Below are 230686 nucleotides of genomic sequence, written 5' to 3'. Positions count from 1 at the left end.
GGAAGTTAACCGATCCATAGGGCGCGGTGATGTCGTAATCGACATCGGCATAGCGGTTTCCCGCGGCCGTCAGCGGCCACACGCTGTATGCCGCAATGCCGCCGTCGGTCAGTTTCGTGCCGCCGGCCGTGCGCAAGTCGAGAAGCGCCGAATTGGGTCCGGCGAAATCCTGATAGCCGGTATCCATCGCGAGCAGGGTCGTGAAGTTCTGGAGCGACTTGTACACGCCACCCGTCACCGTCAGATCGCCGCCGCCGATCTTCCACACCCGCGATCCACGGAAGTCGTTGACGAAATAGTTGGCTTTCGGGCTGCCCAGCGTGTTGAAGGCGGTAAAGGCCGCCAACCCGTTCCCGTTCAGGCTCGCCGGATTGGTGATCGCCTGGCCCGCATTGGGCCCGCTGGCATAGGAGAATGTCGCACCGGGCCCACCGAACATGGCGGCCAACGCACCGGCCGACGTGACGATGAGGGGCTGGGAGCCACCGATGGCGTTGGAGATGTCGCTGTATCGCGTCCGGTTTACGAAAGTCCAAGACGCGATGTCGAACTTCGCTTCCATACCCAAAGACTTAGACTTGGCACGCCAGGCTTGCGAAAGCGGGCTGCGGATGACCTTGGGGTCGATTCCCACACCCGAAACTATCGGCAGGTTCTTCGAGATGGTGTTGTTCACTCGCGGATCGAAATTGGCGATCGGCGTATAGGTAGGATCGGCATCGCTACCGGTGACGCGCATCGGCCCCGGCGTATAATAGGCCTGCCGATCGTCCAGCAGCTTCGCATAGACGCGGACATAGCCGTTGGCGAATTCACGCGTGACGTTCAGCTTGACCTGACCGCCGTGGAACGATCCGGCTCCTGGATCCCGCGTTCCCGCGCCGCTGCGATAATAGCCGCCAATGTGAAAGCGCAGGTTGCTCGAAAGGCGACCGCCATATTCGAAATCGCCGCGGGTGATGTCATAATCGACCAGCCCGGTGCTGAGCTGGATCGAGCCCCCTTCCTCCTCCCCGGTCTTCGAGATGAAGTTGATCACACCGCCCGGCGAGTTGGACGCGAACGTGGACGCCGACCCGCCGCGGATCGATTCGATTCGGGCGAGGTTGAGGTCCGGCCGGACGAGCATGTCGTTCGTCAAGTTCGACAGATCGCCGAATTCGAGGACGGGCAAGCCGTCTTCCTGGAATTGCAGCCATTTGGAGCCGGTGCCCGCGAGCGGCAAGCCGCGGATCGTGTAATTGGCATAGCCGCCATTTCCCACGTCCTCGACGCGGATGCCGGGAACCGTGCGCAATATTTCGCCGAGCGAGCGGGCACCGATTTGCTCGATGCGGTCTTCGCCGATCGCGCTGGTCGAGATGGCGCTGTCCAGCAGATCGCGGCCCTTGGCGACCCCCGTGGAGAACACTGCCTTGTTCGGCTTGGTGGCAGGCGTCGTCTGCTGGTCGCCGGCATCTGCATGTGTAGCGCCGCCGACGGGCGTTGAACCGTCCGGCCCGGCGAAGGCGGGTCCGGCGAAAACGAGGCACGCAATCGAAGTCATGAGCGCGATTTTCATCGGCATCCTCCCTACAAAAATATGCATTTGCGCTATTGTAGAGATGCTTTGCGTAGCTCGACTTTCCAAATTCTGCTTTTGACCTTCCGGAAAAATACTGATTAGTGCATCTCCGGTGGTGCCGCGTTAAGAACGATCATTCAGGCCAAAATTGCGGAAACCGTTCCTTCAGAAGATTTTGTGACGACTGGCTTAGACTTTTCCGGACACCCGGCGGCGGCTGCACGGACGCCCATTGCAATTGCCCGGTTGCCGGTTAGCATCTGCAGCATGACCAAGCGCCTCCTGCTCGCGGCAGCTGCCGCCTTCGCCCTGCCCTTTCCCGCTCTCGCGCAGACTGCCGCCCAGGTGGCGAGCGTGCGCGATGCCGCGATGCGGGATGAGGTGGCCTGGAATGTCGTGGAAGGCCTCACCACCGAAGTCGGCCAGCGCCTCGCCGCCACCGAGGCGGAGGCGCGTGCGCGTGCATGGGCCGTCAAGACGCTGACCGCGCTGGGTTTCAAGAACGTGCATATCGAGACCTATCGCATGCCGGTGTGGGTGCGCGGCGCCGAGACCGCCGAAGTACTGGGCAGCGCGGCCCAGAAGCTTGCCATCGCGGCACTGGGCTATTCCGGTTCCACCGGCGTGCAGCCGCTGGAAGCCGAGATCGCCTATTTCCCCTCCCTCGCCGATCTCCAGGCGGCGCCCACCGGCAGCCTCAAGGGCAAGATCGCCTTCATCGATCACGCGATGGTGCCGACCCAGGATGGCTCGCAATATGGCTATTACGGCGCCGTTCGCCGCGCCGGGCCGAGCATCGCTGCCACCAAAGGCGCAGCGGCAGTGCTGATCCGTTCGATCGGCACCGATCATCACCGTAATCCACACACCGGCGTCACCACCTGGGCCCAAGGCGTCTCGCCGATCCCAGCGGCGGCGCTTTCCGTTCCCGATGCCGAACAGCTGGTAAGACTGGTGAAGCGCGGTCCGGTGAAGCTGCGTCTCGCCATCACCCCCCAGTTCAAGGGCGAAGCGGAGTCAGGCAATGTGATTGCCGACATTCCCGGCAGCGATCCCAACGCGGGCATTATCGTCGTGGGCGGCCATCTCGACAGCTGGGACCTCGGCACCGGCGCGATCGATGACGGTGCCGGCGTCGCGATCACCACTGCCGCGGCACTCCATGCCGCCAAGCTCGGCCAGCCGCGGCGCACGATACGCGTCGTCTGGTTCGGTGCGGAGGAAGTCGGCGGCTTCGGCGGCGAGGCCTATGCCAAGGCCCATGCCGGCGAGCGGCATGTGCTGGCGATGGAATCGGATTTCGGCGCCGATCGCGTATGGAAGTTCGAAACCAACCTTCCGTCCGGCGCCAAGGGCATCGCGGACCGGCTGGAAACCGCGCTCTACCCGATCGGTATCGAACGCGGCCGCGAAGCCGCACATGGCGGCACCGATGTCGAACCGATCCTCCGCGGCGGCGTCGGCACGATCGGCATGGCGCAGTCCGGGATCCGCTATTTCGATCTGCACCACACGCCCGACGATACGCTCGACAAGATCGACCCCGAGCAATTGCGGCAGAATGTCGCCGCCTGGGCGGCGATGCTCGCCATCACCGCGAACGCGCCGGAAGATATCGGGCCGGTCAGCGCCGAGCACTGATCGTCGGGAGGCGCGGGTCCCCCATGCCCGCGCCCTTCGAGACGAGATCTGCGTTCCTGCACCGGGCGCCCGCCCCCGCCGAAATGGGGCGAAATCATGGCAATAACGCCCGGCGCGAACACATTTCCAATTGACGGGTTGGCTGGCACAGCCCATGCATCTCGCTGGATGGCCGATTGGGCCGCAAGCGAAACGATTGAAGAGATGGGAGCACCCCGATGACGAAGCTTCGCCTGATGGCCGCGGCAGTCGCGCTGATGCCGCTCGCAGCGTGCGGCGCCGGCGAGAGCAATGTGGCGGATAGCTCGAACTATTCGCCTGAGGCCAACGCCATGATCTATCAGGACGAAGCGGACAACGCCGCCAACGCGCAGGCCGATGCGCTGATCGGGAACGCAACCGACAGCGCGGGCGACGACGTGGCGGCGGGCAACGGCAACTGATCCCGCAGCAGTCGGTACCACCGGCAGACGAAAGGGCGCGTCCTGCGGGAGGCGCCCTTTTTCGTTTGCGTGCCCCCATCGGCACGCGGCGCGCGGTTCAATAGCCGGCTTCGATCGCCATCCGCACGGCATCAGCCGCAGTGCGCACGCCAAGTGCCCGGAACATCGCCGCCCGGTGCATCTTGATGGTCCGTTCCGTCAGGCCGAGGTCATAGGCGATCTGCTTGTTGAGCTTCCCGGCCGCCATGGCGATCAGCACGGCGCGCTGGCGCGGCGAAAGCCCGTCGATCTTGTCGCGCGCGATGGTCGCGCGATGGGCTGTACCCTCGGCCGGCCCCTCCACTTCCATCTGCGAACCGAGGAAGTATTCGAGTTCGCCGTCCTCGCCGAAAATCGGTGCGACCAGCACGGCGTTGCGGAACGGGGTCCCGTTCTTCTTGTAGTTCAGGATCTCGACCATGACCGGGCGCTTCTCCCGCACGCCCGCGCTCAAGGCATCGCTCAGCCAGGGTTCGGTCTTGTCGCCGGAAAGGAACCGGCAGTTCCGGCCGATGATTTCCTCCCGACGATAGCCGGTTAGCGCAATGAAGGCCTCATTGCAGTCGATAATGGGATTGTCCGGTAGCCTCGGGTCACTGAGCACCGCGGCAACGGCGCTGCCTGCGATCATATCCGTAAGGGGCATTGCTCCGCCTTCTGCATCTATAGGGTAGCGCAAACGCGCATACCCTTTTGTCCATGTTCCGGGTTTCCGCCCGGTTCCTCATCAGGAGGACGCTCGATGCCGGCTTCCCAGACAACCGCCGGTGTAACAAAAGGTAGGCCCAATGAACTTCTTCTGCAACGATTTAGAAGGGGCCGAACTTGATCAAGGCGCCGAATTGGTGCCGGACGAGGTGCAGGAAGCCGTGCGAACGTTGCTACGCTGGGTCGGCGAAAATCCGGAGCGCGAGGGGCTACGCGATACGCCGCGGCGCTATGCCAAAGCCTGGCTGGAATATTGCCAGGGATATGAAGAGGATCCGGGTGCGCACCTGGCCCGTACCTTTGAAGAAGTGGCGGGCTATGACGAGATCGTCTTGCTGAAGGACATTCCGTTCCACTCGCATTGCGAGCACCATTTGGCCCCGATCACCGGCAAGGCATCGATCGCCTATCTGCCGAAGAACCGGGTGGTCGGCATATCGAAGCTGGCGCGGGTGCTGCACGGCTATGCACGGCGCCTGCAGATCCAGGAACGACTGACGGCGGAAGTGGCTCAGGCAATCTGGGATCATCTCCAGCCGGCCGGCGTGGCCGTGGTGATCGAGGCGCAACATGGTTGCATGACCGGACGTGGCGTGAAGACGCCGGGCGTCGGCATGGTCACCAGCCGCCTGCGCGGCTGCTTCCTGGACGACAAGAGCAGTCGCGCGGAGATACTCTCCCTCATGGGTTACTGAGCGAGCGCGCGGCGATGGACATCGTGATCCTTGGTGCCGGCGTCGCCGGTCTGGCCTGCGCGGATGCACTGCACTCCGCGGGCCATCAGGTGACCTTGTTCGACAAGGCGCGCGGTCCGGGTGGGCGCATGTCCACCCGCCGCGTCGAGCTCGACGGCGATAAATTGCAGTTCGATCACGGCGCGCAGTATTTCACGGTGCGGGATGAACGGTTTCGACGGCAGGTCAGCGCCTGGCACGCGCTCGGCGTCGCCAGCCCCTGGCATGCCGCAGGCGAAGATGCCTGGGTGGGAACGCCGGCGATGAATGCCCCGGTCCGGCATATGGCCTCGGCCCATCATGTGCATTTCGGGCATCATGCCATGGCGCTTTCCAGGAGCGCGCAGGGGTGGCGCGTGCGCCTGCAGGAAAGCGAGCACGGACCATATGATGCGGCGATCGTGGCGCTGCCGGCGGAACAGGCTGCTGCCTTTCTCGGCGCACATGATCTTCGCATGGCCGCCCATGCCATGGCAGCGCGATCCCAGCCATGCTGGACGGCGATGATCGCTTTTGACGATCGCCTGCCGGTGGCGGCGGATTGCATCCGTCAACAGGGCATTATCGGCTGGGCGGCGCGGGATGGTGCCAAGCCCGGTCGTGATGGGAGCGAAGCCTGGGTGGTGCAGGCGCATGGTTCGTGGTCGGCCCTGCATCTGGAAGATGCCGGCGATGCGGTGGGCGAGGCACTGCTCCAGGCGTTGCTCTCGCACGCGGAAGGCCCCTTGCCGTCGATCCGCTACATTGCCACCCACCGCTGGCGCTTTGCGATGACTCCGGGCACGGATACCGGTGCCTTGTGGAACGAACAGTTGCGGCTCGGCGCGTGCGGCGATTGGCTGCAAGGGCCACGCGTGGAGCTTGCCTGGCTGTCCGGCCATCGGCTCGGCGCGATGATCGGTACCGCCGCAGCCGCTGCCTGAGCCGGGCTTTGCGGGCCCGTTGTTGAGGATTGCGTGCCGATGGCAGATCAGAATGTGCTCACGGTCTGGTATGATGGTGGGTGTCCGCTCTGCACGCGCGAGATTGCGTTGATGCGCCGTCTCGACACGCGGCACCGATTGCGCTTCGTCGATGTCGGGGACGAGCGGAGCCGTTGCCCGATCGATCGCCGCGACCTCCTCGCCCGCTTCCATGTCAGCGATGCGCAGGGGCGGTTCCACAGTGGTGCTGCGGCGTTCGCGGCCATGTGGCGCGCGATCCCCCTTTTGCGGCCACTCGGGCTCGCGGCCCGACTGCCGGGGATGCTCTGGCTGCTCGAACGGCTCTATCGTGGCTTCCTACGCGTTCGGCCAAGATTGCAGCGATGGCTGCGGGAAGGAAATCGACATGGCCGATGATCGAACGGGCGAACCGCGCGCGCGCGCGGTACCCAAGAGCCGGCTTTCGCGCCTTGGCGTGATGGGGCGGTTGGCAGGCAGCGTCGCCGGCAATGTGCTCGCGGAAGGTGCGAAGCGGATCGTCGCAGGCGAGCGACCGCAATTGCGCGATCTGGTGCTGACGCCCGGCAATGCCGCACGCGCGGCGGAGCAGCTTTCGCAGCTTCGCGGTGCCGCGATGAAGCTCGGCCAGATGATCTCGCTCGATGCGGGGGACGTGCTGCCGGAGGAGCTGACGCAGATCCTGGCCCGGCTGCGCGACCGTGCGCATCACATGCCCCCGGCCCAGCTCCAGCAGGTGCTCGCGCGCGAATGGGGCGGCGACTGGCGGCGGCGCTTCGCGCTGTTCGAAGCCCAGCCGATCGCGGCGGCATCGATCGGCCAGGTCCACCGGGCCCGCCTGCCGGACGGCCGGACGGTGGCGATCAAGGTGCAATATCCCGGCGTCCGCCAGAGCATCGATGCGGATGTGGACAATGTCGCGGCCCTGCTTCGTCTTTCGGGTCTGTTGCCGAAGGGGCTCGATATCGCGCCGCTGCTCGCGGAGGCGAAGCGCCAGTTGCACGACGAGGCCGATTATAGGCGCGAAGCGGCGATGATGACGCGCTACGCTGATCACTTGGCCGGGGACGACCGCTATCTGGTCCCGCGTCCGATCGCGGAATTCTCGACCGAGAATGTCCTGGCGATGGACTATATCGCGGCCCGGCCGATCGAAGTGCTGGAGCCCGAGCCCCAGGAAATCCGCGATCGCGTGACGACGGCACTAATCGATCTGGTGCTGCGCGAACTGTTCGAATTCGCCTTCATCCAGACCGATCCCAACTTCGCCAATTATCGCTATCAGCCCGAAACGGGCCGGCTGGTACTGCTCGATTTCGGCGCCGCGATGCCGGTTCCACCATCCTTGTCCGTGGGATACCGCCTTCTCTTGCGTTCTGGTCTTAATGCGGACAGGGCCGGCGTCCGCGCGGCGGCGCTGGATCTGGGGTTCTTCAGTCCGGCAGCCCTCGCCCGTCACCCCCAAGCGATCGCTCGGATGATCGGGCTGATCCTCGCGCAGACGGACCGGGCCGCGGACTTCGACTTCGCCGATCGCGGTTTCCTCCAGGCGGTTCGCGGCGAGGGCATGACGATGGTGGAGGACCGCGCGATTTGGCATATCCCGCCCGCGGACACCTTGTTCGTGCAGCGCAAGGTCAGCGGCATGGCGCTGCTCGCGGCGCGGCTGCGGGCACGGGTAAAGCTGCGTGCGCTCGTCGCCGAAAGGCTTGGCCTTTAGTAGGGGATCCGGGTGCCGTCCCAGGCGAAGAACCCACCCGAATCCTCCGGAGTCAGCCGCTCCAATACGCGGCGCAGCTGACGGGCGCTGGTTTCGCTAGAGAACAGCCGTTCGGCGGGGACCCCGCGCTGGAAGGGGGCGGACAGGTCGGTTTTGACGGTGCCGGGGTGCAGCCCCGCGACGATCGCGTGCGGATGCGTTCGGCGCAGTTCGACCGCCAGGGTGGCCAGCAGCATGTTCAATGCCGCCTTGGACGCGCGATAGCTGTGCCAGCCGCCCAACCGGTTATCGGCGATGGAGCCGACGCGGGCGGAAAGCGCTGCGAAGACCGCACGCCGATCGCGCGCCAGCAGCGGCAAGAAATGGCGAGCGATCAGCGCCGGGCCGATCGTGTTCACCTGAAACATCTCCGCCATCGCGGCCGCATCAAGCGCGCGGTAGCTCTTTTCCGGCATCGGCCCGCCCGGCCGGTGCAACATCCCCGTCGCGACGAGCACCAGGTCGAGGGCGCCATCCTCCCCCACGCGCTGCGCCGCTGCGGCGATACTGGCCGCATCGGCAAGGTCGAACGCGAACGGCACGATCCCCGGCAGGTCCTGGACCGCCCCGCGCCGACTGCCGGCATAGATTTGCTCGACCGACGGATCGGCAGCCAGCTGCGCCACCAGCGCTGCACCGATTCCCCCGGAGGCGCCAAGCACCACCACACGCTGCCCCATCCACCCAGCCTCCTTCGCCGCGCCGACTTCTCTCGGCGCACGGGGGCTGCCCGGCAAGCTGTCCCGGCGGACGGTTGCGCCGTCCGGACGCAACAACTCGGCTCATCCGGTGCGCAGTTGCGGCGCGCTGCCCTTTTTGCGCCGGAAATCTTTGTCTAGGGCAAGGATATGCGCGCCCTGCTTCTCGCCCTCCCCCTGCTGCTCGCCAATACCGACGATCCCACGATCCCGGCATCGATCAAGGCGATGCTCGATGCTGCGATGAGCACCGGCAACGAAGCGGACGTGTCGGTGATCGTCAAATATGCGCGCGTTGCCGATCCGGCGAGCGCTCCACTGGTCGCCCGCATCGCCAGCGACTGGCGCAGCAAACGCCGCGAAGTCGCGCAACAGGCCTTGCGCGAAGCCACCTTCCTCGATCTTGTGAAGGGCCATATCGAGCTTGGCGGCTACGTGACTACCGGCAACTCGCAGAATATCGGCGTGACCGCCGTTGCCGAGGTGAAGCGCGAAGGCATCGAATGGCGCCACAAGGTGCGCGCACAGGCCGATTATCAGGAAAGCCTGGGGCTCACCACGCGCGAGCGCTATCTCTTCGCCTATGAGCCGAACTGGAAGTTCGACAGCCGCGCCTATCTCTACGGTGCCGCGCAATATGAAAGCGATCGCTTCTCCGGCTTCAGCGATCGTATCTCACTGTCCAGCGGTGCCGGCTATTCGGCGATCAAATCCTCGGCGATCCGGCTCGATCTCGAACTCGGCCCGGCCTATCGGTACACACGCTTCATCGGCGCGCCGACCGAAAACAACATCGCCGCCCGCGGATCGCTCGATCTCGGCTGGAAGCTCTCGCGCGGGATGACGATCACCCAGACGGCATCGGCCTATCTGGAAAAGGACAACAGCACCGTTTCCACCAAATCGGCGCTGCTCGCCCGCCTGATCGGCCCGCTTTCGGCGCAGTTCAGCTACACCGTCCAGTATGAAAGCGCGCCGCCGCTCGGCCGATTGAGCACCGATACCACCAGCCGGGCTGCGCTCGTCGTCGATTTCTGAGAGTTTATGGTCGGGGGTGTTCAGGTTCCCGCTTCCGGGCTACCACCGCCCGCATGAACGAGCTTTCCGCGATCGAACGGGCAGCCATCGAGAGGGCGCAGGCAGCGCCGATGCTTGCCAGAACCGAGGCCTGGGCCGCGATCAACAGCGGCACCCGCAATCTTGCCGGCCTGCAGCGCATGGCGGAAGCGCTGGCCGAGGCCTTCTCCGCACTGCCGGGCGCGTTGGCGCTGGTGCCGCCCGAGCCGGTTGAAACCGTAACTCCCGATGGGGGTGTGCAGCCGCTGGCCCATGGTGAGCATCTCCATCTCGTCGTACGGCCGGAAGCGCCAATCCAGATGCTGTTCACCGGCCATATGGATACGGTGTTCGGTGCCGATCACGTGTTCCAGCATGGCCAATGGCGGACGGACGGCACGCTCAATGCACCCGGTGCCGCTGATATGAAGGGCGGGTTGGCGCTGCTGCTCGCCGCGCTGGAAGCTGTCGAGCAAAGCCCGCTCGCTGCCCGGTTCGGCTATGTCGTGCTGATCAATTCGGACGAGGAGACCGGCTCGCTCTCGTCCCGGCGCCTGATCGCCGAGGCTGCTCGGGGCAAGATGGCGGCGCTCACCTATGAACCCGCCTTGCCTGACGGCACGCTGGCCGGCGCGCGCGGCGGGACCGGCAATTTCTCGCTGGTGGTGTGCGGCCGCAGCGCCCATGCTGGCCGCAACCCCGAAGACGGTCGCAACGCCCTGGTTGCGGCGGCAGCCCTGGCCGTGCGCCTGGCCGACGCCCGCGCGCCCGGCCTCAGCGTCAACCCCGCGCGGATCGATGGCGGCGGCCCCAATAATGTCGTCCCCGATCTGGCCGTCCTGCGCGTCAACTTTCGCCCAAGCGATGCAGCCGCGATCGCCCGGGCCCAAGCGGCAATCGAAGCCGCAATCACCGATATTTCCTCGCGGTACGAGGTTCGGATCACATTGCATGGCAGCTTCAATCGGCCACCCAAGCCGATCGATGCGGGGGCCGACCGCCTGTTCGGCCTGGTCCGGCAGGCCGGCGCCGATCTCGGCATTCCAATCGCCTGGAAAGCCACGGGCGGCGTTTGCGATGGCAACAATATCGCGGCGTGCGGCGTGCCCGTGGTCGACACGATGGGCGTACGCGGCGGCGCGATCCATTCCGCCGACGAATTCCTGATCCCCGAAAGCCTGCCCGAACGCGCCGCGCTCTCCGCCCTCACCATCCTGCGTCTTATCCAACGGGGCCATCCATGACCTTCCGCATTCGCGTCGCGCGCGATGAAGATCTTCAGCATCTATATGAGATGGCAAAGCTAACTGGCGGAGGTTTCACTAATCTTCCGCCGGACAAGCCCGCCCTTCGCGCCAAGCTAGAGCGCAGCCACGCGGCCCTGGCTCGCGATGACCACGCCCAAGCGGACGACCTGTTCGTATTGATCCTCGAGAATATCGAAACCGGCGATGTCCGCGGCACCTGCCAGATCTTCACCCGCGTCGGGCAGCAATGGCCGTTCTACAGCTATCGGATCGGCACGGTCACCAAGCACAGCCAGGAACTGAAGCGCACCTTTCGCGCCGAAATCCTCAGCCTGGTGAACGATCTGGAAGGCTGCACCGAAGTCGGCGGGCTATTCCTGCATCCCGGCGAGCGCGCCGGCGGGCTTGGCCTGCTGCTTGCCCGCAGCCGATATCTATTCATCGCCCAGCACCGGGCGCGCTTTGCCGATCGCATTCTGGCCGAGTTGCGCGGCGTGATCGACGAAGCCGGCGGATCCCCCTTCTGGGACGGTGTGGCCGGGCGCTTCTTCGGAATGAACTTCCAGCAGGCGGACGAATTCAACGCCACCCATGGCAACCAGTTCATCGCCGATCTCATGCCCAAGCATCCAGTCTATACCGCGATGCTGTCGGAAAGCGCCCGTTCGGTGATCGGCCTGCCGCATCCCTCCGGCCGCGCAGCCATGCGAATGCTGGAAAACGAAGGGTTTGCATTTGAGAATTACATCGACATCTTCGATGGTGGCCCCACCATGACGGCCCGCACCGATCAGGTGAAGACCATTCGGGACGCGCGCCGGGCCACGATCGTCGCGATCGATCCCGCGGGCGAGCCGGCGCTGGCCGCAACCGGCCGCCTCGCCGGATTCCACGCCGCGCTGGCGCAGGTCCGCGAGGTGCAGGACGGCGTAACGATCGATCCCGCCGCCGCCGAAGCGCTTGGGGTCGCCCCCGGCGACGCAATTGTCTGGATCGAACGCTGATGCGTACAGAAATCAATTTCGACGGGATTGTCGGCCCCAGCCACAACTATGCCGGGCTCAGCCCCGGCAATCTCGCGGCGACGCGCAATCGCGGGCAGCGGTCGCATCCCCGCGCCGCGGCGTTGCAGGGCATTGCGAAGATGCGGGCGAACCTCGCCCTCGGCCTGCCGCAGGGCATCCTTCTGCCGCACGCGCGCCCGGATCATGCCTGGCTCGCCCAGCTCGGGCTCAGCTATGCGCACGCCCCGCCGCACAGCCAGGCACAGGCGCTTTCCGCCTCGCCGATGTGGGCAGCCAATGCCGCCACCGTTTCGCCTGCGCCGGATACGGCGGACAGGCGCTGCCACCTGACGGTCGCCAATCTCGCCACGCTGCCGCATCGCAGCCATGAATGGCCCGAAACGCTCGCCCAGCTCCGCCTCGCCTTCGCCGACCCCGCCTTTGTGGTCCATCCGCCGGTGCCGGCGCCGTTCGGAGACGAGGGCGCGGCGAACCATATGCGGCTGGCGCCGGCGCACGATGCGCAGGGCGTGGAGGTTTTCGTCTATGGGATCGCCGGCGGCCCCTTCCCCGCGCGCCAACACCCCGATGCCAGCGCCGCCATCGCCCGGCGTCATCTGCTCGATCCCGATCGCACGCTGTTCGTCCAGCAATCCGAAGAAGCGATCGCCGCTGGCGCGTTTCACAACGATGTCGTTGCCGTCGCCAATGGTCGCGTGCTGTTCGCGCATGAAAAGGCCTTCGCCGACAAGCATCACTTTTACGAGCAACTGCATCGCGCGCTGCCGGAGGTCGAAATCGTCGAAGTGCCCGATGCCGAGGTCAGCCTCGCCGATGCCATTTCCTCCTATCTGTTCAACGCTCAGCTCGTCGCCCTGCCGAGCGGTGCCACCGCATTGATCGTGCCGAGCGAGGCGCGTGATACGCCCAGCGTCTGGAACTGGCTGCAGGCGCATCTCGCCGGCAACGGCCCGATCCGGCAGGTGGAAGTGGTGGATGTGCGCGAATCCATGGCGAATGGCGGCGGGCCGGCGTGCCTGCGACTGCGCGTCGTCGCGGATCCTGCGACCGTCGATCCGCGGTTCCTGGTCGATGCCGCGCGCCTCGATCGGATCGCCGCGGTGATCGAAACCCACTGGCCCGAAGCAATCGATCCGACGCAGCTCGCGGAGCCCGCCCTGCTCGACCGGATCGAATCGGCGCGCCGGGCACTGCTCGATGTGCTGGGGATTGTCGAATTACGAGACAGGTGAGCCAGCCTATCAGATTGTTTGCGGGCCGGCATATTTGGTACCGCAGCGGCCATGGTCCACCGCATTGGACGGCTGTTCGTCATCAAATCGAAGTTCGAAGCATTCCTCGTGATCTTCGGCCTGGCGAACGGCGCGGCCGAACGGGGCGCCCAGTATCTTGCCCAATATCCGGGCATTCTGGGCAAGATCCTCTTCGCGGCCTGCGCGGTCACGGTGCTGATGGCGGGCGGCTGCATCCTCGACCGCCTCGATCCGGCGGATTGAACGCCGCCCACGGGACCAGAAACACAAACCCCCGCCGAGCGAGGCTCTGGCGGGGGTAATGGCGCGCCCGGAACGATTCGAACGTCCGACCCTCAGATTCGTAGTCTGATGCTCTATCCAGCTGAGCTACGGGCGCCTGGTGGAGGCGAGCCTTTATCGGCGCTCGACGCAGAGTGCAACCCCGTTGCGCCAAGTTTTCCACGGGCATATGGCGGAGGAATGCGATCGCTTCTCCCCCTTGCGGTATCCGCAGCGCTGCTGGCCGGCTGTGCGCACACCAGCACCCGCTATCCTTCGCTGCTGCCGCGCGCGACGGAGAATGCCGATTTCAGCGAGCCGAAGCGGCCGGTGCCCCCGCCGGGCACGGATGCCGAACTCGATTCGCGCATCGCTGCGTTGGTCGAAGCGATCGACGCGGCAGATCGCGATTTCACCGCAGCGGCCCGGGATGCGGACGCGAAGATCGCCCGCGCGCGGGGTGCGGCGCCGGGCACTTCCGCCTGGCTCGATGCGCAGTCGGCGCTCAGCGCCCTCGATGGCCTCCATGCGCGGGCCAGCGTCGCGCTGGCGGATCTGGACAAGCTTGCCATCGATCGCGGGGCGGCCGGGCTGGCCCCCTATTCCGCACTCGACACCGCGATAACCCGCGCAGGCGCACGCGTCGCCGCACAGGAAGATCGGGCCCGCACGCTCGAAGCGGCGCTGAAAGCCGGCTAGTCGGCCCACGCCTCCGCAGGGTGGAACAGCCGCAACGCGCGTACCACCGAGGCATAGTCGTCGCTCCAGCCAGCACGATCCGCAGGCATCGTCAGGCGGCGCCAATGCGGGTTCCGCGCATCCAGCGCGGCGAGGGTCTCGGGACTGCGGCTCAGCGCGATCCAGTCGGAGGTAGCGCCCTCCTCTTCCCGTTCCTTCCGGCTGGGTGCGTGGACCATCCGAATGCCCTGCCATCCGCTTGCGGCAGCCGCGCCGGCAACGACGGGTCCGAGTGCCAGGAAGCGATTGGAAATGTGGACGAGCAGCAGTCCCTTCGGCGCAACGACGCGGCCATAGCCGGCAAAGGCCTCACGCGTCAGCAGGTGGATCGGCACCGCGTCCGAGGAAAAAGCGTCCAGGACCAGCAGATCGAAGCTCGCCGGCGCGCTTTCCGCCAGCCGCAGGCGCGCATCCCCCAGCGTAATCGGGACGTTGGGCGTACAGTGCCGCAGGAAGGTGAATGCGCCGCTGTCGCGGGCGATGCGGACGACCGTCGGATCGATTTCGAAGAAGCGCCAGTGCTGACCGGGACGCGCGTAGCAGGCAAGCGTGCCGGTTCCCAGGCCGACCACGCCGATCCGCGCTGCTGCGCCGAACAGCATCGGGCTCGCCTGCAATGCGGCCCCCACCCCGGAACCCGCCTGATAATAGGTGGTTGGACGCAGCGCCCGCGCCCCCTTCAGCTGGATGCCGTGCAGGGTCGTACCATGGGCAAGCCGCCGCGCGTCAGGACCGTCGCTAACCGTATAGATGCCGAAATAGCTGCGGGTGCGGTCGCCTTGCAGCGATGTCTTGATCGCATCCTGCCCGCCGAACAGGTACAGGCCCGCCGCGAGCGCGATCAGATACGGTGGCCGCCAGCCGATTGCGAGCAGGCCCAGTAGAGCGACCAGCACAAAGGCAAATTGGGTGTGCATCGCTCCCAACCAGTCCGGATCGCTGCCCGCGCGGACCAGCACTGCCACCGCCATGCAGAAGGCGAGCAGCAGCACCCGGCGGCCGCGGCTGCGCCAGATCGCGCCGAAGGGAGCGAATAGCGGCAACTGCGGCACCAGCGCGCCGGCCGCGAGGATCAGCAGCGGATACTCATAGGTCCAGTCGAAGAGCAGCGGCGCGAGTAACCCGGCGAAAACGCCCCCCAGCATCCCGCCCAACGCCAAGACCAGGTAGAAGCCGGTCAACCGGTCCGGTGCAGGCCGCAGGGCATAGAGCCGGGCATGGCACGCGACGCACACCGCGAACAGCAGGAACAGGCCGATCAGCGCGTTGACATAGGCGAGTTGGTGATTGCCCGCGATCATCGTGGCGCCGAACATCAGCAGCAGCACCGGCATCAGTTTCGCGGATAATTCCGCGATCAGCGCGGATTCGCGAAACGCCACCGTGAAGCTCAGCAAATAAATGCCTAAGGGCAATACCCACACCAAGGGCCCCGCGACGATATCGGTCGTGAGAAACGTCGTCGTAGCGAGCATGAGGCCCGACGGCACCAGCGCGAGCAGCATCCAGCGAATGCAGACCGTCCCCGAAGGTGCGGGGCTGATATGTTCAAGCGCCACCGCCGCGCCCGTGCGCGGCAACCGCGTCCCGCAAACCGCGACGAGCAGGAGCAGCAGACAATATCCGGCGCTCCACAGCAGCCGTTGATCGCCCAGCGTCAGCAGGGGTTCGACAAGCAGCGGATAGGCGATGAGGCCGGCAAAGCTGCCGATATTCGATGCGGCGTATAGCGCATATGGATCGCGCCCGTGCGTCGAAAGGCTGAACCAGCGCTGGAGCAGCGGCGCCTGGGCGGAGACCGCCAGGAACAACGGCCCGATGGAGGCGACCAGCAGCCAGGGAACCCATAGCGCCGGCTCGGCACCGGCAGGCAGGGAAAACCGCGCCAGGCCGATCGGCAGCCAGCCGGCGGCAATGGCCAGCAGTGCCAAATGGACGGCTGCCTGCCAACGCGCGGAAAGACGCCGAAGCAGGTGCGCATAGGCGTAGCCGGCCAGCAGCAAGCCCTGGTAGACGAGCATTGCCGAGTTCCACACGGCAGGCGCCCCGCCCAGCCGCGGTAATGCCATCCGCGCGATCAGCGGCTGGACCAGAAACAGCAGGAACGAGCCAAGAAGAATCGCGGTGACGAACAGCGCCGGCGTAAGTCGCGCGACGACCGCCATGCGCGGTTCGCGCTCGCCTTCCCTCACGGGCGAACGATGCGGTAGGCGGTGCTTTCGCGCCATCGGCTGTCGAATGGAAAACCCGGATGGTCGAAATCGGTGAACCACGTCATGCCGAGCCGCCCCATCAATTTGCGACTGGACTGGTTCGTTGCGGCGGTGATCGCCACAATATGCGCGGCATCCCGGTTCGCCCATCCCCAATCGAGGCTGGCTCGGGCAGCCTCCTGCGCATAACCCTGCCCCCAATGGGCAGATGCGAACATCCACCCGATTTCGAGCTCTCCCTCGATCGGCGTACCGGGTGCCCCGGGTTTCAGCCCGCAAAACCCGATGACCACCGGTTCGTCTCGCAGCTCGACCACCCAAAACCCGAGACCATCGCTGTCGCGATAGCGCTGGTGCCGCGCGAGCGTCGCCTCGCTATGGGCAGGCGTCTTCACCGGGCCGAGATCGCGCATCACCACAGGATCGCTCCACAGCGCGTGAAGGGCGTCGAAATCCCCCGCTTCCGGCACCCGCAGCCGCAGCCGTGCCGTTTCGATCATGCCCCCAGCAGCCGCGCCGCCAACGGTGCATGATAGCTGAGGACGCCGGAGCAGCCTGCCCGTTTGAACGCCAGCAGCGTCTCCAGCACCAGCACCTCACGATCCCCCGCGCCTACCGCGGCAGCGGCCTCGATCATCGCGTATTCGCCCGAAACTTGATAGGCAAATACAGGAACTTCGAAAGCATTTTTTACGCGAAGAATGATATCGAGATAGGGCAGCCCAGGCTTGACCATCACGCTATCGGCGCCCTCCGACAGGTCCAGCGAAACCTCGCGCAACGCTTCCTCGGCATTGGCGGGATCCATCTGATAGGTCTTTTTGTCGCCCTTCAACAGCCCACGGCTCCCCACCGCATCACGGAACGGGCCGTAGAAGCCGCTCGCATATTTGGCGGCATAGGCCATGATCTGCACGTTGCGATGGCCGGCCTCCTCCAACGCCTCGCGGATCTGGCCCACCCGGCCATCCATCATATCGCTCGGCGCAACGATATCCGCACCCGCCGCCGCCTGCACCAATGCCTGTTCGGTCAGCACGGCCGACGTCTCGTCGTTCAGCACATAACCGGCGGCATCGACGATCCCGTCATGGCCGTGACTGGTATAGGGATCGAGCGCAACGTCGGTCAGCACCCCGATCTCCGGCACGGCATCCTTGATCGCCCGGATTGCCCGGCACATCAGATTATCCGGGTTGGTCGCCTCCCGCCCATCTTCGGTGCGAAGTCCGGCCGGCGTGTTGGGGAACAATGCAAGGCAAGGAATGCCAAGGTCCCGAGCCTCGCGCGCGCGCGCGACGATCCCGTTCAGGCCCCAGCGCGAAACGCCTGGAAGTGCCGCGATCGGCTCCTCGTCCGTGCCTTCGGTGACGAACAAGGGCCAGATCAGATCGGCGGGCGTGATCACGGTTTCGGCGTGGAGACGCCGGCTCCAGGCGGAAGCCCGGGTGCGGCGCAGGCGAAGCGCGGGATATTGGCTCATGCGCGGTCAGATGCGCCTTGCGCCGACCGGTTGCAAGCGCCGAGCGCGGCTGCGCCCAATGTCAGGATCGAGGCGACGTGGCGCTCCGCCACTTCCAGTGCATCGGCGCCATAACCGCCGCCCAACGCGCTGGCGAACGGGACAGAGCGCCGTCGAAGCGTCTCTGCCATCCAATGATCGCGGGCCACCAGCCCGGCCTCGCTCAACGCAAGCCGGCCAAGCCGATCGCCGGCATAGGGGTCCACGCCCGCCTGATATAGAACGATCTCCGGGTCGAAGCTCGCCAGCAGCGGCAGCAGCGTGCCCGCCAGGATGTCGAGATACTCCGCATCGCCGGTGCCGTCGGGAAGCCCGACGTCGACGGTGGAACGCGCCTTGCGTACCGGGAAGTTCTTCTCCGCATGGATCGAATAGGTGGCGATGTCCGGCCGACCGGCGGTCAGGGCGGCGGTGCCGTCACCCTGATGGACATCGCAATCCACGATCAACACGCGGCGCGCATGGCCTTCTTCGACAAGGCGCACGGCAGCGACCGCCAGATCGTTGAATATGCAGAATCCGGCACCGGTTTCGGCAAGCGCGTGGTGGCTGCCCCCGGCACTGTTGCCGGCATAGCCATGGCGCTGGGCAAGCCGCGCTGCGAGAAAGGTTCCGCCGGGTACACGTTCGGCGCGGCGGGCGACGGCTTCGGTGACAGGGAAACCGATCCGTCGCGTCTTGTGCTGCGGCACCCGCACCTCGCGCACTTCCGCGACATAGTCGGGGTCGTGCACCGCCTCCAGCCAGGATTGCGGCATCGGATCCGGTTCGTGCCAGGTGATACGGCTCCCCGCCGCCAACAGCAGATCGCGGACAAGGCCATTCTTGTTCCACAAATAGGCGGAGCCCGCGGGCGCAGGCGCGACATAATCGGGGTGGTGGACGACAGGGATCACTGCAGCGATGTAGGATGCGCGACAAGGACGCGAAAGACACCCCTTCCGCGCGTGAGCACCAGCCGATAGGGAACGCCCATGACCGATATTGCTTCGCTCCCCTACCGCCCCTGTGCCGGCGTGATGCTGCTCAATCGAGAGGGCAAGGTGTTCGTTGGCCAGCGCCTCGATTCTGTCGTGGAAGCCTGGCAGATGCCGCAGGGCGGGATCGATCCCGGCGAGGAGCCGCTGGACGCCGCTTTCCGCGAACTGGGCGAAGAAACCGGCATCGCTCGGCACCACGCGGACCTGCTCGCGGAATCGCCCGGCGAACTATTCTACGACTTGCCAGAGGATCTGGTCGGCAAGATCTGGAAGGGAAAATGGCGCGGTCAGCGGCAGCGCTGGTTCCTCTTCCGTTTCCTTGGCGAAGATAACGACATCGACATCCAGACGGCCGAACCGGAGTTTCGCGCCTGGCGCTGGGTAGAGCCGAGCGCGCTTCCCGACCTGATCGTTCCGTTCAAGCGAGCCCTCTACACGGAAATTCTGGAGCTGTTCGCGGCGCACCTACGCTAGGGCGAGGCTAGCAGCTCATGGTGGGGCAACATCGTGTCATCGCGCTCTAAGTCCGATCACGCTCGCACCCGAAGCCGCATCACTGCAAACGACATTCCGGTAATCCCGGCCAGAACGATGCCGGAAGCGACGCCGCCAACCACGCCACGCGCTGCAATCTCCAGGGATCCCGGCGCGCTGCTCCCGACGGATGCGGCGAGGTAGATGCAAGGCAACGCGGCTCCCCATCCCAGGGCGCTCGCGAGGATCCACCAGAACGCGCGTCGGGCCGCGCCGTGTAGTACGACCGCTTGCGCGATCCCGAGCAGAATGCCGAGCGCAACACCGAAACCGGCCGAGGTGATGGCGGTTTCGAATGGGGTATGCGCCACCGGCACCAAGCTTTGCTGATCGAACGGCAAAAACACCGAATACCAGGCGGCGACCGCGAACAGCGCAACGGAGACGATCGTGGTCGCGATCACCCATAGCCGCGTATTCAGCGCCGGAAATTGCCGCTTCAACGCCCAGCTTTGCAGACTGCCCAGCACCAAACCCAGTGCCAATCCGCTAGCCGCCTTGCCAATGAACAGCAGCCAGTCCGCGGGACCACCCGCCGCACCGAGATCGACCCGATCGATGGTTACCCACCACAAAGCCGCCGAGGCAATGCCGAGCATTTCACCCGCGGCACATGCTTCGATCCAGCGCGTGAAACCGTCTTCTTCCTGCACCGGACCCACCCCCTCCGATATCCCGCGATTGCCCCAAGCGCCGCAAGGATTCGCTCCACGTTGCGCAGATCGCGGGTGGACGACAAGCCTAGATGCAACAGAAACGCAAGGCGTAAGCCCAATTCCGCCGCACCCAAACGGGACAGCGCGCAAAAAGCATCGTTAAACCAATTCCTTATTCGAATTCGAGGATGGCTGAATCCACGGTCAGGCTGTCGCCGGGCGCGAAGTTCGCGGCCTTGACCACCCCTGCCCGCTCTGCCCGCAGGATATTCTCCATCTTCATCGCCTCGATTACCGCGAGCGCCTGTCCCGCTTCCACCTTGTCCCCCGGCTGCACGTGCAGCCGCGTCAACAGGCCGGGCATCGGGGCGAGCAGGAAACGGGTCATGTCGGGCGGTACCTTCGCGATCATATGATCGCGATATTGCGCGACGTGCGGAGGCAGCACCTCCACCAGATGGGCGGCGCCGTGTGCCGTCAATTTCCAGCCACTGCGCATACGATCCACCGAGGTTGCGAACTCCACCCCGTCGATACGGGCGAAAAACTGTGGCTCGCCCAGGCGCCAATGACCGGAAACCTCCAGCGGCGGCGAGTCGCTCGACAGGTTGACCAGCAACCCGCTCTCGCAGCCATCGACGGTCACCTCGAAACGGTGCTCGCCGATCCGCACCGAACGCTCGGTGGAAAGCGCGACCGCACCGAGCTGGCCGGAGATTTCCGCGGCCCGTGCGGTGCGGGCGAGGTCGAGCACGACGGCGACCGCGGCGAGGCGGCGCACCAGTTGATCGTCGGCCGGCGCACCGTGGAAGCCTTCGGGATATTCCTCGGCGATGAAGCCGGTGGTCAGTTCGCCCGATCGGAAGCGCGGATGCTGCATGATCGCCGAGAGGAAATCGATATTGTGGCCGATGCCGTCGATCCGGAAACGATCGAGCGCGTGCACCTGCAGGTCCGCCGCTTCGTCGCGGGTCGGCCCCCAGGTGACCAGCTTGGCGATCATCGGATCGTAGAACATGCTGATCTCGGAGCCTTCGGTCACCCCGTCGTCGACGCGGATATAGCCCTGCCCCGCCTTCTCGGCAGCCGGCGGCCGGTACCGCACCAGCCGCCCGGTGCTCGGCAGGAAGCCGCGATAGGGATCCTCGGCATAGACGCGGTTCTCGATCGCCCAGCCGTTAAGCTTCACCTCGTCCTGGCCGAAGGCAAGCTTCTCGCCGGCGGCGACGCGGATCATCTGCTCGACCAGATCGAGCCCGGTGATCGCTTCTGTCACCGGATGCTCTACCTGGAGGCGGGTGTTCATCTCGAGGAAGTAGAAGCCTTGGCCCGTCTTGTCGGCGCCCGAGACGATCAGCTCGACCGTACCCGCGCTGTAATAGCCGACCGCCCGCGCCAAGGCGACCGCCTGCTCGCCCATGGCCTTGCGCATCTCCGGCGTGACGAAGGGTGACGGTGCCTCCTCGACGACCTTCTGGTGGCGGCGCTGGATCGAGCATTCGCGCTCGTTGAGGTAGACGATGTTGCCATGCTGGTCGCCCAGCACCTGGATCTCGATATGGCGCGGGCTCTCGATGAACTTCTCGATGAACACGCGGTCGTCCCCGAAGCTCGCCAGCCCCTCGCGCTTGGTCGCCTCGAAGCCTTCGCGAACGTCCTGCTCGCTATACGCCAGCCGCATGCCCTTGCCGCCGCCGCCGGCCGAGGCCTTCATCATCACCGGATAGCCGATCTCGCCGGCGATCCGCACCGCATGCTCGGTATCCTCGATCTCGCCGACGAAACCGGGGACGACGTTCACGCCGGCCTGCTTGGCGAGCTTCTTCGATTCGATCTTGTCGCCCATCGCCGCGATCGCGCCCGGCGGCGGGCCGACGAACGCGATCCCCGCCTCGGCACAGGCCTTGGCGAAGCTCTCGCGCTCGGAGAGGAAGCCATAGCCGGGGTGGATCGCATCGGCGCCGGTTTCCTTGGCGGCGAGCAGGATCAGGTCCGCGCGGAGATAGCTCTCCGCCGCCGGCGCGGGCCCGAGCCGCACCGCCTCGTCCGCCATCCGCACATGCGGCGCGCGGGCATCCGCATCCGAATAGACCGCGACCGTGGCGATGCCCATCTTCTTGGCCGTGCGCATCACCCGGCACGCGATTTCGCCACGGTTGGCGACGAGGATTTTCTTGAACATTAGTGCCTTTTCCACTCGCGAAGCATGAGAAAGCACCCGACGATCCAGGCGATCAGACCGCAAAGAGCTTTGATTTCTATTGAAGACTGAATTGCCCGGGCGCAGGCTTGGACGTCGCCAGATCGGTCAGCGCAATCAAACTCCGCCATGCCGTATACGTACCACTCGCCGAACAGCCACAACGCCAGCATGGCTGAGGCAACCAAGAAAATCGCCGTCAGTAGCTGGCGGCGCATGGTTACTCCGCCGCCTCCAGTTCCACCTTGCACTCCGCCGCCATCGGCGTGATGCCGAGGCGCGCGAACAGCGCCGCGTCCTTGTCGTCGCCGGCATTGCCTGCGGTCAGCAGCTTGTCGCCGGTGAAGATCGAATTGGCGCCTGCGAGGAAGCACAAGGCCTGGGTCGCGTCGCTCATGCTCTCGCGGCCGGCCGAGAGGCGGACCATCGAGCGCGGCATGGTGATGCGCGCCACCGCCACCGTGCGGACGAACTCGATATCGTCGATCTTCGCCAGCGGCGTGTCCGCCAGCATGTCGCCCAGCACCGTGCCCTTCACCGGCACCAGCGCGTTGACCGGCACGCTGCCCGGATGCACCGGCAGGGTCGCCAGTGCGTGGATGAAGCCCACCCGGTCGCCGCGCGTCTCGCCCATGCCGACGATGCCGCCGCAGCACACGTTGATGCCCGCCTCGCGGACATGCTCCAGCGTCTCCAGCCGCTCCTCGAAGCTGCGGGTGGTGATCACCTCGCCGTACCGCTCCGGCGATGTATCGATATTGTGATTGTAATAATCGAGCCCGGCATCGGCGAGCGTCTTGGCCTGCTCGTCGGTGAGCATGCCCAGCGTCATGCAGGTTTCCATGCCCATCGCGCGGACGCCCTTCACCATCTCGACGATGGCGGGCATGTCGCGGTCCTTGGGGTTGCGCCAGGCGGCGCCCATGCAGAAGCGGGTCGAGCCATGGTCCTTGGCCTGCGCCGCCGCCTGCAGCACCGCGCGGGGGTCCATCAGCTTGGTCGCCTTGAGGCCGGTCTCGGCATGCGCCGACTGGCTGCAATAGCCGCAATCCTCGGGGCAGCCGCCGGTCTTGATCGACAGCAGGGTCGAGCGCTGGACCTGGTTTGCCGGATGGTTGGCGCGGTGCACTTCGGCCGCGCGGAACACGAGCTCGGTGAACGGCAGGTCGAACAGCGCGGCGATCTCGTCGCGGGTCCAGTCGGTGCGGACGGGGGAGGATTCGAGGGTCAAGCAAGCAACTCCGGTGAACGGTTACGCCGCTCGGCATAGCGGGTGAGGGCCTCCGCGTAAAAGGGCGCAGCGCGGCGTTCGTGCTCGCCGCTGCTGATCCCCGCGACGGACTGGGCGACGCGGGCGACGGCCTCGCTGCTCAGGCGATCGAGCGGCTCGACATGGATGCCGATGGTGAACAGCACTGCCCCGCTTTGGGGCAGGCGGCGCAGCGTCTGGCGCTCGCAGCGGACGAACAGCGTCGCGCTGGCATTCTCTGCGGTAACATGCGCGAAGCGGACTTCGGGTTCGTCCTGCGGCAGGTATCGCCAGGCATCGCTCGCCACGACGAACCAGTTGGTACGACCGAAGATCGCGCCCGGCTGGAGCGTGGCGAAGAAATGATCGACGCCCGCGGCCAGCTGCTCGGCATAGCCATGGATCGGCGCATGGATGGGGGTAAGCGCGTGACCGAGCTTTTCGTGCAGGTGCCAGTCGGTCGGGAAGGCCAGCGCGGCGGCGGTGAGGCGGTACTGGCCGGAAGCGTCGGGCGTGAGGATGCACAGATCCTCCCACACGCCTGCAGCGGCGCTGCGGAGAGCGGCGGCGGCGCGAGCGGTCTTTCCCTCCAGACCGTCATCCCGGCGGAAGCCGGGATGACGGCTTTGAAGGTCGCGGTGTGAGAGCATCCCTGCGATCTCGTTCACAGCGGTCTCCGCCTCGGGCAACACCTGCACGCAATCCGGCACGTCCGCGAACACCGCTGCCCGCGCCGCCAGATCCGCCGCAGGCGTCAGCCATTCGGCCTCCGGTACCCGCACCAGCCCCATGCGCAGCGCTCCGCCGCCGCGAGCGCGCGGAATGAGCGCCTCGACGGAGAAGCCCAGACTCATTCGGCGGCCGCCTCGAGCGGCGGCATGTTGTGGCCGAGCAGGCGCAGCACATCCGCGGCGCATTCGACGACGTTCGAACCCGGCCCGTAGATGCCCTGCACGCCCGCCGCGCGCAGCATCTCGTAGTCCTGCGGCGGGATCACCCCGCCGGCGATGACCTTGATGTCGCCCCGCCCCGCTTCGCGCAGACCCCGAATCAGTTCCGGGATCAGCGTCTTGTGCCCGGCCGCAAGGCTGGACGCGCCGACGACATCGACGTCGCTGTCGAGCGCCAGCACCACGGTTTCCTCGGGCGTCTGGAACAACGGGCCGCTGACCACCTCGAACCCCATGTCCGAAAAGGCCGAGGCAATGACGTTGGCGCCGCGATCATGCCCGTCCTGCCCCATCTTGGCGACGAGCAGCCGCGGCTTGCGGCCGAGACGGCGCTCCACGGCCTCGACGCCCCGCAGGACTTCCGCCCAACGGCTGTCTTCCGCATAGGGTGCCGCATAGACGCCCTTCACCGGCGTCGGCTGCGTGGCGTAGCGGCCGAACACGTCTTCCATCGCCGCGCTGATTTCGCCCAGCGTCGCCCGCGCCCGCGCCGCGACCACGGCCAACGCCAGCAGATTGCCGCCCCCCTTCGCGCCCGCACGCAGCGCATCGAGCGCCGCCTGGCAGGCCACCTCGTCTCGCGATGCCTTCACCCGCTGGATGCGGGCGATCTGGCCCTCGCGCACGGCGGCATTGTCCACCTCGAGCGTTTCAAGCAGGTCCTCGCTCGCCAGCCGGTACTTGTTGACACCGACGATCACGTCCTCGCCGCGATCCACCCGCGCCTGACGGGCGGCCGCGGCTTCCTCGATCATCGCTTTGGGCCAGCCGGCGGCGACCGCCTTGGCCATGCCGCCCTCGGCTTCGACCCGCTCGATGATCTCCCAGGCCTTGTCGACCAGTTGCTGGGTCAGGCTCTCGACATAATAGCTGCCGCCCAGCGGATCGACGACCTTGGTCATCCCCGTCTCTTCCTGCAGCACGATCTGCGTGTTGCGGGCGATGCGGGCGGAGAAGTCGGTGGGCAGCGCGATCGCCTCGTCGAGCGCGTTGGTGTGGAGGCTCTGGGTGCCGCCGAGCATCGCCGCCATCGCCTCGATCGTCGTGCGGATGACGTTGTTGTACGGGTCCTGCTCGGTGAGCGACACGCCCGAGGTCTGGCAATGGGTGCGCAGCATCTTCGAGCGCTCGTCCTGCGCACCGAGCTGCGTCATCACCCGGTGCCACAGCACCCGCGCGGCCCGTAGCTTCGCCACTTCCATGAAGAAGTTCATACCGATTGCGAAGAAGAAGCTCAGCCGGCCTGCGAACTTGTCGATATCCAGTCCGCTGGCGACGCCGTACTTCACATATTCCATGCCGTCGGCGATGGTGAAAGCAAGCTCCTGCACCTGAGTGGCGCCGGCTTCCTGCATATGGTAGCCGGAGATGGAAATACTGTTGAATTTCGGCATCTTCGCACTGGTATAGGCGAAAATGTCTGAAATAATCCGCATGCTCGGTTCGGGCGGGTAGATATAGGTGTTCCGAACCATGAACTCCTTGAGGATGTCGTTCTGGATCGTGCCTTCGAGCTTCTCCTGTGGAACCCCCTGCTCCTCGCCCGCGACGATGAAAAAGGCGAGCACCGGGATGACTGCGCCGTTCATCGTCATGCTGACCGACATCTGGTCGAGCGGGATGCCGTCAAACAGGATCTTCATGTCGTCGATCGTGTCGATCGCCACGCCCGCCTTGCCGACATCGCCCACCACGCGCGGATGATCGCTGTCATAGCCGCGGTGCGTGGCGAGATCGAAGGCGACCGACAAGCCCTTCTGCCCGGCAGCCAGGTTGCGTCGGTAAAAGGCGTTGGATTCCTCGGCAGTCGAGAAGCCGGCGTACTGGCGGATGGTCCAGGGACGCCCGGCATACATCGAGGCGCGGACGCCGCGGGTGAAGGGCGCGAAGCCGGGCAGACCGGGGTCGACGCCCGCCACATCCTCTTGGGTATAGAGCGGCTTGACCGCGATACCTTCGGGCGTTTGCCAGCTAAGGTCCTTGCCCTTCACCTCCTTGGCGGCGGCGGCGGACCATTGATCGAGCGTGGGTTTGTCAGCCATTTTCCTTCTCCCCTTGTGGGAGAAGGAAGGGGCCCGCTGATGCAATCAGCGGGAAGGATGAGGGGGACGTATCGGGACACAACCCCCTCACCCTTCCGCGACTGCGTCGCTCCCTCCCTCTCCCACAAGGGGAGAGGGAATTATCCTCAATGCCCTTCACGCGGCGTCTCCATGATTTCGGTCAGCACCCCGCCCATATCCTTGGGGTGGACAAAAAAGATCGGCGTACCGTGCGCGCCGATGCGCGGTTCGCCGAGCACCTTGCAGCCCTTGGCCTCGAACCAGGCCTTGGCCTCGTGAATGTCCGGCACTTCGTAGCAGAGGTGGTGCTGCCCGCCCGCCGGGTTCTTGGCCAGGAAGCCATGGATCGGCGACGCCTCGCCCAGCGGCTCGATCAGCTCGATCTGGCTATTGGGCGTGTCGACGAAGCACACCTTGACGCCTTGCGCCGGCAGGTCGAACGGCGCGCGGATCACCGTCGCCCCCATCACGTCGCGGTAGAAGGCGATCGACGCTTCGATCGACGGCGTCGCCACGCCGACATGGTTGAGACGGCCGAGTTTCATCGCAGTCCTCGATCAGACCCGCATCACAGCGGGATGTTGTCGTGCTTCTTCCACGGGTTCTCGAGCTGCTTGTTCCGCAGCTTGCGCAAGCCGAGCGCAATCCTCCGCCGGGTCGAGTGCGGCATGATCACCTCGTCGACGAACCCCTTGCTCGCCGCCACGAACGGGTTGGCGAAGCGCCGTTCATATTCGGCGGTGCGCTCGGCAATCTCCTCGGGCGTACGCCCCCGAAAGATGATCTCCACGGCGCCCTTGGCGCCCATCACCGCGATTTCGGCGGTCGGCCAGGCATAGTTGAGGTCGCCGCGCAAATGCTTGGAGGCCATCACGTCATAGGCACCGCCATAGGCCTTGCGCGTGATCACCGTGATCTTCGGCACCGTCGCCTCGGCATAGGCAAAGAGCAGCTTGGCGCCGTGCTTGATGATCCCCGAATGCTCCTGACCCACGCCCGGCAGGAAGCCCGGCACGTCGACGAAGGTCAGGATCGGGATCTCGAACGCGTCGCAGAAGCGCACGAAGCGCGCCGCCTTCTTGGAGGCGTTGATGTCGAGGCAGCCCGCCAGCACCATCGGCTGGTTCGCCACCACGCCCACCGTGCGCCCCTCGATCCGGCCGAAGCCGATCAGGATGTTGCCGGCATGGGCCGGCTGCAGCTCGAAGAACTCGCCCTCGTCGAGCGTCTTCCGGATCAGCTCGTGCATGTCGTAGGGCTGGTTGGCGTTGGGCGGGATGATCGTGTCGAGGCTCTCGTCGATCCGGTCCCAGGGGTCATCGCTCGGCCGCTCGGGCGGCGCCTCGCGGTTCGAGGCCGGCAGGAAGTCCACGAAGTCGCGGGCCGCGAGCAGCGCCTCGATATCGTTCTCGAAGGCCACATCCGCGACCCCCGACTTCGTGGTATGCGTCACCGCGCCGCCCAGCTCCTCCTGCGTGACGATCTCGTTGGTAACGGTCTTCACTACATCCGGGCCGGTGACGAACATGTAGGACGAATCCTTCACCATGAAGATGAAGTCCGTCATTGCGGGGCTGTAGACTGCGCCGCCGGCGCACGGCCCCATGATGAGCGAAAGCTGCGGCACCACACCCGACGCCAGCACGTTGCGCTGGAACACCTCGGCATAGCCGCCGAGCGAGGCGACGCCCTCCTGGATGCGCGCGCCGCCACTGTCGTTAAGGCCGATTACGGGCGCGCCGACCTTCAGCGCCATGTCCATGATCTTGCAGATCTTCTGCGCGTGCCGCTCGGAAAGCGAGCCGCCGAACACGGTGAAATCCTGGCTGAACACGAAGACGAGGCGGCCGTTGATCGTGCCCGATCCGGTGACCACCCCGTCGCCGGGGATCACCTGAGCTTCCATCCCGAAATCGGTGCAGTTGTGCTCGACATACATGTCGAGCTCCTCGAAGCTGCCCTGATCGAGCAATATCTCGAGCCGCTCGCGGGCAGTCAGCTTGCCCTTGGCGTGTTGCGCGTCGATCCGCTTCTGACCACCACCCAGACGGGCGGCGGCGCGGCGGCGTTCCAGTTCCTCGATCGTCGACGACATCGGCATCTCTCTCCGTGGACGGGGCTTCTGCACCGGGCCATGGCCCTGTCGCAAATGCAATGTTGCAAAGTTGCGGCGATGAGGTTTGCAGATTATGCATTCCCATGGCCAGTCAGCCCCTGCCCCGCCGCCGCCTGTTCGAAGGCTTCCGCCTGCGCGACTTACGCCGCCGCCTGAACATTCCCCAGGCGGGGATGGCCCAGCGGCTGGGCATCTCCGTCTCCTATCTTTCGCAGATCGAGAACAACGACCGGCCGATCACCGATGGCGTGTTGCTGGCGCTGGCCCGCGAATTTCCGGTCGAGGCGGCGGAGATCAATGGCGAGGACGGTACGGCCGCACTGCTCCGCGCGATCGACGCCGCGACCGACAGCAGTGTTCCCACCGACCGGATCGATGAGGCCGATATCCGCCGCGGTATCGAGCAGCAGCCCCTGCTCGCCCGGCGGATGGTCGCGCTGCACGATGCCTATCGCCGCAGCCAGGAGCAGCTGCGTGTGCTCGACGACCGGTTCGACACCGGCTCCGGCGACGCCGCGCCCCTCCCCTGGGAGGAGGTGCGCGACTGGTTTCAGGCGGAGGGCAACTATATCGACGCCATCGATCGCTCCGCCGAGCTGCTGGCGGATGCGCTGGCCCTGGAGGACGACAATATCGTCCGTGCCTTCGAGGATCGGCTGCGGCTATGGCACGGCGTGCGGGTGATCGGCGCCCAAGGCGACGGCAGCGAGCTCAGTCGCTTCGACGAGGCCGCACGTACGCTCGCGCTCAACCATGCGCTTCCGCCGGAAAGCCGCGCCTTTCTGCTCGCGCATCGACTGGTGCGCTACGAATTCGCCAACGAAATGCGCGTGGTGATCGAGCGGGCCGGGCTCACCGCGCCGGCCGCGCGCGAACTGCTGAGCGTGGGGCTCGCCAACTATGCCGCGGGCGCGCTGCTGATGCCCTATGGCCGCTTCCGCGCCGCCGCCTATGAACTGCGCCACGACATCGATCGCCTGCGTCAGCGCTTCGCGGTGAGCTTCGAGCAGGCCTGCCACCGGCTCTCGACGCTCCAGCGGCCCGGCGCGCAGGGGCTGCCGGTATTCTTCTGCCGGGTCGACATGGCCGGCAACATCACCAAGCGCCACTCGGCCACACGCCTGCAATTCGCCGCGCTGGGCGGCGCGTGCCCGCTATGGATCGTCCATGAGGCGGTGGCGATCCCCGATCGCATCCTCGTCCAGCTCGCCGAGATGCCCGACGGCACCCGCTATGTGTCGATGGCCAAGGGGCTCGTGAAACCCTCGGGCAGTTTCGCCCGTCCGCCGCGGCGCTATGCGGTGGCACTGGGTTGCGAAGAAGCCCATGCCGCCGACTTCGTCTATGCCGATGCGCTGCGCACCGGCGGCGCCGCCACCCCGATCGGCGCGTCGTGCCGCATCTGCCCACGCCTGGACTGTGACCAGCGCGCCTTCCCGCCCGCCGGATCGATGATCGAGATCGACCCCGATCGCCGCCGGGCAGTGCCATACGGCTTCCGCTGAAGCTTGTGGAAATCACTCGCTTCATGGCATACCCAAACCTCTAAAACATATATCGGAGAGGTTCCATGGCAACCGCGCTCGCCCAAGCTCCCAAGCCCAGCGATGCCGAATGGGAAGCGCGGCAGCAACTCGCCGCCTGCTACCGCGTGTTCGATATGCTCGGCTGGTCGGAGATGATCTACAACCACATCACCGTCAAAGTGCCGGATCAGGAGGGGGCCTTCCTGATCAATCCCTTCGGGCTGCACTTCAGCGAGGTAAAGGCCTCCAACCTCGTCAAGATCGATATCGACGGCAACAAGCTCGACGACTCGCCCTATCCGGTGAACCGGGCGGGCTTTGTCCAGCATGCGCTGTTCCACCGCCACCTGCCCGATGCCCATTGCATCATGCACAGCCACACTACCGCCGGCATGGCGGTCGCGTCGCTGGAAGGCGGGCTGCGGCCGACCAATTTCTACGCCTGCAACTTCATCGGCCAGATCGCCTACCATGATTTCGAAGGCGTCACCGTGCGCGACGAGGAAGGCGAACGGCTGCTTGCCAACCTGGGTGACAAAAGGGTCATGCTGCTGCGCAATCACGGCATCCTCGCCATGGGGCGCACGCTGCCGGAGGCGTTCGTCAAGCACTGGGCGTTGCAGCGCGCCTGCGAGATCCAGGTCGCGACGATGGGCATGGGCCAGCCGATCGAGATTGCCCCCGAGGTCGTCGCCGTCCACCAGCGCGACGTGCACATGGCGCAGGTCCCCGGCGGCCCCGGCGCCGCGGACTTCGCAGCGATGGTGCGGCTGGTAGACCGAATCGATCGCAGCTGGCGCGACTGACGGCCCTTTAGCAGATCGTTCTTCGGCCGATCCGCGCTAGCCGCCCGGCGGGTCTTAACCTGTTTTAGGGACTTGCGGCGGAACGGCTGGGGGAAGGCGGTCGTTGAAATTGACGCGTGCCGGCGCAGCCCGCTTCCTGCTCTACGTTCCAGGTTGCGGGCGGGCCTGCTCGCAGATCCAGCCAGCCCTGATCGCACCGGCAAGCTGCCGGATCGGTGTGTCGGCGAGGGTCCGCCCCACGCGCTACGCTTCGCGGCGCCAAAGCCGTAGCGCGGCACGCAAATTCAGATCGCTTGCGATCAGCAGCGCCCTCGCTTCTTCAAGGCTCGCGCCCATGGCAATCAAGACGCCCGTCTTCACGTCGCGATCGGCGACTTCGAGAGCGGCATCAGCAGCGTCGCGATCGACATGTGCAAGATCCGCTACCATGCGCTGTCCCCGCGCGAGCAACTTCGCGTTCGATACGCGCATGTTCACCATCCGGCCGCGATAGACCAGCCCCTTGCGCAGCATGATCGCGGTGGACAACAGGTTCAGGACGGCCTTCTGCGCCGTCCCGGCCTGCATTCTGGTAGAGCCGGCGACAACTTCCGGCCCGGTGTCGACGAGCAAAGGATGGTCTACCGCGTCCAGCAGCGGCGTTGCGGGATTGTTGGCGATGCCGATCGTCAGCGCGCCAGCGGCACGCGCTGCGCGCATCGCCGCAACGGTGTATGGCGTACGACCGCTCGCTGCGAGGCCCACCACCACATCTGCCGCCCCAAACCCTGCTTCCCGAACCGCATGCGCACCCGCTTCCGCATCATCCTCGGCGCCTTCGACCGCTTCGGTGAGCGCCTTTAGCCCCCCGGCCATCAGGAAATGCACCCGCGCACGAGGCCAGTTGAAGGTAGGATAAAGCTCCACCCCATCCTGTACGGCAATCCGCCCGGAGGTACCGGCGCCGACATAAGCGAGCCGGCCCGTACTCCCGAGCCGCAGCCCCGCTGCTTCCGCCGCCGCGGCAATCGGCCCGGTCAGCCCCCGAACACTGGCGATCGCCGCCGCCTGACCGTCCACCATTGCCTCGACCGCGCGGGCGATCGGCCATTGATCGATATCTTCGTAGCGGGGATCGATCTTTTCAGTTGCCATGGCACTGCGTCCTTTCAGCCGCGCGCGACGCTGGGCGAGGCGCGCGCGATACAAATGAGGAAGGCGACGAGCGTGCCGATGCAAAGCTGGAAAGGAAACGCCAGGGCCGTCAACGGAGCTGGCAATCCGATCGCGCGTGCAATCGCCGGCTGGAGCAGCGAAACCGTGGCGAAGCCGGCAAGCAACGCGGCGATAACCGAACCCGTGGTTCCCCGCGCCGTGAACACCGCGGCGAAATAGACGCCGAGCAGCCCCGCATAGGCGAACACCATCACCTGCAGCGCGAATTCCAGCAGCCCCATGTTCGAATGGTGCTGCCAGAAATAGGATGCCACCGCCATGGCGAGCATCGCCAGCCCGATCAGCGCCATGCCCACCCGCCCGGCCACGACATAATGCCGGTCTGCGGCGGCGCTGCGCTTCTCGCGCCAAGGGCGATAAAAGTCCTGGATCAGCACGGAAGACATGGCGTTGAGCGCCGAATTGGTCGTCGCCACCGCCGCCGCGGTGATGCCTACGGTGACCAGCCCGCGCAGCCCGGGCGGCACCTCGGTGAGGATATAGTGCATGAAGATGCTGATCTTCTCGCCGCCGAACTGCTGGCCGGCCTGCGCCGTCGCGCCGCGCATCAGATCGGGTCGATCATAGAATATGTAGAGCAGCAGGCCGATGGTGACGAACAGCGCCACCACCGGCACGGTCGCCAGCACCGAAAGATACAGGCCCCGCGCGCCGGTCCGCGCGTCGCGGCAGGCGAGCAGCCGCTGCGTCATATCCTGGTCCATCCCCGCCGACGCGGTGTGCAGCAACGTCACTCCGGTGACGATGGCGAGCAGCGAGAAGGGCTTGTCCAGGCTTGTCGAGAGGTCGAACAGGCGCAGCTTGTTGATGCCCTCCGGGGTATACGCCAGCCCCTGCAGGATCTCGGCATTGGTCGCGGGGATCGATAGCCGCAGGAACACCAGCACCGCGATCGCCGATCCCAGATAGATGACGAACTGCACCAGGTCGTTCCACAGTACCGAACGCAGCCCGCCGACAAAGGTGAACAGGAAGCTGGCCGCCACCAATGCGGCGGCCGCGAACAGGATGCTCGTCGCACTCACCGTCATCGTCGCGACCATGGCGATCGCGATCGCGGCGAGGTAGATGCGCGCGCCCCCCGCAAAGACGCGGCCGACCAGGAACATGCCCCCTGCCCAGCGGGTCGCGCGTGTACTGAACCGCTGGGTCAGCAGTTCATAGGCTGTAGTGACCCGTGCGGCATAGAAGCGCGGGATCAGCACGTGCGCTACGAAGATCGCTCCCAGCAGCACGCCCAGGTTGGAGCCGACATAGCTGAAGTCCCCCCTGTAGCCATAGTCGGGCGCGCCGAGAAAGGTCGCCGCCGACTGGGTCGCAGACAGCACCGAGACCGCCGCCAGCCACGCAGGCACCGTTCCGCCGGCAAGGAAGTAATCCCGCGCGGTTTCGGTATGGCGCGGCATGAACACCCAACCGCCGATCAGCAATATCGCGAAATAAGCCGCGATCACGATCCAGTCTGCCAGCGTGAAGGAGAGTGCCATCGTTGTCGCCACCCATTCTGGAAGGAAGTGCTCGCCGGACCTGCCGCCTTCACCCGCGGAACGGGTCGCATATCCTTCCGACCCCTGTAAAGCTTGGGCCATGGCCGGCCGTTATAGCTGCCGGTCCTGGTGGAATGGGGTGCCCGACGGCAGCGTGCTATGGCTGGGAGGATGGAGCGCATGACGATCCGTAACCCGCGTGAAGGCCGTTCCCGCACCCGCATGACCCTGGGGCGGCTGGTGGCGTGCGCGGCATTGCTGGCGCCAGCCGCTGCGCTGGCTGCAACCGTCGATACCTGTCCCGAGCTCCAGACCACGCCCGTCGCGCCCAATGGCACCCGCTACGCCAGGCTCGAAACGGCGGTGCGTACCGGCGTCGGTACGCTCTACCCCGGCGCCGTCCTGCTGCTGGCGGAACGGGGGCGCATCGTGCATCGCGCCGCCTTTGGCGATGCCCAGACGCTGGCCTCCACGCCGGAGGGGACGCTGCGGCCGCTAGCCAAGCCACGTGCGATGGCCATCGACACGCTTTTCGACATGGCCTCGGTCACCAAGGTCGAGGCGACCACCGCCGCGATCCTCCATCTCGTCGGCACGGGCAGACTGTCGCTCGACGACCGGCTGGGGATGCTGCTGCCGGGGTTCCGGGACACCGACAAGGCGGAAATCACCCTGCGCCAGTTGCTCACCCACCGCGCGGGCCTATGGGAATGGCAACCGACCTGGCTGCACCGCGACACATCGGGCCAAGTGCTGCCCTATCTGGCGGCACTGCCACTGCGCTACCCGGTGGGTGCGCGCTTCGCCTATTCCGATCTCGGCTTCATGCTGCTCGGCACGATCGTCGTCCAGGCCGCCGGGATGCCGCTCGACCGCTATCTCCGCGAAACGGTTTATCGCCCGCTCGGCATGGTCGACACCGGCTTCCTCCCCGCACCGGCGCTGGGCCGGCGCGCCGCGGCGACTTCAGAAGGGGATGCGTACCAGCGGCGCATGGCGGAAACCGGCAAGCCCTATCCCGCCGCGCCTTTTCCGCCCGTCCAGCCCTTTTCCGGCTATCGCAGCGCCATGCTGATCGGCGAGGCGAACGACGCCAATGCCTGGCTCGGCTGGGGTGGCGTCGCGGGTCACGCCGGGCTGTTCTCGACCGCGACGGATCTGGCCCGCTACGCCCAGACGCTGCTGAACGGCGGCTGCTACGGGCGCTGGCGGCTCGCACCGGCAGAGACGATCGCCGCGTTCGAGCAGACGCCCTTTGATCCCGATCAGGCCCTGGGCTTCCACAAGACCGAACTTAGCGGGATCGCTGCGCCCTTTTACGGCCATTCCGGCTTTACGGGCACCTGGTTCGCGTTCTCCCCGCGGCTTGGGCTCACCGTCGTGCTGCTGACCAATCGGCTCCACCGGCGCGATGGCGAACCCTATCCCGCGCTGAATGCGCTGCAGGAGACCGTGCTGCGGGAGGCGGTCGCCGCGATGGCACGGCGCGGGGAAAACCACCGGAAGGGACATGCATGGCGCTGAATCTGGGCGTGATCGAGGGCTTTTTCGGCAAGCCCTGGAGTTGGGCGGACCGCACCACCGTCCTGCGGACGCTGGCGGCCGCCGGCTATCGCTTCTACCATTACGGCCCCAAGGCGGACCCGTTCCTGCGCCGTCGCTGGCGCGAGCCGCATCCGCCCGAGCAGTTCGCCGCGCTCGCTGCCTTCGCCGCCGAATGCAGGGCGCGCAAGGTTCGCTTCGGCGTGGCGCTGACGCCGGTCGGCAGCACCCACCCGTTCGGCGAGGAATCGCGCGCCGCCCTGAAGCAGAAGCTGCGACAGCTCGATGCGCTGGGCCTGGACGACCTCGCCATCCTGTTCGACGACCTGCCCGCCGAACTGCCCGATCTCGCACGCGGACAGGCCGAACTGGTCGATTTCTGCGCGAACAACAGCCGCGCCACCCAGGTGTTCTTCTGCCCGAGCTTCTATTCGGACGATCCCATCCTCGAACGCGCCTGGGGCAAGCGGCCGCCGGCCTATCTGCCTGAACTGGGGCGCTACCTGGATCGCGCGGTGCGGGTCTATTGGACCGGCGAGGAAGTCGTGTCGCGCGAGATCGGCGTCGCCCATCTCCAACGGGTCCAGCAGGAACTCGGCCGCAAGGTCTGCCTGTGGGACAATTATCCGGTCAATGATGGCGTCCGCATGTCGCAGTTCCTGCATCTGCGCGCCTTTACCGGCCGCCCCGCCGCGATCCGCCACCATGTCAGCGGCCATGCGATCAATCCGGCCTCACAACCGATCCTGTCCTGCATTCCGGCCCTGACGCTGGCCGCCAGCTACCGCGAGGGCGAGCGCTATGCCTATGGCGCGGCGTTCCTCGATGCGGCCACCACAGTGCTCGGCCGCGAACTGGCGACGATACTCCGCCGCGACATCCTGCCCTTGCAGGACACCGGGCTCGACAATCTCGGCCCCCGCTTTGCCGAGTTGCGCGAGCGCTATGGCGCGATCGACCATCCGGCGGCACGCGAGATCACCGCCTGGCTGGACGGCCGGTTCCGCACGACGCTGGAAGAAGTGCAGACGCAGTAGCGGAGGATCGGAATGACGCAGTTCTTCCTCGGCGTGGATGCAGGCGGCAGCACCTGCCGCTGCCGCCTGGTCGATGCTACCGGCCGGCTGCTCGCCACTGCCCAGGCCGGCCCCGCCAACGCCGGGCTGGGATTGCAGACACTGTACGCCACGCTGCTTGACGTAGCCGAACAGGCAATCCGCGCGGCCGGGTTGGATGCGACGCAGGTTGCTGGCACCCGCGCGGCGATGGGCATCGCCGGCATTTCACGCCCTGGCGTTCGCGCGGCGCTCGACGATTTCGTCTTTCCCTTCGCATCGACCATGTTCGATACCGATGCCGCCATCGCCAATCTCGGCGCCCATGGTGGCGGCGACGGCGCTGTCCTGATCATCGGCACCGGCAGCGTCGCGCAGGTGCGCGTGGGTGGGCAGAATTTCCGGATCGGCGGCTATGGCTTTCCCATTTCGGACGAAGGCAGCGGTGCCGCGCTGGGCCTGAGCGCGATGCGCCACGCGCTGCGTGCGCTGGACGGGCGGACCCGTGCGACACCGCTCAGCACCGCCGTCACCGAACGCTTCGGCCACGATACCGCCCGCGCCATCGCCTGGATGGATCAGGCTACCCCGCGCGACTATGGCAGCTTCGCGCCGCTGGTGATGGACTATGCCGAAGCCGACGACATCATCGCCCGCTCGATCGTCGAGGACGCAGTCGGCCATATCGAACGCTTCATCGAGACGATCTTCGAACGCGGTGCCACGCGCTGCGCGCTGCTCGGCGGCCTTTCGGCGAAGATGCGGCCGTGGCTGCGGGCCCGCACCGTCGCGCGGCTCAGCGAACCGCTGGGCGATGCGCTGAGCGGCGCGCTTTATCTCGCGGGCCTGCCTGCCCGCACGACGGAGGCACAGCCATGATCGAACGCCGCCAGTTCCTTGCCGCCGCCAGCATCGCCGCGCTGTCCCCGATCGCTCGACCGGCCACGAAGGCACTGCCGGTATCGGCCCCGTCCCCGCGCCTGCTCGCCTCCAACGCCCTCGCACTATTGCGGGGCTGAGCTTCCCAGCGTGCGCACGAGGAAGCCCTCTGCCGCGGCATAGGCTTCTACCCAGCTCTGGTAGCGGAAGAATTCGTGGCGCTCGTCGGGCAGCATCAGCGTCTCCAGCGGCACGCCCCGCGCGGTCAGCGCCTGCGCCAGGCGCACGGACTGGGCGAAGTCGACATTATGGTCGTCATCGCCATGGACGAGCAGCACCGGCGAGCGCCAGCGATCGAGCGCCGCGACCGGCGAGGATTGCCACGCAGTCTCACGCCAGCGCTCCTGCGCAGCGGGTGGCAGCATCGGCGGCGGCGCACGGACCAGATCGTGGACGCCATGGAGATCGACCCCCGCGGCGAAGGTGCCACTGTCGCGGGCCAGCCCCAGCGCAGTCAGATACCCGCCCCAACTGCCACCCCACAGACCGATACGGTGCGGATCGACATCTCCCCGCGCGGCCAGCCAACGCGCCGCGGCCAGCACGTCGCGATACTCGCTGGCGCCCTCCCGCCCGGTCTCGGCTGCCTCGCGGAAGGCGCGGCCATAGCCGGTGCCGCTGCGATAATTGATCGCCAGTACGTCGAAGCCGTCCATGGCGAGGTGCTGGTTAAGCAGATAGGCGTTGGCGTAATAGGGCATCAGGTGGAACGCTGGCAGCATCTGCCGCCGAGGGCCGCCGTGGAGGAAGATCAGTGCCGGGTGCGGCCGGTTGCCCCCGCCCTGCGCGCGGAACAACGTGGCGTGCACGGTCACGCCATCCGCCGTCGTGAAGCGCACCGGTTCGGGTACGACGAAATTGCGGGTTTCGGCAGGGTCACCATCCGTCTCGAGAGGAACCAGCCTGCCCGCGCGGGGCAGTAGCGCGACATGCGGCGGCCGGCGCACATCGCTCGCGACCACGGCAAGCATGCCTCCCGCCACGGTCGGGAAACCCTCGATTCCGTTCCCGGCCGTCCATTGCCGCACGCTGCCGCCCGCAAGCGGGCGCTGCCAGACGTGGCGGCGTTCGAGATCGCCGTGATTGCCGGCAAAGATCAGCGTGCGGCGATCGGCAGACAGCGTGAAATTCTCGACTTCGGCCTCGCCAGGCGTCAGGTCGATCGCGGCGCCGCCCTTGGCCGGCACCGCCAGCACATGCACCCAGCCGCTCGCCTCGGAGGGGAAGAGCAGCCGATCGTCGGCACTCCAGAACAGATTGGCAGTCCGGGTACCATAATAGTCCCCGCCCGCCCCGACCGCCGCCTGCCAGGCGGTGCGGGCCTGGCCCGTCGCCAGATCGACGACGCGTATGCTCCAATAGGAAGCCTCTGTGCCGGTGGCGCCGAAAGGCGGCGGGGTGGACCGGACAAAGGCGATCGAGCGGCCGTCGGGCGAGAAGATCGGCGATACGTCCTGCGTCATCGCCGGATCGGGGTAGCGAAGTGCACCGCTGGCCAGATCGAACAGTGCGACCAGGCCGTGATCACCCCGCCGGCTGACGAAAAGCAGCCGCTTGCCGTCCGGCGACCAGGACAGATACTCGATCGTGCCGGGCAGTTGGGCGAGCGTGGCAGGCCCGCCCTCCGCCACCGACGCAAGCAGCAGCGTCCCGCCTGCCACAAAGGCGATGCTGCGGCCATCGGGCGAGAACACCGGCAGGTGCCCCTCCCCCAGCGACCGAGCCACCGCGCCCTCAGCCGTCGCGCGGACCCAGATGGTTTGGCTGCCGCCCTTTGCCGCATGGCCGCTGTTGGGCGGCGGCAGATCGGGAAATTCGGCATCGCCACCTTGAACCCAGGCGATGGACGTGCCGTCGCGACTTAACGCGAGGCTATGGAGATCGACGCCGTCATCGATGGTCCGGTCCGTGAGGCGGCGCGGCGCCTGTTCCCGGCTGGACGAAAGCCAGATGTTGCGAACACCCGCGCGGAGTTCCACCCAGGCGAATACCGGCTGGTCGCTCGCCCCTACCAGCCCCACCGCCATCGGAAGCGCGAGCAACCGGGCGATCGCCGGGCGGTGATCGGGTTCCGCCGGGGCGGCTGCGGCGGCGAACAGCGCGGTTCCCATCAGCAATGCAGGGAGCAGGAAGCGGCGAGCAGGAACGAAGTGTCTCGACATGCCCGAATTATGCGCGGGGAGCAGCAGCGCGGCCAGATACCTGAAGGCTATGGCCTGCCTACCGCCCGGTTATGCGATCGCCGGCTCAGTTGGCCACCGCGATCGCAACGAGTGCCGCGTCGATCGCCCCCGTTGCGCTTGCACCACCCGGCATGTCGTTGGCATAGGCGGCGAACGTCAGCGTCCGCCCGCTCGCGGCGGTCATGGTGCCGGCCAGCGCATTGGCGGCGTTGAGCGTGCCGGTCTTCGCCCATAGCCGACCCGCCAGCGGCGTACCGATGAACCGCCGGGCAAGCGTCCCATCCGTCGCAGCGACGGGAAAGGTGGCGCGCCATGCCGTTCCCCAGGGCTGGCTGTCCGCCCAGCGCAACAGGGCCACCGTCGCCCTTGGCGTCACCCGGTTGTAGCTGGACATGCCGGCGCCATCGGCAAATTCATAGGTTTCCTTTGCCACGCCCGCGCGGGCGAGCACCCCATCCACCACGGCCTGGCCGGCCCCGACCGATCCGCCCGGCGCCAGCCGGCGCAGCAACAGCTCGGCATGGAGATTCTGGCTCATCTTGTTGGTCTGGCGCAGATCCTCGGCGAGCGGCGCGGGCGTCAGCCGCGCGAGCACCGGCAGCGATGTCGGGGCGGCATCGGTGCCGGGCGGGCGATGCCGGACCGTGATCCGCCCGTTCACTTTCACGCCCGCCGCGCGCAGCATCTGCGCGAACCGCCACGCCGCCCGATGCGCCGGATCGTCTATCCCCACCGCCAGCGGATAGGGGGCGCTGGCGGCCGCGATGCTGCCCGTCAGGCGCACCAGGTCGCTGCCCGGCAGGCGCGCGGCCGCCAGCGTCCGGCGGCTTTCCGCGGCGCCGGTCGTCGCACCATTGTCGATCCGGTAATAGCCGTCGCCCGTCACTTTCGGGGGCATTCCCGGCGCGCCGGGCGCCACGGTCAGCGTGACGATATTGTCGTCCAGCGTAAGCGCGGAGATTCCGGTACCATAGGGCCCGGCCATGTTGTTCCAGCTCATGCCCTGCGGCCAGCGTTCGTCGGCAAAGGCCCTGTCGTCACCGACGACATCGCCTACTGCCCGCGTCTGCCGTGCGACCGCCGCCGCCAGTTCCGCCAGGCAATCGACGTGACAATCGGGCGCGGACGAAAGGCGGGCATCGCCATGCCCCGCCAGTACCACGTCCGGCGTGCCACGCCCCTCCAGCGCCACGGTCGCGCCGCCCGCCGCATCGGGGGCTGCCACGTCGAGCGTAGCGAAGGCGGCGGCAGTGGTGAACAGCTTCGTGTTCGAGGCAGGAATGAAACGTTCGTCCGGCCGCAACGCGACGATCTCCCGTCCTTGGGAATCGACCACGACCAGACCGATCCGGGTACCCGGCGGCGCCTTCGCCAGCGCCTCCGCAACCTCCGGGGGCAGCGGCGCATCGGCGGGCGCGCCCAGCAACAGCAGGGGCAGCAACAGGCTCCACGTCATCGACGCTCGATCTCCTCGCTCAGCAGGCTCAGAAACTCGGCGGCCAACATCGAGGGCGGCCGATCGAGCAGATGGATGGCGTGCACGTCGAAGGTGATCGACGGGCGCAGCGGCCGCATCGCGAGGCCCGGCACCATCGAGGCCGCCGCGGTGAAATTGTCGACGATCGCCAGCCCCACGCCCGCCCGCACCAGCGCCGCGGCAATGTAGAAGGTCCGCGCCACCACCACTTCGTCGAGCACCAGGCCGAGCCGGTCGATCTCCTCCGACAGCAGCTTGCCGATCGGTCCACTGCCCTTGAGCGAGATCAGCGGCCGCCCGGTGAGTTGCGACAGTTCCAGCCGCGGCGGCGCGTCCGGCATGTCGCGCTCGCGGTAGAGGACGACCAGTTCGCCTTCGCCGAGCCAGCTATGGGTAAGCGCCACGCCGCGCGGCGGCTCGCTGGCGATGGCGATGTCGCTTTCGCGCTCATAGAGTTTGCGGAGCAGATCGTCGTGGTGGACGGTCTGCAGATCGAAGCGCACGTTCGGCCGCCGCGCCAGGAAGCGCGACACCGCATCGGGCAGCACCCCCAGCCCCAGGCTGGGCAGCGCCGAGATGCGCAGCGTCGTCCCCGCCCCGATCCGCAGATTGCGCCCCGCCTCGCGCAGCGCACGGACCCGTTCCTGGATATCGGCGACATCGGCGAACAGCGCATGGGCATCCTCGGTCGGCAGCAGCCGGCCATTGGAGCGCTGGAACAGCTCGAACCCGAGCAGGCTCTCGGCATGGCGGAGCGTCTTCGACACCGAAGGCTGCGAAACGTTGAGCGCGCGGGCAGCGGCGGAGACCGAACCGTTGACGTATACGGCGTGGAAAATCTCGATATGGCGCAGGTTCATGGATGCAGCCTAGCGCTCCCGATCCCAATCGGCCACCGGCCCGCGAAAGCGCGCCACATCCAGCTCGCCCTCCCCGCGCGCGACCAGCGTGGCGACCGCGAGGTTGGCCGAAGCGGACGGCACGGTGCGCGTCATGTCGAGCAGCCGGTCGAACGGCAACACCAGCCCGACGATCAGCGCAGTCTGCTCCGCCCCCACGCCGACTGCCGAGAGCATCGCCGCCAGCATGAACAGGGAGGCGGACGGGATCGGCGCCGTGCCGAACGCGGCGAGTGCGCCGGTCAGCAACATCGTGACGAGCATCGTCGCGTCGGGCACGATCCCCAGCGCCTGCAAGGCAAACTGGCCGAGCAGCCCGACATACATGGCGGTGCCGTCCTTGCCGATCGCCGCGCCGAGCGGGAGCACGGTGGAGGCGACGCCGCGCGACACACCGAGATTGTCCTGCGCCACCCGCAGCGCTACCGGCAAGGTGGCCGAGGATGAAGCGGTCGAGAAGGCGACGACCAGCGCATCGACGATCCCGCGGAAGAAGCGGAAGACCGGCAGCCGCGCGACCAGCCCGATCATCGCGGCATGGACCACCAGCATCTGGATCAGCGAGGCGAGCACCACCCCCAGCGCGAGCCAGCCGACATGGACGAACACCGCCGCGCCGTTCGCCGCCACCGCCTGGGCGATCAGCGCCAGCACGCCGAACGGCGTCACTTCCATCACTGCGCGAACGATATGCAGCAGCACCGCCGACAGCCCTTGCAGCAGGGCGACGACGGGCTTCCCTGCCTCTCCGGCCAGCACGCTGCCGCTGCCGAGCAACACCGCAATGAAAGTGATCGCGAGCATGTCACCGCGCACCAGCGCGTCGAAGATGTTGAGCGGCACGATCGCCAGCAACTGCTCGGACGGCGGCACCGGCGGCCCCAGCGGATGCGGTACCACGCCGCCCAGCGGCATCGCCACACCGGGACGCAGCAGCAGCCCTGTCGCCATGCCGATCGATACCGCGATCAGCGTGGTGACGGCGAACAGCCCGACGGTGCGCCCGCCGATCGGCCCCAGCCGTCGCGGATCGCCCAGCGTCGCGATGCCTGCAGCAATGGTGATCAGCACCACAGGCACCACCAGCATCTTGATCAACCGGACGAACAACGCGCCGACCAGCCCGATCGCGCCCGCCGCCTCGGGCCAGAACAGGCCGATCGCGACGCCCAGCAGCAACCCGCCGACCACGCGCTTCCACAGCGGAATGGCGAACCAGCCGCGGATCAGGCGCAAGCCGGCGTCCCCCAAAAGCCCGGTGCGGGCGCGGCGAGGATGCCTCCATCATCGCGCGCGCCGCCCACCCGGTCCTCGGCCAGCCAGAGCGGTCCGTCGAGATCGACGAACGCCGCTCCGCCCGCGACCAGCATCGCCGGGGCGATCCCCAGCGACGAACACACCATGCAGCCCACCATCAGTCCGAACCCCCGCGCCTTCGCTTCTGCCGCAAGCGCCAGAGCTTCGGTCAAGCCGCCGGTCTTGTCGAGCTTGACGTTGACATGGCTGTACAGGCCGGCAAGCCGATCGAGGTCGGCACGGATATGCAGCGCCTCGTCGGCGCAGATCGGGATCGCGCCGGCCAGCGCCGCCAGCCCCGCATCCTCGCCCGCCGGCACCGGCTGTTCGAGCAGATCGACCCGGTGGGCTCGCAGCATCGGCAGCCGGTCGGCCAGATCCTCCACCCGCCAGCTTTCATTGGGATCGACGATCAGCCGGGGCGCGGGGGCGACGGCGCGGACGGCGGCAATCTGTTCGTCGGCCGCGTCGCGATCGACCTTGATCTTGAGCAGCGGCACATTCGCCGCCCCCCGCGCGGCGCGCGCCATCGCCTCGGGGCTATCGATGCCGATGGTGATCGCCGAGGCCAGCGCATCGACCGGCGCAATACCGGCCAGCACAGCGACGCTGGCGCCGGCCAGCCGCGCTTCCAGATCCCATAGCGCGCAATCGACCGCGTTGCGCGCGGCCCCGGCCCGCATCGCCACGGCGATATCGGCGCGGGTGGCGCCCTGCTCGATCAGCGGCCGTACCGCCGCGATCTCGGCAAGCGCGGCTTCGATCGTCTCGCCATAGCGCGGATAGGGCACGCCTTCGCCCCGCCCCGCCACGCTGCCCTGGCCGATCGTCACCGTCACCACATCGGCGGCGGTCTTCACCCCGCGCGCGATGCGGAAGGGCTTGCTTAGCGGGAAGCGGTCGTGGCGAGCGTCGAGGGTGCGGCGCATGGCGTCTCCAGCAAGCAGTCGAGGATCGGTTCCGAACCGAAGCGATAGGGATCGGTGCAGGGCAGGCCCAGCGCATCCTCGGTATCGCGGCACAGCCGACGGGCCTCTGCCTCGTCCAGCTTGGCGGTGTTGAGCGCCACGCCGACCGCGCGCACCGCCGGGCTGGTCAGCCGGGCGACGCGGAGATTGGCCTCCAGGCATTCGGCCAGCCCCGGCATCGGAAAGTGCGGCAGGCCGCGCATATGGGGGCGCAACGGATCGTGGCACAGCACCAGCGCCGCCGGCTGCGCGCCGTGGAGCAGGCCGGTGGACACCCCGGCAAAGGCCGGATGGAACAGCGATCCCTGCCCCTCGATCAGATCCCAGCCACCATCGTCGCGCGCCGGCGCCAGCGTCTCGATCGCGCCGGCGATGAAATCGGCGATCACCGCGTCGAGCGGCACGCCGTCCCCGGCGATCAGGATCCCGGTCTGGCCGGTGGCACGGAAATCGGCGGCAACGCCCCGCGCCCGCAGCGCATCGCGCAGGCACAAGGTGGCGTACATCTTGCCGACCGAGCAATCGGTGCCGACGGTGAGCAGCCGATTGCCCGCCCGCCGCCGGCCATTGCCCACCGGCAAATCTTCGGGCGCATCGCGCACATCGAACAGGGTGACGCCCACCTCCGCCGCTGCCGCGACCAGTTCGGGCACGTCGCGCAGCCGCTGGTGCAGTCCGCAGGCGATATTCAGCCCGGCGCGGATCGCGGTGAGCGCATCGCCGATCATCCAGTCGGGAAAGCGCCCGCCCGGATTGGCGATCCCCAGCACCAGCGTGCGCGCACCGGCGGCGCGGCCGGCGGCGGCGTCCATGCGCGGCAGGCCGAGGGTGAAGGGGCAATCGTCGTGCCGCCATTCCCCCACGCAATCGTCGCCGCGAAAGGCAGCCAGGCCGCGCGAGGTCTTGAGGCCGATCTCGTCATCGGAATGGCCGAGATAGAGGAGGTAGGGAGCGGGAATGGTCATGATGCGAGCATGATAGGGGCGGCGGGGCCAGCGCTGCCAATCGCGCTCGCACCGCCGCCTATAACGCTGGGCTATTGGCCGCAGCCATTGGGCCGGGGCCGCAGCAGCGCCCGCCCCGCCGCGACGCCCGTCGCCGCGCTGTCGGACAGCGCCAGCCGGCCGTTGACGAACAACGCCGCCACGCCGACGCTGGGGATACGCGGATGGAGGTAATCGGCACGCGGCGCGTAGGTCTTGGGATCGAGCACCACGACATCGGCATAATAGCCCTTCCGCAGATAGCCGCGCTGCGGGATGCGATACATGTCCGCCGTCGCGCCGGTGGAGCGGCGGATGAACTGCTGGAGGGTGATCACCTTCCGCTCGACGACATAGGTGCGATAGAGCCGTGGGAAGGTGGCATATTGGCGCGGGTGCCCGTTCGATCCGTCCGACGAGGTGACCACCCAGGGCTGCCGCATGATCAGATCGACATCGCGATCGATCATGTTGAAGCTGGCCACGTCCGTGCCCGCCGGGCCGGTGCCCGCCGCATCGGGGGTGCGCAGGATCCGGATCGCCGCGTCGATCGGCGATAGCTGCCACTGGCGCGCCATCTGCGCCAGCGTCTTGCCGGTCCAGGGCTGGTCCTGCGCGGTCAGCAGCAGCGATTCCGCCCCGCCCCGCCGCCGCAGATTCTCCACCATCTCGGTCTTCAGCCGCGCCATCGTCGGCGGATCGTCGAAGCGGGCGAGCAGCTTCCGGTAGCCGCCATCCATCGCCCAGCTCGGCACCAGCGCGGCATCGACGCTGGAGCCCGAGGCGAGCCAGGGATACTGATCGGCGGTGACGGTCTGGCCCGCGCGCCGCGCCGCCTCGATCGTGGCGATCAGCGCGGGCGCCTGCCCCTGCACCGGCACGCCGAGCGCCTTCAGATGGGCGAAATGCACCGGCGTGCCGGCGATGCGGCCGATTTCGATCGCCTCCCGGGTCGAAGCGAGCAGGCCGATCGAATAGTTGGATTCGTCGCGCTGATGGGTGTCGTACATGCCGCCGCGCTTGCCGGATTCGCTGGCGACGGCGGCCACTTCGTCGGTCTTGGCGAAGCTCTGCGGCGGGTAGAACAGGCCGGTGGAAAGGCCATAGGCGCCTTCGCACATCGCGCTGGCGGCAAGGCGCTTTTCCTCCGCCAGTTCCGCCGGGGTCGGCGCGCGGGCGTCCTGCCCCAGCACATGCTCGCGGATCGCGCCGAAGCCGACGAACGGCACGACATTGGTGCCGATGCCGCTCGCCTCCAGCGCGCGGGCATCCTTGGCGACCTCGAACGTGCCATAGCCGTCGACGCCGATCACCACGGTGGAAACGCCCTGGGCCAGCCAGGGCAGGTTGAGCCGTGCCTTGGCATCGGGCGAACGGATATAGCTGTCCGGATGGGTGTGCGCGTCGATCAGGCCGGGCGCGACGATCATGCCGCGCGCGTCGATCACCGTGCCCGCCGTCGTCCCGCGCGCACGGCCGACATAGACGATGCGATCGCCTTCCAGCTCGACATCGCCGACAAAGGGCGGCGCCTCCGCCCCCGTATAGATGGTGCCGCCCCGGATCACGACATCGACGCGCGGTGCACTCGCCGCCGTGGCGGCACACCAGACCAGGGCAGTCAGGACAAGGCGCTTCATCGCGGGCTCCTTTCGGGGTGGAGATGCGTGGTACGGGCGGCCGCCGCATCCACGGCGGCGCGGCTGAACGGCATGGGCTGCATCGTGCCGGCGATCCAGGGAATTGTCTGGTCGCGGGCATGGAGGGAGCGCGGATCGTTGGACTGGCCCGGCAGGTTGAGCATCACCGAACGATCCCAGTCGCCGACATCGATCACTTCGAGATAGCTCGCGCCGCCGCCGACACGCCAGTCCGGCCCGTTGCCCAGCCAGCGCGCCATCACCGTGAAGCTGTCGCCGCCGGAGCCGCCCGCCTCGATCGGCGGAAAGGCCGCCGCGATCGCCGGGATGCGGGCCAGCGGATGGGCGATGCGGACGCGGTGGAGCGCGTCCCACCGCCATGCCGCGGGATCGCTGCCCAGCAGCTTCGTCGCTTCCGTCCAGCTGGCGGCGAGCGACGCGTCGACCAGGTCCGGCCGCTCGGCGGCGACACGGAGCAGCTCGGGCGGCTCGATCGCCGGGATCAGGCTGCGCGCCCCTTCCGGCACCAACGCGGCGAGCATCTGTGCGTTGAGCTGGCGCAGCACGATCTCGTAGAGCGCCGCCGCGCCGCTCGCCCCGTCGATCCGGGCGTCCCAGCGGGCCAGCATCGCCGTGGCGGCGGCGGCTCCGGGCGATGGCTGGCGCGGCAGCATCGCCTGGAAGCGCTGGGCCAGCAGCGACAGCGTGTCGTGCTGAAGCGCGATGCTGTCGGCGATGCTGTGGCGGGTCTGCTTCGACAAGACCTGTGCGATCCGATCGTAGCGGGCGGAGTCGCGGAACGAATAGGCCGGGCTCCGCGCGGCGGGCCAGCCGGGCGGCAGGTTGTTCTGGTTGGCCGAGGCGAACCAGCCCGCGGGCGGATCATAGTCGCTGGGCAAGGCGCGGAAGTCGCGCATCCCCACCCAGTCATAGCGGCCATCGCCTGGAACCGGCAGCAGGCCGTTGCCGCGCTTGCGCTGCGGCCAGAAGCCGATCACCTGCCGACCGTGATGTCCGCGCACATCGGCATAATGGAAATTGGTCGGTGCCGGGTGCAGCTTGAATGCCTCACGCAGGCTGGCCCAATCCTGTGCGAGGTTGATCGCCACCATCGAAAAGGCGCCCGACCCGCCCGGCTGCATCCCTACCGAGGCGAGCGCCGTCGCGCGCAACCGGCCGGGGTCGTGCGACACCACCGGCCCCTGCACGGCATAGCGCAGCACCGCCCGGTGCGGCGGGGCATCCTTTACCGGAATATCGATCTCTACGCGCGTGAAGCGCTTCCAGCCGCCGTCATGGCGGTAGCGTTCGGGGTCCTGGGGATCGAGCTCCAGCACGAACAGGTCTTCCTGGTCGATGTGGAAATTGGTGCGGCCGAAGGCGAAGCGATCGGTATGCCCCTGCATGATCCCTGCCAGCCCCGGCGCGCCGCCGCCGATCACGTCCAGGCCGGGGGCGGTGAGATGGGCAACATGGCGCGGCCCGAACCCGCCGATGCCCAGATGCGGATCGTTGGCCAGGATCGGGCGGCCGGTGGCGGTGCGGCTGCCGGCCACCGTCCAGGCGTTCGATCCGGCATTGGTGGCGCTGAGCAGCTCGTCCGGGTCCTGGGTCGGGGTCTCGCGGCCGAACGGGAGCGGCCCCAGCCGCAGCACGCCCATATCCGCCTCGCGCACCTGCGCGGCATCCAGCCCCTCCGGCACCGTCATCGCGATGGCGGGGCGCAGCGGCGCGACCAGCCGGTCCAGCGCGAGCAGGTCCATCGCCGCCAGCCGGGCGCGGCGGATCTCGTCGTCGACATTGCCGACCGAACCGCCACGCGCCAGCACCAGGTCGCGCACCTCCCAGCGCAGCGGCAGCACGCCCAGGATGCGGTATTCCAGCGGCAACAGCGTCGGATCGCCCTCCACCTCCGCGATGCGCGCATTGATCCCCGCGACATAGCCCCGCACGCATTCCAGCACCGGTCGCGGAATGCGGGCCAGTTCCGCATCCAGATCGCCGCGATAATGGAACAGCTGCGCAGCGGCATCATGTTCGGCGAAATCGGCACCGAACACTTCCGCCATCCGCCCCATGGCACGGCGATGCCCGAAATCGATCTGAAACAGCCGGTCGCGCGCGACGACATAGCCCTGGCCGAAAAAGGCATCCGCCTTGGTCGCGGCGCGGATGTGCGGCACGCCCCAGCGGTCGTCGACGATCTCGATCGGCTGCGACAGCCCTGCAACGGTCGCGTGGGAAGGCACCTCGACCGGCCACGCCTGCGCGCGCGCAGTGCCGACCGCGCCGAACGCGGTGGCGCCGAACAGGAAGCTGCGGCGATCGACCATGATGTCCCCTCGTGCCAGCCACGCGGCGCGATGCTCCTCGAAGGGGCGGCGTGGCGCGTGGAGGGGAGCATAAGGCGGCGCAACGCCAGCGCAATCGCACCATAATCCAAGGCTATGGCATACCCAACGATCGATTGTCGCGGGAGCCTTGACCTGGCGCGCATTCGCCCGGCACCATCGCCTACAGCACGGATCAGCGACAAGAACATGACCGTCCGCAGGGAAATCACGCTCCAGGCGCATATATGAAGGGGGATTGCAGATGACCGACGGATCATGGCGCCGGCTACTTTCAGCCGGGACGGGGCTGACCGCCTTGTCGATGGCGCTGGCAGCGCCGGCTTTCGCCCAGACCGAGACATCCGTCGGCACCGAGGCAGCCCAGGCGCGCAGCGAAGCGGAGAGCGTCTCCCCCGACGACCTGATCGTCACCGGGACACGCATCGTGCGCAACGGCTTCCAATCGCCGACGCCGCTGACGGTGGCGACGCAGGAGGATATCCGCAACACGTCCCCGACCAACAACATCGCCGATTTCGTCAACCAGTTGCCCGCACTGGCAGGCTCCACCCGACCCTCCAATTCGCGGCTGGCGATCAGCTCCGGCCTCGCCGGCATCAACGCACTCAACCTGCGCGGGCTGGGCGAGATTCGCACGCTGGTGCTGCTCGACGGTCGACGGACGGTAGGATCGTCCGTAACCGGGCTGGTCGACGTCAACACCTTCCCGCAGGCGTTGGTGAAGAGCGTCGAGATCGTCACCGGCGGCGCTTCGGCCGCCTATGGTTCGGACGCCGTGGCAGGCGTCGTCAACTTCGTGCTCGACAAGAAATATACCGGCATCAAGGCCAGCGCCGACAGCGGCATCACCGGGCGCGGTGACGGCGCCAACTATTCGTTCAGCCTCGCCGCCGGCACCGCCTTCGGCAGCGACGATCGCGGCCATGTCCTGCTGAGCGGCGAGTGGGCGCACCGCGACGGCATCTTCCAGGTCGACCGCGATTGGAATGCGCGCGGGCGGGTGCGCATCACCAACCCGAATTACACCAACACCAACGGCCAGCCGCAATATCTGATCCGGCAGCCGGTGGGCGTCGCCAACGCGACCCCGGGCGGGATCATCCTCAATTCCAGCGGTGGCGTGGCCAACCGGCTGCGTGGCATCTATTTCGGCAATGGCGGTGCCGCGCGCCAGTTCCAATATGGCGCCCTCACCTTCCCTGCCCTTGGCGGTGCCACCGCTCCGTCGCTCACCCAGGGCGGCGACTGGCAGCTGAACGATCAGGGCCGCAACATCGGCCTCGACGCCGACGACGATCGCCGCGGCGTGTTCGGCCGCGTGAGCTACGACGTCGCGAGCGGCGTGTCGATCTTCGCCGAGGCATCGTACAACTGGCAGAAGACGCTGTTCAACGCCGGCCCGCAATTGACCACCAGCACCACGCTCAGCGCCGCCAATCCCTATTTGCAGACCGCCCTGGCCAACGCCGTTTCGGCCGGGCTCATCACCCCGGCGGAGCGCACCGCCGTCACCTCGGTGACGATCGGCACCACCGCCGTCGACCTGCCCTATCGCAAGAACAACAGCACCCGCGATGTGCAGCGTTACGCGATCGGCGCGGAGGGCGAGTTCCAGGCGTTCGGCAAGAAGGCGGTGTGGAACGCCTATGCCCAATATGGCGAGACCAATGCGCACGAGCAGTTGCGCGACATCATGAACACCACCCGCATGGCCAACGCGACCGATGCCGTCGCAGCGCCTGCAGGCAACGCGCTCGGCGTGCCGGCGGGGACGACGGTGTGCCGCTCGTCGCTCACCGCACCGACCAATGGGTGTGTGCCGCTCAACCGGCTGGGCCTCGGCGTGACCAACCCCGCCGCGATCGACTATGTGCTCGGCGATCCCTATCGCGACCAGAAGCTGAAGCAGACGGTCGTGGGCGCCAACCTCTCGCTGACGCCGTTCGCGACCTGGGCGGGCGACGTCAGCATCGCGGTGGGTGGCGAATATCGCAAGGAATCGGTTTCCGGCTTCGTGCCTACCGACTTCCAGACCGGCTGGTCGGTCGGCAACTTCCTGCCCACCTTCGGCAGCTACAACGTCAAGGAAGCCTATCTCGAAACCGTCGTCCCGCTCGGGCTGGGCATCGAGTTCAACGGCGCGGTCCGTGCGACCGATTATTCCACCTCGGGCTATGTCACGACGTGGAAGGTCGGCGCCACCTGGCAGCCGATCGAGGATATCCGCTTCCGCGCCACCCGCTCGCGCGACATCCGCGCGCCCAACCTCAGCGAGCTGTTCCAGTCGGGCACCTCGCGCACCAATACGCTGACCGACCCGGCGACCGGGCGTACCACCGTCACCTTCCGCGAACTGACCACCGGCAACCCCAATCTCCGTCCGGAAAAGGCGGACTCGGTCAATATCGGCGTCGTGCTCCAGCCCCGCTTCCTGCGCGGCTTCTCGGCCTCAGTCGACGGGTTCGACATCAAGCTGAAGGATGCGATCGGCCAGTTCTTCGCGCAGGACATCATCAACCGCTGCTATGAAGGGCGGAAAGAGTTCTGCAACGCCTATGGTCCCGATCCGACGGGCGATCGCGAGTTGTTCTTCAAGGCCAGCCCGTTCAACTTCGCCCGCCAATGGGTACGTGGCATCGATTTCGATGCGGGCTACCGCGTCGCGCTCGACCAGATCTTCGGCAAAGCGCCCGGCGCCATCACCTTGCACGGCCTGGCGACCCGCTACATCCACAACATCACCGACAGCGGCGTGCCGAACGTGGTGCCCGTCGATGCCGTCGGCCAGCTGAGCGGGATCAGCCCGCCCAAGTGGATCTATCGCGTCAACGCCAGCTACGAGACCGATCACTTCTCGGTCACCGGCACCGTACGCGGCGTGAGCAGCGGCACCTATGGTAACAACTATATCGTCTGCAACGGAAATTGCCCGGTCGGGCGCCCCGCCGCGACGGTCTCGCAGTTCCCGACGATCGACAACAACCACATTTCGGGTGCGGCCTATGTCGATCTGAACCTGACCGCCAAGATCACGCAGGGCGATCGCATGCGCGGCGAGGTGTTCCTGAACGTCACCAACCTGCTCGATCGCGATCCGATCCTGCTGCCCGAAACCGGGCTGGCAGCGAACAGCACCTATTCGGACCTGCTGGGGCGCGCCTTCCGCGTCGGCGTCCGGTTCGAGATGCGGTGAGCAGCCAGGGCGGGGATGGCGCCTCTGTGGGGCTGCGCGTGATCCATCCCCGCCGCGCCCTCCTCCAATCCTGTGCGGCGATCGCCTGTGCCGGATGGGGCAGCACGGCGATGGCGCGGATTGGGCGTACCAAGCCTGCGAGGAGGGTGAACGCCATGGGCATACGGGGCCCCGTGACCATCGCCGACGACGCATGGGGGGTGCCGCATATCCGGGCGTCCTCCATTCCCGATGCCTATTTCGGGCAGGGCTATGTCGTCGCCCGCGATCGGCTGTTCCAGATCGACCTTCAGCTGCGACGTGATCTCGGCCGGCTGGCGGAAGCGTTCGGCGCCCGCTTTGTCCCCCATGATCATGCCGCCCGCCTGCGCCTCTATCGCGGCGATGTCGACGCGGAGCTGGCCAGCCTGCCTGCCGACGTCGCAGCCTGTGCCCGTGCCTATGTCGACGGGATCAACGCCCGCATCGCCGAGCTGGAAGCAGACCCGTCGTTGCTGCCACCCGAATATGGCGTGCTGCAGCTGCGGCCGCTGCACTGGCACATTGCCGATCTGGTTCGCATCCGCAGCGGCGATATGGGCAGCACCGCCGACGAGGTCCGCCGCGCCCAGCTGGCCGCGCGCGGATTGCTGGATCTCGACGCGCTGATCGCGCCGCTGGCCTGGGATTGGAAGCCCCGGCTGCCCGAGGGTCTCGATCTCGCGGCCGTGTCGAAGGCCGATCTGGGCATCCTCGGCGAAACCGAAGGTCCCCTGCCCTGGAGCGATGCGGTGCTTGCCTATTACGATCCGGTCTATGATCGGCTCGATCGCGAAGCCCATGGCAGCAACGCCTGGACGATCTCGGCAGCGCGTTCCGCCACCGGTCGCCCGATCCTCGCCAATGATCCGCATCTCGGCATCGGCGGCTTTTCGCCCCGCCACCTCGCCCATCTGACCGCGCCCGGCTTCGACGTGATCGGTGCCGGCAGCCCGGGGATGCCCGGCATCATGCAGGGCCATACCGACTATTACGCTTTCGGACGGACCAATTCGCATATCGATCAGGAAGATCTGTACGTCCTGGAACTGAAGCCCGACGATCCCGAATGCTACCGCCACCAGGGCCAATGGAAGCGGTTCGCAACGGTGACCGAAGTGATCCGTGTGAAGGACGCCGCAGATGTGGTGGTGACGGTCCGCACCGCCGAACACGGCCCGGTCCTGCTGCACGATCCCGCCCGTCACCGCGCCACCGCGATGGCCTCGGTCTCGCTGCGTCCCGGCGCCAACATGACCTTCGCCATCATCGCGCTCAACCTCGCCAGGAACTGGGACGAGCTCGCCCAGGCGGCGCGGCTGCATGTGGCGCCGACCAACCTCCATTATGCCGATATCGACGGCAATATCGGCTGGCGGCTGCTCGGCCATGTGCCGGTCCGCACCCGGCATGACGGGCTGTTGCCGGTGCCGGGCGACGGGCAATACGATTGGCAGGGCATCCTCCCGGCCGCGGAGATGCCGTCGCTCCGGAACCCCGAAAGCGGCTGGTTCGCCTCGGCCAACCAGTTCAACCTTCCGCCGGACTGGTCGCCGGGCAAGCGCGTGACGAGCTTCACCTGGAACGCGCCCTATCGCTATGATCGCATCGCGCAGGTGCTGGGCAGGCCGGGCAGACACGGCCTGAACGACAGCGTGGCGTTGCAGCATGACGATCTGTCGCTGCCCGCGCAGGCGCTGGTGCCGCTGTTGCCGCGGGGGCTCGAAGGCACGGCGGCGCAGGCGGCCGCCATGCTGCGCGGCTGGGACGCCCGGCTGGGGGTGGACAGCGCCCCCGCCGCGCTGTTCGAGATGCTGTGGATCGAACTCGGCAAGGCCTGCCTGGAAGCGATCGTGCCGGAAGCCGCGCGTGACCTCGTCAAGTCGATCGATCCGCGGCCGATGCTCGCGCTGCTGACCCGCCCCGACGCACGGCTTGGGGCCCAGCCGGAAGCGGCGCGCGATGCGCTGCTGGCGGCGTCGCTCGGGCGGGCCTGGGAGGCGGCGCTGCGCACATTCGGTGCCGATCCGGCGGATTGGCGCTGGGGCGATGCCCACCGCGTCGTCCTCCGCCACCCACTGTCGAGCCGCCCCGCAATCGCCGCGGCGCTGCCCGCGATCGAGGGCGGCCGTTCGGGCGGCGACGGCTTCACCGTGATGGCGCGCGGCTATGTCGCCGCCCGCGACTGCACCGTCAGCCACGGCGCGAGTTTCCTGGTCGTCTGCGATGTCGGCAATTGGGATGCCAGCCGCGTCCTCGCTCTGCCCGGCCAGTCGATCGATCCCCGTTCCCCGCATTATCGCGACAGCTATGCGCCATGGCTGGCCGGCCAGGCGCGGCCGTTTCCGTTCAGCCGTCAGGCGGTGGACGCGCATGTTCGCCACGTCACGGAGCTTCACCCATGAGGATCGGACGGCGGCGCTTTGTGCAGGCGATGGCCGTCGCGCCGCTGTTCGCCGGCCGCGCCGGGCGTGCGGCCGCCGCCACGGCGCGCGACCTGCGGTTCGCCGCCGCCTTTGACGAGATCGACTCCTGGGTGGGTAAGGCCTTTCCAGGGGCTGTCGTCGCGATCGGTATGCACGGGCGGCGGGTGGCGCTGCGGAGCTTCGGGAAGCTGTCGTCCGCACCGGATGCGCCCCCCATGCCCCGCGACGCGATCTTCGATCTCGCCTCGCTCACCAAGGTGGTCGGCACCACCACCGCCGCCGAGCTTCTCTACAACCGCGGGCTGCTGGACCTGGACCGGCCGGTGATCGCCTATCTCCCGGCCTTTGCCGGCACGCCCGGACATGCGCGGATCACCGTCCGCCACCTGCTCAGCCACAGCTCCGGCCTGTTCACCACCGATCTCCTCTGGCAGCACAGCCGCAACCGGCAGGAGCTGCTCGCCCTGATCGATCACATGCCGGTCGCGTGGAAACCCGGTTCGCGCTATCAGTATCGCGACGAGAACATGATCCTGATGGGCGAGATCGTCGAGCGCCTCTCAGGCCAGCCGCTGGACCGCTTCCTGCACGACAACGCCTTCGCGCCGCTCAACATGAAGGATACCGGGTTCAACCCGCCGGCAAGCCAGTTCGCCAGGATTCCGCCGACCGAGCAGGACGACATGTTCCGCCACCGGCTGGTGCGGGGGGTGGTGCATGACGAAAATGCCTATGTGCTGGGCGGGGTCGCCGGACATGCCGGCCTCTTCTCGACCGCACGGGATCTCGCAAAGCTCGCCGAACTCTATCTGCACCATGGCAGGGGACTGCTGAAACCCGCCAGCATCGCCGCCTTCACCACCCGCCAGTCCGAACCGCCGGGAACGTCGCGCGCGCTTGGATGGGACATGACGGAGGCGTCGGGCAGCTTCGCCGGTCCGCGCGCATCCCCGGACGCGTTGATCCATACCGGCTTCACCGGCACCTCGCTCTACATCGACCGGCGTCGCCACGCCTTCATCGTGCTGCTGACGAACCGGGTGAACCCCACCCGCGACAACAAGCGCATCGCCGAAGCCCGGATCGGCATCCACTCGGCGATCCTATCGGCGATCGATACCCCTGTCGGGTGACACCCCTCAACGCCCTGATCCGTAAACGACAGCCTATCGCCCGCGCCAGATCATCACAGTTGTCCGCAGGACGCTCCTCGACAAGGTTTCTACCAGGCGAGCTGCGCAGGCAGGAACTCGGCAAACAGATCATCATAATAGGGCTTCAGCTGGGCCAGGTCCGGCTTGGCATGACCTTTCGAGTACAGGTCGTACTTGTTGAACTCCAGCACCCACTTCAGCATGGCGCGATCCTTGTCATTGCACAAATGATCATAGGCGCCATGCTTGTGCCACGGATAGAAGGAATGGAAGCGGAGCATGTACAGCGCTTCATCCGGCAGATAGGGCTTCATCACCTCGGCGATATAGCCATCGTGGCCGAACGACATATGCACCTTCTCAAGGCCGCAATTGGGTTCGTAGATACCATATTTCGTCTGGTATTCCGGTACGTTGCGATCCGGGTTGCCGGCGAAATATTCGTGGAAGACAATATGCTCCGACCAGGCGCAGCCCACGGGATAGGTATCGCCGACCACGCCCCATTGCGGCTCGCCCCACAGGCACAGGCATTTGCCCAGATCGTGCAGGAAGCCCGTCAGGATCATCCAGCGCGGCTGTCCGTCGCGGCGCATCGCCTCCGACGTCTGCAACAGGTGATCGGTCTGCGACAGATCGGTGTCCGGATCGCTCTCGTCGACCAGCGCATTCAGAAATTCGGCGGCCTCCCAGATCGACTTCTGTCCCCGCGTCAGGCCGAAATATTCGGCTTCCTTGCGCAGCACATAGTCGACGGTCATCTGCTCATGATTGTTGCGATAAAACTGCGCGACGCCCGGAACGGCGGCGGCGTCATACTGGCGAAACGCGTCCTCGGCCTTGCCTTCCTTGTAGCGGCCTTCATCGACAGCCTGTGTCGCGGTTGCACCCATCGATCTACATCCTCTCGTCTTGCTGTTCTGCCAGCGTTATCGCTTACGTAACGGCGTATCGCAAGTCGCGCCAAAGCTCAACAAGTGCTTTGCTCCGCTGGCAAGGGCGCCTTGACACCTCCAACGTTATGGGTAACGCTCCAGCCCTGCTCCAAACCTTCCCGCAGAGAGAAGGGCGAGCCCATAGGAAACGAGGATGCGGATGAACGAACGGCACGCGATACGTGCGTCCATGGTGCGCGCAGTTCTAACGGATATTCAGTTCTGGATTCCCGCGCTGGTTCTTGCCGGCGGCATCCTTCTTCTTGCGATCCTCAACTAAAACACGCCTCCCCGAAGGCGCATACACTCCCAGGAAAGAAAGGAGCGCCATCATGGCGTCTTCACAGAACACGGCTGCGGCATCGGCCAATCCGCAACATATGCTGGGCGTATTGTGCGGCCTGGCCGCCGGCGCCTGGCTTGGCGCCGCGGAAGCGCCGACCAAATTGGTGACGGCGGGGTTTTCGCCCTTCGCCATATCGCTGTGCATGGTGGCGGGCGTTTTTGCGGCGCGCTGGACCTTCCCGACGCTGATGAAGGGCACGGGTTTCGTGTTTTCGGACATCGCGTCCAAGCCGCATTTGATCCTCTGGGGGCTGCTGGCGGGCGCACTCTGGGCGGTTGCGAACACGCTGACCGTCTTCGCCATTCGGGATGTGGGCCTCGCCACCGCCTTTCCGCTGTGGAACACCAATTCGCTGGTCGGGCTGTTATGGGGCTGGCTGCTGTTCCGGGAGATGCGCGGTGCCGGCGCGCGCACCATCGGCAAGGTGGTGCTCGGTACGCTGGCGATCATCGCCGCTGCCATCATGCTGGGCTTCAGCACGCTGCACGATGCCGGGGCATCGCCGCACGCCGCGCGGGGCCTGGCTGCGGCCGCCGGTGCCAGCCTGATGTGGGGCACCATGTATGTCCCCTATCGCAAAGCCTATCTGAGCGGCATGAGCCCGCTGTCGTTCGTCACCATCTTCACGATCGGCGAGCTGGGCACGATGCTGGCGCTGACCTGGTGCTTCGACGGCGGCCCGAATTCCTCCGCCCTGCAGCTGCTGCACCATCGCGAGGTGCTGTTCTGGCTGTTTCTCGGCGGCTTTGTGTGGGTGATCGGCGACCTGTTCCAGCAATATGCCACCAAATATCTCGGCATCAGCCGGGGCATTCCGCTGTCCAATACCAATCAGCTCTGGGGACTGGCCTGGGGCGCGCTGGTATTCGGCGAGCTGGCGACGGCCGACAGCGCCCATATCGGGCTGGTCGTCGGCGGGTCGCTGCTCATGATCCTGGGCGCGCTGGCGATCAGCACGGCGGCCGCGGGCGCGGCGGAGATGGGCAGCCGGGATGCCGCCTTGCGCCGCGAATGCGACCGCTATGGCCTTGACTATGGCGATGCGCTGAGCGCCCAGCATGGCGGGACCGCCAAGCAGTCTGGCGAACGGCGCTGGTGGGACTGGGCGATCGTCGCCGCCGCCGTCTCGCTGTTCGTCTGGCTGGGCGCGGCGGCAGCCGTACCGCCGCTGGCGATGCAATGGGAATGGGTTGCCGTGCTTTGTGCCCTGTTGCTGGCGACGCTGGCGGCGGGCTGCTGGGCATTGTGGACACGCACACGCTTCAACTAGGCGCCTGACTGGACGCCGTTGGGGGCGTGTGTGCATAGAGCCCCCAACGGTTCCAACGCGTTTGAAAAGCTCCCCCATGGCGGTCACGCTCAAAGACATAGCCCGCGATCTCGGCGTTTCGACGGTCACCGTTTCGAAGGTCTTGCGCGGCCAGACCGATATCAGCGACAAGACCCGCGAGCGCGTGCTGAAGCGGATGCGCGAGCTGAACTATCAGCCCAATATGCTGGCGCGGGCGCTGGCGGGTGGACGGTCCCAGGCGGTCGGGCTGGTCGTGCCGGATCTGATCCATCCCTTTTTCGGCGAGTTCGCCCGGTCGCTGGCCGGGGCGCTGCGGTCGGAAGGGTTGGTGCTGGTGCTGGCCTCTTCCGAAGAAGATCCGGAGATCGAAGAACAGGAAATCAAGACGCTGCTGGCACGCGGTGTCGATGTCCTGCTGGTGGCATCGTGCCGCCCGGCAACGCATCCCTCTCCGGCGCTGGCGGAAGCGAGCACGCCGGTGCTGCTCGTCGATCGTCATTTCCTCGATTTGCCGATGGATTTCGTCGGCACCAACGACCTGATGGTCGGTGAACTGGCGGGGCGCCATCTGGTCGGCATCGGCCGCCGACGGATCGCCCATATCGGCGGGCGCGGCATCAGCCCGACGGCGGACCGGCTCCAGGGCTTCCAGCGCGCGCTGGCCGCGGCGGGTGTCGACCTTGCCGAAGCCTATGTGGTGATGCGCGACGGCTTTGAAGAAAGCGGCGATGCCACCGGCTACCATGCCATGCAGGAATTGCTGTCGCTGCGCGAACCGCCGGACGCCGTGTTCTGCTACAATGATCTGTCCGCCATCGGCGCCATGGAGGCTGCGATGCAGGCGGGTCTGCGCATTCCCCAGGACATCGCCTTCATCGGCTGCGGCAATCTGCGATATGCCGAATATCTGCGGGTGCCGCTGACCTCCGTCGACCAGAGCAGTCATCGGCTGGGGGAGTTGGCGGCGAAACGCGTTCTTGATCTGAGCGCAGGGGCCGGCGCCGCACCGCAAACCCTGCGCCTGGAACCGCGATTGATCGTCCGCAAGTCCACCGTTGCCTGAGGTTTCGCGCAACGTTCAGACAACGCGTCTTCCAGCAGCGTACTCCCCTGTCCGCCTCGGCCCCGCCCCCGCCTATCAGGAGTTGAGCCGGTACCGGATCCTGTGCGCGAGAATCGCCAACGAATACCCGGAAGGCAACCGCCGCCGCGCGCTTCGCGGCGGCGGCGGTTTCTTCTTCAAGGCTGGACGAAGCCCTTGCTTCGCGCAAGCCTCAGCTGGGGTTCCGCTTCCATGATGTAATCGGCGGCATCACCCTTGGTGCGGATGGCCTGCACGCGCGCCAGCAGGTCATTCTGCTGACTTTCCGGAAGCATCGCCGCATGCTGCACCATGGCCGAATGCAGGAACCCCGGCAGATTCCCCGCGTCCACCGTCGAACTGGCCGGCGGCGGCGCGACATAGCCAAGCTCGGATGTCGGCGTCGGTGCGGGGTTGGGCAGAACCGTCGGCGTGTCGGTCCGGGGCGCGGACAGCGAGAGCAGCGAGAGCAGGTTGTTTGCAGCCTTGTCGCGTGCGGTAAGCGGCGCGATACCGAACACCGCTTCTACCGTGGCGAGCACGGAACTGTGGTCGTACACTTGGCTGTTGACGGAGCCCTTGGGGATAAGCGGCGACACGATCACGGCCGGTACCCGCACGCCATATTGTTTGAAATCAAAGCCGTACTGATTGTATTTGCTGGACGACCCATCACTCGGCGCCGGCGCCGGCCCCGGCCGCACGTGATCGAAGAACCCGCCATGCTCGTCATAGGTGATGATCAGCAGGCTTGTCTCCCAATGCGGCGAATTGCGGATGGCCTCATAGGTCTGTTTTATCAGCAGTTCCCCACCCGAAACGGTATCCAGCGGGTGCTGGGATGTACCGCCCTTGAAGGTGACGACATTGCCATAGTTCGGCTCGATGAAGGTGAAGCCGCCGGGATAGCTGCTGCTCGCAACGTCGCCGGCGAAATCGGCGAACCCGTGGATATTCCACGGGAAAATGCCCTTCAATCCGCCGAAGATCGTCAGGACGCCATCGGCATACAAGCGCCAGCGGCGGCTGCCGAGCTTGTCGAAGATCGTTCCGTTCGGGAAGGAGAAGCCCTTCACCGTTTCCCAGGTGATCATCTCTGCAGTGGTGGGGCTGTGGTCCAGTCCCCCAGACGATGCCGCGGCGACGAAGAAGCGGTTGGGCCAGGTCGGCCCCGGCATCGATGCGAACCAATGGTCGCACACCGCAAATTCGGACGCGAGTGTATTGAGGACAGGCAACGCGCTGGCCGGAAATCCCTGCATGATCTGCCCCAGATCTGCCGAAGGCGCGTTCCCTTCTCCCGAGCTTGGCGACGAAGCATAGTCGGCGACGAATCCGCTCATTTCTATCGGCGGGTACGGACCGCCCGACGGATAGGAGGCGCCTTTGCCTGCGAGCTGGACAACGACATCCGGAAATTCATGGCCCGGATCAACCGCCATCACGGCGGGGGGTTGATTACCGAAGGGATAGCTGGCGCCGTTATAGCTGTTGGAGGTGCCCGCTGGCGGAACGGCAATTCCCGGAAGGCCCGATGCCCCGAGCATATGGTCGAAGGATCGGTTTTCCAGCATCAAGACAAACACATGCGTGATGTTAGGCAACGTCATTGATGGTCTCCCCTGTTGTAGAACGCGTTGAAGTTGCGACAGACAGGCGCGGCGGCGGTGCGGCTGTGCGCGCTATGGCGAGCCGCTGCCGCCAGTCCGAGCGAATGGAACAGCCGAAGGCCCAGCGATCATCCGTGTCCCGGCGGAATTCGGGGTCGGCTACCGTCAGAAACAGCGCCGTGTCGGTAAAGGGGCAGTCGAACAGGCGGCTTTCCATGCGGAGCATGATCGTGCTGTGCGCCTCAGCGGCAGAAGCAGTGTCCAGGAGCTCGCACAACGTGCCCTTTGGCGGCAGTGCAGAGAGGAGAACCGCCAGCAGCTGGATCTGCCGGATTTCGTCGGTGCCGATCTGGCTTTCGATCGGTGCCGATACAGCAATCATTGCATCGCCCTTCGAATAATCCCGAACGTTGCATCGGGCCGCGAAAGTATGACGCTTCAAAGAAAACACTATCAAAGCACGAAAAGTCCGACTCGGACGTAAAGGTACGACGGCGATTTGCTCGATATCGTGGTAGCAAACGTTCGGCACCCTATCCATGCAGGAACTATTCTTGGATCAGGCGTCTTTTATATCTGCTAAGGCCCCGTCTCATACCAAGGTGCATCGAGGAAGACCCAACCCGCCGCACGCCGTCATCCCGGCGAAGCCGGGATCCATTCGCCGCTCGGTTGCAGCAAAGGCCGATAGCGAAACCCCAATGGACCCCGGCTTTCGCCGGGGTGACGATAGGGTGGCAGCGATGGGTTCTTATCCGTGCAACTTGGTATGAACGTCCATTTCGGGCCATACTCTGGCAAACCTATGGATCATCAGGCGCAATCGGGGCTGGTGTTGTCGAATCAGAACCTGTTCAAAGTCCGGCCTGCCCCAGCCGCGATCGGGCGAGTTTCGAATCGGCCCCCTTCGACGACTCGACGATATCGAAACGGCTCCATGCCATGGCTGCATGATGGCCATGGGGCGGAACGGCAGCGCAAGCTCTTGATGGCGCGGGTGGACATGCCGCACCTGCAAGGCTTCAGTTCGCCGGCTTCAGCCCCAATTGCCAAGGCTTTACCCGGCCGGTCGGCCTCGCCACCCCGTCCAGCCGCTCGGCACGGACGATCGTAACCGGCTTCAGGATCATCTGCCCCTTCATCGCGTCGCGTCCGCCGCCGCTGGGCAGCGCCAGGATACGCTGGACCACGTCCATGCCGCCCACCACCTGCCCGAACGCCGCGAAGCCGGGATTGGCGCCGCGCGCATCGAGGCCGGGATTGTCGCCGACCATGATCGAGAAATTGCCGTTGGCCGAATTGGGGTTCGGCCCGTGCGCCATCGAAATGGTGCCGTGCAAGTGGCGGAGCCCGGTCTTGCTGGTCGGCTCCAGCGGCAGCGGATCGAGCATCCGCCGGGCATCCGTGCCGACGCCGCCCTGGATGAAACCCTTGGTCGGCTCGGTCTTTCGCCGAGCGGTGCGGTAAAAGGTTGTGCCCTCGAACCGACCGTCATCGACATAGGCCAGGAAGTTGGCGACGGTCTTCGGCGCACGCCCGGCATCAAGCGCGACGGTGATCGCCCCCATGCTCGTCACCAGCCGTACCCGGACCTTGCCCGGCGATGCCCGCCCCTGCGGCACCGGCGCTGCCGATACCGCCAGCAACGCCAGCCCGGCGACGAAAGCCCGTCGCAGCACGCGCTTAGACGAGCCGCGAGTGCTTGACGGCGGCTTCGATGAAGCCCGCGAACAGCGGGTGCGGATCGAAGGGCTTGGACTTGAGCTCGGGGTGGAACTGTACGCCGACGAACCAGGGATGGTCGGGCCGCTCGACGATCTCGGGCAGCGTGCCGTCGGGCGACATGCCCGAGAAGACGAGGCCGCCCTCTTCCAGCACCGGCTTGTAGGCGGTGTTCACCTCATAGCGGTGGCGGTGGCGCTCGCTGATCGAATCGGTGCCGTAGATCGAGGCGACCACGCTGTTGCCGCCGAGCTTGGCGGGATAGGCGCCGAGCCGCATCGTGCCGCCCAGATCGCCGCCTTCTTCGCGCTTCTGCAGGCCGTCGGCGGTCATCCATTCGGTGATCATGCCGACCACCGGCTCCTGCGTGGGGCCGAATTCGGTGGTCGAAGCATTGGCGATGCCCTGCGCGCGGACGCCCTCGATGCACGCCATCTGCATGCCGAGGCAGATGCCGAAGAACGGCACATTGCGCTCGCGGGCGAACCGCACGCCGGCGATCTTGCCCTCGCTGCCGCGCTCACCGAACCCGCCGGGCACGAGGATGCCGTGCATCGGCTCGAGCATCGCCGCGACCTCGGCCTGTTCCTGCTCGAAGAGTTCGGCGTCGAGCCAGCGGATGTTGACCTTGACGCGATTGGCGATGCCGCCATGGACCAGCGCCTCGGTGAGCGACTTATAGGCGTCCGGCACGCCCATATATTTGCCGACCACGCCGATGGTGACTTCGCCTTCGGGGTTCTGCAGCCGCTCGACGATGCCGCTCCAGCGGCTGAGGTCGGGCGACGGGCCCGGCTCGATGCCGAACGCCTTGAGCACTTCGCCGTCCAGCCCTTCGCCGTGATATTGCAGCGGCACCGCATAGATGCTCTTGGCATCGAGCGCGGGGATCACCGCCGAGGTCGGCACGTTGCAGAACTGGGCGATCTTGGCGCGCTCGCCGGCCGGCAGCGGCCGTTCGGCGCGGCACACCAGCACATCGGGCTGTACGCCCAGCGCCGCGAGTTCACGCACGCTGTGCTGGGTCGGCTTGGTCTTCAGCTCGCCGGCGGCGGCGATGTACGGCACCAGGGTGACGTGGATGCTGACGGTCTGGCCGCGGCCGAGATCGTTGCGCAGCTGGCGAATCGCCTCGATGAACGGCAGCGATTCGATATCGCCCACCGTGCCGCCGATCTCGCACAGCACGAAGTCGAGATCCTCGGTCTCCGCCTGTGCGAACGCCTTGATCGCGTCGGTGACGTGCGGGACCACCTGCACGGTGGCACCCAGATAATCGCCGCGCCGCTCGCGCTCGATGATCGTCTTGTAGATCCGGCCAGAGGTGACGTTGTCGGCCTGGCGTGCCGTCACGCCGGTGAAGCGCTCATAATGGCCGAGGTCGAGATCGGTCTCCGCGCCGTCGTCGGTGACGTACACCTCACCATGCTGGTGCGGCGACATCGTGCCGGGATCGACGTTGAGATAGGGATCGAACTTGCGGATGCGGACTCGATAGCCACGGGCCTGGAGCAGCGCCGCGAGGCTCGCTGCCATGAGACCCTTGCCGAGCGAGGAGACCACGCCGCCGGTGATGAAGATGTACCGCGCCATGGGAGAAAACGCCTAACGTCAAAGGGCGCAGACCGGCAAGCGTTCGAATCCGCCGGCTGCGCAAATTTTACGGTCAATCCGCCGCCGAAGCGGCGAAATACGGAGATTACTGGCTGAACGGAACCTGGCTGTTGCCCGCAGTCTCATTCGCCGGTGCGGGGTTCGGTGCCGGGGCAACGGCCGGTGCCGCCGCCGCCGGCGCTGCCTGGCGCTGCAACGTCGCATCGATCGTCGTCGAATGCCGGGTTGCCGCAAGGAACGCGAGCACGATGCTCATGGTGATGAACAGCGTGGCGAGAATCGCGGTCGACCGCGTCAGGAAATCGGCAGCACCGCGTGCCGACATCAGCCCCGCCGGGCTACCGCCCGTGGTGAGGCCGCCCCCCTCGGACTTCTGCAAAAGGATCACCGTCACCAGCAGGGCGGCGATGATGAACTGAACGACGAGGAGGAACGTGAACATGGATGTTTCGGAGCCCGTATCAGGAAGCGGGCGACATAGGCGAGCATCCCCCGGCAATCAACCGCCCGTTCGGCGCCCCGCGAACGTGCCGATCCGCAACCCCATGCGCCGGCTGAATTTTCGTCGAAGATTTAGCACAACATTTCGCACACGCACTGAAACCTAGTCGCAAAATGCGCGTTTGTTCGGATGGTTCGATGCCGTGCCGGGCCTGAAACGAACGAGTGATGCTTGTGAACACTATGTCCGAACAGACCCTGGGGTCGTGGAAGAATACGCTGATCGATTATGTGCGTTCGGGAGAGCCCGACCTGACCAATCGGCAAATGGCGCTTCTGATGCTTGTGTATCTCGATCCCGGCCCCCATACGGTGCGCGGGCTGGCGCGGGCGCTGAACGTGTCGAAGCCGGTCGTCACCCGCGCCTTGAATCGGCTGGGCACGCTCGGCTATCTGCGCCGCCAACGTGACGACACCGATAAGCGCAACATCTTCGTAGCGCGCACCGCGGAAGGGGCAGAGTTTCTTGCAGAGTTCGGGCATTTCCTCGCTGGCAACCACCTCAGCGAGCCGGTCCCACAGCGCGCCGACGCGTAAACGACTCGCTCTGGGGGGCAGGTCGGTCACCATGGATCCGCGGGTTGATGCGGTGCGTCCCGACCTGGCGGACATTCGGCTGGCCGGAAGGGTATTCGCACCGCATTATGCGGCGCCGCTCCCGCGCGTCGTTCGGCAGGAAACGACCTTGCACGCCGCCTCCACGCGCGCGGATCCGCCGCTGCTGACCCTGCAGAAGGGCGACGTGTTCGAAGTGCTTGAATTCGCCGGCGGCAAGGCCTGGGGCGTTGCGCCCGGGCCGGCGCTGGTCGGCTATATCGATGCTTCGGCTTTGGGGGAATCCGAATGATCGCGCAGGTTTTCATCGACGGCGCCGCCGGCACCACCGGCCTGGAGATTCGCGAACGGCTCGGCGGGCGGCCCGAGATCCAGCTGGTCGTGCTGGATGACCAGGACCGCAAGGATCCGGGCAAGCGCGATGAGGCCCTGAACAGCGCCGATTTCGTGATCCTCTGCCTGCCCGACGATGCGGCGCGGGAAGCGGTCGCGATGATCCGCAACGAGCGGACCCGCGTGATCGATGCCTCGACGGCGTTCCGCACCGCGCCGGATTGGACCTATGGCTTTGCCGAGCTGGAACCGGGCCAGGTGACCGCGATCGCCGAGGCAGGCCGGGTCAGCAATCCCGGCTGCTACCCGACCGGTTTCCTGGCGCTGGTCCGCCCGCTGATCCGCGCCGGGCTGATCCCGCATGATTTCCCGCTGAGCGTCAACGCCGTGTCCGGTTATTCGGGCGGTGGCCGGTCGATGATCGCCGAGTTCGAAGGCGCCGACGCGGAACGGAGCACCACGGCGTACCGCCCCTATGGCCTCGCGCTGGCGCACAAGCACGTACCGGAAATGCAGAAGCACGCCCGGATCGTCCATCCGCCGATCTTCATGCCGTCGGTCGCGCGCACCTATCGCGGGATGGTGGTCGAAGTGCCGCTGCCGCTCTTCGCCTTCACGCGCAAGCCGTCGGTCGAAGCGCTGGAGAATGTGCTGCGCGACGCCTATCGCGACTCGCCGGTCGTGCAGGTTCTGCCGGCAGATGTTCCCACGATCGCTATCGAGGAAAATGCCGGTTCCGACCGGCTGGCGATTCGCGTCTTCGGGAACGACGAAACCCGCCAGGCACGGCTGGTCGCCACGCTCGACAATCTCGGCAAGGGCGCGGCCGGGGCCGCGGTCCAGAACCTCAACATCATGGCCGGGCTCGATCCCACGGCCGGGTTGGTATTGTAAGGCCGCTTTTCCCCCTCCGCCTCCGGCGCGAGGGGGTTTCGTTGACCTCCGGCTTGATCTTTCGCGCGCATTGGTGTCTCGCGGGGCGAACCAATCATGAGGGAAATGATGCAGCAGCCCGTCGGCAAATTGCTTCTGTTCGGTGCCACCGGCGATCTCGCCCAGCGGATGCTGCTTCCTTCGCTTTATGCGCTGCACGCCGATGGCCTGCTGCCGCCGGATCTCACCATCACCGGCACCGCCCGATCGGACCATGACGACGATGGCTATCGCGCCTTCGCCGCCAAGGCGCTCGACCAGTTCCTGCCCGCCGATCGCAAGGACGACAGCGCTGTCCAGAGCTTCCTGCAGCGGCTGTTTTATCAGACGCTCGATGCATCGACGATCGAAGGCTATGCCGAGCTGAAGGAAAAGATCGGCGATATCTCCGGCGGCCTCGCGATCTTCCTGTCGACGGCACCCTGGCTGTTCGGCCCCACCATCAAGGGCCTGGAATCGGCCGGGCTGGCGGGCGACAATGTCCGCATCAGCCTGGAAAAGCCGCTCGGCCGCGACCTCGCGTCCAGCCGCGAGATCAACGACATCGTGGCGGAAGCCTTCCCCGAGGAGCGCACCTTCCGCATCGACCATTATCTCGGCAAGGAAACCGTCCAGAACATCCTGGCGCTGCGCTTCGGCAATTCGCTGTTCGAACCTGTGTGGAACGCCCGCGGCATCGACAGCGTGCAGATCACCGTCTCGGAAACGGTGGGCCTCGAAGGCCGTGCCGGCTTCTATGACGATACCGGCGCGCTGCGCGACATGGTGCAGAACCACATGCTCCAGCTCGTCGCGCTGATCGCGATGGAGCCCCCTGCCCGGCTCGACGGCACCTCGGTGCGCGACGAGAAGGTCAAGGTGCTGCGCTCGCTCCGCAAGATCGCGATCGCCGATGCGCCGAACCTTACCGTAATCGGCCAATATGGTGGCGGCGCGGTGAAGGGCGAGATCGTCCGCGACTATACCACCGATCTTGGCAAATCCTCGCGCACCGAGACCTTCGTCGCGATCAAGGCGCATGTCGACAACTGGCGCTGGCAGGGCGTGCCCTTCTACCTGCGCACCGGCAAGCGCCTTGCCGAGCGTCGTTCGGAAATCGTCATCCGCTTCAAGCCGGTGCCGCATTCGATCTTCGCGGAACGCGGCGGGATGCTCCAGCCGAACGCGCTGGTGATCCGCCTGCAGCCGGAGGAATATGTCCAGCTGCTGGTGATGGCCAAGCAGCCCGGCCTCGATCGCGAAGGCTATCGCCTGCGCGAAGTGCCGCTGAACCTCAGCCTCGACGCCGAATTCGCCGGCACCCGCCGCCGCATCGCCTATGAACGCCTGCTGCTCGACCTGATCGAGGGCGATCCCACCTTGTTCGTCCGCCGCGACGAAGTCGAGGCGCAGTGGGAGTGGATCGATGCGATCCGCGCCGGCTGGGACGCCAACGATCTCAAGCCCAAGCCCTATGCCTCGGGCAGCTGGGGCCCGTCGCTCGCGATCGCGCTCACCGAGCGCGACGGGGTGCACTGGCACGAATGAGGGAATAGAGGCGGCGTGATGGAAAAGTCCGAACCGCCTCCCGGGCAGTCGTCATCCCCGCGAAGGCGGGGATCCATTGCCCTGGCGGCGTCGGTTCTTTCCTCAAAGCGCACAGGCGAATGGATTCCCGCCTTCGCGGAGATGACAGCTAGAGGGACCTCCGCGCGTTCATGCCAAATCGCCCAATCCACCCCATATCGGACCCGCACGGCCGCCCGGCCGTTGACGCGGTCCCACCGAAATTCAAGGAGCTGACATGACGACCGAAATCGAATGGTGGGACTATGACGACACCGCCGAAATGGGCGAAGCGCTCGCCGGCGACGTCCAGTTCATCATCGAAAGCGCGATCGACGCGCGCGGCGCCGCGGTCATCGCGCTTGCCGGCGGTCGTACCCCCGGCCCGATCTACGCCAAGCTGAGCAAGGCCAAGCTCGACTGGAAGCGCGTGACGATCATCCCCACCGACGATCGCATCGTGCCGATGGGCGATCCGATGTCGAACGTCACCGGCCTCGCCAAGGTCTTCCTGCCGCTCGGCGCACGCGTGATCCCGGTCGTCAGCGAGAAGGCCGACGACTACAAGGCCGCCGGCCGCGCGGCGGATGCCCGCCTCCAGGACTTCCACTGGCCGCTCGATCTCTGCCTGCTCGGCATGGGTGCCGATGGCCACACCGCCTCGATCTTCCCCGGCCCCGATCTCCAGGAAGCGCTGACCGGCCCCAAGGAGCGCCGCGCGCTCGGCGTGATGCCCGATCCGCTGCCGCCCGAGGCGCCGGTCGCCCGCGTGTCGCTCTCGCTCGCCGCAATCGTCTCGGCGCGCGCGCTGATGATCGCGATCACCGGCCAGGAGAAGCGCGACGTACTGGAGCGTGCTATTGCCGAAGGCGCGGGCTCGACGCTGCCGATCGGCCGCGTGCTCGCCGAAACCGAACTGCCCGTCGACATCCACTGGAGCGTCTGATGACCACCCTCCACGCCGAAATCGCCGCCGTCACCGATCGCGTGATCGAACGCTCCAAGGTCGGCCGCGCCGCCTATCTCGATCTCATCCGCCGCGAGCGCGAATCGGGCAATGACCGGCCGAAGCTCGGCTGTGCCAACCTGGCGCACGCCTATGCCGGCACCGATGAACAGCGCGAGGAGCTGAAGTCCGGCACGCGGATGAACATCGGCATCGTCACCGCCTATAACGACATGCTTTCCGCCCACGCCCCCTATTATCGCTACCCCGAGCAGATGAAGATCTGGGCGCTCGAAGCCGGCGCCACCGCGCAGGTGGCGGGCGGCGTCCCGGCGATGTGCGACGGCGTGACCCAGGGCTATCAGGGCATGGAGCTGTCGCTGTTCAGCCGCGACACGATCGCGATGGCGACGGCGGTATCGCTCAGCCACCGCGTGTTCGAAGGCGCGGCGCTGCTCGGCATCTGCGACAAGATCGTGCCGGGCCTGCTGATGGGGGCGCTGCGCTTCGGCCATCTGCCGATGGTGCTGATCCCCGGCGGCCCGATGCGCTCGGGCCTGCCGAACAAGGAAAAGGCCGCGGTCCGCGAGCGCTTCGCCGAGGGCAAGGCGACGCGCGAGGAACTGCTCGAAGCGGAAATCGCCGCCTATCACGGCAAGGGCACCTGCACTTTCTACGGCACGGCCAATTCCAACCAGATGATGATGGAGGCGATGGGCCTCCATGTCCCCGGCGCCGCCTTCGCCAACCCGCAGACCAAGCTGCGCCAGGAGCTGACCCGCGCCGCCGTGCATCGGCTCGCCGAAATCGGCTGGAACGGCGACGACTATCGCCCGATCGGTCATGTCGTCGATGAACGCGCGATCGTGAACGCCGCGATCGTGCTGCTGGCCACCGGCGGCTCGACCAACCACCTGATCCACGTCCCCGCCTTTGCGCGCGCGGCCGGCATCGTCATCGACTGGGAGGATTTTGATCGCCTCTCGCGCGTGGTGCCGTTGATGACGCGCGTCTATCCGAACGGCTCGGCCGACGTGAACCAGTTCGAGGATGCCGGCGGCCCGTCCTTCGTCATCAAGGAACTGCTGCGCGCGGGCCTGATGCATGGCGACGCGCTGACCATCGCCAAGGACGGCATGGCCGCCTATGGCCGCAAGCCCGACATCGTCGAGGACGCGCTGGTCTGGACCGAGCATGGCGCGACCAGCAACGACGAGAATATCGTCCGCACGGTCGAAACCGCCTTCTCGCCCGAGGGCGGCTTCCGCATCCTAAAGGGCAATATCGGCCGCGCCTGCATCAAGGTGTCGGCGGTCGAGCGCGAGCGCTGGATCATCGAGGCCCCGGCCCGTGTCTTCTCCGACCAGTCCGAAGTGCTCGCCGCGTTCAAGGCCGGTGAACTGGAGCGCGACGTGGTCGTGGTGGTCCGCTTCCAGGGCCCACGCGCCAACGGGATGCCGGAACTGCACAAGCTTACCCCGCAGCTGGGCGTGCTCCAGAACCGCGGCTTCAAGGTGGCGCTCGTCACCGATGGCCGCATGTCGGGCGCCAGCGGCAAGGTGCCGGCGGCGATCCATCTTTCGCCGGAAGCGCTGGGTGGCGGCCCGATCGGCAAGGTCCGCGACGGCGACATCATTCGCCTCGATGCCGAAGCCGGCGTGCTCGAAGCGCTGGTCCCTGCCGAGGAATGGAATGCTCGGGAACACGCCGCAGCTCCGCCGCCTGCCATCGGCACCGGCCGCGAGCTGTTCGCGATGATGCGGCACTATTGCGACGAGGCCGAAAAGGGCGCCTCCGCGATGCTGCACGAAGCCGGGCTGTAACACATGTAAATCGCATCTACGCCGTTCGCGGGCTTTACAAGCGCCCGCGACGGCGGAAGAACGGCGCCGCGCTCTGGCAACGTTGACAGAAGCGAAAGAGAGAGGATCGGAATCGGATGGAAGTCGTCGCCGTCGACATTGGGGGCACCCACGCGCGCTTCGCGGTGGCGGAGGTGGCGGAAGGCCGCGTCGTCTCGATGAGCGAGCCAGTCACCCAGAAGGTCGCCGAACATCCCAGCCTCCAGCTCGCTTGGCGCGCATTCGGCGAACAGCTCGGCCGGCCGGTGCCCAAGGCCGCGGCGATCGCTGTCGCCTCGCCGATCAACGGCGATCTGATCAAACTCACCAATAATCCCTGGATCATCCGCCCGCCGCTGATTCCCGATCGGCTGGGTGCCGAAACCTGGACGATCGTCAATGATTTCGAAGCGATCGGCCATGCCGTCGCCCAGCTCGAGGACGATGCGTTCCTGCATCTGTGCGGGCCCGAAACGGGGCTGCCGGACAAGGGATCGATCACGGTCTGCGGGCCCGGCACCGGGCTGGGCGTCGCGCAGGTGTTCCGCCATCGCGGCGGCTATCACATCATCGCCACCGAAGGCGGGCATAGCGATTTCGCGCCGCTGGACGCGATCGAGGATGCCTTCGTCAAGCGCCTGCGCCGCACCTATCAGCGCGTCTCCAAGGAACGGATCGTCGCCGGCCCGGCGATCGTGTCGATCTACGAAACGCTGGCCGATCTGGAAGGCGTGCCCGTCAGCCGGCTCGACGACAAGGCGATCTGGACCCTGGCACTGGAAGGCAAGGACAGCCTCGCGGTGGCGGCGCTCGACCGGTTCTGCCTCAGTCTCGGCGCGGTGGCGGGCGATCTTGCGCTCGCCCACGGCCCCTCGGCGGTGGTGATTGCCGGTGGTCTGGGCTTGCGCCTGAAGGACCATCTGCTGCAATCGGGCTTCGGCGAGCGATTCGTCGCCAAGGGGCGCTTCCGTTCCCTGATGGCGACGATCCCCGTCAAGCTGATTACCCATCCCCAGCCGGGCTTGTACGGCGCAGCCGCCGCCTTCGCCCAGGAGCATGCACAGTGAGCGATACCCGCCCTTCGATCGAAGCCATCATGCGCACCGCGCCCGTCATCCCGGTGCTGGTGATTGACGACGCCGCCAAGGCGCGTCCGCTTGCCGAAGCGCTGGTGAAAGGCGGCCTGCGCGTGCTCGAAGTGACGATGCGCACGCCCGCCGCGCTGGACGCCATTCGCGAGATGAAGAAGGTGCCGGGCGCGATCGTCGGCGCCGGCACCGTGGTCAACACCCGGCAGTTCGAACAGGTGATGAAGGAAGACGCGGAGTTCATCGTCTCCCCCGGCCTCACCGATCGGCTGGGCGACGCGATCGCCCGCAGCGGCGTGCCCTATCTGCCGGGCGTCGCCAACGCCGGTGATATCATGCGCGGGATGGATCTCGGCCTCAGCCACTTCAAATTCTTCCCGGCGGAGACGTCGGGCGGCCTGAAGGCCCTCAAGGCGCTCGCCGGCCCCTTCTACGAAGCCAAGTTCTGCCCGACCGGCGGCATCACCCCCGCGACCGCACCCGATTGGCTGGCGTTCGAGCCGATCCTCTGCGTCGGCGGCAGCTGGATCACCAGCGGCTCGCTGGAGGAAGTGGAAGCCAAGGCCCGCGAAGCCGCCGCGCTGCCGCGCTAACTTGCCCTTCATAAGCCCCTCCCCTTCAGGGGAGGGGCTGAACTCCGTGCACCCTTGCCCTCGCCAATATACGAACCATATACGCTCCGTATACACATCACCCGGAGTACCCATGGGCATCGTGAAAATCGCCGACGACCTCCACGAGGAGGCGCGCCGCGCCAGTGCGGTCCTGTGCCGCTCGATCAACGCCCAGGCCGAATATTGGATGAAGATCGGCATGCTCGCCGAGGCGCACCCTACCCTCCCCTTCAACGAAATCGTCCGCCGTCAGCTCGCCGAGGCGCAGGTCGGCGCCGCGGCGCACGCGGCAGCCTGAAATGATCAAGACGCCGCAGGAAATCGGCCTGATGCGCACCGCCGGGCGGCTGCTCGCCCAGGTGTTCGAGATGCTCGACCGCACGCCGCTCGCCGGCATGTCGACGCTGGAGATCGACGCGCTGGTCGAACGCTTCATCATCGAGGACCTCGCCGCCCGCCCCGCCAGCAAGGGGCAGTACGGCTATGGCTTCGTGCTCAACTGCTCGCCGAACGAAGTGGTCTGCCACGGCGTGCCCGATGCCCGCACGATCGTCCGCGACGGCGACATCCTCAATCTCGACATCACGCTGGAAAAGAACGGCTTCATCGCCGATTCGAGCAAGACCTACATGGTCGGTGCGGTCTCACCCCAGGCGCGGCGGCTGGTAAAGGTGACGCAGGAGGCGCTATGGAAGGGCATCGCCCAGGTTCGCCCGGGCGCGACGCTGGGTGACATCGGCGCCGCGATCGAGCGACACGCCATGCGGCACGGCTATGCGGTGGTGCGCGATTATTGCGGCCACGGCATCGGCCGCGAGATGCATGAGGAGCCCTCCATCCTCCATTTCGGCCGCCCCGGCACCGGCATGACGCTGCGCGAAGGCATGACCTTCACCATCGAGCCGATGCTCAACCAGGGGACGCGCCGCGTGACGACGCTCGACGATGGCTGGACGGTGGTCACCAACGACCGCAAGCTCTCCGCCCAGTTCGAACATACCGTGGCAGTCACCGCCAAGGGGGTCGAGGTGCTGACCCTGCGCAGCGACGAGAAAATGCCGGCCCACCTGCAGTAAGCGCGCGCGCCCCCCTGCGACGTCCGCCGGATCGCCGCATGCCGCGCGGGCAGAACGGCCGGACCGTTGCACGCGAACGGCTTGCAGGCTGCCCCAAAGCTCCGCTAGGGGCGGTCACGCTGGGGGCCTGTAGCTCAGCGGTTAGAGCTGGCCGCTCATAACGGCTAGGTCGCGGGTTCGAATCCTGCCGGGCCCACCAGCACCTTTTCGCTTCCGGGGTTGTGCAGAGCGCAACAAAGCCCTAGGCGGCGAGAACGTCGGGGAGTAGCGCAGCCTGGTAGCGCATCTGGTTTGGGACCAGAGGGTCGCAGGTTCGAATCCTGTCTCCCCGACCACTTTCCCGCCCCCTGGATATAGCGGCCTGCCGACGACCGTCGCCGGTGACGCCGGCTGGCAGCGGATCGATGTCTTCCATCGCGCCGACCGTGCGGTTCATCCTCTCGCTTTCGGACAGGATCGGCGCACCGCCCGAACGGGGTCGGCGGCGGACCGCGCCCCCCTCGCCTCTCCGGCTGCCCCCCGCCACCACGCTCTGCAACGCGTGCTCAGCTCTGCTGGACACACGCTCTCGCGGGGCCATCTGCGATTGGCAGTTGGATTGCGAGGCAGTCGCTGGCGATGGTGAGGCTTCCTCCCAGCTCGCGCGCGAGATTGCGCGCCAGGCGCAGCGCAAAGCCTGCGCCGAGCAACGCCAGATCCTCGGCATGTTCGTCGTCGATCGCCAGGATGGCGTCGCCCGGATAGTCCCGCAATGCCCTTGGCCGATCGATGGCAATCGACAGCATCCCCGCCTCGCCCGGCACGAAGCGGATATGCAGCCCCTCCCCTTGCGTGCTTGCCGACGCCAACGTGGCCAGCAGACGCGAAAACAGGCGTTCGACGGCGCGGGGGTCGCCCGAAACCAAGGCCTCTTCCTCCGGCAGGTGCAGCGCCGAACCCCGCAGCGTGAGGAGTTCGGAAAGGTCGGCAACGATGCCCGACAACAGCCCTCGGAGCGCAACCGTGCCGGGCACCAGCGCCAGCGCCGCGCTCTCGATCCGCGCTGCCAGATCGAGATCGTCGATCGCGCCAAGCAGCTCCCGAACCTGCCCGCGAATGAAGGCGGCGCGCGTGCGATATTCGGGGGGAACCGGGCCGAGCATCTCCGCCTCGATCATTTCCGCGAACCCGGCGATGGCATTGGTGGGCGTGCGCAGCTCGTGCACCAACTGGCGCAGGAGATCGGGTTCGACCGGAGAGGGCCGCAGCGGCTCCGCGCGCTCGTCCATCCGCGGCCGCCGGGCGGTTCCCCGATAGCCGCAAAAACGGCCGCCGAGCGGCTCGAAGTTGGGCATCGCCGAAATCAGCCAGTCGCCGGCCGCATCGGATTCGCCCTCGATCGTCATGCGCGCGTTGCTGAAGGCTGCCCGGCGCCGGAACGCACCCGTCGCCACCCCGTCCACGCGGCTGCCGCTCGCCATTCCCTGCAAATCGAGCGAAAGGCCGATCAACGGCGCCCGATCGATGCCATCCACCCAACGGACGATGCCGGCGGCATCCGTTTCGAAACGGAAGTCGCTCGCCCGCATCGGGAGGGGCCTGGTGCCCGGCTGCGCATGTTGGCGCGCCTGCCAATGGGCATCTATCCTCGCGACCAGATCGGCAACCGCGAAAAGCCCTGCCTGGTTCTCCCCCTCCTCGGCCGGGGCGACACGCTGGTCCTTCAGCACGAAATCGGCGGCGCCGAAGGCTTCCAGCCCATGCTGTACCACCGGCGCAAGGTCGCGCCGGTTGCGCAGCACATGTCGCCCTTCCGGCGTAAGCCGCGGCAGCAGCGCCAGCCAATCTGCGTCCGCCATCCGCGCTCCACGCAATATCGGCAGGGCGATCGGCAAGGCATCCAGCACCAGCAGGCGGACCAGCGCCGCCGGGGCCGCGGCCCATTCGACCGTACGCACGCTGGCCTCCCGAACCGCGATGGGAACGCGGTGCCGAAGCGTTTCCAGCAGATGCAGCGCGCGATGATCGGGCGCAACCCGGCCGCGCCCGATCAGATCGACGATCTGCCGCCATGCCGATTGCGCGCCGAACGGCGACTGCACGTCACCGGCCAACACCGTTTCCAGCGAATCATCAAAGCGCAACGCCAACGCCCTTCCCCGCAGCGATCTTGCGCTGCAACACATACATAGCGGGTGCGAAGACGCCGTGGAAACAGTCCATTTCGGCACGTCGCAATGTGGGACAATTGCGTTGCCGTGTAATTATATTGTGCTAACAACGCGCGATAAGAAACGAAGCCCCACAGGAGCCATAGAACACAATGCGATTCGACGAGATCGACGTCCGTATCCTTGGACTACTCCAGGAAAATGGCCGCATGACGAATGTCGAGCTTGCCGATCGGGTCGGCCTGACGGCACCACCCTGCCTGCGGCGGGTGCGCGCACTTGAACAGGAAGGCGCGATCAAGGGCTATCATGCCGCGCTCGATCCCGGCGCGCTGGGCTATAACCTCACCGTCTTTGCCATGGTCAGCCTGAAAAGTCAGGCCGAAAGTGATCTGCGTGCATTCGAGCAGCTTGTCGCCGAAATCCCCGAAGTGCGCGAATGCCATATGCTCAATGGCGAAATCGACTTCATCCTGAAGATCGTGGCGTCCGACCTGCAGAGCTTCCAGACGATCCTCACCACGCGGCTCACCACGGCACCGAATGTCGAGCATGTGAAGACCTCGCTCACGATCCGAACCGCGAAGGCGCTTCCCGGCGTACCCGTGCCCGAGCTTTGAATGGCCCCTGCGTTGCGCAGGGCCTCGATATACGAAAAGGGGCGGCCCGTGGGGCCGCCCCTTTCCTTTTGTGGGTCTCGACCGGGAAAACCGATCAGGAAAGCGCGGGAAGATCCAGCGCAACCGTCCACAGCGTGGCGAGGTCGACGGCCGGTGCGCCCTTGACCTGGCCGAACGCGGTGCGGGCATCGTCCTTTCGGCCAAGGCTGTAGAGCGCCATGCCGCGATGCAGGTTCACCTCGTCCGCGGTCACGCCGCCCTTCTGAAGCGCGATGTCATAGAGTTCGACCGCCTTGGCGAAATCGCCGGACGCCAGATAGGCATCCCCGGTCTGCGCTGCCATCTTGCCGTTCGGTGCCGCCTGCGACTGCTTCAAGAGCGGTGCAAGCGAACCTTCCGCCTTCACCTTGCCCTGCGCCGACGTGTAGATGCGGGTCGCGTCCGGATTTCCGGCCGGCACCTTGCCGTTGCTCTTGCCCTCGTCGAGCACCGCAACGGCTTCCCAGGGCAGACCCGCCGAGTTCACCGATTCGGCATATTCGACATAATCATTCTGGTCGGCCAGCACCTTCGTCGCCCGGAGCAGGCGATACAGATCGATGCGCTGCACGTTGGTCAGGCGGGTGCCGGCCTGGTCGGCGCTGCCGCGCAGCATCATCACGCCCCAGCGCCAGTTCTTGGCGGTGGGATATTCCTGGATCATCTGCTGCAGCCACTTGGCCGTTTCAGCGCGATTACCCGTGGCGTAAACGCGCGGAATGGCGAACTGGTACCAGGCGACCGGCGGCTTCTGGCCGGTGGCCTTCACCGATTTGATCGCGCGATCCACTTCGGCAACCGATTCGTTCGGCCGATTGGTCGCCGCATAGGCATTGGCCAGCGCGAGCGAGAGATCGAACTCGTTGTTACCCGCCTCACGCGACTTGAGCAGCGCGTCGATGGCTTCCGGGTACTTCTTGTCCTTCATCGCCTGATCGCCGAGCATGTAGAAATATTGGCGCTTATAGGCGACCAGCTCGTTCGGCGGGGTGCGCGGATTGGCGATCAGGATCGCGAGATCCTTGTTCAGCGCGACCATGTCGTTCTTGCCGATGTTCATCCGCGAACGGAGATAGGCAGCGTAATATTTCTCATCGTCGTTCTGGGCTACCTGGTCCAGCGCATCGAGCGCCGGTGCGGCTGCGGCCCAGTTCTTGGCCTGCACCGCGTCCACGGCCGGCTGTGCGGCCTTGCGGAAGGCGTCGCTTACCTTCAGCGCGTTGGGATCTTCCTTGGATGCGCCCTTCTTGTCCTTCTGGGCCAGCGCCGGCGTCGTCACCATCGCGGTCGAACCCAGCGCAAGCATCGCGGTCAGCGCAAGCTTCGAAACAAACTTCATCTGCAACTCTCCTCGTCGGCCAGGCGGCGTCGCGGTTCCTCTAAAGGCGCAGTGTACACCATTCAAGCACGCTTGCCGTGTGGCCGGCGGGCTGAATGCGGCTTGAACAACCGCCATTGCGAACGAGAAACGTTTATTCGGGTACTTGGCTCCCAATGCTCCCCACGCGCGTGCGTACGCGCGGGCGCGGGGTTGGCAGGAGGCGTGCACCCCGCTAGAGCCATCACAGCGTAACAAAAACCCGAAAGTATACCGCTTTGACCGACGAGACCATGCTCGCCGACCCTTCTGACATTACCCCGATCTCGATCGTCGACGAGATGAAGACCTCGTACCTCGATTACGCGATGAGCGTGATCGTGGCGCGCGCCCTGCCCGACGTTCGCGACGGCCTGAAGCCCGTCCACCGCCGCATCCTCTATGCCGCGCAGGAAGGCGGCTATGTCGCCGGACGCCCCTACCGCAAGTCCGCCCGCCTGGTCGGTGACGTGATGGGTAAATACCATCCGCACGGCGACAGCTCGATCTACGATGCGATGGCCCGCATGGCGCAGGACTGGGCGATGCGCGTGCCGCTGATCGACGGCCAGGGCAATTTCGGCTCGATGGACCCCGATCCGCCCGCCGCGATGCGCTACACCGAAGCGCGCCTCGCCCGCGTGGCGACGGCGCTGCTCGACGATATCGAGAAGGACACTGTCGACTTCGTGCCGAACTATGACGGCTCGGAAAGCGAGCCGTCGGTCCTCCCTGCCCGCTTCCCCAACCTGCTGGTCAACGGCGCGGGCGGCATCGCGGTCGGCATGGCGACCAACATTCCGCCGCACAATCTCGGCGAAGTGATCAACGCCTGCCTGGCGTACATCGACAATGGCGCGGTCACGCTCGAAGAGCTGATGGAACTGGTGCCGGGTCCGGACTTCCCGACCGGCGCGGTGATCCTCGGCCGCTCGGGCTGCCGCTCGGCCTATCAGACCGGCCGCGGCTCGATCCTGGTCCGCTCGCGCCACGAATTCGAGCAGCGCGGCGAGCGCCGCTCGATCGTGCTCACCGAAATTCCCTACCAGCAGGGCAAGAACGCGCTGGTCGAGAAGATCGCCGAGGCCGCCAAGGAAAAGCGGATCGAAGGCGTCTCCGACATTCGCGACGAAAGCTCGCGCGAGGGCGTGCGCATCGTCATCGACCTGCGCCGCGACGCGACGCCCGAGGTGGTGCTCAACCAAATCTGGCGGAACACGCCGGCACAGTCGAGCTTCCCGGCGAACATGCTAGCGATCCGCGGCGGCCGCCCGGAACTGCTCAACCTGCGCGACATCATCGAGGCCTTCGTCAAGTTCCGCGAGGAGGTCATCACCCGCCGCTCCAAGTTCGAGCTGGCCAAGGCGCGCGACCGTGCGCACATCTTGCTCGGCCTGGTGATCGCGGTCACCAATCTCGACGAGATGGTGAAGATCATCCGCGGCTCGTCGAGCCCGGCCGCCGCGCGCGAGGCGCTGCTCGCCCGCGAATGGCCGATCGCCGAAATCGCGCCGTACATCCGCCTGGTCGAGGCGGTGGACACCGAGGTCACCGGCGACAGCTATCGCCTGTCCGACACCCAGGTCCGCGCGATCCTCGACCTGCGTCTGCACCGCCTCACCGCGCTCGGCCGCGACGAGATCGGTGACGAACTTAAGGAACTCGCCGATTCGATCGCCGAGCTGCTCGAGATTCTCGGCAATCGTGCGAAGCTGTATGAAGTGCTGCGCGGCGAGCTGGTGCTGATCCGCGACACCTATGCCACCCCGCGCAAGACCGAGATCGCCGCTGCCGCAGACGGCATCGACGACGAGGACCTGATCGAGCGCGAGGACATGGTCGTCACCGTCACGGTCCAGAGCTATATCAAGCGCACCCCGCTCGATGCCTTCCGCGCCCAGGCGCGCGGCGGCAAGGGCCGCGCCGGCATGGCGACCAAGGACGAGGATGCGATCACCGAGCTGTTCGTCACCTCGACGCACACCCCGGTCTTGTTCTTCTCCACGCTCGGCCGCGTCTATCGCATGAAGGTGTGGAAGCTGCCCGAGGGCGGCCCTGCCACCCGCGGCCGGCCGATGATCAACCTGCTGCCGCTCGCGGGGGGCGAGACCATCTCCACCGTGCTCCCGCTGCCGGAGGACGAGGAAGAATGGGCGAACCTCCACGTGATGTTCGCCACCGCCAAGGGCAATGTGCGTCGTAACAGCATGGATCTGTTCACGAACGTGCCCTCGAACGGCAAGATCGCGATGAAGTTCGAAGGCGAGGACGAGGACGATCGCCTGATCGGCGTCGCCCTGCTCAACGAAGGTGACGATGTGCTTCTCGCCACCCGCGCCGGCAAAGCAATCCGCTTCCCCGGCGAGGACGTCCGCGCCTTCCAGAGCCGCGCCTCCACCGGCGTGCGCGGCATGCGCCTCGCCGATGGCGACCAGGTGATGTCGCTCTCGATCCTCCACCGCTCGGGCGCGAGCCAGGAAGAGCGCGATTCGTATCTCCGCTTCGCGCCCTGGAAGGGCGAGCGCGAGGGCGAATGCGATCTGCCGGCCGACCGCTACGAGGAGATGAAGGAGCGCGAGCAGTTCATCCTCACCGTCTGTGCCAACGGTTATGGCAAGCTCAGCTCGGCCTATGAATATCGCCGCACGGGTCGCGGCGGCCAGGGCATCACCAACATCGACAACATCGCCCGCAACGGGCCGGTGGTGGCGAGCTTCCCGGCAACCAAGGGGCACCAGCTGATGCTGGTGACCGACCAGGCCAAGATGATCCGCATGTCGCTGGGCGACCTGCGCGTCATCGGGCGCAACTCGGCGGGCGTGCGGCTGTTCAACGTCGCGGCGAACGAGCATGTCGTCTCGGCGGCGCGCATCGAAGAGAGCGAGGACGAGGCCGAGATGAACCTGGGCGACGGCGCGGTGACAGGCGAAGCGACGCCGGACGCGGTGCCGGGCGAAGACCTAGCCGATGGCGGCGAGGCCTGAGCCATGGCCGAGATGCCCCTCATCGCCTACAAGATCCTGACCCAGGACCAGATGGACACGCTCGAGCACGCGCGTGTCTTCCTGGGCGCGCCGATCGACCTGACCGACGGCTATATCCACCTCTCCACCGCCGAGCAGGCGCAGGAGACGCTGGAGAAGCATTTCGCCGGCCAGACGGGCCTGTGGCTCGCCGCGGTGGATCTCGCCGCTCTGGGCGACACGGTGCGCTGGGAACCCTCGCGCGGCGGCCAGCTCTTCCCGCACATCTACGGCCCGCTGCCGCTCGACGCGGTGACGGCGTACAGCGAGGTCGCCTACGAGCCGGACGGCAGCCTGCGCCTGCCGGTGGCGGGCTGAAACAAGTGTAAAAACATTGCTTGACGGCGCGGGCCCCGGAACGTAATTGGCCGCCTCCGCCAAGCAATGGCCCCTTCGTCTAGCGGTCTAGGACGTCGCCCTCTCACGGCGAAAACACGGGTTCGAGTCCCGTAGGGGTCACCATCGTCAAGCAGAAAAATGGCGAATTTCTGCCATTTCTGACGATACGGTAGGCGCGAATCCCACTTTCTGTCCCACACTTTTTCTTAGCTGTAGTGGCAACCGTTGGAATGCCCTCGGAGCTCTTTGCGATTTTCTCGCGGGAATGGGCCTCAGAATCGAAGGTTGTTTTCACCGCCTGCATAGGCCGCCTCGATCTAGGCCTGATGATCGCGCCAGCTACCTTTACGCACAATCGCGTCGAGTAGCTGCGGCTTTCCGAAGATCAAACGCCGGCGCGGAGCATCGCCGCTGGCGCCGCGTAACTATCCCACCTTGCTCTTAAAAAGAACATATACGAAACAAATCTGTTGGCGGCTCGGTGTGCGGGCGATAGATTTGCGGCGAACCGGGTCATCGAGGATGCGCGCATCGCCGTGGCGATTAAGGGGTATGATGGGGTTAGACGCGAAGCCGATACGCTCGGTTCTGATCACCGATGTCGACAATACCCTGTTCGACTGGGTCCATGTCTGGCACTCGGCCTTCTCAGCGATGCTCGCCGAGCTACTGCGGCTGAGCGCGCTCGACGAGGCGGTCCTGCTTGCGGAGATTCGAAAGGTCCATCAGCGGGCCGGCACGTCGGAATATTCGTTCCTGATCGGCGAGCTCGAGGTTCTGCGCGGCCCGGCTGGCGACACGCCCGTGCTCGACTTCTATGCGCCGGCGATAGACGCCTTCCGTGCCGCGCGCCAGCAGACGCTCGAATTCTATCCAGGTGTCCTGGCGACGCTCGAGGAACTTAGCCGGCGCGGCACCCTGCTCATCTGCTATACCGAGTCGCTCGCTTATTATTCGCAATACCGCTTCCGCAAGCTTGGGCTCGATCGGCTGGTCGACTATCTCTACTCGCCCCCCGACCATGATCTTCCCGATGGGCTGTCGCGCGAGAACATCCGCTTCCACGAGGCGGCGCATTATACACTGGCCCGGACTGACCACCGCTTCACCCCGCCTGGCGAGCTCAAGCCCAAGCCTCGCAATCTCAGGTCGATAGCAGAGGTGGTCGTCGTAAACCGCTATCATCAATGGTTCCGTTATCGAAGCAGCTTCTACATCACGCGTTTCCTCAAACAGTGGAAGCTAGACTATGTCCACGATGGCACATCAACGGTACCTTGGGTCGAGACCGTCTTGCCGAATTACTGAACGATCCCCAGCGCTTCGCCGGTGCGGCCAGTAGCAAGCTGACGGTCCATGATGCAAACCTGCGTCTACGGCGGCCTGATCGGGTCTCGTCTCCCCGCGCCTTCTGCCTTCCACAACCTCGTCGGCGTTGATGGTCGGCGTCAACGTACGGTCGGCATCAGCGAACATCGTCCACATGGTAGAAGATGGGATTGTGCATCCACTCGTTGACCGCGGACTCCCGCCAGCCGGCGCAGCGGGTCGCTATACGCACCTGCTTGGGGAAGGTCCCCTTCTGGATCTTCCGGTACAGCGTCGCGCGTGACAGGCTGGTGCGGCGGTTCGCAGACTGGCGACTGGCGAAGAGACCTGCTGATGCTGCTCAAGCAGGACGACTACCTTATGGATTTCTCGGAATGCCTCGCACGACATGAATCTATCCTGCGCGGGCTTCTCGAATACAAATCACGGCGCGACGTGGTGCTGACGCTGATGCCTCCCCCGCAAATGGTGAACGGCCAGATCGTCTCATTCTTGCCGACCCGACAGCAAATGCTCGAACTGCCCCCCCACCTCATCCCGCTTGGCACCATGGTCGTATCGTCTCGGCAACTGTCTTCGGCGAACGTCGAAATACTGACCCGGCTCTGCAAAGAGTTCAAACCGATGATGATCAAGCACTTCCCCGGCTTAAACATCCATTCGATCAGTATGGAGCCGACCGCGTGACAAGCCTTTGCAGCACATCAGCCCATGCTATCGCTTTCTGCGATGCCCCTGTGGACTGGACAGCCACCGGCACAATGCTGTCCGGCTACGGAACGCTGATCGGCGCTGTAGCGGTCGTCTACGGGGCAACGCAGGGGTTTAAGCAATGGCGTGAACAGAAGCTTGCCGAACGGCGGATGCAATTGGCCGAGCAGATTCTCGCGCTCGCATACAAAATGCGCGAGATCATGAAGTCGATCCGTTCGGGTGGTTCGTTCAGGAGCGAACACGACGCTGCAGAGAAAATCCTCCGCGATAGCGATACCGTCTATGACGGCATGGACGAGGGCGAGAAATCCCGGCTCATACAAGCGCAAGTCACCCTCACCCGTGTTCAGAATCAAGCCGAACGGTGGGATCAGCTGCTAGACATACTACCGGTGACCAAGGCCGTGTTTGATGACGAAATCGAGAAAGCCCTTAGCTGCTTCTGGCTGCAACGCGCCGCCGTCGTCGCTGCCGTACGATCCTACGGCGCGATCAAAGACACAGGTCCGGCACGGTCGGAGGAAGAAGCTAAGCGACGCGACGAGACGTTGAGAAACCTCGAGCGCACCTTTTGGGACTGCTCCGTTCCACCGGAGGTCGATGAGGTCGAAGAAGCTATCAACGCTGGAATTGCGACCTTGGACGAGGAACTCCTGCCGATCATTCGCAAAGGCCACGGTCGCTCACGGTCGCGCAAGAAGGAAGGCATCAAATGACAGGATTAGTTGATTTTTCTGTGGGGATTGGCTCTCTCCCAAACCAAATACAAGCGGGACATCCCTTTCTACGACAACATCCTCGTAATGCACTCGGATTCATTCATTAAATATTGATGTAACGGCCAATATAAAAATGGTAGGAATTATTAATTCGCTTACAAGATGGACGTCACCACGCCCCCCCCATGGTCACTATCTGGAAGTCAGCTTACTGGAGCTCCGGTGGATAGTGAGAGCATTTACGTCATAAAGAATGCGATTTATTAGCCAGAATGTGAAGTTTGGAGATCAAGCCGTGGTAAACTTGTCGCGCATGTATTCGGATCGAGTGAACCTGGTAAAAGCTGATGGTCGCGTCGTCCGCGAGGACCTGCTCGCTGTTGTGATGAAGGGGAAAATCCAACTGCATGATGGCACAAGTACCGATTGATGCCGGCGACCATCTGCTGCGCAAGCTTCCGAACAGTATGGTCGAAGATTATAGCGTGATGGAAGTCACTCCGCATTCGGGCCTTGGCATCACCTATTACGAGGTAGATGTTTGCAAAGGGGCGGCGGCTCAGCCGACGCAGACGGCGATCCAGCACATCACCAATATATTTCACGGGAGCAATTCTCGTGCAAACATCAATTCGACCGATAATTCTATTAATATTCAATCGGGCTTCAATTTGGAGCTGGTGCGGGATTTCGCCGCGCAGGTCCGGTCTGCGAAAGCCTCGCTTCCTGACGCTCAGCGTCAGAAAATCGCAGAGCCGCTGGCCATGCTTGAGGCGGCGATCCACAGTTCGAGCCCGGAACCGTCAAAGATCTTAGGCGCGTTGCGCTCGATTAAATCGGTCGCCGAAGGGGCCGCTGGCAATTTGGTCGCGAGCGGGATCGTAACGATGGCTGGTTCGATTTTGGGCGGGTAGGACCGCCAACACAAATGTTGAAGAATATTGATGGCGGCCTGCTGGATCTCCGATCGCGACGTTGAATGGTGATGGAAGCAAAGCCTCTCCGCGGTTGCGCGCTGGGAAAGTGGTAGGTTTGGGCAATTTCAGCCATTTGGGCCATTCCGCGGAACGACACATTGTGGCCGGCTGTCGCCGGAATCGAGTGCCGAGTCGTGGCACGAACCCGTCGTTCCGATGCCGCAGGTTGAGCGTCTGCTCTTATCAGCAGCCGACGTTCAGCACTCGTCAGCCCGGTGCGGCGTGACGACTGAAGCTGGGCCGTTTGCTGACTGGCGGATAACGGATGCTTGCCTGAGGAAGCAGCCAGTCAGCTCCCGACCCACTCGGTGTAAGCGGGCCGTTCTATTGATGTCGCGAATCTGCCGACTCTGCGCCCTAGGAACGATCAGGCTGGGAACTGCTCGAACACGTTCAGAATGAGCGTTTCGATATGGCTCGCCACCATATTGGGTTCGATCTTGAGGCTGTTGGGATGACCACACCCGTTCCGCAGCTTCAACGCCTTCGCCAGCTCCTCCTTCACGTTCTTACCGATGATGCCAATCGGCACGAGACGGTCGAGAAAATCGGCCTCCTGCATCTTCGCAAGGCCGTCCTCATTGACCGCCTCCTTCCATTTGGCGTTGGCCTTATGGGCCTCCGTATTGAACGCTGCGAGGTGATTGGCGACGACCTCACGATAGAGCACGTCCACCGCAGCTACCCACGACATGACGATGGCTGAACGGTACAGCTTCGCCTCGTGGCACTTGATGGCTTCCTCAACGAACGCGCGTGTGGTCACATTCTGCACGTTGTCGAGATGCTTGCGGAGGTCTGCCGCAACCTGCATCGCTGCTGGGCTAACTGACTCGACCCCCAGGTTACGGAGATGGTTCTTGCCTGTGTCGGTAAGCTCCCATCCTGACGGAACACGGATGCCCAATCCGCCGCTGCGACCCAGCACGTCGGACATGTTCCACTTCTTTGGAACTCTAAAGCCTGCCTCTTCGGCTCGGGTTCGCATGTCGGAAAGCTGTACTGGCTGATCAAACGTGGCCAAGATTAGCAGGAGCTTATCGCGAACCGGAAGATCGCGATGCAGCCAGTCCTTCAGCCCGGACGGTTCAAGCAAGCTGTGCTTCCAATGACTGATATGCATCCGCAGACAACGAATATACCCCGTCGCTAACCTGATTGAATTTCGAACCGACCAGCGTGATCAAAATCTTGCTCAGGTTCCCAGCCATACTATCTTTGTAATGCATGGTGGCCTTTTTCATCATCTCAAGCAATTCAGCGCGATTGAACGTCTGCTTCTGCTCGTAAATTTGAAGTGCAGCGGCAGCAGCTTCAGCCACCTCTGGGCCAGTCTTGGCTTTCAGCTTGGTTGCGATGCTATTAATGTGGAGCTTCTGGGGCGGCGCAGCACCAGCGGATAGATTCGACGCAGGCGGTGTCGCCGGAAAATGACTATCTGGAACCTCCGCAAGAACCGGTACCTTGAAGAGCGTTTCGATGTGCGTGAACAGGTCCTTGATGTCGGAAACACCAAGTTCGGTCTCGCCCTCGTACTCGAACTCGACCGGGCCAGCTTTAATACGAACCTTCGCTGTCATGATGCATCCCCTGTATGCCGCTGCCTCCAGCGGTCGGAGGAAGATGGGTTCGTAAGCTGCAAAGTCAAGAATGGAGCGTAAATCTTCGTTCTCCGCGTACATTGGGCGTATCGAGACAAGCGCAGCCAATCAATCCTGATTTTATAGGCACTTATCTAGGTCTTTGGTCAAGCTAACGGCTTGGCGTTCAGCCCTTGGACTTTGGCAAAAGCTGCGCTAGCTCCGTTCAATTTCACGAATATCATAGATGGTGGCCGCTTTCGGGACGGCTGGCGGGCAGTTTCACGACCGAGGTTAGGGCGCATCTCAGCTGCCTGATGCGTCAGTTGAATGGGCGCCAGGATACGGTGAGATATGGGCAGGAATCTCAATGCTATCTTCCATGACCGACCTACGAAATTGCAGCCAGGTGATCACATCCGAGGTTTGCGAGCTATAAGATTTCATATCAACGCGGCGATTAGCGGCCCAGCGACATCAGAAACTCGTCGACCTTCTCAAACATGAAGTTCTGGGGCGGATCGCCGGCGTCCGCGCCCTCGAGCATTCCGCAGAGATCGGTGAGGCTGAGGATCAGGACCAACGTTCCGCGGTCCCGCAGCGTCTGCTCCGCGGCGATGCGCGCACTGTCGGAGCTGCCGGCACGGGCAAACAGGATCGCGACCGTGCGGAGCCCCTTGGCGAACAGATATTTGGCGGTGAGCTCCACTTCGTTCTGGCCGACCGCCTCGGCCGAATTCTTCGCCTCGAACACGACATAGCGCGTCGAGAAATCGGACTCGATCATTGACCAGAAGGAGCTTGGCTCCGAGCGGATACGACAGATCAGGTCCTTGCGGTGATGCCCGTCTGCGCTACGTTTCTGCCGGGTGGGCTGGTGCAGCTCCTTACCGAAGAGAAACCGCACGGCATCAATACAGCCCGCCTCATAGGCCTGCCAGCCTGCGTGCCCAGGCGCGGTCCCGCGCAACCGGGCCGCGATCGCGGCTCCCGGCGGTAGTGGTGGTGCAATCGCTGCGGCGGTTACTGGCATTTGCTGCGGCACGCGGATGGGAGAAAACGAATCCTGACGCGGTGTTGGCTGTGGCTGGATTAACGGCGATACCGGGGACCATTCCATGGCGGTATCGAGGGCAAGCAGCTCCAGCCGCTCTGCGAGAATGGCATCGCCGCTGGTGAGTTCGTCAAGCCGCGCCAGCGACCAGATCTGGATCGTGCTCCCCGCCTCCGCCTGGAGTTCGTCCAGATCCTGCCGGTCGAGATCGAGGGACAGCAGGATGATGCCGCGCGCATAGCGCCCTTGCCGCAGGATCTCGCGCATACCAAAGCGAAGATCGTCGAAGGGCTTGAGAAGATAATCGAGCGCCTGCTCCTCGAAGGCGCGGAGGGCGTAGGCGTCGAACGCCGTCACGAACACGATCAGCGGCATCGCATCCACGCCGACGGCTTCGATCACGTCGAACCCGGTCATCTCGGGCATCTGCACGTCGAGAAAGACCAGGTCGGGGCGCAGCGCCTCGATCGCAGCGATCGCAGCGGCGCCATGCCCCGCCTCACCGATCACAGTGAAATCGGGTTGCGAGCCCAACGGCGCGCGAATGGCACGGCGCGCGAGCGGTTCGTCGTCGACGATGAGCGTCCGGATCATCGGGGTAGCATCAGCGTCACGCGGAAACCCTTTCCCGGTGCGCTATCTATCTCCAGCGACTGCCGATCGCCGTACAACTGGCGGAGGCGCCGACGCGCATTGCCCAGGCCGACCCGCTCAACCACCGCGCCCGCACCCGCGCCATCATCGGCCACCACGATCCGGACGGTGTCGCCCAGCAGCGCCGCATGGATGTCGATCGTGCCGCCCGCGACGATCGGCGCGATACCGTGGCGCACCGCATTCTCGACCAGCGGCTGGAGCAACAGTGCCGGCACGTCGGTCGCCAGCGCTTCGGGATCGACACGGCGTATCACGCGGAGCCGGTCGCCCAGCCGCGCTTCCTCCATGGCGAGATAGGCGTCTGCGAATTCGAGTTCGTCGGCGAGCGGGCATCGCTCGGCGCGTCGGTCCTCGATCGACAGCCGCAACAGGTCGCCGAGCCGCGCGATCAGCCGCTGCGCGGTCACCGGATCGTCAGGCACCAGCGCCGAGATGGCGTTGAGCGTGTTGAACAGGAAGTGCGGCTGCAGCTGCGCCCGCAGCGCCGCCGTCTCCACCTCGGCGAGCTGCGCCTGTAGGCGGGCCGCGGCGACTTCGCGGTCGCGCAGCGCCCGATAGGCACGGGCGCCGAGCACGATGCCGACGAGGATCGCATAGATCATCAGGTTCACATGAACAGCGCTCGTCAGCTTGCGCAGCAGCAGCTCCGTGCTCCAGGCGGCCCATGCCGTCCTGCCGTAGATCACCGCGTTCAACATTGTGTAGAGCGCTGTGTGCAGGATGGCGATGCAGATGCCTGCCGCCAGATGGACCGCCGCGAGCAGCGGCATGCGCCGCTCGCCGGCGAAGCGGCGCGCCACCGCCACCACCGCCGGCGTCAGTATCGCCCAGGGCGCATACCAAAGGACACCGTTGGCGAACGCCACATGCCAGGGCTGGGCCGCTCCGGCGGCAAGGCCGGCGACATAGGTCTGCGCCGAGGTGATCAGGGCCACCAGAAGCCACAAGACCCAGATCGCGGCGAGGCGGAGAAGACGGCGCTCGGGCATGACGATCGCGCGCAATCATGCCATCACGGCCAACGCTGCGGAAGGGACGATCAGCGCTGATCGCGCAGTGCGGCGACCCTGGCCTTGAACGCGGCGAGTTCGGCCTGGGTCACCCTGCCATCCTGATCGGCGTCGGCGCGATCGAACATCGGCATCGGCGCCCGCGCGAGTTCGTCTCGGGTCAGGCGGCCATCGTGATCGGCATCGGCCTCGGCAATCAGCGCGTCGAGCCGCTCGACGGCATCGGGCCGGAACCGCGCAAGACGCTTGAAATCGTCATGGCTCACCACACCGTCATGGTTGCGATCGGCCTTGTCGAACCGGGCCGCGCGCGACTGGCGGAACTCCTCGCGGGTGGTCACGCCGTCGCCGTCGGCATCGGCATTGGCCAGCGCGGCAGCGGGATCGCGCTGCATCTGCGCCAGTGCGGGGCTCGCCATCAGCAGGGCGATCGGAAGGAACAGATATGTCTTCATGCAATGAGAGCCTCGAAGCGTGGGTGCAGCCGCGCCCAGGGGGCTGAAGACGCGGCCGCGGGGGAAAGAGTCAGCGCCGGGTGGGCACGGTGCCGCTAACCGTCCGGGTCGCGCCCTGCGGGCCGGTGAAGCTGCTGGAATAGTTCGCGGTGCCGTCGCCATTGGCGGTGGCGGTGGTCGTGCGGCGATAGCTGTCGCCGTTGTTCAGCGTGGTCGTGCGGCTGCCGCTGAAGCTGCCGTCGCCCCAGCTCGCGTCGCGTGCGATGGTGGCGCCGCGCCCATTGTTGAACTGGGTGCTGCGATCGACCGAAGCGTGGCCCGGACCATAGTCGCGGCTCCGCTCGTGCCGATAGCCGCGTCCGTCGGACAGCTGCAGGCCACGCCGGACCGTCGCCGCGCCTGGCTCCCGCGTGGCCGATCGCCACCGGGCAATGCCCTGCCCCGAAGCAGTCCGCCCCACGACGGCATGGCCGCGACGCACCTGCGCCTCGGCTGGTATGGCCAGGGCCGTCAGCCCCGCGGCGAGTGCGGCGAAGCCCAGAACATGCTTGTACATCGTGTCACTCCTTGCACAGGCGACGGAAGCCGCCGCTGGCGTTGGATCTAGCGGGTGGCTGTAATCCCGCTGCGACCTCTGGGTGACGAAGGGTAACAGAGTGTAACGGCGCGGCCTCGCCGCGTTCACCTGCGGCGCTGGCAGCGCTATTGATAGGCCATGGAAACCAGCTGCATCGCCGTCGTCGAGGACGACCGGGAAATCCGCGCGCTCGTGGTGGACCTGCTCCACCGCGAGGGCTTCGAAGCGGTGGGATGCCGGACCGCAGCCGAGTTCGATCAGCTCAACGAGCGTCGCCGCGTCGATCTGGCGGTGCTCGACGTGATGCTGCCCGGCGAGGACGGGTTCTCGCTCTGCCGCCGCCTGCATGCGGCCGGCGACCTCCCCGTTCTGATGGTCACCGCGAAAAGCGATGATGTCGACCGGATCGTCGGCCTGGAGCTCGGCGCAGACGATTATCTCGCCAAGCCATTCAACCCGCGCGAGCTGGTCGCCCGCGTGCGCGCGATCCTGCGCCGGACCCGCCCGCGCCACCGGGTGCACGCCCCGATCCCCACCGAACGCTATCGCTTCGGGGGATGGACGCTCGACGTCGGCGCACGGGCCGTGTCCGCGCCGGACGGCCGCGAGATCGAACTGACCGCCGGCGAGTTCGACCTGCTGCATTGTTTCGCCACCCATCCGCAGCGGGTGCTGAACCGCGACCAGCTGCTCGACTGGACGCGCGGCCGCAGCGCGGGACCGTTCGACCGGGCCATCGACGTCCAGCTCAGCCGGTTGCGCCGCAAGCTCGCCTGCGCGCCGGGCGGCGACACGATTATCAAGACGGTGCGCGGCGGCGGCTATCAGTTCACCCTCGCGGTGGAACGGCTGTGAGCATCGGTTCGAACCTTTCGCTGCGGCTGGCGGCGATCCTGCTGATCGGCTTCCTGCTGGTCCAGCTGGTGATCGCGGTGGTGGTGCTGCCCGGATCACCCGACTCGGGTCGCTCCTATGGCCTGCCGAAGCCGGCGGAAGCAGCAGCGATCGCGGACGCGCTCGATCGCGCGCCGGCAGCGCAACGGAGCGCGCTGGTCTGCGCGTTCGATGGCGGCCTCTATTCGCTGTCGCTAGCGTCCGCGCTTCCGCCACGCTGGCGGTCTTCGGACGAGTTGGAGGGCCTCGCCACACGCTATCGCGCTGCCGCGAACGGGCGCGCCGTCAGTGTCGATGGGCGTAGACCGCGGATCGGCCGATGGATCGGCGATGCGGCGCGGCCGGCGCGCTTTCTGGCGCCGATCCGCGTGGCGATCGGGTTGCGCGACGGCGAGATCCTGCTGCTCACCAGCCAACCCTCCGACGATCTGCGCGCCTATATCCAGGGCCGGGCGATGGTAGGTGCAGCCGGGGCGCTGGTGCTGCTCGGCGCGCTGATGCTGGCGGTACGGCAGACGACGCGGCCGCTCGGGCGGTTGTCGCGGGGCGTCCGCCGGTTCGCGGACGATCTCGATGCGCCGGACCTGCCGGTGCGGGGGCCGCGGGAGATCCGCGCGCTCGCCGCCGCGTTCAACGAGATGAAGGCACAGATCCGCGCGCTGGTTGGCGAGCGCACCCGGGTGCTCGGCGCGATCGCGCATGACCTGCGCACCTATCTCACGCGGCTGCGGCTGCGCGCCGAGTTCATCGACGATGGCGAGCAGCGGAATCGGACCGTGCGCGACCTCGACGAGATGGCCGCATTGATCGACGACACGCTGTTCCTCGCCGATCGCGACAGCGCACCACCGGCGCGGCCCGAGCCCGTGCCACTGGCGACCGCGCTCGGCGAAATCGTCGCCGCGCATGCCGAGCTCGGCGATGCCGTGACTCTGGCACCGGTGCCCGCCGACCTGGCCATCGCCGCGACCCCCCTGGCGCTGCGACGGGTGCTCGACAATCTGATCGTCAACGGGCTGCGCCACGGCACCCGCGTGGTCGTGACGGCAGCGGCGGCGGGAGATGCTTCGGTCGCGATCACCGTCGAGGACGACGGCCCCGGCGTGCCGGCAGCGGCGCTGTCGCGGCTGGGCCTGCCGTTCCAGCGATTCGACCCTTCGCGCAGCCGCGAGACGGGCGGCGCCGGGCTGGGGCTCGCGATCGTGCGCGCGCTTGCCGGCCGCGACCGGGCATCGGTTCGGTTCGAGCAGGCGACGCCGCACGGGCTCCGCGTCGTGCTGCACTATCCTCGGGCGGCATGCTGAACGCGCCGCTACCAGCCGCCGGGCACTGACTCCAGGATGATGCCCGTGGCCATCGCGGCCAGCACGATGCGATCGCCCGCATAATACCAGCGATAGCCGGCCGGCGGTCTGCGCAGCCCATAGACGCGCGGCTCGACGACGACATAGCGTCGCATCGGCGGCGGCAAGGTCACTCCAACCACCCACACGCGTCCATGGACCCCGCGCGGCGGCAGATAATAGCCATAGCCGGGTGCGAAGTAATAGCCTCGCCGTGGGCCGGCATAGACGGTGAATTCCGGCCGACCACGCCACCAGCCGGGACGGGTCCGATCGACGACCACCACGCGCGGTCCGGGCCGAGAGACCTGCACCGGCGCAACCGACACCGGCTGCGAACTGGCAACGGACGACGCTAGCAGCACCGCTGCCATGCCCGCCTGGCGCGCGCAGGCGATGACGATTTCGAGGATCATGTGCTCTGACTCCGCAAGAAGAACGCGCTTCTTCTTGCCCCCGAATGCAACGCAGGAATGTGCCTCTGTAAGCTTTTGTAAGCGCCGAGCCGGCTGGTACACTCCGTTACGGCGAAGCAATGTTGTACTTACTGCCAGATCTTAGAGCGGCGCGCCGCTTTTGTGAATCGAAGGATTCCCGAGCGATGCTGATTGTGATTCAACCTCTTTTGGAGGTGGATCATGGGCGAATGTCGGTCGGATGATTTGCGTGCTCGTGTGGTCGAGGCGGTGGCGGCTGGGAGTTCGCGCCGAGCTGCGGCGGAACGGTAGGCACCTGTCCAAGTGGCCGCGTAGCTGCTCGACAGCGCCGAAATAGGCCTGCCCTCCTTGGCCATCGCGATAGAGTTCGTCGTGCAAGTGCCTGGCGGCTCCGCTTCGAGGACGCTGCTGCTCGAAGATCACAAAATGCCGGATGGCAGTCAGCATGAATGCGACAAGGTGGCCGTACATCCCGCCTGCCGAGGCCGAGGTCGCGGCACTGGTGTGTCTGTGCGACGATGGCGATCCTGTAGCAAAGGCCGGTGCGCGGCCCCATGCCCCCACCAAAGCATTGATAGTCAAGCGTTGCTCTCGCGATCGGCCGATCGACCGATCGGCTATTTTTGGGACCCACCCGACCGAAGCGCTGCACGATGCAAATTATTCTCTCGCCGGCAACAGCGCCTTGTCGATCCGAGCCGCGACGCCGACGTTGCGCCCAGCAAGATTGGGGACGCTGTAGTGCATCGCCGTACCCAGCACCTGCGCGACCTGCGGCAGCGTCATGCCATAGTCCTGCCGCAGCCACTGAATCATGCCGGTGCTGGCGAACTTCAGCGCCTCGTCGAGCGAGCCGGCCTGGCCCAGTACCATGATCTGCGTGGGCGATTCGACGCGCGGCATCGATACGCTGCGGCCCTTAATGAGCTGGACGGTGACGGTCACGTCCATCGAAGTTTCGAGGGCATATTGCGTCGTCTCGCCATCGCCTTGCAGAGCGTGGGCGTCGCCGAAGTAGAGCAGCGCTCCTGGCTGTTGGACGGGAAGGTACACGGTGTTGCCTTCGGCTACCTCGGGGAAATCCATGTTGCCGCCGAAGCGGCCGGTGTCGCCGGTTGAGATCGCCGGCATCCCGAACCCGGGCGCGACTGCAAGTCCGCCCAGCATCGGCTTCACCGGCACTGAATAACCTGCAAGCGCGCCCTCGGCCTTCTCGGGACGGGCACGACCGGCCTCACGATCGAGCAGCCACTTGACGGGTTTGTTGAGCTGGCCCGCCTCCGGCACCAGCGACGTGCCGAGCGCACGCCCGACGATGGCATCGAGGCTGTCGGCCCAGTCGCGGTTGAGCTTGAGACGGCGGATATGGACCGCCAGCGTATCGCCGGGCTGTGCGCCGGCGATGAAGAACGGACCAGTCTGCGGATTGCCGTACAGGGCGCGGGTCTTGCCGTCCTTGTCCACCCCGCCGGAATCGATCGTGGTGGTATGGATCGTGTCGCCCGGCCAGACGACCAGCACCGGACGGCGATCGGCGTTCCAGCTATTGGAATAGTCAGTCGGCGTGTACTCGACAGTGCGGGGACCTCCGCCCTGGCGTTCGGGGACACGCCATCCCGTCACCGCATGCGTGACGCGAGCGGCAGGATCGTTGGTGTCAGGCATATCGGCGGTGCCGGCCAGTTCGGTCCCGCGTACCCTCACCGTGTAGGTCGATGTGCGGCCCTTGCCGTCGGTTGCGGTCAGGGTGAGCCGGTCGCCCGTCACGCGCCCCTCGATGCGGTCGCCGTCCAGATCGCCGGTCACGTCCTTGCCGCGACGCTCGACAGTGAGCGTCGAGAAGGCAGGATTACCCCAGAGATCGGTGCGCACGATCCAGCTCTCCGCTGCTGCTGCGGAGGTGGCGACGATCGAAGTGGTGACGCATAGAAGCAGGGTGGCGAAGCGAATCGGGGACATGCGGGCTACTCGTGCGCAGGAATGATTGGGCGACCGTGCCGGTGTTCGCCTGTGGATGGACATCACCGATCGGTAGACGACCGTCCGGATCGGTGAACGACCGCCAGTGCCATGCTACCATCAGCAGAATGATGGCGTACCGTGTCTTTGCCGTAATACTGGCCCTGTGCTTCGGGTCTCCTGCCTGGGCCATCGCGCCGGCTCGCTGGCAGGCGTGCGATGATGCACAAACGGTCCATTGCCGTATCGTCACGCCGGAATATGAAAGACTGACAGCACCCCTCACGACACTCTCCACGACCGTTCGCGTGCCACCCGGTGCCATCGGCGACCCGATCGCGGTGGAGATCGATGCGATGGCAAGCGCGCTCGTCCGCTGGAACGGCGTCGTTATCGGCGCGAACGGTTTCCCTGGCGCGGACAGGGCAAGCGAAACGCCGGGTCGTTATAGCGCCAGACTGGTCGTGCCCCGCGCCTTGGTCCGTGACGGGGACAACAGGGTGACAATCGTCCTGTCCGCGCATCATCTGTGGCTGCCAATCGGGCAGCCGATCCACCGCATCGCGACCGGACCGCCACGCGACGCGCAAGGCTATACGCTGCGCCACTATCTGCCGACGCTGGCGACGCTGGCGCTTCCGGCCGTCGCGCTGCTGGTGCTCGGCGCACTATTGCTCGCGGGCCGGATCGGGCGACAGGCGGCCCCGGCGATGGCCGTGCTGGCTGCGATCGTCGCGCAGGGTTTTGTCGAGATCAGCAAGATCGCGATATCCTACACCTATCCGTGGCACCTCGCCCGCATGGAGGTGCTGACCGGACTGACAGTGATCGTCGGTCTGCTGCTGGTTGGCATGACGAGCCGCCTGTTGGTGCCGCTCAAGCCCCGTATCGTCGTCGGTATCACCGGCATGGCGATGGGGGTGGCGTGCCTGATCATCGGCGGGCCCGACCGCCAGTCGCTGGCCGTCTTCGAGATCGCAATGCTGGCGATCGCCGCGCTTACGATGCAGGCAGCCCTCCGCCATGATCGACGTGCGATCGCTCTTGCGCTGATAGCGGCGGCGCTGGCGGTCTGGGCGTACGTCGCCGGCCCCGATTTCCTCGATACCGGCTATTACGTTTCTGCCGCCATCGCCGCGATCGTGCTAGTGATTGGGGCCATATTGCGACCGGCAACTGTCGCGGAAGTGCCGGTCGCGATTCCTGCCGTCGAACCGGTCGTGACATTGCGGGACGGCGCCCGCCACCATCTGGTAGCCCCTTCCCAGATCGTGTTCCTAAAGGCTGACGATGATTATTGTAGCCTCCACATGCGTGATGGTCGTGAAATCGTGGTCACGATGACGCTGAAAGCCGTCCTCGCGCTTCTGCCATCCGATTTCGTCCGCATCCATCGCAGTCATGCCATCAATGTCCGGCACCTTCACGGCACGAAAGCCGGGCCTAACGGTCGCGTGGCCGAGCTGTCGGGTGCGATCGTCCTGCCGATTGGCCGGGCCTATGCTTCCGCGCTGCGCGCGTTCACGAGCCTTGGTCCAGCTTCAGCAGCTTGACGGCGTTGTCGTGCAGCACCAGCTTCTCCTCAGCGGCCGTCAGGCCCAGGGCGCGGACCGCCTTCAACGCTTCGGCGGGGGTGTCCACGGGCCAGTCCGAACCGAACAACACATGGTCCATGCCATGCCGGCGCAATGTCCAGACCAGTTCCGGCGCCACCGGTGATCCCGCATAAGCCGAGGCGATGGCCGAGACGTCCAGCCAGACGTTGCCGCCGCGGCCCAGCTTGCGCAGCGTTGCCAGGCTCTGGAACTCGCGAAATTCCGTGAAGCCCATATGGGCGAAGATGAAATTCGTGCCCGGTTGCCGGAACGACAGCATCATCAGCTTGCCCGGCTGGTTGGTATCCATCGGGTTGTAGCTGTCGAACAGCACGGCCATGCCCAGCTCGCCTGCCTTCTCGGTCACGCGGGCCACTGCCGGGTCGGCGACATCCAGCTGCTGGCTGTTCGGATGCAGCTTGATCTCCCGAACGCCCAGCCGCGCCAAGCGCTCCAGCTCCGCCAGCGCCGCGTCGCCGTCCGCCGGATGGACCGAGGCGATGGGATAGAAATGGTCAGGATCGGCCGCCACCGCCGCGAGCAGGGCGTCGTTGAGGGCGCGTGTGGCTGGCATGTCGCCCTTGTCGGCCATGTCGATCAGGGCGCTGCGCTGGACGCCGGCGGCAGCGTCCAGGGCGCGGAGAGCCGCCGTGCCCATAGGATGGGTGTCGGTCAAACCGTTGGTCTGGCTGGTCCGCACATGGGCATGGGTGTCGATCACCGGCCCCGTGTAGCCGTCCGTCGCCAGGGTGGCCCCGCCTGAAAGGACCGCCGCAATGGCCACCGCAGCCAGGCCAAGAGCTTTGCGCATGCTTCCCCCCAATGGTGGGGAGTTGGATCATGCCAAACGCACTGTCAAGGCAAGTCAAAAACGCGGCAGCCGTGTCGGCGCAATGTAGTTCAGCGGGACAGCGCGCATGGATCGCCTGGAGGGCATAGCTGAAAGGCGATCCCATGCGCGCGCGTTCTGATCTTGAGAGAATCAGGCAGCAGGCGCGGGCGGCCGGGCGCGGTTTTGATCGCCGGATCCGGCGTCCGCAATGCTGACACAAGGTTCCGTGTCCATCCGGGCGTTCGGCTGCATTTGGGGCAGCCGGTAGAAGGATCGAAGGGATCTGTGATGAAGCGTATCTGTTTGCTGCTCTGCGCCCTGGCGCTGGCACCCACTGTTGCCCGCGCGCAATCGTACGATGACGTGACCTTTACGGGGGTCAAGATCGGCGCATCGGTCGACTATCGCTGGCAGGAAGGCGACTATGCGTTGCCCCGCATCGCCTCGATGCTCGACGAGAAGAAGGGCGGGATCGGCTATCGCGGTCATATCGGCTACGATGTCCAGCTCGGCAACGTTCTGGTGATCGGCGGCGAAGGCGGGATCGGCCGCGGCGGCGGCACGCTCAAGGCCGCGAGCACCATCGGCGATTATGCGCTGAAGCCAAGATGGGCTTGGGACGTCTCTGGTCGTGTCGGTGTGCTGCCAGCGCCGCGCGTGCTGCTATATGGTCGGACGGGGTATAGCTGGCTGCGGACCCGCGAAACCACGGATTTCCGGGCAACGAACCTTGCCGATGTCCATGCAAGCAGCACCAAGAGCGGCTTCCTGTGGGGCGGCGGTGCCGAGGTCGCGCTCATACCGGGGGTCTTCACGCGCGCGGAATATAATCGCGTCAACTATGGTGGCGGATTGACTTCGTCGAAGGTCCAGATCGGAATGTCGATCGGCTTTTGAGCCGTGAACGGTTGGGCAGGCGATTGGTCGGACCGACCGTCTGCCCGGCCCTGGGAGGGCGCGAGGTTGAGAATATTGCTGGTCGAGGACGAGGCGGAGATGGCGATCGCGGTCCGTGCGGTGCTGGAGCGCGAGGGCTATGTCGTCGACCATGTCGCCTCGCTCGCCGAACTGCATGAAGCGACAACGATTGCCATCAGTGATTTGGTGCTGCTCGACCGCACGCTCTCTGACGGTGACGGACTCAACGCGATCGCCGAGCTGCGGCGCACAAATCCGGGCGTGCCGGTGATCGTCCTCACCGCGCGTGGCGACGTTCCCGATCGCGTTGCCGGGCTCGACGCCGGTGCCGACGACTATCTCGCAAAGCCCTTCGCGATGGAGGAGATGCTGGCGCGCATGCGTGCGGTCCGCCGACGCCCGACTGCACTGCCGCTCCAGCAGGTGCAATTGGGTGAACTGGTCTACGACATGGCAAACGACGAGGCGCTTGTCGGTGGCGTAAGGCTCGACCTGCCGCGCCGCGAATTGCGCGTGCTCGCGGCGTTGATGCGGCGGCGCGGACGGACAGTGCAGCGTGGCGCGCTGGAGGACGCGGTCTATGGCTTCGACGATGCGATCCAGTCGAATACGCTGGATTCGCATGTTTCCCGGCTGCGGAAGCGGCTCGCGGAAGCAGGCGCTGAAGTAGAGATCCACGCCATTCGTGGCGTAGGCTACCTGCTGCGACGGCAAGATTGACCAAGAAACGGCCCGGCTCGCTCAAGCGCCGCCTGATCGGGCGGCTGCTGGGATTCCAGATGAGCATCCTGCTTCTGTTCGGCTTTGCCTTCGTCGGCTATCTGGTCCTCACCGACGAGGGGGGCGTGCTGGTCAGCCCCAAGTTCGCCGAAGTAGCGGCACGTTCCGTGACACGTGGCGTGGATGGCAGGCTCCATATCGTGGAGACGAGGGAGTTCGCGGCGTTGCGTGCCGCCAACGCCGACCTCTGGTTCGTCGCGCGAAGCGATCGCGGTGACACGATCACCTTCGGCGAGATACCGGCGCTATATCGTCCGCTGGCTCATCATCTCGGCTCCATCACCTTCGCGGATATCCGCGATACGAAGCCGCCGTTTCAGTATCTGGCCATCGTACGCCGCGCCTCTGGACCTGCCGGAGAACTGACCGTGCTCGGCAAAGGCAGCCTGTTCAGTGCGACCTTCGTCGTGCTGTTCCTTTCAAACCTGATGATGATCCCGGTGCTCGGTCTATTGGCATTGATCACTATCGTTGCAACGCCAGTGATTGTGCGGCGCGCGCTCCATGGCTTGGCGATGATCGCGGAGAAGGCGGGCGCAATCGACATCGATCGCCGCGGCGCTCGACTGCCGACAGACCACCTCCCGGTAGAACTTGTGCCGCTGGTCGAGGCGATGAACGGCGCCCTCCGGCGCCTCGACGACGGCTATGACAGACACCAGCGCTTTCTCGTCGATGCCGCGCACGAGCTTCGCACGCCGATCGCCATTCTCCAGGCAAAGATCGATGCAGCGCCCGACACGGAGTTGGGACGACGGCTACAGCGTGACGTTGCGCGTCTCGCCACCCTCGCCGAGCAGATGCTCGATCTTCAACGCATCGACCGCCATGCGCCGTTGCGCCAGACGGTCGATCTCGCCGCGATCGCGCGGGAGGTTGCGGCGGATCTGGCGCCGCTGGTGCTCGTGGCCGGCGTCGAGATCGAGGTCGATGATCTCGGCGGGGAGACAGTCTGCGGCGACACCGCAGCGATTGCGCGTGTGCTCGCGAACCTGATCCAAAATGCGATGGAGCATGGCGGGCACCGCATCATCGTGCGGATCACGGGAAGAATGATCGAGGTGGAGGATGACGGTCCAGGCATTCCGGCCGACGAACGCGACCGGATATTCGAGCCCTTCCATCGTTTGCGTCCACGGGCAACGGGGGCTGGTCTCGGTCTCCATCTCGTTCGCCAGGTCATGACACGGCACTGCGGATCGGTAGCTGCGATCGAGGCACCTTCGGGCGGCACGATTATCCGGCTGGAGTTCGCCGTGTGGACGCAAGGCTGACGCAATCTTCGCAGCGCAAACAAGTGCGGCTATCCACTGGAGTTTGCGTATGAAGCGCTATTCGTTTCTTCCGGTCCTGCGTTGCCGCAGCCCCCTGCCCGGTTGTTTCGTCCTCGCCTTGGCCCTCTCCGGCTGCGCCGCTGATATCATGCGTGGCTATGTTGGCCGGCCTCCCGAGGCCGTGATGGCACGCTACGGCCCGCCGGTCGATGTCCGCGACCTGCCGGACGGCCGCCGTGCCTATCAGTGGATGCAGAGCGAATTTGAGACGAGCGGGGGCGATGCCACCACAAGAGTCGAGCGCGGGGGCAATGGTCACCCGCGGAGTCGCACCGAATACGCGCCGACGACAACCAGGGAACGCAAGTGCTTCTATACCTTCTACGCACGTCGCGCGGCATATGGCTGGCAGATCGAGGATTTCGAGCGTCCCGAATTCGGCTGTTGAGCTGCGTTTCCTTTCAAACGGGCGGCAGGCTGCCGAACCGGAACTCTCGGGCGAATGGCGTAGGTTCGATCAGCGTCCATGCGGCCCCGAGATCGCCGATCCGCTGGCCGCCTATCGCGGCGAGCAGGAAGCCATGCCCGCCCGATCTCGATCCGTTCGACGGGCTCATCCGCTACAACAAGGCTTATCCATGCTGAACCTGCCTGCCCGAATCGCGCGAGCGCGCAGCCGCTTCCTGAGGGCCGGCGGCATCCTCGTGGCGCTTTCCTGCCTGGCGCCTGCCATCGCACGGGCCGAGGACTATAAGCCGGTCGTCTGCACGGCGCGCGCGCCCTATGCCGGGCGGCCCCTGCACGCAGCGGTGGCCGTGCCCCCGCCCGCAGCGGTTCCGGATAGCGCGCTGGATCCGGCAACGACCGCCCGCCTCGACGCCGCTCTCGCCGCGATCAAGGCGGCCACCCATGCACCATCGATAACGGCGGCAGTGGGAATCGAAGGCAAGGGCATGTGGAGCGGCGACGCGGCTGGCCAGCGCCCCCTGTTCTGGGCAAGCGCCGGCAAGACCTTCACCGCCATCGTCGTCCTGCAACTCGTGCAGGAGCGCAAATTGTCGCTCGACGATACGGTGTCCACATGGATCCCCGGCGTACCCAATGGCAAAGTCGTGACGGTGCGCGATCTGCTGGCGCACACGGGCGGTCTTTTCAGCGCGAACGAGGACAAAAAGGCCCATGCCGCGCCGCGCTATCGCGATCCGGCTGAAACCCTTGCCATCGCGCGCAAGCATGGTGCGCTCTTCTGTCCGGGCGCGAACTGGCGCTACTCCAATACCGGCTATGACCTGCTCGGCGAAATCGTTCGGCGAGTCGATGGCCGGTCGATCGACGCGGCCATTACCGCGCGGATCCTCACGCCGCTTGGCCTCACGTCGCTACGCGCACTGCCGCCGGGCGGCGGGGCCGAGGGCGTGGCGCCGCTCGTCTCCGCGCAGGCGAAGCCGATCGATCCGAGCTGGGCCGGTGCCGCCGGTCCGATCGTCGGGTCGGCCAGCGACATGGTGCGCTTCTGGTCCGCGCTGCTCGGCGGCCGGCTGATTGCGCCGTCGCTGGTGCAGGAAATGACCGGGACGCTGTATCCGATGTTCGACTCCGGCACTTTCTATGGCCTAGGCGCGATGGTATTCGACGCGCCTGACGGCGACCGGCGCCTACTGTGGATCGGCCATGCGGGGGGGACGCCGGGCGCCAGCGCCCTCGTCGTCTATGCGCCTGCCGACCATGCCTTTGCCGCCGTCGCGCTGACCGGCGATGGTTCGGCCGTCGCGTCGGTGAATGCCTTGCTGAAGGCAACGCGACAGCCACCGGCACGCGAGGCGGCTGCCGCTGCGACGACAGTTGCCGCGACCGCAGCGCCCCCCGGCCCGCAGGGTTCGACGGCGAATTGGCGGGACGCGATCGACGCGGCACGCGACGACGGGTTCAACGGCGTTGCTTTGACGGCGCGGGGAAAGACGATCGACCATGTCGCCGCGATCGGTGTGGCAGACGCTGCCCATGGCGTCCCGCTGTCCGACCGGTCGCGGTTCGAGATCGGTTCCATGTCCAAATGGATCGCCTCCGTCATCGTGCTGAAGCTGGTCGATCAGGGCAAGCTCGATCTGGACACGCCGATCGCCCGGTATCTGCCCGACTATCGGGCCGACAATGGCGCGCGGCTGACGCTGCGGCGATTGATGAGCCATTCGAGCGGGCTTCCCAATGACATTCTCAAGGCGCGACAGGCCGATCCGGCGAGCCGGGGCGTGGAGCTGGACATGCAGGAGGCGGTTCGGCGCTATGCCAGTGGCGACCTGGCCTTCGCGCCTGGGACGCAATGGGAGTATTCCCAGTCGAACTGGATCCTCGTGCAGGCCGTGGTCGAGCGCGTCGGGGGCACCAGCTACAAGGCGCTGGTCGATCGCCTGTTGGTACGACCACTGGGTTTGGCGGACAGCGGCATCTATGCGGGCGATTCGGCAAAACAGGCCGGCATGGCAGTGGGCTATTCCACGCTGTCGCCCACGCCGCAGCCGAAACCCAATCCGATCCCCGGGTTCATGGGGATGACCGGGGGCTTCTACACCACGGCGCCGGACCTGCTCGTCGTCATGGACGCGGTGCTGAGCGGCCAATTGCTCCGCCCGGAGAGCCGCAAGGCGCTGACGACCATCCAGATGCCAGAACAGCATTACGCGCTCGGCGGGCGCATTCGCTCAGCCAGAGTGGGCGGCACGCTGCGTGATCTGGCCTGGGAGGATGGCAGCAACGGCGGTTTTCGCATGGTGGCCCGGCGCGTGCTGGCGGACGGCCATAGCGTGATCGTCCTGAACAATGCGAGTTGGGACTATCAGAAGCTTGGCGACTTCGCCGACGCGCTTCTTGAGACAAGCTATCGAAGGCAAAGTCATTCTTCCACCGGAGCGATCCAATGACGATCGATCGGCGGACACTCTTGCAAGGCGGCCTGGCCGCAGGAATCACGTCCCTGCTGCCCACGCCCCTATCTGCTGCGGCCCATCGGGACGACGCGAAAATCGATGCCTTTGTGAAGGCGAACGGTTTCGCCGGTACGATCGTCCGGGCTCGGAATGGCAGGTTGGTCTACGCCCGGAATTTCGGGCTGGCGAACATCGCGGCGAAGACGCCGGCGACCACGGACACTGTGTACGGGATCGCCTCAATCTCCAAATTCCTCACCACGGTGACGGTGCTCAAGCTGGTCGAGGCCGGCAAGCTGTCGCTCGATGCGCCGATCGCCACCTTGCTGCCGGGCTACCGGGCCGACACTGGGGCGAAAGTAACCCTCGCCCATCTACTGTCGAACACCAGCGGCATCCCCAACGCTTTCACGGGCGCGGTGAAGGCCGATCCGGCCCTTGTCACACACGATTTTGGCACCACGGAATCGGTTCGCCGCTTCGCCTCGGGCGATCTGATCTTCGAACCAGGCAGCAAGTTCGATTATGCCCTGACCAACTGGTTCATCGTCGTCGCGATCGTCGAAGCGGTGACCGGCAGGCCTTTCCAGAACGCGATGCGCGCGATCACGCTCGATCCGCTCGGCCTTGACCGTACGACTGCTATGATCGGCATCGAGAACGAACCCGGTTCGGCCCGTTCCTATCGCACGGTCGACCCGCCGGTCGAATGGCCGAACGTGCGCACCCCGGTCATGGTCGCTTCGGGTGGCTATTACAGCACGGCGCCCGACCTGCTGCGCCTGGCACATGCGGTGTTCGACCTGGGGCTCCTCACGCCGGCATCGCTGAAGGCGCTGCGAACCGTGCGCGTGGCCGAGCAGGACTATTCGCTCGGCGGTCGGGTGCGCACGATGACGATCGCGGGCAAGCCGGTCCAGGCGGCATGGGAAACGGGACGGTTGAACGGTTATCGTACGCTCCTCGCACATCGCTACGACACGCGGGAAAGCATCGTGCTGCTCAACAATACCGGCATTTCGCAAAAGGCTATCGACCTCTTCGCCGATGACCTGTTCGGAGCAGCACCGCGCGAGTAAGCCTTGGTTGAGGCTCGAGAGTCCGCACGGCAAGTCAGACCATCTGGAGATGGGCCGCAGCCGGCAATGGCGACCGGCATTGCCTCACCATTCGCAGCTGACTACAAATGTAGTCATGGCAAAGGAGTCGGTGTGCATGATCCCTTGGATGAGGCTCCTGCTGATAGCGCTGATGGCGTTTCCGGTGGTCACGGCGCCAGTGGCCGCGCAGTCCTCTGCGGCGACCAGATTGGAGGCGCTAGTCGACGACTACGCCGCCCGGCGGGCATTCAGCGGCACCGTCCCGATCCAGCGAGACGGGGAGATGGTGGAGCGGGCGTCCTACGGCATCGGCAATGTCGCAACTGGCCGCCAGCCCGATCCGGCCCTGCCGAGCGCACGCGCCGCGCTCGCCGACCTGCGAGGGCCGAAGCCATGATCATGCGTGCCGCGATTGCGCGTTCCGCAGGTCGGAAGTTGCCCTGGACCACCCTGATCGGCATCGCTGCCGCCCTGTTCGCAACACCCGCACTTGCCGGGGATCGCCCTGCCGCGGCCGCCGCGATCGACACGCTGTTCGACCGCTGGAAAAGTCCCGCCGGTCCGGGGTGCGCGGTATCGGTCACGCAGGGCCAGCGGGTGGTGTTCACCGGCGCCTATGGCAGTGCCATTGTCGAGGGGCCGGTCGCCAACACTGCCACGACCAGCTTCCACATCGCGTCGGTATCGAAGCAGTTCACCGCCTTCGCCATCCACCTGCTTCGGGCAGAGGGCAGGCTGTCACTGGGGGACGATGTCCGCAACTATGTGCCCGAGCTTCACGATTTCGGGATGCCGATCACGATTAACGATCTGCTGCACCATCGCAGCGGCCTGCGCGATCAATGGAGTCTGCTGGCGCTTTCGGGTCGTCGTCTGGAAGATACGATCACGCAGGAGGACGTGACCCGCATTCTCTACGGCCAGCGCGACCTCAACTTCCCCCCCGGCAGCCGCTTCGCCTATTCCAACAGCAATTACACGCTGCTCGCGCTTGTCGTCGAACGCGTGTCGGGACAGCCTTTCGGGCAATTCCTGAAGCAACGCGTGTTTCAGCCACTTGGGATGGTGGACAGCTGGGTGCAGGATGATTTCCGCGTCATCCGTACCGGCCATGCACAACCCTATGCACCGGCCGGTGCCAGGTATCAGCGGCGGTCGCTGCCCTACTCCACCTATGGCGCGACGGGCGTGCAGACGAGCGTCGCGGACATGGCACGCTGGGCGATGAACTTCGACGCACCCAGGGTCGGAACACGTGCGATCTTCGACGCCATGATCGCGACACAGCCCGATGCGTCGGGCAAGACCCAGCCCTATGCCGCCGGGTTCGAAATCGGCCGATATCGCGGCACGATGACCGTCGAGCATAGCGGTACCGATCCCGGCTATGTCGCCGATTTCCTGATGCTGCCCGAACGGCATCTGGCGATCAGCCTGTTGTGCAACAGCGAAGGCATCAACCCCGTCGAACTGGCACGCAAAATCGCGGATCTGTATCTCGGCGATGCTCCCGAAACCGCGGTGGGCGTCAAGCATCAGGCAGTCCTGCTGGACGACAAGCAACTGGCGCCCTTCGTGGGCACTTACAAGGAAGAACCTGGCGTCCTTTTCGCTGTCTCCCTGCGCAACGGCAAGCTCGTCCTGCAGGACCGGGACGAACTGACCGCATTCGGTCCACGCGACTTTTTCCTCAAGAACGCACCTGTCACCTTCAGCTTCCCCGACGCCGATACGCTCGTCATCCACGAACCAGACCATGATCGTATCGCGAGGCGGATCGCGCCAACCGACGTCCCCGACGTGACGGCGGCACAGATGCTCGACTATGTCGGTAACTATTACACCCCCGAACTCAAGCTGCTCTATACCGTCGAGATACGGGATGGGGCGCTGTGGCTGAGCGGCGCGTTTGGCGAGGCGATGATCCGCCAGCAACCGAGCTTCCTGCGCGAGCCGGATGCCTTCGTCACGCAATCCATCGCCGGGGCTCTGCAGTTCCGCCGGGATGGTCGGGGCAGGATCATCGGCTTTGCATTGTCGAACGGCCGTGTCCTGAACCTGACGTTCTTCAAGATCCACAAGTCACTACCGTCCTGACCGGTGGAGCCGACAGGGCACGACATTGAAATGGCGCGGCGATCCCAGGGCAGCGACACGGTCAGGGCTGGCAACGCCCGCCTCCGGCGTCGAAGATTGAATGATCTTCGACGATCAGCCCATCCCGGACCCGGATCATCGTTTGCACCGGCATCGCCAGCGCGCGGGACCGACTCGTCGCCAGGAAGCGCACGGCGACGCGATCCCCTTCCACAACCATGGTCTCGATCTGGTCGCGGATATCCGGATAGGTCGCAAACAGAGCGTCATAGGTCCGCACCACGTCGTCTCGACCACGGGCGGCGCAGAAATCGGACGATGTGAGGCGGGCATCCGGCGCATAGAGCTGCGCCATCGCGTGCACATCGTGGCGATTGAATGCCTCGAACATCGCCGTCACCACCACGCGCGGCGTCTGGGGCGCGGATGCCGCCAGCAGGAGCGCGAGGCTCAGCATGGCCGGTTCTCTGCCGGAACGAGGCGGATCAGGATGTCGGTACGCAGCGCCTCGGGCGCCACCTCCTCGGGATCGTCGAGAAAGTGGTGAAATAGGGGAAAGTCGGCGGGATCGCGCGCCAATGCCAGTAGCGCGTCGATCGCGCGCTGGTTTGACGCCTCCAGGCCCTCGTAACTACCGTGGTGTCGGACAATCGCATAGTCGCCGGCAGGCAGCGTTACCCGCGCGAACGCGGCGGGAGGCTTGCCGGGATCGGTGAACGCGAGACAGGCATCGTAGCGAAGGTGATGCTCCTCGATGCTGACCGGATCGTCGAGCGGGATACCATAGATGCCTTGCAGACCGTCCAGCTTGCCTGCGCCTTCAGCCCAGTTCCACAGCTGCCAGAAAAGTTCGTTCAGTTCGCGATACGCGCCCCCTTCCCTGCGCAGTACCACCAGCTCCGCGCGTTCGCGAAGCTCGATACGCAAAGGCGCGCCTTCAGCCGTCGCGGCGGTAATCCGCTCGGCGCCGTTCGACAGGAACTCGGTCGGGGACATTCCTGTTACTCGGCGGAATGCCCGGGCGAAGCTCTGCGATGTGCCGAACCCGGTTTCCATGGCAACAGAGGTGATCGAGGCATCCGGCTCGGCCAGGCGCTGCTGCGCGCTGGCGATCCGCAATCGCGTGACGGTGCGGGCGACCGTCTCCCCGGTCATCGCGCGCCAGATGCGGTGGAAATGGAACGGCGACACGTTCGCCGCGCTGGCCAGTTCCTCAAGCGGTGGCGGATCGTCCAGTCGCGCTGCCAGTGTCGCCAGGGCATTCTCCATTCGCGCGATCCAGCCATCCATCGTCCTCGCCTCCACTGCGTGCTTGGCAACAATAGCGCATCACTCCCGCGGTTACGGTCCCGATCTTGCCCTTTTCGGAGCGGCAGGAGCGCGCACTTTAACCGCTGCGAGAAGCTCGACTGGCTTAAGGGCGGACGCTGGCGAAGGCAGCGGGACGATTGCGCATACTGGACGCCCCATGCGTGGCGGAATCGATGTTGCCGGCCAGATATCCTGAACGCTCGATCAACGCATTCACCGCCGCTGGGTCGTCATAGGGCAATTCGATCAGTTCGCGGATCGCACGGCGCTTGTCGGACGCGCCGTCATAGTAGCGGCGCGCGATGCTATAGCCGACATAATAGCCGAGGTCGCCTACCCCGAACGGATTGTCCGACCCATTCCAGAGCCAGTTATCATAGTTGGTCCCCCGCATATCTGCCATAAACTGCTGCCGAATGGCGGCATCATGGGCAGGCCCGTAGGTATATACCGGCAATGCGGGCTTCCGGTTGGTGATCAATTCCGCGACCAGATCTGCGACGCCCTCCCGCAGTGCCTGTTGTGCCAGGGTTTCCTGAGTCTCCTGCTGCTGTGTGTGGACATATTCGTGGATATTATTCTGTGCGTTGTTCGCGAAGGGGCGGGAGCGGAAGAAGATGCGCAGCCGGTTCTGCAGAGGCTCCGGCAACTCGGACACATCGACCGTTTCATCCCCCAGCGCCAGCTCCGCTCCGATCAGGACTTTGTTACCGGTCGTCGTGCCGCCGGTGCGCAAAACCCCGATCGCATAGGTGATCGTCGCAGGGCGGAGCTCCGCATACAGACGTCGGAACCGGGCGATATCGTCTTTTAGGGTCGACGCCGCCAATTGAGAGCGCGCGGTCAGAGGCCTGATGGATTTCCAGAATTTCGGCCATTTGACGATCGCATCGACATATTGCTGCGCCGTATAGCGCCGCGCTGTCATGAGCGCGTGGAGCCCCGGCGTGCCGGGGTCGATGTAGATCGTTTGAATCAAACGAAGGCGTTCTGCCGGGTCTGTGGTGGCCGTGACCGCATCGAACGCCCGCCAGAACCGGATGATATCGTCGTCATAGACAGCCTGCGCGGTTGTTACGGCGGCATGGGACCGCTGAGGTTGCGCCGCGCCGTTTTGCGCCGGAGAAGGGGCGACGGCCGCGACGAGGCCCGTAACTGCCAGCACGAAACTGCGCATCATGCCGGTTAGTCTCCTGTTCCGCTGGAGGTGGCATTCCATCTGGCGCGATCTTCGCCATCAGCGGCCAGCAACGCCGTGAGTATCGCCTGGGAGCGGCGCTGCCCGTAGCCGTGGCCGTACGCACTGGAGGTAATCGCGACGACGAGGCGCCGGCTGGGCACGATGTAGATCTTGTTGCCGCCGTTGCCCGAGGCGAACGAAACCGCGATGGGCTTGCCGCCAATCGTCAAGGTCTTGGCGTACCAGAAATATCCATAGCCGTCGGCATAGGGATCGCTGTCGGCAATGGAGACCTTCGGCGCCAGCGCGTCGCGGACCCAGCGCGCACTGACAATGCGGCGGCCGTGGAATTGCCCACCCTCGCGCACCATCTCGCCGATGTTGGCCATTCCGCGGGCGGTCAGCGACAGATTGCCCTGGCCCTTGGTATAGCCTGCGCGATCGGTGGCCCATTCCCAGCGGCGAATACCGAGCGGCGCGAACAGGGCCGTGCGCGCGAAGTCCGCAAGCGTGCCTCCCGTAGCTTTCGCGACTACGACACCGGCGGTGTAGGCCGTGACCGAATTGTAGCGATAGCGCGTCCCTGGCGGATCTCCCCGGGGTATAGACAGAACGAACGTTAGGGGATTGGCGGCTTCGTCCATCCTGTCTTCATTGCCGGGCGAGGCTGGATCTTCATCGAAGGCAGCGAGGCCAGAGCGCATGGTCAGCACGTCGCGCAGATGCACCGCACCGATCGCGCTACCGCGCGCGTCTGGCCAATAGCGCGCGACGCTATCGTCCACGCTACCGATACGCCGCCGGTCGATCGCGATACCAACCAGCAAGGCAGTAATGCTCTTCCCGGCCGAACGGATGTCATGCAGCGTATCGGCCGTCTCGCCATTATAATAGCGCTCGGCGATGATCTTGCCGTCCCGCAGGACGACCACGCCCTTCAGGTCGGGATGCGCATCCGTGTCGAAGCGCGCGAGCAGCGCATCGAGCAGCCGATCCGGCGCGGCGGCCTGCATTGGTAGCGGAGCCGCCGACACCAGCATCAGCAATGCAGGGAGAATGGAGAGGACAGCGCGCGACCCTGTAGATGCGCGATTCACTTGCATTCTCCCTCGTGCATTTGTCCGGAACTGATACGGCAGGCATACAGGGCGGAAAAGCAGCGGGGTAGTTACCTGGCCGTCGAAAGGTCACCGGCGATCACCGCGAGTGCGCGTCCCGCCCGCGCCCGCGCGCTCTCGCCCTGCATCGGCACGATCGGGAAATCGGGCGCGATGCCTGCAACCTCGTCCGTGCCGTCGGCGCGGAGCCGCATGCAATTCGGGACACGGAATCGCAGTTGCGAATGGGTCAGGACCAGGGGATCGCCATCCGCCATGAATCCGCATCCATCCCCCCCGGTACGCGCGCCAAGCACCTTCGCGATGCCGTTGTCCTTCATCGTCGCCACGAACATCTCCGCAGCGGAAAAGCTGCGCTTATCCGCGAGGACATAGACCGGGCCTGTCCAGGCGCCGAAATTCGGCGCGATGGCGGCGGACCAGGAAAGCCGGCTCGCCAGTTCGCGATCGCCATAGGCGCCTTTCGGCAGGCTGCGCATAAAGCCGCCTGCGGAGCCGGCCGCGAGGAGATTGTTGCACCCGTCCCGATTCCAAGGGCGTTGTTCGGTCCAGACCCAGGAGAGATCGCAGCGCTGCTTTCCGATACGTGCTTTTGCGGCTTCGAAGAAACTGCGCGCCTGCTCCAGTCCCCTGACGGCATCGGCCTCGGGCTTGGCTGCCAAACCTCGGTTCATCGAGCGGATCTGCTCGTCGAAATATTTGGCCGAGACAGGCGCGTCGATCATCCAAAGCGGCGCGGACGTGACGGTGCGATCGGTGAACATGCGCGGCATCCAGTCCCCGCTATCATCGCCGCCGCTATTGTTGCCGACGTCCACGAGCACCGCGACGGCCTTTTGCTCGCGCAGCTTTGCCAGCGCCTCGGCAAGGGCGGCGAACCACAGGTCGCTCGCCCCGTCCTCGATTGCACGACGAGCAAGCGGCTTGCCGGCAGCTTCGAGCGCAGCCCAGGCACGCGTGCACGTCACTGGAAACGCGGTCGACCGGAACGCCTGGATACGAACGATCCCAATCCTGCGGCCGTCCGGCCCAGGGATCAGGCCACTACGGAAGGGCGCGCCCAGCCCGTCACCGAGCAAGACGAAGCCCGGCAGGCTTTCGAACGGCAGCGAAAACGCGATCGGGCTGGTCGCAGCATAGCCGAGCGCTGCGCAGCCGGTGCGCGCGTCCCCGGGGACCAGCGCCGCATCTTCCGGTTCGGCGGCGACCGCGACGGTCGGCGCGGTCAGTCGGGGCAAGGGCGACAGATGCCCGTCGCGAAATCCTGCCACGAAATCGAGCAGCGCCTTTTCCGCTTCGCTGTCCGTTGCAGCCGTGGCCAGCGCATCCCGAGTGCGCCGTTCCAGGCGCGGCACATCGATGCCGCTTTGCGGCGATCCCATCCAGGCGAGATTGACGTACTCGCGCTCGAGCCGGGCCTTAAGCTGCTGGAAGTCCTCAAGCCAATCGGCTCGACGAAACCCTGATCCGACGTCCTGCGCAGAGGCCACCTGCAGCGATAGGCCGAGGATACACATGGCCGCCAGCAACTTCATGCTTCCGCGCGTTCGGGGTGAGGTCATAGCCGCGTTCTCCTCCGGATATGCAGCCTGCTAAGCCGCCCTCCGCACCTCCGTCTTGGACGCAGCGGACAATTGTACGTCAGACGCCTTTCCGAAAGACCGCGGGCGTGCAGCCGACCACCGCCTTGAAGCTGCGTGTCAGATGCGCCTGATCGTAGAAACCGCAAGCCTGGGCAACCTCGGCGAGCGGCATCGTGCTCGTCGCAAGCAGTTCGGACGCCGCCGCAACGCGCAGCTTGCGTTGGTGCTCGCCGATGCTGTGCCCGTGCGCACGTCGAAAGCCGCGCGACAGGCGGACCGGGTCGCAGTCCACCGCTGCCGCGATATCACCCAGGCTCCGCGCCTCGCAGGCGTGCGCCGCCATATAGTCGCAGGCATCCCGCAGCCAGCGCGCCGGCGTGTCGTGCTGCCGCGCGGTCGACCTGGCGAAGATCGCCACCAATTCGCAGCCGAGCCCCTCGATCGCGATTGCCGAGAATGGGTCATCGATCGACATTTCAGCCACCATCCGGCGACCGATTGTCGCGACAGCCTCGCCACGGATCGCCGGCGCATCGTCGAGATGAGCATGGGCAGAAAGTATTTCCATGCCGGAGCGTGTGGGATTCAGCAGCAGCTTCGCAGCGCCGGCTCGGCCGATAGATTGCGAATGCGGCTCATGCGCCGGACAGAAAGACAGGTTTCCGGCCAAATAGACGTCACGCCGTCCGCGAATGTTTTCTTCATAGGCGCCGGAAATCAGGATGCATAGGCTAGGCTCATCGTGCACATGTTCCGTCATCGAGGAGCACGCCGGATAGCGACTGATCCGCAGTGATTCGAAATGTACGCTCATGCCGAGACTTTCGCGCTGAAAGCATGAAAGGACAATCGGCGGAAGATGTGCGCTCGACGATTATGGCAGTGGCTGCCTGCTACTCGATCGGCGACCGGTATCATCCCGCCGTTGCGCATGATGGGCACGACAATATGCGCGGCAAACGGGGGCTTGCGACGCCAAGCCACTCCGCATGACCAATCCATTCGTCCCGCCACGCCCTGGAATTTCGGCGCGATCGTTGCGGCGGGCAGGCCGCGATCGGATGCGGACGACATGCTGACCCTGCTTGGTGTCTACAAGACTACCAGCCCTTCGAACGATTCGGGAGAGCGCCCTTGCCTTTAAGCTCCCCTGTAACCTTTGCCCCTCCCCCGCTCATCGCGACAAAATCGGATCGAAGGACTGATGGTACTTTCGATGGTACCAGACTATTATCGGCAACTTATACCAAGATTCAGTGATCACGACCCGTGCGCCCATGCACGGAGTCCGAGGGACATGATGCGCCATGGCTGGTCAACGAGCCTGTTCCAGGCGTCGCAGCACTGGTCGACGATCTCGTCGTAGGAGCCGAAGACGCGGTTCGACAGCCAGTTGTCGCGCAGGAACTGCCAGACCTTCTCCTGCGGATTGAGCTCTGGGCTCTTCGATGGAATCGTGACGATCGAGATGTTGGGTGGGACGTGAAGCTTCGGCGTTCGGTGCCAACCGGCCTGGTCCATGAGCAGGACCGCGTGTGCGCCAGGCGCGACGTGCAGGGCGATCTCCGCCAGGTGCAGGTTCATGGTGTCGGTGTTGCAGAGCGGCAGCACCAAGCCTGCCGCTTTGCCTTCGTGCGGGCAGATCGCACCGAAGATATAGGCGGATTTGGTACGCTGGTCGTGCGGTGCCGAAGGCCGGGGCCCCCGCTTCGCCCATCGCCGCGTGATCTTGTTCTTCTGCCCGATCCGAGCCTCGTCCCCGGATCAAGTCCGGGGCAGGCTCTGGAACCAGATCTCTATCGGCGTGCCGCGCGGGAGGGAGGCCCTGACCTTGTCCAGTTCGGCGGCAAAGCCCCCTTTTTGAAGGCTTCGATCGCGTCCGGGTCCTGAGCGTGGTGCTTGGGCCGTGCCGAGAGCTTGCGATAGCCCAGCGCCCGTAACTCCCGGCTCAGGGTTGGCCGCGATACCGACACGGCGAAGTCGTCCCACAACATCTGCGCCAGATCGATGATCCGCCAGCGCAGCACACCGTGGACAGCAGGGATCGGACCTCGCTCGATTGCCTCGACCAGCGCCGCGCGGTGGGTCGCGTTGAGGATCGACGGCTGCCCTGGTGCCTTACGGTCGACCAGCCCGCCTGGGCCGGCCGCGTTGAACTTCACTACCCAGTCCCGCACGATCTGCAACGTAACCCCGCCGATCCGAGCTGCCTCGGTCCGGCTCGCCCCGTCATAAATCGCCGCCAACGCAAGCAAGCGCCGGGTTTGTGCACCGTCTTTGGATTGGCGCGCCGCCTTCCTCACCGAGGCGGCGTCGAAATCCGTGCGAAGGGCGATCGGCATGGCAAACTCCAATCCGTTTGCCATCTTGAATCAAGACGCAGACCGCCTGGCAAGCCCCGCGAGTCACCATCTCTGAGCCTTGGTATAAGACACCGTTTGAGAAATCGGCCGGGCCGGTCTGCCGCGCTCTTGCCCATTACATGCCTAGCTATCGGCTGAACCGTGCCACCAACTCGACATGGGTGGACCACCGGAACTGGCCGACAGGCTGCACCCAATCCAGCCGATAGCCACCTTTGCATAGAATTTCTGCATCCCGTGCAAAGGTACTGGGATTACAAGAAACATACGCCACTTTCGGAGCTTTGCTGCCGGCCAGCGCCTGGGCCTGTTCGCGCGCTCCGGCACGCGGAGGATCGAGCACCACCACCTCGAACCTGTCGAGTTCCACGCTCGTCAGCGGACGTCGGAATAGGTCGCGATGATCGCCGAACACCTGCCGTCCCGCGGCGCCGGCGGCGGCCTTGAGCGCCAGGATAGCATCTCGCGACGCTTCACCGGCATAAACCCGCGCACTGCCCAGCGCGAAGGTGAAGGTGCCGAGCCCTGCGAACAGGTCCGCGATCGTCCCCGCTTCGCCCGCGACCTCCCGAACGGCCGCGACGAGTGCCGCCTCCCCCTCGGGAGTCGCTTGGAGAAAGCTGCCGCTCGGCAGCGGAACCGCAACACCGCCAAGGCTGATCGTAACAGGCGTTGGCTCCCAGCGCGCCGTCGGGCCGAAGCCCTCGTCAATGGCGAAGCGCGCCAGCCCTTCCGCCTCGGCAAAGGCGGTGATCGATTCCGCCGCAGCCAGTCCCTCGGGATCGATCCCTTCGACCAGCACATCGCGCCCTTGATCGCTCATCGCCAGATGCACGTTCACCCGTCGCGCATCGGGCAGCAGCGTCGCGAACAAGCGGCGCAGCGGGGATAGCAGCGCAAAGAGCGGTGGTGCCAGCACCTGACATTCTGCCAGGTCGATTAGCTTGTGGCTGCCCGCTTCGGAGAAGCCGATACGCACCTGCTTGCCGCGCCGTTCTGCATGAAGCGTCGCCCGCCGCCGGGTGCGCGGCGGCGAAAGCTCCGGCGTGCGGATCTCCGTTTCCAGCCCTTGCGCGGCGAGTGCAGATGCGACACGGTCGACAAGGAAACTGCTCCAGGCGACATCGTCGAGATGCTGTAGTTGGCAGCCCCCGCACAACGGGAAATGGCGGCAGGGCGGTATCTGGTGATGCGGTCCGGCGCGGATCGTGCCATCGTCCCGCACCCAATCCCCCGGCGCCGTGAGCGCGACGTGCCGACCATCGCTGGTGACGCCGTCGCCCCGTGCGGCGACACGCACCACTTCCACTTCGCTCAAAGACATTCCCCGATCGCTTCCGGCAATTCCGCGACGAGCTGATCGGCGAAAAAGGCCGGTCCCGCAAGCTGTGCCGCGCGGCCGTGCAGCCATACCGCCGCAGCGGCGGCGTCGACGCCGCTACTGCCCTGACCGACCTGCGCGCCCAATATGCCGGCCAGGACATCGCCGGTGCCTGCCGTCGACAGCCAAGGCGAGGCCCCCGTCAAGACCCGGACACTGCCGTCCGGCCCGGCAATCACCGTATCGCCACCCTTGTGGACGACGGTGGCACCGCTCGCTGCCGCCGCCTCCAACGTCCGATCGATCTTGCTGCCGGCGCCGCCGAACATCCGATCGAACTCCCCGGCATGGGGCGTGATCCATACTGGCGCCTCGCGCGCGGCCAGCGATGCCGCAGCGCCGGTGCCCAGCAGGCTGAGCGCATCGCCATCCAGCACCATCGGCTTGTCGACCGCGAGACTGGCGCGCAGAAACGACTCCGCCCGGCGGTCGCGGCCGAGGCCGGGCCCCAGCACCACCGCATCGATCCGATCGCCGGCGAGGAAATCAGCGAGATCATCCGCATCGTCGATCGCCCGGCAAACCAGTGCGTCGGGTGCAGGTCCAACCGGCGTCTGGCCGACAAGCATGACATAGCCCGCACCGCCGGCCATCGCCGCCCGCGCCGCGAGGCGGCCTGCCCCTGGCATCGCGCCCTCGACGATCGCAACGAGACCCCGGCTGTATTTATGGCTCTGCGGCCCCGGCATCTCCAGCGCTGGTCGGCAAACGCTGTACCAGCCCGTTTCGACAGGAATACCGATATCCGCGAGCAGCACATGGCCGCAGCGCGACAGTCCGTCATCCAGGACATGGGCGGGCTTGAGCGCACCGAGCGCGATCGTCGCGTCGATACCGCGGGGGGCGCCCAGTTCCGCACCGCTATCCGTATCCATCCCTGAAGGCAGATCGATCGCCAGGGTGAAATCGGCGCCGCGCACCAGTTCGGCAAAGACAGCGGCGATACTACGCTCCAGCGGGCGCGTTACGCCGGTTCCGAACAGCCCGTCGATCAGTACCGACCGCACCGGCGCGCCGTAGAGCGACGTGGTCGGCCCCTCCCAGCGCGCGTGCATCCGTTCGGCGGCACCGTGCCTCGGCGCGCCCGATGCCGCGACCAGCACATCCAGCCCGGCCTGCCGCAAATGGCGTGCAACCACATAGGCATCGCCGCCATTATTGCCGGGGCCTGCAAGCACCAGCACCGGCCGTCCCATAGCGAAGCGCACTGCCTCACGCGCGACGGCGGCACCGGCACGCTCCATCAATTCGTCCTGGGAGATGCCGCGCGCAAATGCGGCTTCTTCGGCGGCACGCATCGCATCGGCGGTGAGGATCGGGGCACCGGGCGGTATCATCCCCCGTCCTTAGCCCCGATCCCCTTCACCGCATAGCGCGCGCGTCAGATGTCGGCGTAAACGTGCCGCTCCGCTTTGGCGCCGGGGTGGGTAACCGCGCCCTGGAACGCTGGACCAACATTCTGGGCATAGCGATACAGTGCCCCCGCCTGATAATCGTTCACCCGCGGCTGCCAGCGGGCACGGCGTTCGGCCAGCACATCCTCCGCAACGACCAGGTCGATCGTCCCCGCCTCGGCATCGATGAGGATGGTGTCTCCATTCTCCACCAGCGCGATCGGTCCGCCTTCGGCCGCTTCGGGGCCGACATGGCCGATGCAGAAGCCGCGCGTTGCGCCCGAGAAACGCCCATCGGTGATCAGTGCCACCTTCTCGCCCATGCCGAGACCATAGAGCGCCGCGGTGGTCGACAGCATCTCGCGCATGCCGGGACCGCCCTTCGGCCCTTCATAGCGGATGATGATGACCTCGCCCTCATTGATCTGGCGGTGCTCCACCGCCTGGAAGGCATCCTCCTCACAATCGAACACGCGGGCCGGCCCTTCGAACTGGAGCCGCTTCATCCCCGCAACCTTCACGATCGCGCCCTCGGGCGCGAGCGTGCCGCGCAGACCGACCACACCGCCCGTCGGCGAGAGCGGGGTCTTCACGTCGTAGATCACCTTCTGCTCGGGGTTCCAGGTCACCTCGTCGATATTCTCGCCCAGCGTCTTACCGGTAACGGTCAGGCAGCTGCCGTCGAGCAGGCCGTTGGCTAGCATCGTCTTCATCAGCATATAGACGCCGCCTGCCTCGTGCATGTCCTTGGCGACATACCTGCCACCCGGCTTGAGGTCTGCGATATAGGGCGTTGATTTGAAAGCCTCTGCAACGTCGTGAAGATCGAAGTCGATGCCGGCCTCGTTGGCCATTGCCGGCAAATGCAGCGCCGCGTTGGTCGACCCGCCGGTTGCCGCGACCACGCGCGCGGCGTTGATGAAGGCAGCGCGCGTCGCGATGTCGCGCGGACGGATGTTCTTCTCCAGCAGGTCCATCACCTGCACGCCCGCCGCGATCGCGATCTCTTCACGACTCTTGTATGGAGCGGGCACCATATTGCTGTTCGGCAAAGACAAACCCATCGCCTCGCCGACGCAGGCCATGGTGTTGGCGGTGAACTGCCCGCCGCACGCGCCGTGGCCCGGGCAGGCGACCTTCTCGAGCGCGGTCAGGTCCTTGAGCGGGCAGTTGCCGGCAGCGAACTTGCCCACCGCCTCGAACACGTCGACCACAGTGACGTCACGATCCTCGTAGCGGCCCGGCAGGATCGAGCCGCCATAGACGAAGATCGACGGGATGTTCAGGCGGAGCATCGCCATCATCATGCCCGGCAGCGACTTGTCGCAGCCGGCAAAGGCTACCAGCGCATCGTAGCAATGCCCGCGCACGCTGAGCTCGACGGAGTCGGCGATCACCTCGCGGCTGACCAGCGAGGATTTCATCCCCTGATGGCCCATGGCGATGCCGTCGGTCACCGTGATGGTGTTGAACCGCCGCGGCATGCCGCCACCCGCGATCACGCCCTGGCGGGCGGCGTCCGCCTGGAAATCGAGGGTGGTGTTGCACGGCGCGCTATCGTTGCCGGCGCTGGCGAGCGCGACGAACGGCTTGGCGATATCCTCCTCGGAAATCCCCATAGCATAGTAATAGCTGCGGTGCGGCGCGCGCTCGGGCCCCACGGAGACGTGGCGGCTGGGGAGCTTGGACTTGTCGAATCGGTTGGTCATGGCGCGCAAGCCTATGTCGCGAGAACACCCTTTCGCGCAAGAGTGTTGCGCAGAAAAAGCGTAAGGGCGTGCAGCCGCTCTGCCCATAATGCTATGCCGGCTGTATCGCGGATAAGGTCGTTGCGGATTTCGACCGCGATCGACGGAATGCCCTGCGCCTCGGCATGGCGGTTAAGCGTCGCGTTGAGCAAACGGCCGGAATAGGGCTCGTTGTCACCGGTGACGATGCCCTGCGCTCGCAACCAGGCCATCGCAGGCGCGGCGGCACGGGCGTCACGGTTGTAGAGGATGCCAACCTCCCACGGCCGCGGAGTACCCGATTGTTCGAGGCAGGGTGTGAAACTGTGGATCGACAGGATCAATCCCGGCCGCTGCTGCCGGACCTGCGACCGCAACAGCCGATGATAGGGGGCATGGAATCGGGCGATCCGCTCGGCACGGTCGACCGCTTCATTGCCGGGTATGCGGTGCCCGTCGCTGGTGACTGGTATCAGGCCCGGATGGTCGGTTTCGCGATGAAGGTCGATGACGAGCCTCGATACGGTGGCCAGTATCGCCGGGGCGTCAAGCCTTGCGGCAAGCGAACGCGTGACGCTCGCCGCGCCGATGTCGAGAGCGATGTGGAGGTCGAGCAGCGCCGGATCGATGCCAAGCGCGATATCGACGGGCACGGAGTTCACGGCATGGTCGCACAGAAGCAGCACGTCCCGCACGCCACCGGGCACGACTTCCGCAACGCTCATGCGAACACCTGGTTTCTTCCCTGTCGGAAGGGGAACTGACCTGCACGATCGCTGCGCGCGATCCAACAACGTTCGATCATGGGAGGCGTCTGCCCCATCTTGACCACCAAGTCACGCGATGGCGCGCGGGTGGACCCCCGAAGGAGCGCACCCGCGAGCCAAGGGCGGACGTTCGCCTTGCGCCAGATCCGCCGCGCATGAGAATGCCGTGGAAGCCTGAAGATTTACTTACCGGATCAGACCAAGTTGGTGGCAGCGATCCACCATTGCGGGCGCTGGAGCGCCGCCGCGGCGGCATCCCGCGCGGCAGCATCGTCGAACAGCGCGAAGCAGGTAGCCCCCGATCCCGACATCCGCGACAACAGCACGCCCGGTTGTGCGGCGAGCGCCGCCAGTACCGCAGTAATCGCCGGCGCAATGGCGCACGCGGGCAGTTCGAGGTCGTTGCGCCCTTCCCGCGCCACCGCCAGTAAGTTCCCGGTGCTGATCGGACCGCGATCTATCCCATCCCATGCCTGGAATACCGCCGCGGTCGACACTGCGACACCAGGATTCACGAGCAGCACGGGCGTGCCCGGCAGCCCGGGGATCGGCACGAGTCGTTCCCCGCGCCCCCGGCCGAACGCTGTCCGTCCGAGCAGGCACGCAGGGACGTCGGAGCCAAGCGCGTCGGCGATACCGATCAGGCGCGGATCGTCCAGCGCGACGCCGTGCAGCTTCGCCAGCGCCCGCAAGGTTGCCGCCGCATCGGCGGAACCGCCTCCTATGCCGGAAGCGATCGGCAGGTGCTTGTCCAGTTCAATCATATGCGCACCGCCGCCAAAGCAATCGCGAAACCGGATCGCCGCGCGCGTGACGAGATTGTCCCCCTCTCCTGCCAGCACCGCGGCGAATGGGCCTGCCAGAGTGAAGCTGTCCACCGCACCGGGGGTAACGCGAACGCTGTCGCCATGCTCGACGAATGCGAACAACGTCTCCAGTTCGTGATAGCCGTCCGTCCGGCGACGGCGGACATGGAGCGCGAGATTGAGCTTCGCCCGCGCGGCTTCGGTGACGGTAGGATAATCAGGCATCGCCACGCCCTAGCGTGTTCACGTGGCGCTCGTCAGCCCCTGCGAGAGCTTCCGGGCGATCCGGTCGGCATCGGCCGGTGCGGCATGGATGGCAGCCGCGCGCCATGCATATCGGGCCTCGAACTGCCGCCCAAGCCGCCAATAGGCATCGCCCAGATGCTCGTTCGCCGCCGTCCCAGCAGGATCCCCCTGGGTTGCCGCCTCCAGCAGCGGCACGGCGCGGGCAACGTCGCCCTGTTGCAGATACGCCCATCCGAGCGCATCGGCGACTGCGGCGTCGTCAGGCGCCACCCGCCGTGCGCGTTCGAGCAGGCGCAACGCTTCAGCGGAATCGCCGCCATGCGCGATCAGTCCGGCGCCAAGGGTCCGCAGCGCATCCGGCCGGTTTGGCGCGAGATCCACGGCTTTCCGCAGTTCGGGCAGCGCCTGGCTCCAGCGCCGTGCCCGCGCCAATGCCACCCCACGATCGAGATGGAGATCGGGGTTCGCATCCTCCCCCCGTCGAAGCGCATCGCCGTAGACACGCGCAGCCGCGTCATAATGGCCGGCGGCGTTCAGGAAGGCAGCATAGCGCTCCACATCCTGCGACGTTGCGCCCCGGTCTTCCGCCAACGCCTTCGCATCGGCAAGTGCCGCATCGACGTGCCCGAGGTCCCGCAATATGGCGACCCGGACGCTTGCCGCGCGGCGGGCGAATGGGCTGTTGCGCGGCACCGAGTCCAGTGCCTGGAGCGCCAGCGCTTGTGCACCGGCAGCGCTGAGCCCGCGTGCGAGCAGAATGCGCGAACGCGTGTCCACAGGATCGAGAATGAGCGCGCATCTGCTGAACAAGATGGTGAGGGTCGACAGCCGCTCGCCGGTCAGGTCTCCAGCAAGCGTCGCGAACAGCCTAGAAAGGCCATAGCCGATCGTCGCCGGGCGCGGCGCGGCGAGTTGGCGAGCAACCGCTTCCAATTCGGGCCCGCCGCCATCGAGCAGAGATCGTCCACCATCGCGCCCACGAACGATTGCCAGATCGATCCTCGCATCGGCGTCACTCTCGCTGGCAAGGGTCGCCGTCGCTTCCGACGCGGCGGAATCGTTCTTTCCCTGCGCGATCAGCATCAAGGCACGCTGGGTAGCGGCATAGCGCCGCCCCAGCGCACCTGTTTCCAGGCGATCGAGCACCGCTACCCCGTCCAGCCCACGCGCCTGCGCCAGCCAGGCGGTAAGGATCGGCATCAGGAACTCGAACGGCGTTCCCTTCAGCCGCTTGACGGCATCGGCAGCGCGCGGCGCATCGCCGGCCGAAAGCGCCACGGTCATTTCGAAGATCGCGACGTCGGGCGGGGCGACACCCGCCTTCTCCATCACCGCAGCAGCGCGGGTCGCGAGCGGAACATCGCCAACCATAAGCGCCTGGCGATAGGCCCGCAACGCGAGCACCGGATCATCGGGCGCCACCGCAAGCGCCCGCGCATAGCCCTGCGCCGCCACGTCCGCCGCTCCCGCCGCATCGGCAGCCCGAGCGCGGACATAGTCGGTCAGATCCGCCGATTGCGCCGCTGCCGGAAGCGCGAACAGAAGCGCAACGAATGCGCTACATGTTCGGATAATTGGGACCACCACCACCTTCGGGCACCACCCAGTTGATGTTCTGGGTCGGATCCTTGATGTCGCAGGTTTTGCAGTGCACGCAATTCTGCGCGTTGATCTGGAATCGCAGATCATCGCCTTCCCCTACGACCTCATACACACCTGCCGGACAATAACGCTGCGCAGGCTCGGCGTACATCGGCAGATTGTAGCCGATGGGAATATCCTTGTCCTTCAACGTCAGATGGACCGGCTGGTCCTCCTCGTGATTGGTGTTGGAGACGAACACCGAGGAAAGCCTGTCGAAGGTGAGCACGCCATCGGGCTTGGGATAGTCGATCCTCGGCGCCTGGTCGGCGCGGAGCAGCCCCTCGTTATCGGGCTTGTGCTGCATCGTGATCGGCCAGCGCAGCCCCAAATGCTCGCTCCACATCGCCACCCCCGCGAGCAGCGTTCCCCAGGTGTCGCCGAACTTCTTCACCAGAGGCGCCACATTGCGGACACCACGAAGTTCCTTGTAGACCCAGCTCGCCTCATACGCTTCCGTATAGGCGCTTAGTTCATCGCCCGAACGACCGGCCTGGACCGCAGCAAACGCCGCCTCGGCTGCCATCATGCCGCTCTTCATCGCGGTGTGCGTACCCTTGATGCGGGGCACATTGAGGAAGCCGGCGGAATCGCCGATCAGCGCCATACCCGGCGCCACCAGCTTGGGCACCGCCTGCCAGCCACCATCGGAGATCGCCCGCGCGCCATAGGAGACGCGCTTGCCTCCCTTCAGGATCGCGGCGATTTCGGGATGCGTCTTCCAGCGCTGCATTTCCTGGAAGGGCGATAGCCACGGGTTCTTGTAGCCCAGCCACACCACGAAGCCGAGCGCCACCTGGCCGTCCGCCTGGTGATAGAGGAAGCCGCCGCCATTGCTGCCGTCGGTCAGCGGCCAGCCCTGGGTGTGGATCACCCGCCCGGGTACATGCTGCGCCGGATCGATATCCCAAAGCTCCTTGATGCCGATGCCATAGACCTGCGGCTGGCTGTCTGCATCGAGCGCGAACTGGCGGATCAACTGCTTCGACAGATGGCCACGGCAACCTTCGGACAGGAAGGTGTATTTCGCGTGGATCTCCAGGCCCGGCTGATAGTCCGGCTTGTGGCTGCCGTCCTTGGCGACGCCCATGTCGCCGGTTGCGACCCCCTTCACGCTGCCGTCGTCATGGAACAGCACTTCCGCAGCCGCGAAACCGGGGAAGATTTCCACGCCCATCTCGCCAGCCTTTTCAGCCAGCCAGCGGCACAGATTGCCCAGGCTGCCGGTGTAGGTGCCCTTGTTGTGCAGATAGGGCGGCGTCAGGAACTCGGGATACGCCGACTTGCCCTTTTCGCTGAGCACCCAATGATGGTTCTCCGTCACGGGTGTCCGTGCCAGCGGACAGCCATCCTCGCGCCAGTCGGGCAGCAGTTCGTCGAGCGCCCTGGGGTCGATCACCGCACCGGAAAGGATATGGGCGCCGACCTCGGAGCCCTTTTCGAGGACGCACACCGACAGCTCGGCACCGGCTTCGCTCGCCAGTTGCTTGAGCCGGATCGCGGCGGAAAGACCTGAAGGCCCCGCGCCAACGATCACGACGTCATAGGGCATCGACTCCCGTTCGCTCATCCTTGTTCCCCTCGATCCTTAGGTCTATCGTTGCTGCAGTGCACCTGTCGTCGTGCGTGCGCAACGTTCTGTCTATCAGGCGATGCGGCCAGATTGACCCTGTCGTCAACAGGGATTCAAAGGATGGGTATGGGGGCCGAACCACACAATAGCTGGCGCGAAACGATCGCAAGCGCCCTTGCATGGTGGGATGCCGCGGGCGTCGACATGCTGGTGGAAGACGATGTCCGCGACTGGTTTGCCAAGCCGGCGCAACTGCGCACCGCGCTGGAGTCCGCGCCGGTCGTAGCGTCCGCGCCATCGACGATGCCCGAAGGGATCGAGGATTTTCTGGCTTGGCGAGTCGGGGAACAGGCCGTGGAAACGGGGTGGCATACCCCCTTGATCACACCTGCGATCGTTGCAGACGCCGTCTGGACGATCCTGATTGACATGCCCGAGGCCGGAGATAGCGACCGGCTGTGGAGTGGCCCGGCGGGCGCGCTTCTGGACAAGATGCTCTCCGCCGTCCGGCTTTCTCGCGAGTCGGTGCAGCTCGTTCCCCTTTGCTTCGCACGCCCGCTGACCGGCCAGGTTCCCGCGGATGCGGCACCACAGCTCGTCAACTTGGCCCAGGCGTTGCTGGAGCGGCTTCGTCCATCGAACCTGCTGCTGCTTGGCCATGCGCCCACCCGTGCGGTTCTCGGGCCGGATGCATGGCCCCCCGAACTTCGTTCGCATGACGTTAACCGCTATGGGACGACAACACGGGTTGTGGCGACGTTCCACCCGCGCTTGCTGATCGAGCGTCCCGTCGCCAAAAGCGACGCCTGGAAACATCTGTTGCTGCTAAGCCGGGGACCGAGCCTTTGAACTTGCGCATCCTGCTCGCCGCCACCCTCATGGCGGCACCGATCGCAACGCCGGCGCTGGCCGCGTCCGACGAAAGCGGCCCGGCGGAAATCGACGATGCCGCACCCGCCGCGACCCGGCACGCGAACGACGGCATTCCGCCCCAGCTCGATCCCGATCAGCGCGCCGATTACCGGTTCGTGTTCGACGCGATCCGCGCCGGCCGCTGGGCGGACGCGCAAATCAAGCTGGACGCGATGAAACCGGGCCCGCTGCACGCCATTGCTCGCGCCCAGCTCTATACGGCGAAGGGCTCCCCCCGCGTCGAGGCCGATCAACTGGTGGCGCTGCTGACCGAGGCGCCCGAACTCCCCCAGGCCGAACAGCTCGCCCGTCTCGCAAAGATGCGGGGCGTTGCCGACCTCCCTTCCCTGCCCGTCGCACAACGCCTGATCTGGTTCGATGGCGCGCCGATCCGTCGCCGGGCGCGGTCGATCCGCAGCGATAACGCCGCGACTGAAGTCGCCATACTCATTTCCCCGCATGTGAAAACGGATAACGGCCCTGCGGCAGAAGCCGTGGTCGCGCGCTTCGCCAATGATCTGACGCCTGAGGCGCTGACCGAATGGCAGCAGAAGGTGGCCTGGATCTACTTCGCCGCTGGGGACGACGCCAATGCGCGCCGGATGGCGGCGCGGGCCGAACAGGGCATTGGCGAATGGGCGCCCCAGGCCGATTGGACGGAGGGGCTAGCCGCCTGGCGGCAGCAGGATTGCGCAGGCGCCACCGCAGCCTTCGAACGCGTCGCCACGCGGGCGGCAGATACCGAATTGCGCTCGGCAGGCCTCTATTGGGGCGCGCGTGCAGAAATGGCGTGCGGCCGTCCCGATCGGGTTGCGCCGAAGCTGCGCGCTGCGAGCCAATATGGGGAGACCTTCTACGGCCTGCTCGCGCGCTCCAGCCTTGGTATCGCGGAACGGCGACTGGAGGGAGATCGCTTCGTCAACAAGGATTGGGCCGCGCTGGAACGCCGCCCCAATGTCCGCGTCGCAGCCGCGCTGGCGGAGATCGGGGAAACCGCATTGGCCGATCAGGTGCTGCGCCACCAGGCCAAATTCTGCACCCCCGACGATCATGGCGCGCTCACCCGCCTTGCCGCGCAACTGAGCCTGCCGCAGACCGAATTGTGGCTCGCGCATAACGGACCGGCCGGCGCGAAGCCGATCGTCGAAGCGCGCTATCCGATGCCGAACTGGTCGCCCGTTGGCGGCTGGCGGATCGATCGTTCGCTGGTGTTCGCCCATACGTTGCAGGAATCGCGCTTCAATGCCGAGGTGCGCAGCGCCGCCGGCGCGATGGGTCTGATGCAGGTGAAGACCGGTGCCGCCATCGATGTGGGCCGTCGCCACGGCGTCACCTATGCGGCCAGCGATCTCACCAAACCTTCGGTGAACATGGAGATCGGCCAGTCCTATCTCGAGCAATTGCGTGACATGCCGTTGACCCAGGGGCTGCTGCCCAAGGTGATCGCGGCGTACAATGCCGGCCCGAGCCCGGTCGATGCCTGGAACCAGGCCTCGCGCGATGGCGGTGATCCGCTGCTCTACATCGAAAGCATCCCCTATTGGGAAACGCGCGGCTATGTGATGACGGTGCTGCGCAATTACTGGATGTACGAGTTGCATGACGGCAAAGCCTCTGCGAGCCGGGCCGCGCTGGCTGCCGGCATGTGGCCGCGCTTCCCTGGCATGGCCGGTGCCAAAGCGGTGAAGCTCAGCACGCGCCGCGCGCCGGCCCTCAGTTTCCCGCCACCACGTCCGCCGGAGCCCGCGTCGCCCTCCCCGCTCCAGCAGCAATTGCAGCTGCCGGGCACGGGTGCCACCGTCACCATCGGTGCGGCCGGGGTTCCCAACGGAGTCGCGCGTGGGAATTGACGAAAGTGCTGCGTTTCGCCCGGTCCGCATTGCCGTTCTCACCATTTCGGACACGCGCACATTCGCCGATGATCGTTCGGGGGATCGGCTTGTCCAGCGCCTGACCGACGCCGGCCACCTGCTCACCGATCGCGCGATCGTTCCCGACGATGTCGATACAATCGCGGCCCAGTTCGAGGCGTGGATTGCTGCGCCGGGCGTGGAGGTCATCCTTGCCACCGGCGGCACCGGCGTGACCGGCCGCGACGTGACACCGGAGGCGCTGGCCCGTGTGTGCGACAAGGAGATACCAGGGTTCGGCGAACTGTTTCGCTGGCTGAGCTACGCCAAGATCGGAACCTCCACGATCCAGTCGCGTGCCACCGCGGGCGTTGCGGGCGGCACCTATATCTTCGCGCTCCCCGGTTCGACCGGTGCCGTCACCGATGCGTGGGACGGAATCCTCGCCAGCCAGCTCGATATCCGCCACAAGCCGTGCAACTTCGTCGAACTGATGGGCCGCCTGCAGGAGCGCTGACGCCCCGCCACCAACCGTGCGGCCCCGGCGAAAGCAGGACCCGCCTCATGGCTCCGTCACCCAAGCCGCTAGCTCATGCCCCTGCGGATCCCGGAAGTGGAACCGTCGCCCGCCGGGGAACGAAAAGATCGGCACCGTCACCGTACCGCCGGCCGCTTCCACTGCCGCCAAGACTGCCTCCAGATCGTCGACCGCGATGACCGGCAGCGGCTGGGTGCGCCCCTGCGCATCGCCGTCAAACCCGACATCGACGTCCCCGCTCGCCGTCGCCGAATAGCTTGGCCCGAAATCGGTGAACTGCCAGTCGAACACCTGTCCGTAAAACGCCTTGAGCCTGCCGACGTCGCACGCCGGCAACTCCAGATAGTTCAGTCGTGCCATCGCCCTCCCCTTCAATGTTCTTGCTTCGTTCTATATCGCGCCGTAGGATTGCGCAATGGCAAAGAATCGCCCTGTTCGCGGTGCCACGTCCAACGATGCGAGTGCCCGCTTCAACCTCCCCGCGCGCGAGGCGGATGGTGATTGGCTGGACGCGCAGGAGGGGGTCGACGGCGCGGTGCCGCCGATCCGTACCACGGTGACGCTTGAGACGCCGCGCACGATCATCACCCGCAACCAGTCGCCCGATATCGGCTTCGATCGCTCGGTGAACCCCTATCGCGGCTGCGAGCACGGGTGCATCTACTGCTTCGCGCGGCCCAGCCATGCCTATCTGGATCTATCCCCAGGCCTGGACTTCGAAAGCCGCCTGTTCGCAAAGCCAAGCGCGCCCGAACTGCTACGAAGCGAACTGGGCAAGCGCGGCTATCTCTGCAAGCCGATCGCATTCGGGACAAACACAGACCCCTATCAGCCGATCGAATCGCAGTGGCGGATCACGCGCGGTTGCCTGGAAGTGTTGGCGGAATGCGGCCATCCGGTAACCATCACCACCAAATCGAACCGGGTCGTCCGCGATCTCGATCTGCTCGCGCCGATGGCGGGACGGGGGCTGGTGGCGGTAATGCTATCCGTAACCTCGCTGGACGCCAGGATCGCGATGACCGTCGAGCCGCGCGCACCGCATCCCGAGCGGCGGATCGCCGCGATCCAAACACTCTCGGAGGCGGGGGTGCCGGTATTCGTGTCGATATCGCCGGTCATTCCGCACATCACCGATCATGAGATGGAGCACATCCTTGATCGCGCGGCACAGGCCGGCGCGCGCGGCGCCTTCTTTCTGCCGGTTCGCCTGCCCTGGGAAGTCGCCGGCCTATTTCGCGCCTGGCTCGATGCCCATTTCCCCGCTCGCGCCGGAAAGGTGATGGCAACAATTCAATCGCTGCGCGGGGGCAAGGACAATGATTCCGACTTCTTCAGTCGAATGCGCGGTGAAGGCCCCTGGGCCGATCTGTTGCGCAGCCGCTTCGTGCGCGCCGTGAAACGTTATGGTCTGGACGGCGAGCGCATCCGTTTACGAACCGATCTGTTCCGGCCACCAGCGGGCGCGCAAGGCGAGCTTTTCTAGAACCTTGTCATACCGACCATCCATCGCGGACGAGGCGAGTAGATCCCGCCCAAGGCCGACGCGCCTTCTCCATAAACCTGGCCTCAAATAGCATTTTAACTTGCCACACGCAGTCCGAGGCCTAAAGTCGAACCGATATCCGCTTGATTAAGCGATGACCGCCCTGGTCCAGTGCGTACAATGCCCCACTGATTGGGCCGCCACATTATATAATAATATTCAGTTGGATATTTGTTGATGATTATCGAACTTCAGGACTCCAACATAATTATTGACTGCAATAACACTGCTTCAATCGCCACCGATCACCCTATCGCTCGAAAATCCAGGCTGCAACTGAACAATATCACACCTTCAAAGGAGATTGTTCTCACCCTGTCCACACGCAATCGGGAGCTCTACAAATATTTCCCATTCTTGGTGGAGATTGCTGTCAACGGCAGAGTGGAAGCCGTTCTCGAAGCATCTTGCGAATGGGAACAGCATGATGTCGCCCTGCCGCTTCCGGGGTGGAATATCGATGCTGTCGATATAACAATATCGAGCGAACAAGGCGGAGTTCCGAAAGATCTCGGCATCGGAGAAGATGTACGTGAAATTTCTCTTGTTCTCAGCAAGGTGGAATTTCGCGACACGCGCACCATTCCGACCAGGTCTGAATTTCGTCAGAGACAGGCCCTCCAATCAAGCTGGCCGCTGCCAGAAGGCGAACGTCCGGCACCGATCTTTGTGATTGGCGCCCCCCGTTCGATGACCAGCATTGCCACTTGGGCGATTGGTCAACATCCGAACATCTCCGCATTCGAAGAGACGAACTGGTTGACCATGCTCTATTTGGGTAGCCGAGCAGCATTTGCGCTTTCGGACAAGCCCAAAGACAGCCCCGCGCAGGCCTATGGGGTCGACGCACAGGATTTCCTGCAACTGCAGGGATGGGGCATCGATCGGCTGCATCGGCAACTGGCGGAACAACGCATCCGCAATGTCGATACGGCGCGGCTGGCGAATATGGACGACCAGTATAACGCGAATTTCGCGCTCCGGCATTCACCAAGAGCCGCCAAACGGCGCTGGATCGACGGAACGCCCGAGAATACCGGCATGGCAATCGGTCTCGCCGAAATGTTCCCCGGTGCGCAATTCATCTTCATGTTGCGCGAGCCCGCTGAAGTCGTGCGCTCCCTGACCCACCACGCAAATGCCGGCGGTATCGATCGGGCGATCGAGGAAGCCGTTCAGGTTTGGGAACGTTCGACGCAATGGGCCTATGAAGCACTCGAAATGCTGGGACCACAAAGAGTCCACCTCACTGCCAGCGATGACATCGCGAAAAATCCTCACCAGGTCGTATCAAAATGGTTCGCCTTTCTAGACGAACCTCAATATGATCAGGCAACCCGGGTGTTCGATACGGTCATCAACAGCTCCGGCGAACATGGCCGCGTGGATGATTTGGGAATGAGCACATCCGAAATTCAACGACTACAGGCTATCCACCGCGGAATACTGTGCGGAGTAAATTCGAACAGCCTCCCATGGACCGAGAATCTTTGGAAGTTCAGCGAGCGACGGGATCATTTCGTCCAGTCCCTGCGGCAAGCGATATCGTAACCGTTCCACGGCCGCCATGTTGGCGGCCAATGTCCCCGCGACTTTTCGCGGCAACCGCGGTTGCCGACGATGACGGTACACAGCCAAAAACAAAAAAGCGCGCGCTCTGCCCCGAGGCAAAGCGCGCGCTTTATCGAAAAGGCTGCGCAGGAACTCAGCCGAGCCCTGCGTAGCGCATTACTTCTTGCCGAGCGTAAGACCGCCGAAACGCTTGTTGAAGCGTGCAACCTGACCGCCCTGATCGAGCAGCTGGCCGCGGCCGCCCGTCCAGGCCGGGTGCGCGAGCGGGTCAATTTCAAGCTGCATGAGATCGCCTTCCTTGCCCCAGGTCGAACGGGTCTCATAGACGGTGCCGTCGGTCATCTGCACCTTGATCATGTGGTAATCGGGATGCGTATTCTGCTTCACATCAAATTCCTTAGAAAAGCCGCCGGTTTCCGACCGGCAGCGGACGCGCGCGCCTAGCAGAGCCTGGGCATCGGTGCAACCTTAATGCCGCCGCCGTGACCAACGGAAGAGCGCGACGAGCGACCAAACCGCCTCAACCAACCCGAACGGCCAAGCCCCCTGCAGGAAGCCATAGGCCGAACCGAGCAGGCAGGCGCCGGCAAAACCGAGCACCCACCACGACGATTGCGCCTCCAACGCATAGGTGACCAGCATCGCCGTCACCGCGAACAGGCCGAAACAGGTCAGTGCGTCCATGTCTCGGCCCTGCCCGTTCTAGATGGGACGCTTCACGCGCTCGGCGGGTCTGCGATCATGGCGGTGAACTCACATTCAGCCGCCAATTCACCGTCGATCAGCGCCTTGCCGGCGAACTTGCAAACACGCGATCGCTTCTGCACGAATTCGACATGGAGCTTGAGCAGCACGCCCGGCTCCACCGGCTTGCGGAACTTCACATTGTCGATCGCCATGAAGTAGACGAGCTTGCCCGAGCCGGCGAGCCCCAGCGACTCCACCGCCAGCACGCCCGCCGCCTGCGCGAGCGCCTCGACGGTGAGCACGCCCGGCATGATCGGGCGGCCGGGGAAATGGCCCTGGAAGAACGCTTCGTTGATCGTCACCGCCTTCACCGCCACGATCGACTGGTCGAGGATCAATTCCTCGACTCGGTCAACCAGCAGCATCGGAAAGCGGTGGGGCAGCGCCGCCATCACCCGCCCGATATCGAGCGGACCGATGTTGCTGCCCCCCTGCTCGCCCGTGCTCACCGCGGTTCGGGCTTGGCCGGCTTGGCGCCTGCCGCCGGACGGGCTGCCGGAGCGGCCGCACCGGGGGCTGCCGCGGCACCTTGCTGCTGTTGCTGCTGCGCGCGCATCGCCGCCATCTGATAGGCGCGACGCTTCAGTTCGTTCACCTGCTGCTGGAACTGCAGCGTGCGCTGCTGCGGCTGCCAGTTGGCCGGCGGCGTAATCGCTACCGTCGGGGTCTTGTCCAGTTCGGCGACCAGCGCATCGCTGATATCAACTGCGTCCGGTGCATAGACGATCGCTTCCGGCTGCAGAATCACGTTGATCTTGCGGGCATTCACCACGCCGATCTGCGCCGCATCATACAGCTGGAGGATCTTCTCGAAAGCGAACAGCTCCGCCAGGATCGACGGCATCTGCAGCTTCTGAATCTCCTCATTCGCCTGGTTCTGAAGCGTCATGAGCTGCGTGTAGTTCGGGTCCTTACGGGCAGCTGCGGCCTGCTCTTCGGCTTCCGAAACCTGGCCGTCCTTGTTCGTGTCGACCGTCGCCAGCAGCGGGCGCGCATCGCTCTGGAACTTGGCCTGGCGCGCCTGGATCTGGTCGCGCACCGGCTTGTAGGTGGTATCGAGCTGGGTTTCGGCGGTGGTGAACGCCTTGGAGCGGGTGATAACCTCCATCTGGTTCACGGTTGCGATGCCGGCGACCTGCGCCGACGCCGGAACGGTGGCAACGATCGCCGCCGAAGCAGCAAGCATCGCCGCGAATACACGGTTCTTCATCATTAGAACTGGGTCCCTACGTTGAAAGTAACTAGCTTCTTGTCGTCGCCGGGCTGGCTGAGCAACGCCTTGGCGACATCGATACGCAACGGGCCGAACGGCGAATTCCAGTTGACGCCGAAGCCGATCGAAATGCGTGGGGTAGCGGTGCTGCCGCGGAACACTTCGAGGAACGGCGCCGTCGGGTTGAGGGCGCGGGCGTTGACCGAGGTGCCGACGCAAGGATCATTGGCGTTCGCGGCAAAGCCGACGGTACAGCGCGTGACCTGCCCCTGGAAGGCGCCGGTGGTGACGGTGTAGAGCGGGTTGCCTGCAGCATCGTTGAGCGGGGGCTGCAACAGCGTTGGCGAACCATCCTTGTTGACCAGCAACTTGCCGTTCGCATCCACTGCCTGGATGAAGAAGTTGTTGGTCGTCGGCCTGCGGATCGAGAAAAGCGAGCCCGCCATGATGTAGATCGACGGACGCAGCCCCAGTTCCGCAGCACCCGAGCCAAGCGGGAGTTCCAGTTCCGCCTTGGTGAGGTAATAGGCCTTACCGCCCAGCGCGTCGTCGACGAACTGGTTGCGGTTGCTGTTCAGCAGCTGTGTACCGGCCGCAGCATCCCCCGTGTAGAAATAGCGCTGCACGCGCGGGCCGACGCCGCGAATATCGAAACCGCGGAACTGCGGCTCACCCAGGTAGAATCGGTCGATGATGCGAACTTCGGAACCATCGAGGCTCTTGATCGCGCCGCCCTCACCGCTCAGCGAGAAGACGAAGCCGCTGCCGAGGCCCCAATATTTGTCGGCATTCACCTTCCCGCGGACATAGCGGACGTTGCCGCCAAGCCCCGCGACATCGACACCCAGCGACACGCGCTGGCCTCGCGTCGGCCGCAGGCGACTGTTCAGGCTGTCATAGATCAGCGACAGGCCGACCAGCGACGTCAGACGGTTGCCGACCTGCTCGCAGTAGAAGCGACCTGCCTTCACCGGATCGCACTGGCCGTTCGTATAGAACTGCGCCTGGTCGAGCGTAACATCGTCCTTCGACAGGTAATAGCGGCCGGACAGCGTCCAATATTCGGTGAGCGGCAGACCGGCAACGAGCTGGAAGCCCGTCGACACCTGGCGATAGGTGGTGTTGCGCGTGTTGTTGGTCAGGAAGTTGAAGCTATTGTAATCACGCCGGAAAATCGTACCACCCAGCGCGATGTTGCTGTCGAACAGATAGGGCTCGGTAAAGCCCAGTTCGACCGACTTCGAATAGCTCGAATAGTCCGCGGAAATGCTGACCGTCTGGCCCATGCCGCGGAAATTCCGCTGACGGATCGACGCCTGGAGGATGAAGCGCTCCAGGCTCGAGAAGCCGGCAGACAGCGTGAGTTCGCCGTTCGGCCGCTCTTCGACATTGGCGCCGAGCACGATGCGGTCGGACGCGGAGCCTTCCTTGCGCTCGATCTCGAACTTGTCCTGGAAGTAACCGAGGCTGTTGATGCGATCCTGCGAGCGCTTCACCAGGAAGGTATTGAACGCATCGCCTTCCGCGACACGCAATTCGCGGCGGATCACCTTGTCCTGCGTCTGGCGATTGCCCGTGATATCGATCCGCTCGATATAGGTACGGTTCGCCTCGCCGATGTGGAAGTTGATCGACATCGTCAGCGCATCCTTGTTGCGCTGGTAGTCGGGGCGAACGTCCGCAAAGGCATAGCCGAACAGACCGGCGGTTTCGCTCAGCTGTTCAATCGTATCTTCGACGGTTTTGGCGTTATACCACTGACCTTCCTTGATCGGCAGCGCCTCGGCGAGCTTCTTGTCATCAAAGTCGCGGATCGCGCTGTCGACCGTTACCGGGCCAAATTTATAGCGCGGACCTTCTTCCACCACATAGGTGATGATGAAGTCCTTCTTGTCCGGCGTCAGTTCCGCCACGGCGGAGATGACACGGAAGTCGGCATAGCCCTCGGTCAGGTAGAACTGGCGCAGCTTCTGCTGGTCATACGCCAGCCGGTCCTGATCATAGGATGTGTTCGAGCTTAGCAGGTGCGACAGGCTGGCAACCTTGGTCGCCATCTGCGCGCGCAGCTTCTTGTCCGAAAACACCTCATTGCCGATGATGTTGATCTGGCGGACCTTGGACTTCGGGCCTTCGTGAATTTCGAAGATCACGTCGACGCGGTTCTGGTCGAGGCTGACCATCTTCGGTTCGATGCGCGCCGCGAAACGGCCCTGGCGACGGTATAGTTCGACAATGCGCGCGATATCGGCGCGGACCGCGGTGCGCGTGAAGATCTGGCGCGGACGGAGCTTGATCTCCTTGTCGATCTTGTCCTGCTTCAGCCGCTTGTTACCCTCGAAGACGACGCGGTTGATAACCGGGTTCTCGCGGATGCGGATCACCAGGTTGCCGCTTTCCACGCCTTCGATCGCAACGTCCGCTAGCAGATCCGAGGACAGCAGGTCCTTGATCGCCTGGTCGACGGTTTCGTTGGTGTAGCTGTCGCCGACGCGCAGGCGCGTGTAGCTGAGCACGGTCTCCGGCTCGATGCGTTGCGATCCTTCGACGCGGAGAGACTTGATCGTCCGCGTGACGGCCGGCGCCGCCACCTGCGGCGGCGCAGCGGGAGCGGCCGCCGGCTGCGGTGCGGTCTGCGCGCCCGCCGGGCTCACCAGACCGGACAGGATCGTACCCGCCAACAGCGTCGCCGTTGCTCGCGCACCCAAATTGCTTGCCTTAATCGCAGTCACCATCCCACCCCAGTCGGAATCCAAATTCAATGCCAGTTCGCGCGGAGCAAAACCCGCCCTGCCCGAACCCCTTTAGCCGATCAAGCCGGCGAGACTTCTCCACACGCCGAAAGCGCCTAAATCGTTGAGCGTCACGAACAGCATGAGCGCGAGGATCGCGATCAGGCCGCCACGGAACGCCCATTCCATCACTTGCGGCTCCACCGGGCGCCGGCGTACCGCTTCGACTGCGTAGAACAGCAGATGGCCGCCATCCAAAACGGGGACTGGCAACAGGTTGATGAATCCCAGGTTAATCGAAACCAGCGCGATCAGGAATGCAAATTCGATCGGTCCCAGCGACAGGCGCTCGCCCGACACCTGGGCAATTTTGAGCGGACCGCCCAGTTCCGCCACGGACCGACGGCCGGTGATGATCTGGCCGAGCCCATCCACCGTCATGCGGACGATATCGGCAGTGTTGCGCAATCCGACCAGCGGCGCTTCCAACACGCCCACCGGCACCTGCACGGACTCGGCCGCGCCGATGCCGAGCTGGCCAATGCGAAATTCGTTGCCGAACCGATCGCGCTCCAGGCGGGTCCCGATGACCGCATCGACACTCCGCGGCTGACCGTCGCGCACCATGTCGATCCGAACCTGCTCATTCGGTCGAAGCTGGGTGAACTGCACCATATCCATGTAGGTGGCGACCGATCGGCCGCCCAGCGCCACGATCCGGTCGCCGGGCTGCAAGCCAGCGGCCGCCGCCGGGCTGCCGGGCAGCACCGTACCGACAACCGATGGCGTGCGATTCTGGCCGAACAGCATCGCAAAAGCGGACAGGATCACGATGGCCACCAGGAAATTGGTAACCGGACCTGCCGCGACGATGATTGCACGCTGCCAGAGCGGCTTCGATTGAAAGGTCTTGGCGCGCTCCGCGGCGGGGAGTTGCAGCCATTCCGGGGAAGGCTGGCTTGCCGGGTTCATGTCACCCGCAAACCGCACATATCCGCCAAGAGGCAGCCAGCCGAACTTCCAGCGCGTTCCGCGGCGATCCGTGACCCCGGCAATCTCGCGGCCGAACCCGATGGAGAATTCCTCCGCCTTCACGCCAAAGGCCCGGCCGGCAAGATAATGGCCCAGCTCGTGCAAGAACACGAGCGGCCCGATCACCAGCGCGAACGCCAGAACGGTGAACAGGATGCCGGGTGTCTGGCTCAAGCGACGCAATCCTTCACTCGCTCGACCGCGTGGCGCCGCGCCTCTTCGTCAATCGCCAGAACGGCGTCGAGCGTGTCCGGAGCGGCCGGGTCATAGCCCGCTAGCGTATCGGCAGAGATTGCGGCAATTTCAAGAAATCCGATCTGCCCGGCGAGAAAGGCGGCAACCGCGACCTCGTTTGCGGCATTCAGGATCGCCGGGCGCGCACCACCAGCCTTCAGCGCCTCGAGCGCGAGAGCGAGAGCGGGAAAACGATCGAGATCCGGGTTCTCGAAATCGAGGCGGCCGACCGCAGCAAGATCGAGCGGCGCACAGGGCGTCTCCATCCGCTCCGGCCATGCCAGTGCAAAGGCGATCGGAGTACGCATGTCCGGCGTGCCAAGCTGGGCCAGCACCGATCCATCCACATATTCGACCATCGAATGCACCACCGACTGGGCATGGACCAGCACCGCCAGCTGCTCGGCCGCAACCGGGAACAGATGGAACGCCTCGATCAGTTCGAGGCCCTTGTTCATCATCGTCGCCGAATCGACCGAGATCTTGGCGCCCATCGACCAGTTGGGGTGCGCAACCGCCTGCGCCGGCGTGATTGCCCGCATCGCATCCTTGGGCATCGTACGGAACGGGCCACCGCTGGCGGTGAGGATGATCCGCCGTACCCCCTTGGGCGCAGTGCGATCGAGGCACTGGAACACGGCATTGTGCTCCGAATCGACCGGCAGCAGCGTCGCACCATGCGCCCGCGCCGCCGCCATCATTACCTCGCCCGCCGAAACGAGGGATTCCTTGTTGGCCAGCGCCACGGTTCCGCCGCCTTCCAGCGCCGCCATCACCGGCTTCAGGCCGGCGGTGCCCACGATCGCCGCCATCGTCCAGTCGGCACCCATGCGCGCGATATCGCAGACCGCGTCCACACCGCCCAGCGCCTCGACGCCGGTTCCGGCCAAGCGGTCCTGCAGATCGTGCAGGCAATTCTGATCGGCAACGACCGCATAGCGCGCGCGGGTGCGGATCGCAGCGGCAGCGAGCTTCTCCACGTCGGAATTGGCGGTCAGCGCCACGACCTCGAAGGCGTCGGCGTTGCGTTCGATCAAGTCGAGCGTCGAGCTGCCGACAGACCCCGTCGCGCCAAGAACCGTAACGCGCTTCACCACCAGACTCCTCCCAGTACCACCTGATGATGGATCGCGAAAAACACCGCTGCGGCCGGTGCGGCAAAGACCAGACCGTCGAGCCGATCGAGAATACCGCCATGGCCTGGCAACAAATTGCCGGAGTCCTTAACCCCGGCGACGCGCTTGAGATGGCTTTCGTAGAGATCCCCGAGTTGCGAGGAAATCGCGACGAGCGGCGACACGACGACCAGCCAACCATCGATCGCGGGGCCAGGGGCAAGCCAGAAGAACGCTGCCGAGAATGCAACCGCCGCGATCAGGCCACCGATCAGCCCCGCCCATGTCTTGTTCGGACTGATGGTCGGCGCAAGCTTCGGGCCGCCGATTGCGCGCCCGGCGAAATAGGCGCCACTGTCGCACACCCATACGATCGCCATGGTCCAAAGCGTTGCAGCAAAGCCCTGCGGATGCGCCCGCAGCAGCAGCAACGCCAGCACCGGCAACCCGACATAGATCTGGCCCGCCGCCAGCTTGGCATTGCGCGTGACGATCGCCACGAAGAAAAAGGCACCGAAGATCAGGCCGAGCGCAAGAAACCCCGGCCCGGCAGCCGCCGGACTGAGGATCGCAAGCGGTACCGTCAGCACATATTGCGACAGCTGCCGCTTGGCGGTGTCGCCCGCGAGCAGCGCCCATTCGCCGATCATCAGCACCGCCATCACGCAGACGACCAGCCAGAAGCCATAGCCCCCAGCCCAAAGGGCGGCGACCGCGAGACCCACCAGGGCCAATCCCACGATCGCACGCTTCGGAAGATCTGCGTTCTTGCTCACAGGCCGCCAAAGCGTCGCTGGCGTCGGCTGAATTGCGCCAGCGCCTCGGCAAGCGTGCGCTCATCGAAATCGGGCCACAGCGTGTCGACGAACAACAACTCGGCATATGCTGCCTGCCATAGCAGGAAATTCGACAGTCGCTGCTCACCGGAAGTGCGGATCAGAAGATCGAGCGGCGGCAGGCCGGCCGTTTCCAGTTCGCCTTCGAAGCAAGCCTCGTCGATCATCGATGGATCTACGGCGCCATCCCGGACCTGTTCGGCGAGCCGCCGTGCCGCAGCCAGGATCTCCGCCTGCGCGCCGTAGTTGAGCGCGATCACCAGCGTAGGACCAGGATTGCCGGTGGTACGTGCCACCGCACCCTCGATCATCGCGACCAGATCGGGCGAAAGCCGCCGCCAGTCGCCGATCACCCGCAGCTTCACCCCCTCGGAGACGAGGTCGTCAAGCTCACCGGCCAGGAACTGCCGCAACAGGCCCATCAGCCCGCCGACTTCCTCCTCCGGCCGCCGCCAATTCTCGGAGGAGAAGGCGTACAGCGTCAGCACTTCGATGCCGAGCGTTCGCGCCGCGCGCGCAACGCGGCGCACGGCTTCCACACCCTGACGGTGGCCGGCGATACGCGGCAGCAGCCGCTTCTTCGCCCAGCGGCCATTGCCATCCATGATGATCGCGACATGGCGGGGCGGCGGCGCCTCGCCGCCGGACGCGGAAGCCAGCTTAACGGCCACCGCGCCCCGCCCTTCCGGCTGCCACGGAAACGCCCGGGCGGATCACTTGCCCAGGATTTCCTTTTCCTTCGCAGCCGCCGCCGCATCGATCTCCGCGATCGTCGCGTCGGTCAGCTTCTGCACTTCCGTTTCATGGCGCTTGCGATCGTCCTCGCCGAACACACCCTTCTTCTCGTCGGTCTTCAGGCTGTCCATGCCGTCGCGGCGCACGTTGCGCGCAGCGACACGGGCCTTCTCGGCATATTGGTTCGCCAGCTTGGCGAGTTCCTTGCGGCGTTCCTCGGTCAGATCGGGGATCGGCAGGCGCAGCGTCTGGCCGTCGACGATCGGGTTGAGACCGAGCCCGGCCGAGCGGATCGCCTTGTCGACCGGGCCGACATTCGACTTGTCCCACACCTGCACCGACAACAGGCGCGGCTCGGGCGCCGAGACGGTCGCAACCTGGGTGATCGGCATGTGCGAACCATAGACCTCGACCGTCACCGGATCGAGCAGCGAAGTGGAAGCACGGCCGGTGCGGAGACCGACGAGATCATGCTTCAGCGATTCCACGGCACCGGCCATGCGGCGCTCCAGGTCTGCCTTGTCGTAAGCGGCCATTTTCGGCTCTCCTTGTAGGATCCGTTGCGGGGAAGTTACGCGGCGTCCGAGCTTTGAACGATGGTCGACGTACCCTCGCCCCGAAGCACCGAAGCGAGGTTGCCTTCGCCCCGGATGTTGAACACCACGATCGGAATATGATTGTCGCGGCACAGCGCGACAGCAGACGCATCCATTACCTTCAGATTGTCGGCAAGGACGCGGTCGTAGCTCAGCGTCTCATAGCGGGTCGCAGTCGGCACCTTCTTGGGATCGGCATCGTACACGCCGTCCACCGAGGTGCCTTTGAACAGTGCGTCGCAGTTCATTTCGGCCGCACGCAACGCAGCCGTCGTGTCGGTGGTAAAGAACGGCAGACCGGTGCCTGCCGCGAACAGAACGACGCGGCCCTTCTCCATGTGCCGTTCGGCACGTCGGCGGATATAGGGCTCACAGACGCTCGCCATCGGGATGGCCGACTGGACGCGGGTATCCACGCCCACTTTCTCCAGCGCGTTCTGCATCGCCAACGCGTTCATCACCGTGGCCAGCATCCCCATATAATCGGCACTGGCGCGATCGAAGCCCTGCGCCGCCCCGGCCAGGCCGCGGAAGATGTTGCCGCCGCCTACCACCATGCAGATTTCGAGGCCGCTGTCCTTGGCCTCCTTCACCTCGAGCGCCACGCGCTCGCAGGTTTCCGGATCGATGCCGAACTGGCCCTGGCCCATCAGGACCTCCCCCGACAGCTTGAGTAGAATGCGGCGGACGGTCGGAGCGGTCATGAGGTTCCTGAAATCTTGAGAAGCGGACAGCGAAGCGGCGCGGACCCTAGAGGAGCCGCGCCGCGTGAACAAGCGGGGATGCCGGGGAAACGCCGTCGAAACGGCCTCCCCCGGCGCGCCTGATTACTTGGTGAGACCGGCGGTCGCGGCCACTTCGGCAGCGAAGTCGCTCTCTTCCTTCTCGATGCCTTCGCCGAGCTGGAAGCGGACATAGTCCTTCAGCACGATCGCCGCGCCCGAGTCCTTCGCCGCCTTGGCGATGACGTCCGACACCGGGGTCTTGCCGTCCATCACGAACAGCTGGCTGAGCAGGGCATTCTCCTTCGCGAACTTCTTAACGGCGCCCTCCACCATCTTCTCGATGATCTCGGCCGGCTTGCCGCTCTCGGAGGCCTTCTCGGCAGCGATCGCACGCTCACGGGCGAGCACGTCCTGGTCCAGGCCGCTCTCGTCGAGCGCCAGCGGGAAGGCGGCGGCGATGTGCATCGCCAGCTGCTTGCCGAGCGGCTCGAGTACGTCGACACCGGCTTCCGACTCGAGCGCGACGAGCACGCCGATCTTGCCGAGGCCCGGCGCCGCCGCATTGTGGACGTACGGGATCACCGCACCCTTGGCGACTTCGACCTTCTTGGCGCGACGCAGCACCTGGTTCTCGCCGATGGTGGCAATGTTGGCGGTCAGCGTCTCGTCGACGGTCTGGCCCGAGGCCATCTTGGCGCCCTTGATCGCGGCGATGTCGTCACCGGCTTCCAGCGCCAGCGCGGTGGTCTCGCGCACGAAGTTCTGGAAGATCTCGTTCTTGGCGACGAAGTCGGTCTGCGAGTTCACCTCGACGGCGACCCCCTTGGTGCCGGCAACCGCCAAGCCCACCAGGCCCTCGGCAGCCGTACGGCTCGACTTCTTGGCGGCAGCAGCGAGGCCCTTGGCGCGCAGCCAGTCGGCAGCGGCTTCCATGTCACCATTAGTCTCGGAGAGCGCCTTCTTGCAATCCATCATGCCGGCGCCGCTCTTTTCGCGGAGTTCCTTGACGGCGGCTGCGGTGATCTCGGCCATGTCTCTATTCCTCAGTTAAAAGTCGGGCGGAGCAGTGCGTGTCGCCCTGCCCCGCCCCGATTACGGTTCGATGACGCGGGCGATCAGCCTTCTACGGCTTCCTCGACCGGCGGCTGCTCGGCAGCACCGAAGTCATAGCCCTGCTGCATCAGCGCCTCGCGGCCGCCACGGGTCGCGGCGATGGCGATGGCTTCGCAGTAGAGACGGATGGCACGGCTGGCGTCGTCGTTGCCCGGAACCGGGAACGCGATGCCGTCCGGCGAAACGTTCGAGTCGAGCACGGCGACGACGGGGATGCCGAGGGTGTTGGCTTCCTTGATCGCCAGCTCTTCCTTGTTCGCGTCGATTACGAACATGATGTCGGGAATGCCGCCCATGTCGCGGATGCCGCCGAGCGAGAGCTCGAGCTTGTCACGCTCGCGGGTGAGCTGCAGCACTTCCTTCTTGGTCAGGCCGTGCGTGTCGCCCGACAGCTGCTCTTCAAGCGTCTTGAGGCGCTTGATCGAGTTGCTGATGGTCTTCCAGTTGGTGAGCATGCCGCCCAGCCAGCGGTGGTTGACGAAGTGCTGGCCCGCACGACGCGCGGCCTCGGCGATCGGCTCCTGCGCCTGGCGCTTGGTGCCGACGAACAGCACCTTGCCGCCGGCGGCGACCGTCGAGCTGACGAACTCGAGCGCGCGGGCGAACAGCGGAACGGTCTGCGACAGGTCGATGATGTGAACGCCGTTGCGCTCACCGAAGATGTAAGGCTTCATCTTCGGGTTCCAGCGGTGGGTCTGGTGACCGAAGTGCGCGCCCGACTCGAGCAGCTGCTGCATGGTGACGACAGGTGCCGCCATAGGGATAACTCCTTCCGGTTGATCCTCTGGGAAGCGGGAATTCGGAAGCGCTCCGAACACCGGGTTATGATGCTGCCCATGCGGGGTTGAGGCGGGCCACTTAGTTGATTGTGCTCAGGCATACAAGATGGAACATCATTCGAACATCGCTTGACCGCGGAACAATATTGGAACATATGGCGATCATAGCGCAATCAGCGGAACAGGTCGAGCTCCGGTGGGTTCGGGTATTTTTGGTTTCCGCGGGGATCGGCGTTGAAGATCGGGAGCCGGGTTATGACTGGATTCGCTATCTTTTTTCTGTTCGCGGCTGCATTCGCGTTGGCGTGCCGGTCGCTCTACGGGAACATCCGAGAGCAGCTTGATCGCTTTGCGGAGCTGATGGGGAAAGTGCCGCCAGCACCGTTCGCCCCGCCGCCGCACCTTGCACGGATCAAGATACGGTCGGCACCGGCCCGGATGCCGCTTCAGCAGCGCGCAGCCGCCTGATCTTTCGATAGGATCGCATGCTGAACGGGATGCTGGCGAGATAGGCGATCGCGACGATCGCCAACGTCGTCCAGGGTGCGGAGACGAGTGCGGCGGCGAGCGCGACCAGCACCGCGATCGCTTCGAAGCGGACATTCTGACGCAACCGAATCTTCGGCCCGAAGGTCGCGACACTGGAAACCATCAGGATCGCAATGAAAGCGGTCCACAACGCGATGACGACCGGTGCTCGGGTCACCGCCTCGCCAGTCCACAGCCAAAGATAGACCGGCGTCAGCGCCAGCGCCGCACCGGCCGGCGCGGGAACACCGGTCAGGAAGCCAGCGGATTTGTGCGGCTGCGCCACCAAGTCGATCTGCGCGTTGAAGCGGGCGAGCCGCAATGCGCAGAACAAAGCGTGAAGCAGCGCGACAAGCCAACCGAACCGCCCCAGCGCTTGCAACGACCAGAGATAGAGGATCAGCGCGGGGGCAACACCGAACGAGATCGCATCGGAGAGGCTGTCCAACTCCGCCCCAAAGCGGCTTTCGGCGCGCACCAGCCGAGCAATCCGGCCATCGATACCGTCGAGCACGGCGGCGGCGAGTACCATCAGCACTGCAGCTTCCCAGTTGCCCAGGATCGCAAAACGGATGCCGGTCAGGCCCGAGCACAGAGCCAGCGCGGTGACGGCATTGGGCAAGACTGCACGCAGCGGGATGCCGCGGGGCAATGCCGGCGCGCGCCCCAACCCGCGCCGGATGCGCGGGCGCGAATCGCTCATTGCGCGACCCCGGCGACGTTTTGGATGCCACGGCGTGCGATGATCGTCTCACCGGCAATGGTTCGCTGGCCAAGGATCACCTGGGCACCATATTCTTCCGGCAAGAATATATCGACCCGGCTGCCAAAGCGAATTAGGCCGATGCGCTGGCCACCGACAACCATGTCGCCCGGCTTCACAAAAGCGACGATGCGGCGCGCGACCAGGCCGGCAATCTGCGTAAAGCCGATCCGCAGGCCGTCCCGATCCTCCACCACCATATGCTGCCGCTCATTCTCGTCGCTTGCCTTGTCGAGATCGGCGTTCATGAACTTTCCGGAAATGTAGATGACGTGGCGGATCGTACCGGTAATCGGGGTGCGGTTCACATGCACGTCAAACACGCTCATGAAGATCGAGACGCGAACCATCGGCTCGGTGCCAAGCGCGTGGGGACCGGCGAGTTCGGGCGGAAGCGATACGCGCTGGATCATCGTAACGAGACCGTCTGCGGGAGCGACGAGCACACCGTCCTCCACCGGGGTCACGCGGACGGGATCCCGAAAAAAGGCGGCGACGCCCAGCGTAACGAAAATCAACGGCCAGGTGAGAACGTCCCACACCCAGAGGCTGACCAGCGCGATCGCAGCGGCGATCAGCACATATTTTCGGCCTTCGGGGTGGATGTCAGGGAAACGCCATTTCACCGTCGAGGTACCGATCGGAGGCTTGTCGAGCGATGTCATGTTTACAGGTGTAGCCGCCTGCCTGCCAATTTCCTAGGGGGAGGATGCGACGCGGAGGGCTCATAACCGACATCGGGGCAACAATCCTTCGCGGCGGCGTTTATACGGCGGCGCCTGCCGGGAAACCATATTTAGCGCGGTTCGCTTGCAAGTTGGCGCAATTTTGCGCAGGCGATGTCTTTGAAACGTAATTTTCGTAAGGAAGCCCATGCCCCCTTCGACTGCCGCAGCAAAGCGCCGTGGCGCCCGCCGCAGCCGCCCCGCAGGCGTGCCCTCGCCCTGGATGTTCTTCCTGCAGCAATTTGTGAAGCGGCCGGTGATGGTCGGCGCCGTTGCACAATCCTCCGGCCGCGTGATTCGCAAGGTGCTGGATCGGGTCGACTGGGGCAACACCCGCCTCTTCGTGGAATATGGCCCCGGCGTGGGTACCTTCTCGAGGCCGATTCTCGATCGGCTCGGTCCGGACGGCAAGCTAATCGTGATCGACACCAACCCCGATTTCATCCGCTACCTGCGCCAGACGATCGAGGACCCTCGTTTTGTGGCGGTGCTTGGTTCTGCTGTGGACGTTAAGAAGATCATCCAGGACAATGGCTACGACCATGCCGACTTCATTGCGTCCGGCCTGCCCTTTTCGACGCTGCCCGATGGCATCGGCGACGCGATCGCCAAGGCTACCCATGACGTGCTGCGGCCCGGTGGCGCCTTCCTCGTCTACCAGTACAACCCGAACGTCCGCAATTTCCTGACCCCGCACTGGCAGCGGATCGACCATGACATGGAATGGTGGAACCTGCCCCCGGCCCAGCTCTGGTGGGCCTGGAAGGACTGACCGCAGCGTCCGACCGGGGATCGGACGCTTGATCCCCATGAGGCTTGCCCCTAGACGCACCCCGAAAACCACCTGTCTCAGGAAAGCGAGCTTATGGCGAAGATCAAGGTTGCAACGCCCGTCGTGGAGATCGACGGCGACGAAATGACGCGGATCATCTGGGAATGGATCCGCGAGCGCCTGATCCTTCCGTACCTCGATATCGATCTGAAGTACTACGACCTCTCGGTGCAGAAGCGCGACGAGACCAACGACCAGATCACCATCGATTCGGCCAACGCGATCAAGCAGTACGGCGTCGGCGTGAAGTGCGCGACGATCACCCCGGACGAGCAGCGCGTCGAGGAATTCAACCTCAAGAAGATGTGGAAGTCGCCCAACGGCACGATCCGCAACATCCTGGGCGGCGTGATCTTCCGCGAGCCGATCGTCATCTCGAACGTGCCGCGCCTGATCCCGGGCTGGACCAAGCCGATCGTCGTCGGCCGTCACGCCTTCGGCGACCAGTACAAGGCGACCGACTTCAAGGTGCCCGGCAAGGGCAAGCTGACCATGAAGTGGGAAGGCGAGAATGGCGAGACGATCGAGCACGAGGTGTTCGACTTCCCGCAGGCCGGCGTCGCCATGGGCATGTACAATCTCGACGAATCGATCCGCGATTTCGCGCGCGCCTCGATGAACTATGCCCTCGGCCGCAACTGGCCGCTGTACCTGTCGACCAAGAACACCATCCTCAAGGCCTATGACGGCCGCTTCAAGGACATCTTCGCCGAGGTGTTCGAGACCGAGTTCAAGGACCAGTTCCAGAGCGCCGGCATCGTCTACGAGCACCGCCTGATCGACGACATGGTCGCCTCGGCGCTCAAGTGGCACGGCGAATTCGTCTGGGCCTGCAAGAACTATGACGGCGACGTCCAGTCGGACCAGGTGGCGCAGGGCTTCGGCTCGCTGGGCCTGATGACCTCGGTGCTGATGACGCCGGACGGCAAGACGATCGAGGCGGAAGCGGCGCACGGCACCGTCACCCGCCACTATCGCCAGCACCAGCAGGGCAAGGCGACCTCGACCAACCCGATCGCGTCGATCTTCGCCTGGACCGGCGGCCTGAAGTATCGCGGCAAGTTCGACGGCACCCCCGAGGTGACGCGCTTCGCCGAGACGCTGGAGAAGGTCTGCATCGAGACCGTCGAGAGCGGCAAGATGACCAAGGATCTCGCGCTGCTGATCGGCCCGGACCAGGCCTGGATGACCACCGAGCAGTTCTTCGAGGCGATCCGCGTCAACCTCGAAACCGCGATGGGCAGCTGGCAGTAAGCCGCGCCCAAACGGTTAAGGAATGGAAAAGCCCGCCTTTGGCGGGCTTTTCTACTTGCATTGACGGCGCCCACATGCTGCCTAGCAATATGACCGCGCGAGCTAGACCAGCCACCGGCCATCGGCCTTTTCGTTCCACACGCCCCTTCCCTGCGCCATCCGCCTATCGTCAGGAAACCACATGCTGAGCCTGTCCAACCACGGCTTCAGCGATACGCTGGTGATCCTGGGCGCCGCCGGCCTGGTGATCCCCGCCTTTGCCCGCTTCCGCATCAGCCCGGTCATCGGCTTCATCCTCGCCGGTCTGCTGGTCGGACCGTTCGGGCTGGGTAGCCTGGTCGATCGTGCGCCCTGGCTCTATTATCTCACCATCTCGGACGCGCACTCGATCGAGCCCTTCGCCGAGTTCGGCATCATCCTGCTGCTGTTCTCGATTGGGCTGGAGCTGTCGTTCCGCCGCCTTTGGGCGATGCGGTCGCTGGTGTTCGGCACCGGCGCCGCGGAGCTGTTCGGTTCCGGGTTGATCCTGGCGGCGCTGCTCTATCTGACCGGGCTGAGTACCGGCGGCGCGATCGGGCTCGGGCTGGCGCTGGCCCTATCTTCCACGGCGCTGGTGATTCCGATCGCCGGCACGACCAGCCCGGTCGGACGCGCAGCCTTTGCGATGCTGCTGTTCGAAGACCTGGCGCTGGTCCCGATCATCTTCGGACTGGGTGCCTTGGCGCCAAACCCGGATGGTGCCGGCGTCTCCCGCCTCCTGACGACGATGGGCGTTGGTGCCGCAACCGTGGCCGTGCTGTTCATCGGCGGCCGCATCGTGCTGCCGCGCATGTTCGCGCAGGCCGCGCGTACCAAGAGCCCCGAACTCTTCCTCGCCGCAAGCCTTCTCGTGGTGATCGTGGCCAGCCTTGCCACAACGGCTGCGGGGCTTTCCCCGATCGTCGGCGCCCTGATCGCAGGCCTGCTGATTGCCGAAACCGAATATCACGGCGAAGTGGAAGCGATTACCGCGCCGTTCAAAGGGCTTGCGCTCGGCGTGTTCCTGCTGACCGTCGGGATGCAGCTCGATCTTGGTTTCGTGGCGTCCAACTGGGCCGCATTGTTCGGTGCCAGCCTGCTGGTGATGATCGTCAAGGTCGCCGTGACGACAACGCTGCTGCGATTCTCCGGCGCGCGCATGGGTACGGCCGCGGAAACCGGCGTGCTGATGGCGAGCCCATCGGAAACCACGCTGATCGTGCTGGGCGTGGCCGGTGCGGCAGGATTGATCGCGCCGGGCACCGCGGCGTTCTGGAGCGCCGTCACCGCAATCGGCCTCACCGCCACGCCGCTGCTCGCGAAAGCAGGCCGCATTGCCGCCCGCCGGATCGAAGGCAAGAACGGCGCACAGATCGCCGACGAAGATCTCGCCCCAGTGGAAGGCGGAACGGTCGTGATCGGTTTCGGCCGCGTCGGCCGTACCGTAGCGGAGATGCTGCGGCGACACGACAAGCCCTATGTCGCGGTGGACGCCGATATCGACAGCGTGGTGCGTGCGCGCCGCGCCGGTTTTCATGTGCTGTTCGGGGATGTTACCCGTAACGAACTGGTCGACCAGCTGCAACTCGGCCGCGCCAGGGCCCTGGTGCTGACGATGGACGACCCGGTGCTGACCGTACGCCTTACCAAGCGCGTCCGTGGCTGGGTGCCGAACCTGCCGATCATCGCCCGCGCCCGCGACGCAGGCCACGCCGCGGAACTATATCGGGCCGGCGCCACCGATGCGATTCCCGAAACGCTGGAAAGCTCGCTACAACTTTCCGAGGCGTTGCTGGTCGATCTCGGCATCGGTGTCGGACCCGTGATTGCATCGATCCACGAAAAGCGCGACGAGATGCGCCGCTCGATCAAGGAAGCCGCCGGCCTGCAGCGCGAACCGCGGCTGAACCGATCGCGCCTGAACCCGAGCGCCGAACCAACCGAGGCCTGAACCAGATGCTGCTTGCCCTTGCCCTCGCCCTGCTCGCGCCTGTGCAGGCCGATGCCGTCCCCGATCCACTAGCGCCGGCCAAGGCGGGCCGGATCCGTTGCATCGACCCGGATCGCGGCGCGCGCACCTGCGGCACGATCGTACGCTATACGCTCCGCGGCGACGGGGCATTCGATGCGCTGGTAACCGGCGTCGTCAATCGCGATCCGCTGATCGTGATCGAATATTCGACGTTCGGGCAGGTCCGCGACGGCGCGGTTTGCAGCCGCATCCGTCCGGCGGACTTCAACGCGGGCAAGCTGACCAGCAGCGGCACGGCGCTCAGTCCGGCGCTGGAAACGAGCACGAGGCTCAAGCTGATGGAAGCGCTGCAGCCGCTCGCCGGCCATGAGCGCTGCTATCGCGATTCGGGCGCGGGCGAGGTTGCCGTCAACGTCACCATCGACGGCCTGTTGCGGCCGGAGATGAGCCAGACGGCGATCTGGGTGCTGCCCGAGGACGGTTACGCCCCCGGGCGCTGATACCAACCTGCACGGAGAAGAACCCATTCTCGTCCCCCACCCCGGCTTTCGCCGGGATGACGGGGAGAGGCTGGATGCGTCGGTAGCAATGCAGCCTGGTATGAGCCCGAGGATCAGGCGGCGACGGCAGCTTCCGCCAGCGCCGCCTTCACCGCCGCGAGCGCATCCGCGCCCTTGGCCCCGTCCGGACCGCCGCCCTGCGCCATGTCCGGACGGCCGCCGCCGCCCTGGCCGCCGAGCACCGCCACCGCGACCTTCACCAGATCGACCGCGCTGACGCCGATCCCGTCGCTGACGCCGACCGCGACCGAAGCGCGGCCTTCGTTCACCGCAACCAGCGCGACCACGCCGCTGCCGATCCGCGCCTTGGCCTCGTCGACCGCGCCGCGCAGCGCCTTGGCTTCCAGCCCGTCGAGCACCTGGCCGACGAAGGCGATGCCGTTCACCTGCTCCGGACCCGCCGGGGCAGCCCCTGCCCCGCCGCCGAGCGCCAGCGCCTTCTTGGCCTCGGCCAGCTCGCGCTCGAGCTTGCGGCGTTCCTCGACCAGGGCGGCAACGCGCGCGGGCACGTCGTCGGGCGCGGTCTTGAGCGCAGCCGCCGCTTCGCGCAGCCGCTCGTCGCGGGCGTTGAGCCACAGCCGCGCGCCTTCGCCGGTCAGCGCCTCGATACGGCGCACGCCCGACGAGACGGCGCTTTCCGAGATGATCTTGAAGATCGCGATGTCGCCCGTCGCGTTGACATGGGTGCCGCCGCACAGCTCGACCGAGTAGGACGCATCCTCGCCCAGCCCCATCGAGAGCACGCGGACTTCGTCGCCATATTTCTCGCCGAACAGCGCCATCGCGCCGGCGGCGATCGCGTCGTCCGGGGTCATCAGCCGCGTCTCGACGGTGCCGTTGTGGCGGATCTGCGCGTTCACGTCTGCCTCGATCTGGGCGATCTGCTCGGGGGTCAGCGCCGAGGGGTGCGAGAAATCGAAGCGCAGCCGCTCGGGCGCCACCAGGCTGCCCTTCTGGCTGACATGGGTGCCGAGCCGCTTGCGCAGCGCGGCGTGCAGCAGGTGCGTCGCCGAGTGGTTGGCGCGGACCTGATCGCGATGCGCGACATCCACCGAGAGGTGGACGGCGTCGCCCACGGCAACCTCGCCGCTCTCGATCTTGGCATGGTGCGCGTGCAGCCGGCCGAGCGGCTTGGACGTGTCATCCACCAGCGCGCGCAGCTTGTCGTTGCCGATCACGCCGACATCGCCCATCTGGCCGCCGCTCTCGCCATAGAAGGGCGTCTGGTTGGTGAGGATCGTCACCGTGTCGCCGGCAACCGCCTTCTCCACCCGCGCACCGTCCTTGACCAGCGCGACCACCTGGCCCTCGCCCTCGGTGCCGACATAGCCGGTGAATTCGGTGCTGCCGAGTTCGTCGGCGAGATCGTACCACAGCTCTTCCGAGGCCTTCTCGCCCGAGCCCTTCCAGGCGGCGCGGGCGGCGCGCTTCTGCTCGGCCATCGCTTCGTCGAAACCGGCGCGGTCGACGCCGATCTCGTGGGCGCGCAGCGCGTCCTCGGTCAGGTCATAGGGGAAGCCGAACGTGTCGTAGAGCTTGAACGCGGTCGCGCCCGGCAGCGTATCGCCGGCCTTCAGGCCCTGGGTCGCCTCGTCGAGCAGGCGCAGGCCGTTGGCGAGCGTCTGGCGGAAGCGGGTTTCCTCCTGGAGCAGCGTCGCCTCGATCAGCGGCTGCGCGCGGACCAGCTCGGGATAGGCAGCGCCCATCTCGGCGACCAGCGACGGCACCAGCCGGTGCATCAACGGATCCTTGGCGCCGAGCAGGTGCGCGTGGCGCATCGCGCGGCGCATGATACGGCGGAGCACATAGCCGCGGCCCTCATTCGCCGGCAGCACGCCGTCGGCGACGAGGAAGCCCGACGAGCGCAGGTGATCGGCGATGACACGGTGGCTGGCGGCCTGCTCGCCAGTGGCAGCCGTTGCGGTGAGTGCGGCGGACTGGTCGATCAGCGCCTTGAACGTGTCGATGTCGTAATTGTTGTGGACGCCCTGCAGCACGGCGGCGATGCGCTCCAGCCCCATGCCGGTGTCGATGCTCGGGCGCGGCAGGTCGCCGATGATCTGATCATTCTCCTGCACGAACTGCATGAAGACGAGGTTCCAGATCTCGACGAAGCGGTCGCCATCCTCCTCGGGCGAGCCCGGGGGGCCGCCATAGATATGCTCGCCGTGATCGTAGAAGATTTCCGAGCAGGGGCCGCACGGGCCGTCCGCACCCATCGCCCAGAAATTGTCCTTGGTCGGGATGCGGATGATCTTGTGATCGGGGAGGCCCGCGATCTTCTTCCACAGGTCGAACGCCTGGTCGTCGGTGTGGTATACCGTGACGGTCAGCTTCTCTGCGGGCAAGCCCCATTCCCTGGTGAGGAGCGTCCAGGCATGGGTGATCGCCTGCTCCTTGAAATAGTCGCCGAACGAGAAATTGCCGAGCATCTCGAAGAAGGTATGGTGCCGGGCGGTATAGCCGACATTGTCGAGATCGTTATGCTTGCCGCCCGCGCGCACGCATTTCTGGCTGCTGGTCGCGGTGCTGTAGGGGCGCGATTCGAGGCCGGTGAACACGTTCTTGAACGGCACCATGCCCGCATTCACGAACATCAGCGTGGGATCGTTGTGCGGCACCAGCGGCGCGCTGGGGACGCGGGCATGGCCCTGGCCCTCGAAATAGTCGAGAAACGAGCGGCGGATATCATTGGTCGACGTCATGCCCGCCGACTTAGGGGCGCACGGGCGTTCGCTCAAGCGAAACACGTCGATCAGGCTGATCGTTCCGCATTCGTCGATCAGCCCATCGGCTGGTCGATCGAGACCGGCGGGGTCGAAAACCATTTCGGCCCCGCCTCGGTCATGTGGAAGCAATCCTCCAGCCGCACGCCGAAGCTGCCGGGAATATAGATCCCCGGCTCGTTCGAGAAGCACATGCCCGGTGCCAGCGGCGTCTGCTCGCCCCGGACGAGATTGACGGGTTCGTGCCCGTCCAGCCCGATGCCATGCCCGGTGCGATGGGAAAGCCCTGGCAGCTTGTAGTCCGGCCCATAGCCGAGCGACGCATAATAGCCGCGCACCGCATCGTCGACACTGCCCGCCGGCGCCCCGAGCCTGGCGGCAGCAAATGCAACCTGCTGCCCTTTCGCCACCTGCTCCCACACCGTGCGCTGCCGGGCGCTCGCGCTGCCGTGCACGAAGGTGCGCGATACGTCGGACTGATAGCCGAGCACATTACAGCCGCAGTCCATCAGCACGATCGCGCCGTCGCTGACCGGCGACGGCGTCTTCGTCCCATGCGGATAGGCCGCGCCCTCGCCGACCAGCACCATGCTGAATTCGGGATCGCCGCCCAGCCTGCGGGTCGCCGCATCCATCAGCTGCGAGACGTCGCGCTGGCGCATCCCCTTCTCGACCCGCGCATGGACAAAGCGATAGGCTGCGATAGTGATATCGGTTGCGAGCTGCATCAGCGCGAGTTCGGCCGGGCTTTTCCGCATCCGGCATCCGCGCACGACCGAATTGGCCGAGGTGACGCGCAGTCCGTTCTTCTGCAGTCCGCCGACCGCGAAATAGCGAACCGTCTCCTCTATCCCCACCGGCAGCCGGGCGAGCTTCCGGTCGGCGAGAAAGCCTGCCACCGTTTTCAGGGGATCCGCATCCTCCTGCCACACCCGCACCTCGGCCGGAACAGCCAGCGTCTCGCGGGTGCGCGGTTCCTCGAAAAAGGGCGTGACGATGCACGGTTCGCCTTCCATCGGCAGAATGGCGGCGGTCAGCCGCTCGCTGCGGCCCCATTGGATGCCGGTGAAGTAGACGAGGCTCGCCCCCGGTTCGATCAGAACCGCGCCGATCCCGGCCGCCTTCATCAGCGCCTGCGCCTTGGCAAGCCGCGCGCGACGCTCCTCTGGCCCGATCGGACGGGCATTGGCGGTCAGGTCCTGCAGGCCGGACAGGTCAGGCTCGGCGGCGCGCACCACCGCCGGAAGCGTTAGCGCCGGCAGCGCCGCCATGGTGCCGAGCAGGCCCCGTCGTGTCGTCCGCCAAGCCCTCATCCCGCCCCCCTCAACGCCTGTTCGCCGACCGGACTAGGCCGAAGCGGCCCCCCTCGACAAGGCCCGGAGATGCCATCGGGCTTGACCCGAGCCGCACAATCCCCTTCCTTCGCGCGACGATTCTGCAGGGAGCGATAGTGGGCAAGAGACTAACCTGGTTCATCCTGGCGGCGCTGCTGCTGGGCGGGCTGATCGGCTGGGGACTGAATCTCGGCTATGGCGGAACGCCGGCAGGCAAGGCCACGCTGGAGTCGATCGCCTATGGCCTCGACATCCCGACCCAGATGTTTCTGCACCTCATCAAGATGATCATCGCGCCGCTGGTGGTCTCCACGCTGGTCGTCGGCATTGCCCATATGGGCGGCGGGGGCGCGATCGGACGCGTCGGGCTGAAGGCGTTCTTCTGGTTCGTCTGCGCCAGCCTCGTGTCGCTGACCCTCGGCCTGTTGCTCGTCAACCTGCTTCAGCCCGGCACCGGGCTGCATCTGCCGCTGCCGCCTGCCAACGCATCGAGCGGAGTCGACCGCTCGTCGTTCGATGCCGCCAAGTTCTTCACCCATATCGTGCCGACCAGCGCGATCGACGCGATGGCGAGCAACGACATCCTCCAGCTGGTGATCTTCTCGCTGTTCTTCGGCGTCGGCATGGCGGCGGTGGGCGACAAGGCCAAGCCGCTGCTGCGCGGGCTGGAGGCGCTGGTATCGGTGATGTTGACGGTCACCGGCTATGTCATGCTGTTCGCGCCGGTCGCGGTGTTCTGCGCCGTCGCCCGCACGCTCGCCACCAAGGGGCTCGGCGTCGTCGGCGACCTCGCCTTCTTCATGGGCAGCTTCTATATCGGCCTGGCCGCGCTGTGGGCGGTGCTGCTCGGAGCCTGCTTCCTGGTGATCGGGCCGCGCACCGGCCTCTTGTTCCGCTATCTGCGCGATCCGATCCTGCTCGGCTTCTCGACCGCCTCGTCCGAAGCGGCCTATCCGCGCACGCTGGATGCACTCGACCGGTTCGGCGTGCCGCCACGCATCGCCAGCTTCGTGCTGCCGCTCGGCTATTCGTTCAACCTCGACGGCTCGATGATGTACATGACCTTCGCGTCGATCTTCATCGCGCAGGCCTATGGCATCCATCTCGACTGGGCGACGATGATCCAGATGCTGCTGATCCTGATGGTCACCAGCAAGGGCATTGCCGGGGTGCCGCGCGCCAGCCTGGTGGTGATCACCGGCACGCTGGCGCATTTCAATATCCCGGAAGCGGGCGTGCTGCTGATCCTCGCGGTCGACCACTTCCTCGACATGGGTCGCACCGCCACCAACGTGATCGGCAATGCCGTCGCCGCCGCGGTGGTGGCGCGCTGGGAAGGCAAGCTCGACGATCCCGACGAGGCCGAGCCGGACGTGCGGCCGCTGCCCGCCGGGGGACCGCACGATGCCGACAAGTTCGAGGATTATGCCGGCGGCTGAGCATCGCCCCCGGCCCAAAGCGAAAGGACAGGAGGCTGACCCGCCGCGACGACGCGGCGGGGCCACATCACGCCATCTCGCTCCAAGCTTCACGCATAGGCATAGGGCCCGCCCGCAGCCAATGCGCGCTGATAGGCCGGACGCGCATGGATGGTTTGCAGGAAGGCCGCGATGTGCGGGCGGCCTTCCAGGATGCCGGCACGCTTCACCGCGGCCTCGAGCGGGAAGCTCATCATGACGTCCGCCGCCGTGAATGCGTCGCCGGCAAACCACGGCCGACTGGCCAGTTCCGCTTCGACATAGTCAAAATGCACCTCGGCCATCGGCCGAAACTTCTTGAGGCCCATCTTGCCGAACAACGGCACGCGGGCCAGCACCAGCATCACCAAGAGCGGCGGCATCAGCGAGCCTTCGGCATAATGCAGGAAGTGGCGGTAGCGCAGCGCATCCGTCCGGTGCGCGGGCGCCCCCAGCCGACCATCCGCCTGTTCGACCAGATAGGCGAGAATAGCGCCGGTTTCGGCAACGACGGTGCCGTTATCCTCGATCACCGGCGACTTGCCGAGGGGGTGGACCTGCTTCAACGCCGGCGGGGCGAGCATCGTCGCCTTGTCCCGTGCATATCGCTTGACCTCGTAAGGGAGGCCGAGTTCCTCGAGCAGCCACAGCACCCGCTGCGAACGCGAATTTTCCAGATGGTGCACGATAATCGTCATGGAGCCTCTCCGATCGGGGCACAGGGAACCGTCGCCATGCAGCTAGCGCGACGGCCGGTCCCGCTCAACGGCGAACGGGACAAGCAGTTGCCGGTCCGCCGCGCCCAGCCGCATCCAGGGCTGTAGACTTATAAGATTTGGAATGGCCGAAAGCGCCCAGTTGCGGTCAAACCGGGTTCGGCTAGTTTGTCGGGATGAACGAGGGGTACAAGTCGGGCGGCACAATCGGTGGCAAGTGGGGCTGCGCCTTAGCAGCGATAGTAGGCGTGCCCATCCTCGGATTTGTTATCTTATTGAGCGCATTGGGCGATTGCGCTCCGGACGTATCCTGCCGCCACGATCTGGATTGGCTTTTGATCTTGGCCGCGTTGGCTGATCTTGGCCGCGTTGGCAACCGCCGCGGTTGTTGGCTTCACATCCCGCGCGCTTATCAACGCTGCAATTCGGCGCTGGACCAACGGCAGCTGACCACCATTTTCAGACATTCAGGCGCGCGGTCGAACGCGCCTGTTTATGAAGTCAGCGGCAAGCTCTGACACCGCTATGGCGCTACCTGCGCCAACAGCCGCGCGATGCCCGCCACCGCCGCCTGCTCGTCGAGCGTCGGGGCATGACCCACATGCTGCACCGTCACCAATTCTGCGCCCGGCGCACGCGCGATCATCTTGTCGGCGGTGTCGGCGCGCAGAATGTCCGACCGTTCCCCGCGCACCACCAGCAATGGCCGGCCGGCGAGCGCATCGATCGTCGGCCACATGTCCGGCCCGGCCTCGTTGCCCGGCACGCGGAACGGCTCGGCAATCTTCATGTCGTAATCGAGGACGATGCGGCCCTGGCTGTTCACCCGGTGCAGCCGCTTGGCCATCGCGAGCCAGTCTTCGATACGATAGTCGGGATAGACATCGGCATTCGCTTCCGCCACGCCACGTGCCGCGTGCATCCATGTGGGATACCAGACCTGCTTGCCGACATAGGTGCGGATGCGCGCCAGCCCGGCCGGGTTCAGTTCCGGGCCCACGTCGTTCAGCACGGCACCGGCCAGCTTCTCCCCATCGGTCGCCGCCAGCAGCATCGTCACGATACCCCCCAGCGACGTGCCGACCGCAACGAACCTTTCGATCTTCAGATCGGCGAGCAGCGCTTCCACGTCCTGCAAATAGACGAGCGGCGCATAGCTCATCGGATCCTTGGCATAGGCGCTTTCGCCCCGGCCGCGAAACTCCACGCAGAGTATGCGCCATTCGCCGGAGAAGCGTTCGGCCAGGTCGGCGAAATCGCGCGCGTTGCGGGTAAGGCCGGGCAAACAGAGGATCGGCGGGCGATCCTCCCGGCCCGGATAGTCGCGATAATGCAGCCGCAGGCCGTCTTTCGACCACCAATAGCCATCGGAATAGTTGCGCCGATCACCCATCGTCCCCCATATCGCCGCATGGCCTTCGCTCCGCAACAGGCGATCCTCAGCCTTGGGGATGGCTTTTTCGATCCGGTGAAACCGGCGCACTTCCCCCAGGCGATCCTGCGATTCCGCAACGATCGTGCCGCCGCCACGGTGGGACTGGACGGGCTGCGGGATGCCGAATGGATCGCCCATTTCGGCCGGTTCGACCCGTTGCCCGGCAGCCTGCCGGAGCCGCTGGCGCTTCGCTATCACGGGCACCAGTTCCGCGTGTACAACCCCGAAATCGGCGATGGCCGCGGCTTCCTGTTCGCGCAGATGACCGACGATGCCGGCCGACTGATGGACCTGGGCACCAAGGGCTCCGGCCAGACACCCTATAGCCGTTTCGGCGACGGGCGACTGACGCTGAAGGGCGGGGTCCGCGAAATCCTGGCAACCGAGATGCTGGAAGCGCTGGGCGTCGAAACCTCGCGAAGCTTTTCGCTGATCGAAACCGGCGAAGCACTGCATCGCGGCGACGAGCCCTCGCCCACCCGTTCTTCGGTGCTTGTCCGGCTCAGCCACAGCCATATCCGCATCGGCGCGTTCCAGCGACTTGCCGCCTTCGAGAATCTGGAGGGACTGCGAAAGCTGACGGCCTACACGCTCCACCATTATTTCGGCGAGCAAGACGGCCCGGATGCACCGGCACGCCTGCTGGCGCGCGTCGTCGCGCGCACGGCGCGGATGGCGGGGCGGTTCATGGCGGCAGGCTTCGTCCATGGCGTGCTGAACAGCGACAACATCAACGTCACGGGCGAAAGCTTCGATTATGGCCCCTGGCGCTTCACGCCGAGCTGGGCACCGCATTTCATCGCCGCCTATTTCGACCAGACCGGCCTATATGCCTATGGCCGCCAGGCCGAAGCGATCTACTGGGATGTTATGCAGCTCGCGATTTCGCTGCGACTGATCGCGGAGGAAGCGCCCCTGATCGAAGCGCTGGAAGGCTTTGCCGAAGCCTTTCACCGCGAACAGGCGCAGGCGATGCTATGGCGTCTGGGCGTATGCCCCCGCGACGATGCGAGCGATCGTGCGCTTGCCCAGGCGCTGGAGCAGGCGCTTCACCAAAGCGGCACATTGCTGCACCAATTCTACTTCGACGCCTTTGGCGGCGCGGTGCCCGATAGCTATGACAGCGTTTTCGATCCGGTCCGCCGTCATCTGGCACGCTATCGCGCGCGCAAGGACCGGGGGGCCGATCGCTATTGGCAGGGCGCGCCCGAAGCGATGCTGATCGACGAGGTCGAAGCGATCTGGTCTGCAATTGCAGATCGCGACGACTGGGCGCCGCTCTACGCCAAGATCGCCGCCGTCCGCGCGATGGGCGCGGCTCTGGCCTAGCGACCGGCTTTCGGGCAAAAGCGCGATCCTGCGCTTGCGCTCCACAACGAAACCAGAAGGCCCATGCCCGAGCAGGAACTCCTTTCCACCGAGCCCGCCACCGGCACGCTGCTGTGGCGCCATCCCGTTGGCGACGCCGATCGCGAAGTCGCAATTGCGCGGGCGCATTGGGCCGCATGGGCGTCCCGGCCGCTGGAAGAGCGGGTGGAGGCGCTACGCCGCTTCGCCGCGGTGGTGCGCGAGCGGGCGGAAGCCTTTGCCGACCTGATTGCCCGCGAAACCGGCAAGCCGCTGTGGGAAGCGCGCACCGAAGTGGACACCGTAATCGGCAAGGTCGCCATTTCGATCGCGAGCCAGGCAGAGCGCGCCGGCCAGCGCCAGATCGACGCCCCGGCAAACACGCGCCTGGCGCTGCGGCACAAGCCGCATGGTGTGCTCGCGGTGCTGGGGCCCTACAACTTCCCCGCCCATCTGCCGAACGGCCATATCGTGCCTGCGCTGCTCGCCGGGAACGCGGTGGTGTTCAAGCCGTCGGAAAAAACACCGGCGGCGGGCGCATTCCTGGTCGATTGCTATCGCGCGGCAGGCATTCCGGAAGGCTGCGTACGGCTGCTGATCGGCGGGGCGGACGCAGGCAAGGCGCTGGCGGGGCATCCGGGCATCGACGGGCTCTTGTTCACCGGCTCCGCCGGGACCGGCATCGCGCTCAACCGCCAGTTCGCCGAACATCCCGAGAAGATTCTCGCCCTGGAAATGGGCGGGAACAACCCGATTCTGGTATGGGACACGCAGGCGCTTTCTTCTGCTGCGGCGCTGGTGGTGCAATCCGCCTTCACGTCCGCCGGGCAGCGCTGCACCGCCGCGCGGCGGCTGATCGTGGACGAGGCGCTGTTCGAACCGCTGATGGCGGAACTCGACACGCTGATCGGGCGGATCATCGTCGGCGCGCCGCATGACGATCCGCAACCCTTCATGGGACCGGTGATCGACAATCAAGCCGCGGACATGCTGATCGACGCCGCCGGGAAGCTGGTCGCCCTCGGCGGACGCGCGCTGCGGCCGCTGACCCGGCCGATCGAAGGCCGCCCGTTCCTGACGCCCGCGGTGATCGACATGACCGATGCGCACGAAAAGGTGGACGCCGAGCTGTTCGGGCCGGTGTTGCAGGTGTTTCGCAAGGCCGACTTCGATGCCGCGATCAAAGAAGCGAACGACACCCGCTACGGCCTTTCCGCCAGCCTGATCAGCGACAATCCCGCCTTGTACGACCGTTTCTGGGCAGAAATCCGCGCCGGCATCGTCAATTGGAACAAGCCTACCAACGGGGCCTCCTCGGCAGCGCCGTTCGGGGGCGTCGGCTGGTCCGGCAACCATCGCCCAAGTGCTTTCTATGCCTCCGATTACTGTGCCTATCCGGTCGTTTCATCGGAAGCCGAGCAGGTGCAGGCCATGATGGGGATCGGGCTTCGCAACGACTAAAGGGGCGCTCGGCCGGGTCGTCTTAGGGATTTCCCAACCTATCGGCTTAACCCCCTTTTAGCCGCGCGCCATCATGGTACCCGGCCACGGACGGGGAGATATGATGGAATTGGTGCAGACGTCCGCGACGGTGTTCAGCCTCATCGCCGACCTGCCGGCCCCGCCGGGAAGCGGCACCCGGGCTGATGCCCTGCTGGATCCGGTAACGCTTGCCGGTACGAACGGCACGGTCGACGCTGGCCTGCAGTGGATCGGCCCCTGCGGCGCGAAATTGCGCTGCACCGCGCAGCCGGCCGCGGATGCGCGGGCAAGCCTTTTCCTGGAAGGCATGGATCCGATCGCTTCCCGTATCCTGTGGTGCGAAGGCGATGCCATCGGGCTCGCGTTCGATGCGCGGGTGGATATTCTCGGGCTGGTTGCGCGCAACCTTGCCCGCGCGACGGCGGGCGATCGGCGCCTTCCCCGCATCGAGCTGCGGCGGACCGTCGGCGTCCATTGCAACGGGACAATCCAACAGCTCGCCATGCACAATATCTCGCAAGGCGGCATCGGCCTGGACGCCGGAATGCTCGTCGCAGATGCCAAGGTGGGCCTTACCTTCGATGGGTTGCGTCCGCTCGACGGCACGGTGCGCTGGGTGCGCGGAAACGCCGCCGGCATCGCCTTTGTCGAGGAACTGGGCTGGCAGACACTGTTCCCCTGGCTGCGCGGGCTGCAACATATGCCGCAGCCCGCGCGATCACGCTCGATCCTGGGGGGGCTGCTTCGCGATAGCTTGGCGCTGCGGCTCGATTCGCCGGGCCGTGTCCGCGAAGGCGTGCGCTGGTGGAATTGCCGGGTTCATGCCGTGACCGCCCGCCAGGTGGAATTCGAGGCCGCGCATGGATTCAGCCCCGGCGCGTCACTGTGGGTAGCGCTGCCGGAAATCGGCGGCGGACCCGTGCGCGTGGTGCGGACCAGCCAGGGGCGCACCCTTGCTGAATTCCGGATGCCACTGCGCGATCAGGACTTGCGAACGCTCGCCGCAACGATCCCGGCGGATTGAAGCCGCTTGCATCGCCGTGCACCTGCCGCCAAGCGGGTGGGATGGCGCTGCTCCCTATAGTCGAAGCCCAGACGCGACTGCTTGCACTTGCCGGTCGCACGCCCGTCGAGCGCGCAGCGCTGGCCCAGGCGGCCGGGCGCTGGGCGGCCGCACCGATCGTCGCGCGACGCACACAGCCTGCCTCCGATCTATCGGCGATGGACGGCTATGCCATCCGGTTCGATGATCTGCCCGGCCCGTGGAAGGTGATCGGCGAAAGCGCGGCCGGCGCCGCCTTTCCCGGCAGCGTCGCGCCGGGCGAAGCGGTGCGGATCTTCACCGGTGCGCCCCTGCCGGCCGGCGCCGACTGCGTGCTGGTGCAGGAGGAAGCCGACCGCGAGGGCGATGCGCTGCACCTCCAGGGCGACGGGCCGGCGCATCGCGGCCGCAACGTCCGTCGGCGCGGGCTCGACTTTGCCGAAGGGGACATCCTGATCGCGGCCGGCGAGCGGATCACGCCTGCACGGCTGGCGCTGGCCGCAGTCGCGGGCCATGCCGAACTGGCGGTGCATCGCCCGGTCCGGGTGGCGATCGCCGCAACCGGCGACGAACTGGTTCCTCCCGGCGCCCGCATCGGGCCGGCCCAGCTCCCGGAATCCAACCGCGCGATGTTGGCGGCGCAGATCGCCGACCTGCCGATCGAACTGATCGACCTTGGGATCCTGCCCGATCGGATCGACGCGCTTAGCCAAGCCTTCTCGGCGGTGGACGCGGATCTCCTCGTCACCAGCGGCGGCGCATCCGTTGGCGATCACGATCTCGTGCGTCCGGCGCTCGAAGCCGCGGGTGCGGTGATCGACTTCTGGCGGATCGCGCTGCGCCCGGGCAAACCGATGATGGCAGGCCGGCGCGACGCGATGATGGTGATAGGCCTGCCGGGCAACCCGGTATCGGTCTTCGTCACGACGCTGCTGTTCGTCCGTCCGCTGATCGCCGCCTGGGCCGGGGCTGCCGATCCATTCCCACCCGGGCAAACCGCGGTGCTGGGGGAGATGTTGCCCGCGAACGGCGATCGCACCGACTATCTGCGCGCCGCACTGGTCGACGGCAAGGTCTTCGCTTCGACCGTACAGGACAGTTCGATGCTGCGGACGCTCGCGCGGAGCAATTGCCTGATCATCCGCGAGCCCCATGCCCCACCGGCGGAAAGCGGTGAAATGGTGGAAATTCTCAACATCGCTTGACACCGGTTCGGAACATTGCATAAACGTTCGCAGTCTGTTCTAGACCCGGAGGATTGGATGCTCACGCGCAAGCAGCACGAGCTGATCTGCTTCATTGCCGACCGCCTCGCCGAAACCGGCGTGTCGCCCTCGTTCGAGGAAATGAAGGAAGCGCTCGATCTCAAGTCGAAGTCGGGCGTGCACCGGCTGATCAGCGCGCTGGAAGAACGCGAGTTCATCCGCCGCCTCCCCAACCGCGCCCGCGCGCTGGAAGTGCTGCGGATGCCGGAACGCGGCGAGCGCAAGACCGTTGCGAAGGCCGCCAAGCCGGCCACGGGCGCCACCACCCCGCCGGCTCCGGCGAACGACGTGGTCGAAATCCCGCTGCACGGCCGGATCGCGGCCGGTACGCCGATCGAAGCGCTCGAAGGCTCGACGATGCTGCCGGTGCCCGCCGCACTGCTGGGCGCTGGCGAGCATTATGCGCTGGAAGTGGCCGGCGACTCGATGGTCGAAGCAGGCATTCTCGACGGGGATTACGCGCTGATACGCCGCACCGAGACCGCGCGTGACGGAGAAATCATTGTCGCGTTGATCGACGATGCCGAAGCGACGCTGAAATATTTCCGCAAGGAAGGCGCGATGATCCGGCTGGATCCCGCCAATCGCGACTATTCACCCCAGCGCTATCGGCCGGATCAGGTGCGTGTACAGGGCCGGCTGTCCGGGCTGTTGCGGCGGTATTGAAGGCCGGTCAGGCGCTCTGCTTGACCGCGTCGTAATAGGTGTTTGCGCCTTCGTCCTCCAAATGGCGGACAAGGTGCAAGCCGAACGCCGCAAGCATCCGGGCATAGGCGGGAGCGCCGAGCGATTGGGAACAACGCCCTGTCAGGCTATCGTTCCAGGTGCAGGCCTGTAGCGGCGCGCTGAACAACAGCCGCCCGCCGGGGTGCAATGCGGCCGCGGTCTTTTCCAGAACCTGCCATTGCTGGTCCGCATCGAGCAGGAACAACAGACCTATCGCAATGGCTCCGTCAAAGCGGCGGCCGAAGAACCGGCTGTCCTGGGCCGCCTCGCAAGCGCACGGCATGGCGGGAAATTGCCGTGCAAAGGCCCGAAGGAGGCGCGGCGAGGCGTCGATGCCGAACACGGTGAAGCCGTCGTCTATAAGCGCGCGTGCGATCGGCACCCCAGAACCGCACCCTATGTCGACGATCTCTGCTCCCGGTGACAGGGTTTCGCGTGCCCAGTTCCGCACCAGAGCCGCCCCGATGTTCGATCGGGCTGCGACAAATGCCTCGGCAATAGCATCCCATCCTTCGGACGGATCGACGTTCACGCTATCGCGCCGACCATATGCGCGTGGCAGGGCTCATTTCCCGTTTTCGCGCTTCAACTCGGCCTCGAAATCGGCCTGCGCCGCATCCACCCGCCGCGCCAGTTCGCCGGGATCGACGAACGCCTCGGCATCGCCCGCGAGTTGCTTGGCGCGCTTGGCGGCAAGGTCGAACTGCTCCGCATGAAAGCTAAGGAACACATCCGCCTGCGTCGCACGGAGCTTGGCGAAGGTCGCGCGGAAATCGGACGGAGCCGCGTCATAGCCATGGCCCGGCGTCAGCGGCTGGTCGGCGACGCTCATGCTACAGGCGAACAACACGGTCAGGCTGTCACCGCCGGAGGGCACCTGCATCGTGAAACTGGTACAGCCCTTGGTATGGCCCGGCGTAAGATGCGCGACCAGCGTATTGGTGCCGAAGTGAATTTCTTCCCCGTCCTTCAGCACGCCGTCTACCTTCACGGGCGGCGCGCTGCTGGTGATGTCCGGGCGATAGTCGGACCGACCGGCCTCCAGCGCCGGCGTGTCGGCCGCGCTGGCCAGCAGCCGCGCCCCCGTTCGACGCTTCAGTTCGGCAAGGCCGCCGGCATGGTCCCAATGCGCGTGGTTGATCAGCAGGATCTTCACGTCCGCCAGCTTGAACCCCAGCTTCTCGATATTGGCGGCGATCAGCGGCGCGCTTTCCGCCATGCCGCCATCGATCAGGATATGCCCCTGCGGACTGGTGATCAGATAGGCTGCAATGCCCGCCGTCCCGACATAATGAACGTTCCCCAGGATTCGGAACGGCGCCATGGGCTGGTTCCACTCGGCGCGCACCTTTGCCCAGTCCGTCTGTTGCGCCGATGCCGAAGGCGCCAAGGCAAGTGCTGCAGCAGACACGAGAATCCGGAACATCATGGCTCTCCCTTTCCGCGTTCGAATGGGGGCTGAACCGTCGGCGGGTCAAGCCATGGATGCTGGGCACCGGTTTCGACCGTGCGGATCCCCCGCCCCGCGAAGGAAATGGCGACGCCGCCCGTTTGGGCCAGCGCCGCCCGGTCGAGCAACAGCCAGCGCGGACGGCAGCCCCGGGGCAGGCGGCGCTCGCTGACCATGATGTCGCTCGACGCGCAGGTCGCGACCAGCGCGCGCCAGCCGATCGTGTAGCCGCTCCGCGTCGCCGCGATCCGCCAGCTGCGCCCGCCACCTGCGACATCGGCGACGCAGAGATCGGGGCTGCACCGCGCCTCGTTCCGCTCGGCAAGCGAGGCCAGCGCATCCGGTTCAATGCCCCCCATTTCGCTGATCGACGCGCGGGTGAAGTCCTTCGTGCGATCGCGCAGCAGCGCGAAGCTGCCATCGGGCACCCGCAGCGCCAGGTGGCGCCCGTCGCCGGTGATCAGCAGATCCGGCGCGGGGGCGAGCGCGGCCCAAACGAGCCCCGCCACCACCGGGATCATCCCGATCAGCCGCACGCGCGTGCGCCACAGCGCGATCCAAAGCCCGCCGAATGCGATCCACCCGAACGCCCCGCCGGGCATCACCGGCAATGCAGCAACCGAACCCGGGGCATCGGCCACCATATGGGCGATCCACAACAGCAGCGCGAGCGCCTTGCCCGCCAGCCACCATGCCGGGCCGCCCAGCCCCAGCAGATCGAGCAGCAAGGCAAGCGCCTCCAGCGGCATGACGACGAACGTCGTCAGCGGGATCGCGATGATGTTCGCCATCGCCCCGTACAGCCCGGCCTTGTGGAAATGAAACAGCCCGATCGGCATCAGCGTGAGCTCCACCACCAGACCGGTGAGCAACAGCGAGCCCAGATTGCGGGCGAGCCGGCGCCACCACGCTTCCTCACGCCGTTCGAACCAGCGCCGAAGCCTGGGGTTTTCGTGAAGCGCGACGATCGCCGCCACCGCCGCAAAGCTCAGCTGGAAGCTCGCGCCCGCCAAGGCTTCGGGCCATAGCAGCAGGACGATCACCGCCCCGGCGGCCACCAGCCGCAATGTCAGCGCCTCGCGTCCCAGCATCAACGCCATCAGCACCAGCAATGCGGCCACGCAGGAACGGATCGTCGGCACCTGCGCGCCGGTGAGCCAAGTGTAGCCGATCGCTGCGATCGCGCCGGCACCGGCCGCTACCAGCGGCAGCCGAAAGCGTAACGCCAGCGTGGGGCTGAGCGCGAGCAGACGCAGCACGATCAGCATCGCCGCGCCGGTAACGGCGGTGACGTGCAGGCCGCTCACCGAAAGGAGATGGGCCAGGCCGGCTCGGCGCATCGCTTCCGCGTCCGCCTCGTCGATCGCGCCTTCGTCGCCGGTGGCGAGCGCGCTGGCGATTCCGCCGGCACTGCCCGGCAGATGCGCCTGGATGTGCGTCGACAGGGCCGCGCGAAGCCCCTGCCCGCTCGACGATCCGGGGGAACGCACCGTCACCGGCCCAAGCGCCTTGCCGGTCGCGCCGATCCCGCCGAACCAGGCGACGCGGCGGAAATCATAGGCGCCCGGCAGCGCAGGCGCCGGCGGCGGCACCAGCCGCGCCCGCACCGCAACCCGCGCCCCGGCCGCCAGCCCCGCGGGCAGATCGGTCGAATCGACATTCACCCGCACCCGCGGCGGCAGATCGGCGCGGGCGATCGGCGCAAGCACCAACCGGGTGAACCCGCGTGCCGCGAACGCATCCGCCTGCACCACGACGCCTTCGAACGATGCCACCGCCGGCCGCGCCAGCACCGGCGCAGACACCCTTTCCGCACGCAGCCAGATCGCCGCACAGCCCAGCGCCATCGCCAGCCCGCCCAGCAGCAGCACCCGTCCCAGCCGCCCGTGCAGCGCCCCCCCCGCAGCCGCGATGCCCAGTGCGATGCACAGAAACGCCGCCCACTGCGCCGGCCCCGCCAAGGCGAACCACGCGGCAATCCCCGACCCGAAGGCGACCGGCAGCCACAGGAGGATCTGGCCGCGTTCGGCCTCCAGCCACGTCTCCAGCACGCGCTGCCCTTTGGGGAAGCGTTTCGCCGCTCCCATTTGAAGGGCGCGGAACCCCGTGCTAGGGGCCTCGGCGGCTGAACTGGCCATCAACGCAACAGTCTGGGAGCAGCCGCGCTTGAGCGCAACTACAGATACCACCGGCGCCAAGCCCGTCGTCACCCGCTTCGCACCGTCGCCCACCGGCTTCCTGCACATCGGCGGCGCGCGCACCGCGCTGTTCAACCTGCTGTTCGCCCGTCACCACGGCGGCAAATTCCTGCTGCGCATCGAGGATACCGATCGCGCCCGCTCGACTCAGCCGGCGATCGAGGCGATCCTCGACGGGCTGCGCTGGCTCGGGCTCGATTGGGACGGCGACGAAGTCTATCAGTTCGCCCGTGCCGCCCGCCACGCCGAGGTCGCCCAGGCGATGCTGGAAAAGGGCGCGGCCTATCGCTGCTACCTCACCCAGGACGAGCTCGCCGCGATGCGCGCCGAGGCGGAAGCCGCCAAGAAGCCGCTGCGCATCCGCTCGCCCTGGCGCGACCGCACCGATGGCGATCCCGCGGTGCCGCACGTCGTCCGCCTCAAGGCGCCGACCGAGGGTGCGGTGACGATCCGCGACCATGTCCAGGGCGAGGTGACCGTGCAGAATGCCGAGATCGACGATCTCGTGCTGCTGCGCTCGGACGGCACGCCCACCTATATGCTGGCGGTGGTGGTCGACGACAACGACATGGGCGTGACCCATGTGATCCGCGGCGACGACCATCTCAACAACGCCTTCCGCCAGCTGCCGATCTATCGCGCGATGGGCTGGGACGAGCCGGAATATGCCCATATCCCGCTGATCCACGGCGCGGACGGTGCCAAGCTCTCCAAGCGTCACGGTGCATTGGGCGTCGACGCCTATCGCGACGAACTCGGCCTGCTGCCCGAGGCGGTGTCCAACTATCTCCTCCGCCTCGGCTGGGGGCATGGCGACGACGAGATCATCAGTCGCGAACAGGCCATCGCATGGTTCGACCTTGCGGGTGTGGGAAAATCACCAAGCCGGTTCGATCTGAAGAAGCTCGAGAACCTCAACGGCCATTATATCCGCCAATCCGACGATGATCGCTTGGCGGATCTCGTCGCCACGCGGCTGCCGTTCGAAATCAGCGACTCGCAAGCCGACCTTCTGCGTCGCAGCATGGCCGCGCTGAAGCCGCGCGCCGCGAATCTCCTCGAACTGGCGGATGGCGCCGGCTTTCTTTTTCGCACCCGCCCACTGGAATTGGACGCGGACGCGGCAGCTCTGCTAGAGGGCGATGCACGCTCTCTGCTCGCTCAGTTGCACACCGCGCTTGACGGATTGGTAACGTGGGATACGGAGGCGCTCGAAGCGGCGGTACGCACCGTCGCGGACGATGCGGGCGTGAAGCTCGGCAATCTGGCGCAGCCGCTGCGTGCGGCGCTGACCGGCCGCCGAACTTCCCCGGGTATCTTCGATGTCCTGGCGTTGCTGGGACGCGAGGAAAGCCTCGCCCGCATCGCAGACCAGATGCGTACGCCCGCCTGAAAACGGGTCGAAGGAAAGGACGACAACATGAGCGATACCGCCAAGCTGCAGATTGCAGGCAAAGACGTCGAATATCCCGTCCTGAAGGGCAGCACCGGCCCCGATGTCGTCGATATCCGCAAGCTCTACGCGCAGACCGGCGCCTTCACCTATGATCCGGGCTTCACCTCGACCGCGAGCTGCGAGTCGGGCCTGACCTTCATCGACGGTGACGAGGGCGTGCTGCTCCACCGCGGCTATCCGATCGGCCAGCTGGCCGAGCAGTCGAGCTTCATGGAAGTCTCGTACCTGTTGCTCAACGGCGAATTGCCGAGCCAGGCCGAACTGGCCAAGTTCGAGAACACCATCACCCGCCACACCATGCTGCACGAGCAGCTGGCGACCTTCTATCGCGGCTTCCGTCGCGACGCGCACCCGATGGCGGTGATGTGCGGCGTGGTCGGCGCGCTCTCGGCTTTCTACCACGATTCGACGGACATCACCGATCCGCAGCAGCGCATGATCGCGTCGCACCGCCTGATCGCCAAGATGCCGACGATCGCGGCGATGGCGTACAAGTACAGCGTCGGCCAGCCGTTCCTCTATCCGAAGAACGACCTGAGCTACACCGGCAACTTCCTGCGCATGACCTTCGGCGTTCCGGCCGAGGAATATGAAGTGAACCCGGTGGTGGAGAAGGCGCTCGACCGCATCTTCATCCTCCATGCCGATCACGAGCAGAACGCCTCGACCTCGACCGTGCGCCTCGCCGGTTCGTCGGGCGCCAATCCGTTCGCCTGCATCGCCGCCGGCATCGCCTGCCTGTGGGGCCCGGCGCATGGCGGCGCCAACGAAGCCGCGCTCAACATGCTGCACGAGATCGGCCGTCCGGAGCGCATTCCCGAGTTCATCGCCCGCGCGAAGGACAAGAACGATCCGTTCCGCCTGATGGGCTTCGGCCACCGCGTGTACAAGAACTATGATCCGCGCGCGACCGTGATGCAGAAGACCGTGCGCGAAGTATTCGCCTCGCTCAACGTTTCGGACCCCGTGTTCGAAGTTGCGCTGCAGCTCGAGGAAATGGCGCTCAAGGACGATTACTTCGTCGAGAAGAAGCTGTTCCCGAACGTCGACTTCTATTCGGGCGTCATCCTGTCGGCGATCGGCTTCCCGACGACGATGTTCACCGCACTGTTCGCCCTGGCCCGCACCGTCGGCTGGGTGGCGCAGTGGAACGAGATGATCTCGGACCCCGAGCAGAAGATCGGCCGTCCGCGCCAGCTTTACACCGGCCCGACGCAGCGCGACTATGTGCCCGTCAGCCAGCGCTGAGCGCCCATATCCGGGCGTACCCGTCCGGAACGGTTGAGAAAGAACGGCGCCCCGCTCCCCGCGGTGGCGCCGTTTCTTCTGGGATGCTGGCGCAAGTTGCCAAAGCGGACACGAAAATACTTGGTGTCGACGACGCATCTGTTACTCTGAGTAATAACCAGAGCCGGAGAGCGTTGAATGCCTGTCGAAGCCGTATGCACCGTCGCATCCCGCCGGAAATTCCTTTCTTCCAGCGGCTTCGGCGCGATTGCGGCAAGCGCGTGGGCGACTCTGCCGCAGGCGAGCTTCGCTGCACCAGCCGAGCCCCCTGCCCTGCCCAAGGCGCCCCCGCTCCGGCCCTTCGACCTTTCGGACGTCGATCTGGCCGACAGCCCCTTCCTCCACGCCCAGCGCGCGACCGAAGCCTATCTGCTACGGCTGCAGCCGGATCGGATGCTGCACAACTTCCGCGTCAACGCCGGGCTGAAGCCCAAGGCTCCGGTCTATGGCGGTTGGGAATCCGAGGCGACCTGGGAAGACATCAACTGCCATGGCCACACGCTGGGCCATTATCTCTCCGCGTGCGCGCTCGCCTATCGGGCGACCGGGGACAAGAAGTTCCAGCAGCGGGTGGACTATATCGCCGCGGAACTGAGCGCGTGTCAGGACGCGGCGAAAAGCGGGCTGGTCTGCGCCTTTCCCAAGGGACCGGCGCTACTGGCGGCGCATCTGCGGGGGGAGAAGATCACCGGCGTTCCTTGGTACACGCTGCACAAGATCTATGCCGGCCTGCGCGACGGCGCATTGCTCGCCGACAGCGCGGTATCGCGCGCAGTACTTTTGCGGCTGGCCGATTGGGGCGTCGTCGCGACGAAGCCGCTGTCCGACGCCGAATTCGAAACCATGCTGGAAACCGAATATGGCGGCATGAACGAAATCTATGCCGATCTCTACGCGATGACCGGCAAGATCGAGTATCGCCAGCTGGCCGAACGTTTCTCGCAGCAGGCGCTGCTGAAGCCGCTGGCACGCGGGCTCGACCAGCTCGATGGAATGCACGCCAACACCCAGATCCCCAAGGTGGTGGGGTTCCAGCGCGTCTATGAGGCGACCGGCGATGCGCACTATCACGATGCGGCGCGCTTCTTCTGGAAGACGGTGGCGCACACCCGCTCCTTCGCCACGGGCGGGCACGGCGAGAATGAGCATTTCTTCGCGAGGGCCGATTTCGAGAAGCACGTCTTCTCCGCCAAGGGATCGGAAACCTGCGGCCAGCACAATATGCTGAAGCTCACCCGCGCGCTGTTCTTGCAGGATCCACGCGCCGAATACGCAGACTATTACGAACGCACGCTCTACAACGGCATCCTCGCCTCGCAGGACCCGGACAGCGGCATGGCCACCTATTTCCAGGGTGCGCGGCCCGGCTATATGAAGCTGTACCACACGCCGGAGGATAGCTTCTGGTGCTGCACCGGCACCGGCATGGAAAACCACGTCAAATATCGCGACTCGATCTATTTCCACGACGATCACGCGCTGTACGTGAACCTGTTCATCCCTTCCTCGGTCCGCTGGCGGGACAAGGGCGCGGTGCTGACTCAGCAGACCCGCTTTCCGGAAGCGCCGAACACCGTGCTGCGCTGGCAGCTCGATCGCCCGACTGACATCACGCTCCGCCTGCGCCACCCCGACTGGAGCCGGACCGCAACCATATTGGTGAACGGCAAGCAGGAGACGCACGCAACCGCACCCGGCCGCTATATCGATCTCGCACGCATCTGGCGCGACGGCGATACGGTGGAATTGCGCCTGGAGATGGAGACCGGGGTGGAGCACGCACCGACGGCGCCTGACATCGTCGCGTTCACCTATGGCCCGCTTGTGCTGGCCGGGGCGCTGGGCCGCGAAGGTCTGGCGCCCGGCGCCGATATCATCGTCAACGAACGGCGGTATGGCAGCTATAACGACACGCCGTTCACCGTGCCGACGCTTGCCGGCGAGCCAGCAGAACTGGTCACCCGGATCCGGCCGGGTGCGCAACCGCTGGAGTTCACCATCCCCGCAGCGGATGGACGGCCGGTGCGGCTCCGCCCCTATCACCGCATCGCACATGAACGCTATGCGACCTATTGGAAGCTAGGGTCATCAGCCGGCTGACCGCATCCTGTGGCGGGGCCCTCCGCTACACCCCGTCAACTCGCCCCCAGGCCGGGCGCAGCAAGGTTCAGCCCTTCAGCAGCTCGAAATGCCCCTTCAGTCCCGTGCCCTCTGCCGAAGGGGCGATCCACAGGTCGAAACGGCCGGGTTCGACCACCGGCACATTGTCGCGGCCGATGAACTGCAGTTGCTCGCGCCGAATGCGGAACGTGACCCGTTCCGATGCGCCCGGCTCCAGCCGCAATTTGCGGAATGCCTTCAACTCGCGAACCGGCCGGGTGACGCTGGCGGTGACGTCATGGATGTAAAGCTGCACCACTTCCTCCGCCGCGCGGCGGCCGCGGTTGGTGATGGTAGCGCTGACGACCACTTCGCCGTCCCACGCTAGCTGCGGCGCAACCTGGAGATCGGTATAGTCGATCCGGCCGTAGGTGAGTCCGTGCCCGAACGGGAACAGGGCGGAGTTGGGAATTCCGCGATAATGCGCCTTATAGGGCTCCAGCTTGTCGTCCGACGGGTTGGGCCGCCCCGTCGGCTTGTGCGCATAATAATAGGGTTGCTGGCCTGGCGAGCGCGGGAAACTGCACGGCAGGCGCCCGGACGGGCCGTACTCACCGAACAGCACGTCGGCGATGGCGTTGCCGGTCTCGCTTCCCAGGAACCAGGTAACCAGGATCGCCGGGGCATCGCGCACCGCGCCTTCCAGGGCCAGCGCGCGGCCGTTCTTCAGAACCACGACGATGGGCTTGCCCGTGGCGGCAACCGCTTCGGCCAGTGCCTGTTGCGGCGCCGGCAGCACGATCTCAGCCCGCGACTGCGCCTCGCCGGACATGTTCTGCGATTCGCCGATGGCGAGCAGTACCACATCGGCCGCTTGCGCAGCAGCCACCGCCGCCTCGATCCCGCCGGCGAGGGGTGCCTCCACCCCCGATCCTTCGACGACCGTGATCGACGACGGGTCCTTCACCGCCGCCCGCACGCCGGTGGCCAGGTCCACCGCCTGTTTGTCGTCGCCATAGACGACCCAGGGGCCAACCAGATCATGCGCGCCCGCTGCGAACGGGCCGATGATCGCGATCTTCCTGCCCACCTTGGGCAACGGCAGCAGATCGCCCTCGTTCCTGAGCAGCACGATCGATTTGCGCCCGGATTCTCGCGCCAGATCGATGGCTGCACGCGTGCGGGAACGTGCCTGCTCCCGCTTGCGATCGATGCGCCGAAAGGGATCGTCGAACAGCCCCAGCCGCGCCTTCAATGCCAATACCCGTCGAACGGACGCATTGACCAGCGCCTCGTCCACTTCCCCCTTCGCGACCAGATCGGGCAGGTGATCGCGGTAGAAGCCGCTGGTCATGCTCATGTCGACACCCGCCAGAAACGCGATCTTCGCGGCATCGCGCGCATCGGCGGCGAAGCCGTGATCGATCAGTTCCATATCACCGGTGTAATCGGAAACGACCAAGCCCTGGAAACCCCATTCTTCGCGCAGAAGGGTGCGCATCAGCCATGGATTGCCGGTGGAGGGGATGCCGGCGATCTCGTTGAACGACGCCATGAAGGAAAGCACGCCCGCATCAAGCGCCGCCTTGAACGGCGGCAGATAAACCTCGCGCAGCGTCCGTTCTGAAATGTCGACCGCATTGTAGTCGAGCCCGGCTTCCGCCGCCCCATAGGCCGCGAAATGCTTGGCGCAGGCAAGGACCGCTTCGGGAGAGGTGAGATCCTTGCCCTGAAATCCGCGCACGCGCGCCGCGCCGAACAGCGCACCGATCAGCACGTCCTCGCCCGAACCTTCCATGCCGCGACCCCAACGCTGGTCCCGCGCGATGTCGACCATCGGCGCGAAGGTCCAGTCGATACCCGAGGCGGCCGATTCAAAGGCAGCCATGCGGGCGGTCCGCTCCGCCAGATCGGGTTCGAAACTGGCGACCTCGCCAATCGGGATCGGGAAGATCGTGCGGTGGCCATGGATCACATCCGCGGCGAAGATCAGCGGAATCTTCAACCGCGATTGCAGCGCGGCCCCCTGCATCCGGCGGGCCATTTCGGCACCATTGCCGTTGAACACGCCGGTTATCCGGCCCTGCCGCACCTCCTCCAACTGCGCGTCGAAGCTCGGCCCGTTGGTCGGCGGATTGAGCGCGGTTGCCGTGGTGCCGGACCACGCGCTGGGCATGATGGTCAATTGCCCCGCCTTTTCGGCGATCGTCATCTTCGCGATCAGCGCATCGATGAACGCCGGAACCGGCAGCGCCGCCGCCTCGCGGAGCATTGCACGCGCCGGGCTGTGCGCCCATGCGGCCATCGCCCCTGCGCCGAGCAGCGCCGCACGCCTCGAAATCCTGCCGTCGACCATCCGCCTGAAACCCTCTACCTAATGCGCCGCCGGCACGAATTCGGCCTTGTCGCGGCAAACCGTAACCGGTTACATAGCGTGCGACAGTCCGGGATTGCAATCGCCGATGGAGCCTGAAAAACAGGCTCCGCGATAAACATAAGGAGAGCATTTGCATGACCGAAGCCACGATTCGCGACGTCGCGGCGCGAGCCCGTGTCTCGGTGGCATCGGTTTCGCGGGCGCTCAACGGGCTCAACAACGTTCGCGGCGACACCCGTGATCGCATCCTCGCCGCCGCCGAGGAACTGGGCTATGTGCCCCATGCCGGCGCGCGCAGCCTGAGCCTGGCGCGCGCCCATTCGATCGGCGTGGTGCTCCCGGATCTGCACGGGGAGTTCTTTTCGGAATGCGTACGCGGCATGGACCGCGAAGCGAGCCGGCGCGGCTATCTGTTGCTGCTGTCGAACATGCACGACGAAAGCGACCGCGCGATGAAAGCGCTGCGCGCGATGCGCGGGCGGGTGGACGGATTGCTGGTTATGGCACCGCATGTCGCGCCGGAACTGCTGAAAGAAGCGCTTTCGCCCGCCTTGCCCGCGGTCCTGATCAACTGCCGGCAGGCGACGCCGACCCGGCCGTCGCTGCGCATCGACAACCATGCCGGCGCCGAGGCCGTGGTTCGCCATCTGGTGGCAAGCGGCCGCAAGCGGATCGTGCATCTGGCCGGCCCCGAGGGCAATGTCGATGCCCGCGAGCGCGCCGAAGGATATTGCCGGAGCCTCGAGGCCTTGTTGCCAGGCACCGCCCCGGTCATCCTGCCAGGCGACTTCAACGAAAGCGCCGGGGACGCTGCGGCCCGCCGCATTCTGGCCGGCGAGATTGCTTGCGACGCCGTGTTCGCAGCCAACGACATGATGGCACTGGGTTGCCTGCACCGGCTGCGCGAGGCCGGCATCGCCATTCCCGAGACGATCGCCATCGCCGGGTTCGATGATGTTCCGCTGGCCCGCTATCTGGGCCTCACCACGGTGCAGGTGCGGATCGCCGAACTGGGTACGCGCGCCGTCGCCCGGCTGCTCGATCAGCTCGAAGGCAAGATGCAGGGCAACGAAGAGGTGTTGCTCACCCCCGAGCTCGTCCTTCGCGGTACGACCGCGACAAATTCACAGATCTGAGTTTCATCATGAAGATTCGTACAGACATGACGTCAAATTCCGCTAGAAATGTAACCGGTTCCACACCCGCTCCGAGCGAGTGTCATGCCTCGATTCCCCCCGCTCGGGGCGGCGCGGATGGCGCCGCCCCGCTTTTTCGGGCAGGGTCGGATCTGCCCCAGATGAACCGCCGCGCCCTGCTCTCCGCGTCGACGCTGCTCGTCGGCAGCACTGCCCTGGCCAGTTGTGCCGGCACGCTTGGGCGCGCAGGCGTGCGTACTCCTGCCGGACCCGCCCTTCCCGACTGGTATGCCGACCTGGAGGAGCGCACCTTCCGCTTCTTCTGGGAGCGCGTGAACCGCAGCAACGGCTTGGTCCCCGATCGCTGGCCATCGGAGAGCTTCTGTTCGATCGCCTCGATCGGCTTTGCGCTGACCGCCTATGCGGTCGGGGTCGAGCGCGGCTGGTGCAAGCGAGCCGAGGCGCGCGACCTGACGCTGACGACGCTGCGCTTCCTGTGGGAAGCCCCGCAGGGGCCGGAGCCTAGCGGCAATGCCGGCTACAAGGGCTTCTTCTACCATTTCATCGATATGGAGCGCGGCCACCGCTTCCATGATGTCGAGCTCTCGAGCGTCGACAGCACCATTTTGTTCATGGGCGTGCTCTTCGCCGGCCAGTATTTCGATCGCCGCGACGATCGCGAAGCCGAGATCCGGCGCCTGGCCGAGGCAATCTATGCGCGCGCCGACTGGGCCTGGTTCCAGGACGGCCGCCGGGCGATCTCGATGGGCTGGCATCCCGGAGGCGGGTTCATCGCGCGGAACTGGGAAGGGTATAATGAGGGCATGTTCGTCTATGTCCTCGGCCTGGGGGCGCCGAACTACCCGCTGGCGCCGAGCAGCTGGGAGGCCTGGACGGCCCCCTACCCCCAGGTCTGGCGCGGCGAAGGCGCGACCCGCCACCTCGCCTTCGCGCCACTGTTCGGGCATCAGTACAGCCATGTCTGGATCGATTTTCGCGGCATCCGCGATACGGCGATGCAGGCGGCCGAGATGGATTATTTCGAAAACAGCCGGCGCGCTGCCTATGCCCAGCGGGCCTATTGCACCGCGAACCCGATGCAATGGGACGGCTATTCGGCCGACCTGTGGGGCCTTACCGCCTGCGACGGCCCGGGCCATGCCACCCTGCCCTTCAAAGGACAGCAGCGCGAATTCTTCGCCTATTCCGCGCGCGGCCCCCTGGGAATGCCGGACGAACGCGACGATGGCACGCTGGCACCCACAGCAGCACTGGGCTGCCTCCCCTTCGCACCGGAGATCGTGATCCCCTGCGCGGAGCGGCTGCGACGGGAATATGGCGACCTGCTCTATGGACAATATGGCTTTCTGGATTCGCTCAACCCAAGCTACCGCTTCACGAGCCCGGAGCCGGTGAAGGGCAAGGTGGATCCGGAACGCGGCTGGGTGGACGATGATTATATCGGCATCGATCAGGGCCCGATCCTGCTGATGGCCGCCAATTACCGGAGCGATTTCGTGTGGCGGATCATGCGCAAGGTACCTGCGATCCGACGCGGGCTGATGCAGGCCGGCTTTCGCGGAGGATGGCTGGAGTCTTGAGGCTTCTGCCGATTGACGGCGCGCGGGAAACATGGCTTGCAAGCCGATATGTCATCCGAACAACCGCATCTCGGCGCCCTGGAATCCTTGGTCGGCTATCGTCTTCGTAGAGCGTGGAGCGCCTTTTCCGCAGACTTCGCGGCCGCGATGGAAGGCACCGGGCTGCGCCAGGTGCCGCTGGCCGTACTCTCGATCATCGCGGCGAACCCCGGGATCAATCAGGGTGCCACCGGGCGCGCGCTGGGGATCAAACGGGCGAACATGGTCGCGCTGATCAACGAACTGGTGGAAAAGCAGTGGATCGAACGCGCGACCGACGCGAACGATCGCCGCGCGCTGACCTTGACGTTGACCACCGCTGGCGAAGCGGTGATGGCGGAAGCATTGCAGCGGATCGAAGGCCACGAGAACCGGATGCTTTCCGATATGCAGCCGGAGGAACGCTCGCTGCTCCTCGACCTGCTCAGCCGGATCGAACGACGTAGTCCCTCCGCCGAAGCCGAGGATCTCGGCAACGGCTGAAGGGCCCCGCGCCGGGTCCGCTCAAAAGCGGCCGGACACCTGCAGATACCAGTTCCGCGGGCGGGCATACATGCGCTCGGCATAGCCCAGCGTCGCCAGCGATGCGTTGCCCTGAATCAGGTAACGCTCGTCGAACAGGTTGTTGACGCCGCCGCTCAGCTCATAGCGATCCGACAGCTTGAGCGTCAGCGATGCGTTGCCGACGAAATAGCCATTCTCCTCGATCAGCGGGATACTGCCGGTGATGAAGGTGATTTTCGACGTATAGCTGCCGTCGAACCGCGGCGTGAGCGTCATCCCGTTTGCCAGCTTCAGATCGAAGGCGATGCCGATATTCGCCTGCAGATCCGGCGTCAGCGGCAGATCGTCGCTGGGCGTCACCGTCGCGGTCGCGCCGGGGACGGGCGTGATGCTCTTGATCTTGTCGTCCAGCACGCTCGCACCGGCATCGAGGATCAGGCCCCAGGGGGCACGCCAGCTCGCCTCGGCCTCAAGGCCGCGAATGCGTGCCTTGCCCGCGTTGAACAACAGCGGCACCACGCCCTGGCGGAAGATCAGCTGAATATCGTCATATTCGGCCTGGAACGCCGCCAGGTTCAGCCGGAGCCGTCCGATATTCGTCTTGGCGCCGATTTCGTAGCTGGTGACGCTTTCCTGATCGAACGGCACCGGCACATTGCCGGCGGGCGCGGCATTGTACCGCGTGTTGAAGCCGCCCGATTTGAAGCTGCGCGCATAGGACGCATAGGTGCTGATCGCGGGGCTCCAGCGATACTGGATACTCGCCGATCCCGTCAGTGCCGAGAAGGATCGCGCAAAGGGACGATGATAGAGGAACAGCGGGCCGCCTTCCGGTACCGCCAGGGTAGGCAGCGGATCGGGATCGGGCAGGGTCGCCGGGAAGAGGTTGAACGCTGTGCCCAGATAGGTCTTGCGATCGGTGGTGTAGCGCAGGCCGCCGGTGAGTTCGAGGCCCGCGGCCGGCTTCACGCTGACTTCGCCGAAGCCCGCCAGCGAGTCCGTTTTGAGCCGCGATATCTGGAGATCGCGCGAGCCGGGGCCGCCCGCCAGGATCGATCGGATCACCGGCGGCGATGGCGGGAACGATACCGGCACCGTCGCGCGCTCGTTGGTGACTTCGTTGAAGTAATAGCCGCCCAGGATCGCGCTGACCTTGCCCCAATCGAGCTGGAGCTGCACTTCCTGGCTGAACTGGTGGGATTGCGCGCCGACATCGGTGGTGATCAACAGCAGCGGGGTGTTGTCCGCATCGCGGATGCCGCGCGATTCCGTGTTGCGATAGGCGGAGATCAGTTTCACCGCCGCCACGTCGGTCAGCCGGATATTGGCGGTGGCGCCGATTCCCCAGACTTCGGATGAGCTCATCACGGGAGCTGTGCCGCCGTTCACGAACGGCCCTTTCGCCTGAAAATCATTGGCGCAGCGCGGATCGTTGATCATCGGCACATTGGGGGCGCCGAAACGCGGATCGCCGGGCGTGAGCGGCGCAAAGGGGATGGTAGCGCCCGGGCAGCCGGCACCGACGCTGGCGATCGCAGCCACCGGCGCCTGCTCGTTGATCCCGGCGAACACGAACGGCGCACCGTTTTCGTCCCGCTTCGAATAATCGCCGCGCACGAACAGGTCGAAATCACTCGACGGCTGCCATTTCAGCGCGCCGTTGGCCGACCAGCCATCCTCATTGCCGAGATCCAGCCCGTCGACGCTGCGGATGACATAGCCGTCCCGCTTGCGGAAACCGCCCGACACGCGCGCGGCCAGCGTATCGGCCAGCGGGATATTGAGCGCGGCAAAGCCTTCCTTGAGATTATACGCGCCCGCGCGGAAACGGGCGCGGCCATTCCATTCGCCCAGCTGCGGCTGTTTGGTCCGCACCAGGATCGCGCCGCCGATCGTATTGCGGCCGAACAATGTGCCCTGCGGCCCGCGCAGCACCTCGACGCCATCGATATCGCCGAAATCGATCGTGCCGCCCACGGCGCGGCCAAGATACACTTCGTCGAGATAGATGCCGACGCCGGGATCTACTGCGGCGGTGGGATCGACCTGGCCGACGCCGCGGATGAACACCACGGAGGAAGCGCTGTTGCCCGAAAGCTGCCCCGCGGGCTTGAACTGAAGGCTGGGGGTGATCCGCTCCAGATCCTGGGTCTGCTGGATCTGCCGGTCCTGCAGGGTTTCCGCACTCAGCGCGGTGATTGCCACCGGCGTGTCCTGCAGGCTTTCCGCCCGTCGCCGGGCCGTGACGACGATCTCCTGCGTCGTCTCGTCGGTCGCCTCCGATTGTGCGGCGGCTGGGTCGGGAATGCATCCCAGTGTCGCCGCAAAAAACGCCGCATATGCATAGGAACCGCGCAACCGCGCGCGCGCAGTGAAGCCAGCCATACCAACCTCCCCTGTTCGAACTCTCTTCGGAGTCCGCTATCGGGAGGAAGGTCGCACTCTATTTAGTTTCCGTCAATAACAGTTATGGTTTACAGCTAATCGGCTTCCTGCTTATCCCGCAACTTGGCGCTCCAGCACCCGGAGCGGCGGCTTTCCGCCCAGGCCCAACATCCGCCATGCGGTACCGGCGACCATGCGGGGCATGCCGACGGAGCGATCGATCGGCGCATCGAGCCCTTCGGCCTGCAACGCCCAGAGCCGGCGGAACGCGCCCCCCGTGCGCAGCAGCGCCAGCGGCGGACCATCCTCCACGATATGGCCTTGCTCCACCACCAGCACCCGATCGAACCCGACGACGGTGGACAGGCGGTGCGCGACGGCCAGCACGGTGCGATCCGCCATCAGCGCTTCCAACGCCTGCTGCACTTCGATTTCCGATCCGGTATCGAGCGCCGAGGTCGCCTCATCGAGCAGCACGATCGGCGCCTTGCTGAGGAAGGCGCGGGCGATGCCGATGCGCTGCCGCTGCCCGCCGGACAGATTGGTGCCGCGCTCGCCCACCACCGTGTCGTATCCCTGGGGCAATGCCGCGATGAAATGCGCGCAATGCGCCGCTTCGGCCGCCTGCCGCACTTCGGCATCGGACGCATCCGGGCGGGCGAAACGGATATTCTCGAGGATCGAGCGGTGGAACAGCAGCACCTCCTGCGGCACCACGGCAACTGCCTGGTGCAGGCTTTCCTGTGTCACCCGATCGATCGGCTGCCCGTCGATCAGGATGCGGCCCTGCTGCGGATCGTGCAGCCGCTGGACGAGTTGCAGGATGGTCGACTTGCCGGCGCCCGATGGCCCGACGATGCCGATCTTCTGCCCCGCCGGGATATCGAGCGACAGGTCGCGGATCACCGGCCGTTCGGGATCGTGGCCGAAGCGAACCTGGTCGATGCGCACCCTGCCCTGGGCGGCGCGAAGTGGAACGGCATCCGGCGCATCGGTAAGGGCATGGGGCGTGCCGACGATCTCAAGCGTCTCCCGCAGATAGCTGAACTGCTGGCTGGTATCGATCAATGCCATCGCCAGGTCGCGCGATCCGTTGAGCATTCGGAAGGTCATGGCGCTCACCACCACCACATCGCCGGCGGTGATGCCACCCGCAGCCCAGCGTTCCACCGCCCAGATCAACGCCCCCGCGACCAGCACAACGAGCGCGACGTCGTGCAGGGCACGAATGCGCTCCACGAACAGCCAGCCGCGCCGTTGCGCTGCGCCTTCCGCTTCGAAATAGCCGCGGAGACGCTCCGCCTCGCGCCGGCGGGCACCGAAGGCCTTGATGGCCGCGATGTTGCCGACCAGGTCCACCAGCTCGCCGCCGCTTTCGCTGGCACGGCGGGCAAAGGCCTTGTGATGGCGATCGCCCTTCAAGCCGAGCAGCACCAGACCGATGCTGGCGCTCGCGAAGATCAGGGTAATCACGGCCGCCATCCGCCAGTCGATCGCCGCGAAGATCAGCAGCGCGCCGCCGAACGCGATGAGGGGCGGCGTGATCTCCATCAGGATACGATGCGTAAGCGCCGCGAACGAACCGGTAAGCGCGCCTACCCGGTGGCCGAGCGAACCACCGCGCTGATTCTGGAAGAAGCTGATGTGGTGGCCCGTCAGATAATGAAACATATCCAGCCGGATCCGCACCCCGCTTTTCACGGTGATGTTGCACAACAGCATCGATGCGCCGCGCACCAGCCCGTTTTCGAGCGCCACCAGCCCGACGAACGCGGCCAGCGCGAGATAGACGGCGCCGCGCGCGGGGGCGTGCACGGTCATCGCATCGATCAGCAGCTTCATGGCATATTGCACGCCCACGGCGCTCGCCGACCCGCCGACGACGAGCAGCGCCAGCAGCGCGAACGCCAAGGGTCGCTGGGTGACGTAATGGATCAGGAACCGTGCCGGACTTACGAGAAACGGCATTCCGCTCCCTTCCCTTGCTGTGGGCGCTGCATTGCAACAAACATGGCAAGGAAAGGAGCCATTCCGGCATGAACCCGAAATGAACTCTGCGGACTGAAGCAGGCAACCGGTGCCCCAGCGACGGCGAATGGTGGCGAAATTTGGGCAGTATCCACGCCGCACGCATAACAAGGGGGGCCGAAGCCCCCCTTCCGATTCCGGCGAGATCGGCCAGGATTAGAAGCGATAGCCGACGCGGAACTGGATACGCCGCGGCAGCGTGAGCAGGCCCGAGGCAGTAGTGCCGTTGGCGGGCAGCAACGGATCGATCACCTGGCCGGTCGCCGGATTGATCTGGTTGTTGAAACCCTCGTCGAACCCCGTGAAGTTCTTGTTGTTGAACGCGTTGAGCACGTCGACTGCCAGTTCGACCTGGTGCTTGCCGGCAATCTTCAGGCGGTTGGCGAGCGTCAGGTTGACTTCGCAGAAGGCAAACAGGCCCTTGATGCAGTTCTTCTCCGGATAGGCCGCGGTGAACCGGCTGAAGCCAGAGGATGCGCCATTGGTGCTGTCCACCACCTGATAGGCCGCCCCGCTGCCGAACGTGCTCAGCGTGGAGAACTGGAAGCCATAAGGCAGATCCACCATGCCCGACACGACGACACGATGCCGCTCGTCACCCTTGGTCGGCCGCCAGCCATAGTCCTTCGGCGTCACCGCATCGAGACTGAACAGATCGCCGCCATTCTGCTCTGCCTTGCCGAGCGTATAGGCGATGTTCAGGCCCCAGCCGGAAGCGCGGGTATAGTTCTTGTCGAGCGTGAAGAAGAGCGCCTTGTAGCGCGTATCGAGCCCGTCCAGGCCGATGATCACGTTCGAATAGCCGTTGGCGATCGCCGAGGCGGTGTCGCAGCACCCGCCCAAACCGCCGTTCCGCCGGGTGGCGAAAATATTGGTATAGCCGTTGCGACCGCGCTGGTACGAACCGGACAACGACGCCTCGAAGATGCCGAAGCGCTGGCGGACGCCGAAGCTGAACTGGTCGTTGACCGGCGGCTTGGCATTGTTCTTCACCGCGAACAGTTCGGGCAACGAGACCTGCGGATTGGCATTGCGCAGGGCGAGCAGGCCATCGCGGGTCAGATAGGACGGGTTCCAGACAGTGGTCGGCTGGCCGTTGCGGGGGGCGCCGTCCGCGGAGAAGCGGAACACGCCCACCGGGTTGATCGTCCGGGAAAGCTCATCGACGGTGTTGTTGAAATTGTTGCGGTCATAATAGCGGCCCGCACCGCCGAAGATCACCGTCGACCGATCGCCCTTGATGTCCCACGAAAAACCGAAGCGCGGCGCGATCGCACCGGCGAACGGCTTCCGGCTGTTGCCGTTGGTGATGTAGTTCTCGGGATCGAAATAGCTGGTCCGTGGCAGCGAACGCAGGGCTGCGGCAGCGTTCGTCGGCGTCACATAGTCATTGTTGAAGCCATTGGTTTCATAGTCCCAGCGAACGCCCAGGTTCAGCTGCAGCCGCTCGGTGACGTCCCAGTCATCCTGCGCATACAGGCCGACCTGGGTGTTCGACGCGAGGATATTGCCATTGCCCAGGCCCAGCCGGGCTTCGGCCGGGAAGGAGAAGTTCAGATTGTTGATCGGCTCGCGCAGGAAGGTGTAGCGCGGCTGGACATAGGCGTTGTTGGCGAACTGGATGTCGGTCACCTCGACACGCGCGCCGACCTTGATCACATGGTTGTCGAAGCCGCTATAGGTGAAGTCGTCGCGGATCGTGTAGCCCTGCTGCAATTCGCGCCGGGTGGAATCCTTGCCACCGAACAGCACGACGCCGCTATAGTCGAAGCTCGGCAGGTTCGGGTTGAGCGAGGTCGGATTGAACTCGTAGTTCAGATAGTTGGCGTTGAATTCGTTGATGAACTTGTCGCCGTTATAGGTCCATTTGAACAGATAGGTGTCGACCTTGTTGCGCTTGTTCTCAGCATACTCAAAGGCGGTGTTACCGCCAAAGCCCTGAATGTCCGTTTCCTGCCGGCGACTGAACGACAGATCAAAGACCTGGCGGTCATCCGGCGTGAGGGTGAGCTTTCCGAAATAGAAATCGCCGCGGAACGGGCTGACGAACGCGCCCTGGAAATCGGTGATCTTGCGCCCGGAGAAGCGCTCGAACTCCGCAATCTGCTCGGCGGTGCCGTTGCTCTTTACGTTGAACGCGCGATTCTGGTCGTTGCCTTCATAGGCGGCGAAGAAGAACAGGCGATCCTTGATGATCGGGCCGCCCAGCGACACGCCATATTGCTTGCGCTCAAAGGCGGGCTTCGCATTGCCGTCGCGAATATCGATGAAGCTCTTCTGGCTCAATCCCTTGTCGGTGTACTGGCCGAACGCCTCACCGTGGAATTCGTTGGTGCCGGACTTGGTGACCGAGGTGATGATCGCCGATTCGGCCTGCTCATATTCGGCCTTGTAGTTCTGGGTCAGGACGCGGAATTCCTGCACCGCCAACTGGCCGAAGGGATTGCCGCGGCTGTTCTGCTGGCCGGCGACACCGCCTTCGCGCAACTTGTTCTTCAGGCTGACGCCGTCGATGAACACGTTGACCTGGCTGGCCGTCGCCGCACCCGACCGGAACCCCTTGTCGGTTTCCGAATCATTGTAGCGCACGCCGGGCGCCAGCGCGGCAAAGGACAGGAAGTTGCGATCGGTCTGCGGCAGGCGCTCGATCTGCTCGCGGCTGACATTGGTGGCAACTTCGCTGGTGCGCGTTTCGTTGAGCCGCCCACCGGTGACGACGATCTCCGCCCCACCCTCTGGCGCGGCGGCGGCGATGTCGGCCGCGAAGCCAAGATCCAGGCTGGCGGACTGGCCGATGCCGAGCGTCACGATTTGGCGGGTGGTTTCCGTGCCCACCGTCGCGCTGACCTCATATTGGCCAGGGCGCAGGCCGGTCAGCACGTAACTGCCATTGGCATCGGCGATGGCGCGATAGGTCTGGTTGGTACCGGTGCTGCGCGCGGAAACCTGCGCGCCTGCGGCCGACGTGCCATCGGGAGCCGTCACCTGGCCCCGGATATTGCCGGTCGTCACCTGCGCATGCACGCCGGCTACCGGCACGATCGCGCCACCAGCCAGCATCGTGGCGGCAACCAAACGACCCCTGAAACGGTTGAGCTTGAACACCCTCGTCATCCCCTCTACGACTTGTAACCGGTTACATTAACGCGCCGAAAAAATCGGCTTTATAAATAGGGGTCATTCTCAAGCGATGAAGATAGTGTCAACCACTTTCTGGGGCCGGCGATTCTTCCGGTTACGCGGAACGCGCGGCGATGCCAGCCGCAGCGGCGGCGGCTAGAATCGCCAGTTCGGTACGTTGCGCGACCGAAAGCCGCCCATGCGGGCGCGTGTCGACCCCGCAAATCGCCCCGACCGGGTTGCCGCCCCACATGACGCGTGCACCGGCATAAAAGCGGACACCCATTTCACCCACGACCATAGGGTTGGATCGGAACCGCCGATCGGCGCGGAGATCGGGCACGCACAACATTCCATCCGGCTCCGCGATGGTGTGGCCGCAGAAGGTGATTGCCCGGCTGATGGTCATCCGCTCCATGCCGATGGCGATCGGCATGCGCTGCACATCGCCATCGATAATGGTCAACATCGCCATCGGCGTCTTCAGGACCGATTGCACCCGTTCAAGGATCGCGTGCATCCGGGCATCGTCGGCCGCAATCGGCGGCATCGCATCGACGGCCCGTTGGCGCGCGGCCTCGTCATAGGGCCGAAAGGCGGCCGAGAAGAATTGCAGCGTCATGCCGCCCTCCTCGCCCGAAGTTGGCCGATTTCATCGGGATGGTCGAAGGCGATGCGGATCGCATCCTTGCCGTTCCGCTTCACTTCCAGCATTGCTTGGTCTGCCAGGGAAATCAGCCGCTCCGTATCCAGCGAGGCGACCGGGTCGAGAATGACCGCGCCCATACTGCAGGTGACGCCAAATCCGGTCATGCCCAGGGCATCGCTAAGCCGGGCGTGGAGGCTTTCCGCAACCTGTTCGGGTGCGGCCCCCTGCTCGATGACCAACAGCGCACAGAACTCGTCCCCGCCGACACGGGCAAACAGATCGCCGGCGCGGATGCGGGCACGCGCCTCGTCTGCGAAGCGCCGCAGTACCAGGTCTCCCGCCGAATGGCCGTGCAGATCGTTAACAGCCTTGAACCCATCCAGATCCATATAGGCGAGCAACAGCTTCGCGTGGCGACGATGCGCCAGTTTCGCAACGCGCTCGAGGCGGCTGCGAAAGGCGCCGCGATTGAGCGATTGCGTCAGATAATCGGTCGAGGCGCGCCAGCGCTCCCGATCGATGGAGTGCCGCAGGGTCGCCACCATCAGCACGATCATGATCGCGGTGAGGGTGCGCGTACCCATGTTCCACAAGGTGACTCCGGCGGAGAAGGTGCCCGGCACGCCAAACGCAACAATGCCGATACCGTTGATCAGCGAATTCGCCAGCACGCAGAGCAGGACCACGGCAATGCCGGCCGCTTCCCGCAGAGTCCACGCCGCGAGGCATTCGACGAAGACATACCCCATGCTGGGAGAGATTTGCGGCCCCGACATGATATCGAATGCGACCACGGTCGCGAAACTGATCGCAACCGCGCGCACGGCTTGTCTGCGCTCCAACGTCATCGTCCAGCGAAAGCTGCGCATCAACACCGCAACCAACGCAGACCGTTCTGGCGGTGCGTTCACTCCGACCCTCTTCCCATTGTCGCAGCCTCCTTGCAGCTGCTCGGGTTAACGTTACTGGAACCGATCCACCCGGATGCGACCCTTCCGGGGAAATACGTACGCGACATCTATGTCACATCCATTTACCATAGATAGACGGTATATCGGCCAGCGCCGCCAGTTAACCCAGCCATCGTACGAGCGCGCAGTTGGACACCCCCGCCCCAATGCGCGATCGCGCCCGCGTCGGGCCGCCACTGCACCGGGTAGACCGCCGGGGGGACGCGCAGTACGAAGCGGCGCATGAGCCTCGCCCTGTTTCAGATCGACCCGCGCGACGACGTCGCGACCACGCTTCGCGATGTCCGTGCGGGGGAATCCGCCTTGGGCGTTACGGTAGCCTCCGATGTGCCGAAAGGGCACAAGGTCGCCATCCGTGCGGTCGAATCCGGCGCGCCGGTGCACAAGTTCGGCTTCCCGATCGGCCATGCGAGACAGGCAATCGCGCCGGGTGAACATGTTCACACCCACAATGTCCGCACCGCGTTGGAAAGCAGCGGCAGCTACAGCTATCGCCCGGCCTTCGAAACGCCGGGTCCGCGTGCGGCGGCACCGACCTTCCTTGGCTATCGCCGTGCCGATGGCCGGGTGGGTACCCGGAACGAGATATGGATCCTGCCCACCGTCGGCTGCGTAGGGCGGACGGCGGAGAAGATCGCCGCGCGGGCTGCCGCACGTTTCGCCGGCCGGGTCGATGGCGTCCACGCCTTCGCCCATCCATTCGGCTGCTCGCAGCTCGGCGATGACCTCGAAGGCACGCGGGCGATCCTCGCCGCGCTTGCCAACCATCCGAATGCGGGCGGCGTGCTGCTTGTCGGGCTCGGCTGCGAATCGAACCAGATGGCGGGATTGCTGCCCGGCATCACCCAACCCAATCTCCGCACCATCGGCGCCCAGGCCGCCGGCGATGAGGTAGAGGAAGGCCTGGCGCTGGTGGAGGCGCTGGTGGCGCAGGCCGAACAGGCTGTGCGCGCGCCCGCCCCGATCGCCGACCTCGTGCTCGGCGTGAAATGTGGCGGATCGGATGGGTTTTCGGGGCTTACCGCCAACCCTCTGGTGGGCCGGATGAGCGACGCGGTCACCGCCGCGGGCGGCACGGCGATCCTCACGGAAATTCCCGAAATCTTCGGCGCCGAACAGTTGCTGATGGCACGCGCGGAGACGCTCGAGGTTTTCGATTCGATCGTCGCCATGGTCAACGGCTTCAAGGGCTATTTCACCCGGCATGGCGAACCGGTTTCGGAGAACCCTTCGCCGGGCAACATCGCCGGCGGGATCACCACGCTGGAGGAAAAGTCGCTCGGCGCGGTGCAGAAAGCGGGCCACGCGACGGTTACCGACGTGCTGCCCTATGGCGCGCGCGTCGGCCGGCGCGGGCTCACGCTGCTGGAAGCGCCGGGCAACGACGCGGTCTCGTCCACCGCACTTGCCGCGGCTGGCGCCACCGTCATCCTCTTTACCACGGGACGCGGCACGCCGCTGGGGTTTCCGGTGCCGACGGTGAAGATCGCTTCGAACAGCGATCTCGCCGCACGCAAGCCGGGCTGGATCGATTTCGATGCCGGGCAAGTGCTGGCATCCGGCATGGAAGCAGCTGCCGAGGCCTTGCTGGGGCGGATTGCGGAGATCGCCTCGGGCCTGGAAACGGCGGCGGAGCGCAATGGCGAGCGCGAGATCGCGATCTGGAAGCGCGGCGTTACGCTTTGAAGGCAAAAAGGTTCCCGGCGGTTGCGGCCAAAATGCGCATGGGTGCGACAGTCCGCAATTACCCTGGATTGATGGTTGAAGCTGAACGGGTTAGCGGTCACTGCGAGCAAGATCGGGGTGGGTGGACGTGGCTGAATTCTTCGTCTTTGTCTATGCAATGGCATCGGGTTTCGTGCTGATGACGATGCAGCGCAATCGACGTGAACAACGCCAGGATTCTCCGATGGTGACGATGGTCGGCTGGGGCCTTTTCTCGCTCTCCTCGACGCTGGCGCTGCTGATGGGCGCGGTCGCCCTTGCCTTCGCGCTTGGCGTCAATATGCCGCTGCCGAGCGATTTCAGCGCGCCGCTCTTCTAACATCGTGCCGCGCTACAGCCTCGACGGGATCGCGCCGCAGGTCGCGCCCGATGCCTGGATCGCTCCCAGCGCCGAACTTATCGCCGATGTCCGCGTCGGTGCAGCTGCCAGCATCTGGTTCGGCGCCGTGGTGCGGGCAGACAACACCCCGATAGCGATCGGCGCGCGCACCAACATTCAGGAAGGTGCGATGCTCCATTCCGATCCCGGCGCGCCGCTGACGATCGGCGAGGAGGTGACGGTCGGGCACCATGCCGTGCTGCACGGCTGCACGATCGGCGATCGCGTGCTGATCGGCATGGGAGCGATTGTGCTGAACCGCGCCGTCATCGGCCCGGATTGCCTGGTCGGCGCCGGCGCGCTGGTGACGGAAGGGAAAGAGTTTCCGGCCGGCCACCTGATCGTCGGAAGCCCGGCGCGTGCCGTCCGCCCGCTCGACGACGCGCAAAAGGCGATGCTCCGCGCCAGCGCCGCGCTCTACGCCGCCAAGGCAACGACCTATGCGCAGGGGCTGACGCGACTCGATTAAGCCGCGATTCGCATCGCGGGTAGCGCCGCAGGCCGCCGCGTGGCGGCGCATTCCGTAGCGTCCGTTCGCCGCGCCTAGACAGCGTTCGTCGTTACGGTATCACTTTGTCGCATGGCACTTCCCGCGCTGTTCGATCGTCTGCGGCTCCCGGTCATCGGCTCGCCGCTGTTCATCATCTCGGTTCCCGATCTGGTGATCGCGCAATGCACCGCCGGGATCGTCGGCTCCTTCCCGGCGCTCAACGCGCGGCCGCAGAGCCAGCTCGACGAATGGCTGCATCAGATCACGGAGGCGCTCGCGGCATGGGATCGCGACCATCCCGATCGCCCGGCGGCGCCATTCGCCGTCAACCAGATCGTCCACCGCTCCAACCCGCGGCTGGAAGAGGATCTGGCGACCTGCGCAAAATGGAAGGTGCCGATCGTCATCACCTCGCTGGGCGCCCGCCCCGAACTGAACGACGCGGTTCACAACTGGGGCGGCATCACGCTACACGACGTTATTGACGATCGCTTTGCTCACAAGGCAATAGAAAAAGGCGCCGACGGATTGATCCTGGTGGCAACGGGCGCAGGCGGCCATGCCGGGAAGCTGAGCCCCTTTGCGCTCGTCCAGGAAGTACGCGACTGGTTCGACGGGCCGATCGCACTTTCCGGATCGATCGCGACCGGCGGCGCGATCCTCGCGGCGCAGGCGATAGGCGCGGACCTGGCCTATATTGGCTCGCCCTTCATCGCCACGAACGAAGCCAACGCGGTGGCGGCCTACAAGCAGGCGATTGTCGACGGCAGGGCAGACGATATCGTCTATTCAAACCTCTTCACGGGTGTGCACGGCAACTATCTTCGCGCCTCGATTGTCGCCGCCGGACTTGATCCCGACAACCTTCCCGAAAGCGATCCCAGCGCGATGAACTTCGCCGGCGCGAAGGCATGGAAGGAAATCTGGGGATCGGGCCAGGGCATCGGCGCCGTCCATGCGATCGAACCCGCCGCCGTGCGGATCGAACGCCTCGCGAGCGAGTATGCCGCGGCCAAGACGCGACTGCTCGCCAGCGGTTAGAAAGCCCGGGCGAGCCGGTCCAGCATCCGGCGGGCCGGACTGGTCACCCCCACCGGGACATCGGCAGCCGTATCCAGGCGCGATACCCGGCGATACAGATCCTGGCTCGCCCGGATGATCAAAACGGCCTGTTCGGGCAGATCTTCGAGTAGCATCGGATCGGTTTCCGGCGCCTCCCCCATGCGCCGAGCCGGCGCGCGTGCATCTTCGACGCTCAATTCGCCAGCGTCGACGGCACGCTGCGTCAGCAGCCAAGCGATGATGTGCATGAGCCGCGTCGTTACTTTCAGCGACTCACATGAGAAGGCGACGCGGTTTAGCGCACAGAGCCTTTCGCGCTCTTCGCGCCCGAGATGGTCGAAATATCCCCTCGCCTCATCGGCAAGCACCATCGCCTCGACATACAGCGAGTCTACCAGCTTGCGGTGAATCTTGAGCGCCCCCTCAGCATGCATCGCTATGCCGTGCCACAGGTCGGAACGCCCGGAAAAGCCCAAATGTGCAGCAGCGCCGTCCCGCTCCGGGGCTCATGCGATGATATCGGGAATCAAATGATCCTCTAGCAGCGAAATCTCGTCGCGCAGCTTCAGCTTACGCTTCTTCAATCGCGCGATCTGCAGTTGATCGCCGTTGCCACCCTCGATCAAGGTCGCGATGTCCGCATCCAGATCGCGATGCTCTGCACGCACCGCTTCCAGACGCCGCCGGATATCGCTGTCGTCCATCCCTGCCCCCCAACGCTTGCCGGACGACACACTCGCCCGCGCAGCAACCCATCGCGGGTTTTCGCCAATCTGTCGATCAGGGAAGATTCTGCACGCGACAAAAGCGGAGAAACATGGTGTAGTTGGTGCCCCCTAGACGTACCAAGGAGGAACGCTTCCATGCACAATGCGCATATTTCGGCACTTAACGCCAAACATTCGCACCTGGACAAGCGAATCGCCGCGGAGTCGCAACGCCCCCTCCCCGACCAGATACTGTTAGCCCAATTGAAGAAAGCGAAACTGCGCGTCAAGGAAGAGATGCAGCGATAATCGATCCTTCCACAGCTTATTCACCAACGAACCGATCGCGCGGATTGCGGTTCGCGCGATCACCCGTGGCTCCCACACCGCCGGACCAATCCCCAGCACCCTTGATTATTCCACCAAATCGGAGGCGCTAGTGCGCCGGATATCCGCGCCCCGGTCAGCACATCATGGTGCAAGATGGCAGTAGCGCCGCCCCGCCTTCAACGCCGGGTGATGAGTGGCTTCACATAGGCTGGCGTCTGCGCACCGCCGCCAACCGGCTTCCGGGCCAGCTTGGGATCAATTTCATGGTCGAACGCAACACCCACTCGGCCCTCTGCGGCCCAAGCGATCTTGCCGGAAACCCAGCCGACGCCGCGGACTTCGATCTCCACGGGCGCGCGCAACCCGATCGGCTCCGGATATTCGGCCATCAGGCCCCCGGCCGATAGGTTGCGGACCCGCACCTGACCGACAGCTTCTCCATCCACACGAAGCTGCGCTGTCAACAACAGGCTATCGCGGGCACCGCTACGCTTGCCGGCAAAATCATCCGCCGAGAGCGCGCTAGCCGGAATGTACGATTGCTGATCCATTCGACACTCTCAAAGGCAGATTCCCACGCAACAATGCGTAGCCAGGAAATCCTTAACAAAAGGATTAACCCGAATCAGCCCTCGTACTTCTACGAAGCGGTAAACCCTGTCACTCCTCGCGGCTGATTTTTTCGTTCCGCTCGTGCCGTTCCTGGGCCTCTACCGTCATCGTCGCTGTTGGCCGCGCTTCCAACCGAGCGAGTGGAATCGGCTCGCCGGTGACTTCGCAATAGCCATATTCGCCTTCGTCAATCCGGCGCAGCGCTGCATCGATCTTCGCAATCAGCTTGCGCTGACGATCGCGGGTACGCAGTTCGATGGACCAATCGGTTTCGCTTGATGCACGGTCAGTAAGGTCGGCTTCCCGCAGCGAATCGGCCTGGAGCTGGTTCAGGGTTCCCGCTGCCTCCCGGTAGATCGCATCCTTCCAGCCATTCAGCTTGGCGCGGAAATATTCCTGCTGCCTGGGATTCATGAACTCTTCGTCATCACTCGGACGGTAGCTCGATCCGCCGTCATTCGCTGCAGGAGGAACGCCTTCACCCGGTTCGTCCGCACGACCCAAAACAGTTGCCATTCCCACTCTCCACACCAGTCGCCCGGTGGCCAGCCGCCGGAAGACCGCATTGCCCGCAGGCCCTATACTTTCGCATTCGGCGCTTCACAAGCGGATGCTTGCAAGCCACCAAAGCCAATCCCCTGTAGTCAGGGGGAAATTAGCGGAGCCTGAATCCAAGCCATAGGATATCCCGCAGCATTGGCAAACGAATAGAAGAACAGCTGCAGAAGCGCGAAGTAGCGTCCCGAAAAAATACATGCACCTGGCCCGTTGCCTTCGCATCGTTCCGCCCGCCTCGACGACGAGGAGTGATCCGCTCCGAGCCCTGGCGACCGGCAACCGCGTGGTTCCCGGAACGCGGTGTTGGGCGGCCCCGCCAGCAGGGTTGCGCAGCCGCGGAGCCCCCGCCATAGGCTGGTGCCATGCACGACATCCGCTTCCTTCGCGAACATCCCGAAACCTTCGACCAGGGCCTGGCCAAACGCGGGCTGGAGCCGCAGTCGGAGGCGCTGCTGGCGCTGGACGAGCGCCGCCGCGCGCTGGTGACCGAGCTGCAGGCCGGCCAGGCGCGCCGCAACGAAGCATCGAAGGCGATCGGCGCCGCCAAGGCCAAGAAGGACGAGGACGCCGCCGCCGCGCTGATGGCGGAGGTGACGATCCTCAAGGAACGGCTGCCGATGCTGGAGGCCGAGGAAAAGGCCGTGGGCGAGGAACTGGAAGGCCGGCTCGCGGCGCTGCCCAACCTGCCCTATCCGGACGTGGCGCAGGGCCTGGACGAGAATGACAATGTGTTCGTGCACGAGCGCGGCACCGTCCCCGGCTTTGCCTTCGCGGCCCGGGAGCATGACGCGATCGGCCCGGCGCTCGGCCTCGACTTCGAGACCGGCGCGGCGATGTCCGGCGCGCGTTTCACCTTTGTGCGCGGCGCCGCCGCCCGGCTGCACCGCGCGCTGGGCCAGTTCATGCTCGACACGCTGACCGGCAGCTATGGCTATGAGGAATGCGTACCGCCGCTGCTGGTGCGCGACGATGCGCTGTTCGGCACCGGCCAGCTGCCCAAGTTCGCCGAAGACCTGTTCCAGACCACCGACGGCCGCTGGCTGATCCCCACCGCCGAGGTGAGCCTCACCAACGCGGTGCGCGAGAAGATCCTGAGCGAGGAGGAACTGCCGCTCCGCCTGACCGCCCTCACCGCCTGCTTCCGCTCCGAAGCGGGTGCCGCGGGGCGCGACACGCGCGGCTTCATCCGCCAGCACCAGTTCGAGAAGGTCGAGATGGTGTCGATCACCACGCCCGACCAGTCCGAAGCCGAGCATGAGCGGATGACCGCCGCCGCCGAGGACGTGCTGACCAAGCTCGGCCTCGCCTTCCGCCGGATGAAGCTGTGCAGCGGCGACATGGGCTTTACCGCCGCCCGCACCTACGATCTCGAAGTGTGGCTGCCGGGCCAGGACCGCTATCGCGAGATCTCGTCCTGCTCCACCTGCGCCGACTTCCAGGCACGGCGGATGAATGCGCGCTACCGTCCCGAGGGCGAGAAGGGCACGCGCTTCGTTCACACGCTCAACGGCTCGGGCCTGGCGGTGGGTCGCACGCTCGTCGCGGTGCTGGAAAATTATCAGCAGGAGAATGGCGCGGTGGCGGTGCCGGCGGTGCTCCAGCCCTATCTGGGCGGCCTCACGCTGCTCGAACCGCGCGGCTGATGCGGATCCTCCTCACCAACGACGACGGCTATCACGCCCGCGGCCTAGCCGTGCTGGAGCGGATCGCGCGGACGCTGTCCGACGACATCACCGTCGTCGCGCCGGCGGAGGAGCAATCGGGCAAGGGCCGCTCGCTCACCCTCACCGAGCCGTTCCGCGTCCGCCGTCACGGCGAGGGTCGCTATGCGGTGAAAGGCACGCCGACCGATTGCGTGATGTTCGCGCTGGCCGAGGTGATGGCCGACGCCAAGCCCGACCTGATCCTCTCGGGGGTCAATCGCGGCGGCAATCTGGCCGAGGATGTCAGCTATTCGGGCACCGTGTCCGCGGCGATGGAGGGCGCGCTGGCGGGCATCCGCTCGGTCGCGCTCAGCCAGCGTTATGCCCGCAGCGGCATGGGGGACGCGGTGCCGTTCGACACCGCCGAGGCATGGGGCGAACGCGCGCTGCGGCCGCTGCTCGATCTCGACTGGGCGCCGCGAACGATAGTCAACATCAACTTCCCGCCGATCGAGGCCGATGCGGTGCGGGGGATCAAGGTGGTCGCGCAGGGCCTGCGCGACTATGGCCGGGTGGCGCTTGACAAGCGGCTCGATCCGCGCGGCTTTCCCTATTACTGGCTGGCGATGGGCCGACTGCCGCACCAGCCGCTGCCGGACACCGACCTGGAAGCGATCGAGGCCGGGTTCGTGACCGTAACGCCGCTTCACCTGGACCTCACGCACCGCGAATCGATGCAACGCCTCCGCTGCGCATATACTGGCTGAAGGATTTTCCCATGCCGATGATCGATCGCCTGCTGCCCATCGGGCTGCTGCTGGTTTCGAACCTGTTCATGACGTTCGCGTGGTACGGCCACCTGAAGTATAAATCGGCACCGCTGCTGCTGGTGATCGTCATCAGCTGGGGCATCGCGTTCGTCGAATACTGCTTCGCCGTCCCGGCCAACCGTTTGGGCAGCGCCGTCTATTCGGCCGCCCAGCTCAAGGGGATGCAAGAGGTGATCACCCTCACCGTCTTCGCAGGCTTCTCGGTGCTGTATCTGGGGCAGAAGATCACGACCAATCACCTGATCGGCTTCGCGCTGATCGCGGCGGGCGCGTTCTTCCTGTTTCGCGCGCCCGCCTGATCGGAATCAAAAGCAAACTTCCAGCAGGACGACGCTGGGATCACCATCGACCGGACGCGCGATGAAGCCCATTTCACGTTCCAGTTCGATCGCAAGATGGTTCTCGCGGCTCTCGATCGATTGCAGCCGCTTGACACCGCGTGCCCTGGCCTCGCCGGTCAGGTAGTGGAGCAGGCTCCAGCCGATGCCCTGGCCCTTGCGATCTGCGCGGATCGAGATCGCGACTTCCGCGGTTTCCAGCGCGTCGTCGCAGGCCAGCATCGCCGAGGCGACCAGTTCGCCCTGCGCCGTGAAGGCGAGATAGCTCTCTGTCTGCCGATGATCGACGGTGATCAGCGTCGCCGCCTGATGCGGCTGGAGGTGCGGGCTGGCCGTGAAGAAGCGGAAGCGACGATCCTCGTTCGAAACATGATCGAAAAACGCGGTCAGCAGCATTTCATCATCGGGACGCACGGTGCGCACGTCGATGACAAGCCCGGAACGGGTCGCCAACTGGACAGGCTCGGCAGTAGTTGCGGTCATGACGCTATCTCCCGGTGTTGCCAGCCTGCCCGTACCATGGCGGTGCGGTGCGGCCATCCGTAAACGCCCCATGGCTGGCAATTTCCGCAGAAAGCCCTATGTGCGCGACCAATCATGGCAACGCGACTCCCCGAAGCCCCCAAGGTGGGCATGGTGTCGCTCGGCTGTCCCAAGAATCTGGTCGACTCCGAGCGTATCCTGACAAAGCTCCGCTCGGACGGCTACGCGCTGTCACCGGACTATGCCGGCGCGGACGTCGTGCTGGTCAACACCTGCGGCTTTCTCGACAGCGCCAAGGAAGAATCGCTGGAGGCGATCGGCGAGGCGATTGCGGAGAACGGCCGCGTCATCGTCACCGGCTGCATGGGCAAGGAAGCCGAGGTCATCCGCGCCCGCTTCCCCAATGTGCTCGCGGTTACCGGCGCGCATCAGTACGAGGAGGTGGTCGGCGCGGTGCACGATGCGGCGCCGATGCCGCCCTCGCCCTTCGTCAACCTGGTGCCGGACAGCGGGCTCAAGCTCACCCCGCGCCACTATAGCTATCTGAAGATCTCGGAAGGCTGCAACCACCGCTGCAGCTTCTGCATCATCCCGTCGCTGCGCGGCGACCTGGTCAGCCGCCGCCCCGACGCGATCCTGCGCGAGGCGGAAAAGCTGGTCGCCGCCGGCACCAAGGAATTGCTGGTCATCAGCCAGGACACCTCGGCCTATGGCATCGACATCCGCAAGGAGCCGCGCGCCTGGAAGGGCCGGGAGGTGGTGCCGCACATGACCGATCTCGCCCGCGAGCTCGGCCAGATCGCCCCCTGGGTACGGCTGCACTATGTCTACCCCTACCCGCATGTGGATCAGGTGATCCCGCTGATGGCGGAGGGGCTGGTGCTCCCCTATCTCGACATCCCGTTCCAGCATGCGGCGCCCAATGTGCTGCGCGCGATGAAGCGCCCGGCAAACGAAGCCAAGGTGCTGGAGCGGCTGCGCGGCTGGCGCGAAATCGCGCCCGACATCGCGATCCGCTCGACCTTCGTCGTCGGCTTCCCCGGCGAGACCGAAGCGGATTTCCAATATCTGCTCGACTGGCTCGACGAAGCCCAGCTCGACCGCGTCGGCGCCTTCCGCTTCGAACCGGTCGAAGGTGCCTCGGCCAATGACCTCCCCGGCGCCGTGCCGGAAGAGGTCAAGGAAGAGCGCTATGCCCGGATCATGGAGAAGACGGCCGCGATCAGCGCCGCCAAGCTCCAGGCGAAGATCGGCCGCACGCTGGAAGTGATCATCGACGCCGTCGACGAAGACGGCGGCGCCACCGGCCGCAGCCAGGCCGACGCGCCGGAGATCGACGGCGAAGTGTTCCTGCGCGATGCCGGGCATCTGGCCCAGGGCGATATCGTGGCCGTCGAAATCGAGGATGCCGACGAGCACGACCTTTACGGCGTGCCGCTCGCCTGATCGCCGTTGGCAGGGTGCGAGGCGCGGGCTAAGCCTCAGGGATCATTTCCCGGAGGCCCGATGTTCCGTTCCGCTTTTGCCGCCACCCTGTTGATCGCCTCCCCCGCCGCCGCGCAACAGCTGACGGCGGAACAGGCCGCCAAGGTCGATACCATTGTCGCCGACGCGCTGAAGAGCAGCGGCGTGCCCTCCGCCTCGGTGGCGATCGTGCGGGACGGGAAGATCGTCTTCACCAAGGCCTATGGCGACCAAGGGCCCGGCATCCGGAACGGCCCCGACGCCAACGCCCGGTATCAGATCGCGTCGGTCTCCAAGCAGTTCACCGCCGCGGCGATCCTGCTGCTGGCGGACGAGGGTAAACTGAACCTCGACGACAAGGTCTCGAAATGGGTGCCCGACGTCACCGATGCCGACACGATTACCATCCGCCAGCTGCTGAGCCACACCGCCGGCCTGCAGGATTACTGGCCGCAGGATTACAGCTTCAAGGCGATGGAAACCCCGGTCACGCCGCAGCAGATCGTCGATCGCTGGGCGAAGAAGCCGCTCGATTTCGCCCCCGGCACCGCCTGGCAATATTCGAACACCGGCTATGTCGTCGCCGGCATGATCATCGAAAAGGCATCGGGCCAGAAGCTGCTCGACTATCTGGATGCTAGGATCTTCAAGCCTTTGGGCATGCACCCGGTCGATCAGGACAAGGCGATCGGCAAGGGCTTCCCGCAGGGCACGCACCGCTATGCGCTCGGCCCGGTGCGCCCTGCCAAGCCGGCGGCGGATGGCTGGCTCTGGGCGGCGGGCGAACTGGCGATGAGCGCCGCCGATCTCGCCAAATGGGACATTGCCCGCATCGATCGCACCGTGCTGCCGGCCAAGGATTGGGCGGTGCAGGAAACCGAAGTGAAGCTGAACGACGGCGCCCCAACCCATTACGGCCTCGGCGTCTCGATCGGCGAGCATGGCGGCAAGAAGGAAATCTCGCATGGCGGCGAAGCCGTCGGCTTCCTCTCGAGCAATGTCGTGATCCCGGAGGCCCGGTTCGCCGTGGTCTCGCTGGTCAGCGCCGATTTCGGCGGCGCGCACGAAGCGATCGCGGAGGGCATCACCGATCTGCTGCTGCCGGTCGAAAAGCCGGCCACCGCGTCGCTCGACCAGCAGCGCGATGCCCTCGCCCGCACGCTGTTCGATCAGCTCCGCACCGGCACCCCCGATCGCAGCCTGATGACCGAGGATGCGAACTATTTCTTCGATGCCACCGCGCTCGGCGATTACCGCGCCAGCCTGAGTCCCTTGGGTGAGCCGCTGGCGTTCGAGCCGATCGGCAAGGCGCGGCTGCGCGGCGGCTTCGTCAACCGCAACTATCGCATCCGCTACAAGGACCGCCAGCTTATCGCGATCACCTATGCTGAGCCCGGCGCCACCGGCAAGTTCGAGCAGTTCCTGGTGATGCCGCGATGAGCGACGAAGCCGAAAGCCGCGCCAAGGACCGCGCCGAAGCCGCCAAGGTACGTAAGCGCTGGGTCACGCTGGGCGAGGTGCTGGGTGTCGCCGCGGTGCTGATCTCCGGCCTGACGCTGTGGAACAACTGGAACGATCGGCGGGAAACCAAGGCCGAGAAGGCAGCGACCGAGCAGCGCGCCTCCGCCAAGGTGGCGAAGCTGGTGCTGGTGGCAGCCGATGGCGGCAAGCAGACGCTTGCACTCAAGCCCGCGGCGTCCGAACAATCGGTGCAGAGCCAGACGATCCTGTTTCCGACCTCGCTGGGCGTCTCGCCCGCCGCGACCACCGGCGAGCCGCGCATCGAAGGCGGCTGGTTCGAGCATGCGCTGATCAAGGCACGCGAGGCCGCCGGGCTGCCCGACAACAGCCGCGGCGACGAGCGGCTGCCGGTGGTGATCGTCACCCAGTACCTCGCCGACGGTGATCCACATGAGGACGTGGCGCTGTACGACGTCGGCTATACCATTTCGGGCAAGTTCCTCGGCGGGCACAGCGTCACCCTGCGCGGCATTTCGCTGGTGGCGAAGGTGAAGCGCGCCCATGCGCAAGCCGGGCTCGACGCGCGGTGGAAGACGTTGTTGCCGGCGGCGAAATGATCCGACGCCCCTGGCCAAAAAACCAGGGGGGTCCGGGCTAGGCGCGGGGCGCGTGGCGTCCTAGATCAGGCATATGACGGATCTCAACACGCTCGTTCAGCCCGATCGCGGCCAGGCCGCTCGCACCATTCACCTGATCGACGCCAAGGGCTATGATGCCTGGCTCGCCGCGCAGCCACCGCGCCACCGCGCGGCGGCCGCCGCGCAGAAGCTGGCCCCGGTCGGCTATGCGAGCGCGATCCTGCCCGGCGACTCGCCGGAGGACTGGTCGGTCGTGTCGGTGGTCGCCAATGTCGACAAGCTCTCGCCGTGGTGCCTCGCCAAGCTGGCAGAGACGCTGCCCGAGGGTAGCTACCGCGTGGAGGGCGTCGAACCGGGCAAAGCGATCTATGGATGGCTCGTCGCGCAGTACAAGTTCGATCGGTACAAAAAGGCCGATCCCAAGGCGCAGGGACCGCGCGTGCTGCTCACCGGCGATCCGGTGAAGATGGAGGAGGCCGTGCGCATGGCCGCCGTCACCTTCAAGCTCCGCGACCGGATCAACACCGGTGCGAACGACATGAGCCCGGCGCACCTCGAACAGGCGGGAGCGGAACTCGCCAAGGCCTATGGCGCGACGCTGACCGTGGTGAAAGGCGACGAGCTTGCACAAGGCTATGGCATGCTCCATGCCGTGGGCCAAGCTGCCGGCAAGGGCCGCGAACCTCGGCTGATCGAGCTGGAGTGGGGCAACCCCGAACATCCGCGCATCGCCATCATCGGCAAGGGCGTCTGCTTCGACAGCGGCGGCCTGGACATCAAGCCGGCATCGGGCATGCGCCTGATGAAGAAGGATATGGGGGGTGCCGCCCATGCGCTCGCCCTCGCGGAGCTGGTGATGCAACACAAGCTGCCGGTGCGGCTCCACATGCTCGTCCCCGCGGTCGAGAATTCGATCTCGGGCGAGGCCACACGGCCGGGCGACGTGATGATCTCGCGCAAGGGCATCACCGTCGAGAACAGCAACACAGATGCCGAAGGCCGGTTGATCTTGGGCGACGCGCTCACCAAGGCCGAAGAGAAAAACCCGGAACTGGTGTTCGACTTCGCAACGCTCACTGGCGCAGCGCGGGTGGCGCTGGGCGCCGATCTCCAGGCACTGTTCGCGAATGACGATACGCTGGCGGCGGAAATCCTGGCGGCCGGCGAGGACGAGTCGGATCCGATCTGGCGGATGCCACTCTACGATCCGTACAAGGATCTGCTGAAATCTGACGTCGCCGACATGGTAAACGCCGCTGAAGGGCCCTTCGGCGGCGCGATCACCGCGGCGCTGTTCCTGAAGGAATTCGCCCCGGCCAAGGCGCAATGGGCGCATTTCGATATCTTCTGCTGGAACAGCAGCGCCAAGCCGGGTCGGCCCAAGGGCGCCGAGGCCGTCAGCCTGCGCGCCACCTGGAAGGTGCTCAAGAACCGATACGGCGGATGAACTGCTCGGCCGCCGGCGGCACCTTGCCGTCGGCGAGCCATTGTTCGACCTCGGCCTTGTCCATCGGGTGACCGAACAGGTATCCCTGCCCTTCCGCGCAACCCAGCGCGCGCAAGGTTTCCGCCGCTTCGATGGTTTCTACCCCTTCTGCAACCACGGGGAGGTCGAGCGTCGCCGCCAGCCCGAGGATCGCGCGCACGATCCGCAGCGCCTCTGCGTCCTCGCTCAACGAGTCGACGAAGGACCGATCGATCTTGATCTTGTCGAACGGCAGCATCCGCAGATGCTGAATCGATGCATAGCCGGTCCCGAAATCGTCAAGGGCAAGCTGGACGCCCTGGTTCTTCAGCGATTCGATCGCTTGGTGCGCCTTGTCCGCATCGACGATCAGCGCGTTCTCCGTGATCTCGACCGTCAGCCGATGCGGCGGGAAGCCGGTGCGGGCGAGCACGGAGAGGATCTTGTGGCTGAGCCAGGTATCGCGCAGCTGGCCGGGCGAGATGTTGATGGCAATGCCGACAGCCGCCGGCCATTCGCGCGCATCCGCACAGGCGCGCAGGAGAAGATCGAGCATCAGCTTGTTGAGTAGCCCGCACTCCTCCGCGATTGGGATGAATTGGTCGGGGCCGATCTCGCCCTGCTCCCGCCGCCAGCGGGCGAGAAGTTCAAACCCGCGGACATTCCCCGTCCGCAGGTCCACGATCGGCTGATACCGCGGATAGAAATGCCCTTCTATCAGGGCGTCGCGCATCTCCGCCTCGATATTGGAGCGGCGGCGGATCTCCGCGTCCATTTGCGCAGCAAAGGCACAATAGCGGCCCCGACCGGCTTCCTTCGCCTGGTATAGCGCCACATCGGCCCGCCGCATCAGCGTGTCGGCCTCCCGCCCATCGTCCGGGTACAGGGCGATGCCCACGCTTGCCCCGATATGGTGCATCCGATCCTCGATCAGGAACGGACGCCCTACTTCCCGCACGATCGCATGGGCCACGCTGCGAACGCGATCCGGATCGCCCGCAGCGAACGGGATCGATATCGCGAATTCGTCGCCGCCTAGCCGGTAGCTGTGCCCGGCCACGCCGACGACCCAGCTCAGCCGCCCCGCCACCGCGCGCAGCAGCTGGTCACCAATCGGATGGCCGTGCACGTCATTGATCGACTTGAACCGATCTAGATCGACCAGCATCAGCCCGAAGGTTTCGTGCTCGGCGACGCGCAGATACTCGGTAAGCGCACGGCGATTCGGCAGGCCGGTGAGCGGATCGTGATAGGCCAGTTGATGTGCCCGCTGTTCGGCAAGGCGCGCCCGGCGCTGTTCCGCCAGCATGTCCGCCCGTGAGGCGATCACCTCTACAAAGCCGGCGTAGCCCGTTTCGAACATGCGCAGCACGACGCCGGAGACGATCAGCATGTCGATCCCCAACCCGGTGAGAAACCAGTCCCCCGACCCGAGCAGGCACAGGGTCACCGGCAGCGCCCCGCAGCAAAGCACAAGCCGCGCCGCCGCAGGAAAGGTCTGCAGACAATAGCAACAGGTGATCGCGCCGATGAAAATATACAGGGCGATGCAGGTGCGCCGCGCCAAGTCAGCCTCGGGGAACAACAGGAGCGCCCAGCCGCCAAATGCCAGGCTGAGGACTGCAGCGGCAACGATCGTGCCGATCAGGTACCGCCTGATCGCCCGCAACGACGGGATCACATCCCGCCGCCGCCGAATCCATAACAGGCTGCGGATCGCCGCCGCGATGCCAAGAACGAGCGGCGCCCCGATGGTCAATCGCGGGGATGCCGATCCGTGAGTCGCGAAGCCAAGGAACAGTGCATCGATGAACACCAGCACGTACATCAGCGGAACTTGCTGACCGAGCACGCGATACTGCTCCGTCAGAATGGCACGATCCAGCTTTGTTCGTCCGGTTCGGACAAGGCGCATCCGCGAAAGCATGACGCCTTGTAGCGCGATACTCCCCCCAACTGGTTAATTTCGGCTACGCAATATGTGCGGCCGCTTCGATGATCGGCACGAACTTCGCCGCCGTCAGGCTGGCGCCCCCCACCAGCGCGCCGTCCACATCCTCCAGGGCCAGGATCGATGCTGCGTTCGAACCCGTTACCGAACCGCCATAGAGGATGCGCATGTCGTTGGCGGCCGCTCCGATCATCCCGCGCAGCTTGGCGCGCAGGATGGCGTGCATGGACGCGATTTCCTCGAGCGTCGGGGTCTTGCCCGTGCCGATCGCCCAGCGTGGTTCATAGGCGATGGTCAACCAGTCCGGCGCAGCCCCATCCGGCAGCGACTTTTCGATCTGTGACTGGACGATACGTTCGGCCCTGCCAGCATCGTGCTCGGCCTCGGTTTCGCCGCAACAAAGGATCACGCCAAGGCCATGACGGCGCGCGGCCGCGGCCTTGGCCCATGCGTCGTGGCTCGTCTCGTGCTGGTCCGCCCTGCGCTCGGAATGGCCGACGATTACGACTTTCGCTCCCGCTTCAAGGAGCATTGGCGCCGATACGCAGCCGGTATGGGCACCCAGATCGTTCTCGTGCACGTCCTGCGCGCCGATCGGAAGGTTGTCGGCTACCTCGGCCGCGAGTGCAATCAGGGTGGCAGGTACGCAGAGCAACACATCAACCTGCGGATGGGCGGCCGCGGCCGCCGCAATCGCTTCGATCTCCGCCATATGGGCACGCAGACCGTGCATCTTCCAATTCCCGGCAACCAGCTTCCGACGCATCTTCCACTCCCCTATCGTTTCCAACAGCCGATACCGGACCGGTCGTCCAGCACAAGCACCAAAGGCACGCATTGGCGGCAACGGCCAGATGCCACGCGATGACGGCCATTGCCGTCCCACAGGATGGACCCTAAAGCGTGGCAAAAATCCTCGAACGAACGGCTTTTCATGCTCAACGCCTTCCGCAAGTTCACCAAGTCGCGCTACGGCGTGGTGGTCGCGTTCATCTTCCTTGGTCTGCTCGCCTTCGCCTTTACGGCGGGGGACCTGAGCGGGTTGCGCAACTCCGTCACCGGGGCGAGCAGCAAGACGCTGGCAAAGGTTGGCGATACCGAAGTGACCGAAGCGGACGTACGGGAACGGATCGAGCGGCTGATCCGGAGCGCGCAGGCGCAAGGCCAGGCGGTAACGATGGCGCAGGTCCTGGAACAAGGCGGATTCGAGGCGGCAGTAGGCGATGCCATCACGTCCGCTGCGATCCGCGAATTCGCGCATGACAGCGGCATGTTCGTCGGCAAGCGCGTGATCGATTCAACGATCGCGAACAATCCGCAATTCGCCGGGATGGACGGCAAGTTCAGCCAGCAGACGTTCGAAGGCCTGCTCGCGCAGAATCAGATCACGCCGGCACAGTTTCGCGAAGCGATGACCAGCCAGCGCTACGCAGCCTGGCTGATCGGTCCGGTAACGATGCGTGGTGCAGCGCCGAGCGGCGTGGTGCTGCCCTATGCCTCGATGCTGCTTGAACGCCGCACCGGCACGATCGGCTTCGTCCAGTCGCTGGCGATGGATCCTGGCGCCGATCCCGACCAGAAGACCCTGGCAGACTATTATGGCCGCAACCGCACCCGCTATCTGGTGCCGGAACGGCGCGTGATACGCTATGCGCTCGCCAAGCCCGAGACGTTGCAGACGCAGGCAACGCCCAACGATGCAGAAATCGCCGACGCGTTCAAGAAGAACGCCAGCCGTTATGCGGCAGTGGAGAAGCGCACGATCGATCTCGTCGCAGCCATCGATCAGGGCACGGCGCGCAAGGTGGCCGAAGCGGCAAAGGCCGGAGACCTTGCCGCCGCCGCCAAGGCTGCAGGCCTGGAAATGCGCAAGCTGGATGCAGCCGACAAGTCGACTGCTGCAAAGCAGGTCTCCGCGGCCTTTGCCGACGCCGCCTTTGCGGCCCCGGCAAACGCCGTGCAGGGCCCGGCCCGGCTCGGCGCCAGTTGGTATGTCTATCGCGTGGCCAAGGTGGAGAACATCGCGGCGCGCACCCTGGATCAGGTGCGCGGCGAACTGACGGAGGAAGTGCGCAAGCGCAAGCTTGCCGCGCTCCTCGGCACGCTGCGCCAGTCGATCGAAGACGGCGTCGGCGACGGCAAGACCTTTGAAGAAGCCGTGCGCGACGCCAAACTGACGGCAGTCAGCACGCCGGCGCTTACCGCAGCGGGAACCGATGCCGACAAGCCGGACGTGCCCGCCGACCCGAATCTGGCGGCAATCACCAAGGCCGGGTTCGGCTTCGAACAGGCCGGCGACGAGCCGCAAGTGGTGCCGATAGGCCAGGATGGCGGATTCGCGCTGGTGTCGCTGGAGCGCATCGTTCCCGCAGCACCGCGCCCGCTGGCGCAGATCGCAGGCAAGGTGAAGGCCGATTACCTGCTCGATCAGGCGCTGGCCAAGGCACGCGCCGCAGCTACGGCGATGCTGCCGAAGCTGCAGAAGGGCATTCCGATGGCGCAGGCACTGGCCGAAGCCGGGGTAACCAAGGGCGCCCCGCCCAAGCCTTTCGACCTCAAGCGCGGCGAACTGCGCGACAAGGAAAAGTTCCTGCAGATGGCGTTCGACATGCCGGTCAAGACGGCCCGTCTGGTCGAAGCGCCGAACCGCGGCGGCTATTATGTCGTCTATGTCGACACGGTTCAGCCGGGCAACGCCGCTGGCGATGCCGCCGCGATCCAGCCGCTGCAGAACGCGCTGAACCAGCTCGGCGCCGCCGAATATGAGCGCCAGTTCTCGGCCGCGCTTGCCCAGGCGGTAAAGATCCGTCGTAACGAAAAGGCGATCGCGCGCTTGCGCGCTGATCTCCAGCGTCAGGGTGCCGGCGGCCAGTGATTCAGGGGATCGAAGCCGCACGCACCGCCCTCGCCGCCGGGCGCCCTGCCCTGGTCTGGCGGCAGCAGCTTGCCGATACCGAGACACCGGTCGCCGCTGCGCTGAAGCTGATCGAGCCGGGCCGCGGCGATTTCCTGCTCGAATCCGTCGAAGGCGGATCGGTGCGCGGCCGGCACAGCCTGATCGGTCTCGCACCCGATCTGGTGTTCCGTTCGACAGGTACGGATGCCGAGATCAACCGCCAGTGGCTCACCGATCGCCTCGCGTTCGAAACCGCAGGCGATGCCCCGCTGGCCGCGCTGCGCGCGCTGGTCGCCGATTGCCGGATGGACGTGCCGGATGCGCTGCCGCGCGCGCTTGCCTGTCTGGTCGGCTATTTCAGCTACGAGACGATCGGCCTGGTTGAAGCGCTACCGCGTCCTGCACAAAGCCCCATCGACGTGCCGGACATGATCTTCGTTCGGCCCACCGTATTGCTGGTATTCGATCGACTTGCGGATTCGCTGTTCATTGTTGCACCGGTTTGGCCGGGCGCTGACCCGGAAGCCGCGGCCGAGCGGATCGACGCCGTCGCGGCCCGGCTGGCGACTGCGGCCTTGCCTGCGCCCGTGCGTGCCGACCCGATCGCGATCAAGCCGACGCCGGTTCTGCCGGCTGGCCGCTATGGCGAGATGGTGACCGCGGCCAAGGAATACATCGCGGCGGGCGACATCTTTCAGGTGGTCCTGGCGCAGCGCTTTACGACACCGTTCAGCCTGCCGCCATTCGAACTGTATCGCGCGCTGCGGCGGATCAATCCCTCGCCGTTCCTCTATCATCTCGATCTTCCCGGCTTTAGCCTGACGGGATCGAGCCCGGAAATCCTGGTACGCGCTCGCGACGGCGAGATCACCATCCGGCCGATCGCCGGCACGCGGCCACGCGGCCACACAGCCGCCGAGGACGAAGCCAATCGCACGGCCCTGCTCGCCGATCCCAAGGAGCGGGCGGAGCATCTGATGCTGCTCGATCTGGGGCGCAACGATGTCGGCCGCGCCGCAGCCCCCGGCAGCGTCCGCGTGACGGACAGCTATACCGTCGAATTCTACAGCCACGTCATGCACATCGTGTCGAACGTGGTCGGCCGGTTGCGTGACGATGCAGACGCAATCGATGCGCTGTTCGCCGGTTTTCCGGCGGGCACGGTGAGCGGGGCGCCGAAGGTGCGCGCCTGCCAGATCATCGCTGAGCTGGAAGCAGAGACCCGCGGCCCCTATGCTGGCGGCGTCGGCTATTTCTCGCCGGACGGATCGATGGATTCGTGCATCGTCTTGCGTACCGCGCTGGTGAAGGACGGCGTGATGCACGTACAGGCGGGCGCCGGCATCGTCGCAGATTCCGACCCGGCCTATGAGCAGCGTGAATGCGAAGCCAAGTCCGGCGCACTGTTCGCCGCCGCGCGCGAAGCGATCGCGCGGGCCAGCGACGCGGGCTTCGGCCAATAGGCCGGCCCGCCGATCGGCCAATCAGGGAACGCGGGCAGCCTTGGTCTCGCGGTCCAGCTTGTCCTGATACCATTGCTGGAGCATCTGCCGGGTGCAGCCGGTCTGGCCGCCGGTGCCGACCGGAGAGCAGCTGTTTGGTATTCCCCGATCGTTTACTTCCTCCACCACTTCCATCCGGCGGGTCCAGCTGGTCGAGGGGGCGTCCTGCTTCGGCTGGTCGCGAAAGCGCTTGGGAATACGATAGGGCGATTCGCCGGCGTTCGAACAGACGACGATCTCGTCCGGGTCGGCCGGCTTGGGGCAGCTTTCCTGGCCGTAGAGCAGGATGCTGCGCACCCGCTTCGGCGGGCCATCGGCGGCAGCCTGGTCCTGCGTCTGGGCGAGCGCCGGTGTGGCGAGCAGGGCAGTGGCAATCATCAAGCGGGTAAGCATCGGATACTCCTGAGCGTGGGCAACGTCCCTGCCGGCACAGCGTTGCCGGGCCAGTGTGGCCGCGGCAAGGCCGGATTGTGCAACCGCGCCAGAGCGCCTAGGTCTGGGCGCATGATCCTCGTCATCGACAATTACGACAGCTTCACCTGGAACCTCGTCCACTATCTGATGGATCTCGGCGTCGAGGTGCAGGTGGTGCGCAACGATGCGCTCACCGCAAGCGAAGCGATCGCCAGCAATGCGCAAGGTTTCCTGATTTCACCGGGCCCCTGCACGCCGAACGAAGCCGGGATCAGCCTGGATCTCGTTGCCGCGTGCGCCGATCTTGGCAAGCCGCTGCTTGGTGTATGCCTTGGACACCAATCGATCGGCCAACATTTTGGCGGCCGCGTGGTGCGCGGCGGGCTGATGCACGGGAAGACCTCACCGGTCCGCCACGATGGGACCGGCCTCTTCATCGGCCTGCCCTCGCCCTTCACCGCCACTCGTTATCACTCGCTGATCGTGACCGACATTCCCGAAAGCCTGGTGGTGAACGCAACCGCCGAAGACGGATCGGTAATGGGCTTCCGCCACGCGCAGCTGCCCATCCATAGCGTCCAATTCCACCCCGAAAGCATCGCGACCGAGCACGGCCTTGCGATGCTGGCCAATTTCCTTCGCCTTGCCGGCATTGCGGAAACGCTCGCGGCTTAACCTTTTTCAGCCTCCGTTCATCGCAGCCATGCTATGGTTGAAAGCATGAAGAGGATCCTTGCCACCCTGCTCGCCGGTGCCGCACTGCTCACGGCACCCGTCGCCGACGCCCAGCGCAAGCGCGACACCCCGGAAATCAAGCTCGCCAAGCTGCTCGAAGGACGAGTCGCCGGCAAGCCGGTCAACTGCATCAGCCTGAGCATGACGGGCTCCAGCCAGATCATCGAGGGCAAGGCGATCGTCTATCGCAGCGGGAACACCCTGTACGTCAACGAGCCGCGCGGTGGTGCCGACCAGCTCGATGACAATTCGATCCTGGTCACCAACACGTTCGGCTCCCAGCTTTGCAGCATCGATATGGTCCGGCTGATCGATCGCGCTTCCTTCTTCCCCCGCGGCTTTCTGACGCTGGGGGAATTCGTGCCCTACACCAAGCCCAAAAAGGCAAACTGACAGCACGCCAGCAGGATTTGGCTCGACAGGCTGGCCACGCCCCGGAATAGAGACGGAGTGACCAGCCTGACCTTGCTCCCGGATCCTTCCTCTCCCCTCGCCCGCGAAAGCGCCGCGCAAGCCTTTGCCGATATTCTCGACGGCACGGTAGCGGATGCGGAAATCGAGGCGTTCCTGATCGCCCTGTCGATCCGCGGCGAAACCAGCATCGAAATCGCTGAAGCCGCCCGCGCGCTGCGCACCCGGCTCATTCCCGTGCACGCGCCTGCCGGAGCGATCGATGTGTGCGGCACGGGCGGCGACGGCCACCATACGCTTAACGTCTCCACCGCCGTCAGCCTGGTCGTTGCCGCAGCCGGTGTGCCGGTTGCCAAGCACGGCAATCGCGCTGCCTCGTCCAAGGCCGGTGCGGCGGACACCCTGGAGGCGCTGGGGCTGAACCTTGATCGCGCCGCAGCGCGGGCGGAAGAGAGCCTGCACGAAATCGGCATCGCCTTCCTCTTCGCCCAGCATCACCATCCTTCGCTAGCGCGCCTCGCGCCTATCCGGCGGCGGATCGCACGGCGGACCATCTTCAATCTGATGGGGCCGCTCGCCAACCCGGCGCATGTCCGCCACCAGCTGATCGGCATCGCGCGGCCGGATTACGCGCCGGTCTATGCCGAGGCGCTGGCACAGCTCGGCGTCGAGGCGGCAGCCGTGGTGTCCGGCGAAGACGCGCTCGACGAGCTCTCGACCGAAGTCGCCAGCATCGTGGTGAATGTCGGCCGCGCAGCGCTGCCGACGCGCATAACGCCGGAGGATGCCGGCCTCCCCCGCCATCCGCTGGTAGCGATCCGTGGCGGCGATCCCGCCTATAACGCCCTCGCGCTCCGCCGCCTGTTGCAAGGCGAGCATGGCCCCTATCGCGATGCGGTGCTGCTCAACGCAGCCGCGGCACTGATGGTCGCTGGGCGAGCCGATAACCTGCGCGAAGGGGTGGAGGAAGCCGCCGAAATGCTCGACAACGGGCTTGCCAACACCCTGCTCGACTGCTGGATCGCCTTCGCATGAGTACCATCCTCGATAAGATCCTCGAAACCAAGCGCCACGAGGTCACCGCCCGCAAGGCGGCGGCTCGCCCTTGGCCCACGCCCAGTGCCCCCCGGGGCTTCAAGGCGGCACTGGATGCTCGCGCCGCTGCGGGCAGCTACGGTCTGATCGCCGAGATCAAAAAAGCGAGCCCCTCCAAGGGGCTGATCCGCGCCGATTTCGATCCGCCCGCCCACGCCCGCGCCTATGCCGCCGGCGGCGCCGCGTGCCTATCGGTGCTGACCGATCATGACTATTTCCAGGGGCATGAGGACTATCTGGTAGCGGCCCGCGCCGCCTGTAATCTTCCCGTGATCCGCAAGGATTTCATGATCGATCCCTGGCAGGTCGCGGAATCGCGGGCGATGGGCGCGGATGCGATCCTGATCATCGTCGCCGCACTCGACGATGGCCAGATGGCCGAGATTGAAGCCGCCGCGATCGAACTGGGCATGGACGCGCTCGTCGAGGTCCATGATGCGGCGGAACTGGATCGCGCACTCAAGCTCCGGTCGCGCCTGATCGGTGTAAACAATCGTAATCTCAAGACCTTTGAGGTCGATGTCCAGAAGACCTATGAACTGGTCCGCCATGCCCCGAAGGACTGTACCTTTGTCGCGGAGTCGGGCCTGAACAACCGTGCCGACCTCGACGCGATGGCCGAACACGACATTCGCTGCTTTCTGGTTGGGGAATCGCTAATGCGGCAAACCAATATCGAAGCCGCGACCCGCGCGCTGGTGGGATGAGCGAACTCACCCACCTGGACGATAGCGGCGCGGCGCATATGGTCGATGTCGCTGGCAAGGCCATCACCGCGCGCGAGGCGGTGGCTCGCGGGCGGATCGCCATGTCCCGGGAAGCGGCGGCGGCAATCCGGGAAGGCAGCGTGAAGAAGGGCGATGTGCTCGCCACCGCACGCATCGCCGGCATCATGGCGGCGAAGAGGACGGCGGAACTGATTCCATTATGCCACCCGCTGCCGCTCACGCGGGTAACGATCGACCTCGATCTGGACGCGTGCGGCGTCACCGCCACCGCCACTGCCGCCACCGAAGGCAAGACTGGCGTGGAAATGGAAGCGCTCACTGCCGTCTCGGTCGCGCTGCTCACGCTCTACGACATGGCCAAGGCCCTGGATAAAGGCATGATTCTCGGCGATATCCGCCTACTCGCCAAGACCGGCGGCAAATCAGGCGACTGGCGCGCCACGCCCTAAGCCGCAGCTCATTCTTCCATCGGCAAAGGCGATGGAACTGCGCCGTTCCGCTGCACGCAAACTGATCAACACCTATAGACGAAGACGTTGGACAAGAACCGCAAATAGTTTGCCTACCGGCCTCCCAAAGCATCCTGCTTTGCCAGTTTCGCGGCGTCGGCCCATCTGCCAATCCATGGCATCGCTTCTCGATCCCCAATCGCGCGGTCGCGTGATCCTCGTCGGCGCGGGTCCTGGCGACCCCGGCCTCCTTACCGTTCGCGCCGTCGAAGCGCTGAAGGCGTGCGACGTGCTTGTCCATGACGGGCTGGTCGATGATCGCGTGCTGGATCTCGCGCCCCAGGCCCACCGCATCTCTGTCGCCAAGCGCCGCTCGAAGCACACGCTACCACAGGAATCGATCAACGCGCTCATCGTCGCGCATGTCAAGACCGGCGCGGTCGTAGTGCGACTGAAGGGCGGCGATCCTTTTATCTTCGGACGTGGTGGCGAGGAAGTCGAAGCCGTGCGCGAAGCCGGATTGCCCGTGGAGGTGATCCCCGGCGTCTCCGCCGCATTGGGCGCCGCTGCGGAAGCAATGCTGCCACTCACGCATCGCGACTGGTCCAGCGCGGTCAGCTTCGTCGCCGGGCAATGCAAAGGCCTTACGGACCAGAACTGGTCGGGACTCGCTGGCAAGGGCCGCACGCTGGTGATCTACATGGGCGTCGCCACCGCCACCGCGATCGCCGACAAGCTGATGGCGGACGGGGTTGCTCCCGACATGCCGGTGGCGGTGCTCGAACGTGCGACGTTGGAGGGCCATCGCGCATTGCGGACGCTGCTCGCCGATCTCGGGCCGATGGTGGAGCGCGAACAGGTGCAAAGCCCGGCGATCATCGTCGTCGGGGAGGTGACGATGCTCGCTGATGCCGAAGACAAGCTTGCCCGTTGGGCACGCACGGCCGAAATTCTGAAGGAAGAACAGGTATGAAACTCCTGACTGGAAACGATCTTTCTAGCGGAGACGTAGTCTGGTGGACCGGCCAGAGCTGGTCGCGCCATATCGGTGAAGCGGTGGATGTGGGCGACAGGGGCGATATCCTAGCCGCGACCGAAGAGGCCGCGCGTCGGGTCAATGTGCCCTATGTCATCGATGCTCAGATAACACCCGAAGGCCCGCGTCCAGCGCACATCAAGGATCGAATCCGCGCGCTCGGTCCAACCGTGCGCCCGGACCTGCCCCTCAAACCCGCAGACCCTGCCGCAGGGAGTTGGGTGATATGAGCGCGCACTACCGTACCCTCTTCTTGCCCGTGCGCATCCACTAAGGCCGCCCATGTACAAATATGATGAATATGACGCCTCCATCGTCGCCGCGCGCGTCGAGGAGTTTCGCGACCAGGTGCAGCGCCGCCTTGCCGGACACCTGACCGAGGATCAGTTCAAGCCGCTGCGGCTGATGAACGGGCTCTATCTGCAACTCCACGCATACATGCTGCGTGTCGCGGTGCCCTATGGCACGCTGAACGGGCAGCAGATGCATATGCTGGCACACATCGCCCGCAAATATGACCGCGGCTATGGCCATTTCACCACCCGCCAGAACCTCCAGTACAACTGGATCAAGTTGGAAGACGCACCCGACATCCTCGCCGAGCTGGCAACGGTGGAGATGCACGCCATCCAGACCAGCGGCAACTGCATCCGCAACATCAGTTCGGACCAGTTCGCCGGCGCCGCGGCCGATGAGATCACCGATCCACGCCCCTGGGCCGAGCTGCTCCGCCAGTGGAGCACCTTCCATCCCGAATTCAGCTATTTGCCGCGCAAGTTTAAAATTGCGGTGATAGCAAGCGATACCGATCGCGCGGCGATGCGGCTGCACGATATCGGCATCCAGATCGTCTGCAACGATGCCGGTGCGCTCGGCGCGCGCATCTATGCGGGCGGCGGTATGGGACGTACGCCGATGATCGCGCATCTGATCAAGGACTTCGTGCCCTTCGCCGATTTCGTAAGCTATCTGGAGGCGTGCCTGCGGGTCTACAATCGCCACGGCCGGCGGGACAATATCTACAAGGCGCGGATCAAGATCCTCATCCATGCGCTCGGCGCCGAGGAATATGCGCGCCAGGTGGAGGAGGAATTCCATGCCGTGAAGGCGCTGGGCATCGATCCGCCCCAAGCCGAGTTCGACCGTATCGCCGCGCATTTCGCACCGCCGCCGTTCGAAGCCGGTGCGCCTGACACCGTGGACCGCAGCGATCCCGATTTCGCGGTCTGGCTCGACCAGAACGTCCATGCCCACAAGGCGCCGGGCTATGCGGTCGTGACCATCAGCCTCAAGCCGATCGGCGGCATCCCGGGCGATGCCTCGGCCGACCAGATCGACGTGATGGCCGACCTTGCCGCGCGCTACAGCTTCGACGAGCTGCGGGTGACCCATGCCCAGAACATCGTGCTGCCGCATGTCCGCAAGGTTGACCTGTATGCGGTGTGGAGCGCGCTGCGCGAGGCCGGGCTCGCCGAGGCCAATCTCGACCTGATCAGCGACATCATCGCCTGCCCCGGCCTGGACTATTGCAGCCTCGCCAACGCCCGCTCGATCCCGCTCGCGCAGAAGATCAGCGCACGCTTCGCCGATCCGGCGCGCCAGCGCGACCTGGGCGAACTCAAGCTCAAGATCTCGGGCTGCATCAACGCCTGCGGCCACCACCATGCCGGCCATATCGGCATCCTGGGCGTCGACCGGAAAGGCACCGAGAACTACCAGCTGCTGCTCGGCGGATCGGGTGCGGAGGATGTCAGCCTGGCCGACATCACCGGCCCCGGCTTCAGCGAGGACGGCGTGGTCGATGCGATCGAGCGCGCCACCGACGTCTATGTCCGCGAACGCACGCCCGGCGAGCGCTTCGTCGACACCTATCGCCGCATCGGCATGGCACCGTTCAAGGAGGCCATTTATGGTTGAGTTCCTGCGCTACCGCGACGACGAGGCGCATGACGAGCCCGCCGTCACGCTCGACAGCTTTTTCGGCCAGTCGAACGCCACGGCGGTTCGGATCGAAAGCGGCGAGGATGTCCGCGCGCTCCTGCCCCATCTCGATCGCATCGCACTGATCGAGGTGAGCTTCCCCAGCTTCCGCGACGGCCGCGGCTACTCCACCGGCCGCATCCTGCGCGAGGCGGGATATCAGGGCGAACTGCGCGCCCAGGGCGACGTGCTGGTCGACCAGATCCCGCTGATGCGCCGCTGCGGCTTCGACAGCTTCGCCCCCAACGCGCCGGTCGACGCGGACACGCTCGCCGCCGCGCTCGACCGCTACGACTTCCGCTATCAGGCGGCAGCCGATCCGATTGCCCCGGTTTGGAAACGCCGACATGGCTGACCCCGCACGACAGATCGACCGTATCGATACGGCACCACGCTTCACCGAAGCAGACGCAGTACGACTGAACACCCGTTTCCTCGGCGCATCGACGCTGGAGATGCTGCAAGGCGTGCTGGGCGACGGCCTGGCCGGGGAGGCGGTTATCGTCTCCTCCTTCGGGGCGGAATCGGCGGCGCTGCTGCACCTTGTCGCCAGCGTCGACGCCGGCGTGCCGGTGCTGTTCCTGGATACCGGCAAGCATTTTCCCGAAACGCTCGCCTATCGTGACCTGCTCGTCGAGCGGCTCGGGCTGAACCTGCGCAACCTGCAGCCCGATCCCGAGCGGCTCGCGAAGGTCGACGCCACCGAGCTGCGCTGGTCCTATGATCCCGATGGCTGCTGCGAGATCCGCAAGGTCCAGCCGCTCGCGGCCGGGCTGGCCGGCGTCGCCGCGACGATCACCGGCCGCAAGGCGTTCCAGGCGAGCACCCGCGCCGCCCTGCCCCGCTTCGAGCTGGACGGCGACCGGTTGAAGGTCAATCCACTGGCGGATTGGACCAAGGCCGATCTCGACGCCTATTTCGCTGCGCACGACCTGCCGGTGCATCCGCTGGTGGCGCAGGGCTATCTCTCGATCGGTTGCGCGCCCTGCACCAGCGTGGTCAAGCCCGGCGAAGACCCGCGCGCCGGCCGCTGGCGCGGCTGGGACAAGACCGAATGCGGCATCCACACGCCCACCGGCGACGAAGACCCGAACCAGCCGGCCTTCTGAGGCCACCGGCGCTCCGCCGACGCGGCAGCCCCCCACCCCCCTCACCAATCGATACAGGCTCAGGCGAGCGCTGCCTGCTCGGCCGTCCAGGCCGGGAAGGGATCGACGAGTCGCGTCCAGGCGCGGGGATCGAAATGATCGGCGGCGATCAGGCAGGCATCCAGCGCCTGCGTGATCGCCGCCTGGTCCATGTCGATGCCGATGAACACCAGCTCCTGGCGGCGATCGCCCCAATCGCCATCCCAATGCGCCACCACGAATTCCTCGAACCGGCCATCATCCGGCCAGTGATGCTTGGGGACGGAGGCCCACCAGCGGCCCAGCCGCGCCGTCATCGTCTGCCGCCCGGCCACGGCGAGTTCGCCCACCCAATCGGGCCGCGTCGCCAGCCAGAAATGGCCCTTGGCACGGACCACCCGAGCGAGGCCGCCTTCGGTGAGGAAACGATAGAAGCGCGCGGGATCGAACGGTCGCCGCGCCCGATAGACGAAGCTTTCGATGCCATATTCCTCGCTTTCCGGGCGATGGCTGGCATAGCCGTACAGTTCCTTCGCCCAGAGCGGATTGCGCGCCGCCGCTTCCTCGTCGAACCGGCCGGTGCCCAGCACCATATCCAGCCCCACGCGCGCCCGATCCGCCGTGACGATGCGGGCATCGGCGTTGAGCGATGCGACGAGCTGCCGCACCCGCGCGAGCTGCACCGGGGAGACATCGCTCGCCTTGTTGACGATCACCACATCAGCGAATTCGATCTGCTCGACCAGCAGGCCCACCAGGCTGCGCGTATCCTCCTCCCCCAGCGATTCCCCGCGATCGGCCAGGAAATCCTCGCTGTCGAAATCGGCGAGCAGGTTCAGCGCATCGACCACCGTGACCATCGTATCCAGCCGCGCGACATCGCCCAGGCTCTTTCCGGCTTCGTCGCGGAAGCTGAAGGTGGCGGCGACCGGCAAGGGTTCCGAAATGCCGGTGCTTTCGATCACCAGATAATCGAACCGCCCCGCCTCGGCGAGCGTGCGGACCTCCTGCAACAGATCGTCGCGCAGCGTGCAGCAGATGCAGCCATTGGTCATTTCCACCAGCGCCTCTTCGCTGCGCGACAGCGCCGCTTCGCCGCCGCGCACCAGATCGGCATCGATATTCACTTCCGACATGTCGTTGACGATCACCGCCACCCGCTTGCCTTCGCGATTGGCAAGGATGTGGTTGAGCAGCGTCGTCTTGCCCGCGCCCAGGAAGCCGGAAAGAACCGTCACCGGCAGGCGGGAATCGGAAGCGGGGGATTGGGACGTCGAAGGCATCGGGTACGCGCTCCAGATGAGAATGATATGTTATATCGTTTAGCTTGTGCCGTCCATCCGGTCCAGCCCCGCCCCACCATCCCGCCGATCGCGGTACCGCCCTTCCCAAAGCGTTCGCCGCGGCCCAGACTTGGCCGATGCACCTCCCCCTCGCCACCCGCGCCGCGGCGGCGCTCGGCACCACCGTTCTGGGCTGCGCGCCGCTGGCCGGCGGCGACCTTTCCGCCGTGCACCGCCTGCACCTTTCCGATGGCGGCAGCGCGATCGCCAAACAGGGGCCGCTGGTCGCAGTGGAAGCGGCGATGCTGGCGGCGATCGCGGCCAGCGGCGCCCCTGCCCCGCGCGTGCTCGCGCTCGCGGACGATCTGCTGCTGTTGCAGCAATGCCCCGCCGGCGGCGCGCTCGGCACCGCATGGGAGGACCTGGCCGACACGCTCGCCCGCCTTCATGCCGTGGAAGGGGCCGGCTATGGCTGGACCGTCGACTATGCCTTTGGCCGCGTCGCCATCCCCAACGGGGCCATGGCGGATTGGCCGCATTTCTGGGCGGAGCGTCGGTTACGCTGCCATTTGCCGCACCTGCCGCTCCCGCTCGCCCGCCGGATCGAGGCGCTGGCCGATCGCCTGCCCGGGCTGCTGCCGACGAATCCCCCGCCTGCACTGCTCCATGGCGATCTCTGGGGCGGCAATATCCTGGTGGCGGAAGGGCGGATCAGCGCGCTGATCGATCCCGCCTGCTATCATGGCGATCGAGAGGTGGATGCCGCCATGCTCAGCCTGTTCGATGCCCCGCCGCCGCGTTTCTTCGAGGCGATGGACCTCCCACCCGGCTGGCAGGCGCGCCAGCCCATTTACCGGCTCTGGCCGCTGCTGGTGCATCTGCGGCTATTCGGCGCCAGCTATCTGAACGCGGTGGAGGATACGCTGCGCGCGGTTGCGTGAACGGGCGCCGGGCAGCCTGGGGGATTCCCCGGTTGCCGCGTTGCGCGCGGGCCTGCATCCTGCCCGCACCATCGATTTCCGGGAGCAGGGCATGAGGCCGCATCGCGAACAGCATCTCGTCGCCCGGATCGGCTGGCTGCGCGCCGCCGTGCTGGGGGCGAATGACGGCATCGTCTCCACCGCCAGCCTGATTCTGGGCGTCGCCGCCTCGGGTGCCGAGCGGCCGGCGCTGCTCGTCGCGGGCGTGGCGGGGCTGGTGGCGGGAGCGATGTCGATGGCGGCGGGCGAATATGTCTCGGTCAGCTCGCAGGCCGATACCGAACGCGCCGACCTCGCCCGCGAGCGGCTGGAGCTGGCGACCGTCCCAGAGGCCGAGCTGCGCGAGCTGACCGAGATCTACATCGCCCGCGGCGTCGATCGCGCAACGGCCAAGGCCGTGGCCGAGCAGATGATGGCGCACGACGCGCTGGAGGCCCATGCCCGCGACGAGCTCCACATCACCGAGATGACGACCGCGCGGCCGGTGGTCGCCGCGCTCACCTCGGCGGCAACTTTTACGGCGGGTGCGGCGCTGCCGCTGCTGCTCGCCGCGCTGCTGCCGATGCGCTGGATGGCGGCGGGGGAAGCGGCGGGATCGATCCTGTTCCTCGCCCTGCTCGGCGCGCTGGGCGCGATCACCGGCGGGGCGAAGCCGCTCAAGCCGGTGGTGCGGGTGGTGTTCTGGGGCGCGCTGGCGATGGCACTGACCGCGGGGATCGGGCGGGTTGTGGGCACGAGTATTTGATGGTGGTAAATATTCGCTGGGCTGCGGTTTAGCTGACCACAAAAAGTCTGCAAACTACAGAAAGCTCGTATATTAGCTTAACGAACTCTGACTTCGCGAGGGCTTACCCGACGTGAAAACACCTAGAAAGTTGTACAAATTCCGAACGTTCAACGTACGGACGCTTCGACTGATTACCGATAGCGAGACATTTTACGCCGATCCTTCGGAGTTCAATGATCCTATGGATTGCGATCCGATTATTGAAATCGATGTGGCAACGTCCGAACTCGGCAAGGTCTACCTTGCGATGGTTGGACGCGATCGAGAACCTGAAGCGAAGCAGAACCTTTTGAATCACATCTACAATGCCGATGAACACGGCCTTGCAAAAAAGTCTGCCGAGCGACAAAAGTATCTATCTGCCGCTATCGCTGTGGATTTAAAAAGAGAATTAAAGCGTGAATTTGGTAGCCGAGGTGTTCTCTCGTTTGGAACTACTTGGAATTCGCCACTGATGTGGAGCCATTATGCTGATCAGCACAAAGGCATCTGCCTAGAATATAGCACGACCGCCATGCCCCACCCGGACCTAAAGCCAGTCAACTATAATGCGGGTCGAGCTATCAACGCCAGCGATCTCTTCGCCTGGAAGGTTCGTGGCGATGAAGCCGCTCGCTCGCGGGTATGCGAGACCTACTTCTACGCGAAGGCTCCGCACTGGAAGTACGAGCGAGAATGGCGAGACATTCGCGACAAGGTGGGGGTCGGCTCCAGCTACGAAATATCAGGGGTATATTTTGGCCACCGCTGCGACGATGCAGCAAGAATAGCCGTTGTCAAAATGCTCGCCGATCACCCGAACTTAAGCCTGTTTGACATCGGACTGTCAAGTAACGGGTTTGGCTTGAGGCGTGGCCCAGTTGATCGAGATGAAATATTGGCACAGGGGATTCGGCCACCGATGGAGATAATGATGCATCAATTCGTTCAAGATATCGAAGATCTGGACGATGGTGAGCGACAGGAGGAGATACTCACGGAAATTTCCACTGACTGAACCTCAATACCCCTCCGGCGCCAGATCGCTGAACTTGGTGAACTGCCGGTCGAAGCGCATATGCACCGAGCCCGTCGCACCATGGCGCTGCTTGGCGATGATCACCGTCGCCTTGTTGGCCACTTCCAGCTGGCGCGCCTGCCATTCCTCATAGGCCATGCGCTCCTCGGCGGTCTCGGTGCCGTCGGGGATCTTCGTCGGCGCCTTGAAATCGTGGTAATATTCGTCGCGATACACGAACAGCACGATATCGGCATCCTGCTCGATCGAGCCGGATTCGCGAAGGTCGGAAAGCTGCGGGCGCTTGTCCTCGCGGCTTTCCACCGCGCGGCTCAGCTGGGAGAGCGCCAGCACCGGCACATGGAGTTCCTTGGCCAGCGTCTTGAGGCCGCGCGAAATCTCCGAGATTTCCTGCACGCGCCCGTCGCCCGAGGCCTTGGCTGAGCCGGTGAGCAGCTGGAGATAGTCGACGATCACCATGCCGATCTTGTGCTGGCGCTTCAGCCGCCGTGCGCGGGTGCGCAGCGCCGCGATGGTGAGGCCCGGCGTGTCGTCGATATAGAGCGGCAGCCGCTCCAGATCGCCGGCGGCGCGCGCGAACTTCTGAAACTCGGCATTGCTCAGCTGACCGGTACGCAGCTTTTCCGAGACGACCTCGGCCTGTTCGGACAGGATACGCATCGCCAGCTGGTCGGCCGACATTTCGAGGCTGAAGAAGGCCACCGGCGCGCCGATCGATTTCTCCTCGGCGATGCCCGCGTCGAGATCGTCCATCCAGCGCTTGGCGGCGTTGAACGCGATGTTGGTGGCGAGCGAGGTCTTGCCCATGCCGGGGCGGCCGGCGAGGATCAGCAGGTCCGATCGGTTGAAACCGCCGGTCGAGGCGTTGAGGTCGCTGAGCCCCGTGGTGATGCCCGAGATGCCGCCGCCCGAGTTCATCGCCTTCTCGGCTTGGCGGACGGCGAGCGTCGCGGCGCGGGTGAAGGATTTCACCCCGGCTTCCGAATCGCCCTGCTCGGCGACCTGGTAGAGCCGCAGTTCGGCCTGCTCGATCTGCTTGGAGGGGTTGATGTCCTGGCTGGTGTCGAGCGCGCCCTCCACCATGCCGCGGCCCACATCGACCAACGCGCGGAGCTGGGCGAGATCGTAGATCTGGTCGGCGAAGGAGCGCGCGCCGATCAGGCTGGCCGGGTTGCCGGTCAGCTGGGCGAGATAGGCCGGGCCGCCCAGCTCCTTCATCGCGGGATCGTTGGCGAAGAGCGGGCGCAGCGTCACCGGGGTAGCGAGGCGGTTGTCGCCGACCAGATGCGCGATCTGCTCATAGATGCGGCCGTGCAGCGGCTCGAAGAAATGCTCGGGTCGCAGTTTCTGGAGGACGTCTTCCGCGACTCGGTTGTCGATCATCATCGCGCCGAGCAAAGCTGCTTCCGCCTCGACATTCTGGGGGAGGCTGAGGCCCTCTTGGGGCTCCGGGGTGGGGAAAGGGATCGGCTGTGCCATCCCTCCCTCATCGGCCAATGCAGGGGGAACGGCAACCGCCATGGCTTGTGGAAAACGGGGAATGCCCCCAAAGCTGCGCCCTATGGCCGATCCGCGGATCCTCGACGTGACCCTCGACGAGCGCACCATCCTGTGGCGCTCGGCCGATATCGAGCAGGAACGGCGGATCGCGATCTACGATCTGCTCGAGGACAATCATTTCGCCCCCCAGCGCGAACAGCCCGACGGCTATGCCGGGCCGTACAAGCTGCATATCAGCGTCGAGGAAGGGCGGCTGGCGCTGGCGATCAAGCGCGCCGACGACAGGCCGCTGGAGACGATCGTGCTGGGCTTGGCCCGTTTCCGCCGGCCGATCCGCGACTATTTCGCGATCTGCGACAGCTATTACCAGGCGATCCGCAACGCGACGCCGGCACAGATCGAGACGGTCGACATGGCGCGGCGCGGCATCCACAATGACAGCGCCGAGCTGTTGCGGACGGCGCTGGAGGGGAAGATCGACGTCGATTTCGATACCGCGCGGCGGCTGTTCACGCTGATCTGCGTGCTCCACATCAAGGGATGAGTTTCATGACCACCGACACCAGCGCGCTGATCGCAGCCGCGCGCACCGCCGCGCGCAACGCACATGCGCCCTATTCGAACTTCGGTGTCGGCGCGGCGGTGCTGCTGACCGACGGGACCGTGGTGACCGGCGCCAATTTCGAGAATGCCAGCTACGGCCTGTCGCTCTGCGCGGAGACGGTGGCGCTGGCGACGGTCTCGGCGCAAGGGCGGCTGCGCGACGTGGCGGCGATCGCGGTGATCGGCGGGCCGATCGGGGCGGACGGCGTGCCGACGGGTACCGCGCCGGTAAGCCCCTGCGGGCGGTGCCGGCAGGTGATCAACGAGGCGGCGCAACTGGGCAAGCGCGACCTGCCGGTCCATTGCGGTGCGGCCGAGGGCGACGCGGTGGCGAGCTACCGCCTGTCCGAGCTGCTGCCCCACGCCTTCGGACCGGGGGATTTGGGGATCAGTTGAGCCCCCTCACCACGTCCGTCATCCCGGCGAAAGCCGGGATCCAGACGCCACTCGGTCGTGGCTCCTGCTGCGACGGCGACCCCAATGGATTCCGGCTTTCGCCGGAATGACGACGCTGGTGAGAGCATACGGACCCCCAGCCTTGACGCCGCGTCCCCTCCCCCGCACTACCCGCGCCATGTCCATTCTTTCCGATCGCTGGATTCGCGAGCAGGCGATCCACCACGGCATGATCGAGCCGTTCGTCGAGAGCCAGCGGCGCGAGGGCTGCATCAGCTACGGCCTGTCCTCCTATGGCTATGACGCGCGGGTGGCCGACGAGTTCAAGATCTTCACCAATGTCGACAGCGCGGTGGTGGATCCGAAGAATTTCGACGCGAACAGCTTCGTCGATCGCAAGACCGATGTGTGCGTGATCCCGCCGAACAGCTTCGCGCTGGCGCGGACGGTCGAGTATTTCCGGGTGCCGCGCGACGTGCTGGTGATCTGCCTGGGCAAGTCCACCTATGCGCGCTGCGGCATCATCGTGAACGTCACGCCGCTCGAACCGGAATGGGAAGGCCATGTGACGCTGGAGTTTTCCAACACCACGCCGTTGCCCGCCAAGATCTACGCCAATGAAGGCGCCTGCCAGTTCCTGTTCCTGAAGGGCGATCAGCCCTGCGAGACGAGCTATGCCGATCGTGCCGGCAAATATATGGGGCAGCGAGGCGTAACGCTGCCGCGGCTATAAGCCGGAAGACCATGGCCGGGGCGGTGCGGCAGGTCCGCACCGCCGGGAAACGCAGAATTCACCGCAAGGCGGTGCGCTGCCGGAGATCCAGATAGCGAAGCCCCGCGCGCGCAACACTGTGCGAACCGGCACTGCGTTGATTCGACAGGTCCAGCATCACATCGTCCTGCGCCAGAACCTGGCGATAGAGCGCGCCTGCCTCGGCAAGCCGGCCCGTGCCATAATAGACGGCCGCGAGGTTCAACAGGACTTCAGGCCGCGGGTTCGCGCGCATCTCACCCAGCAGCTTCTGTTCGGCCTTGGCAAAGGCACCCGTGCTGATTTCCGTGGCCGCCACACTCGCATCCTGCGCAAGCGACGGCGTTGCCATTCCCAGCAGCGGCGCCAAGGCCGCAGCGACAAGTTTGATCGACATGCAACGCTCCTCTCATATGTTACACCAACTCTACATATTTATGACAGTTGGATGACATATGAGTGACATATAGGTTGCAGCCGGGCAATAGCGGATTTTGCCTTAGAGCGTATTGCAGCGTCGGCGCCGCACTTCCTGCCGTTTCCAACCTCGCCCCAGACAGGTCGAAAGTCGCAAGGCCCCCGGGCGTGGGCACAAAAAAAGGCGGCCCCGAAAGGCCGCCCTCCCAAAATACTCCGAACCCCGCCGGGGATCAGAAATCGTTGCGATACTGCTCGTTGCCGACGAAACCGAGCTTGGTCACGTTGGCACGCTTGATGATCGCAAGAATACGGTCAACCACGTCATAGCGTGCTGCCGGATCGGGCTGAAAGTGCAGCTCCGGTTCGGGCGAACGCTGCAGCGATGCATCCAGATACTGGCGCAGCTGCACGTCGTTGATCGGCATGCTGTTCCAGAACACCTGGCCCTGCGCGTCGATATAGACCTTGTTCTTGTCCGGCTCGACGGGGCTGGCCGGCGTGGTGCTCGGCTGCGGCAGATCCACCTTAACGGCGTGAGTCTGCACGGGAATGGTGATGATGAACATGATGAGGAGCACGAGCATGACGTCGATCAACGGCGTCGTGTTCATGTCCATCATCGGCTCGCCGTCATCACGGCCTGCGCTCATTGCCATTGTCGTAACTCCTTAAACGCAGCCGATCAGAGCCGGGTGGTGCCCGAACCGGGCTCCGGTTCCGAGATGAACCCGACCTTCACAAAGCCCGCCATCTGCATCGTATAGATGGTGCCGCCGATGCAGCGATAGGGCGTGTTGATGTCGCCGCGGATATGTACCTCGGGAAGCTCGAGGCCAGCCGCATTCGGGCCACCCTGGCGGTCGATTTCCGCCTTCAGCTTCGCAACGGCACGGTCCAGCAGTTCACCGTGGTTGACGCGAGTCAGACCCCAGTAGACCTCGCACCCGTCCGGGCCGCCCTTGATCGACAGCGACACGTTCTCGGGCTTGGTCGTCGTCGGCTCGAACTGCACCTTGGGCAGTGCGAGATCGATCGTCTGGATCACAACGGGAACGGCGATGAGGAAGATAATCAGGAGAACCAGCATCACGTCCACGAGGGGCGTGGTGTTGATCTCTGACATCGGTGCGTCGTCGCCGCCGCTGCCTGTGCTAATCGCCATTGGGCGTAATCCTATCCTCTTGTACGCCGGATCGTCGTCCGGCGGCGGGGCTGCGCTACACGCGGCAGCCCCGCGGCCTTGATCTTACGAGCGGGTCTGCGCGCCGCCGGTCTGGCCGGCAGTGGTCGTCGCCGGCTTCGCAGCAGCGGCAACCGCCGGCTTCTTCGCGGCGGTAGCGGGCCGCACCTTGCCGTCCGACGCCAGGTAACCGAGAACGTCGTTCGAGAACGCGTTCAGGTTCTCGGCGATCGACTTGTTGCGGCGCTGCAGGAAGTTGAAGGCAAGCACGGCCGGCACGGCGACGACGAGGCCGAGTGCGGTCATGATGAGCGCTTCACCGACCGGGCCGGCAACGGCGTCGATCGAAGCCTGACCGGCCGAGCCGATCTTGATGAGTGCGCGGTAGATACCGATAACCGTACCGAACAGACCGATGAACGGCGCGGTTGCACCGACGGTCGCGAGGAAGGCGAGACCGCCACCCAGCGCCGAGTTGATCGAACCTTCAGAACGCGCCAGCGAACCGTGCAGCCAGTCATGCGCTTCGACCGGATCGGTCAGCAGCTTGTACTGCTCCTGCGCTTCGATGCCGTCGTCGACGATCTGGCGATAGGCCGAGTTCTTCTCGAGCTTGGCAGCGCCCTCGCGGAGGCTGTTCGAGCTCCAGAACGAGGCGCGGACGCGCTTCGACTGGTTGATGATCTTCTGCTGCTCGAACAGCTTCGTGAAGAGGATGTAGAGCGACACGAAGAGCATCAGCACCAGGATGGTGAACACCGACTGCGAGATCAGGCCGCCTTCCTTGAGCGCCTGCTGAAGGCCATAGGGGCTTTCGCCCTTAGCTGCGGCGGCACCGGCAGCGAGAATGGTCGTGAGCATTTTGGGTCTTTCCTCTAAAAGATAGCTTCTTGCGCAAGCCGGTCCGCCGCGCCCGGCGGACCGGAAACCGGAGAGTTACTTTTCAAGCCGCCACGTGAACCGGCCGGAATACGGTGCAGGAATCTTGTTCCCTCCCGCATCCTGGGCAGGATCGAAGCGTGCGCGACGCCGCAACAGGTTGCAGGCCGTGCTATCGAGCAACGACGATCCGCTGGACGAGGTGATCGAGCAGTTCGAAACCTTACCCGTCGCATCGACATCCAGTCGGAAACCGACCGTACCTTCATCACCCGAACGCTGTGCCGCGGCCGGATAATCGTCGTTCGTAACCCACGAGCCCGGAGGCGTGCGGGGCTTGAGCGGCTTTGCGATCCGCGGCGGAGCCGGCGGCGCAGGCGGTGCCGGCGGCGCGGGCGGTGCCGGCGGCGTAATCGGCGGCGGCGGTGGGATGATGTTGGTGGTGGCTACCGGCGGCGCAGGCGACACCGACTGCACGATAGCCGGCGGCACCACGACCTGGGTCGGGGGCGGCGGCACCGGCGTGTCCGGCGGCGGCGGCGGCGGCGGAATTTCCTCCGGCGGGGGCGGCGGCTCTTCGACCTCGAAGGTCTTCAGCTCTTCCGCCTTCTTCTTGATATATTGGTATGCCAGACCTGTGACGAAGGCATAACCCATGCCAGCCACAATGATCGCGACGATAACGATCGCGACCACACGACTGCCACTTACATTCCGGTCAGCGTAAGCCATTCGGCAACGTCACTCCCTCTAATCCTGCTTGCGACCCTGGCCGGCTGGCTGCCGCGCACAAGTCCGCTCACCCCGGGTCACACTGCGCCCCTGATGGCGAGAGCACCAAGTCTGTATCGTGGCCATACGGACGACGCAAACTCTTTGTCGGACGAATTGGTCGTACAACGTGCGCATGGCAGAATTATTTCTGTATAAGATCGGCACAATCGGCTAGCTCCGCCGGCATGAAATACGCCCTCCCCCTGCTGTTTTGTTGCGTTGCAGCATCGCCGGTTGTCGCGCAGACCGCCCCGCAAACCACGCAAATCCGCGCCGAAGCGCGAAGTGTCCTACCCACATACGCCACCGTTGCGGGGGCAATCGTGGGTGCACCGCTGGTGATCGATGCGCGCATCCGCGACTTGATCCGCATCAAGGAGATTTCGGGTGCCGCGCTCGCTCCCGGACGGGCGCGCCTCTACGTCCAGGCCGATGTTCTGGCACTGATTCGCGGATCGAATCCCCTTTCGGCACAAATTGCCTATGTCGCGGATGTTCCGCTCGACGCACGCGGCAAGGTGCCGAAACTGAAGAAGCAGCGCGTGCTGTTGTTCGCCCGCCCGGTGGCGGGCAAGAGCGGCGAAGTGCAGCTGACCGGCATCGACAGCGCGTTCACCTGGACCCCGGAGCTGGACGCCCTCACCCGCCGGATCACCCGCGACCTCGTTGCTTCCAACGCGCCGCCGGCGATCACCGGTATCGGCAACGCGTTCCACGTGCCTGGCGCGCTGCCCGGCGAGGGGGAAACGCAGATTTTTCTCAAGACGGGTAATGCCGCGCCGATTTCGCTGCAGATACTGCGCCGTCCCGGCGAACAGACTCGCTGGGCGGTTTCGCTTGGCGATATCGTCGACGAGAGCGCCGGCGCGCCAAAACGGGATACGCTCCTGTGGTTCCGCCTCGCCTGCGGGCTGCCCAAGGAACTGCCGGCCGATGCGCTGAGCGCCGAATCACCCGAAAATGCGGCGGCGGCGCGGCAGGATTATCAGTTGGTGCTGCGCGATCTGGGCCCCTGCGCCTGATCGCGCGGCGCGCCGCGGCAATCAGCGGCGGTGGCGGACCAGCGTGATACCGATGGATTCGTCGCGTTCGGCGATGGCGAGCTTCACGATGCGTACCTCGACCCGGCGCACACGCGAATCAGAGACGAACAGGGTTTCGCAGATATGCTCCGCCACCGCTTCGATCAGCGTGAAATGCACGTCTTTCGGCAGCGCGTCGGTCGCTGCGTGCTTCAGGTCCATGTAGCTTTTGGAAACACCAAGCGGCGTATCCGGCATGAACCGCTCGGGAACGTCGAGATCGACCGTTACCGAGATGCGCAGCGGCTGCGGCAGATGGGTCTCTTCGGAATATACGCCGGTGAGCAGTTCCACCTGGAGGTCGTGCACCTGAAGCTGCAATAGGTCGGGCAAGCAAATGGGCCTTTCGCGGGGATGAGGCGCGCGCCATAGCAGATGGCGGCACGGACGAAAGCCTGTGCATTCCCTGCATCCGCCTGTTGCACGATTCGCGCTTGCGCTTCCGCACCGCGCCGGTAAAGCGCGCGCCCTTCGGCACAGGGGCCGGGGCACGACGAAGGAAGCAGCGGTGACACAATTGGTTTCGCTCGATTCGGTCGATTCGAGTGCCGTTGAGGCATTGCTCGATCGTGCGTTCGGAACGGATCGTCACCTGCGTACCGCCTATCGGGTCCGGCAGGGAACCCTACCGATTCGCCCGCTGAGCTTCGCCGCGTGCGATGCCGATGGTAGCTTGCTGGGCACGATCCAGAGCTGGCCGGTGTCGTTGGCCAGCGACATCGGGCCGCTGGTGCCGCTGGTCATGGTCGGGCCGGTGGCGGTGGAGCCGGCACGCCAGCAGGCGGGCATTGGCCGGATGCTGATGCAACACATGCTCGACGCCGCCGAAGCCAGTGCGGTTCCAGGCGCGGAAGCACTGATGCTGATCGGCGATCCGGAATATTATGGTCGTTTCTTCGGCTTCGATGCGACGCGCACCGGGCGCTGGCGACTGCCGGGGCCGTTCGAACCGCGCCGGCTCCTGGCGCGCGGATCGGCCGTGCCCAACTGCGCGGGCACCGTCGTGCCACGCCTGCGCGAAGCCGCCTGACGACACCATCGCGCCGGCGACATCGACAAAACGGGTGCGCAACCGGTAAAGGAGCGCGATGCCCGCCCCCCCTCCCCCCGATTTCTCCGGCCTTTCGCTCGCCGAAATCGCAAAGGCGGCGGAGGAACAACGCCTGCCGCCGGTGGAAAGCTGGAATCCGGCCCATTGCGGCGACAGCGATATGCGGATCGCGCGCGACGGGCGCTGGTATCACCAGGGTGGCATGATCCAGCGGCCGGAGATGGTTCGCCTGTTTTCCACGATCCTGCGCCGGGAGCCGGACGGGCGATTCGTTCTGGTAACCCCTGTGGAAAAGCTGGACATCGCGGTGGAGGACGCCCCCTTTGTCGCGATCGAGCTCAAGACCGAAGCGCGCGGCAGCGCTGGCCGCCTCGCGTTCCGCCTCAACACCGGCGATATCGTCGTGGCAGGGCCGAAACATCCCCTGCGGGTGGAAGCACGGGAAGATGGTCCCCATCCCTATCTGCAGGTCCGCCGCGGCCTGGATGCTCTGATCGCGAGGCCACTTTATTATGAGCTCGCGGCCCTCGCACTTGAGAACGAATCCTCGCCACCCGGGGTATGGAGCGACGGCGCGTTTTTCCGGCTAGAGCCGGCGGAATGAGGCTTGCTGCAAGGCTGCGGAAGGCGCTTGCGGAAGCGCCCGCGCCTGCCGTGCCGCTACTACCCGGCGATCTGGCCTTTGCCGATCCGGCCCAGGCCCCCAGCGCCGCGGCGGTGCTCGTCGCCGTTACCGATCGCGTCGAACCCTGCGTGATCCTGACCCAGCGCAATGCCAATTTGCGACGCCATGCCGGCCAGATCGCCTTTCCCGGCGGTCGCATCGATGCCGGAGACCGCGACGCGATCGACGCTGCCTTGCGGGAAGCCGAAGAGGAAATCGCCCTGCCCCGCCACCGGGTGGACGTGATCGGCACGGTGGATCGCTATCGCACGGTGACCGGCTTCGACGTGACGCCGGTGATAGCGGTGGTCCCCGCGGACCTGGCGCTCATTCCCGCCGAGGCAGAGGTGGCGGACGTGTTCGAAGTTCCCCTCGCCTTCCTGCTCGACGCCGCCAACCATGCGGAGAAGCACGCGCTCTACCAGGGGCGACAGCGGCGCTACTACGAAATTCAATGGCAGGAGCGCCGCATCTGGGGTGCCACCGCCGCGATGCTCATCAATCTATCCCGACGGATGCAATGGCCGATCTGATCCTTCCCGCAACCGAATGGCGCAACCGCCCCGGCCTCGATTCGCTGACCGCGGCGCTGGGTGCCGACCAAGGGCTCAGCCGGTTCGTCGGCGGCGCGGTGCGGGATGCGCTGATCGGCGCCCCCGTCGCCGATCTGGACATCGCCACCATCCTCTCACCCGAGCAGGTCCTGGATCGGCTGCGCGACGCAGCAATCCGTGCCGTTCCGACAGGCATCGAACACGGCACGATCACCGCCGTGCTCGCAAGCGGACCGGTGGAGGTGACGACCTTGCGCCGCGACGTCTCAACCGACGGCCGCCGGGCCACCGTGGCGTTCACCGAGGACTGGCGCGAGGATGCCGCGCGCCGCGACTTCACCATCAACGCGCTCTATGCCGATCCGGCGTCGGGCCGCCTGTTCGATTATTTCGGCGGTCTCGACGATCTGGCAGTGCGCCGGGTGCGCTTCATCGGCGATCCTATCCGCCGGATTGCCGAAGATCATCTCCGGATTCTGCGCTTCTTCCGCTTCCTCGCCCGATTCGGCGATACCCCCGACCCTGCCGGGCTGGAGGCTTGTGTAGCGCGCGCGCGCGACCTGATGGCGCTTAGTCGCGAACGCATTCGAGACGAGTTGCTGAAGCTGCTGATCGCACGCGACGCCGTTCGGGTGGTGCGGATCATGATCGAGCGCGGCATTTTCGAGCCCGTCCTGCCCGAAATCCACTCGGCAACCAGACTCGCGACGCTGGCCCAGCACGAAGCGATGGTCGGCGCGGCGGCGGACCCGATCCGGCGGCTTGCCGCCCTGCTGCCGCAGGATCCCACCATCGCCGACACGATCGGCGCGCGGCTGAAACTCTCCAACGCCCAGCGCAAGCGGCTCGTACTCGCCATCGACGCGGACGGGATCGAGGCGGTGCGCGGCCTCGCCTACCGCCTGGGTCGCGACACCGCCGAGGACCGGCTGCTGCTTTGGGCGCCCGAGGGCACCGCACTTTTCCGCGCATGGGACCAGTTGCAGAACTGGGACATCCCCCGCCTGCCCCTTACTGGCGGCGCGCTGGTCGCGCGCGGGCTCGCCAAGGGCCCCGACGTCGCCCGCGCACTGCGCAGCGTGGAGGCGCAGTGGATCGCGGAAGGCTTTCCCGGCGCCGACCGCGTCTCGGCACTGGCCGATGCCGCCGTCGATCAGGCGTTGCGGGTGCCGATCAACGCGAAGGCGTCTTCGCCGACCAACGGCCGCGCATAATAATAGCCCTGGCCATAGGTGCAGCCCAGCGCCGCCAGCGTCTGGGCGAGTTCGACGGTTTCGATTCCCTCCGCCGTCGTCTGCATCCCCAGTGCCGACGCGAGGCTGAGAATCGCGCGGATGATGGCGATCTTGTCCCGATCCGCCAACATGCCGGTGACGAAGCTGCGATCGATCTTCAGCACGTCGATCGGCAGCTTTTGCAGATAGGCGAGATTCGAATAGCCGGTGCCGAAATCGTCCATCGCCAGCGTAGTGCCGAGATCCTTCAATGCTGTCATTGTCCGGGCAATGCGATCCGGATCGGTAACGATGGCGCTTTCGGTCAATTCCAGCGTGAAGCGCGAACCCGCGACGCCGTAGCGGTCGATCGCCGCCTTCACCAAGGTTCCGATATGATCCCGCTGCAACTGGATCGCCGATAGATTGACGGCGATCTTCACGCCGCAATCGCCTCCTGCACGGGCATCCCATTCGGCCAGGGTCCGTGCCGCCTCGTCGATCGCCCAGCGGCCCAGCGGCACGATCAGCCCCGATTCCTCTGCCACCGGAATGAAGGCGTTGGGCGAGATTGCCACGCCTTCCTCGGTCGTCCAGCGTGCCAGCGCCTCGAACGAGGTGATCCGGCCGCTCGCGAGATCGCAGATCGGCTGAAAGTTCAGGGTCATGCAGCCATTTTCGATCGCGCGGCGCAATTCGGTTTCGATCGCGAACTGCTCCCGCGCGAGATCCAGCGCGCGAGTATGGTAGATTTCGGTACGCCCGCTCTTCTTCGCACGGCGCACCGCGAACTGGGCGTTGCGGATCAGATCCTCCGCATCGCCATCGATATCGGACCCGAGGGCAATGCCGATCGAGCAATCGACACGGATCTCGAAGCTGGAAAGTCTGAAGGGATTGGTGAAAGCGGCGTGGATACGCTTGGCGACATGCGCCGCGTCGCTCGCCCCCTGATCGAGCGACATCAGCACGCCGAATTCGTCACCGCCGATCCGCGCCAGAACGTCATGGCCCCGTAGCGCGCCCTTCAGGCGCCGCGCCACCGAGATCAGCAGTTCGTCGCCCGCCAGCGCACCCATGCACGCATTGACGCGACTGAACCGATCCAGGTTGATCACCAGCACCGCGTGGCGAGTCGCCTCGCCCGGCGTGATCCGCTCTTCCAGATCGTCGGAGAAACCGGCCCGATTGGAGAGTCCGGTCAGGCTATCGGTCGCCATCTCGCGACGCAGGCTCTGTTCGGTCCGCAGCTCCGAGGTATGGTCCACCAACGTGATGAGGCAGCGCGACCCGACCAGTTCGCGGCGAGCCACCAGCACCCGGAAATAGCGACTGTCCACCTCATCGCCGAACCGCCAGGCGATCTCCTCCTGGGTCGCATCCGACTGAAGGAACCCCAGGATTCGACCGCCCAGCAGGCGGATCACCGGCGATTCCTCTGCCGAGGCACCCAGGCCTGCGACGCGAAACGGGGCGTTGACCGCCAAGAGATCGAGGCCGTCGCCCGCCATTTCGATCACGGCGGCAGGCACGGGAAGCAAGTCGATAAGCGCCGCCACATCGTCGGGCGGCAAATATTGAAGTTCCTTCGTCCGCGGAGTGGGCTCCACGGTGCGCATGTTCAGAGCCCTGCCTCTTCGGAACGCCATCCCCCGCCATTT

At 65.5% G+C, this 230686-nt stretch carries 214 protein-coding genes, 4 tRNA genes and 1 pseudogene (1 of these 219 only partly in view); 113 read left to right on the top strand and 106 right to left on the bottom strand.

The window, feature by feature from the left end; genetic code table 11:
* Positions 1-1561 carry the 5' portion of a TonB-dependent receptor gene (locus DD559_RS07745; RefSeq protein WP_165831051.1) on the bottom strand. It extends 968 nt beyond the left edge of the window, so only the first 1561 of its 2529 coding nucleotides appear in the window; its start codon is at positions 1559-1561; its stop codon lies beyond the left edge, outside the window.
* A 270-nt stretch (positions 1562-1831) separates the two neighbouring features.
* Between DD559_RS07745 and DD559_RS07740 the strand changes: the two genes are divergently transcribed.
* Both DD559_RS07740 and DD559_RS07735 read left to right on the top strand, forming a co-directional pair.
* On the top strand, positions 1832-3205 hold the full coding sequence (locus DD559_RS07740) for a M28 family peptidase (RefSeq protein WP_116468671.1): 1374 nt from the start codon (positions 1832-1834) through the stop codon (positions 3203-3205).
* A gap of 218 nt (positions 3206-3423) precedes the next feature.
* Entirely contained in the window at positions 3424-3648 is a 225-nt protein-coding gene (locus DD559_RS07735; RefSeq protein ID WP_116468670.1) for a hypothetical protein, read from the top strand.
* Positions 3649-3745: 97 nt separating this feature from the next.
* Here the strand turns inward: DD559_RS07735 and DD559_RS07730 are convergent, their stop codons facing one another.
* A complete protein-coding gene (locus DD559_RS07730; protein WP_206364474.1) occupies positions 3746-4333 on the bottom strand; it encodes a helix-turn-helix domain-containing protein in 588 nt (195 codons plus the stop codon).
* Between the two features lie 142 nt (positions 4334-4475).
* Here DD559_RS07730 and folE point away from each other — a divergent pair, with 142 nt between their 5' ends.
* Genes folE through DD559_RS07710 form a run of 4 tightly spaced genes read left to right on the top strand, consistent with a single transcriptional unit; the run spans position 4476 to position 7790 of the window.
* A complete protein-coding gene (folE, locus tag DD559_RS07725; protein ID WP_116468669.1) occupies positions 4476-5090 on the top strand; it encodes a GTP cyclohydrolase I FolE in 615 nt (204 codons plus the stop codon).
* Between the two features lie 14 nt (positions 5091-5104).
* On the top strand, positions 5105-6052 hold the full coding sequence (locus DD559_RS07720; RefSeq protein WP_116468668.1) for an NAD(P)/FAD-dependent oxidoreductase: 948 nt from the start codon (positions 5105-5107) through the stop codon (positions 6050-6052).
* Positions 6053-6091: 39 nt separating this feature from the next.
* On the top strand, positions 6092-6469 hold the full coding sequence (locus tag DD559_RS07715; protein ID WP_116468667.1) for a thiol-disulfide oxidoreductase DCC family protein: 378 nt from the start codon (positions 6092-6094) through the stop codon (positions 6467-6469).
* Positions 6459-7790: an ABC1 kinase family protein gene (locus tag DD559_RS07710; RefSeq protein WP_116468666.1), complete on the top strand. Its 1332-nt coding sequence runs from the start codon at positions 6459-6461 to the stop codon at positions 7788-7790. Before DD559_RS07715 ends, DD559_RS07710 begins: the two co-directional genes overlap by 11 nt.
* On the opposite strand, the gene DD559_RS07705 is transcribed toward DD559_RS07710, so the two are convergent.
* Complete coding sequence (locus tag DD559_RS07705) at positions 7787-8509, bottom strand: SDR family NAD(P)-dependent oxidoreductase (RefSeq protein ID WP_116468665.1); 723 nt, start codon at positions 8507-8509, stop codon at positions 7787-7789. The two genes, DD559_RS07710 and DD559_RS07705, sit on opposite strands and share 4 nt — an antisense overlap.
* A 168-nt stretch (positions 8510-8677) precedes the next feature.
* Between DD559_RS07705 and DD559_RS07700 the strand changes: the two genes are divergently transcribed.
* The 5 genes from DD559_RS07700 to DD559_RS07680 are packed head-to-tail and all read left to right on the top strand — an operon-like array spanning position 8678 to position 13351.
* Positions 8678-9565, top strand: a complete 888-nt coding sequence (locus tag DD559_RS07700; RefSeq protein ID WP_116468664.1) for a DUF481 domain-containing protein — start codon at positions 8678-8680, stop codon at positions 9563-9565.
* A 53-nt stretch (positions 9566-9618) separates the two neighbouring features.
* On the top strand, positions 9619-10827 hold the full coding sequence (locus DD559_RS07695) for a hydrolase (RefSeq protein WP_116468663.1): 1209 nt from the start codon (positions 9619-9621) through the stop codon (positions 10825-10827).
* The gene (locus tag DD559_RS07690) at positions 10824-11834 is read left to right on the top strand and encodes an arginine N-succinyltransferase (RefSeq protein WP_116468662.1); all 1011 of its coding nucleotides are present in this window, start codon (positions 10824-10826) and stop codon (positions 11832-11834) included. The genes DD559_RS07695 and DD559_RS07690 overlap by 4 nt, the downstream gene beginning before the upstream one ends.
* Positions 11834-13087, top strand: a complete 1254-nt coding sequence (locus DD559_RS07685; RefSeq protein WP_206364473.1) for an N-succinylarginine dihydrolase — start codon at positions 11834-11836, stop codon at positions 13085-13087. Before DD559_RS07690 ends, DD559_RS07685 begins: the two co-directional genes overlap by 1 nt.
* Positions 13088-13138: 51 nt before the next feature.
* Positions 13139-13351: a hypothetical protein gene (locus DD559_RS07680; protein ID WP_116468660.1), complete on the top strand. Its 213-nt coding sequence runs from the start codon at positions 13139-13141 to the stop codon at positions 13349-13351.
* A 59-nt stretch (positions 13352-13410) separates the two neighbouring features.
* On the opposite strand, the gene DD559_RS07675 is transcribed toward DD559_RS07680, so the two are convergent.
* Positions 13411-13487: transfer RNA gene (locus tag DD559_RS07675), tRNA-Arg, on the bottom strand.
* 83 nt (positions 13488-13570) lie between these two features.
* On the opposite strand from DD559_RS07675, the gene DD559_RS07670 reads away from it, so the two are divergent.
* A complete protein-coding gene (locus tag DD559_RS07670; protein ID WP_116468659.1) occupies positions 13571-14068 on the top strand; it encodes a hypothetical protein in 498 nt (165 codons plus the stop codon).
* On the opposite strand, the gene DD559_RS07665 is transcribed toward DD559_RS07670, so the two are convergent.
* Genes DD559_RS07665 through DD559_RS07650 form a run of 4 tightly spaced genes read right to left on the bottom strand, consistent with a single transcriptional unit; the run spans position 14065 to position 18738 of the window.
* Positions 14065-16272, bottom strand: a complete 2208-nt coding sequence (locus DD559_RS07665; RefSeq protein WP_116468658.1) for a spermidine synthase — start codon at positions 16270-16272, stop codon at positions 14065-14067. The two genes, DD559_RS07670 and DD559_RS07665, sit on opposite strands and share 4 nt — an antisense overlap.
* A gap of 23 nt (positions 16273-16295) precedes the next feature.
* Positions 16296-16820: a GNAT family N-acetyltransferase gene (locus tag DD559_RS07660; protein ID WP_116468657.1), complete on the bottom strand. Its 525-nt coding sequence runs from the start codon at positions 16818-16820 to the stop codon at positions 16296-16298.
* Positions 16817-17803 carry a porphobilinogen synthase gene (hemB, locus tag DD559_RS07655; RefSeq protein ID WP_116468656.1) on the bottom strand — a complete coding sequence of 329 codons (987 nt, stop codon included), beginning with the start codon at positions 17801-17803 and terminating at the stop codon, positions 16817-16819. Before hemB ends, DD559_RS07660 begins: the two co-directional genes overlap by 4 nt.
* Positions 17800-18738, bottom strand: coding sequence for a histone deacetylase family protein (locus DD559_RS07650; protein WP_116468655.1), 939 nt, complete (start codon positions 18736-18738; stop codon positions 17800-17802). Before DD559_RS07650 ends, hemB begins: the two co-directional genes overlap by 4 nt.
* Before the next feature lie 78 nt (positions 18739-18816).
* Here DD559_RS07650 and DD559_RS07645 point away from each other — a divergent pair, with 78 nt between their 5' ends.
* Positions 18817-19296, top strand: coding sequence for an RNA pyrophosphohydrolase (locus DD559_RS07645; protein ID WP_116468654.1), 480 nt, complete (start codon positions 18817-18819; stop codon positions 19294-19296).
* Positions 19297-19352: 56 nt separating this feature from the next.
* Here the strand turns inward: DD559_RS07645 and DD559_RS07640 are convergent, their stop codons facing one another.
* The 8 genes from DD559_RS07640 to DD559_RS07605 form a co-directional block, all read right to left on the bottom strand.
* Positions 19353-20009, bottom strand: coding sequence for a hypothetical protein (locus DD559_RS07640; RefSeq protein WP_116470784.1), 657 nt, complete (start codon positions 20007-20009; stop codon positions 19353-19355).
* Positions 20010-20184: 175 nt separating this feature from the next.
* The gene (locus DD559_RS07635; protein WP_116468653.1) at positions 20185-22194 is read right to left on the bottom strand and encodes an acetyl-CoA carboxylase biotin carboxylase subunit; all 2010 of its coding nucleotides are present in this window, start codon (positions 22192-22194) and stop codon (positions 20185-20187) included.
* The gene (locus tag DD559_RS07630; protein ID WP_116468652.1) at positions 22194-22430 is read right to left on the bottom strand and encodes a hypothetical protein; all 237 of its coding nucleotides are present in this window, start codon (positions 22428-22430) and stop codon (positions 22194-22196) included. The genes DD559_RS07635 and DD559_RS07630 overlap by 1 nt, the downstream gene beginning before the upstream one ends.
* Before the next feature lie 2 nt (positions 22431-22432).
* On the bottom strand, positions 22433-23443 hold the full coding sequence (gene bioB, locus DD559_RS07625) for a biotin synthase BioB (protein ID WP_116468651.1): 1011 nt from the start codon (positions 23441-23443) through the stop codon (positions 22433-22435).
* Positions 23440-24315 carry a heme-dependent oxidative N-demethylase family protein gene (locus DD559_RS07620; protein WP_116468650.1) on the bottom strand — a complete coding sequence of 292 codons (876 nt, stop codon included), beginning with the start codon at positions 24313-24315 and terminating at the stop codon, positions 23440-23442. Before DD559_RS07620 ends, bioB begins: the two co-directional genes overlap by 4 nt.
* On the bottom strand, positions 24312-26453 hold the full coding sequence (gene scpA / locus DD559_RS07615) for a methylmalonyl-CoA mutase (protein WP_116468649.1): 2142 nt from the start codon (positions 26451-26453) through the stop codon (positions 24312-24314). Before scpA ends, DD559_RS07620 begins: the two co-directional genes overlap by 4 nt.
* 146 nt (positions 26454-26599) lie before the next feature.
* On the bottom strand, positions 26600-27019 hold the full coding sequence (gene mce / locus DD559_RS07610) for a methylmalonyl-CoA epimerase (protein ID WP_116468648.1): 420 nt from the start codon (positions 27017-27019) through the stop codon (positions 26600-26602).
* 23 nt (positions 27020-27042) lie between these two features.
* Positions 27043-28569: an acyl-CoA carboxylase subunit beta gene (locus DD559_RS07605; RefSeq protein ID WP_116470783.1), complete on the bottom strand. Its 1527-nt coding sequence runs from the start codon at positions 28567-28569 to the stop codon at positions 27043-27045.
* 104 nt (positions 28570-28673) lie between these two features.
* Here DD559_RS07605 and DD559_RS07600 point away from each other — a divergent pair, with 104 nt between their 5' ends.
* A complete protein-coding gene (locus DD559_RS07600) occupies positions 28674-30095 on the top strand; it encodes a helix-turn-helix domain-containing protein (RefSeq protein WP_116468647.1) in 1422 nt (473 codons plus the stop codon).
* Positions 30096-30160: 65 nt separating this feature from the next.
* Positions 30161-30922: a class II aldolase/adducin family protein gene (locus DD559_RS07595; protein ID WP_116468646.1), complete on the top strand. Its 762-nt coding sequence runs from the start codon at positions 30161-30163 to the stop codon at positions 30920-30922.
* A gap of 243 nt (positions 30923-31165) precedes the next feature.
* Here DD559_RS07595 and DD559_RS07590 read toward each other — a convergent pair whose 3' ends face one another.
* Both DD559_RS07590 and DD559_RS07585 read right to left on the bottom strand, forming a co-directional pair.
* The gene (locus tag DD559_RS07590; protein WP_116470782.1) at positions 31166-32056 is read right to left on the bottom strand and encodes an N-acetylmuramic acid 6-phosphate etherase; all 891 of its coding nucleotides are present in this window, start codon (positions 32054-32056) and stop codon (positions 31166-31168) included.
* Between the two features lie 14 nt (positions 32057-32070).
* The gene (locus DD559_RS07585) at positions 32071-33624 is read right to left on the bottom strand and encodes a sodium:solute symporter (RefSeq protein WP_116468645.1); all 1554 of its coding nucleotides are present in this window, start codon (positions 33622-33624) and stop codon (positions 32071-32073) included.
* Between the two features lie 180 nt (positions 33625-33804).
* Here DD559_RS07585 and DD559_RS07580 point away from each other — a divergent pair, with 180 nt between their 5' ends.
* From DD559_RS07580 to DD559_RS19785, 4 genes are read left to right on the top strand one after another with little or no spacing between them, the layout of a single operon-like run.
* Entirely contained in the window at positions 33805-35148 is a 1344-nt protein-coding gene (locus DD559_RS07580; protein WP_240610162.1) for a serine hydrolase domain-containing protein, read from the top strand.
* Positions 35139-36203: a beta-N-acetylglucosaminidase domain-containing protein gene (locus DD559_RS07575; protein ID WP_116468643.1), complete on the top strand. Its 1065-nt coding sequence runs from the start codon at positions 35139-35141 to the stop codon at positions 36201-36203. Before DD559_RS07580 ends, DD559_RS07575 begins: the two co-directional genes overlap by 10 nt.
* 12 nt (positions 36204-36215) lie before the next feature.
* Positions 36216-37100 carry a glucosamine kinase nucleotide-binding domain-containing protein gene (locus DD559_RS07570; RefSeq protein ID WP_116468642.1) on the top strand — a complete coding sequence of 295 codons (885 nt, stop codon included), beginning with the start codon at positions 36216-36218 and terminating at the stop codon, positions 37098-37100.
* Entirely contained in the window at positions 37097-37240 is a 144-nt protein-coding gene (locus DD559_RS19785) for a hypothetical protein (protein ID WP_165831044.1), read from the top strand. Before DD559_RS07570 ends, DD559_RS19785 begins: the two co-directional genes overlap by 4 nt.
* Here the strand turns inward: DD559_RS19785 and DD559_RS07565 are convergent.
* The 8 genes from DD559_RS07565 to DD559_RS07530 form a co-directional block, all read right to left on the bottom strand.
* The gene (locus DD559_RS07565) at positions 37226-39322 is read right to left on the bottom strand and encodes an alpha/beta fold hydrolase (protein ID WP_116468641.1); all 2097 of its coding nucleotides are present in this window, start codon (positions 39320-39322) and stop codon (positions 37226-37228) included. The two genes, DD559_RS19785 and DD559_RS07565, sit on opposite strands and share 15 nt — an antisense overlap.
* An 85-nt stretch (positions 39323-39407) precedes the next feature.
* On the bottom strand, positions 39408-40799 hold the full coding sequence (gene dacB, locus DD559_RS07560) for a D-alanyl-D-alanine carboxypeptidase/D-alanyl-D-alanine endopeptidase (protein ID WP_116468640.1): 1392 nt from the start codon (positions 40797-40799) through the stop codon (positions 39408-39410).
* The gene (locus tag DD559_RS07555; RefSeq protein WP_116468639.1) at positions 40796-41680 is read right to left on the bottom strand and encodes a LysR family transcriptional regulator; all 885 of its coding nucleotides are present in this window, start codon (positions 41678-41680) and stop codon (positions 40796-40798) included. The genes dacB and DD559_RS07555 overlap by 4 nt, the downstream gene beginning before the upstream one ends.
* A 9-nt stretch (positions 41681-41689) precedes the next feature.
* Positions 41690-42955 carry a dicarboxylate/amino acid:cation symporter gene (locus DD559_RS07550; RefSeq protein WP_116470781.1) on the bottom strand — a complete coding sequence of 422 codons (1266 nt, stop codon included), beginning with the start codon at positions 42953-42955 and terminating at the stop codon, positions 41690-41692.
* Positions 42946-43944, bottom strand: a complete 999-nt coding sequence (gene dgcA, locus DD559_RS07545; protein WP_116468638.1) for an N-acetyl-D-Glu racemase DgcA — start codon at positions 43942-43944, stop codon at positions 42946-42948. Before dgcA ends, DD559_RS07550 begins: the two co-directional genes overlap by 10 nt.
* Positions 43902-44948: an N-acetyltransferase DgcN gene (dgcN, locus tag DD559_RS07540; protein WP_116468637.1), complete on the bottom strand. Its 1047-nt coding sequence runs from the start codon at positions 44946-44948 to the stop codon at positions 43902-43904. The genes dgcA and dgcN overlap by 43 nt, the downstream gene beginning before the upstream one ends.
* Before the next feature lie 71 nt (positions 44949-45019).
* Positions 45020-46606: an N-acyl-D-amino-acid deacylase family protein gene (locus DD559_RS07535; protein ID WP_116468636.1), complete on the bottom strand. Its 1587-nt coding sequence runs from the start codon at positions 46604-46606 to the stop codon at positions 45020-45022.
* On the bottom strand, positions 46603-48939 hold the full coding sequence (locus DD559_RS07530; protein ID WP_116468635.1) for a penicillin acylase family protein: 2337 nt from the start codon (positions 48937-48939) through the stop codon (positions 46603-46605). Before DD559_RS07530 ends, DD559_RS07535 begins: the two co-directional genes overlap by 4 nt.
* Before the next feature lie 262 nt (positions 48940-49201).
* Here DD559_RS07530 and DD559_RS07525 point away from each other — a divergent pair, with 262 nt between their 5' ends.
* The 3 genes from DD559_RS07525 (at position 49202) to DD559_RS07515 (ending at position 55730) form a co-directional block, all read left to right on the top strand.
* Positions 49202-52153 (top strand): TonB-dependent receptor plug domain-containing protein, encoded by a 2952-nt coding sequence (locus tag DD559_RS07525; protein WP_116468634.1) that lies wholly within the window; start codon positions 49202-49204, stop codon positions 52151-52153.
* A gap of 155 nt (positions 52154-52308) precedes the next feature.
* A complete protein-coding gene (locus DD559_RS07520; protein ID WP_240610161.1) occupies positions 52309-54576 on the top strand; it encodes a penicillin acylase family protein in 2268 nt (755 codons plus the stop codon).
* Positions 54573-55730: a serine hydrolase domain-containing protein gene (locus DD559_RS07515; protein WP_240610160.1), complete on the top strand. Its 1158-nt coding sequence runs from the start codon at positions 54573-54575 to the stop codon at positions 55728-55730. The genes DD559_RS07520 and DD559_RS07515 overlap by 4 nt, the downstream gene beginning before the upstream one ends.
* 89 nt (positions 55731-55819) lie before the next feature.
* On the opposite strand, the gene DD559_RS07510 is transcribed toward DD559_RS07515, so the two are convergent.
* The gene (locus DD559_RS07510) at positions 55820-56644 is read right to left on the bottom strand and encodes an inositol oxygenase family protein (RefSeq protein ID WP_116468633.1); all 825 of its coding nucleotides are present in this window, start codon (positions 56642-56644) and stop codon (positions 55820-55822) included.
* A gap of 196 nt (positions 56645-56840) precedes the next feature.
* Between DD559_RS07510 and DD559_RS20265 the strand changes: the two genes are divergently transcribed.
* From DD559_RS20265 to DD559_RS07495, 3 genes are all read left to right on the top strand, one after another.
* Positions 56841-56966 carry a hypothetical protein gene (locus DD559_RS20265; RefSeq protein WP_276308175.1) on the top strand — a complete coding sequence of 42 codons (126 nt, stop codon included), beginning with the start codon at positions 56841-56843 and terminating at the stop codon, positions 56964-56966.
* 52 nt (positions 56967-57018) lie between these two features.
* Positions 57019-58302 (top strand): GRP family sugar transporter, encoded by a 1284-nt coding sequence (locus DD559_RS07500; protein WP_116468632.1) that lies wholly within the window; start codon positions 57019-57021, stop codon positions 58300-58302.
* A gap of 76 nt (positions 58303-58378) precedes the next feature.
* The gene (locus DD559_RS07495; RefSeq protein WP_116468631.1) at positions 58379-59386 is read left to right on the top strand and encodes a LacI family DNA-binding transcriptional regulator; all 1008 of its coding nucleotides are present in this window, start codon (positions 58379-58381) and stop codon (positions 59384-59386) included.
* Between the two features lie 176 nt (positions 59387-59562).
* Here the strand turns inward: DD559_RS07495 and DD559_RS07490 are convergent, their stop codons facing one another.
* From DD559_RS07490 to secG, 5 genes are all read right to left on the bottom strand, one after another.
* Positions 59563-61014, bottom strand: coding sequence for an alkaline phosphatase family protein (locus DD559_RS07490; protein WP_116468630.1), 1452 nt, complete (start codon positions 61012-61014; stop codon positions 59563-59565).
* Positions 61001-61396 carry a DurN family substrate-assisted peptide maturase gene (locus DD559_RS07485; protein ID WP_133243794.1) on the bottom strand — a complete coding sequence of 132 codons (396 nt, stop codon included), beginning with the start codon at positions 61394-61396 and terminating at the stop codon, positions 61001-61003. The genes DD559_RS07490 and DD559_RS07485 overlap by 14 nt, the downstream gene beginning before the upstream one ends.
* 640 nt (positions 61397-62036) lie before the next feature.
* Complete coding sequence (locus tag DD559_RS07480) at positions 62037-62693, bottom strand: peptidylprolyl isomerase (RefSeq protein ID WP_116468628.1); 657 nt, start codon at positions 62691-62693, stop codon at positions 62037-62039.
* 4 nt (positions 62694-62697) lie between these two features.
* A complete protein-coding gene (gene pyrG, locus DD559_RS07475) occupies positions 62698-64329 on the bottom strand; it encodes a CTP synthase (protein ID WP_116468627.1) in 1632 nt (543 codons plus the stop codon).
* Between the two features lie 106 nt (positions 64330-64435).
* Positions 64436-64792 carry a preprotein translocase subunit SecG gene (gene secG, locus DD559_RS07470; RefSeq protein ID WP_116468626.1) on the bottom strand — a complete coding sequence of 119 codons (357 nt, stop codon included), beginning with the start codon at positions 64790-64792 and terminating at the stop codon, positions 64436-64438.
* 242 nt (positions 64793-65034) lie between these two features.
* Here secG and DD559_RS07465 point away from each other — a divergent pair, with 242 nt between their 5' ends.
* From DD559_RS07465 to DD559_RS07410, 12 genes are all read left to right on the top strand, one after another.
* The gene (locus tag DD559_RS07465; protein WP_050990158.1) at positions 65035-65388 is read left to right on the top strand and encodes a MarR family transcriptional regulator; all 354 of its coding nucleotides are present in this window, start codon (positions 65035-65037) and stop codon (positions 65386-65388) included.
* Between the two features lie 31 nt (positions 65389-65419).
* Positions 65420-65698 carry an SH3 domain-containing protein gene (locus DD559_RS07460; protein ID WP_116468625.1) on the top strand — a complete coding sequence of 93 codons (279 nt, stop codon included), beginning with the start codon at positions 65420-65422 and terminating at the stop codon, positions 65696-65698.
* Positions 65695-66633 (top strand): N-acetyl-gamma-glutamyl-phosphate reductase, encoded by a 939-nt coding sequence (argC, locus tag DD559_RS07455; protein WP_116468624.1) that lies wholly within the window; start codon positions 65695-65697, stop codon positions 66631-66633. The genes DD559_RS07460 and argC overlap by 4 nt, the downstream gene beginning before the upstream one ends.
* Before the next feature lie 105 nt (positions 66634-66738).
* Positions 66739-68199 carry a glucose-6-phosphate dehydrogenase gene (gene zwf, locus DD559_RS07450; RefSeq protein ID WP_116468623.1) on the top strand — a complete coding sequence of 487 codons (1461 nt, stop codon included), beginning with the start codon at positions 66739-66741 and terminating at the stop codon, positions 68197-68199.
* 256 nt (positions 68200-68455) lie between these two features.
* On the top strand, positions 68456-69163 hold the full coding sequence (pgl, locus tag DD559_RS07445) for a 6-phosphogluconolactonase (protein WP_116468622.1): 708 nt from the start codon (positions 68456-68458) through the stop codon (positions 69161-69163).
* A complete protein-coding gene (gene edd, locus DD559_RS07440) occupies positions 69163-70986 on the top strand; it encodes a phosphogluconate dehydratase (RefSeq protein ID WP_116468621.1) in 1824 nt (607 codons plus the stop codon). Before pgl ends, edd begins: the two co-directional genes overlap by 1 nt.
* Before the next feature lie 116 nt (positions 70987-71102).
* Positions 71103-72071, top strand: coding sequence for a glucokinase (locus DD559_RS07435; protein WP_116468620.1), 969 nt, complete (start codon positions 71103-71105; stop codon positions 72069-72071).
* 29 nt (positions 72072-72100) lie between these two features.
* Positions 72101-72685, top strand: a complete 585-nt coding sequence (eda, locus tag DD559_RS07430; RefSeq protein ID WP_116470777.1) for a bifunctional 4-hydroxy-2-oxoglutarate aldolase/2-dehydro-3-deoxy-phosphogluconate aldolase — start codon at positions 72101-72103, stop codon at positions 72683-72685.
* A gap of 112 nt (positions 72686-72797) precedes the next feature.
* On the top strand, positions 72798-73004 hold the full coding sequence (locus DD559_RS07425) for a ParD-like family protein (protein WP_116468619.1): 207 nt from the start codon (positions 72798-72800) through the stop codon (positions 73002-73004).
* Between the two features lies 1 nt (position 73005).
* A complete protein-coding gene (gene map, locus DD559_RS07420; RefSeq protein WP_116468618.1) occupies positions 73006-73782 on the top strand; it encodes a type I methionyl aminopeptidase in 777 nt (258 codons plus the stop codon).
* Between the two features lie 123 nt (positions 73783-73905).
* A tRNA-Ile gene (locus DD559_RS07415) sits at positions 73906-73981 on the top strand.
* Between the two features lie 59 nt (positions 73982-74040).
* Positions 74041-74117: transfer RNA gene (locus DD559_RS07410), tRNA-Pro, on the top strand.
* Positions 74118-74327: 210 nt separating this feature from the next.
* On the opposite strand, the gene DD559_RS07405 is transcribed toward DD559_RS07410, so the two are convergent.
* Positions 74328-75911, bottom strand: coding sequence for a sensor histidine kinase (locus DD559_RS07405; protein ID WP_240610159.1), 1584 nt, complete (start codon positions 75909-75911; stop codon positions 74328-74330).
* A gap of 173 nt (positions 75912-76084) precedes the next feature.
* Between DD559_RS07405 and DD559_RS07400 the strand changes: the two genes are divergently transcribed.
* Entirely contained in the window at positions 76085-76552 is a 468-nt protein-coding gene (locus DD559_RS07400; RefSeq protein ID WP_116468616.1) for an Lrp/AsnC family transcriptional regulator, read from the top strand.
* A 94-nt stretch (positions 76553-76646) separates the two neighbouring features.
* Here DD559_RS07400 and DD559_RS07395 read toward each other — a convergent pair whose 3' ends face one another.
* On the bottom strand, positions 76647-77930 hold the full coding sequence (locus DD559_RS07395) for a tetratricopeptide repeat protein (protein ID WP_116468615.1): 1284 nt from the start codon (positions 77928-77930) through the stop codon (positions 76647-76649).
* Positions 77931-78187: 257 nt separating this feature from the next.
* Between DD559_RS07395 and gyrA the strand changes: the two genes are divergently transcribed.
* The 4 genes from gyrA (at position 78188) to DD559_RS07375 (ending at position 82618) form a co-directional block, all read left to right on the top strand.
* The gene (gyrA, locus tag DD559_RS07390; protein ID WP_116468614.1) at positions 78188-80932 is read left to right on the top strand and encodes a DNA gyrase subunit A; all 2745 of its coding nucleotides are present in this window, start codon (positions 78188-78190) and stop codon (positions 80930-80932) included.
* A 3-nt stretch (positions 80933-80935) separates the two neighbouring features.
* On the top strand, positions 80936-81289 hold the full coding sequence (locus DD559_RS07385; RefSeq protein ID WP_116468613.1) for a DUF952 domain-containing protein: 354 nt from the start codon (positions 80936-80938) through the stop codon (positions 81287-81289).
* Between the two features lie 68 nt (positions 81290-81357).
* A tRNA-Glu gene (locus tag DD559_RS07380) sits at positions 81358-81433 on the top strand.
* Positions 81434-81862: 429 nt separating this feature from the next.
* Entirely contained in the window at positions 81863-82618 is a 756-nt protein-coding gene (locus tag DD559_RS07375) for an HAD family hydrolase (protein WP_116468612.1), read from the top strand.
* A 157-nt stretch (positions 82619-82775) separates the two neighbouring features.
* Here the strand turns inward: DD559_RS07375 and DD559_RS07370 are convergent, their stop codons facing one another.
* Complete coding sequence (locus DD559_RS07370) at positions 82776-82925, bottom strand: helix-turn-helix transcriptional regulator (protein WP_116468611.1); 150 nt, start codon at positions 82923-82925, stop codon at positions 82776-82778.
* Between the two features lie 47 nt (positions 82926-82972).
* On the opposite strand from DD559_RS07370, the gene DD559_RS07365 reads away from it, so the two are divergent.
* The 3 genes from DD559_RS07365 to DD559_RS07355 all read left to right on the top strand — a co-directional run bounded on the left by DD559_RS07365 (position 82973) and on the right by DD559_RS07355 (position 84986).
* Positions 82973-83326 carry a hypothetical protein gene (locus DD559_RS07365; protein WP_116468610.1) on the top strand — a complete coding sequence of 118 codons (354 nt, stop codon included), beginning with the start codon at positions 82973-82975 and terminating at the stop codon, positions 83324-83326.
* Positions 83327-83376: 50 nt separating this feature from the next.
* The gene (locus DD559_RS07360; protein ID WP_133243793.1) at positions 83377-84069 is read left to right on the top strand and encodes a hypothetical protein; all 693 of its coding nucleotides are present in this window, start codon (positions 83377-83379) and stop codon (positions 84067-84069) included.
* A gap of 410 nt (positions 84070-84479) precedes the next feature.
* Complete coding sequence (locus DD559_RS07355; protein WP_116468608.1) at positions 84480-84986, top strand: hypothetical protein; 507 nt, start codon at positions 84480-84482, stop codon at positions 84984-84986.
* A 430-nt stretch (positions 84987-85416) separates the two neighbouring features.
* Here DD559_RS07355 and DD559_RS07350 read toward each other — a convergent pair whose 3' ends face one another.
* The 6 genes from DD559_RS07350 to DD559_RS07325 all read right to left on the bottom strand — a co-directional run bounded on the left by DD559_RS07350 (position 85417) and on the right by DD559_RS07325 (position 90361).
* Complete coding sequence (locus DD559_RS07350; RefSeq protein ID WP_240610158.1) at positions 85417-85986, bottom strand: hypothetical protein; 570 nt, start codon at positions 85984-85986, stop codon at positions 85417-85419.
* A 151-nt stretch (positions 85987-86137) separates the two neighbouring features.
* Positions 86138-86731: a hypothetical protein gene (locus DD559_RS07345; protein WP_165831040.1), complete on the bottom strand. Its 594-nt coding sequence runs from the start codon at positions 86729-86731 to the stop codon at positions 86138-86140.
* A gap of 358 nt (positions 86732-87089) precedes the next feature.
* A complete protein-coding gene (locus DD559_RS07340) occupies positions 87090-88277 on the bottom strand; it encodes a LytR/AlgR family response regulator transcription factor (RefSeq protein WP_116468606.1) in 1188 nt (395 codons plus the stop codon).
* Complete coding sequence (locus tag DD559_RS07335; RefSeq protein ID WP_116470775.1) at positions 88274-89329, bottom strand: sensor histidine kinase; 1056 nt, start codon at positions 89327-89329, stop codon at positions 88274-88276. The genes DD559_RS07340 and DD559_RS07335 overlap by 4 nt, the downstream gene beginning before the upstream one ends.
* A gap of 50 nt (positions 89330-89379) precedes the next feature.
* On the bottom strand, positions 89380-89805 hold the full coding sequence (locus tag DD559_RS07330) for an EF-hand domain-containing protein (RefSeq protein WP_116468605.1): 426 nt from the start codon (positions 89803-89805) through the stop codon (positions 89380-89382).
* 70 nt (positions 89806-89875) lie between these two features.
* Positions 89876-90361 (bottom strand): hypothetical protein, encoded by a 486-nt coding sequence (locus DD559_RS07325; protein ID WP_116468604.1) that lies wholly within the window; start codon positions 90359-90361, stop codon positions 89876-89878.
* Positions 90362-90520: 159 nt separating this feature from the next.
* Here DD559_RS07325 and DD559_RS07320 point away from each other — a divergent pair, with 159 nt between their 5' ends.
* Together DD559_RS07320 and DD559_RS07315 are read left to right on the top strand one after the other, a co-directional pair.
* Positions 90521-91237 (top strand): response regulator, encoded by a 717-nt coding sequence (locus tag DD559_RS07320; RefSeq protein ID WP_116468603.1) that lies wholly within the window; start codon positions 90521-90523, stop codon positions 91235-91237.
* Positions 91234-92580, top strand: coding sequence for an ATP-binding protein (locus DD559_RS07315; RefSeq protein WP_116468602.1), 1347 nt, complete (start codon positions 91234-91236; stop codon positions 92578-92580). Before DD559_RS07320 ends, DD559_RS07315 begins: the two co-directional genes overlap by 4 nt.
* 8 nt (positions 92581-92588) lie before the next feature.
* Here DD559_RS07315 and DD559_RS07310 read toward each other — a convergent pair whose 3' ends face one another.
* Positions 92589-93035 carry an RcnB family protein gene (locus DD559_RS07310; RefSeq protein ID WP_116468601.1) on the bottom strand — a complete coding sequence of 149 codons (447 nt, stop codon included), beginning with the start codon at positions 93033-93035 and terminating at the stop codon, positions 92589-92591.
* Between the two features lie 681 nt (positions 93036-93716).
* Positions 93717-95015, bottom strand: coding sequence for an acetamidase/formamidase family protein (locus DD559_RS07305; RefSeq protein WP_116468600.1), 1299 nt, complete (start codon positions 95013-95015; stop codon positions 93717-93719).
* Positions 95016-95107: 92 nt separating this feature from the next.
* On the opposite strand from DD559_RS07305, the gene DD559_RS07300 reads away from it, so the two are divergent.
* Complete coding sequence (locus DD559_RS07300) at positions 95108-96568, top strand: LytR/AlgR family response regulator transcription factor (RefSeq protein WP_206364472.1); 1461 nt, start codon at positions 95108-95110, stop codon at positions 96566-96568.
* Here the strand turns inward: DD559_RS07300 and DD559_RS07295 are convergent.
* Positions 96537-97421 (bottom strand): amidohydrolase family protein, encoded by an 885-nt coding sequence (locus DD559_RS07295; protein ID WP_116468599.1) that lies wholly within the window; start codon positions 97419-97421, stop codon positions 96537-96539. The two genes, DD559_RS07300 and DD559_RS07295, sit on opposite strands and share 32 nt — an antisense overlap.
* A gap of 309 nt (positions 97422-97730) precedes the next feature.
* Here DD559_RS07295 and DD559_RS07290 point away from each other — a divergent pair, with 309 nt between their 5' ends.
* From DD559_RS07290 to DD559_RS19780, 4 genes are all read left to right on the top strand, one after another.
* Positions 97731-98339 carry an outer membrane protein gene (locus DD559_RS07290; RefSeq protein WP_116468598.1) on the top strand — a complete coding sequence of 203 codons (609 nt, stop codon included), beginning with the start codon at positions 97731-97733 and terminating at the stop codon, positions 98337-98339.
* Positions 98340-98414: 75 nt separating this feature from the next.
* The gene (locus DD559_RS07285; protein ID WP_218018157.1) at positions 98415-99080 is read left to right on the top strand and encodes a response regulator transcription factor; all 666 of its coding nucleotides are present in this window, start codon (positions 98415-98417) and stop codon (positions 99078-99080) included.
* Positions 99077-100414 carry a sensor histidine kinase gene (locus DD559_RS07280; RefSeq protein ID WP_206364471.1) on the top strand — a complete coding sequence of 446 codons (1338 nt, stop codon included), beginning with the start codon at positions 99077-99079 and terminating at the stop codon, positions 100412-100414. Before DD559_RS07285 ends, DD559_RS07280 begins: the two co-directional genes overlap by 4 nt.
* Before the next feature lie 49 nt (positions 100415-100463).
* A complete protein-coding gene (locus DD559_RS19780; RefSeq protein WP_165831038.1) occupies positions 100464-100862 on the top strand; it encodes a hypothetical protein in 399 nt (132 codons plus the stop codon).
* Between the two features lie 13 nt (positions 100863-100875).
* On the opposite strand, the gene DD559_RS19775 is transcribed toward DD559_RS19780, so the two are convergent.
* Complete coding sequence (locus DD559_RS19775) at positions 100876-101031, bottom strand: hypothetical protein (RefSeq protein WP_165831036.1); 156 nt, start codon at positions 101029-101031, stop codon at positions 100876-100878.
* A gap of 21 nt (positions 101032-101052) precedes the next feature.
* Between DD559_RS19775 and DD559_RS07275 the strand changes: the two genes are divergently transcribed.
* The 4 genes from DD559_RS07275 (at position 101053) to DD559_RS07265 (ending at position 106535) form a co-directional block, all read left to right on the top strand.
* Positions 101053-103332 (top strand): serine hydrolase domain-containing protein, encoded by a 2280-nt coding sequence (locus tag DD559_RS07275; RefSeq protein ID WP_165831035.1) that lies wholly within the window; start codon positions 101053-101055, stop codon positions 103330-103332.
* Positions 103329-104417, top strand: coding sequence for a serine hydrolase domain-containing protein (locus tag DD559_RS07270; protein WP_116468596.1), 1089 nt, complete (start codon positions 103329-103331; stop codon positions 104415-104417). The genes DD559_RS07275 and DD559_RS07270 overlap by 4 nt, the downstream gene beginning before the upstream one ends.
* A 136-nt stretch (positions 104418-104553) precedes the next feature.
* The gene (locus DD559_RS19770; protein WP_165831033.1) at positions 104554-104835 is read left to right on the top strand and encodes a hypothetical protein; all 282 of its coding nucleotides are present in this window, start codon (positions 104554-104556) and stop codon (positions 104833-104835) included.
* Positions 104836-104873: 38 nt separating this feature from the next.
* Positions 104874-106535, top strand: a complete 1662-nt coding sequence (locus DD559_RS07265; RefSeq protein ID WP_165831031.1) for a serine hydrolase domain-containing protein — start codon at positions 104874-104876, stop codon at positions 106533-106535.
* A gap of 61 nt (positions 106536-106596) precedes the next feature.
* Here DD559_RS07265 and DD559_RS07260 read toward each other — a convergent pair whose 3' ends face one another.
* The 15 genes and pseudogenes from DD559_RS07260 to DD559_RS07195 form a co-directional block, all read right to left on the bottom strand.
* On the bottom strand, positions 106597-106992 hold the full coding sequence (locus DD559_RS07260; protein ID WP_116468594.1) for a nuclear transport factor 2 family protein: 396 nt from the start codon (positions 106990-106992) through the stop codon (positions 106597-106599).
* The gene (locus tag DD559_RS07255; protein ID WP_116468593.1) at positions 106986-107825 is read right to left on the bottom strand and encodes an AraC family transcriptional regulator; all 840 of its coding nucleotides are present in this window, start codon (positions 107823-107825) and stop codon (positions 106986-106988) included. The genes DD559_RS07260 and DD559_RS07255 overlap by 7 nt, the downstream gene beginning before the upstream one ends.
* Positions 107826-107949: 124 nt before the next feature.
* On the bottom strand, positions 107950-109026 hold the full coding sequence (locus tag DD559_RS07250) for a DUF2268 domain-containing putative Zn-dependent protease (protein WP_206364470.1): 1077 nt from the start codon (positions 109024-109026) through the stop codon (positions 107950-107952).
* A 5-nt stretch (positions 109027-109031) separates the two neighbouring features.
* On the bottom strand, positions 109032-110066 hold the full coding sequence (locus tag DD559_RS07245; protein ID WP_116468592.1) for a serine hydrolase domain-containing protein: 1035 nt from the start codon (positions 110064-110066) through the stop codon (positions 109032-109034).
* A 128-nt stretch (positions 110067-110194) separates the two neighbouring features.
* Entirely contained in the window at positions 110195-111679 is a 1485-nt protein-coding gene (locus DD559_RS07240) for a S41 family peptidase (protein WP_165831029.1), read from the bottom strand.
* A gap of 106 nt (positions 111680-111785) precedes the next feature.
* Positions 111786-112487 carry a helix-turn-helix domain-containing protein gene (locus DD559_RS07235; RefSeq protein ID WP_165831027.1) on the bottom strand — a complete coding sequence of 234 codons (702 nt, stop codon included), beginning with the start codon at positions 112485-112487 and terminating at the stop codon, positions 111786-111788.
* 50 nt (positions 112488-112537) lie between these two features.
* Complete coding sequence (locus DD559_RS19615) at positions 112538-112801, bottom strand: hypothetical protein (RefSeq protein ID WP_133243792.1); 264 nt, start codon at positions 112799-112801, stop codon at positions 112538-112540.
* Positions 112802-112987: 186 nt separating this feature from the next.
* Positions 112988-114069, bottom strand: a pseudogene (locus DD559_RS07230) (IS630 family transposase).
* Positions 114070-114217: 148 nt separating this feature from the next.
* Positions 114218-115408: a class I SAM-dependent RNA methyltransferase gene (locus DD559_RS07225; RefSeq protein WP_206364563.1), complete on the bottom strand. Its 1191-nt coding sequence runs from the start codon at positions 115406-115408 to the stop codon at positions 114218-114220.
* On the bottom strand, positions 115405-116808 hold the full coding sequence (locus DD559_RS07220) for an NAD(P)H-hydrate dehydratase (RefSeq protein ID WP_116468588.1): 1404 nt from the start codon (positions 116806-116808) through the stop codon (positions 115405-115407). The genes DD559_RS07225 and DD559_RS07220 overlap by 4 nt, the downstream gene beginning before the upstream one ends.
* A gap of 44 nt (positions 116809-116852) precedes the next feature.
* The gene (gene ilvD / locus DD559_RS07215) at positions 116853-118574 is read right to left on the bottom strand and encodes a dihydroxy-acid dehydratase (RefSeq protein WP_116468587.1); all 1722 of its coding nucleotides are present in this window, start codon (positions 118572-118574) and stop codon (positions 116853-116855) included.
* An 11-nt stretch (positions 118575-118585) separates the two neighbouring features.
* On the bottom strand, positions 118586-119317 hold the full coding sequence (locus DD559_RS07210; RefSeq protein WP_116468586.1) for an N-formylglutamate amidohydrolase: 732 nt from the start codon (positions 119315-119317) through the stop codon (positions 118586-118588).
* Positions 119318-119553: 236 nt separating this feature from the next.
* On the bottom strand, positions 119554-120390 hold the full coding sequence (locus DD559_RS07205; protein WP_116468585.1) for a 4-(cytidine 5'-diphospho)-2-C-methyl-D-erythritol kinase: 837 nt from the start codon (positions 120388-120390) through the stop codon (positions 119554-119556).
* Positions 120391-120408: 18 nt separating this feature from the next.
* Positions 120409-121995, bottom strand: a complete 1587-nt coding sequence (locus tag DD559_RS07200) for a tetratricopeptide repeat protein (RefSeq protein WP_240610157.1) — start codon at positions 121993-121995, stop codon at positions 120409-120411.
* Positions 121970-123622 (bottom strand): electron transfer flavoprotein-ubiquinone oxidoreductase, encoded by a 1653-nt coding sequence (locus DD559_RS07195; RefSeq protein ID WP_116468584.1) that lies wholly within the window; start codon positions 123620-123622, stop codon positions 121970-121972. Before DD559_RS07195 ends, DD559_RS07200 begins: the two co-directional genes overlap by 26 nt.
* A 207-nt stretch (positions 123623-123829) precedes the next feature.
* Here DD559_RS07195 and DD559_RS07190 point away from each other — a divergent pair, with 207 nt between their 5' ends.
* Genes DD559_RS07190 through moaB form a run of 3 tightly spaced genes read left to right on the top strand, consistent with a single transcriptional unit; the run spans position 123830 to position 126904 of the window.
* Positions 123830-124474 (top strand): uracil-DNA glycosylase family protein, encoded by a 645-nt coding sequence (locus DD559_RS07190; protein WP_240610156.1) that lies wholly within the window; start codon positions 123830-123832, stop codon positions 124472-124474.
* A 29-nt stretch (positions 124475-124503) separates the two neighbouring features.
* On the top strand, positions 124504-126387 hold the full coding sequence (locus tag DD559_RS07185) for a lytic transglycosylase domain-containing protein (RefSeq protein WP_116470771.1): 1884 nt from the start codon (positions 124504-124506) through the stop codon (positions 126385-126387).
* Positions 126377-126904 (top strand): molybdenum cofactor biosynthesis protein B, encoded by a 528-nt coding sequence (gene moaB, locus DD559_RS07180; protein ID WP_116468582.1) that lies wholly within the window; start codon positions 126377-126379, stop codon positions 126902-126904. The genes DD559_RS07185 and moaB overlap by 11 nt, the downstream gene beginning before the upstream one ends.
* 45 nt (positions 126905-126949) lie before the next feature.
* Here the strand turns inward: moaB and DD559_RS07175 are convergent, their stop codons facing one another.
* Complete coding sequence (locus tag DD559_RS07175) at positions 126950-127285, bottom strand: VOC family protein (RefSeq protein ID WP_116468581.1); 336 nt, start codon at positions 127283-127285, stop codon at positions 126950-126952.
* A 55-nt stretch (positions 127286-127340) separates the two neighbouring features.
* Here DD559_RS07175 and DD559_RS07170 point away from each other — a divergent pair, with 55 nt between their 5' ends.
* Both DD559_RS07170 and DD559_RS07165 read left to right on the top strand, forming a co-directional pair.
* Complete coding sequence (locus tag DD559_RS07170; protein ID WP_116468580.1) at positions 127341-128411, top strand: PA0069 family radical SAM protein; 1071 nt, start codon at positions 127341-127343, stop codon at positions 128409-128411.
* 237 nt (positions 128412-128648) lie between these two features.
* Entirely contained in the window at positions 128649-130022 is a 1374-nt protein-coding gene (locus tag DD559_RS07165) for a sulfotransferase family protein (protein WP_116468579.1), read from the top strand.
* A gap of 177 nt (positions 130023-130199) precedes the next feature.
* On the opposite strand, the gene rpmE is transcribed toward DD559_RS07165, so the two are convergent.
* The 15 genes from rpmE to DD559_RS07090 all read right to left on the bottom strand — a co-directional run bounded on the left by rpmE (position 130200) and on the right by DD559_RS07090 (position 143853).
* Positions 130200-130430, bottom strand: a complete 231-nt coding sequence (rpmE, locus tag DD559_RS07160; RefSeq protein WP_064313046.1) for a 50S ribosomal protein L31 — start codon at positions 130428-130430, stop codon at positions 130200-130202.
* 81 nt (positions 130431-130511) lie between these two features.
* Entirely contained in the window at positions 130512-130727 is a 216-nt protein-coding gene (locus DD559_RS07155; protein ID WP_116468578.1) for a hypothetical protein, read from the bottom strand.
* A gap of 32 nt (positions 130728-130759) precedes the next feature.
* Positions 130760-131239 carry a 3-hydroxyacyl-ACP dehydratase FabZ gene (gene fabZ / locus DD559_RS07150; protein WP_116468577.1) on the bottom strand — a complete coding sequence of 160 codons (480 nt, stop codon included), beginning with the start codon at positions 131237-131239 and terminating at the stop codon, positions 130760-130762.
* Positions 131236-132003, bottom strand: a complete 768-nt coding sequence (locus DD559_RS07145; protein WP_116468576.1) for an OmpH family outer membrane protein — start codon at positions 132001-132003, stop codon at positions 131236-131238. Before DD559_RS07145 ends, fabZ begins: the two co-directional genes overlap by 4 nt.
* On the bottom strand, positions 132003-134735 hold the full coding sequence (bamA, locus tag DD559_RS07140) for an outer membrane protein assembly factor BamA (RefSeq protein ID WP_206364468.1): 2733 nt from the start codon (positions 134733-134735) through the stop codon (positions 132003-132005). The genes DD559_RS07145 and bamA overlap by 1 nt, the downstream gene beginning before the upstream one ends.
* A 69-nt stretch (positions 134736-134804) precedes the next feature.
* Positions 134805-135938, bottom strand: a complete 1134-nt coding sequence (rseP, locus tag DD559_RS07135; protein WP_116468575.1) for an RIP metalloprotease RseP — start codon at positions 135936-135938, stop codon at positions 134805-134807.
* Entirely contained in the window at positions 135935-137092 is a 1158-nt protein-coding gene (locus tag DD559_RS07130; RefSeq protein WP_116470768.1) for a 1-deoxy-D-xylulose-5-phosphate reductoisomerase, read from the bottom strand. Before DD559_RS07130 ends, rseP begins: the two co-directional genes overlap by 4 nt.
* Positions 137089-137889: a phosphatidate cytidylyltransferase gene (locus DD559_RS07125; protein ID WP_116468574.1), complete on the bottom strand. Its 801-nt coding sequence runs from the start codon at positions 137887-137889 to the stop codon at positions 137089-137091. The genes DD559_RS07130 and DD559_RS07125 overlap by 4 nt, the downstream gene beginning before the upstream one ends.
* Positions 137886-138620 (bottom strand): isoprenyl transferase, encoded by a 735-nt coding sequence (locus DD559_RS07120; protein WP_438270399.1) that lies wholly within the window; start codon positions 138618-138620, stop codon positions 137886-137888. Before DD559_RS07120 ends, DD559_RS07125 begins: the two co-directional genes overlap by 4 nt.
* Before the next feature lie 42 nt (positions 138621-138662).
* Positions 138663-139220 (bottom strand): ribosome recycling factor, encoded by a 558-nt coding sequence (gene frr / locus DD559_RS07115; RefSeq protein WP_116468573.1) that lies wholly within the window; start codon positions 139218-139220, stop codon positions 138663-138665.
* A gap of 35 nt (positions 139221-139255) precedes the next feature.
* Positions 139256-139984 carry a UMP kinase gene (gene pyrH / locus DD559_RS07110; RefSeq protein ID WP_116468572.1) on the bottom strand — a complete coding sequence of 243 codons (729 nt, stop codon included), beginning with the start codon at positions 139982-139984 and terminating at the stop codon, positions 139256-139258.
* Between the two features lie 123 nt (positions 139985-140107).
* Positions 140108-141037, bottom strand: coding sequence for a translation elongation factor Ts (tsf, locus tag DD559_RS07105; protein ID WP_116468571.1), 930 nt, complete (start codon positions 141035-141037; stop codon positions 140108-140110).
* A gap of 83 nt (positions 141038-141120) precedes the next feature.
* Positions 141121-141876 carry a 30S ribosomal protein S2 gene (gene rpsB / locus DD559_RS07100; RefSeq protein ID WP_010544558.1) on the bottom strand — a complete coding sequence of 252 codons (756 nt, stop codon included), beginning with the start codon at positions 141874-141876 and terminating at the stop codon, positions 141121-141123.
* A gap of 433 nt (positions 141877-142309) precedes the next feature.
* On the bottom strand, positions 142310-143128 hold the full coding sequence (gene pssA / locus DD559_RS07095) for a CDP-diacylglycerol--serine O-phosphatidyltransferase (protein WP_116468570.1): 819 nt from the start codon (positions 143126-143128) through the stop codon (positions 142310-142312).
* Positions 143125-143853, bottom strand: coding sequence for a phosphatidylserine decarboxylase (locus tag DD559_RS07090; protein WP_116468569.1), 729 nt, complete (start codon positions 143851-143853; stop codon positions 143125-143127). Before DD559_RS07090 ends, pssA begins: the two co-directional genes overlap by 4 nt.
* Positions 143854-144061: 208 nt before the next feature.
* Here DD559_RS07090 and DD559_RS07085 point away from each other — a divergent pair, with 208 nt between their 5' ends.
* The 4 genes from DD559_RS07085 to DD559_RS07070 all read left to right on the top strand — a co-directional run bounded on the left by DD559_RS07085 (position 144062) and on the right by DD559_RS07070 (position 148489).
* The gene (locus tag DD559_RS07085; RefSeq protein WP_116468568.1) at positions 144062-144685 is read left to right on the top strand and encodes a class I SAM-dependent methyltransferase; all 624 of its coding nucleotides are present in this window, start codon (positions 144062-144064) and stop codon (positions 144683-144685) included.
* Positions 144686-144778: 93 nt separating this feature from the next.
* Positions 144779-145999, top strand: coding sequence for an NADP-dependent isocitrate dehydrogenase (locus DD559_RS07080; protein ID WP_116468567.1), 1221 nt, complete (start codon positions 144779-144781; stop codon positions 145997-145999).
* Between the two features lie 181 nt (positions 146000-146180).
* Entirely contained in the window at positions 146181-147968 is a 1788-nt protein-coding gene (locus DD559_RS07075) for a cation:proton antiporter domain-containing protein (RefSeq protein ID WP_116468566.1), read from the top strand.
* A gap of 5 nt (positions 147969-147973) precedes the next feature.
* Complete coding sequence (locus tag DD559_RS07070) at positions 147974-148489, top strand: hypothetical protein (RefSeq protein WP_116468565.1); 516 nt, start codon at positions 147974-147976, stop codon at positions 148487-148489.
* A gap of 113 nt (positions 148490-148602) precedes the next feature.
* Here DD559_RS07070 and alaS read toward each other — a convergent pair whose 3' ends face one another.
* Positions 148603-151254: an alanine--tRNA ligase gene (gene alaS / locus DD559_RS07065; RefSeq protein WP_116470767.1), complete on the bottom strand. Its 2652-nt coding sequence runs from the start codon at positions 151252-151254 to the stop codon at positions 148603-148605.
* A 77-nt stretch (positions 151255-151331) separates the two neighbouring features.
* The gene (locus DD559_RS07060; RefSeq protein WP_438270398.1) at positions 151332-152588 is read right to left on the bottom strand and encodes a M24 family metallopeptidase; all 1257 of its coding nucleotides are present in this window, start codon (positions 152586-152588) and stop codon (positions 151332-151334) included.
* Between the two features lie 137 nt (positions 152589-152725).
* On the opposite strand from DD559_RS07060, the gene DD559_RS07055 reads away from it, so the two are divergent.
* Positions 152726-154048 (top strand): dicarboxylate/amino acid:cation symporter, encoded by a 1323-nt coding sequence (locus tag DD559_RS07055; RefSeq protein ID WP_116468563.1) that lies wholly within the window; start codon positions 152726-152728, stop codon positions 154046-154048.
* Between the two features lie 89 nt (positions 154049-154137).
* On the opposite strand, the gene DD559_RS07050 is transcribed toward DD559_RS07055, so the two are convergent.
* Entirely contained in the window at positions 154138-154764 is a 627-nt protein-coding gene (locus DD559_RS07050) for a glutathione S-transferase family protein (RefSeq protein WP_116468562.1), read from the bottom strand.
* A 194-nt stretch (positions 154765-154958) separates the two neighbouring features.
* On the opposite strand from DD559_RS07050, the gene DD559_RS19610 reads away from it, so the two are divergent.
* Positions 154959-155300 (top strand): hypothetical protein, encoded by a 342-nt coding sequence (locus DD559_RS19610; RefSeq protein ID WP_133243791.1) that lies wholly within the window; start codon positions 154959-154961, stop codon positions 155298-155300.
* A 5-nt stretch (positions 155301-155305) separates the two neighbouring features.
* Here the strand turns inward: DD559_RS19610 and DD559_RS07045 are convergent, their stop codons facing one another.
* Positions 155306-156175, bottom strand: coding sequence for an alpha/beta fold hydrolase (locus DD559_RS07045; protein WP_116470766.1), 870 nt, complete (start codon positions 156173-156175; stop codon positions 155306-155308).
* A gap of 18 nt (positions 156176-156193) precedes the next feature.
* Here DD559_RS07045 and DD559_RS07040 point away from each other — a divergent pair, with 18 nt between their 5' ends.
* From DD559_RS07040 to lexA, 5 genes are all read left to right on the top strand, one after another.
* Positions 156194-157546 (top strand): protein adenylyltransferase SelO family protein, encoded by a 1353-nt coding sequence (locus DD559_RS07040; RefSeq protein WP_116468561.1) that lies wholly within the window; start codon positions 156194-156196, stop codon positions 157544-157546.
* Between the two features lie 63 nt (positions 157547-157609).
* Entirely contained in the window at positions 157610-159025 is a 1416-nt protein-coding gene (astD, locus tag DD559_RS07035) for a succinylglutamate-semialdehyde dehydrogenase (protein ID WP_116468560.1), read from the top strand.
* A 100-nt stretch (positions 159026-159125) separates the two neighbouring features.
* Positions 159126-160070, top strand: a complete 945-nt coding sequence (locus DD559_RS07030; RefSeq protein WP_116468559.1) for a PilZ domain-containing protein — start codon at positions 159126-159128, stop codon at positions 160068-160070.
* A gap of 41 nt (positions 160071-160111) precedes the next feature.
* Entirely contained in the window at positions 160112-161293 is a 1182-nt protein-coding gene (locus DD559_RS07025; protein WP_116468558.1) for a molybdopterin molybdotransferase MoeA, read from the top strand.
* 57 nt (positions 161294-161350) lie between these two features.
* On the top strand, positions 161351-162019 hold the full coding sequence (gene lexA, locus DD559_RS07020; protein WP_116468557.1) for a transcriptional repressor LexA: 669 nt from the start codon (positions 161351-161353) through the stop codon (positions 162017-162019).
* A 7-nt stretch (positions 162020-162026) separates the two neighbouring features.
* Here lexA and DD559_RS07015 read toward each other — a convergent pair whose 3' ends face one another.
* Genes DD559_RS07015 through DD559_RS07005 form a run of 3 tightly spaced genes read right to left on the bottom strand, consistent with a single transcriptional unit; the run spans position 162027 to position 165616 of the window.
* A complete protein-coding gene (locus DD559_RS07015) occupies positions 162027-162611 on the bottom strand; it encodes a class I SAM-dependent methyltransferase (RefSeq protein WP_116468556.1) in 585 nt (194 codons plus the stop codon).
* A gap of 33 nt (positions 162612-162644) precedes the next feature.
* Positions 162645-163508 (bottom strand): subclass B3 metallo-beta-lactamase, encoded by an 864-nt coding sequence (gene bla, locus DD559_RS07010; RefSeq protein ID WP_438270397.1) that lies wholly within the window; start codon positions 163506-163508, stop codon positions 162645-162647.
* A complete protein-coding gene (locus tag DD559_RS07005) occupies positions 163505-165616 on the bottom strand; it encodes a ComEC/Rec2 family competence protein (protein ID WP_206364467.1) in 2112 nt (703 codons plus the stop codon). The genes bla and DD559_RS07005 overlap by 4 nt, the downstream gene beginning before the upstream one ends.
* Before the next feature lie 79 nt (positions 165617-165695).
* On the opposite strand from DD559_RS07005, the gene gltX reads away from it, so the two are divergent.
* The 3 genes from gltX to DD559_RS06990 all read left to right on the top strand — a co-directional run bounded on the left by gltX (position 165696) and on the right by DD559_RS06990 (position 170570).
* Positions 165696-167120, top strand: coding sequence for a glutamate--tRNA ligase (gene gltX, locus DD559_RS07000; protein ID WP_116470763.1), 1425 nt, complete (start codon positions 165696-165698; stop codon positions 167118-167120).
* Between the two features lie 27 nt (positions 167121-167147).
* Positions 167148-168431: a citrate synthase gene (locus DD559_RS06995; RefSeq protein WP_116468555.1), complete on the top strand. Its 1284-nt coding sequence runs from the start codon at positions 167148-167150 to the stop codon at positions 168429-168431.
* A 177-nt stretch (positions 168432-168608) separates the two neighbouring features.
* Positions 168609-170570 (top strand): beta-L-arabinofuranosidase domain-containing protein, encoded by a 1962-nt coding sequence (locus tag DD559_RS06990; RefSeq protein ID WP_116468554.1) that lies wholly within the window; start codon positions 168609-168611, stop codon positions 170568-170570.
* 67 nt (positions 170571-170637) lie between these two features.
* On the opposite strand, the gene DD559_RS06985 is transcribed toward DD559_RS06990, so the two are convergent.
* Positions 170638-172926: a glycoside hydrolase family 3 N-terminal domain-containing protein gene (locus tag DD559_RS06985; protein ID WP_116468553.1), complete on the bottom strand. Its 2289-nt coding sequence runs from the start codon at positions 172924-172926 to the stop codon at positions 170638-170640.
* A gap of 155 nt (positions 172927-173081) precedes the next feature.
* Between DD559_RS06985 and DD559_RS06980 the strand changes: the two genes are divergently transcribed.
* The 3 genes from DD559_RS06980 to DD559_RS06970 all read left to right on the top strand — a co-directional run bounded on the left by DD559_RS06980 (position 173082) and on the right by DD559_RS06970 (position 176206).
* A complete protein-coding gene (locus DD559_RS06980; RefSeq protein ID WP_116468552.1) occupies positions 173082-174083 on the top strand; it encodes a LacI family DNA-binding transcriptional regulator in 1002 nt (333 codons plus the stop codon).
* A gap of 161 nt (positions 174084-174244) precedes the next feature.
* Positions 174245-175684 carry a glucoamylase family protein gene (locus tag DD559_RS06975; protein WP_116468551.1) on the top strand — a complete coding sequence of 480 codons (1440 nt, stop codon included), beginning with the start codon at positions 174245-174247 and terminating at the stop codon, positions 175682-175684.
* A gap of 48 nt (positions 175685-175732) precedes the next feature.
* On the top strand, positions 175733-176206 hold the full coding sequence (locus DD559_RS06970) for a MarR family winged helix-turn-helix transcriptional regulator (protein ID WP_116468550.1): 474 nt from the start codon (positions 175733-175735) through the stop codon (positions 176204-176206).
* 21 nt (positions 176207-176227) lie between these two features.
* Here DD559_RS06970 and DD559_RS06965 read toward each other — a convergent pair whose 3' ends face one another.
* From DD559_RS06965 to DD559_RS06945, 5 genes are all read right to left on the bottom strand, one after another.
* Positions 176228-178612 carry a TonB-dependent receptor gene (locus DD559_RS06965; protein WP_240610154.1) on the bottom strand — a complete coding sequence of 795 codons (2385 nt, stop codon included), beginning with the start codon at positions 178610-178612 and terminating at the stop codon, positions 176228-176230.
* Between the two features lie 111 nt (positions 178613-178723).
* Positions 178724-180580: an ABC transporter ATP-binding protein gene (locus DD559_RS06960; RefSeq protein ID WP_116468549.1), complete on the bottom strand. Its 1857-nt coding sequence runs from the start codon at positions 180578-180580 to the stop codon at positions 178724-178726.
* A 216-nt stretch (positions 180581-180796) separates the two neighbouring features.
* On the bottom strand, positions 180797-183700 hold the full coding sequence (locus tag DD559_RS06955) for a TonB-dependent receptor (protein WP_497006772.1): 2904 nt from the start codon (positions 183698-183700) through the stop codon (positions 180797-180799).
* 175 nt (positions 183701-183875) lie between these two features.
* On the bottom strand, positions 183876-184382 hold the full coding sequence (locus DD559_RS06950; protein WP_116468547.1) for a GAF domain-containing protein: 507 nt from the start codon (positions 184380-184382) through the stop codon (positions 183876-183878).
* Positions 184379-185320 carry a GGDEF domain-containing protein gene (locus DD559_RS06945; protein WP_240610153.1) on the bottom strand — a complete coding sequence of 314 codons (942 nt, stop codon included), beginning with the start codon at positions 185318-185320 and terminating at the stop codon, positions 184379-184381. The genes DD559_RS06950 and DD559_RS06945 overlap by 4 nt, the downstream gene beginning before the upstream one ends.
* A 282-nt stretch (positions 185321-185602) precedes the next feature.
* Here DD559_RS06945 and DD559_RS06940 point away from each other — a divergent pair, with 282 nt between their 5' ends.
* The 4 genes from DD559_RS06940 to DD559_RS06925 all read left to right on the top strand — a co-directional run bounded on the left by DD559_RS06940 (position 185603) and on the right by DD559_RS06925 (position 189015).
* Positions 185603-187066 (top strand): UxaA family hydrolase, encoded by a 1464-nt coding sequence (locus DD559_RS06940; RefSeq protein ID WP_116468545.1) that lies wholly within the window; start codon positions 185603-185605, stop codon positions 187064-187066.
* 127 nt (positions 187067-187193) lie between these two features.
* A complete protein-coding gene (locus DD559_RS06935) occupies positions 187194-187424 on the top strand; it encodes a hypothetical protein (protein WP_116470761.1) in 231 nt (76 codons plus the stop codon).
* Positions 187425-187428: 4 nt separating this feature from the next.
* On the top strand, positions 187429-187953 hold the full coding sequence (locus tag DD559_RS06930) for a gamma carbonic anhydrase family protein (protein ID WP_116468544.1): 525 nt from the start codon (positions 187429-187431) through the stop codon (positions 187951-187953).
* Between the two features lie 111 nt (positions 187954-188064).
* Complete coding sequence (locus DD559_RS06925) at positions 188065-189015, top strand: NAD(P)H-dependent flavin oxidoreductase (RefSeq protein ID WP_116468543.1); 951 nt, start codon at positions 188065-188067, stop codon at positions 189013-189015.
* Here the strand turns inward: DD559_RS06925 and DD559_RS06920 are convergent.
* The gene (locus DD559_RS06920) at positions 189012-189470 is read right to left on the bottom strand and encodes a DUF1465 family protein (protein WP_116468542.1); all 459 of its coding nucleotides are present in this window, start codon (positions 189468-189470) and stop codon (positions 189012-189014) included. The two genes, DD559_RS06925 and DD559_RS06920, sit on opposite strands and share 4 nt — an antisense overlap.
* 72 nt (positions 189471-189542) lie before the next feature.
* Positions 189543-189740 (bottom strand): YdcH family protein, encoded by a 198-nt coding sequence (locus tag DD559_RS06915; protein WP_116468541.1) that lies wholly within the window; start codon positions 189738-189740, stop codon positions 189543-189545.
* Here DD559_RS06915 and DD559_RS20455 point away from each other — a divergent pair.
* On the top strand, positions 189690-190052 hold the full coding sequence (locus DD559_RS20455) for a YdcH family protein (RefSeq protein WP_438270396.1): 363 nt from the start codon (positions 189690-189692) through the stop codon (positions 190050-190052). The two genes, DD559_RS06915 and DD559_RS20455, sit on opposite strands and share 51 nt — an antisense overlap.
* A gap of 197 nt (positions 190053-190249) precedes the next feature.
* On the opposite strand, the gene DD559_RS06905 is transcribed toward DD559_RS20455, so the two are convergent.
* Together DD559_RS06905 and dksA are read right to left on the bottom strand one after the other, a co-directional pair.
* Positions 190250-190624: a PilZ domain-containing protein gene (locus DD559_RS06905; protein ID WP_116468539.1), complete on the bottom strand. Its 375-nt coding sequence runs from the start codon at positions 190622-190624 to the stop codon at positions 190250-190252.
* Positions 190625-190733: 109 nt separating this feature from the next.
* Positions 190734-191201 carry an RNA polymerase-binding protein DksA gene (gene dksA / locus DD559_RS06900; RefSeq protein WP_116468538.1) on the bottom strand — a complete coding sequence of 156 codons (468 nt, stop codon included), beginning with the start codon at positions 191199-191201 and terminating at the stop codon, positions 190734-190736.
* Positions 191202-191605: 404 nt separating this feature from the next.
* Between dksA and serS the strand changes: the two genes are divergently transcribed.
* The 3 genes from serS to DD559_RS06885 are packed head-to-tail and all read left to right on the top strand — an operon-like array spanning position 191606 to position 194015.
* On the top strand, positions 191606-192886 hold the full coding sequence (gene serS / locus DD559_RS06895) for a serine--tRNA ligase (RefSeq protein ID WP_116468537.1): 1281 nt from the start codon (positions 191606-191608) through the stop codon (positions 192884-192886).
* Complete coding sequence (surE, locus tag DD559_RS06890; RefSeq protein ID WP_116468536.1) at positions 192886-193653, top strand: 5'/3'-nucleotidase SurE; 768 nt, start codon at positions 192886-192888, stop codon at positions 193651-193653. Before serS ends, surE begins: the two co-directional genes overlap by 1 nt.
* Before the next feature lie 17 nt (positions 193654-193670).
* Positions 193671-194015, top strand: a complete 345-nt coding sequence (locus DD559_RS06885; protein WP_206364562.1) for a DMT family protein — start codon at positions 193671-193673, stop codon at positions 194013-194015.
* Positions 194016-194021: 6 nt separating this feature from the next.
* Here DD559_RS06885 and DD559_RS06880 read toward each other — a convergent pair whose 3' ends face one another.
* Positions 194022-194537 carry a GNAT family N-acetyltransferase gene (locus DD559_RS06880; RefSeq protein WP_116468534.1) on the bottom strand — a complete coding sequence of 172 codons (516 nt, stop codon included), beginning with the start codon at positions 194535-194537 and terminating at the stop codon, positions 194022-194024.
* Between the two features lie 114 nt (positions 194538-194651).
* On the opposite strand from DD559_RS06880, the gene rimO reads away from it, so the two are divergent.
* The 4 genes from rimO (at position 194652) to DD559_RS06860 (ending at position 199547) form a co-directional block, all read left to right on the top strand.
* Positions 194652-195983: a 30S ribosomal protein S12 methylthiotransferase RimO gene (gene rimO / locus DD559_RS06875; RefSeq protein WP_116468533.1), complete on the top strand. Its 1332-nt coding sequence runs from the start codon at positions 194652-194654 to the stop codon at positions 195981-195983.
* 60 nt (positions 195984-196043) lie between these two features.
* Positions 196044-197441 (top strand): serine hydrolase domain-containing protein, encoded by a 1398-nt coding sequence (locus DD559_RS06870; protein ID WP_116468532.1) that lies wholly within the window; start codon positions 196044-196046, stop codon positions 197439-197441.
* A complete protein-coding gene (locus DD559_RS06865) occupies positions 197438-198079 on the top strand; it encodes a hypothetical protein (protein WP_116468531.1) in 642 nt (213 codons plus the stop codon). The genes DD559_RS06870 and DD559_RS06865 overlap by 4 nt, the downstream gene beginning before the upstream one ends.
* Positions 198080-198152: 73 nt before the next feature.
* On the top strand, positions 198153-199547 hold the full coding sequence (locus tag DD559_RS06860) for a leucyl aminopeptidase family protein (RefSeq protein WP_116468530.1): 1395 nt from the start codon (positions 198153-198155) through the stop codon (positions 199545-199547).
* On the opposite strand, the gene DD559_RS06855 is transcribed toward DD559_RS06860, so the two are convergent.
* Positions 199525-201480, bottom strand: coding sequence for a putative bifunctional diguanylate cyclase/phosphodiesterase (locus DD559_RS06855; RefSeq protein ID WP_240610152.1), 1956 nt, complete (start codon positions 201478-201480; stop codon positions 199525-199527). The genes DD559_RS06860 and DD559_RS06855 overlap by 23 nt on opposite strands.
* Positions 201481-201535: 55 nt before the next feature.
* Positions 201536-202282: a triose-phosphate isomerase gene (tpiA, locus tag DD559_RS06850; protein WP_116468528.1), complete on the bottom strand. Its 747-nt coding sequence runs from the start codon at positions 202280-202282 to the stop codon at positions 201536-201538.
* A 168-nt stretch (positions 202283-202450) separates the two neighbouring features.
* Between tpiA and DD559_RS06845 the strand changes: the two genes are divergently transcribed.
* Positions 202451-204391 (top strand): peptidylprolyl isomerase, encoded by a 1941-nt coding sequence (locus DD559_RS06845; RefSeq protein WP_240610151.1) that lies wholly within the window; start codon positions 202451-202453, stop codon positions 204389-204391.
* Positions 204388-205875 carry an anthranilate synthase component I family protein gene (locus tag DD559_RS06840; protein ID WP_116468526.1) on the top strand — a complete coding sequence of 496 codons (1488 nt, stop codon included), beginning with the start codon at positions 204388-204390 and terminating at the stop codon, positions 205873-205875. The genes DD559_RS06845 and DD559_RS06840 overlap by 4 nt, the downstream gene beginning before the upstream one ends.
* Before the next feature lie 21 nt (positions 205876-205896).
* Here DD559_RS06840 and DD559_RS06835 read toward each other — a convergent pair whose 3' ends face one another.
* Entirely contained in the window at positions 205897-206307 is a 411-nt protein-coding gene (locus tag DD559_RS06835) for a hypothetical protein (RefSeq protein ID WP_240610150.1), read from the bottom strand.
* Between the two features lie 111 nt (positions 206308-206418).
* On the opposite strand from DD559_RS06835, the gene DD559_RS06830 reads away from it, so the two are divergent.
* The 10 genes from DD559_RS06830 (at position 206419) to DD559_RS06785 (ending at position 213871) form a co-directional block, all read left to right on the top strand.
* On the top strand, positions 206419-207003 hold the full coding sequence (locus DD559_RS06830; protein ID WP_116468525.1) for an anthranilate synthase component II: 585 nt from the start codon (positions 206419-206421) through the stop codon (positions 207001-207003).
* 45 nt (positions 207004-207048) lie between these two features.
* Entirely contained in the window at positions 207049-207456 is a 408-nt protein-coding gene (locus tag DD559_RS06825; protein ID WP_116470759.1) for a hypothetical protein, read from the top strand.
* 57 nt (positions 207457-207513) lie between these two features.
* Positions 207514-208509, top strand: coding sequence for an anthranilate phosphoribosyltransferase (trpD, locus tag DD559_RS06820; RefSeq protein WP_116468524.1), 996 nt, complete (start codon positions 207514-207516; stop codon positions 208507-208509).
* The gene (gene trpC / locus DD559_RS06815) at positions 208506-209276 is read left to right on the top strand and encodes an indole-3-glycerol phosphate synthase TrpC (protein WP_116468523.1); all 771 of its coding nucleotides are present in this window, start codon (positions 208506-208508) and stop codon (positions 209274-209276) included. The genes trpD and trpC overlap by 4 nt, the downstream gene beginning before the upstream one ends.
* Complete coding sequence (moaC, locus tag DD559_RS06810; RefSeq protein ID WP_116468522.1) at positions 209273-209746, top strand: cyclic pyranopterin monophosphate synthase MoaC; 474 nt, start codon at positions 209273-209275, stop codon at positions 209744-209746. Before trpC ends, moaC begins: the two co-directional genes overlap by 4 nt.
* Before the next feature lie 175 nt (positions 209747-209921).
* Positions 209922-210719, top strand: coding sequence for a uroporphyrinogen-III C-methyltransferase (cobA, locus tag DD559_RS06805; protein WP_116468521.1), 798 nt, complete (start codon positions 209922-209924; stop codon positions 210717-210719).
* Positions 210716-211012, top strand: a complete 297-nt coding sequence (locus DD559_RS06800; RefSeq protein WP_116468520.1) for a DUF2849 domain-containing protein — start codon at positions 210716-210718, stop codon at positions 211010-211012. The genes cobA and DD559_RS06800 overlap by 4 nt, the downstream gene beginning before the upstream one ends.
* A 52-nt stretch (positions 211013-211064) precedes the next feature.
* Positions 211065-212699: a nitrite/sulfite reductase gene (locus tag DD559_RS06795; RefSeq protein WP_116468519.1), complete on the top strand. Its 1635-nt coding sequence runs from the start codon at positions 211065-211067 to the stop codon at positions 212697-212699.
* A complete protein-coding gene (locus DD559_RS06790) occupies positions 212692-213117 on the top strand; it encodes a DUF934 domain-containing protein (protein WP_116468518.1) in 426 nt (141 codons plus the stop codon). The genes DD559_RS06795 and DD559_RS06790 overlap by 8 nt, the downstream gene beginning before the upstream one ends.
* Positions 213110-213871 carry a phosphoadenylyl-sulfate reductase gene (locus DD559_RS06785; protein ID WP_116468517.1) on the top strand — a complete coding sequence of 254 codons (762 nt, stop codon included), beginning with the start codon at positions 213110-213112 and terminating at the stop codon, positions 213869-213871. Before DD559_RS06790 ends, DD559_RS06785 begins: the two co-directional genes overlap by 8 nt.
* A 59-nt stretch (positions 213872-213930) precedes the next feature.
* On the opposite strand, the gene DD559_RS06780 is transcribed toward DD559_RS06785, so the two are convergent.
* Positions 213931-215172, bottom strand: a complete 1242-nt coding sequence (locus DD559_RS06780; protein WP_206364466.1) for a GTP-binding protein — start codon at positions 215170-215172, stop codon at positions 213931-213933.
* A 137-nt stretch (positions 215173-215309) separates the two neighbouring features.
* Here DD559_RS06780 and DD559_RS06775 point away from each other — a divergent pair, with 137 nt between their 5' ends.
* The 3 genes from DD559_RS06775 to DD559_RS06765 all read left to right on the top strand — a co-directional run bounded on the left by DD559_RS06775 (position 215310) and on the right by DD559_RS06765 (position 217936).
* Entirely contained in the window at positions 215310-216113 is an 804-nt protein-coding gene (locus DD559_RS06775) for a fructosamine kinase family protein (protein ID WP_116468515.1), read from the top strand.
* 91 nt (positions 216114-216204) lie between these two features.
* A complete protein-coding gene (locus DD559_RS06770; protein ID WP_116470758.1) occupies positions 216205-216897 on the top strand; it encodes a VIT1/CCC1 transporter family protein in 693 nt (230 codons plus the stop codon).
* 112 nt (positions 216898-217009) lie between these two features.
* Positions 217010-217936 carry a DUF2971 domain-containing protein gene (locus tag DD559_RS06765; RefSeq protein ID WP_133243790.1) on the top strand — a complete coding sequence of 309 codons (927 nt, stop codon included), beginning with the start codon at positions 217010-217012 and terminating at the stop codon, positions 217934-217936.
* A gap of 3 nt (positions 217937-217939) precedes the next feature.
* Here DD559_RS06765 and DD559_RS06760 read toward each other — a convergent pair whose 3' ends face one another.
* A complete protein-coding gene (locus DD559_RS06760; RefSeq protein ID WP_116468513.1) occupies positions 217940-219436 on the bottom strand; it encodes a replicative DNA helicase in 1497 nt (498 codons plus the stop codon).
* A gap of 82 nt (positions 219437-219518) precedes the next feature.
* Here DD559_RS06760 and DD559_RS06755 point away from each other — a divergent pair, with 82 nt between their 5' ends.
* The 3 genes from DD559_RS06755 (at position 219519) to dcd (ending at position 221189) form a co-directional block, all read left to right on the top strand.
* Positions 219519-220001: a UPF0262 family protein gene (locus DD559_RS06755; RefSeq protein WP_116468512.1), complete on the top strand. Its 483-nt coding sequence runs from the start codon at positions 219519-219521 to the stop codon at positions 219999-220001.
* 5 nt (positions 220002-220006) lie between these two features.
* Positions 220007-220456 (top strand): cytidine deaminase, encoded by a 450-nt coding sequence (locus DD559_RS06750; RefSeq protein WP_116470757.1) that lies wholly within the window; start codon positions 220007-220009, stop codon positions 220454-220456.
* A gap of 178 nt (positions 220457-220634) precedes the next feature.
* The gene (gene dcd, locus DD559_RS06745) at positions 220635-221189 is read left to right on the top strand and encodes a dCTP deaminase (protein ID WP_116468511.1); all 555 of its coding nucleotides are present in this window, start codon (positions 220635-220637) and stop codon (positions 221187-221189) included.
* 58 nt (positions 221190-221247) lie between these two features.
* Here dcd and DD559_RS06740 read toward each other — a convergent pair whose 3' ends face one another.
* From DD559_RS06740 to DD559_RS06720, 5 genes are all read right to left on the bottom strand, one after another.
* Positions 221248-221604 carry a hypothetical protein gene (locus tag DD559_RS06740; protein ID WP_116468510.1) on the bottom strand — a complete coding sequence of 119 codons (357 nt, stop codon included), beginning with the start codon at positions 221602-221604 and terminating at the stop codon, positions 221248-221250.
* Between the two features lie 253 nt (positions 221605-221857).
* The gene (locus DD559_RS06735) at positions 221858-222283 is read right to left on the bottom strand and encodes an ExbD/TolR family protein (protein ID WP_116468509.1); all 426 of its coding nucleotides are present in this window, start codon (positions 222281-222283) and stop codon (positions 221858-221860) included.
* A 26-nt stretch (positions 222284-222309) separates the two neighbouring features.
* A complete protein-coding gene (locus DD559_RS06730) occupies positions 222310-222789 on the bottom strand; it encodes an ExbD/TolR family protein (RefSeq protein ID WP_116468508.1) in 480 nt (159 codons plus the stop codon).
* Positions 222790-222873: 84 nt separating this feature from the next.
* Positions 222874-223668 carry a MotA/TolQ/ExbB proton channel family protein gene (locus tag DD559_RS06725; protein ID WP_116468507.1) on the bottom strand — a complete coding sequence of 265 codons (795 nt, stop codon included), beginning with the start codon at positions 223666-223668 and terminating at the stop codon, positions 222874-222876.
* A gap of 75 nt (positions 223669-223743) precedes the next feature.
* Positions 223744-224418, bottom strand: a complete 675-nt coding sequence (locus DD559_RS06720) for a TonB family protein (RefSeq protein WP_116468506.1) — start codon at positions 224416-224418, stop codon at positions 223744-223746.
* Positions 224419-224783: 365 nt separating this feature from the next.
* Here DD559_RS06720 and DD559_RS06715 point away from each other — a divergent pair, with 365 nt between their 5' ends.
* A complete protein-coding gene (locus tag DD559_RS06715; RefSeq protein WP_116468505.1) occupies positions 224784-225482 on the top strand; it encodes a hypothetical protein in 699 nt (232 codons plus the stop codon).
* Between the two features lie 21 nt (positions 225483-225503).
* On the opposite strand, the gene DD559_RS06710 is transcribed toward DD559_RS06715, so the two are convergent.
* Positions 225504-225875, bottom strand: coding sequence for a dihydroneopterin aldolase (locus DD559_RS06710; protein WP_116468504.1), 372 nt, complete (start codon positions 225873-225875; stop codon positions 225504-225506).
* A 175-nt stretch (positions 225876-226050) separates the two neighbouring features.
* Here DD559_RS06710 and DD559_RS06705 point away from each other — a divergent pair, with 175 nt between their 5' ends.
* The 4 genes from DD559_RS06705 to DD559_RS06690 are packed head-to-tail and all read left to right on the top strand — an operon-like array spanning position 226051 to position 229025.
* Positions 226051-226572, top strand: a complete 522-nt coding sequence (locus tag DD559_RS06705) for a GNAT family N-acetyltransferase (protein ID WP_116468503.1) — start codon at positions 226051-226053, stop codon at positions 226570-226572.
* A 58-nt stretch (positions 226573-226630) separates the two neighbouring features.
* The gene (locus DD559_RS06700) at positions 226631-227197 is read left to right on the top strand and encodes a DUF1285 domain-containing protein (RefSeq protein ID WP_116468502.1); all 567 of its coding nucleotides are present in this window, start codon (positions 226631-226633) and stop codon (positions 227195-227197) included.
* Positions 227194-227790, top strand: coding sequence for a CoA pyrophosphatase (locus DD559_RS06695; protein ID WP_116468501.1), 597 nt, complete (start codon positions 227194-227196; stop codon positions 227788-227790). Before DD559_RS06700 ends, DD559_RS06695 begins: the two co-directional genes overlap by 4 nt.
* On the top strand, positions 227778-229025 hold the full coding sequence (locus tag DD559_RS06690) for a CCA tRNA nucleotidyltransferase (protein ID WP_116468500.1): 1248 nt from the start codon (positions 227778-227780) through the stop codon (positions 229023-229025). The genes DD559_RS06695 and DD559_RS06690 overlap by 13 nt, the downstream gene beginning before the upstream one ends.
* Here DD559_RS06690 and DD559_RS06685 read toward each other — a convergent pair.
* Complete coding sequence (locus DD559_RS06685; RefSeq protein WP_116468499.1) at positions 228965-230644, bottom strand: putative bifunctional diguanylate cyclase/phosphodiesterase; 1680 nt, start codon at positions 230642-230644, stop codon at positions 228965-228967. The genes DD559_RS06690 and DD559_RS06685 overlap by 61 nt on opposite strands.
* Positions 230645-230686: the final 42 nt, after the last annotated feature.

Source organism: Sphingomonas pokkalii (assembly GCF_003096275.1).
Taxonomy (GTDB): Bacteria; Pseudomonadota; Alphaproteobacteria; order Sphingomonadales; family Sphingomonadaceae; genus Sphingomonas; species Sphingomonas pokkalii.
This window is presented reverse-complemented; position numbering and strand designations above follow the sequence as displayed.

Bases quoted from the DNA above. Each gene is read 5' to 3' on its own strand.
- DD559_RS07740 (WP_116468671.1), top strand. From the start codon at position 1,832: ATGACCAAGCGCCTCCTGCTCGCGGCAGCTGCCGCCTTCGCCCTGCCC.
- DD559_RS07735 (WP_116468670.1), top strand. From the start codon at position 3,424: ATGACGAAGCTTCGCCTGATGGCCGCGGCAGTCGCGCTGATGCCGCTC.
- DD559_RS07730 (WP_206364474.1), bottom strand. From the start codon at position 4,333: ATGCCCCTTACGGATATGATCGCAGGCAGCGCCGTTGCCGCGGTGCTC.
- folE (WP_116468669.1), top strand. From the start codon at position 4,476: ATGAACTTCTTCTGCAACGATTTAGAAGGGGCCGAACTTGATCAAGGC.
- DD559_RS07720 (WP_116468668.1), top strand. From the start codon at position 5,105: ATGGACATCGTGATCCTTGGTGCCGGCGTCGCCGGTCTGGCCTGCGCG.
- DD559_RS07715 (WP_116468667.1), top strand. From the start codon at position 6,092: ATGGCAGATCAGAATGTGCTCACGGTCTGGTATGATGGTGGGTGTCCG.
- DD559_RS07710 (WP_116468666.1), top strand. From the start codon at position 6,459: ATGGCCGATGATCGAACGGGCGAACCGCGCGCGCGCGCGGTACCCAAG.
- DD559_RS07705 (WP_116468665.1), bottom strand. From the start codon at position 8,509: ATGGGGCAGCGTGTGGTGGTGCTTGGCGCCTCCGGGGGAATCGGTGCA.
- DD559_RS07700 (WP_116468664.1), top strand. From the start codon at position 8,678: ATGCGCGCCCTGCTTCTCGCCCTCCCCCTGCTGCTCGCCAATACCGAC.
- DD559_RS07695 (WP_116468663.1), top strand. From the start codon at position 9,619: ATGAACGAGCTTTCCGCGATCGAACGGGCAGCCATCGAGAGGGCGCAG.
- DD559_RS07690 (WP_116468662.1), top strand. From the start codon at position 10,824: ATGACCTTCCGCATTCGCGTCGCGCGCGATGAAGATCTTCAGCATCTA.
- DD559_RS07685 (WP_206364473.1), top strand. From the start codon at position 11,834: ATGCGTACAGAAATCAATTTCGACGGGATTGTCGGCCCCAGCCACAAC.
- DD559_RS07680 (WP_116468660.1), top strand. From the start codon at position 13,139: ATGGTCCACCGCATTGGACGGCTGTTCGTCATCAAATCGAAGTTCGAA.
- DD559_RS07670 (WP_116468659.1), top strand. From the start codon at position 13,571: ATGCGATCGCTTCTCCCCCTTGCGGTATCCGCAGCGCTGCTGGCCGGC.
- DD559_RS07665 (WP_116468658.1), bottom strand. From the start codon at position 16,272: ATGGCGGTCGTCGCGCGACTTACGCCGGCGCTGTTCGTCACCGCGATT.
- DD559_RS07660 (WP_116468657.1), bottom strand. From the start codon at position 16,820: ATGATCGAAACGGCACGGCTGCGGCTGCGGGTGCCGGAAGCGGGGGAT.
- hemB (WP_116468656.1), bottom strand. From the start codon at position 17,803: ATGAGCCAATATCCCGCGCTTCGCCTGCGCCGCACCCGGGCTTCCGCC.
- DD559_RS07645 (WP_116468654.1), top strand. From the start codon at position 18,817: ATGACCGATATTGCTTCGCTCCCCTACCGCCCCTGTGCCGGCGTGATG.
- DD559_RS07635 (WP_116468653.1), bottom strand. From the start codon at position 22,194: ATGTTCAAGAAAATCCTCGTCGCCAACCGTGGCGAAATCGCGTGCCGG.
- DD559_RS07630 (WP_116468652.1), bottom strand. From the start codon at position 22,430: ATGCGCCGCCAGCTACTGACGGCGATTTTCTTGGTTGCCTCAGCCATG.
- DD559_RS07620 (WP_116468650.1), bottom strand. From the start codon at position 24,315: ATGAGTCTGGGCTTCTCCGTCGAGGCGCTCATTCCGCGCGCTCGCGGC.
- scpA (WP_116468649.1), bottom strand. From the start codon at position 26,453: ATGGCTGACAAACCCACGCTCGATCAATGGTCCGCCGCCGCCGCCAAG.
- mce (WP_116468648.1), bottom strand. From the start codon at position 27,019: ATGAAACTCGGCCGTCTCAACCATGTCGGCGTGGCGACGCCGTCGATC.
- DD559_RS07605 (WP_116470783.1), bottom strand. From the start codon at position 28,569: ATGTCGTCGACGATCGAGGAACTGGAACGCCGCCGCGCCGCCGCCCGT.
- DD559_RS07600 (WP_116468647.1), top strand. From the start codon at position 28,674: ATGGCCAGTCAGCCCCTGCCCCGCCGCCGCCTGTTCGAAGGCTTCCGC.
- DD559_RS07595 (WP_116468646.1), top strand. From the start codon at position 30,161: ATGGCAACCGCGCTCGCCCAAGCTCCCAAGCCCAGCGATGCCGAATGG.
- DD559_RS07590 (WP_116470782.1), bottom strand. From the start codon at position 32,056: ATGGCAACTGAAAAGATCGATCCCCGCTACGAAGATATCGATCAATGG.
- DD559_RS07585 (WP_116468645.1), bottom strand. From the start codon at position 33,624: ATGGCACTCTCCTTCACGCTGGCAGACTGGATCGTGATCGCGGCTTAT.
- DD559_RS07580 (WP_240610162.1), top strand. From the start codon at position 33,805: ATGACGATCCGTAACCCGCGTGAAGGCCGTTCCCGCACCCGCATGACC.
- DD559_RS07575 (WP_116468643.1), top strand. From the start codon at position 35,139: ATGGCGCTGAATCTGGGCGTGATCGAGGGCTTTTTCGGCAAGCCCTGG.
- DD559_RS07570 (WP_116468642.1), top strand. From the start codon at position 36,216: ATGACGCAGTTCTTCCTCGGCGTGGATGCAGGCGGCAGCACCTGCCGC.
- DD559_RS19785 (WP_165831044.1), top strand. From the start codon at position 37,097: ATGATCGAACGCCGCCAGTTCCTTGCCGCCGCCAGCATCGCCGCGCTG.
- DD559_RS07565 (WP_116468641.1), bottom strand. From the start codon at position 39,322: ATGTCGAGACACTTCGTTCCTGCTCGCCGCTTCCTGCTCCCTGCATTG.
- dacB (WP_116468640.1), bottom strand. From the start codon at position 40,799: ATGACGTGGAGCCTGTTGCTGCCCCTGCTGTTGCTGGGCGCGCCCGCC.
- DD559_RS07555 (WP_116468639.1), bottom strand. From the start codon at position 41,680: ATGAACCTGCGCCATATCGAGATTTTCCACGCCGTATACGTCAACGGT.
- dgcA (WP_116468638.1), bottom strand. From the start codon at position 43,944: ATGCGCCGCACCCTCGACGCTCGCCACGACCGCTTCCCGCTAAGCAAG.
- dgcN (WP_116468637.1), bottom strand. From the start codon at position 44,948: ATGACCATTCCCGCTCCCTACCTCCTCTATCTCGGCCATTCCGATGAC.
- DD559_RS07535 (WP_116468636.1), bottom strand. From the start codon at position 46,606: ATGAAGCGCCTTGTCCTGACTGCCCTGGTCTGGTGTGCCGCCACGGCG.
- DD559_RS07530 (WP_116468635.1), bottom strand. From the start codon at position 48,939: ATGGTCGATCGCCGCAGCTTCCTGTTCGGCGCCACCGCGTTCGGCGCG.
- DD559_RS07525 (WP_116468634.1), top strand. From the start codon at position 49,202: ATGACCGACGGATCATGGCGCCGGCTACTTTCAGCCGGGACGGGGCTG.
- DD559_RS07520 (WP_240610161.1), top strand. From the start codon at position 52,309: ATGGGCATACGGGGCCCCGTGACCATCGCCGACGACGCATGGGGGGTG.
- DD559_RS07515 (WP_240610160.1), top strand. From the start codon at position 54,573: ATGAGGATCGGACGGCGGCGCTTTGTGCAGGCGATGGCCGTCGCGCCG.
- DD559_RS07510 (WP_116468633.1), bottom strand. From the start codon at position 56,644: ATGGGTGCAACCGCGACACAGGCTGTCGATGAAGGCCGCTACAAGGAA.
- DD559_RS20265 (WP_276308175.1), top strand. From the start codon at position 56,841: ATGCGGATGAACGAACGGCACGCGATACGTGCGTCCATGGTGCGCGCA.
- DD559_RS07500 (WP_116468632.1), top strand. From the start codon at position 57,019: ATGGCGTCTTCACAGAACACGGCTGCGGCATCGGCCAATCCGCAACAT.
- DD559_RS07495 (WP_116468631.1), top strand. From the start codon at position 58,379: ATGGCGGTCACGCTCAAAGACATAGCCCGCGATCTCGGCGTTTCGACG.
- DD559_RS07490 (WP_116468630.1), bottom strand. From the start codon at position 61,014: ATGACGTTGCCTAACATCACGCATGTGTTTGTCTTGATGCTGGAAAAC.
- DD559_RS07485 (WP_133243794.1), bottom strand. From the start codon at position 61,396: ATGATTGCTGTATCGGCACCGATCGAAAGCCAGATCGGCACCGACGAA.
- pyrG (WP_116468627.1), bottom strand. From the start codon at position 64,329: ATGGCGCGGTACATCTTCATCACCGGCGGCGTGGTCTCCTCGCTCGGC.
- secG (WP_116468626.1), bottom strand. From the start codon at position 64,792: ATGTTCACGTTCCTCCTCGTCGTTCAGTTCATCATCGCCGCCCTGCTG.
- DD559_RS07465 (WP_050990158.1), top strand. From the start codon at position 65,035: ATGTCCGAACAGACCCTGGGGTCGTGGAAGAATACGCTGATCGATTAT.
- DD559_RS07460 (WP_116468625.1), top strand. From the start codon at position 65,420: ATGGATCCGCGGGTTGATGCGGTGCGTCCCGACCTGGCGGACATTCGG.
- argC (WP_116468624.1), top strand. From the start codon at position 65,695: ATGATCGCGCAGGTTTTCATCGACGGCGCCGCCGGCACCACCGGCCTG.
- zwf (WP_116468623.1), top strand. From the start codon at position 66,739: ATGATGCAGCAGCCCGTCGGCAAATTGCTTCTGTTCGGTGCCACCGGC.
- pgl (WP_116468622.1), top strand. From the start codon at position 68,456: ATGACGACCGAAATCGAATGGTGGGACTATGACGACACCGCCGAAATG.
- edd (WP_116468621.1), top strand. From the start codon at position 69,163: ATGACCACCCTCCACGCCGAAATCGCCGCCGTCACCGATCGCGTGATC.
- DD559_RS07435 (WP_116468620.1), top strand. From the start codon at position 71,103: ATGGAAGTCGTCGCCGTCGACATTGGGGGCACCCACGCGCGCTTCGCG.
- eda (WP_116470777.1), top strand. From the start codon at position 72,101: ATGCGCACCGCGCCCGTCATCCCGGTGCTGGTGATTGACGACGCCGCC.
- DD559_RS07425 (WP_116468619.1), top strand. From the start codon at position 72,798: ATGGGCATCGTGAAAATCGCCGACGACCTCCACGAGGAGGCGCGCCGC.
- map (WP_116468618.1), top strand. From the start codon at position 73,006: ATGATCAAGACGCCGCAGGAAATCGGCCTGATGCGCACCGCCGGGCGG.
- DD559_RS07400 (WP_116468616.1), top strand. From the start codon at position 76,085: ATGCGATTCGACGAGATCGACGTCCGTATCCTTGGACTACTCCAGGAA.
- DD559_RS07395 (WP_116468615.1), bottom strand. From the start codon at position 77,930: ATGAAGTTTGTTTCGAAGCTTGCGCTGACCGCGATGCTTGCGCTGGGT.
- DD559_RS07385 (WP_116468613.1), top strand. From the start codon at position 80,936: ATGGCCGAGATGCCCCTCATCGCCTACAAGATCCTGACCCAGGACCAG.
- DD559_RS07375 (WP_116468612.1), top strand. From the start codon at position 81,863: ATGATGGGGTTAGACGCGAAGCCGATACGCTCGGTTCTGATCACCGAT.
- DD559_RS07365 (WP_116468610.1), top strand. From the start codon at position 82,973: ATGCTGCTCAAGCAGGACGACTACCTTATGGATTTCTCGGAATGCCTC.
- DD559_RS07355 (WP_116468608.1), top strand. From the start codon at position 84,480: ATGATGGCACAAGTACCGATTGATGCCGGCGACCATCTGCTGCGCAAG.
- DD559_RS07350 (WP_240610158.1), bottom strand. From the start codon at position 85,986: ATGTCCGACGTGCTGGGTCGCAGCGGCGGATTGGGCATCCGTGTTCCG.
- DD559_RS07345 (WP_165831040.1), bottom strand. From the start codon at position 86,731: ATGTACGCGGAGAACGAAGATTTACGCTCCATTCTTGACTTTGCAGCT.
- DD559_RS07340 (WP_116468606.1), bottom strand. From the start codon at position 88,277: ATGATCCGGACGCTCATCGTCGACGACGAACCGCTCGCGCGCCGTGCC.
- DD559_RS07335 (WP_116470775.1), bottom strand. From the start codon at position 89,329: ATGCCCGAGCGCCGTCTTCTCCGCCTCGCCGCGATCTGGGTCTTGTGG.
- DD559_RS07330 (WP_116468605.1), bottom strand. From the start codon at position 89,805: ATGAAGACATATCTGTTCCTTCCGATCGCCCTGCTGATGGCGAGCCCC.
- DD559_RS07325 (WP_116468604.1), bottom strand. From the start codon at position 90,361: ATGTACAAGCATGTTCTGGGCTTCGCCGCACTCGCCGCGGGGCTGACG.
- DD559_RS07320 (WP_116468603.1), top strand. From the start codon at position 90,521: ATGGAAACCAGCTGCATCGCCGTCGTCGAGGACGACCGGGAAATCCGC.
- DD559_RS07310 (WP_116468601.1), bottom strand. From the start codon at position 93,035: ATGATCCTCGAAATCGTCATCGCCTGCGCGCGCCAGGCGGGCATGGCA.
- DD559_RS07305 (WP_116468600.1), bottom strand. From the start codon at position 95,015: ATGTCCCCGATTCGCTTCGCCACCCTGCTTCTATGCGTCACCACTTCG.
- DD559_RS07295 (WP_116468599.1), bottom strand. From the start codon at position 97,421: ATGCGCAAAGCTCTTGGCCTGGCTGCGGTGGCCATTGCGGCGGTCCTT.
- DD559_RS07290 (WP_116468598.1), top strand. From the start codon at position 97,731: ATGAAGCGTATCTGTTTGCTGCTCTGCGCCCTGGCGCTGGCACCCACT.
- DD559_RS19780 (WP_165831038.1), top strand. From the start codon at position 100,464: ATGAAGCGCTATTCGTTTCTTCCGGTCCTGCGTTGCCGCAGCCCCCTG.
- DD559_RS19775 (WP_165831036.1), bottom strand. From the start codon at position 101,031: ATGAGCCCGTCGAACGGATCGAGATCGGGCGGGCATGGCTTCCTGCTC.
- DD559_RS07275 (WP_165831035.1), top strand. From the start codon at position 101,053: ATGCTGAACCTGCCTGCCCGAATCGCGCGAGCGCGCAGCCGCTTCCTG.
- DD559_RS07270 (WP_116468596.1), top strand. From the start codon at position 103,329: ATGACGATCGATCGGCGGACACTCTTGCAAGGCGGCCTGGCCGCAGGA.
- DD559_RS19770 (WP_165831033.1), top strand. From the start codon at position 104,554: ATGATCCCTTGGATGAGGCTCCTGCTGATAGCGCTGATGGCGTTTCCG.
- DD559_RS07260 (WP_116468594.1), bottom strand. From the start codon at position 106,992: ATGCTGAGCCTCGCGCTCCTGCTGGCGGCATCCGCGCCCCAGACGCCG.
- DD559_RS07255 (WP_116468593.1), bottom strand. From the start codon at position 107,825: ATGGATGGCTGGATCGCGCGAATGGAGAATGCCCTGGCGACACTGGCA.
- DD559_RS07250 (WP_206364470.1), bottom strand. From the start codon at position 109,026: ATGATGCGCAGTTTCGTGCTGGCAGTTACGGGCCTCGTCGCGGCCGTC.
- DD559_RS07245 (WP_116468592.1), bottom strand. From the start codon at position 110,066: ATGCTGGTGTCGGCGGCTCCGCTACCAATGCAGGCCGCCGCGCCGGAT.
- DD559_RS07240 (WP_165831029.1), bottom strand. From the start codon at position 111,679: ATGAAGTTGCTGGCGGCCATGTGTATCCTCGGCCTATCGCTGCAGGTG.
- DD559_RS07235 (WP_165831027.1), bottom strand. From the start codon at position 112,487: ATGACGGAACATGTGCACGATGAGCCTAGCCTATGCATCCTGATTTCC.
- DD559_RS19615 (WP_133243792.1), bottom strand. From the start codon at position 112,801: ATGTCGTCCGCATCCGATCGCGGCCTGCCCGCCGCAACGATCGCGCCG.
- DD559_RS07220 (WP_116468588.1), bottom strand. From the start codon at position 116,808: ATGATACCGCCCGGTGCCCCGATCCTCACCGCCGATGCGATGCGTGCC.
- ilvD (WP_116468587.1), bottom strand. From the start codon at position 118,574: ATGACCAACCGATTCGACAAGTCCAAGCTCCCCAGCCGCCACGTCTCC.
- DD559_RS07210 (WP_116468586.1), bottom strand. From the start codon at position 119,317: ATGAGCGTTGCGGAAGTCGTGCCCGGTGGCGTGCGGGACGTGCTGCTT.
- DD559_RS07205 (WP_116468585.1), bottom strand. From the start codon at position 120,390: ATGCCTGATTATCCTACCGTCACCGAAGCCGCGCGGGCGAAGCTCAAT.
- DD559_RS07195 (WP_116468584.1), bottom strand. From the start codon at position 123,622: ATGAGCGAACGGGAGTCGATGCCCTATGACGTCGTGATCGTTGGCGCG.
- DD559_RS07190 (WP_240610156.1), top strand. From the start codon at position 123,830: ATGCTGGTGGAAGACGATGTCCGCGACTGGTTTGCCAAGCCGGCGCAA.
- DD559_RS07185 (WP_116470771.1), top strand. From the start codon at position 124,504: ATGGCGGCACCGATCGCAACGCCGGCGCTGGCCGCGTCCGACGAAAGC.
- DD559_RS07175 (WP_116468581.1), bottom strand. From the start codon at position 127,285: ATGGCACGACTGAACTATCTGGAGTTGCCGGCGTGCGACGTCGGCAGG.
- DD559_RS07170 (WP_116468580.1), top strand. From the start codon at position 127,341: ATGGCAAAGAATCGCCCTGTTCGCGGTGCCACGTCCAACGATGCGAGT.
- DD559_RS07165 (WP_116468579.1), top strand. From the start codon at position 128,649: ATGATTATCGAACTTCAGGACTCCAACATAATTATTGACTGCAATAAC.
- DD559_RS07155 (WP_116468578.1), bottom strand. From the start codon at position 130,727: ATGGACGCACTGACCTGTTTCGGCCTGTTCGCGGTGACGGCGATGCTG.
- DD559_RS07145 (WP_116468576.1), bottom strand. From the start codon at position 132,003: ATGATGAAGAACCGTGTATTCGCGGCGATGCTTGCTGCTTCGGCGGCG.
- bamA (WP_206364468.1), bottom strand. From the start codon at position 134,735: ATGGTGACTGCGATTAAGGCAAGCAATTTGGGTGCGCGAGCAACGGCG.
- frr (WP_116468573.1), bottom strand. From the start codon at position 139,220: ATGGCCGCTTACGACAAGGCAGACCTGGAGCGCCGCATGGCCGGTGCC.
- pyrH (WP_116468572.1), bottom strand. From the start codon at position 139,984: ATGACCGCTCCGACCGTCCGCCGCATTCTACTCAAGCTGTCGGGGGAG.
- tsf (WP_116468571.1), bottom strand. From the start codon at position 141,037: ATGGCCGAGATCACCGCAGCCGCCGTCAAGGAACTCCGCGAAAAGAGC.
- rpsB (WP_010544558.1), bottom strand. From the start codon at position 141,876: ATGGCGGCACCTGTCGTCACCATGCAGCAGCTGCTCGAGTCGGGCGCG.
- pssA (WP_116468570.1), bottom strand. From the start codon at position 143,128: ATGAGCGATTCGCGCCCGCGCATCCGGCGCGGGTTGGGGCGCGCGCCG.
- DD559_RS07090 (WP_116468569.1), bottom strand. From the start codon at position 143,853: ATGACATCGCTCGACAAGCCTCCGATCGGTACCTCGACGGTGAAATGG.
- DD559_RS07085 (WP_116468568.1), top strand. From the start codon at position 144,062: ATGCCCCCTTCGACTGCCGCAGCAAAGCGCCGTGGCGCCCGCCGCAGC.
- DD559_RS07080 (WP_116468567.1), top strand. From the start codon at position 144,779: ATGGCGAAGATCAAGGTTGCAACGCCCGTCGTGGAGATCGACGGCGAC.
- DD559_RS07075 (WP_116468566.1), top strand. From the start codon at position 146,181: ATGCTGAGCCTGTCCAACCACGGCTTCAGCGATACGCTGGTGATCCTG.
- DD559_RS07070 (WP_116468565.1), top strand. From the start codon at position 147,974: ATGCTGCTTGCCCTTGCCCTCGCCCTGCTCGCGCCTGTGCAGGCCGAT.
- alaS (WP_116470767.1), bottom strand. From the start codon at position 151,254: ATGACGTCGACCAATGATATCCGCCGCTCGTTTCTCGACTATTTCGAG.
- DD559_RS07060 (WP_438270398.1), bottom strand. From the start codon at position 152,588: ATGAGGGCTTGGCGGACGACACGACGGGGCCTGCTCGGCACCATGGCG.
- DD559_RS07050 (WP_116468562.1), bottom strand. From the start codon at position 154,764: ATGACGATTATCGTGCACCATCTGGAAAATTCGCGTTCGCAGCGGGTG.
- DD559_RS19610 (WP_133243791.1), top strand. From the start codon at position 154,959: ATGAACGAGGGGTACAAGTCGGGCGGCACAATCGGTGGCAAGTGGGGC.
- DD559_RS07045 (WP_116470766.1), bottom strand. From the start codon at position 156,175: ATGGGTGATCGGCGCAACTATTCCGATGGCTATTGGTGGTCGAAAGAC.
- DD559_RS07040 (WP_116468561.1), top strand. From the start codon at position 156,194: ATGGCCTTCGCTCCGCAACAGGCGATCCTCAGCCTTGGGGATGGCTTT.
- astD (WP_116468560.1), top strand. From the start codon at position 157,610: ATGCCCGAGCAGGAACTCCTTTCCACCGAGCCCGCCACCGGCACGCTG.
- DD559_RS07030 (WP_116468559.1), top strand. From the start codon at position 159,126: ATGATGGAATTGGTGCAGACGTCCGCGACGGTGTTCAGCCTCATCGCC.
- DD559_RS07025 (WP_116468558.1), top strand. From the start codon at position 160,112: ATGGCGCTGCTCCCTATAGTCGAAGCCCAGACGCGACTGCTTGCACTT.
- lexA (WP_116468557.1), top strand. From the start codon at position 161,351: ATGCTCACGCGCAAGCAGCACGAGCTGATCTGCTTCATTGCCGACCGC.
- bla (WP_438270397.1), bottom strand. From the start codon at position 163,508: ATGATGTTCCGGATTCTCGTGTCTGCTGCAGCACTTGCCTTGGCGCCT.
- DD559_RS07005 (WP_206364467.1), bottom strand. From the start codon at position 165,616: ATGGGAGCGGCGAAACGCTTCCCCAAAGGGCAGCGCGTGCTGGAGACG.
- DD559_RS06995 (WP_116468555.1), top strand. From the start codon at position 167,148: ATGAGCGATACCGCCAAGCTGCAGATTGCAGGCAAAGACGTCGAATAT.
- DD559_RS06990 (WP_116468554.1), top strand. From the start codon at position 168,609: ATGCCTGTCGAAGCCGTATGCACCGTCGCATCCCGCCGGAAATTCCTT.
- DD559_RS06985 (WP_116468553.1), bottom strand. From the start codon at position 172,926: ATGGTCGACGGCAGGATTTCGAGGCGTGCGGCGCTGCTCGGCGCAGGG.
- DD559_RS06980 (WP_116468552.1), top strand. From the start codon at position 173,082: ATGACCGAAGCCACGATTCGCGACGTCGCGGCGCGAGCCCGTGTCTCG.
- DD559_RS06975 (WP_116468551.1), top strand. From the start codon at position 174,245: ATGAACCGCCGCGCCCTGCTCTCCGCGTCGACGCTGCTCGTCGGCAGC.
- DD559_RS06970 (WP_116468550.1), top strand. From the start codon at position 175,733: ATGTCATCCGAACAACCGCATCTCGGCGCCCTGGAATCCTTGGTCGGC.
- DD559_RS06965 (WP_240610154.1), bottom strand. From the start codon at position 178,612: ATGGCTGGCTTCACTGCGCGCGCGCGGTTGCGCGGTTCCTATGCATAT.
- DD559_RS06960 (WP_116468549.1), bottom strand. From the start codon at position 180,580: ATGCCGTTTCTCGTAAGTCCGGCACGGTTCCTGATCCATTACGTCACC.
- DD559_RS06955 (WP_497006772.1), bottom strand. From the start codon at position 183,700: ATGCTGGCTGGTGGCGCGATCGTGCCGGTAGCCGGCGTGCATGCGCAG.
- DD559_RS06950 (WP_116468547.1), bottom strand. From the start codon at position 184,382: ATGACGCTGCAATTCTTCTCGGCCGCCTTTCGGCCCTATGACGAGGCC.
- DD559_RS06940 (WP_116468545.1), top strand. From the start codon at position 185,603: ATGAGCCTCGCCCTGTTTCAGATCGACCCGCGCGACGACGTCGCGACC.
- DD559_RS06925 (WP_116468543.1), top strand. From the start codon at position 188,065: ATGGCACTTCCCGCGCTGTTCGATCGTCTGCGGCTCCCGGTCATCGGC.
- DD559_RS06920 (WP_116468542.1), bottom strand. From the start codon at position 189,470: ATGCATGCTGAGGGGGCGCTCAAGATTCACCGCAAGCTGGTAGACTCG.
- DD559_RS20455 (WP_438270396.1), top strand. From the start codon at position 189,690: ATGCTCTGCACGCACCGCTTCCAGACGCCGCCGGATATCGCTGTCGTC.
- DD559_RS06915 (WP_116468541.1), bottom strand. From the start codon at position 189,740: ATGGACGACAGCGATATCCGGCGGCGTCTGGAAGCGGTGCGTGCAGAG.
- DD559_RS06905 (WP_116468539.1), bottom strand. From the start codon at position 190,624: ATGGATCAGCAATCGTACATTCCGGCTAGCGCGCTCTCGGCGGATGAT.
- dksA (WP_116468538.1), bottom strand. From the start codon at position 191,201: ATGGCAACTGTTTTGGGTCGTGCGGACGAACCGGGTGAAGGCGTTCCT.
- serS (WP_116468537.1), top strand. From the start codon at position 191,606: ATGCACGACATCCGCTTCCTTCGCGAACATCCCGAAACCTTCGACCAG.
- surE (WP_116468536.1), top strand. From the start codon at position 192,886: ATGCGGATCCTCCTCACCAACGACGACGGCTATCACGCCCGCGGCCTA.
- DD559_RS06885 (WP_206364562.1), top strand. From the start codon at position 193,671: ATGATCGATCGCCTGCTGCCCATCGGGCTGCTGCTGGTTTCGAACCTG.
- DD559_RS06880 (WP_116468534.1), bottom strand. From the start codon at position 194,537: ATGACCGCAACTACTGCCGAGCCTGTCCAGTTGGCGACCCGTTCCGGG.
- rimO (WP_116468533.1), top strand. From the start codon at position 194,652: ATGGCAACGCGACTCCCCGAAGCCCCCAAGGTGGGCATGGTGTCGCTC.
- DD559_RS06870 (WP_116468532.1), top strand. From the start codon at position 196,044: ATGTTCCGTTCCGCTTTTGCCGCCACCCTGTTGATCGCCTCCCCCGCC.
- DD559_RS06865 (WP_116468531.1), top strand. From the start codon at position 197,438: ATGAGCGACGAAGCCGAAAGCCGCGCCAAGGACCGCGCCGAAGCCGCC.
- DD559_RS06860 (WP_116468530.1), top strand. From the start codon at position 198,153: ATGACGGATCTCAACACGCTCGTTCAGCCCGATCGCGGCCAGGCCGCT.
- DD559_RS06855 (WP_240610152.1), bottom strand. From the start codon at position 201,480: ATGCGCCTTGTCCGAACCGGACGAACAAAGCTGGATCGTGCCATTCTG.
- tpiA (WP_116468528.1), bottom strand. From the start codon at position 202,282: ATGCGTCGGAAGCTGGTTGCCGGGAATTGGAAGATGCACGGTCTGCGT.
- DD559_RS06845 (WP_240610151.1), top strand. From the start codon at position 202,451: ATGCTCAACGCCTTCCGCAAGTTCACCAAGTCGCGCTACGGCGTGGTG.
- DD559_RS06835 (WP_240610150.1), bottom strand. From the start codon at position 206,307: ATGCTTACCCGCTTGATGATTGCCACTGCCCTGCTCGCCACACCGGCG.
- DD559_RS06830 (WP_116468525.1), top strand. From the start codon at position 206,419: ATGATCCTCGTCATCGACAATTACGACAGCTTCACCTGGAACCTCGTC.
- DD559_RS06825 (WP_116470759.1), top strand. From the start codon at position 207,049: ATGAAGAGGATCCTTGCCACCCTGCTCGCCGGTGCCGCACTGCTCACG.
- trpC (WP_116468523.1), top strand. From the start codon at position 208,506: ATGAGTACCATCCTCGATAAGATCCTCGAAACCAAGCGCCACGAGGTC.
- moaC (WP_116468522.1), top strand. From the start codon at position 209,273: ATGAGCGAACTCACCCACCTGGACGATAGCGGCGCGGCGCATATGGTC.
- cobA (WP_116468521.1), top strand. From the start codon at position 209,922: ATGGCATCGCTTCTCGATCCCCAATCGCGCGGTCGCGTGATCCTCGTC.
- DD559_RS06800 (WP_116468520.1), top strand. From the start codon at position 210,716: ATGAAACTCCTGACTGGAAACGATCTTTCTAGCGGAGACGTAGTCTGG.
- DD559_RS06795 (WP_116468519.1), top strand. From the start codon at position 211,065: ATGTACAAATATGATGAATATGACGCCTCCATCGTCGCCGCGCGCGTC.
- DD559_RS06790 (WP_116468518.1), top strand. From the start codon at position 212,692: ATGGTTGAGTTCCTGCGCTACCGCGACGACGAGGCGCATGACGAGCCC.
- DD559_RS06785 (WP_116468517.1), top strand. From the start codon at position 213,110: ATGGCTGACCCCGCACGACAGATCGACCGTATCGATACGGCACCACGC.
- DD559_RS06780 (WP_206364466.1), bottom strand. From the start codon at position 215,172: ATGCCTTCGACGTCCCAATCCCCCGCTTCCGATTCCCGCCTGCCGGTG.
- DD559_RS06775 (WP_116468515.1), top strand. From the start codon at position 215,310: ATGCACCTCCCCCTCGCCACCCGCGCCGCGGCGGCGCTCGGCACCACC.
- DD559_RS06770 (WP_116470758.1), top strand. From the start codon at position 216,205: ATGAGGCCGCATCGCGAACAGCATCTCGTCGCCCGGATCGGCTGGCTG.
- DD559_RS06760 (WP_116468513.1), bottom strand. From the start codon at position 219,436: ATGGCACAGCCGATCCCTTTCCCCACCCCGGAGCCCCAAGAGGGCCTC.
- DD559_RS06755 (WP_116468512.1), top strand. From the start codon at position 219,519: ATGGCCGATCCGCGGATCCTCGACGTGACCCTCGACGAGCGCACCATC.
- DD559_RS06750 (WP_116470757.1), top strand. From the start codon at position 220,007: ATGACCACCGACACCAGCGCGCTGATCGCAGCCGCGCGCACCGCCGCG.
- dcd (WP_116468511.1), top strand. From the start codon at position 220,635: ATGTCCATTCTTTCCGATCGCTGGATTCGCGAGCAGGCGATCCACCAC.
- DD559_RS06740 (WP_116468510.1), bottom strand. From the start codon at position 221,604: ATGTCGATCAAACTTGTCGCTGCGGCCTTGGCGCCGCTGCTGGGAATG.
- DD559_RS06735 (WP_116468509.1), bottom strand. From the start codon at position 222,283: ATGGCAATGAGCGCAGGCCGTGATGACGGCGAGCCGATGATGGACATG.
- DD559_RS06730 (WP_116468508.1), bottom strand. From the start codon at position 222,789: ATGGCGATTAGCACAGGCAGCGGCGGCGACGACGCACCGATGTCAGAG.
- DD559_RS06725 (WP_116468507.1), bottom strand. From the start codon at position 223,668: ATGCTCACGACCATTCTCGCTGCCGGTGCCGCCGCAGCTAAGGGCGAA.
- DD559_RS06720 (WP_116468506.1), bottom strand. From the start codon at position 224,418: ATGGCTTACGCTGACCGGAATGTAAGTGGCAGTCGTGTGGTCGCGATC.
- DD559_RS06700 (WP_116468502.1), top strand. From the start codon at position 226,631: ATGCCCGCCCCCCCTCCCCCCGATTTCTCCGGCCTTTCGCTCGCCGAA.
- DD559_RS06695 (WP_116468501.1), top strand. From the start codon at position 227,194: ATGAGGCTTGCTGCAAGGCTGCGGAAGGCGCTTGCGGAAGCGCCCGCG.
- DD559_RS06690 (WP_116468500.1), top strand. From the start codon at position 227,778: ATGGCCGATCTGATCCTTCCCGCAACCGAATGGCGCAACCGCCCCGGC.
- DD559_RS06685 (WP_116468499.1), bottom strand. From the start codon at position 230,644: ATGCGCACCGTGGAGCCCACTCCGCGGACGAAGGAACTTCAATATTTG.